This is a genomic window from Raineyella fluvialis (genome assembly GCF_009646095.1).
Taxonomy (GTDB): domain Bacteria; phylum Actinomycetota; class Actinomycetes; order Propionibacteriales; family Propionibacteriaceae; genus Raineyella; species Raineyella fluvialis.
Map to the genome: position 1 here is coordinate 3018801 of NZ_CP045725.1, position 227265 is coordinate 3246065.

The 227265-nt window shown below is 69.7% G+C and carries 215 protein-coding genes, 2 tRNA genes, 18 pseudogenes and 1 riboswitch (1 of these 236 cut by a window edge); of the genes and pseudogenes, 131 read left to right on the forward strand and 104 right to left on the reverse strand.

Going from position 1 to position 227265, the window contains the following annotated elements; translation table 11 throughout:
- The first annotated feature begins 65 nt into the window (after positions 1–65).
- The 14 genes and pseudogenes from metH to der all read left to right on the forward strand — a co-directional run bounded on the left by metH (position 66) and on the right by der (position 16034).
- Positions 66–3493: pseudogene (metH, locus tag Rai3103_RS13785) on the forward strand (methionine synthase).
- Positions 3483–4226 (forward strand): HAD family hydrolase, encoded by a 744-nt coding sequence (locus Rai3103_RS13790; RefSeq protein WP_153573070.1) that lies wholly within the window; start codon positions 3483–3485, stop codon positions 4224–4226. Before metH ends, Rai3103_RS13790 begins: the two are co-directional and overlap by 11 nt.
- Before the next feature lie 265 nt (positions 4227–4491).
- Positions 4492–5286, forward strand: a pseudogene (locus tag Rai3103_RS17945) (ABC transporter substrate-binding protein); the annotation flags it as partial.
- A 558-nt stretch (positions 5287–5844) separates the two neighbouring features.
- A pseudogene (locus Rai3103_RS17950) lies at positions 5845–6737 on the forward strand (tRNA (adenine-N1)-methyltransferase); the annotation flags it as partial.
- Positions 6730–8411: pseudogene (gene arc / locus Rai3103_RS13800) on the forward strand (proteasome ATPase). The pseudogenes Rai3103_RS17950 and arc, both read left to right, overlap by 8 nt.
- Before the next feature lie 20 nt (positions 8412–8431).
- Positions 8432–8797, forward strand: a complete 366-nt coding sequence (locus tag Rai3103_RS13805; protein WP_228488925.1) for a DUF3054 domain-containing protein — start codon at positions 8432–8434, stop codon at positions 8795–8797.
- Entirely contained in the window at positions 8794–10302 is a 1509-nt protein-coding gene (gene dop / locus Rai3103_RS13810; RefSeq protein ID WP_153573072.1) for a depupylase/deamidase Dop, read from the forward strand. The genes Rai3103_RS13805 and dop overlap by 4 nt, the downstream gene beginning before the upstream one ends.
- A 54-nt stretch (positions 10303–10356) precedes the next feature.
- Positions 10357–10539 (forward strand): ubiquitin-like protein Pup, encoded by a 183-nt coding sequence (locus tag Rai3103_RS13815; RefSeq protein WP_153573073.1) that lies wholly within the window; start codon positions 10357–10359, stop codon positions 10537–10539.
- An 8-nt stretch (positions 10540–10547) separates the two neighbouring features.
- Complete coding sequence (gene prcB / locus Rai3103_RS13820; protein ID WP_153573771.1) at positions 10548–11336, forward strand: proteasome subunit beta; 789 nt, start codon at positions 10548–10550, stop codon at positions 11334–11336.
- Positions 11337–11355: 19 nt separating this feature from the next.
- Positions 11356–12066, forward strand: a complete 711-nt coding sequence (prcA, locus tag Rai3103_RS13825; protein WP_153573074.1) for a proteasome subunit alpha — start codon at positions 11356–11358, stop codon at positions 12064–12066.
- On the forward strand, positions 12063–13133 hold the full coding sequence (locus Rai3103_RS13830) for a prephenate dehydrogenase (RefSeq protein WP_153573075.1): 1071 nt from the start codon (positions 12063–12065) through the stop codon (positions 13131–13133). Before prcA ends, Rai3103_RS13830 begins: the two co-directional genes overlap by 4 nt.
- An 86-nt stretch (positions 13134–13219) precedes the next feature.
- Positions 13220–13894, forward strand: coding sequence for a (d)CMP kinase (cmk, locus tag Rai3103_RS13835; RefSeq protein WP_153573772.1), 675 nt, complete (start codon positions 13220–13222; stop codon positions 13892–13894).
- A 16-nt stretch (positions 13895–13910) separates the two neighbouring features.
- Positions 13911–14699: a lysophospholipid acyltransferase family protein gene (locus Rai3103_RS13840; protein WP_153573076.1), complete on the forward strand. Its 789-nt coding sequence runs from the start codon at positions 13911–13913 to the stop codon at positions 14697–14699.
- Positions 14700–14708: 9 nt separating this feature from the next.
- The gene (der, locus tag Rai3103_RS13845; RefSeq protein ID WP_153573077.1) at positions 14709–16034 is read left to right on the forward strand and encodes a ribosome biogenesis GTPase Der; all 1326 of its coding nucleotides are present in this window, start codon (positions 14709–14711) and stop codon (positions 16032–16034) included.
- A gap of 81 nt (positions 16035–16115) precedes the next feature.
- Here the strand turns inward: der and Rai3103_RS13850 are convergent, their stop codons facing one another.
- The 6 genes from Rai3103_RS13850 to Rai3103_RS13875 all read right to left on the reverse strand — a co-directional run bounded on the left by Rai3103_RS13850 (position 16116) and on the right by Rai3103_RS13875 (position 22037).
- Positions 16116–17615, reverse strand: coding sequence for a sugar porter family MFS transporter (locus Rai3103_RS13850; protein WP_228488926.1), 1500 nt, complete (start codon positions 17613–17615; stop codon positions 16116–16118).
- Positions 17616–17967: 352 nt separating this feature from the next.
- Entirely contained in the window at positions 17968–18582 is a 615-nt protein-coding gene (locus Rai3103_RS13855; RefSeq protein ID WP_153573078.1) for an energy-coupling factor transporter transmembrane component T family protein, read from the reverse strand.
- Entirely contained in the window at positions 18582–19274 is a 693-nt protein-coding gene (locus Rai3103_RS13860) for an energy-coupling factor ABC transporter ATP-binding protein (RefSeq protein WP_338420028.1), read from the reverse strand. Before Rai3103_RS13860 ends, Rai3103_RS13855 begins: the two co-directional genes overlap by 1 nt.
- Positions 19268–20269, reverse strand: a complete 1002-nt coding sequence (locus tag Rai3103_RS13865) for a thiolase family protein (RefSeq protein WP_153573079.1) — start codon at positions 20267–20269, stop codon at positions 19268–19270. Before Rai3103_RS13865 ends, Rai3103_RS13860 begins: the two co-directional genes overlap by 7 nt.
- Positions 20270–20340: 71 nt before the next feature.
- Positions 20341–20949, reverse strand: coding sequence for a biotin transporter BioY (locus tag Rai3103_RS13870; protein ID WP_153573080.1), 609 nt, complete (start codon positions 20947–20949; stop codon positions 20341–20343).
- A gap of 86 nt (positions 20950–21035) precedes the next feature.
- Positions 21036–22037 carry a patatin-like phospholipase family protein gene (locus Rai3103_RS13875; RefSeq protein ID WP_228488927.1) on the reverse strand — a complete coding sequence of 334 codons (1002 nt, stop codon included), beginning with the start codon at positions 22035–22037 and terminating at the stop codon, positions 21036–21038.
- Positions 22038–22136: 99 nt separating this feature from the next.
- On the opposite strand from Rai3103_RS13875, the gene Rai3103_RS13880 reads away from it, so the two are divergent.
- Positions 22137–22210, forward strand: a tRNA-Pro gene (locus Rai3103_RS13880).
- Positions 22211–22261: 51 nt separating this feature from the next.
- On the opposite strand, the gene Rai3103_RS17955 is transcribed toward Rai3103_RS13880, so the two are convergent.
- Positions 22262–22546: a hypothetical protein gene (locus tag Rai3103_RS17955; RefSeq protein ID WP_228488928.1), complete on the reverse strand. Its 285-nt coding sequence runs from the start codon at positions 22544–22546 to the stop codon at positions 22262–22264.
- A gap of 277 nt (positions 22547–22823) precedes the next feature.
- On the opposite strand from Rai3103_RS17955, the gene Rai3103_RS13890 reads away from it, so the two are divergent.
- Together Rai3103_RS13890 and Rai3103_RS13895 are read left to right on the forward strand one after the other, a co-directional pair.
- Positions 22824–23009, forward strand: a complete 186-nt coding sequence (locus Rai3103_RS13890) for a hypothetical protein (RefSeq protein WP_153573081.1) — start codon at positions 22824–22826, stop codon at positions 23007–23009.
- A 389-nt stretch (positions 23010–23398) separates the two neighbouring features.
- Entirely contained in the window at positions 23399–24172 is a 774-nt protein-coding gene (locus Rai3103_RS13895; RefSeq protein WP_228488929.1) for a DeoR/GlpR family DNA-binding transcription regulator, read from the forward strand.
- A gap of 101 nt (positions 24173–24273) precedes the next feature.
- Here Rai3103_RS13895 and Rai3103_RS17960 read toward each other — a convergent pair whose 3' ends face one another.
- The gene (locus tag Rai3103_RS17960) at positions 24274–24513 is read right to left on the reverse strand and encodes a hypothetical protein (protein WP_228488930.1); all 240 of its coding nucleotides are present in this window, start codon (positions 24511–24513) and stop codon (positions 24274–24276) included.
- 212 nt (positions 24514–24725) lie between these two features.
- On the opposite strand from Rai3103_RS17960, the pseudogene Rai3103_RS13900 reads away from it, so the two are divergent.
- The 8 genes and pseudogenes from Rai3103_RS13900 to Rai3103_RS13935 form a co-directional block, all read left to right on the forward strand.
- Positions 24726–25622 (forward strand): annotated as a pseudogene (locus tag Rai3103_RS13900) (extracellular solute-binding protein); the annotation flags it as partial.
- A 10-nt stretch (positions 25623–25632) separates the two neighbouring features.
- The gene (locus Rai3103_RS13905) at positions 25633–26538 is read left to right on the forward strand and encodes a carbohydrate ABC transporter permease (protein WP_153573082.1); all 906 of its coding nucleotides are present in this window, start codon (positions 25633–25635) and stop codon (positions 26536–26538) included.
- Positions 26535–27404: a carbohydrate ABC transporter permease gene (locus tag Rai3103_RS13910; RefSeq protein WP_153573083.1), complete on the forward strand. Its 870-nt coding sequence runs from the start codon at positions 26535–26537 to the stop codon at positions 27402–27404. The genes Rai3103_RS13905 and Rai3103_RS13910 overlap by 4 nt, the downstream gene beginning before the upstream one ends.
- 42 nt (positions 27405–27446) lie before the next feature.
- On the forward strand, positions 27447–28511 hold the full coding sequence (locus tag Rai3103_RS13915; RefSeq protein WP_153573084.1) for an ABC transporter ATP-binding protein: 1065 nt from the start codon (positions 27447–27449) through the stop codon (positions 28509–28511).
- Positions 28508–29854 carry a glucosylglycerate hydrolase gene (ggh, locus tag Rai3103_RS13920; protein WP_228488932.1) on the forward strand — a complete coding sequence of 449 codons (1347 nt, stop codon included), beginning with the start codon at positions 28508–28510 and terminating at the stop codon, positions 29852–29854. Before Rai3103_RS13915 ends, ggh begins: the two co-directional genes overlap by 4 nt.
- A 1-nt stretch (position 29855) precedes the next feature.
- Entirely contained in the window at positions 29856–30791 is a 936-nt protein-coding gene (locus tag Rai3103_RS13925; RefSeq protein WP_228488933.1) for a zinc-dependent alcohol dehydrogenase, read from the forward strand.
- Positions 30792–30894: 103 nt separating this feature from the next.
- The gene (locus Rai3103_RS13930; RefSeq protein ID WP_153573085.1) at positions 30895–31914 is read left to right on the forward strand and encodes a Gfo/Idh/MocA family protein; all 1020 of its coding nucleotides are present in this window, start codon (positions 30895–30897) and stop codon (positions 31912–31914) included.
- Positions 31911–33689 (forward strand): glycoside hydrolase family 36 protein, encoded by a 1779-nt coding sequence (locus Rai3103_RS13935; protein WP_153573086.1) that lies wholly within the window; start codon positions 31911–31913, stop codon positions 33687–33689. Before Rai3103_RS13930 ends, Rai3103_RS13935 begins: the two co-directional genes overlap by 4 nt.
- Here Rai3103_RS13935 and Rai3103_RS13940 read toward each other — a convergent pair.
- Positions 33683–34339 carry an HAD-IA family hydrolase gene (locus Rai3103_RS13940; RefSeq protein ID WP_153573087.1) on the reverse strand — a complete coding sequence of 219 codons (657 nt, stop codon included), beginning with the start codon at positions 34337–34339 and terminating at the stop codon, positions 33683–33685. The two genes, Rai3103_RS13935 and Rai3103_RS13940, sit on opposite strands and share 7 nt — an antisense overlap.
- Before the next feature lie 91 nt (positions 34340–34430).
- Between Rai3103_RS13940 and Rai3103_RS13945 the strand changes: the two genes are divergently transcribed.
- Complete coding sequence (locus Rai3103_RS13945; RefSeq protein ID WP_153573088.1) at positions 34431–34637, forward strand: hypothetical protein; 207 nt, start codon at positions 34431–34433, stop codon at positions 34635–34637.
- Positions 34638–34692: 55 nt separating this feature from the next.
- Here Rai3103_RS13945 and Rai3103_RS13950 read toward each other — a convergent pair whose 3' ends face one another.
- The 4 genes from Rai3103_RS13950 to Rai3103_RS13965 form a co-directional block, all read right to left on the reverse strand.
- On the reverse strand, positions 34693–36075 hold the full coding sequence (locus Rai3103_RS13950; RefSeq protein WP_153573089.1) for a type I glutamate--ammonia ligase: 1383 nt from the start codon (positions 36073–36075) through the stop codon (positions 34693–34695).
- 59 nt (positions 36076–36134) lie between these two features.
- Positions 36135–36515 carry a tautomerase family protein gene (locus Rai3103_RS13955; RefSeq protein WP_153573090.1) on the reverse strand — a complete coding sequence of 127 codons (381 nt, stop codon included), beginning with the start codon at positions 36513–36515 and terminating at the stop codon, positions 36135–36137.
- A gap of 144 nt (positions 36516–36659) precedes the next feature.
- Positions 36660–37826, reverse strand: coding sequence for a glycosyltransferase (locus tag Rai3103_RS13960; protein ID WP_153573091.1), 1167 nt, complete (start codon positions 37824–37826; stop codon positions 36660–36662).
- A gap of 34 nt (positions 37827–37860) precedes the next feature.
- Positions 37861–38850 carry a LysR family transcriptional regulator gene (locus Rai3103_RS13965; RefSeq protein ID WP_194793145.1) on the reverse strand — a complete coding sequence of 330 codons (990 nt, stop codon included), beginning with the start codon at positions 38848–38850 and terminating at the stop codon, positions 37861–37863.
- Positions 38851–39079: 229 nt separating this feature from the next.
- On the opposite strand from Rai3103_RS13965, the gene Rai3103_RS13970 reads away from it, so the two are divergent.
- The gene (locus Rai3103_RS13970) at positions 39080–39634 is read left to right on the forward strand and encodes a hypothetical protein (RefSeq protein ID WP_153573093.1); all 555 of its coding nucleotides are present in this window, start codon (positions 39080–39082) and stop codon (positions 39632–39634) included.
- Positions 39635–39872: 238 nt separating this feature from the next.
- Here Rai3103_RS13970 and Rai3103_RS17965 read toward each other — a convergent pair whose 3' ends face one another.
- Both Rai3103_RS17965 and Rai3103_RS17970 read right to left on the reverse strand, forming a co-directional pair.
- Positions 39873–40556, reverse strand: a complete 684-nt coding sequence (locus Rai3103_RS17965) for a saccharopine dehydrogenase family protein (RefSeq protein ID WP_228488934.1) — start codon at positions 40554–40556, stop codon at positions 39873–39875.
- Positions 40556–41131: a saccharopine dehydrogenase NADP-binding domain-containing protein gene (locus Rai3103_RS17970; protein WP_228488935.1), complete on the reverse strand. Its 576-nt coding sequence runs from the start codon at positions 41129–41131 to the stop codon at positions 40556–40558. Before Rai3103_RS17970 ends, Rai3103_RS17965 begins: the two co-directional genes overlap by 1 nt.
- 121 nt (positions 41132–41252) lie before the next feature.
- On the opposite strand from Rai3103_RS17970, the gene Rai3103_RS13980 reads away from it, so the two are divergent.
- Both Rai3103_RS13980 and Rai3103_RS13985 read left to right on the forward strand, forming a co-directional pair.
- Complete coding sequence (locus tag Rai3103_RS13980) at positions 41253–43094, forward strand: DEAD/DEAH box helicase (protein WP_228488936.1); 1842 nt, start codon at positions 41253–41255, stop codon at positions 43092–43094.
- A gap of 86 nt (positions 43095–43180) precedes the next feature.
- On the forward strand, positions 43181–44119 hold the full coding sequence (locus Rai3103_RS13985) for an alpha/beta hydrolase (RefSeq protein WP_153573094.1): 939 nt from the start codon (positions 43181–43183) through the stop codon (positions 44117–44119).
- Between the two features lie 60 nt (positions 44120–44179).
- Here the strand turns inward: Rai3103_RS13985 and Rai3103_RS13990 are convergent, their stop codons facing one another.
- Both Rai3103_RS13990 and aceA read right to left on the reverse strand, forming a co-directional pair.
- On the reverse strand, positions 44180–46408 hold the full coding sequence (locus Rai3103_RS13990) for a malate synthase G (protein WP_194793146.1): 2229 nt from the start codon (positions 46406–46408) through the stop codon (positions 44180–44182).
- Between the two features lie 31 nt (positions 46409–46439).
- Positions 46440–47711 (reverse strand): isocitrate lyase, encoded by a 1272-nt coding sequence (aceA, locus tag Rai3103_RS13995; protein ID WP_153573095.1) that lies wholly within the window; start codon positions 47709–47711, stop codon positions 46440–46442.
- A gap of 130 nt (positions 47712–47841) precedes the next feature.
- Between aceA and Rai3103_RS14000 the strand changes: the two genes are divergently transcribed.
- The 3 genes and pseudogenes from Rai3103_RS14000 to Rai3103_RS14010 all read left to right on the forward strand — a co-directional run bounded on the left by Rai3103_RS14000 (position 47842) and on the right by Rai3103_RS14010 (position 51429).
- Positions 47842–49323 carry an XRE family transcriptional regulator gene (locus Rai3103_RS14000; RefSeq protein WP_228488937.1) on the forward strand — a complete coding sequence of 494 codons (1482 nt, stop codon included), beginning with the start codon at positions 47842–47844 and terminating at the stop codon, positions 49321–49323.
- Between the two features lie 58 nt (positions 49324–49381).
- Entirely contained in the window at positions 49382–50143 is a 762-nt protein-coding gene (gene aroD / locus Rai3103_RS14005; protein WP_228488938.1) for a type I 3-dehydroquinate dehydratase, read from the forward strand.
- A 192-nt stretch (positions 50144–50335) separates the two neighbouring features.
- Positions 50336–51429, forward strand: a pseudogene (locus tag Rai3103_RS14010) (transaldolase family protein).
- A 212-nt stretch (positions 51430–51641) separates the two neighbouring features.
- Here the strand turns inward: Rai3103_RS14010 and Rai3103_RS19200 are convergent.
- The 5 genes and pseudogenes from Rai3103_RS19200 to Rai3103_RS14035 form a co-directional block, all read right to left on the reverse strand.
- Positions 51642–51893, reverse strand: coding sequence for a hypothetical protein (locus Rai3103_RS19200; RefSeq protein WP_479685352.1), 252 nt, complete (start codon positions 51891–51893; stop codon positions 51642–51644).
- Between the two features lie 173 nt (positions 51894–52066).
- A pseudogene (locus Rai3103_RS19120) lies at positions 52067–52696 on the reverse strand (molybdopterin-dependent oxidoreductase); the annotation flags it as partial.
- A gap of 67 nt (positions 52697–52763) precedes the next feature.
- Entirely contained in the window at positions 52764–53069 is a 306-nt protein-coding gene (locus Rai3103_RS14020; protein WP_153573096.1) for a DUF3349 domain-containing protein, read from the reverse strand.
- Positions 53070–53406: 337 nt separating this feature from the next.
- Positions 53407–54603 (reverse strand): annotated as a pseudogene (locus Rai3103_RS14030) (inorganic phosphate transporter); the annotation flags it as partial.
- Between the two features lie 80 nt (positions 54604–54683).
- Positions 54684–55154 carry an Lrp/AsnC family transcriptional regulator gene (locus tag Rai3103_RS14035; protein WP_153573097.1) on the reverse strand — a complete coding sequence of 157 codons (471 nt, stop codon included), beginning with the start codon at positions 55152–55154 and terminating at the stop codon, positions 54684–54686.
- A 103-nt stretch (positions 55155–55257) separates the two neighbouring features.
- Between Rai3103_RS14035 and Rai3103_RS14040 the strand changes: the two genes are divergently transcribed.
- The gene (locus Rai3103_RS14040; RefSeq protein WP_153573098.1) at positions 55258–55878 is read left to right on the forward strand and encodes a LysE family translocator; all 621 of its coding nucleotides are present in this window, start codon (positions 55258–55260) and stop codon (positions 55876–55878) included.
- Positions 55879–56059: 181 nt separating this feature from the next.
- On the opposite strand, the gene Rai3103_RS14045 is transcribed toward Rai3103_RS14040, so the two are convergent.
- Positions 56060–58081, reverse strand: coding sequence for a phosphocholine-specific phospholipase C (locus Rai3103_RS14045; RefSeq protein WP_153573099.1), 2022 nt, complete (start codon positions 58079–58081; stop codon positions 56060–56062).
- A 144-nt stretch (positions 58082–58225) separates the two neighbouring features.
- Entirely contained in the window at positions 58226–59134 is a 909-nt protein-coding gene (locus Rai3103_RS14050) for a DMT family protein (RefSeq protein WP_153573100.1), read from the reverse strand.
- 181 nt (positions 59135–59315) lie between these two features.
- Here Rai3103_RS14050 and Rai3103_RS14055 point away from each other — a divergent pair, with 181 nt between their 5' ends.
- Together Rai3103_RS14055 and Rai3103_RS19125 are read left to right on the forward strand one after the other, a co-directional pair.
- Positions 59316–59993, forward strand: coding sequence for a DUF6803 family protein (locus Rai3103_RS14055; RefSeq protein ID WP_228488940.1), 678 nt, complete (start codon positions 59316–59318; stop codon positions 59991–59993).
- A 113-nt stretch (positions 59994–60106) separates the two neighbouring features.
- A pseudogene (locus Rai3103_RS19125) lies at positions 60107–60322 on the forward strand (YciI family protein); the annotation flags it as partial.
- 99 nt (positions 60323–60421) lie between these two features.
- On the opposite strand, the gene Rai3103_RS14065 reads toward Rai3103_RS19125, so the two are convergent.
- Positions 60422–61114 (reverse strand): TetR/AcrR family transcriptional regulator, encoded by a 693-nt coding sequence (locus tag Rai3103_RS14065; RefSeq protein ID WP_194793147.1) that lies wholly within the window; start codon positions 61112–61114, stop codon positions 60422–60424.
- A gap of 59 nt (positions 61115–61173) precedes the next feature.
- On the opposite strand from Rai3103_RS14065, the gene Rai3103_RS14070 reads away from it, so the two are divergent.
- The 4 genes from Rai3103_RS14070 (at position 61174) to Rai3103_RS14085 (ending at position 64785) form a co-directional block, all read left to right on the forward strand.
- The gene (locus tag Rai3103_RS14070) at positions 61174–61620 is read left to right on the forward strand and encodes a nuclear transport factor 2 family protein (protein WP_153573102.1); all 447 of its coding nucleotides are present in this window, start codon (positions 61174–61176) and stop codon (positions 61618–61620) included.
- On the forward strand, positions 61617–62510 hold the full coding sequence (locus Rai3103_RS14075) for an SDR family oxidoreductase (RefSeq protein ID WP_153573103.1): 894 nt from the start codon (positions 61617–61619) through the stop codon (positions 62508–62510). The genes Rai3103_RS14070 and Rai3103_RS14075 overlap by 4 nt, the downstream gene beginning before the upstream one ends.
- Positions 62511–62653: 143 nt before the next feature.
- Entirely contained in the window at positions 62654–63643 is a 990-nt protein-coding gene (locus Rai3103_RS14080) for an AMP-binding enzyme (RefSeq protein WP_194793148.1), read from the forward strand.
- Entirely contained in the window at positions 63640–64785 is a 1146-nt protein-coding gene (locus Rai3103_RS14085; RefSeq protein WP_153573105.1) for a thiolase family protein, read from the forward strand. The genes Rai3103_RS14080 and Rai3103_RS14085 overlap by 4 nt, the downstream gene beginning before the upstream one ends.
- A gap of 33 nt (positions 64786–64818) precedes the next feature.
- On the opposite strand, the gene Rai3103_RS14090 is transcribed toward Rai3103_RS14085, so the two are convergent.
- A complete protein-coding gene (locus tag Rai3103_RS14090) occupies positions 64819–65181 on the reverse strand; it encodes a winged helix-turn-helix transcriptional regulator (protein ID WP_153573106.1) in 363 nt (120 codons plus the stop codon).
- A gap of 95 nt (positions 65182–65276) precedes the next feature.
- On the opposite strand from Rai3103_RS14090, the gene Rai3103_RS14095 reads away from it, so the two are divergent.
- Positions 65277–66122 carry an NAD(P)H-binding protein gene (locus Rai3103_RS14095; protein ID WP_153573107.1) on the forward strand — a complete coding sequence of 282 codons (846 nt, stop codon included), beginning with the start codon at positions 65277–65279 and terminating at the stop codon, positions 66120–66122.
- A gap of 95 nt (positions 66123–66217) precedes the next feature.
- On the forward strand, positions 66218–66607 hold the full coding sequence (locus Rai3103_RS14100; protein WP_153573108.1) for a VOC family protein: 390 nt from the start codon (positions 66218–66220) through the stop codon (positions 66605–66607).
- A 34-nt stretch (positions 66608–66641) separates the two neighbouring features.
- On the opposite strand, the gene thiH is transcribed toward Rai3103_RS14100, so the two are convergent.
- Together thiH and Rai3103_RS14110 are read right to left on the reverse strand one after the other, a co-directional pair.
- Positions 66642–67793, reverse strand: a complete 1152-nt coding sequence (gene thiH / locus Rai3103_RS14105) for a 2-iminoacetate synthase ThiH (protein WP_153573109.1) — start codon at positions 67791–67793, stop codon at positions 66642–66644.
- Positions 67790–68578: a thiazole synthase gene (locus Rai3103_RS14110; RefSeq protein WP_153573110.1), complete on the reverse strand. Its 789-nt coding sequence runs from the start codon at positions 68576–68578 to the stop codon at positions 67790–67792. The genes thiH and Rai3103_RS14110 overlap by 4 nt, the downstream gene beginning before the upstream one ends.
- Positions 68577–68682: riboswitch (TPP riboswitch) on the reverse strand. Its footprint overlaps the gene before it by 2 nt.
- Before the next feature lie 139 nt (positions 68683–68821).
- Between Rai3103_RS14110 and Rai3103_RS14115 the strand changes: the two genes are divergently transcribed.
- Positions 68822–69061, forward strand: a complete 240-nt coding sequence (locus Rai3103_RS14115; protein WP_228488941.1) for a hypothetical protein — start codon at positions 68822–68824, stop codon at positions 69059–69061.
- Positions 69062–69122: 61 nt separating this feature from the next.
- Here the strand turns inward: Rai3103_RS14115 and Rai3103_RS14120 are convergent, their stop codons facing one another.
- The 4 genes from Rai3103_RS14120 to Rai3103_RS14135 are packed head-to-tail and all read right to left on the reverse strand — an operon-like array spanning position 69123 to position 72785.
- Complete coding sequence (locus tag Rai3103_RS14120) at positions 69123–69725, reverse strand: YdeI/OmpD-associated family protein (RefSeq protein ID WP_228488942.1); 603 nt, start codon at positions 69723–69725, stop codon at positions 69123–69125.
- On the reverse strand, positions 69722–70612 hold the full coding sequence (locus tag Rai3103_RS14125) for a hypothetical protein (protein WP_153573111.1): 891 nt from the start codon (positions 70610–70612) through the stop codon (positions 69722–69724). Before Rai3103_RS14125 ends, Rai3103_RS14120 begins: the two co-directional genes overlap by 4 nt.
- 33 nt (positions 70613–70645) lie before the next feature.
- Complete coding sequence (locus Rai3103_RS14130; protein WP_194793149.1) at positions 70646–71983, reverse strand: MFS transporter; 1338 nt, start codon at positions 71981–71983, stop codon at positions 70646–70648.
- Positions 71984–72029: 46 nt separating this feature from the next.
- Positions 72030–72785, reverse strand: a complete 756-nt coding sequence (locus Rai3103_RS14135; RefSeq protein WP_239022353.1) for an NAD-dependent epimerase/dehydratase family protein — start codon at positions 72783–72785, stop codon at positions 72030–72032.
- A gap of 155 nt (positions 72786–72940) precedes the next feature.
- Between Rai3103_RS14135 and Rai3103_RS14140 the strand changes: the two genes are divergently transcribed.
- The gene (locus tag Rai3103_RS14140) at positions 72941–73549 is read left to right on the forward strand and encodes a maleylpyruvate isomerase N-terminal domain-containing protein (protein ID WP_153573113.1); all 609 of its coding nucleotides are present in this window, start codon (positions 72941–72943) and stop codon (positions 73547–73549) included.
- A 115-nt stretch (positions 73550–73664) separates the two neighbouring features.
- Positions 73665–74677 (forward strand): annotated as a pseudogene (locus Rai3103_RS14145) (zinc-dependent alcohol dehydrogenase family protein).
- 27 nt (positions 74678–74704) lie between these two features.
- On the opposite strand, the pseudogene Rai3103_RS19130 reads toward Rai3103_RS14145, so the two are convergent.
- Both Rai3103_RS19130 and Rai3103_RS14155 read right to left on the reverse strand, forming a co-directional pair.
- Positions 74705–75186, reverse strand: a pseudogene (locus Rai3103_RS19130) (YbhB/YbcL family Raf kinase inhibitor-like protein).
- A 90-nt stretch (positions 75187–75276) separates the two neighbouring features.
- Positions 75277–76206 carry a glycosyltransferase family 2 protein gene (locus tag Rai3103_RS14155; RefSeq protein WP_228488943.1) on the reverse strand — a complete coding sequence of 310 codons (930 nt, stop codon included), beginning with the start codon at positions 76204–76206 and terminating at the stop codon, positions 75277–75279.
- A 203-nt stretch (positions 76207–76409) separates the two neighbouring features.
- Here Rai3103_RS14155 and Rai3103_RS14160 point away from each other — a divergent pair, with 203 nt between their 5' ends.
- Positions 76410–76868 carry a low affinity iron permease family protein gene (locus tag Rai3103_RS14160; RefSeq protein WP_228488944.1) on the forward strand — a complete coding sequence of 153 codons (459 nt, stop codon included), beginning with the start codon at positions 76410–76412 and terminating at the stop codon, positions 76866–76868.
- A gap of 21 nt (positions 76869–76889) precedes the next feature.
- Here the strand turns inward: Rai3103_RS14160 and rfaE2 are convergent, their stop codons facing one another.
- A complete protein-coding gene (rfaE2, locus tag Rai3103_RS14165; protein ID WP_153573115.1) occupies positions 76890–78497 on the reverse strand; it encodes a D-glycero-beta-D-manno-heptose 1-phosphate adenylyltransferase in 1608 nt (535 codons plus the stop codon).
- A complete protein-coding gene (locus Rai3103_RS14170) occupies positions 78494–78907 on the reverse strand; it encodes a hypothetical protein (RefSeq protein ID WP_153573116.1) in 414 nt (137 codons plus the stop codon). Before Rai3103_RS14170 ends, rfaE2 begins: the two co-directional genes overlap by 4 nt.
- Before the next feature lie 323 nt (positions 78908–79230).
- Here Rai3103_RS14170 and Rai3103_RS14175 point away from each other — a divergent pair, with 323 nt between their 5' ends.
- Complete coding sequence (locus Rai3103_RS14175; protein WP_153573117.1) at positions 79231–79815, forward strand: glycosyltransferase family 9 protein; 585 nt, start codon at positions 79231–79233, stop codon at positions 79813–79815.
- Here the strand turns inward: Rai3103_RS14175 and Rai3103_RS14180 are convergent.
- The 8 genes and pseudogenes from Rai3103_RS14180 to Rai3103_RS14210 all read right to left on the reverse strand — a co-directional run bounded on the left by Rai3103_RS14180 (position 79727) and on the right by Rai3103_RS14210 (position 86555).
- Entirely contained in the window at positions 79727–80578 is an 852-nt protein-coding gene (locus tag Rai3103_RS14180; RefSeq protein WP_228488945.1) for an SDR family oxidoreductase, read from the reverse strand. The two genes, Rai3103_RS14175 and Rai3103_RS14180, sit on opposite strands and share 89 nt — an antisense overlap.
- A 19-nt stretch (positions 80579–80597) precedes the next feature.
- A complete protein-coding gene (locus Rai3103_RS17975) occupies positions 80598–81182 on the reverse strand; it encodes an adenylyltransferase/cytidyltransferase family protein (RefSeq protein ID WP_239022354.1) in 585 nt (194 codons plus the stop codon).
- 33 nt (positions 81183–81215) lie between these two features.
- A pseudogene (locus Rai3103_RS17980) lies at positions 81216–82087 on the reverse strand (bifunctional heptose 7-phosphate kinase/heptose 1-phosphate adenyltransferase); the annotation flags it as partial.
- Entirely contained in the window at positions 81991–82641 is a 651-nt protein-coding gene (locus tag Rai3103_RS14190; protein WP_153573118.1) for a D-sedoheptulose-7-phosphate isomerase, read from the reverse strand. The gene Rai3103_RS14190 and the pseudogene Rai3103_RS17980, both read right to left, overlap by 97 nt.
- The gene (locus tag Rai3103_RS14195) at positions 82638–83903 is read right to left on the reverse strand and encodes a glycosyltransferase (RefSeq protein WP_153573119.1); all 1266 of its coding nucleotides are present in this window, start codon (positions 83901–83903) and stop codon (positions 82638–82640) included. Before Rai3103_RS14195 ends, Rai3103_RS14190 begins: the two co-directional genes overlap by 4 nt.
- Positions 83900–84898 carry a glycosyltransferase gene (locus tag Rai3103_RS14200; RefSeq protein ID WP_153573120.1) on the reverse strand — a complete coding sequence of 333 codons (999 nt, stop codon included), beginning with the start codon at positions 84896–84898 and terminating at the stop codon, positions 83900–83902. The genes Rai3103_RS14195 and Rai3103_RS14200 overlap by 4 nt, the downstream gene beginning before the upstream one ends.
- Positions 84898–85983 carry a glycosyltransferase family 9 protein gene (locus Rai3103_RS14205; protein WP_153573121.1) on the reverse strand — a complete coding sequence of 362 codons (1086 nt, stop codon included), beginning with the start codon at positions 85981–85983 and terminating at the stop codon, positions 84898–84900. Before Rai3103_RS14205 ends, Rai3103_RS14200 begins: the two co-directional genes overlap by 1 nt.
- Positions 85980–86555 (reverse strand): D-glycero-alpha-D-manno-heptose-1,7-bisphosphate 7-phosphatase, encoded by a 576-nt coding sequence (locus Rai3103_RS14210; RefSeq protein WP_153573122.1) that lies wholly within the window; start codon positions 86553–86555, stop codon positions 85980–85982. The genes Rai3103_RS14205 and Rai3103_RS14210 overlap by 4 nt, the downstream gene beginning before the upstream one ends.
- Before the next feature lie 117 nt (positions 86556–86672).
- Between Rai3103_RS14210 and Rai3103_RS14215 the strand changes: the two genes are divergently transcribed.
- Positions 86673–87617, forward strand: a complete 945-nt coding sequence (locus tag Rai3103_RS14215) for a glycosyltransferase family 9 protein (protein ID WP_153573123.1) — start codon at positions 86673–86675, stop codon at positions 87615–87617.
- A gap of 26 nt (positions 87618–87643) precedes the next feature.
- Here the strand turns inward: Rai3103_RS14215 and Rai3103_RS14220 are convergent, their stop codons facing one another.
- Positions 87644–87916, reverse strand: a complete 273-nt coding sequence (locus Rai3103_RS14220; protein WP_153573124.1) for a DUF7218 family protein — start codon at positions 87914–87916, stop codon at positions 87644–87646.
- A 113-nt stretch (positions 87917–88029) separates the two neighbouring features.
- Complete coding sequence (locus Rai3103_RS14225; protein ID WP_194793151.1) at positions 88030–88563, reverse strand: DUF6328 family protein; 534 nt, start codon at positions 88561–88563, stop codon at positions 88030–88032.
- A 222-nt stretch (positions 88564–88785) separates the two neighbouring features.
- On the opposite strand from Rai3103_RS14225, the gene Rai3103_RS17045 reads away from it, so the two are divergent.
- From Rai3103_RS17045 to Rai3103_RS14250, 6 genes are all read left to right on the forward strand, one after another.
- Positions 88786–89100 (forward strand): CsbD family protein, encoded by a 315-nt coding sequence (locus Rai3103_RS17045; protein ID WP_194793152.1) that lies wholly within the window; start codon positions 88786–88788, stop codon positions 89098–89100.
- A 33-nt stretch (positions 89101–89133) separates the two neighbouring features.
- On the forward strand, positions 89134–89277 hold the full coding sequence (locus tag Rai3103_RS17050) for a GPGG-motif small membrane protein (protein WP_194793153.1): 144 nt from the start codon (positions 89134–89136) through the stop codon (positions 89275–89277).
- A gap of 115 nt (positions 89278–89392) precedes the next feature.
- Entirely contained in the window at positions 89393–89701 is a 309-nt protein-coding gene (locus Rai3103_RS14235; RefSeq protein ID WP_153573125.1) for a hypothetical protein, read from the forward strand.
- 305 nt (positions 89702–90006) lie between these two features.
- Positions 90007–90840 (forward strand): sigma-70 family RNA polymerase sigma factor, encoded by an 834-nt coding sequence (locus tag Rai3103_RS14240; RefSeq protein WP_153573126.1) that lies wholly within the window; start codon positions 90007–90009, stop codon positions 90838–90840.
- A gap of 158 nt (positions 90841–90998) precedes the next feature.
- Positions 90999–93263 carry an ATP-binding protein gene (locus tag Rai3103_RS14245; RefSeq protein ID WP_194793154.1) on the forward strand — a complete coding sequence of 755 codons (2265 nt, stop codon included), beginning with the start codon at positions 90999–91001 and terminating at the stop codon, positions 93261–93263.
- A gap of 69 nt (positions 93264–93332) precedes the next feature.
- A complete protein-coding gene (locus Rai3103_RS14250; RefSeq protein WP_153573128.1) occupies positions 93333–94220 on the forward strand; it encodes an SDR family oxidoreductase in 888 nt (295 codons plus the stop codon).
- A gap of 107 nt (positions 94221–94327) precedes the next feature.
- On the opposite strand, the gene Rai3103_RS14255 is transcribed toward Rai3103_RS14250, so the two are convergent.
- The gene (locus tag Rai3103_RS14255; RefSeq protein ID WP_153573129.1) at positions 94328–94540 is read right to left on the reverse strand and encodes a DUF6458 family protein; all 213 of its coding nucleotides are present in this window, start codon (positions 94538–94540) and stop codon (positions 94328–94330) included.
- 247 nt (positions 94541–94787) lie between these two features.
- Between Rai3103_RS14255 and Rai3103_RS14260 the strand changes: the two genes are divergently transcribed.
- The 4 genes from Rai3103_RS14260 to Rai3103_RS14275 all read left to right on the forward strand — a co-directional run bounded on the left by Rai3103_RS14260 (position 94788) and on the right by Rai3103_RS14275 (position 98558).
- The gene (locus Rai3103_RS14260) at positions 94788–95213 is read left to right on the forward strand and encodes an OsmC family peroxiredoxin (RefSeq protein ID WP_153573130.1); all 426 of its coding nucleotides are present in this window, start codon (positions 94788–94790) and stop codon (positions 95211–95213) included.
- 170 nt (positions 95214–95383) lie between these two features.
- On the forward strand, positions 95384–96154 hold the full coding sequence (gene ygiD, locus Rai3103_RS14265; RefSeq protein ID WP_228488946.1) for a 4,5-DOPA-extradiol-dioxygenase: 771 nt from the start codon (positions 95384–95386) through the stop codon (positions 96152–96154).
- Positions 96155–96288: 134 nt separating this feature from the next.
- Positions 96289–96813, forward strand: coding sequence for a 2'-5' RNA ligase family protein (locus tag Rai3103_RS14270; protein ID WP_153573131.1), 525 nt, complete (start codon positions 96289–96291; stop codon positions 96811–96813).
- An 80-nt stretch (positions 96814–96893) separates the two neighbouring features.
- Positions 96894–98558: an N-acetylmuramoyl-L-alanine amidase gene (locus Rai3103_RS14275; RefSeq protein WP_153573132.1), complete on the forward strand. Its 1665-nt coding sequence runs from the start codon at positions 96894–96896 to the stop codon at positions 98556–98558.
- An 81-nt stretch (positions 98559–98639) separates the two neighbouring features.
- Here the strand turns inward: Rai3103_RS14275 and Rai3103_RS14280 are convergent, their stop codons facing one another.
- From Rai3103_RS14280 to Rai3103_RS14310, 8 genes and pseudogenes are all read right to left on the reverse strand, one after another.
- Positions 98640–100562, reverse strand: coding sequence for a permuted SH3 domain-containing protein (locus Rai3103_RS14280; protein WP_153573133.1), 1923 nt, complete (start codon positions 100560–100562; stop codon positions 98640–98642).
- 55 nt (positions 100563–100617) lie between these two features.
- Entirely contained in the window at positions 100618–101844 is a 1227-nt protein-coding gene (locus Rai3103_RS14285; RefSeq protein WP_153573134.1) for an ABC transporter permease, read from the reverse strand.
- Positions 101844–102059, reverse strand: coding sequence for a hypothetical protein (locus tag Rai3103_RS18800; RefSeq protein WP_338420029.1), 216 nt, complete (start codon positions 102057–102059; stop codon positions 101844–101846). The genes Rai3103_RS14285 and Rai3103_RS18800 overlap by 1 nt, the downstream gene beginning before the upstream one ends.
- Before the next feature lie 21 nt (positions 102060–102080).
- A pseudogene (locus tag Rai3103_RS19135) lies at positions 102081–102535 on the reverse strand (ABC transporter ATP-binding protein); the annotation flags it as partial.
- Positions 102535–103833, reverse strand: a complete 1299-nt coding sequence (locus Rai3103_RS14295; protein WP_194793155.1) for an efflux RND transporter periplasmic adaptor subunit — start codon at positions 103831–103833, stop codon at positions 102535–102537. The gene Rai3103_RS14295 and the pseudogene Rai3103_RS19135, both read right to left, overlap by 1 nt.
- Positions 103834–104050: 217 nt before the next feature.
- Complete coding sequence (locus Rai3103_RS14300; protein ID WP_153573136.1) at positions 104051–105076, reverse strand: heparan-alpha-glucosaminide N-acetyltransferase domain-containing protein; 1026 nt, start codon at positions 105074–105076, stop codon at positions 104051–104053.
- A 35-nt stretch (positions 105077–105111) separates the two neighbouring features.
- Positions 105112–106326, reverse strand: a complete 1215-nt coding sequence (locus Rai3103_RS14305) for an NAD(P)/FAD-dependent oxidoreductase (RefSeq protein WP_153573137.1) — start codon at positions 106324–106326, stop codon at positions 105112–105114.
- Positions 106327–106483: 157 nt separating this feature from the next.
- Positions 106484–107107, reverse strand: coding sequence for a DUF3105 domain-containing protein (locus Rai3103_RS14310; RefSeq protein WP_228488947.1), 624 nt, complete (start codon positions 107105–107107; stop codon positions 106484–106486).
- A 151-nt stretch (positions 107108–107258) separates the two neighbouring features.
- On the opposite strand from Rai3103_RS14310, the gene Rai3103_RS14315 reads away from it, so the two are divergent.
- From Rai3103_RS14315 to Rai3103_RS14340, 6 genes are all read left to right on the forward strand, one after another.
- Positions 107259–108005, forward strand: a complete 747-nt coding sequence (locus Rai3103_RS14315) for an HNH endonuclease family protein (protein ID WP_228488948.1) — start codon at positions 107259–107261, stop codon at positions 108003–108005.
- Between the two features lie 53 nt (positions 108006–108058).
- A complete protein-coding gene (locus Rai3103_RS14320) occupies positions 108059–108781 on the forward strand; it encodes a competence/damage-inducible protein A (RefSeq protein WP_153573139.1) in 723 nt (240 codons plus the stop codon).
- Positions 108782–108846: 65 nt separating this feature from the next.
- Positions 108847–109566 carry a PIG-L deacetylase family protein gene (locus Rai3103_RS14325; protein WP_153573140.1) on the forward strand — a complete coding sequence of 240 codons (720 nt, stop codon included), beginning with the start codon at positions 108847–108849 and terminating at the stop codon, positions 109564–109566.
- Positions 109550–110218 (forward strand): RNA 2',3'-cyclic phosphodiesterase, encoded by a 669-nt coding sequence (gene thpR / locus Rai3103_RS14330; RefSeq protein ID WP_153573141.1) that lies wholly within the window; start codon positions 109550–109552, stop codon positions 110216–110218. The genes Rai3103_RS14325 and thpR overlap by 17 nt, the downstream gene beginning before the upstream one ends.
- 9 nt (positions 110219–110227) lie before the next feature.
- Positions 110228–110746, forward strand: coding sequence for a DUF2231 domain-containing protein (locus Rai3103_RS14335; protein WP_153573142.1), 519 nt, complete (start codon positions 110228–110230; stop codon positions 110744–110746).
- Between the two features lie 188 nt (positions 110747–110934).
- Positions 110935–112488, forward strand: a complete 1554-nt coding sequence (locus tag Rai3103_RS14340) for a glucosaminidase domain-containing protein (protein ID WP_194793156.1) — start codon at positions 110935–110937, stop codon at positions 112486–112488.
- A gap of 141 nt (positions 112489–112629) precedes the next feature.
- Here Rai3103_RS14340 and Rai3103_RS14345 read toward each other — a convergent pair whose 3' ends face one another.
- From Rai3103_RS14345 to Rai3103_RS17055, 3 genes are all read right to left on the reverse strand, one after another.
- Positions 112630–114354, reverse strand: coding sequence for an AMP-binding protein (locus tag Rai3103_RS14345; RefSeq protein WP_153573144.1), 1725 nt, complete (start codon positions 114352–114354; stop codon positions 112630–112632).
- A 147-nt stretch (positions 114355–114501) separates the two neighbouring features.
- Positions 114502–115359, reverse strand: coding sequence for an AbrB family transcriptional regulator (locus tag Rai3103_RS14350; RefSeq protein WP_194793157.1), 858 nt, complete (start codon positions 115357–115359; stop codon positions 114502–114504).
- On the reverse strand, positions 115353–115592 hold the full coding sequence (locus Rai3103_RS17055; RefSeq protein ID WP_194793158.1) for an AbrB family transcriptional regulator: 240 nt from the start codon (positions 115590–115592) through the stop codon (positions 115353–115355). Before Rai3103_RS17055 ends, Rai3103_RS14350 begins: the two co-directional genes overlap by 7 nt.
- A 113-nt stretch (positions 115593–115705) precedes the next feature.
- Here Rai3103_RS17055 and Rai3103_RS14355 point away from each other — a divergent pair, with 113 nt between their 5' ends.
- The 4 genes from Rai3103_RS14355 to Rai3103_RS17065 all read left to right on the forward strand — a co-directional run bounded on the left by Rai3103_RS14355 (position 115706) and on the right by Rai3103_RS17065 (position 118986).
- The gene (locus tag Rai3103_RS14355) at positions 115706–116680 is read left to right on the forward strand and encodes an NADPH:quinone reductase (RefSeq protein ID WP_194793159.1); all 975 of its coding nucleotides are present in this window, start codon (positions 115706–115708) and stop codon (positions 116678–116680) included.
- Positions 116681–116776: 96 nt separating this feature from the next.
- A complete protein-coding gene (locus Rai3103_RS14360) occupies positions 116777–117481 on the forward strand; it encodes a hypothetical protein (RefSeq protein WP_153573147.1) in 705 nt (234 codons plus the stop codon).
- 660 nt (positions 117482–118141) lie between these two features.
- The gene (locus tag Rai3103_RS17060; protein WP_194793160.1) at positions 118142–118555 is read left to right on the forward strand and encodes a hypothetical protein; all 414 of its coding nucleotides are present in this window, start codon (positions 118142–118144) and stop codon (positions 118553–118555) included.
- Positions 118519–118986, forward strand: a complete 468-nt coding sequence (locus Rai3103_RS17065) for a M23 family metallopeptidase (protein ID WP_194793161.1) — start codon at positions 118519–118521, stop codon at positions 118984–118986. The genes Rai3103_RS17060 and Rai3103_RS17065 overlap by 37 nt, the downstream gene beginning before the upstream one ends.
- 49 nt (positions 118987–119035) lie before the next feature.
- Here Rai3103_RS17065 and Rai3103_RS14370 read toward each other — a convergent pair whose 3' ends face one another.
- Complete coding sequence (locus Rai3103_RS14370) at positions 119036–119464, reverse strand: hypothetical protein (RefSeq protein WP_153573149.1); 429 nt, start codon at positions 119462–119464, stop codon at positions 119036–119038.
- Between the two features lie 151 nt (positions 119465–119615).
- Between Rai3103_RS14370 and metX the strand changes: the two genes are divergently transcribed.
- Together metX and metW are read left to right on the forward strand one after the other, a co-directional pair.
- Entirely contained in the window at positions 119616–120791 is a 1176-nt protein-coding gene (gene metX, locus Rai3103_RS14375; RefSeq protein WP_153573150.1) for a homoserine O-acetyltransferase MetX, read from the forward strand.
- On the forward strand, positions 120788–121387 hold the full coding sequence (gene metW / locus Rai3103_RS14380) for a methionine biosynthesis protein MetW (protein WP_153573151.1): 600 nt from the start codon (positions 120788–120790) through the stop codon (positions 121385–121387). Before metX ends, metW begins: the two co-directional genes overlap by 4 nt.
- Before the next feature lie 40 nt (positions 121388–121427).
- Here the strand turns inward: metW and Rai3103_RS14385 are convergent, their stop codons facing one another.
- Entirely contained in the window at positions 121428–122093 is a 666-nt protein-coding gene (locus Rai3103_RS14385) for an antibiotic biosynthesis monooxygenase (RefSeq protein ID WP_153573152.1), read from the reverse strand.
- Between the two features lie 31 nt (positions 122094–122124).
- Positions 122125–123057, reverse strand: a complete 933-nt coding sequence (locus tag Rai3103_RS14390; RefSeq protein ID WP_153573153.1) for a 5'-3' exonuclease — start codon at positions 123055–123057, stop codon at positions 122125–122127.
- Between the two features lie 123 nt (positions 123058–123180).
- On the opposite strand from Rai3103_RS14390, the gene Rai3103_RS14395 reads away from it, so the two are divergent.
- Entirely contained in the window at positions 123181–123786 is a 606-nt protein-coding gene (locus Rai3103_RS14395) for a hotdog fold domain-containing protein (RefSeq protein ID WP_153573154.1), read from the forward strand.
- An 8-nt stretch (positions 123787–123794) separates the two neighbouring features.
- Positions 123795–124613, forward strand: a complete 819-nt coding sequence (locus tag Rai3103_RS14400; protein WP_153573155.1) for a polyprenol monophosphomannose synthase — start codon at positions 123795–123797, stop codon at positions 124611–124613.
- 121 nt (positions 124614–124734) lie between these two features.
- Here the strand turns inward: Rai3103_RS14400 and Rai3103_RS14405 are convergent, their stop codons facing one another.
- The 5 genes from Rai3103_RS14405 to Rai3103_RS14425 all read right to left on the reverse strand — a co-directional run bounded on the left by Rai3103_RS14405 (position 124735) and on the right by Rai3103_RS14425 (position 129853).
- Complete coding sequence (locus Rai3103_RS14405; RefSeq protein ID WP_153573156.1) at positions 124735–125124, reverse strand: RNA polymerase-binding protein RbpA; 390 nt, start codon at positions 125122–125124, stop codon at positions 124735–124737.
- A 71-nt stretch (positions 125125–125195) separates the two neighbouring features.
- The gene (locus tag Rai3103_RS14410) at positions 125196–126560 is read right to left on the reverse strand and encodes an MFS transporter (protein ID WP_153573157.1); all 1365 of its coding nucleotides are present in this window, start codon (positions 126558–126560) and stop codon (positions 125196–125198) included.
- Positions 126547–127401 (reverse strand): glycerophosphodiester phosphodiesterase family protein, encoded by an 855-nt coding sequence (locus Rai3103_RS14415; protein WP_153573158.1) that lies wholly within the window; start codon positions 127399–127401, stop codon positions 126547–126549. The genes Rai3103_RS14410 and Rai3103_RS14415 overlap by 14 nt, the downstream gene beginning before the upstream one ends.
- Positions 127402–127449: 48 nt before the next feature.
- Complete coding sequence (gene pdxY, locus Rai3103_RS14420) at positions 127450–128304, reverse strand: pyridoxal kinase PdxY (RefSeq protein WP_153573159.1); 855 nt, start codon at positions 128302–128304, stop codon at positions 127450–127452.
- 25 nt (positions 128305–128329) lie between these two features.
- A complete protein-coding gene (locus Rai3103_RS14425) occupies positions 128330–129853 on the reverse strand; it encodes a UDP-N-acetylglucosamine 1-carboxyvinyltransferase (protein WP_153573789.1) in 1524 nt (507 codons plus the stop codon).
- Between the two features lie 207 nt (positions 129854–130060).
- Between Rai3103_RS14425 and lpdA the strand changes: the two genes are divergently transcribed.
- The 14 genes from lpdA (at position 130061) to Rai3103_RS14495 (ending at position 147833) form a co-directional block, all read left to right on the forward strand.
- Positions 130061–131467, forward strand: a complete 1407-nt coding sequence (lpdA, locus tag Rai3103_RS14430) for a dihydrolipoyl dehydrogenase (protein WP_153573160.1) — start codon at positions 130061–130063, stop codon at positions 131465–131467.
- Positions 131468–131599: 132 nt separating this feature from the next.
- Complete coding sequence (locus Rai3103_RS14435) at positions 131600–132058, forward strand: NUDIX domain-containing protein (RefSeq protein WP_228488949.1); 459 nt, start codon at positions 131600–131602, stop codon at positions 132056–132058.
- A 1-nt stretch (position 132059) separates the two neighbouring features.
- A complete protein-coding gene (locus tag Rai3103_RS14440) occupies positions 132060–133052 on the forward strand; it encodes a sucrase ferredoxin (RefSeq protein WP_153573161.1) in 993 nt (330 codons plus the stop codon).
- Between the two features lie 204 nt (positions 133053–133256).
- Positions 133257–134978, forward strand: a complete 1722-nt coding sequence (locus Rai3103_RS14445; RefSeq protein ID WP_277872981.1) for a nitrite/sulfite reductase — start codon at positions 133257–133259, stop codon at positions 134976–134978.
- Positions 134975–135715: a phosphoadenylyl-sulfate reductase gene (locus Rai3103_RS14450; RefSeq protein ID WP_153573162.1), complete on the forward strand. Its 741-nt coding sequence runs from the start codon at positions 134975–134977 to the stop codon at positions 135713–135715. The genes Rai3103_RS14445 and Rai3103_RS14450 overlap by 4 nt, the downstream gene beginning before the upstream one ends.
- Positions 135697–136653, forward strand: a complete 957-nt coding sequence (gene cysD / locus Rai3103_RS14455; RefSeq protein WP_153573163.1) for a sulfate adenylyltransferase subunit CysD — start codon at positions 135697–135699, stop codon at positions 136651–136653. Before Rai3103_RS14450 ends, cysD begins: the two co-directional genes overlap by 19 nt.
- Positions 136653–137948 (forward strand): sulfate adenylyltransferase subunit 1, encoded by a 1296-nt coding sequence (locus Rai3103_RS14460; protein ID WP_153573164.1) that lies wholly within the window; start codon positions 136653–136655, stop codon positions 137946–137948. The genes cysD and Rai3103_RS14460 overlap by 1 nt, the downstream gene beginning before the upstream one ends.
- On the forward strand, positions 137948–138445 hold the full coding sequence (locus tag Rai3103_RS14465; RefSeq protein WP_153573165.1) for a precorrin-2 dehydrogenase/sirohydrochlorin ferrochelatase family protein: 498 nt from the start codon (positions 137948–137950) through the stop codon (positions 138443–138445). Before Rai3103_RS14460 ends, Rai3103_RS14465 begins: the two co-directional genes overlap by 1 nt.
- A gap of 43 nt (positions 138446–138488) precedes the next feature.
- On the forward strand, positions 138489–139187 hold the full coding sequence (locus Rai3103_RS14470; protein ID WP_194793162.1) for a sirohydrochlorin chelatase: 699 nt from the start codon (positions 138489–138491) through the stop codon (positions 139185–139187).
- A gap of 74 nt (positions 139188–139261) precedes the next feature.
- Positions 139262–144118, forward strand: a complete 4857-nt coding sequence (locus tag Rai3103_RS14475) for an NAD-glutamate dehydrogenase (RefSeq protein ID WP_153573167.1) — start codon at positions 139262–139264, stop codon at positions 144116–144118.
- Between the two features lie 120 nt (positions 144119–144238).
- Positions 144239–146083: a dihydroxy-acid dehydratase gene (gene ilvD, locus Rai3103_RS14480; RefSeq protein ID WP_153573168.1), complete on the forward strand. Its 1845-nt coding sequence runs from the start codon at positions 144239–144241 to the stop codon at positions 146081–146083.
- 166 nt (positions 146084–146249) lie between these two features.
- The gene (locus tag Rai3103_RS14485) at positions 146250–146756 is read left to right on the forward strand and encodes a flavodoxin family protein (protein ID WP_153573169.1); all 507 of its coding nucleotides are present in this window, start codon (positions 146250–146252) and stop codon (positions 146754–146756) included.
- Between the two features lie 83 nt (positions 146757–146839).
- Positions 146840–147337, forward strand: coding sequence for a thiol peroxidase (tpx, locus tag Rai3103_RS14490; protein WP_153573170.1), 498 nt, complete (start codon positions 146840–146842; stop codon positions 147335–147337).
- A 118-nt stretch (positions 147338–147455) separates the two neighbouring features.
- Positions 147456–147833 (forward strand): YchJ family protein, encoded by a 378-nt coding sequence (locus Rai3103_RS14495; RefSeq protein WP_153573171.1) that lies wholly within the window; start codon positions 147456–147458, stop codon positions 147831–147833.
- Here the strand turns inward: Rai3103_RS14495 and Rai3103_RS14500 are convergent.
- Entirely contained in the window at positions 147815–148423 is a 609-nt protein-coding gene (locus Rai3103_RS14500; protein WP_239022356.1) for an HAD family hydrolase, read from the reverse strand. The genes Rai3103_RS14495 and Rai3103_RS14500 overlap by 19 nt on opposite strands.
- Positions 148424–148544: 121 nt before the next feature.
- On the opposite strand from Rai3103_RS14500, the gene Rai3103_RS14505 reads away from it, so the two are divergent.
- Positions 148545–149075, forward strand: a complete 531-nt coding sequence (locus Rai3103_RS14505) for a Rieske (2Fe-2S) protein (protein ID WP_153573173.1) — start codon at positions 148545–148547, stop codon at positions 149073–149075.
- Between the two features lie 7 nt (positions 149076–149082).
- On the opposite strand, the gene Rai3103_RS14510 is transcribed toward Rai3103_RS14505, so the two are convergent.
- The 4 genes from Rai3103_RS14510 to Rai3103_RS14520 all read right to left on the reverse strand — a co-directional run bounded on the left by Rai3103_RS14510 (position 149083) and on the right by Rai3103_RS14520 (position 151677).
- A complete protein-coding gene (locus Rai3103_RS14510) occupies positions 149083–150363 on the reverse strand; it encodes an Hsp70 family protein (protein ID WP_228488950.1) in 1281 nt (426 codons plus the stop codon).
- A complete protein-coding gene (locus Rai3103_RS17985; protein WP_228488951.1) occupies positions 150360–150608 on the reverse strand; it encodes a hypothetical protein in 249 nt (82 codons plus the stop codon). Before Rai3103_RS17985 ends, Rai3103_RS14510 begins: the two co-directional genes overlap by 4 nt.
- Before the next feature lie 74 nt (positions 150609–150682).
- Positions 150683–151129, reverse strand: a complete 447-nt coding sequence (locus Rai3103_RS14515) for a hypothetical protein (protein ID WP_153573174.1) — start codon at positions 151127–151129, stop codon at positions 150683–150685.
- Positions 151126–151677, reverse strand: coding sequence for a transposase (locus Rai3103_RS14520; RefSeq protein WP_153573175.1), 552 nt, complete (start codon positions 151675–151677; stop codon positions 151126–151128). The genes Rai3103_RS14515 and Rai3103_RS14520 overlap by 4 nt, the downstream gene beginning before the upstream one ends.
- 262 nt (positions 151678–151939) lie before the next feature.
- Between Rai3103_RS14520 and glpX the strand changes: the two genes are divergently transcribed.
- On the forward strand, positions 151940–152971 hold the full coding sequence (gene glpX / locus Rai3103_RS14525; RefSeq protein WP_241864240.1) for a class II fructose-bisphosphatase: 1032 nt from the start codon (positions 151940–151942) through the stop codon (positions 152969–152971).
- Between the two features lie 208 nt (positions 152972–153179).
- Here the strand turns inward: glpX and Rai3103_RS14530 are convergent, their stop codons facing one another.
- Positions 153180–154094, reverse strand: coding sequence for a catechol 2,3-dioxygenase (locus Rai3103_RS14530; protein WP_153573176.1), 915 nt, complete (start codon positions 154092–154094; stop codon positions 153180–153182).
- A 588-nt stretch (positions 154095–154682) separates the two neighbouring features.
- Between Rai3103_RS14530 and Rai3103_RS17990 the strand changes: the two are divergent.
- From Rai3103_RS17990 to Rai3103_RS14555, 4 genes and pseudogenes are all read left to right on the forward strand, one after another.
- Positions 154683–155539: pseudogene (locus tag Rai3103_RS17990) on the forward strand (proteasome assembly chaperone family protein).
- Between the two features lie 101 nt (positions 155540–155640).
- Complete coding sequence (locus Rai3103_RS14545) at positions 155641–157053, forward strand: decaprenylphosphoryl-beta-D-ribose oxidase (protein WP_153573179.1); 1413 nt, start codon at positions 155641–155643, stop codon at positions 157051–157053.
- 122 nt (positions 157054–157175) lie between these two features.
- Positions 157176–157727: a GtrA family protein gene (locus Rai3103_RS14550; protein WP_153573180.1), complete on the forward strand. Its 552-nt coding sequence runs from the start codon at positions 157176–157178 to the stop codon at positions 157725–157727.
- A gap of 27 nt (positions 157728–157754) precedes the next feature.
- Entirely contained in the window at positions 157755–158282 is a 528-nt protein-coding gene (locus tag Rai3103_RS14555; protein ID WP_153573181.1) for a DUF1697 domain-containing protein, read from the forward strand.
- A gap of 22 nt (positions 158283–158304) precedes the next feature.
- Here the strand turns inward: Rai3103_RS14555 and Rai3103_RS14560 are convergent, their stop codons facing one another.
- Positions 158305–158958, reverse strand: a complete 654-nt coding sequence (locus tag Rai3103_RS14560) for a DedA family protein (protein ID WP_153573182.1) — start codon at positions 158956–158958, stop codon at positions 158305–158307.
- 87 nt (positions 158959–159045) lie between these two features.
- Here Rai3103_RS14560 and Rai3103_RS14565 point away from each other — a divergent pair.
- Positions 159046–159428: pseudogene (locus Rai3103_RS14565) on the forward strand (FKBP-type peptidyl-prolyl cis-trans isomerase).
- 1213 nt (positions 159429–160641) lie between these two features.
- Here Rai3103_RS14565 and Rai3103_RS14570 read toward each other — a convergent pair.
- Entirely contained in the window at positions 160642–161436 is a 795-nt protein-coding gene (locus Rai3103_RS14570) for a glutamine amidotransferase (protein ID WP_228488952.1), read from the reverse strand.
- A gap of 260 nt (positions 161437–161696) precedes the next feature.
- Here Rai3103_RS14570 and Rai3103_RS14575 point away from each other — a divergent pair, with 260 nt between their 5' ends.
- The 5 genes from Rai3103_RS14575 to Rai3103_RS14595 all read left to right on the forward strand — a co-directional run bounded on the left by Rai3103_RS14575 (position 161697) and on the right by Rai3103_RS14595 (position 167167).
- Positions 161697–162308 (forward strand): hypothetical protein, encoded by a 612-nt coding sequence (locus Rai3103_RS14575; protein WP_153573183.1) that lies wholly within the window; start codon positions 161697–161699, stop codon positions 162306–162308.
- On the forward strand, positions 162305–163402 hold the full coding sequence (locus Rai3103_RS14580; RefSeq protein WP_153573184.1) for a hypothetical protein: 1098 nt from the start codon (positions 162305–162307) through the stop codon (positions 163400–163402). Before Rai3103_RS14575 ends, Rai3103_RS14580 begins: the two co-directional genes overlap by 4 nt.
- A 73-nt stretch (positions 163403–163475) precedes the next feature.
- The gene (locus Rai3103_RS14585; RefSeq protein ID WP_153573185.1) at positions 163476–165173 is read left to right on the forward strand and encodes a glutamine--tRNA ligase/YqeY domain fusion protein; all 1698 of its coding nucleotides are present in this window, start codon (positions 163476–163478) and stop codon (positions 165171–165173) included.
- Between the two features lie 140 nt (positions 165174–165313).
- A complete protein-coding gene (locus tag Rai3103_RS14590; RefSeq protein ID WP_153573186.1) occupies positions 165314–166363 on the forward strand; it encodes a zinc-dependent alcohol dehydrogenase family protein in 1050 nt (349 codons plus the stop codon).
- Between the two features lie 144 nt (positions 166364–166507).
- The gene (locus Rai3103_RS14595) at positions 166508–167167 is read left to right on the forward strand and encodes a hypothetical protein (protein WP_153573187.1); all 660 of its coding nucleotides are present in this window, start codon (positions 166508–166510) and stop codon (positions 167165–167167) included.
- A gap of 35 nt (positions 167168–167202) precedes the next feature.
- On the opposite strand, the gene Rai3103_RS14600 is transcribed toward Rai3103_RS14595, so the two are convergent.
- Complete coding sequence (locus Rai3103_RS14600) at positions 167203–167658, reverse strand: DUF309 domain-containing protein (RefSeq protein ID WP_194793164.1); 456 nt, start codon at positions 167656–167658, stop codon at positions 167203–167205.
- A gap of 69 nt (positions 167659–167727) precedes the next feature.
- Here Rai3103_RS14600 and Rai3103_RS17070 point away from each other — a divergent pair, with 69 nt between their 5' ends.
- From Rai3103_RS17070 to Rai3103_RS18820, 7 genes and pseudogenes are all read left to right on the forward strand, one after another.
- Complete coding sequence (locus Rai3103_RS17070; RefSeq protein WP_194793165.1) at positions 167728–169065, forward strand: HlyD family secretion protein; 1338 nt, start codon at positions 167728–167730, stop codon at positions 169063–169065.
- A gap of 1 nt (position 169066) precedes the next feature.
- On the forward strand, positions 169067–169858 hold the full coding sequence (locus Rai3103_RS17075) for an HlyD family secretion protein (protein ID WP_194793166.1): 792 nt from the start codon (positions 169067–169069) through the stop codon (positions 169856–169858).
- Complete coding sequence (locus Rai3103_RS14615; RefSeq protein WP_153573190.1) at positions 169855–171060, forward strand: ABC transporter ATP-binding protein; 1206 nt, start codon at positions 169855–169857, stop codon at positions 171058–171060. Before Rai3103_RS17075 ends, Rai3103_RS14615 begins: the two co-directional genes overlap by 4 nt.
- The gene (locus Rai3103_RS14620; RefSeq protein WP_153573191.1) at positions 171057–172202 is read left to right on the forward strand and encodes an ABC transporter permease; all 1146 of its coding nucleotides are present in this window, start codon (positions 171057–171059) and stop codon (positions 172200–172202) included. Before Rai3103_RS14615 ends, Rai3103_RS14620 begins: the two co-directional genes overlap by 4 nt.
- Positions 172199–173590, forward strand: coding sequence for an ABC transporter permease (locus Rai3103_RS17995; RefSeq protein ID WP_239022357.1), 1392 nt, complete (start codon positions 172199–172201; stop codon positions 173588–173590). Before Rai3103_RS14620 ends, Rai3103_RS17995 begins: the two co-directional genes overlap by 4 nt.
- Positions 173499–173810 (forward strand): annotated as a pseudogene (locus tag Rai3103_RS18815) (ATP-binding cassette domain-containing protein); the annotation flags it as partial. The gene Rai3103_RS17995 and the pseudogene Rai3103_RS18815, both read left to right, overlap by 92 nt.
- Before the next feature lie 3 nt (positions 173811–173813).
- A complete protein-coding gene (locus tag Rai3103_RS18820) occupies positions 173814–174290 on the forward strand; it encodes an AAA family ATPase (protein WP_338420114.1) in 477 nt (158 codons plus the stop codon).
- A 57-nt stretch (positions 174291–174347) separates the two neighbouring features.
- On the opposite strand, the gene Rai3103_RS14635 is transcribed toward Rai3103_RS18820, so the two are convergent.
- Positions 174348–174791 (reverse strand): aromatic ring-opening dioxygenase LigA, encoded by a 444-nt coding sequence (locus tag Rai3103_RS14635; RefSeq protein ID WP_153573194.1) that lies wholly within the window; start codon positions 174789–174791, stop codon positions 174348–174350.
- 94 nt (positions 174792–174885) lie between these two features.
- Positions 174886–175338 (reverse strand): alternative ribosome rescue aminoacyl-tRNA hydrolase ArfB, encoded by a 453-nt coding sequence (arfB, locus tag Rai3103_RS14640; protein WP_153573195.1) that lies wholly within the window; start codon positions 175336–175338, stop codon positions 174886–174888.
- A 54-nt stretch (positions 175339–175392) separates the two neighbouring features.
- Here arfB and Rai3103_RS14645 point away from each other — a divergent pair, with 54 nt between their 5' ends.
- From Rai3103_RS14645 to Rai3103_RS14655, 3 genes are all read left to right on the forward strand, one after another.
- Positions 175393–175857 (forward strand): hypothetical protein, encoded by a 465-nt coding sequence (locus Rai3103_RS14645; protein WP_153573196.1) that lies wholly within the window; start codon positions 175393–175395, stop codon positions 175855–175857.
- A 183-nt stretch (positions 175858–176040) separates the two neighbouring features.
- Complete coding sequence (locus Rai3103_RS14650; protein ID WP_194793167.1) at positions 176041–176427, forward strand: PAS domain S-box protein; 387 nt, start codon at positions 176041–176043, stop codon at positions 176425–176427.
- Positions 176428–176476: 49 nt separating this feature from the next.
- Positions 176477–177784 (forward strand): chloride channel protein, encoded by a 1308-nt coding sequence (locus tag Rai3103_RS14655; protein WP_153573198.1) that lies wholly within the window; start codon positions 176477–176479, stop codon positions 177782–177784.
- Between the two features lie 9 nt (positions 177785–177793).
- On the opposite strand, the gene Rai3103_RS14660 is transcribed toward Rai3103_RS14655, so the two are convergent.
- Positions 177794–178174 (reverse strand): hypothetical protein, encoded by a 381-nt coding sequence (locus Rai3103_RS14660; RefSeq protein ID WP_153573199.1) that lies wholly within the window; start codon positions 178172–178174, stop codon positions 177794–177796.
- 97 nt (positions 178175–178271) lie between these two features.
- Between Rai3103_RS14660 and Rai3103_RS14665 the strand changes: the two genes are divergently transcribed.
- Positions 178272–178742 carry a DUF1810 domain-containing protein gene (locus tag Rai3103_RS14665; RefSeq protein WP_153573200.1) on the forward strand — a complete coding sequence of 157 codons (471 nt, stop codon included), beginning with the start codon at positions 178272–178274 and terminating at the stop codon, positions 178740–178742.
- A gap of 55 nt (positions 178743–178797) precedes the next feature.
- Here Rai3103_RS14665 and Rai3103_RS14670 read toward each other — a convergent pair whose 3' ends face one another.
- Positions 178798–179862, reverse strand: coding sequence for a flavin-containing monooxygenase (locus tag Rai3103_RS14670; RefSeq protein WP_153573201.1), 1065 nt, complete (start codon positions 179860–179862; stop codon positions 178798–178800).
- A gap of 62 nt (positions 179863–179924) precedes the next feature.
- Between Rai3103_RS14670 and Rai3103_RS14675 the strand changes: the two genes are divergently transcribed.
- Complete coding sequence (locus tag Rai3103_RS14675; RefSeq protein ID WP_153573202.1) at positions 179925–180548, forward strand: TetR/AcrR family transcriptional regulator; 624 nt, start codon at positions 179925–179927, stop codon at positions 180546–180548.
- Positions 180549–180556: 8 nt separating this feature from the next.
- Here the strand turns inward: Rai3103_RS14675 and Rai3103_RS14680 are convergent, their stop codons facing one another.
- Together Rai3103_RS14680 and Rai3103_RS14685 are read right to left on the reverse strand one after the other, a co-directional pair.
- A complete protein-coding gene (locus Rai3103_RS14680; RefSeq protein WP_228488953.1) occupies positions 180557–181234 on the reverse strand; it encodes a hypothetical protein in 678 nt (225 codons plus the stop codon).
- Positions 181235–181281: 47 nt separating this feature from the next.
- Positions 181282–182694: an amino acid permease gene (locus tag Rai3103_RS14685; protein WP_228488954.1), complete on the reverse strand. Its 1413-nt coding sequence runs from the start codon at positions 182692–182694 to the stop codon at positions 181282–181284.
- Between the two features lie 64 nt (positions 182695–182758).
- On the opposite strand from Rai3103_RS14685, the gene Rai3103_RS14690 reads away from it, so the two are divergent.
- From Rai3103_RS14690 to Rai3103_RS18625, 4 genes are all read left to right on the forward strand, one after another.
- Positions 182759–183067 (forward strand): DUF4342 domain-containing protein, encoded by a 309-nt coding sequence (locus Rai3103_RS14690; protein ID WP_153573204.1) that lies wholly within the window; start codon positions 182759–182761, stop codon positions 183065–183067.
- Positions 183068–183226: 159 nt separating this feature from the next.
- Positions 183227–184591: an MFS transporter gene (locus Rai3103_RS14695; protein ID WP_228488955.1), complete on the forward strand. Its 1365-nt coding sequence runs from the start codon at positions 183227–183229 to the stop codon at positions 184589–184591.
- Between the two features lie 205 nt (positions 184592–184796).
- Entirely contained in the window at positions 184797–185243 is a 447-nt protein-coding gene (locus Rai3103_RS14700; protein ID WP_194793168.1) for a TetR/AcrR family transcriptional regulator, read from the forward strand.
- Between the two features lie 65 nt (positions 185244–185308).
- Positions 185309–185437, forward strand: coding sequence for a hypothetical protein (locus Rai3103_RS18625; protein ID WP_277872982.1), 129 nt, complete (start codon positions 185309–185311; stop codon positions 185435–185437).
- 92 nt (positions 185438–185529) lie between these two features.
- Here the strand turns inward: Rai3103_RS18625 and Rai3103_RS14705 are convergent, their stop codons facing one another.
- A complete protein-coding gene (locus Rai3103_RS14705) occupies positions 185530–186363 on the reverse strand; it encodes a ZIP family metal transporter (protein WP_153573207.1) in 834 nt (277 codons plus the stop codon).
- 360 nt (positions 186364–186723) lie between these two features.
- Between Rai3103_RS14705 and Rai3103_RS14710 the strand changes: the two genes are divergently transcribed.
- Positions 186724–187230, forward strand: coding sequence for an alpha/beta hydrolase family protein (locus tag Rai3103_RS14710; RefSeq protein WP_228488956.1), 507 nt, complete (start codon positions 186724–186726; stop codon positions 187228–187230).
- Here Rai3103_RS14710 and Rai3103_RS14715 read toward each other — a convergent pair.
- On the reverse strand, positions 187200–189377 hold the full coding sequence (locus tag Rai3103_RS14715; protein WP_153573208.1) for an ATP-dependent DNA ligase: 2178 nt from the start codon (positions 189375–189377) through the stop codon (positions 187200–187202). The two genes, Rai3103_RS14710 and Rai3103_RS14715, sit on opposite strands and share 31 nt — an antisense overlap.
- A gap of 175 nt (positions 189378–189552) precedes the next feature.
- Here Rai3103_RS14715 and Rai3103_RS14720 point away from each other — a divergent pair, with 175 nt between their 5' ends.
- From Rai3103_RS14720 to Rai3103_RS14730, 3 genes are read left to right on the forward strand one after another with little or no spacing between them, the layout of a single operon-like run.
- Positions 189553–190638, forward strand: coding sequence for a sugar ABC transporter substrate-binding protein (locus tag Rai3103_RS14720; RefSeq protein ID WP_153573209.1), 1086 nt, complete (start codon positions 189553–189555; stop codon positions 190636–190638).
- Positions 190639–190669: 31 nt separating this feature from the next.
- Positions 190670–191458 (forward strand): ATP-binding cassette domain-containing protein, encoded by a 789-nt coding sequence (locus Rai3103_RS14725; protein WP_153573210.1) that lies wholly within the window; start codon positions 190670–190672, stop codon positions 191456–191458.
- On the forward strand, positions 191455–192774 hold the full coding sequence (locus Rai3103_RS14730) for a sugar ABC transporter permease (protein ID WP_228488957.1): 1320 nt from the start codon (positions 191455–191457) through the stop codon (positions 192772–192774). Before Rai3103_RS14725 ends, Rai3103_RS14730 begins: the two co-directional genes overlap by 4 nt.
- Before the next feature lie 416 nt (positions 192775–193190).
- Here Rai3103_RS14730 and Rai3103_RS18000 read toward each other — a convergent pair whose 3' ends face one another.
- The 3 genes from Rai3103_RS18000 to Rai3103_RS14740 form a co-directional block, all read right to left on the reverse strand.
- Complete coding sequence (locus Rai3103_RS18000; RefSeq protein ID WP_228488958.1) at positions 193191–193391, reverse strand: hypothetical protein; 201 nt, start codon at positions 193389–193391, stop codon at positions 193191–193193.
- Positions 193304–194506 (reverse strand): YeiH family protein, encoded by a 1203-nt coding sequence (locus Rai3103_RS14735; protein WP_228488959.1) that lies wholly within the window; start codon positions 194504–194506, stop codon positions 193304–193306. Before Rai3103_RS14735 ends, Rai3103_RS18000 begins: the two co-directional genes overlap by 88 nt.
- Before the next feature lie 261 nt (positions 194507–194767).
- Entirely contained in the window at positions 194768–195667 is a 900-nt protein-coding gene (locus Rai3103_RS14740) for a L,D-transpeptidase family protein (RefSeq protein WP_153573211.1), read from the reverse strand.
- Positions 195668–195948: 281 nt separating this feature from the next.
- Here Rai3103_RS14740 and Rai3103_RS14745 point away from each other — a divergent pair, with 281 nt between their 5' ends.
- The 6 genes from Rai3103_RS14745 to Rai3103_RS14770 all read left to right on the forward strand — a co-directional run bounded on the left by Rai3103_RS14745 (position 195949) and on the right by Rai3103_RS14770 (position 201760).
- Positions 195949–196986, forward strand: coding sequence for a potassium channel family protein (locus tag Rai3103_RS14745; protein ID WP_153573212.1), 1038 nt, complete (start codon positions 195949–195951; stop codon positions 196984–196986).
- Positions 196987–197102: 116 nt separating this feature from the next.
- The gene (locus Rai3103_RS14750) at positions 197103–198227 is read left to right on the forward strand and encodes a hydroxyneurosporene dehydrogenase (protein ID WP_153573213.1); all 1125 of its coding nucleotides are present in this window, start codon (positions 197103–197105) and stop codon (positions 198225–198227) included.
- A 70-nt stretch (positions 198228–198297) separates the two neighbouring features.
- Positions 198298–199314 carry a pirin family protein gene (locus tag Rai3103_RS14755; RefSeq protein WP_153573214.1) on the forward strand — a complete coding sequence of 339 codons (1017 nt, stop codon included), beginning with the start codon at positions 198298–198300 and terminating at the stop codon, positions 199312–199314.
- A 112-nt stretch (positions 199315–199426) separates the two neighbouring features.
- Positions 199427–200281 carry an exodeoxyribonuclease III gene (locus Rai3103_RS14760; protein ID WP_153573215.1) on the forward strand — a complete coding sequence of 285 codons (855 nt, stop codon included), beginning with the start codon at positions 199427–199429 and terminating at the stop codon, positions 200279–200281.
- 107 nt (positions 200282–200388) lie between these two features.
- Positions 200389–201438 (forward strand): M4 family metallopeptidase, encoded by a 1050-nt coding sequence (locus Rai3103_RS14765; protein WP_228488960.1) that lies wholly within the window; start codon positions 200389–200391, stop codon positions 201436–201438.
- Between the two features lie 7 nt (positions 201439–201445).
- Positions 201446–201760: a protealysin inhibitor emfourin gene (locus Rai3103_RS14770; protein ID WP_153573217.1), complete on the forward strand. Its 315-nt coding sequence runs from the start codon at positions 201446–201448 to the stop codon at positions 201758–201760.
- Positions 201761–201831: 71 nt separating this feature from the next.
- On the opposite strand, the gene Rai3103_RS14775 is transcribed toward Rai3103_RS14770, so the two are convergent.
- Both Rai3103_RS14775 and Rai3103_RS14780 read right to left on the reverse strand, forming a co-directional pair.
- Positions 201832–202752, reverse strand: a complete 921-nt coding sequence (locus Rai3103_RS14775) for a ketopantoate reductase family protein (protein ID WP_153573218.1) — start codon at positions 202750–202752, stop codon at positions 201832–201834.
- Between the two features lie 35 nt (positions 202753–202787).
- A complete protein-coding gene (locus Rai3103_RS14780) occupies positions 202788–203921 on the reverse strand; it encodes a LuxR C-terminal-related transcriptional regulator (protein ID WP_153573219.1) in 1134 nt (377 codons plus the stop codon).
- A 179-nt stretch (positions 203922–204100) separates the two neighbouring features.
- Here Rai3103_RS14780 and Rai3103_RS14785 point away from each other — a divergent pair, with 179 nt between their 5' ends.
- On the forward strand, positions 204101–205171 hold the full coding sequence (locus tag Rai3103_RS14785) for an FAD-binding oxidoreductase (protein WP_228488961.1): 1071 nt from the start codon (positions 204101–204103) through the stop codon (positions 205169–205171).
- Positions 205159–205551, forward strand: a complete 393-nt coding sequence (locus Rai3103_RS18005) for a BBE domain-containing protein (protein ID WP_228488962.1) — start codon at positions 205159–205161, stop codon at positions 205549–205551. Before Rai3103_RS14785 ends, Rai3103_RS18005 begins: the two co-directional genes overlap by 13 nt.
- A 681-nt stretch (positions 205552–206232) precedes the next feature.
- Here the strand turns inward: Rai3103_RS18005 and Rai3103_RS14790 are convergent.
- Entirely contained in the window at positions 206233–206403 is a 171-nt protein-coding gene (locus Rai3103_RS14790; RefSeq protein WP_153573220.1) for a hypothetical protein, read from the reverse strand.
- A gap of 148 nt (positions 206404–206551) precedes the next feature.
- On the opposite strand from Rai3103_RS14790, the gene Rai3103_RS14795 reads away from it, so the two are divergent.
- The 3 genes from Rai3103_RS14795 to Rai3103_RS14805 are packed head-to-tail and all read left to right on the forward strand — an operon-like array spanning position 206552 to position 209645.
- On the forward strand, positions 206552–207271 hold the full coding sequence (locus Rai3103_RS14795; RefSeq protein ID WP_153573221.1) for an ABC transporter ATP-binding protein: 720 nt from the start codon (positions 206552–206554) through the stop codon (positions 207269–207271).
- Positions 207268–209283: an ABC transporter permease gene (locus Rai3103_RS14800; RefSeq protein WP_153573222.1), complete on the forward strand. Its 2016-nt coding sequence runs from the start codon at positions 207268–207270 to the stop codon at positions 209281–209283. Before Rai3103_RS14795 ends, Rai3103_RS14800 begins: the two co-directional genes overlap by 4 nt.
- Positions 209220–209645 (forward strand): FtsX-like permease family protein, encoded by a 426-nt coding sequence (locus Rai3103_RS14805; protein WP_153573223.1) that lies wholly within the window; start codon positions 209220–209222, stop codon positions 209643–209645. The genes Rai3103_RS14800 and Rai3103_RS14805 overlap by 64 nt, the downstream gene beginning before the upstream one ends.
- A 1-nt stretch (position 209646) precedes the next feature.
- On the opposite strand, the gene Rai3103_RS14810 is transcribed toward Rai3103_RS14805, so the two are convergent.
- The 10 genes from Rai3103_RS14810 to Rai3103_RS14855 form a co-directional block, all read right to left on the reverse strand.
- Complete coding sequence (locus tag Rai3103_RS14810; RefSeq protein ID WP_153573224.1) at positions 209647–210408, reverse strand: ABC transporter permease; 762 nt, start codon at positions 210406–210408, stop codon at positions 209647–209649.
- Positions 210405–211202: an ABC transporter ATP-binding protein gene (locus Rai3103_RS14815; protein ID WP_153573225.1), complete on the reverse strand. Its 798-nt coding sequence runs from the start codon at positions 211200–211202 to the stop codon at positions 210405–210407. The genes Rai3103_RS14810 and Rai3103_RS14815 overlap by 4 nt, the downstream gene beginning before the upstream one ends.
- Positions 211199–211567, reverse strand: coding sequence for a DUF1048 domain-containing protein (locus Rai3103_RS14820; RefSeq protein ID WP_153573226.1), 369 nt, complete (start codon positions 211565–211567; stop codon positions 211199–211201). Before Rai3103_RS14820 ends, Rai3103_RS14815 begins: the two co-directional genes overlap by 4 nt.
- A gap of 1 nt (position 211568) precedes the next feature.
- Positions 211569–211898, reverse strand: coding sequence for a PadR family transcriptional regulator (locus Rai3103_RS14825; protein ID WP_153573227.1), 330 nt, complete (start codon positions 211896–211898; stop codon positions 211569–211571).
- 118 nt (positions 211899–212016) lie between these two features.
- Positions 212017–212721 (reverse strand): DNA alkylation repair protein, encoded by a 705-nt coding sequence (locus Rai3103_RS14830; RefSeq protein WP_228488963.1) that lies wholly within the window; start codon positions 212719–212721, stop codon positions 212017–212019.
- Positions 212718–213794: an SPFH domain-containing protein gene (locus Rai3103_RS14835; protein WP_153573228.1), complete on the reverse strand. Its 1077-nt coding sequence runs from the start codon at positions 213792–213794 to the stop codon at positions 212718–212720. Before Rai3103_RS14835 ends, Rai3103_RS14830 begins: the two co-directional genes overlap by 4 nt.
- A gap of 28 nt (positions 213795–213822) precedes the next feature.
- A complete protein-coding gene (locus Rai3103_RS14840; RefSeq protein WP_153573229.1) occupies positions 213823–214260 on the reverse strand; it encodes an NfeD family protein in 438 nt (145 codons plus the stop codon).
- A 75-nt stretch (positions 214261–214335) separates the two neighbouring features.
- Positions 214336–216093, reverse strand: coding sequence for a selenocysteine-specific translation elongation factor (selB, locus tag Rai3103_RS14845; protein WP_153573230.1), 1758 nt, complete (start codon positions 216091–216093; stop codon positions 214336–214338).
- A complete protein-coding gene (gene selA, locus Rai3103_RS14850) occupies positions 216090–217394 on the reverse strand; it encodes an L-seryl-tRNA(Sec) selenium transferase (RefSeq protein WP_153573231.1) in 1305 nt (434 codons plus the stop codon). The genes selB and selA overlap by 4 nt, the downstream gene beginning before the upstream one ends.
- A gap of 13 nt (positions 217395–217407) precedes the next feature.
- Positions 217408–217502: transfer RNA gene (locus tag Rai3103_RS14855), tRNA-Sec, on the reverse strand.
- Positions 217503–217654: 152 nt separating this feature from the next.
- Between Rai3103_RS14855 and selD the strand changes: the two are divergent.
- Positions 217655–218640: pseudogene (selD, locus tag Rai3103_RS14860) on the forward strand (selenide, water dikinase SelD).
- Between the two features lie 415 nt (positions 218641–219055).
- On the opposite strand, the gene nrfD reads toward selD, so the two are convergent.
- The 4 genes and pseudogenes from nrfD to Rai3103_RS19205 form a co-directional block, all read right to left on the reverse strand.
- On the reverse strand, positions 219056–219814 hold the full coding sequence (nrfD, locus tag Rai3103_RS14865; protein ID WP_228488964.1) for an NrfD/PsrC family molybdoenzyme membrane anchor subunit: 759 nt from the start codon (positions 219812–219814) through the stop codon (positions 219056–219058).
- On the reverse strand, positions 219811–220836 hold the full coding sequence (locus Rai3103_RS14870) for a 4Fe-4S dicluster domain-containing protein (protein WP_153573232.1): 1026 nt from the start codon (positions 220834–220836) through the stop codon (positions 219811–219813). Before Rai3103_RS14870 ends, nrfD begins: the two co-directional genes overlap by 4 nt.
- A pseudogene (fdh, locus tag Rai3103_RS14875) lies at positions 220836–223628 on the reverse strand (formate dehydrogenase); the annotation flags it as partial. The pseudogene fdh and the gene Rai3103_RS14870, both read right to left, overlap by 1 nt.
- A 12-nt stretch (positions 223629–223640) precedes the next feature.
- Positions 223641–224204 (reverse strand): molybdopterin-binding domain-containing protein, encoded by a 564-nt coding sequence (locus Rai3103_RS19205; protein ID WP_228488965.1) that lies wholly within the window; start codon positions 224202–224204, stop codon positions 223641–223643.
- 207 nt (positions 224205–224411) lie between these two features.
- Here Rai3103_RS19205 and Rai3103_RS14880 point away from each other — a divergent pair, with 207 nt between their 5' ends.
- Positions 224412–225140 carry a rhomboid-like protein gene (locus Rai3103_RS14880; protein WP_153573234.1) on the forward strand — a complete coding sequence of 243 codons (729 nt, stop codon included), beginning with the start codon at positions 224412–224414 and terminating at the stop codon, positions 225138–225140.
- Between the two features lie 102 nt (positions 225141–225242).
- On the opposite strand, the gene Rai3103_RS14885 is transcribed toward Rai3103_RS14880, so the two are convergent.
- Complete coding sequence (locus tag Rai3103_RS14885) at positions 225243–226700, reverse strand: MFS transporter (protein ID WP_153573235.1); 1458 nt, start codon at positions 226698–226700, stop codon at positions 225243–225245.
- 130 nt (positions 226701–226830) lie between these two features.
- Between Rai3103_RS14885 and Rai3103_RS14890 the strand changes: the two genes are divergently transcribed.
- Positions 226831–227265, forward strand: the 5' end (the start) of a protein-coding gene (locus tag Rai3103_RS14890; RefSeq protein WP_228488966.1) for an MFS transporter. The gene runs 693 nt beyond the window's last position; only the first 435 of its 1128 coding nucleotides appear in the window; it begins with the start codon at positions 226831–226833; the stop codon falls past the right edge of the window.

A 227265-nucleotide genomic window follows, 5' to 3' on the forward strand; every position in this document is an offset into this window, starting at 1 on the left:
CTTCATCGTCTTCGTCGAGCCTGCGGGCTGCCCTGGCACATCGTGTCGTCGTCGCCGACGGGGCGATGGGCACGATGCTGCAGCAGTACGACCTCGGTCTGGACGACTTCGAGGGTCACGAGGGCTGCAACGAGATCCTGTCGGTGACCAGGCCGGACGTCCTGCGCGAGATCCACGCGGCCTACTTCGAGGCCGGCTCCGACGCCGTTGAGACCAACACCTTCGGGACCAACCTGTCCGCCCTGGGCGAGTACGGGATCGCCGACCGGATCGCCGAGTTGGCGCTCGCCGCGGCGACCGTCGCCCGGCAGACGGCCGACGAGTGGTCGACGCCGGAGCGGCCCCGCTGGGTGCTCGGCAGCGTCGGGCCCGGCACCAAGCTGCCGACGCTGGGCCACGTACGCTTCCGCGACCTGCGCGACGCGTACGAGGTGCAGGTCGCGGCGATGCTGGCCGGAGGCATCGACGGCGTCCTGATCGAGACCGCCCAGGACATCCTCCAGGCCAAGGCCGCGGTGATCGGCGCGAAGCGGGCCATCGCCGCGAGCGGCCTCGACATCCCGGTGATCGTCTCGGTCACCGTGGAGACGACCGGCACGATGCTCGTCGGGTCCGAGATCGGCGCCGCGCTGGTCGCGCTGGAGCCGCTGGGCATCGACATGATCTCGATGAACTGCGCCACCGGCCCGGCCGAGATGCGCGAACACCTGCACCACCTCGCCGACAACTCCCGGATCATGGTCGGTTGCATGCCGAACGCCGGGCTGCCCGAGCTGACCGCCGACGGAGCCCGCTACCCGCTGCAGCCCGACCAACTGGCCGATGCCCTGGACGAGTACAGCCGGGACTTCGGTCTGTCCCTGGTCGGCGGCTGCTGCGGCACCACCCCGGAGCACATCCGCCAGGTCGTCGAGCGCGTCGGCGGCCGTGAACTCGCCCCCCGGCCGTACGTCCCGGTGCCGAGCGCCTCCTCGCTCTACACCGACGTGCCGTTCCGGCAGGACCTCTCCTATCTGGCGATCGGTGAGCGGACCAACGCCAACGGGTCGAAGGCCTTCCGCGAGGCGATGCTCGCGGAGAACTGGGACGAGTGCGTCGGGATCGCGAAGTCACAGAGCCGCGGCGGGGCGCACCTGCTCGACCTGTGCGTCGACTACGTCGGCCGCGACGGGCGCGCGGACATGGACGAGCTGGCCTTCCGCTTCGCCACCGCCGTGACACTGCCGATCGTGCTGGACTCCACCGAGCCGCCGGTGATCGAAGCGGGGCTGGAACGCCTCGGTGGCCGGTCGGTGATCAACTCGGTGAACTACGAGGACGGCGACGGCCCCGACTCCCGGATGGCCAAGGTGATGCCGATGGTGAAGGAGCACGGCGCCGCTGTCGTCGCCCTCACCATCGACGAGGAGGGCCAGGCCCGCACCGCCGAGTGGAAGGTACGGGTGGCGACCCGGCTGATCGAGGACCTGACCGGCAACTGGGGCCTGCGGCTGGGCGACATCCTGGTCGACACGCTGACCTTCCCGATCGGCACCGGCCAGGAGGAGACACGCCGCGACGCCCTCGAGACGATCGAGGCGATCAAGGAGATCAAGCGCCGCTATCCCGAGGTGAACACCACCCTCGGGGTGTCGAACGTGTCCTTCGGGTTGGCTCCCGCCGCCCGCATCGTGCTCAACTCCGTGTTCCTGCACGAGGCGACGGAGGCCGGCCTGGATTCCGCGATCGTGCACGCCGCCAAGATCATGCCGATGAACCGGATCCCCGACGACCAGCGCCAGGTCGCCCTGGACATGATCTACGACCGGCGGACCGAGGACTACGACCCGCTGTCCACGTTCCTGCAGATGTTCGAGGGCGTCACCACGGCCGACCAGAAGGCCGAACGCGAGGCCGCGATGGCGGCGATGCCGGTCGGTGAGCGGCTGAAGCAGCGCATCATCGACGGTGAGTCGAAGGGCATCGAGGCCGACCTCGACGAGGCGATGGGGGACACCGCGCCCCTCGACATCATCAACACCCACCTGCTGGACGGCATGAAGGTGGTCGGTGAACTCTTCGGGTCGGGCCAGATGCAGCTGCCCTTCGTGTTGCAGGCCGCCGAGACGATGAAGACGGCCGTCGCCTACCTCGAGCCGCACATGGAAGCCGACGCCTCGGGCGCGGGCAAGGGCACCATCGTGCTGGCCACCGTGAAGGGCGACGTGCACGACATCGGCAAGAACCTCGTCGACATCATCCTCACCAACAACGGCTACGACGTCGTCAACCTCGGCATCAAGCAGGCGGTGCAGACGATCATCGACGCCGCCGAGGAACACCACGCGGATGCCATCGGCATGTCCGGACTGCTGGTGAAGTCGACCGTGGTGATGAGGGACAACCTGCTCGAGCTGAACAGCCGCGGCCTCGCCGCCCGCTATCCCGTCCTGCTCGGCGGCGCGGCCCTGACCCGCTCGTACGTGGAGCACGACCTGCAAGGGATGTTCGACGGCGACGTGCGCTACGCCAAGGACGCCTTCGAGGGCCTGTCGCTGATGAACACGCTGATGGACGTCAAGCGGGGGTGCCCGGCGCCGCGCTGCCCGCCCCGCGCGAGCGGCGGGTCAAGGCGGTGGACCGCCCTGATCAGCCGGCGGTGGAGGTGCCGGCGCGCTCCGACGTGGCGTACGACGTCGACGTGCCGACCCCGCCGTTCTGGGGCACCCGGATCGTCAAGGGCACGCCGCTGCGCGAGATCGTCGACTGGCTCGACGAGCGGGCCACCCTGATGGGCCGCTGGGGCCTGCGTGGCACCCGCGGCGGGGAGTCGTACGAGGAGGTCGCGCAACGGGAGGGGCGCCCGCGGATCCGCCTGCTGCTCGACCGGATCCGTACGGAGAACCTCGCCGAGCCGGCCGCCGTCTACGGCTACTTCCCGGTCTACTCGGCCGGCGACGAGGTGGTGCTCCTCGACCCCCAGACGCCCGAGGACCTGGACCGCGAAGTCGGACGGTTCCACTTCCCGCGCCAGCAGCGTCCCCGCTTCCTGTGCATCGCGGACTTCTTCCGGGACCGGGCCCTCGCCGAGGCCAAGGGGCCGGACGTGATGCCCCTCCAGCTCGTCACGATGGGGGCCAACCTCTCCCGCGCGACAGCCGAACTCTTCGCCGCCAACAGCTACCGGGACTACCTGGAGCTGCACGGACTGGGGGTCCAGCTGGCCGAGGCGATGGCCGAGTGGATGCACGCCAGGATCCGCAGCGAGCTGGGCTTCGGCGCGCAGGACACCACCATCGATGCGATGGTGGCCGACCAGGCCTATCGGGGGTCGCGCTACTCCTTCGGCTACGGCGCCTGCCCCGACCTCGAGGACCGCGCGACGATCACCCGGCTCCTCGACGCCGCCAGGATCGGCGTGGAGCTCTCCGAGGAGTTCCAGCTGCACCCGGAGGAGTCGACCGACGCCTTCGTCGTCCACCACCCGGAGGCGAAGTACTTCAATGCTCGATGAAGTCAGGCCCGATGAAGTCACGCTTCCCTCCCTCGGGCCGCAGGGACACGTCGGGCGCCCGGCGGCGTGCCTGTGGGACTTCGACGGGACCCTCGCCGACACCGAACCGTTCTGGATCGAGGCCGAGTACGAGCTGATGGACATGCTCGGCGGGGACTGGAACGAGGAGCACGCCCGCCGGATGATCGGCGCCGACCTGACCCACTCCGCCCGGTACATGCTGGGCGTGGCAGGCCGGGACGACGTCACTCCCCGCTGGGTCGTGGACTGGATGGTCGACCGGGTGACGGGCCGGATCCGCGGCGCGGACGAGCTGGCGTGGCGCCCCGGGGCGCTCGGGCTGCTCGCCGCTCTGGCCGAGGACGACGTGCCGTGCGCGCTCGTCTCCTCGTCGTGGCGACCGGTGCTCGACGCTGTTCTCGAGCGCCTCCCCGCTGGGACGTTCCGCGCTTCTGTCGCTGGTGACGAGGTGACCTGCGGCAAGCCCGCCCCTGACCCCTACCTGCGGGCCGCCGACCTGCTCGGCGTCGCGGCCGAGGACTGCGTCGTCTTCGAGGACTCCGTCACCGGCAGCACCGCCGGCCAGGCGGCGGGTGCCTGGGTGATCGGTGTGCCCAATCTCGTCCCGCTGCCCGTGATGCCGCGCCGGACCGTTCTGCGGACCCTGCACGGGATCACTCCCGCCGCCCTCTACGCCATGCGCGGCGCCGCCATCATCGAGGCCGTGCAGTGAAACGGCAGGTGCCGTGAGACGGCGGATGATCGGCGCGGCGCTCGCGCTGGCCGCCGTCACGGTTGCCGGCTGCACCCCGCAGACCGTCCCGCCGGTCCCCGGGGTGAACCAGCCGGTCCCGCACGAGTCCCCCAGTCCCACCCCCACGCCCCGTCCCGACCGGGACTTCACCGTGGGGACCACCGACGCCATCACCACGACGGACCCGGCGGCGATGACCACCGGAGGATCCGAGACGATCGCGTTCTCGGTCTTCCAGCGGCTGATGACCACGCCCGCCGGCGAGGATCTGCTCAAGCCGGACGCCGCGCGCGACTGCATCTTCCAGCAGGCGACGGTCTACACCTGCACCCTGCTGGACGGGCTCCGCTTCCAGTCGGGGCGTCCGGTCACGTCGTCGGACGTCAAGTACTCCATCGAGCGCGCCAAGCGCCTCAACGTGGCCGGCTCGGGCGTCGCGCAGCTCGCCTCCATCAGCGCCATCGACACCCCCGATCCACAGACCGTACGGTTCGTGCTCTCCTATCCCGACACCGACATCGGCTACGCGCTCGCCACGTCTGCCGCCTCCATCGTCGACCCGGACATCTACCCGGCCGACAAGGTCGCCGAGCCGACCACCCGGCCCATCGGGTCGGGGCCCTACCGCGTCACGGCCAACGGCGCCGGCACCTGGTCCTTCGCCCGGTACGAGGGCTACCAGGGCTACTCTCCCGCCTCCGTCGTCCGTGTCGTCCTGCGCGAGTACGACCGCTCGGCCGCGCTGGAGCAGGCGATGATGTCCGGCGACGTCGACGCCACCTGGCGTGGGCTCTCCGCCGCGGCCGTCATCCGGCAACGGGCCGCGGCCACGGCCGATTCCAGCACGGCGTCGGCCAAGCCCGTCTCCGGGCTGACACCGGTCACCATGGCGGGGTCACGGGTGCTGCGACTGGCCTGGAACCCCGGGTCCACGTACGCCGGTGACGCCGCCGTCCGGGCCTTCATCAGCCAGGCGACCGGCGAGCGGCGCACCATGACCGGTCTGCTGCCGCAGGGCGTGACCGGGGCCCGGACCGGTCTCTTCCCGGCCGGTGGCACGCCGGTGCTGGAGAAGCCGAACGGCGCCCCGATCCGACTCACCCTCGGCTACGACCCGCGGATGCCCGACGGGGCGGATCTGGCCGCCGAGCTGGCGCGCACCCTCGAGGGGACCGGACTGGCGAGCGTCACCGTCACCCCCGAGGCCGCGGGATCCGGCACCCGATCGGCCGACCTCCAGTTGGTCGACGAACGGGCGGGGACCTGGACCACCCGCGCTTGGCTGCAGCGGGCGACGGACGTCGCCGCCTCCCCGCACGCCCAGGAGATGCAGACCGTCCTCACCCGGGGGCTGCCGTCCTCGGACCAACCCACCCACAAGGCGGCGGTGAGCCAACTGCAGTACCTGGCCGCCGAGGATGCCTACGTCACCCCGTTGGCCCAGTCGGACGAGGCGGTCTTCGTCCGCAACGGGTGGACCGTCGACCTGCTCCGGTTGGGCCGGGGTGGCAGCTCGACCTGGCGGCCTTCGGCAAGAACAGCTGAGAAGGGACACGACGTGACCGGAAACGACACCCACCTCTCCGGGGTGCGGCTGGGACCCCTGCAGCCAGGGGAGCGGGTCAACCTGTCGGACCCCAAGGGCCGGCGGCACTCGATCATCCTGCAGCCCGGCGGGTCCTTCTTCACCTCCCGCGGCGAGATCCGCCACGACGCCTTGATCGGGCGCCCGGACGGCATCACCGTCGAGTCCAGCCTCGGGCAGACGTACGTCTGCTTCCGGCCGCTGCTGGAGGAGTTCACCGTGTCGATGAAGCGCGGCGCGGCGGTGATCTACCCCAAGGACGCGGCGATGATCACCATGTTCACCGACGTGTTCCCCGGTGCCCGCGTGCTCGAGGCCGGCGTCGGCTCGGGGCCCTGACCCTCTCGCTGCTGCGGGCGGTCGGACCGACCGGCGTCGTGCACTCCTACGAGCGGCGCGAGGAGTTCGCCGCGGTGGCCGAGCGCAACGTCACCGCCTTCTTCTCCGGCCGTCCGGACAACTGGCACCTGCACCACGGCGACCTGGCGGAGGTGATCACCGAGGACCCGGTCGACCGGGTGGTGCTGGACATGCTCGCTCCGTGGGACTGCCTCGACGCCGTCACCGGGCGGCTCGTGGGCGGCGGACTGCTCTGCGTCTACGTGGCCACGACCACCCAGATGGGGCGGGTGATGGACACGCTGCGCAGCACCCGGTGCTACACGGAGCCTCGCGCCACGGAGACGACCATCCGGTCCTGGCACGCCGAGGGACTGGCGATCCGGCCCGGGCACCAGACCTCGGGGCACACCGGCTTCCTGGTCATCGCCCGGCGGATGGCCCACGGCGTCGACGCGCCGCTGCGCAAGCGTCGCCCCGCCCCCGGAGCGTACGGGCCCGACTACCGCGGCCCGATCCCGCCCGGCGTGCCGATCAGCGAGGTCGAGGAGGACACCGATGAATGAGACCGGCGCGGGAGCGACGCCCGACCAGCTGCAGGCCGAGATCTATCGGCTCCGCGACGAGGTGCGCACTCTCACCGAGCAGTCGCGGCGACTGGCCCAGGAGAAGGGCTCGGCGGACCGTCGGGTCGCCCAGCTCCGCATCGAGGTGCGCGGTGCGGCCGACCAGAACCAGCGCCTCACCGAGGTCCTCGGCCAGACCCGGGACCAACTGGTGGCGCTCAAGGAGAAGCTCGACGAGCTGCGCCGCCCGCCGTCCTCGTTCGGCCTGGTGACCGGGCTGCCCGGCGGCCAGGTCGCCGACGTCGCCCTCGGTCAGCGGCGCCTGCGCGTCCAGGTGACGCCCAGCCTCGAGATGGGGGAGCTGCGGGTCGGCAGTCAGGTGCTGCTCAATGACGTGCCCCAGGTGATCGGCGTCGCCGACGTGGCCGTGACCGGCGAGATGGCCACGGTCAAGGAGGTCCTCGACGACGGCCGGCTGCTCGTCAGCACCGGCACCGACCGCGAGGAGGTGCTGCACCGCGGCGCCGCCCTCGAGGGCCAGCAGCTGCGGGTCGGGCACTCCCTGCTCGTCGACACCCGCGCCGGCATCGCGCTGGACCGGGTCCCCACCACGGACGTGGCGGACCTGCTGCTGGAGGAGACGCCGGCCGTGGCGTACGAGGACATCGGCGGACTCAGCTCCCAGATCGAGCAGATCCGCGACGCCGTCGAACTGCCGTTCCGCCACCGCGAGCTGTTCGGCGCCTACGACCTCACCCCGCCCAAGGGCATCCTGCTCTACGGACCTCCCGGCTGCGGCAAGACGATGATCGCCAAGGCCGTCGCCCACTCGCTGTCCGGGGAGGAAGGGGCGGACGGACGCGCCTACTTCTTCAACATCAAGGGCCCCAACTGCTGAACAAGTACGTCGGCGAGTCCGAGCGCCAGATCCGGGTGGTCTTCCAGCGCGCCCGCGACAAGGCGTCGGGCGGGGCTCCCGTGGTGATCTTCTTCGATGAGATGGAGTCGATCTTCCGCACCCGCGGCACCGGCCTGTCCTCCGACGTCGAGACGACGATCGTGCCGCAGTTGCTCGCCGAGATCGACGGGGTGGAGAAGCTCGCCAACGTCATCGTCATCGGTGCCTCGAACCGGCAGGACATGATCGACCCGGCGATCCTGCGCCCCGGCCGCTTCGACGTCAAGATCCGCATCCATCGGCCCGACCGCCGCGCCGCGGAGGAGATCTTCGCGACCTACCTCAATGATCGGGTGCCGATCCGGGAGGGGCAGACCCGCGCCGGCATGATCGAGGTCGCGCTCGACCGGCTCTACGCCACGGACGCGCTCTCCGAGGTCTTCGAGGTGACGTACGCGTCCGGGGCGAGCGCCATCATCCGCTCCGGCGACCTCGTGTCCGGGGCAATGATCGAGTCGATCGTCTCCCGGGCCAAGAAGTTCGCCATCAAGGAGGTGCTCGCCGGCGGCCCCGCGGGGATCAGCGTCCAGCACCTGCTCGACTCGACCCGGACCGAACTGACCGAGAACACCGACCAGCCGACGGCCGATCCGGCCGACTGGGCCCGGGTGCTCGGCACTGACCAGGGCGAGCACGCCGGGGAGGCGATCGTCGCCGTGCGCCCGCTGCGCCGGGCCGATCCCGGTCCCGGCGCGGGCACCGGCCAGTACCTGTGAGTCCGGCTAGGGTGGGGCGGGTGAGAGCTGCGTACGTCCTGCTGGCCGATCTGGTGTGTGTCGTCGTCTTCGCGAGCCTGGGGCGCGGAGCCCACGGGGAGGCCGTCGGCGCGGCCCTGGTGGCCGGCACCGCGTGGCCGTTCCTCGTCGGCTGCCTGGCGGGCTGGGCCGTCCTGCGCGCCTGGCGGACGCCGCTGCGGCCCCGCATCGGGGTGGCGCTGATGGTGATCACGGTGGCGGTGGGCCACGTGCTGCGGGTGGTGGCCGGCGGCCGGACGCACTGGTCGTTCATCCTGGTCAGCATCATCGCCCTGACCGTGCTGCTGGTCGGGTGGCGGCTGGCGGCTCAGCTCGTACGCGGCCGCCGCGGGAGCCTCGCCCGGTGAACGCAGCGCGGGCGCGGGTCCACGGGTTGGAGACGGAGTACGGCATCAGCCTGCTCGGCGTGCCCACCGACGAGGCCCCGCACCCGATGTACCTGGCCAACCACGTGGTCAGGACCTATCTCGAGTCGATCGGCTTCGGCCTGGGCCGGTGGGACTACACCGCCGAGTCCCCGCTGATCGATGCCCGCGGCTTCACCATGCCGCGGGAACGGGCCACTCTCGACCAGCTCACCGACATCGACCAGGGCCTCGGCAACGCCATGCTGGACAACGGCGCCCGGCTCTACGTCGACCACGCCCACCCCGAGTACTCCGGGCCCGAGGTGCGCACCGCCCGGGACGCGCTGGTGTGGGACCGGGCCGGGGACGCGATCATGCTCGACGCCGTCCGCGCGGCCTCCGCGGCGATCGGCCACGAGATCCGTCTGTATCGCAACAACACCGACTCCAAGGGCGCTTCGTACGGCACCCACGAGAACTACCTCGTCGATCGGGCCGTCCCGTTCGAGCGGATCGTCCGCGACTTCACCGGCTTCCTGGTCTCGCGCACGGTGCTGATCGGTGCCGGTCGGGTCGGACTGGGCCAGTGGGGCCAGGCGGCGGGCTTCCAACTGGGCCAGCGCCCCGACTTCTTCGAGACCGAGGTGGCTCTCGAGACCACCGTCCGTCGTCCGATCATCAACACCCGCGACGAGCCGCACGCCCTGCGGCGGCGCTGGCGGCGCCTGCACGTCATCACCGGGGATGCCAACCAGGCGCAGTTCGCCGGCTGGCTCAAGGTGGGCAGCGCCTCACTCGCCGTCCGCCTGGTGGAGGCCGATCGAGCGCCGGACCTGCGCCCGGCCCGGCCGGTCGACGCCTTCCGGGCGATCTCCCACGATCCCGATCTCACCCGTACGGTCACGCTGCGCGACGGCCGGACGGCCACCGGGCTGGAGATCCAGCAGGCCTGGCACGACGCCTGCCGCACCCTCGACGACCTCGGCCCGGAGGACGAGGAGATCCTGGGCGCCTGGCAGGAGGTCCTCGACGACCTTCGGGTCGACTGGCGGCGGACGGCCGATCGGCTCGACTGGGCCGCCAAGCGACAGCTGCTGGAGTCCTACCGGGCCCGGGACGGGCTGGCCTGGGACGACCCCAAGCTGGCCCTGGTGGACCTGCAGTACGCCGACATCGACCCGGCCCGCAGCCTGGCCCGGCGACTCGAGCAGGCCGGCCGGCTGCGTACGCTCGTCACCCCCGAGGAGGTGGCGACGGCGCGGCGGACGCCCCCGAGCGACACCCGGGCCTGGGCCCGGGGGCGGATCGTCGGCCGGTTCATCGACGAGCTGCTCGGCGCGGGCTGGGACGGACTGACGTTCGCCGGTGAGGCGGGACGGGGCATCGTCCGTCTGGAGATGATGGACCCGTTTGGGGGCACCCGGGCCGCGGTGGGGGAGCGGGTCGAGGCCGCCGGGCGGCCGGCCGACCTTGCCGACCTCTTCCCGAGCGTCTTCGCCGGGTAGCGACATCTTCCGCGGGTAGGATCGGTCTGCCCCCGGTGCCGGAAGGAGAAAGCGATGTCCGAGCAGCAGCACGCGCGACACCACGTCGAGGAGTCGACCGAGGAGGTGGAGGCGCAGCGCTCCACCCGGCAACAGGAGGACGAGGGATTCGACGCCCTGCTGGACCAGATCGACGCGGTCCTGGAGACCAACGCCGAGGAGTTCGTCCGCGGTTTCGTGCAGAAGGGCGGACAGTGAGCGACGAGATGAACAGCTCCTTCACGGAGCTGCTGAACCGCGTCGCCCCGGACCTGCTGCCTTCGCGCCGCGTCCCGACCGGTCCCGCGGAGGGCCTGACCTCGCACGGCACCACCATCGTCTCGGCCACCTTCCCGCACGGAGTGGTGATGGCCGGCGACCGGCGGGCCACGATGGCGAACATGATCGCCCAGCGCGACATCCAGAAGGTCTACGCCTCCGACGAGTTCTCCCTGGTCGGCATCGCCGGCGCCGCCGGCCTGGCCGTCGAGATGGTCCGGCTCTTCCGGGTCGAGCTCGAGCACTACGAGAAGATCGAGGGCGCGCCGCTGTCGCTCGACGGCAAGGCGAACCGGCTGGCCGCCCTGATCCGCGGCAACCTCGGTATGGCCCTGCAGGGGCTCGCGGTGCTCCCGCTCTTCGCCGGCTGGGACCTGGCCCGGGACCTCGGGCGGATCTTCTCCTATGACGCGACCGGCGGACGGTACGAGGAGAAGGCGTTCCACTCGGTGGGGTCGGGGTCGATCTTCGCCCGCGGCTCCCTGAAGAAGCTCTACCGCCCCGATCTCGACCTGCAGGGCTGCGCCACCGTCGTGGTGCAGGCCCTGTTCGACGCCGCCGACGACGACTCGGCCACCGGCGGGCCCGACCTGATGCGCGGCATCTACCCGATCATCATGGTCGCCGGGCCCGACGGGGTGCACCAGTTGTCGGACGAGGAGATGACGCAGATCACCGACCGGGTGATCGAGGGTCGCCGCCGGCGCCCCGACGGCCCCGCGGCCGACCTGGTCTGACCACCGGAGGGACACGTTCATGAGCATGCCGTTCTACGTCGCGCCCGAACAGCAGATGAAGGACCGCTCGGATTTCGCCCGCAAGGGCATCGCCAGGGGACGGGCGGTGGTGGTGCTGCGCTATCAGGACGGCATCTGCTTCGTGGCCGAGAACCGTTCGCTGGCCCTGCACAAGATCTCCGAGATCTATGACCGGATCGCCTTCGCCGCCGTGGGACGCTACAACGAGTTCGAACAGCTGCGGATCGCCGGCATCCAGCAGGCCGACCTGCGCGGCTACGCGTACGACCGCTCCGACGTCACCGGGCGGATGCTCGCGAACGCGTACGCTCAGCTGCTCGGGTCGACCTTCTCCTCCGGTGCCGACAAGCCGTTCGAGGTCGAGCTCGTCGTCGCCGAACTCGGCCACGACGGCAGCGACCAGATCTACCGGCTGACGTACGACGGGTCGATCGCCGACGAGGAGAACTTCGCCGCCATGGGCGGCGCCACCGAGACGATCGCGGAGGTGGTGCGCCGGGGGATCGACCCGCAGGCCGACCTCCGGACGGCGGTCCGGCTGGCGGTCAATGCCCTGTCGGCGGACACGTCGGCGCCGGCGCCCCGGGTGCTGGGGCCGGATTCGCTGGAGGTGGCGGTCCTTGACCGGACGCGGCCCCGGCCCCGGAAATTCAGGCGGATGAGTCGGACGGCCCTCGCCGGGCTGCTCGAGGAGGAGGGGACCAAGTGAACGACGTCAAGGAGCTCGACCCGACCGTGGTGCTGGGCACCGGGCTGCTGGGTGCCTCCGTCGGGGCCGCCCTGACCCGCGCCGGCGTGACAGTCCACCTGTCCGACGCCGTGCTGTCCCATGCCCGGGTCGCCGAGACGCTGGGCGCGGGCACCACAGCCAAGCCGGACCCGGCCGCCGTCCGCCTCGTCGTCGTCGCCACCCCGCCCCGCTCGCTCGCCGCCGTGATCGGGGAAGCCCTGGACCGCTATCCGAACGCCGCCGTCACCGACGTCGGCTCGGTGAAGGGGCGGGTCCTGCGCCAGCTGCAGGCGACCGGCCGCGACCTCTCGCGCTACCTCGGCTCCCACCCGATGGCGGGCAGCCAGCACTCCGGCCCGGTCAGCGCCAGTCCTGACCTCTTCTGCGACCGCACCTGGGCCGTCACGCCGCACCGGGAGGTGACGGAGGCGACGGCCGACCGCGTCCGGGCACTGATCCGCTTGTGCGGCGCTCGCTACGTCGCCTTCACCCCGCAGGAGCACGACAGCGCGGTGGCGCAGGTGTCCCACCTGCCCCAACTGGTGTCGGTGCTGATGGCCGACCACCTGCTCGGCATCCCCAGCTCGCACCTCGCCCTGGCGGGGCAGGGCCTGCGGGACGTCACCCGGATCGCGGGCTCGGACCCGGGCCTGTGGGAGCAGATCATCGCCGGGAACGTCGACGCGCTGCGCCCCGAGCTGGAGGCGGTCCGCGCCCACCTGGACGAGATGATCGCCGCACTCGACGACCCGACGCACCGGGTCCGGCCGATCCTGCAGCGCGGGGTGAACGGCACCCGGCAGATCCCCGGCAAGCACGGGGCGCCGGCGATGGACTACGGGCACCTGGTCATCGAGATCCCGGACACTCCCGGTGCGCTGGCGCAGCTCTTCCGCGACATCGCCGACGCCGGGGTCAACATCGAGGACATCGACATCCAGCATGACCTGGTCCGTCAGGTCGGCTATCTCGAGGTCGCCGTGGAGCCCGGGCACGTCCGCGAGGTGTCGGAGGCGATGACGGCCGCCGGCTGGAAGCTCACGTAGGATCGGACGCTTCGCCGAAACGTCGCCCGGTGGCCACCTTCAGGACATCTGGGCGTCGGGAACCGTCGACATCGAAAGTTAGGGTGATCAGCGTGGTAGTCGTGGCCATCGACGGGCCGAGTGGGTCGGGGAAGTCCTCGACCTCCAAGGCCGTCGCCGAGCACTTCGGGTGGGCCTACCTCGACACGGGAGCGATGTATCGGGCGATGGCCTGGGCATGGCTCGCCTCCGGCATCGCCATCGAGGACACCGCAGCGGTGGCCGAGATGGTCCGCCGGACGGACCTGCAGGTGGGGACCGATCCGGTGGCGCCGACGATCAGCGTCGACGGGACCGATGTCAGTGCCGCGATCCGCGAACCGCGGGTGTCGGCCGAGGTCTCCAAGGTCTCGTCGATCCAGGCCGTCCGGGACGACCTGATCGCCCGGCAGCGGGCGGTGATCGCGGCGGCCCCGGGCGGCATCGTCGTCGAGGGCCGGGACATCACCACCGTCGTCGCCCCCGACGCCGACGTCCGGATCCTGCTGGTCGCCGACCCCCAGGCGCGCGTCGCCCGCCGGGCAGCGGAGCTGGGGGAGAAGGCCACCGGCGCCGAGGTCACCGACCAGGTGATCCGCCGCGATCGGGACGACTCCCGCGTCACCGCCTTCACCGAGGCAGCCGAAGGCGTCACCGTCATTGATTCCACGTACGACGACCTGCCGACGGTGGTCGGCAGGGTCGTCACCCTCGTCGAGCAGACGCTCGCCGAGGAGCACTGACCGAGAGGACCCCGCCATGACCGTGGACACCCGGATCGACACGTCGGCAACGACGACAGCACCGGGGTCCGCGATCGTGGCCGACCTCCCGTTCACCGACCACCTGGACGCCTCCCGTCACGGACTGCTCAGGGGAATCGCCGGCCCGGGCCGCGCCATCGCCAGGGCACTGTGGGACATCCGGGTCCACGGCGCCGAGAACGTCCCCAGCACCGGCCCGGTCCTGCTGGCCGCCAACCACATCGCGACGATGGACGGGCCGCTGTCGGTGCTGATGTCCCCACGCCGCCCGACGTACGCCTTGGCGAAGCAGGAACTCTTCCGCGGTGCCCTCGGCGACCTGCTGCACCGCTCCGGCCAGATCCCGATCGCACGCGACGTCACGGTGGACCGTTCGGCCATCGACCGGTGCATCCGGGTCCTCCGGGACGGCCAGGCTCTGGTGATCTTCCCCGAGGGCATGCGGGACACCGGGGAGTTCGCCTGGATCCGGTCCGGGGTCGCCTACCTGGCGATGGTCACCGGGGCACCGATCGTGCCGGTGGCGATGCTCGGCACCCGGAAGGCCGGTGACAGCCCGCACAGCACGCCTCGGCTGCGCTCCCGGATGCACGTCGTCTACGGCACCCCGATCGCGATGCCCGCAGTGCCCTGGCCGCGCCGCCAACACGTCGTACGCACCGCTGCGGAGCACCTGCGGGTGGTGCTCGCCGCGCACGTCCGCCAGGCGGCCGAGTTGACCGGCATGCCGCTGCCCGGTGTTCCGCGGGACCGCATCGCCCGCACCGGAGTGCCGCTGCACTAGGCTGTGTCGGTGACCGAGAACCAGACCAAGCCCGTCGTCGCCATCGTCGGGCGCCCCAATGTCGGCAAGTCGACGCTGGTCAACCGCATCATCGGCCGCCGCGAGGCCGTGGTCCAGGACGTTCCCGGGGTCACCCGCGACCGCATCTCCTATGACGCCACCTGGAACGGGCGCGACTTCGTCGTCGTCGACACCGGTGGCTGGGCCTCCGACGCCAAGGGACTCGCCGCCCGGATCGCCGAGCAGGCGGAGCTGGCCATCAACGCCGCCGATGCCGTCGTCCTCGTCGTCGACGCCACCGTCGGCACACTTGACGAGGACCAGGCCGTGGTCAGCGTGCTGCGCAAGTCGCGCAAGCCCGTCGTGCTCGCGGCCAACAAGGTCGACGACCAGCGCACCGAGGCCGAGGCCTCCTCGATGTGGAACCTCGGCCTGGGCCAGCCGTGGCCGGTCTCCGCGATCCACGGACGCGGCACCGGCGACCTGCTCGACGCGATCGTCGAGGCCCTCCCCGAGACCTCGGCCGTCCCGGAGGAGGCCGTCGGCGGACCGCGCCGGGTGGCCATCGTCGGCAAGCCGAACGTCGGCAAGTCCTCCCTGCTCAACCGGCTGGTCGGAGCGCAGCGCGCCGTCGTCTCCGACATCTCCGGGACGACCGTGGACCCGGTCGACGAACTGGTCGAGGTCGGCGGTGAGGTCTACCGCTTCATCGACACCGCGGGCCTGCGCAAGCGGGTCAAGGAGGCGTCGGGGCAGGAGTACTACGCCTCGCTGCGCACCGCCACCGCGATCGAGCGGGCCGAGGTCTGCGTCGCGGTGATCGACGCCTCCGAGGAGGTCTCCGAACAGGACCTGCGGATCCTGTCGATGGTCGAGGACGCGGGCCGGGCCCTGGTGATCGCCTTCAACAAGTGGGACCTGACCGACGAGGAGCGTCGTCGCTACCTGGAGCGTGAGATCGAACGCGACCTGGTGCAGTTCCAGTGGGCCGACCACGTCAACATCTCCGCCCTCACCGGCCGCAACGTCGTCAAGCTGCGTACGGCCATCGACACCGCGATCGAGGGCTGGGAGACGCGCGTGTCGACCGGCAAGCTCAACGCCTTCCTCGGGCGCCTCGTCGCGGCGCATCCGCACCCGTTGCGGGGCGGCAAGCAGTCGCGCATCCTCTTCGGCACCCAGGCGCAGGCCGGTCCGCCGACGTTCGTCCTGTTCACCACGGGCGAGCTGGACGCGGGCTACGTACGTTTCGTGGAGCGGCGGCTGCGTGAGGACTTCGGTTTCCGCGGCACGCCGGTGCACGTCGAGGTGCGGCCGCGCGCGAAGCGCTCCTGAGCGGGGCCGAGTCAGCAGAACAGGTCCGGGCTGGCGGAGTGACTCCGCCGGCCCGGACCTGTCGGCTGACCGGACCTGGTGTCAGACCACGGAGGTGGTCGCGTCCACCGAGGCCTCGCGACGTCCGCGCTTCTTTCCGAGGGTCTCCATGAAGTGCTCCTCGAGCCGTTCCAGGGTGATGCCGTGACTCTCCGGCACCGAGGTGGCGACGAAGACCACCGCCACAGCGTTCACCGCCGCGAAGGCGAAGAAGGTGCCGAATCCGATCGACTGGGTGAGCATCGGGAACACCTGGGCGATGAGCATGTTCGTGCCCCACAGCAGGAAGACGGTCACGCCGATCATGGCGCCGCGCATCCGCAGCGGGAAGATCTCGGAGACCATCAGCCACACCAGCGGTCCGACGGTGCCCTGCATGATGAAGACGAAGACCACGATGATGCCCAGCAGGAGCCAACGGCGAGCCGGGTCGGTGGTGCTCATCTGGGTGCCGACCACGCCGGCCAGGACGTGGGCGATCGTGATGGCGGCGAAGCCGAAGAGCAGGACCGTACGACGGTTGAACCGGTCGATCACGAACTTCAGGGCGATGATCATGGCGGTCACGGAGGCGACACCGCTGAACACGTTGACGATCAGGGCGATCTGGTGGGAGAAGCCGGCGTCCTGCAGGACCAGCTCGCCGTAGTACATCATCGAGTTGATGCCGGTCAGCTGCTGGAAGGCCGCCAGGCCGATACCGATCAGCAACAGGCGTCGCATCCACGGGGTGCGCATGACCTCGGTGAGGTGGCCGGACTGCTCCTCACGGGTGATCTGGGCCAGTTCGCGCACCTCGGCCATCTCGGCGAGGGCGCGCTCCTCACTGCGCACTTGGCGCAGGACGTCGAGGGCCTCGGCGTCGCGCCCCTGCAGGACGAGCCAGCGCGGGCTCTCCGGCATCCGGAGCATGCCGACGAAGAGGAAGATCGCCGGGAGGGCGGCGACGGTCATCATGTAGCGCCAGGTGTGGGGCGTCGCCTCGAAGGCGTTGCCGATGATGGCGTTGATGAGGAAGGCGAGGAACTGGCCGCCGACGATCATCAGTTCGTTGCGGCTGACGATGGAACCACGCTGCTCGAACGGCGCGACCTCACCCAGGTAGACCGGGACGGTCACCGAGGCTCCACCGACGGCCAGGCCGAGCAGGAACCGGAAGGTGAGCAGAGCCTCGTAGTTCCAGGAGGCGACCGCCCCGATCGCCGCGACGAAGAACATCACCGCGAGGACGACGATAAGGCGCCGACGTCCGAACTTGTCCGACAGACGACCGCCGACGAAGGCACCGATGGCGGCGCCCGCCAGCAGGATGGAGGTGATCAGGCCGACCTCCGCGGCCGACAGCTCGGCGCCGGCCGAGCCGGTGAGGACGGGGTCCACCTTCATGAACCCCAGCGCGCCGTTGAGCACGCCGGTGTCGTACCCGAAGAGCAGGCCACCGAAGGTGGCGATCACTGCGACCCAGCCGAGTCGACGGCTGTACGCGCCATGCCCGATGGCGGGCAGAGTACTCGCACCGGCTGATGTGCTGTTGGTTGACACGTCATTTCTCCTGTCCGGTCCGGGATTGCTCGGACCTTCGAGGCCTTATCGGTGGGTCGAAGCGACCGAACCGCCCTACGGCCTCATTGCCTGTGTGGGGCCAGGTCGGCGACGTGTTCACCGACCGGCTTGTCTACGACGGTATTTGGCACGCTCCAATATGTCAAGACATTTGAACCTATGAGTGGTGACGTGGATATGAGGCCCGACTGCCTGATGGACGGGGACAGGGAGGCTGGGCCCGAGAGTTTGGCGTGGTTGTGCGGGTTGATGACGTCTTGAACCCGTCAAGTCACTACGTCAAACGTCCTGACAAAGAGGCGCAGGGTGCGCGTCGCGGATGACTCCCGGGTCAGGAAACGTCGTCGTCCACGCCGCGGGCGACGAGCGCCTCGCCCATCGCGTCGGCCTCGCGGAGAGCCCGCACGATCAGCGGGACGGCGAACGCCTTCCAGCTGCTGCCGGTGCCGCGGGCCAGTTGCGCCTCCCGGACCTGGGTGGCCAGATCCGCCACCAGCGGGACGCACCGGATGCCGAGGGTCAGCAGGAGACCGACCCGGTCGGGGTCGACGCCGAACCGACGCAACGGCCCGACGACCCGTACGACGGCGTCGATCAGGGCGGACGTCGGGGTGGTGAGGGTGACCAGGGCCGCGGCCAGGACCAGCAGCACGATGGTGAACGTGACCACGACGGCGCGCTGCCAGCTGGCCGTCCAGACGTGGTAGGCGGCGGTGAAGGCCAGCAGCCACAGCATCGGGCGCACCTGCCGGACGATGACGCCCAGCCCCATCCCGGCCACGGCGTACGCCCCCACGAGCAGGGCGACGAGGGTGAGGACGAGCCACCAGTAGGTGAGGAACACCGAGCAGCCGCCGAGCACCAGCAGGCTGAGGAGCTTGGGGCCGGCGCCGATCCGGTGCAGCACGCTGTCGCCGGGCCGGTACAGGCCGAGGGTGGACTGCATCAAGCCGTCATCAGCTCCCGGTAGTACGCCACCGCAGCGGCAGGGGAGTCGTCGGCGACGAGGCGGCCGTCGTCGAAGACGAGCACCCGGTCGAAGGTCTCCAGCAGGTGCAGGTGGTGGGTGACGAGCAGGACGGACTGGTCGAGGTCGGCGACGACCTCCCCGATGATGCGGGCGTTGCGCAGGTCGAGCAGGGTGGTGGGCTCGTCCATCACCAGGATGTCGGGACGGGTGACGAGGACCGACGCCAGGGCGAGCAACTGCTTCTGTCCGCCGGAGAGGAGATGGGCGGGGTGATCGGCGTGACCGGCCAGGCCGAAGCGTTCCAGCAGATCGTTGACCCGGCGGGAAATCTCCTCCTTGGCCAGCTTGCTGCGCCGCAGTCCGAAGGCGACGTCCTCGGCGACCGTCGGCATGATGATCTGGTTGTCGGGGTCGGTGAAGAGGAAACCGACATGCTTGCGGATCTCCTTGGCCTGCGTGGCGGTGTCGCGGCCGTCGACCAGGATCCTGCCCTGGGTGGGGACGATGAGTCCGTTGATCATCCGGGCGAAGGTGGACTTGCCCGATCCGTTGTGGCCGACCACGCCCACGCGACGCTCGGTCAACCGCACCGAGACGTCCTTGAGGACCGTACGGGCGGTCGGTCCGTCACCGTAGGTGTGGGTGACGTGGTCGGCCTCGATCAACACCGTTCGACCACCATCGCGATTCCTTGTCCGGAGCCGGCGGAGACGGCGGCGAGGCCGAAGCGGCCCTGACCCTGCCGGACGATCTGGGTGAAGAGGCGGGTCATCAGGACCGCCCCGGAGGCACCCCACGGGTGACCGAAGGCGATCGAGCCGCCCTGGCGGCAGACCCGCTCGGGGTCGAGGCGCAGTGTCGTACAGGCAACAAGAACGTTGGAGGCGAACGCCTCGTCGAACTCGATCACGTCGAACTGCTCGAGCTTCAGCCGGGTGGCGTACAGAACCTTTTCGATGGCCGGGACGATGCCCCACCCCACCCGGGCGGGGTCGCAGCCGAACGTGGCGCTGGCCGTGACCCGCAGGCCGGGCTTGCGGAGGCGTCGATGGGTGGCGCCGTCGATCATCAGCACGGCGGCGGCGCCGTCGTCGATGACCGACGGGTCGGCGTCCTCCCAGCTGAGGTCGTCCGCGGCGACGCCGCCGATCGGGACGATCTCCTGGTTGAACAGCCCCTTGGCGGCGGAGGTGGCGGCCCGGTCGCGGGACCGCTCCGCGTACTCGCGGCGCTGCTCCCGGGTGACGTGGAACTCCTGGGCCAGGGCGTGCGCGGCGTCGGCCATCGCGGGGTTCACCGGGGCGTTCGCCTGGGAGCCGGACTCGGCCCCGCCGGCGATGATGTACCCGGGGGTGTTGACCGACACCAGCTTGTCGGCGGCGTAGTCGATGGCCGAGAGGCCGGAGGCGCGGCCGCGCTCGACGGTCATGGCCGGCACCTCGACGGGCACACCGGCGCGACGCAGGGCGTCGCGGCCCACACCGATGCGACCGTGGGCCTGCCCGATCACGACGTCACGGATCAACTCCGGCTGGGGGCAGGCCTCGTAGAGGTGCTCCAGGACGGGGGCGAGCACGTCGGGGGGAGTGACGTCGGCCAGCGGGCCGCCATTGTGGGACAGCGGCGTACGAACGGCGTCGATGATGACCGCGTTGTTGATCACAGCATCCTCCAGGGCGTGACGACGGGACGGAACCGGCCCGCTGTCAGCAACCCTATCGTCCGGTGGTGGACTCAGGCCTGGACGTTGTGAGGCGTTGCCTCGACGGTCGGCTGCTTGCCGCGCCAGGGGAGCAAGCCGGGGTAGGCGGCGTGGACACCCTTGGCGATCAGCGTCGCGGCCACGACCTTGATGGCGTCACCGATCAGGTAGGGCAGGTTGGCTGCGATGGCGGCCGGCAGGGAGAGGTGCGCGACGGCCATCAGGCCGAGGATGCCGAAGGCGTACATCAGGACCATGCCGCCGAGAACGTTGATCAGCAGGCCCCACAGGACGGAGTAGGGAGCCCCCTTGCGGTAGGTGAGCCAACCGATCACGCCGGAGCAGACGACGTACCCGACGAGGAAGCCGACGCTCGGGCCGGCGAAGACCCCGATGCCACCCCGGCCGCCCGACAGCAGCGGCAGACCGATCGCGACCAGCGCCAGGAACAGCAGCTGGGACAGGAAGGCACGCCGGCCGCCCAGGATCGTGCCGGCGAGGATGACGCCGAACGACTGCGCGGTGATCGGCGCGGGGGAGAACGGCGTGTAGAACGCGGGGATCAGGCCGAGGGCGGCGGTGACGCCGGCGAAGACAGCGATCAACGCGAGGTCACGGGCGGGGATGCGGGTCTGGGCCACTTCAGGTCCTTCGGTCGTGGGCGAACACCTGGAGTGTAGGTCGGGCGGATCGCGTTCTTGTACACCGTTCAGTAGATGAACACTGTTCAGGTGGTGATGCCGGTGGCACCGCCGACCATGCCCGCTCGGTCGAACTCCTGGGCGGCCAGCCAGCGGCCCAGGGCGATCTGGTCCTCAGCCCGATGGAAGTCGAGGGTGCCGATGGAATCGCGGGGGACGGTCACCAGGACGTCGGGCGGGAACGAGGCGAGTTGGTAGCGCTGGACGATCGTCTGCATCGTCTCCAGGGACATCGTCATCACGTCGGTCGTCCGCAGGCCCGGTGGCAGCTCGGCGAACAGGTCTTCGACCGAGGGGGCCCCGGTGTCGGCGGGCTGGGTGCGGGTGCGACCGGTCATGAGGGAGGCGAGCGTACGCAGTGGTTCGGCCTCCATCAGGTGGCCCATGGTGTGACGCAGCCGCGAGGTCCACTCCTCGTCGGGCTGTTCGTCCGTCGACGTCTTGACCGGCAAGGCGGCGCCGCGGTGTGGCTCGTACCCATCCAGGGTGACGCCGACCGTGATGTCGGCCGACGCGGAGGCCAGCACGCTGACCGGCACCTGGTTGAGGACGCCGCCATCGACGAGGAGGCGGCCGTTGAGGACGACGGGCGGGAAGACGCCGGGCATGGCGATCGAGGCGCGGATCGCCCGGTTGATCGGGCCCTGCTGGAACCAGACCTCGCGCCGCGTCCACAGGTCCGCCGCGACCGCGGTGAACGGGATGGGCAGGTCTTCGATCCGCTCGACGTCGATGATCTCCGCGACGCGCTGGAGGACGCGTTCGATCTTGACGGTGCTCGGGCCGCGGAGGTTCGCGTCCATCAGTCGCAGGACCTCGCGTTGCGTACGGAGCTCGAGCACCCAGTCGGTGAAGGCCTCCAGGTTGCCGGCGGAGTACAGCGCGCCGACGACGGCTCCCATCGACGTGCCCGCGATCCGGGTCACCCGGTAACCGCGCTCCTCGAGCTCCGCCAGGACGCCGATGTGGGCGTATCCACGGGCGCCGCCACCACCGAGGGCGATCGCCACCTCATTGCCATCTGCCACGCTCTCGATGCTAGGCGACGCCGTGTCACGATTGGCGTTCTCCGGGAGGGAGGTAGTAGGGTTACTCCTCGTGACCGCGGCTGATTCGCGGCGGTTCCACGGGCTGTAGCGCAGCTTGGTAGCGCACCTGACTGGGGGTCAGGGGGTCGCAGGTTCAAATCCTGTCAGCCCGACCGTGTGATGTGTCACGACATCGCGGACGCCTGAACCTACGGTTTGTAGGTTCAGGCGTTCTTCGTTTTGTGGGTGTTGCTGGTGGTCTGGCCGGTGGGTTGGTAGTCGCGGGTGGGGTCGATGGTGAGCTCGCGCAGGATTTCGCCGGTGGTGGCGTCGATGACGGTGACGTCGAGGTCGTGGACGAGTGCCAGTGCGTAGGTCTTCCCGATCCCGCTGCGGTAGAGGGCGCCGTCGCGACGAAGGGGATCGAGTGAGACCCAGTCCCGGGAGACCCCGTAGGTCCGGGCGACCTCGGACTGCGACGAGCACGCCCCGAGGCGGTCATGACCCAAACCCCATCGACATGGCGCACCCTGCCCCACGCACCAGTCAGGGCCCACAGCCGCCGTCGTTCCAGTTCGACGCCGGGCGTCGGCGCCCGGCTGGTGACTGAAAGCCCGGCGGCTGCGGGACCCCGAAGCCATGCATATTTCCTGCCCGCGTGCACTCGATAGCGCCTGCCCGGGAGGCCGAAGCCGCATCGGCGAGTTCCGGCGCCTCCCTGGGGTCCGCGCGTCAGTCGCGACCGGAAGGGGAGATTGACACCGAAGAGGTCAGTACCCTGAAGGCATGAAGACCCGACGGGTGTTCCTGCTCGTGGCCGGACTCATCCTTGTTCTGATCGGTGCCTTGTGGACGCTCCAGGGGCTGGGCGTCATGGGGGGAAGTGTGATGTCCGGCGTGACGCTGTGGGCGATCATCGGCCCCGTGGTAGCGATCATCGGCGGCTACCTCCTCGTCAGAACGCGGCGATGATTCCGAGCGCGCACCGAGTGGCCGCCAAACTGCGTGGCCGTGGCTGTCACCCTGTCCGGCCAGGCTGCCGATCGACCCGTTGCCCGGCGTCGGGCAGAGAGCTAGTCTCGCGGGTACACAGGGAAGGAGGTGGTCCACATAATGAAGTCTTCTCGGACCGTTTGTGAGGTGATCGGCCGCTGAGGCCGACCCAGCCGTAGGACCTCGGTGAATCCACACCGATCACCGGACCCGTGGGTGCTGGCAGTGGTCCAGTCAGCAGCGGCGAAGGCTGCAGCCCACGGGTTCTTCCCTGCCCACGCCCCTCACCGAGCTGTCGTGACGCCCGCATCACCGCAGGCGAGTCGTTCTCGGGTGCATGAGGCGGACATCAGGGCGCCGGTTGAACCATGGGAGTGAACGTGTACGCACAGGAGCGGTATCAGGCGATTCTGGATCGCACCCGGGCCGCCGGGCGCGTCGACGTGGCGACCTTGGCGACCGAGCTCGATGTGACGCCCGAGACGGTCCGGCGGGATCTGACCCACCTGGAGCGGCGTGGGCTGTTGCGCCGTGTGCACGGTGGCGCGGTCCGGATCGAGCGCGACGGTTTCGAGCCCGGGCTGGATGCGCGTCAGGGCCGGTTGGCGGCCCAGAAGAAGGCCATCGCCCAAGCGGCGCTGGCAGAACTTCCCGATGGCGGGTCGATCATCCTCGACGGGGGCACCACCACCTACAGCCTCGCCGAGATCCTCCCGCCCGATCTCGAACTGAGCGTGGTGACGCACTCCGTGCCCATCGCGGCGCTCCTCGCCGGTCGCCCCAACATCACGCTCCACCTGGTGGGCGGCACGATCCGCGGCCGCACGCTGGCTGCCGTCGGGGTGTGGGCCGAGCGCTCGCTCGCCGACGTCCGCGCCGACGTGGCGTTCGTCGGCGTCAACGGTCTCACCGTCGAGGACGGCCTGACCACCCCGGACATGGCTGAAGGCGTGGTCAAGCGGGCGGTGATCGGGGCCGGCAAGAGGATCGTCGTTCTGGCCGACCATACGAAGATCGGTCGTACGGAACTGGTCCGGGTGGTTCCGGTCACGGCCGTCGACACGCTCGTCACCGACTCCGACCTTGACCCCGCGTTGGTCGAGGAGATCGAGACCGCCGGGGTGCAGGTGGTGCTCGCCTGATCGCTCCGGGACCTCGCGCGACGCACTTATGCCCGGTTTCTATTGACTAAGTCACACCCCAGGGATTATCCAAGTCTTAAGGTGAGCCGATGTCGTCGCACTCAGGAGAGTTCCATGATGGACCGTACGCATCCCAGCATCTCCCGCCGGAGCCTCCTGAAGTTGGGACTCGGTCTGGCCGCGACGCCCGCGATCGCCTCCACCCTGAGCGCGTGTGCGGGCGCCAGCACGTCGGGCGGCGGGAACTTCACGTTCCTCTCGACGCAGTTCACTCCGGTCCAGGAGAAGAGCAACTTCGAGGAGATCCTCAAGAAGTACGCCCCGAAGGGCACGACGATCAACTACAACCCGATGACCGTCGGCGACCTCACCACCCAGGTGACGAGCCAGGAGCAGGCGGGCAAGGTCTCGATCAACCTGATCGGCGGACTGCACGGTGATCTTGCCGGCCTGACCGACAACCTGCAGGACCTGAGCCAACTGAAGTCCGACCTCGCCTCCGCCGGGATCCCGAACGAACTGTGGAACCTGGCCAACCTCGGGGCGGGGCCCCAAGTACGTGCCCTGGATGCAGGCGACCTACATGATCGCGGCGCACAAGTCGACGCTGCAGTACCTGCCGTCGGGAGCAGATCAGAACAACCTCACCTACGACCAGTACCTGCAATGGGCCACCAATGCCAAGAAGGGCTTCGGCAAGCCCGTCTTCGGCTTCCCCGCCGGGCCGACCGGCCTCTACCACCGGTGGTTCCAGGGCTTCCTGCTACCCAGCTACACCGGACACCAGGTCCAGGGCTTCGCCTCGGCGGATGCCGAGACCGCGTGGAAGTACATGAAAGACCTCTGGGGCCAGATGACCCCCGCCTCGACCAACTACAACAGCCTGCAGGATCCGATGTCGACCGGTGAGGTGCTGGCTGGCTGGGACCACGTGGCCCGTCTCGTGAAGGCCCCGGCCTCGAATCCGGACCAATGGGTGATGTTGCCGTCGCCGAGCGGCCCCAAGGGCCAGGCGTACATGCTCGTCGTCGCCGGGATGGCGGTGCCGAAGGGAGCCGATCTGGGGAAGGCCTCGGCGGTGATCAAGGCGATCTCCGCTCCCGCCCCCCAAGGTGAGACCTTGGCGAAGAACGCCTTCTTCCCGGTGGTGAAGGGTGACCTGCCGCCCGATCTCCCGCCGGCCGTCGCGCTGGAGGCTTCCGCGGTCAAGCTGCAGCAGTCCAAGGCGGGGGCGGTCATCGCGCTGCCGCCGGTCGGGGTGGGGAAGCGGGACGGTGACATCTCGCAGGTCTACAAGGACTGCTTCACCCAGATCTGCCTGCAGGGCAAGGACGTCGCCGCGACGCTGAAGGCCCAGGCCAACCAACTGCAGAGCATCCTGGACCAGCTCAAGGTGCCCTGCTGGGCGCCCGATACGACGGCCCCGGGCCAGACCTGTTCGGCCGTGTGACGTGAGCGTGATGTCCGTCAGCAGCGGCGCCCGGGGCGTCGGGGGCGACGGCGCGGACGGGCCGACCCGCCGTCGTCGCAGCCCCTCCCCGGTGCTGCTGCTGATCTCCCCGTCGGTGATCTTCATGCTGCTGCTCTTCGCCTGGCCGATGGTGTCCGGCATCTTGCAGGCCTTCCAGACCCCGGGCGGCTACGGACTGGAGAACATCACCAGGATGGTGACCGATCCGCAGTTCGTGCCGGCGGTGCGCAACACGGTGTTGCTCATCATCGTGTTGCTTCCCCTCCAATTCGCCCTGGCCCTGGTGATGGCCTTCCTGCTGCAGGCGAAGCCGAAGCTCCAGGGGTTGCACTTCTACATCTGGGCCGTGCCCATCGCGGTGTCCGACCTCGCCGCCGGTCTGGTCTGGCTGTCGATCTTCACCGATCGGGGCTTCCTGAACTCGGCCCTGAACCACGTGGGAGTCGGGCCCATCCTCTGGCTCAGCTACCAGAAGCCGGTGCTGGAGTTCGCCACCATCATCTGTGCGGAGGTGTGGCGGGCCACCTCGCTGGTCATGGTCATCATCGTCTCGGGCATGCAGGGGATCCCGAAGGACTACGACGAGGCAGCGAGTGTCTTCGGGGCAGGATTCTGGGATCGGCTGCGGTATGTGTGGCTGCCACTCCTGCGGCCCAGCATGCAGGTGGCCCTCATCCTGCGGACCATTCTGGCGTTCCAGACCTTCGCCGTCGCCCAGGCGTTGACCGGCCTGAACTTCCCCCTGTTGGTGGGGGAGACCTATCGCTTCTACACCCAACTGCAGAACCCGAACGTCGCCGCCGCGCTGGCCCTGGTGGTCATGCTGGTATCGATGGCTTTCGCCTTCCTCTACCTGCGGCTGCTCCGTGACGACACGAATCAGGCCGCGCGATGACCACACCCCAGACTCGACCGGCCAGCGCGGTGCCCGAAGTCGACCTGCGCCCGTTGCGGCGGCGCAAGAGGAATCGGGCGCTCGTGCAGCTCGGCTGCATCCTGGTCAGCCTGTTCATGCTGGTGCCCCTCTATCTCATCGCCCTGGCCGCGTTCAGCTCGTCAGCGGCGCTCGCCCGTTTCCCGCTGCGGTTCTTCCCCACGGATTTCTCCGCGGAAACGATGGGTGCCTTCATCAACTCGACCGGGGTGCTGGCCGGCCTGATCAACTCGGTCACGGTGGGGATCGGCACGCTGATCCTCTCGCTGCTGGTGGGCGCACCCGCCGGGTACGCGTTGGCCCGCTACGCCTTCCGGGGCAAGGACCAGTACCAGCTGTTCATGCTCTTCACCCGCGCCCTGCCGATCGTGGTCCTGTCCGTCCCCTTGGCCCAGTTGTTCCTCATCGTCGGGGTGTACGACTCCGTCCTCGCGGTGGTCCTCCTGCACTCCGCACTGGCCCTGCCGACGACGGTCCTGATCACCTCCAGCGTCTTCATCGCGGTGCCGCGGGACGCGGAGGAGGCCGCCCGGATCTTCGGTTGCTCTCCACTCGGAGCGTTCCTGAGAGTGGTCCTGCCGATGGCCCTGCCCGGGATCTCGGCCGCCTCGATCTTCACCTTCGTGATGAGTTGGAACGAAGTCCTGGGAGCCACGATCCTGACGCTGAACCACCGGACGCTGCCGGCGGCGGTGCTCACGTCGCTGCAGGACTCGCCGCTGAGTTACCGGTTCGCCGGTGGCTTCTTCCTCATCATTCCCGCATTGATCTTCATCGCGATCATGCGCAAGTACCTGCTGAACATGTGGGGCACGACGATCCGATGACGTACGTTCCTCCACTCCGCACCCGGGAGAAAGCAGAACGCCATGGCTGACATCGCCATCCGCAATCTCATGAAGACCTACCCCGGCACCAGCGAACCTGCCACCAAGCAGGTCTCGCTCGAAGTCGACGACGGAGAGTTCATGGTGCTGCTCGGGCCCTCCGGCTGCGGCAAGACCACCCTGCTGCGGATGGTCGCCGGGTTGGATTTCCCGGATTCGGGGTCGATCTCGATCGGCGGCAGGGACGTCACCTATCTCCCGCCGAACCAGCGCAACCTCTCCATGGTCTTCCAGTCCTATGCCGTCTTCCCCCACCGGAAGGTGCGCGACAACATCGGCTTCGGTCTGACGATGCGCAAGATGTCGAAGGCGGAGATCGCCAAGAAGGTCGACTGGGCCGCCGATCTCCTGCAACTCTCTCCCTACCTTGATCGTTTTCCGGCCAACCTCTCGGGCGGTCAACGCCAACGCGTCGCCGTGGCGCGCGCGATCGTCGTCGACGCCGACGTGCTGTTGATGGACGAGCCGTTGAGCAATCTGGATGCTCTGCTGCGCCTGAGCTTCCGCGCCGAGCTGAAGAAGATCGTGGAGACCATCGGGACGACGACCGTCTACGTCACCCACGACCAGGTCGAGGCCCTGTCGCTCGGCGACCGGGTGGCCGTCATGCGGGTCGGTCAGATCGCCCAACTCGGCCGACCTCTCGACGTGTACGACAGCCCCGCCGACACGTTCGTCGGAGGGTTCATCGGATCCCCGCCGATGAACTTCCTGGACGGGACGGTGGCGGACGGCCGGATCGGCTTCACCGAGAGGGCCTCCGTTCCCGCCCCGGCGCAGCTGCCGGCGGGTCCCGTCAGGGTCGGCATCCGCGCGGAGGCGATCGTCCTCGGCGAGGGTACGGACTCGCTGCCGGCCGTGGTGGACGTGGTGGAACCCATCGGCAGCCACACGCTGCTCACCGTCACGATCGGGGATCAGGTCCTCAAGGTCCAGGTGCCGCCCACGACGGAGGTCCATCGCGGCGACACCGTCACCGTGCAGTTCCCGCCGGGCGCCCTGCGGCTGTACGACCCGGAGACGGGACTCGGGCTGGAGACGTCGTGAGCCCGAGCCCCCACGTTTCCGACCTGGCGGACCTCGATCGGAGGGCGCGGCAGGTGCTGCGGGACAACGACCTCGGCCAGATGGTGACCGCGGCGCCGAAGCTCTACCCTCACCAGTGGTCGTGGGACGCGGCCCTGATCTCCATCGGTCTGGCCCACATGTCGATCCCGCGTGCCCTGCGGGAACTCGAGAATCTCTTCCGCGCGCAGTGGTCCACCGGGATGATCCCGCACATCGTCTTCTCCGACGTGCCGGGCTACTTCCCCGGCCCGGACGTCTGGTCCACCGACACCGTTCCCGCCAAGCCGCACGACGTACGTACCAGCGGGATCTGTCAGCCTCCGGTCCACGCCATCGCCGTGGCGCGCATCCTTGACCTGGCCGTGGCCAAGGGTGGGGAGGATCGCCGGCTGGCCGAGGATTTCGCCCGGACGTCCCTGGACCGGCTGGTCGCCTGGCACCAGTGGCTGATGACCGTCCGGGATCCGAGCGGCCTCGACCTGGTGGAGATCCACCACGGCTGGGAGTCCGGCATGGACAACTCCCCTCGATGGGACGAGGCGTACGCGAACGTCGTCGTCCCCGAACCCATCCCGATGGCACGCCACGACATCAAGGTGGTCGGCAACATCGAGGACCGGCCGACCGACCGGGAGTACCAGCGCTACCTGCAACTGATGCGGGAAATGGCCTCGGTGAACTTCGACGACGCGCAGATCAACGATGTCGTGCAGTTCCGGATCACGGACGTGTTCCTGACCGCCGTCCTGGCGCTCGCCTGTGACGAGACCGCACGGTTGGCGGAGCTCCTGGGCCGCGAGGATGTCGCCGACGGGCAGCGGGCGCTGGCCGATCGGGCCCGTCGAGGCGTGCTGAGCTGTGTCTCTCCGGACACCGGACGTTGCCGGGACTTCGACGTCCGCGCCGGGCAGTGGGTGGACGTCCCCACGATCGCCTCCTGGTCGGTCCTGGTGAGCGGTGGCGATGATGCGGTGTGGGCCGACCATCGTGCTGCCCTGGTGGGGGAGCACTGGGCGGGCCACCCGTCGCTGCGGTTCCCCCTGCCCCCGACGGTCTCACCGGACGATCCCGGCTTCCGGCCCCGTACGTACTGGCGGGGCCCCACCTGGCCGTTCCTGAACTGGTTGCTGACCTGGGCACTGGCGCGGCGGGGTGACCGTGCGCTGGCCGCCACCTGGCGGGACGCCACCCTCGAACTGCTGGGCGACGGCGCGTTCGGCGAGTACTACGACCCGCAGACCGGGCAGCCCGCGGGAAGCCATGACCAGTCCTGGACCGCGGCCGTCGCCATCGACTGGATCGCCGGCAGGGCGCAGGAGTGACGTGGCCTCGGCGCTGGTCCTCCTGGGGCCCCGGCACCTGGTGGTCGAGGACATCGAGCCCGTAGCTCTCGAGAGCGGCCAGGCGAGAGTGCGGACCCTGTATTCGGGGATCAGCGCCGGCACCGAACTGGCAAGCTATCGCGGTGTCTCTCCCTTCCTGACCAAGCACTGGGACCCCGACGTACGACTCTTCACCGACGGTGGGGCCGCCACCTCCTACCCGCTGTCCGGCTGGGGCTACGAAGAAGTGGGAACAGTGATCGACGTCCACGACCGGGACGATGCGGACCTGGTGGGCGCCACGGTCTACGGCATCTGGGGGCATCGTACGGAGGCGGTCGTGGCGGTCGACCACGTACGGCGGCGGATCATGCCGGCAGGCCTCGATCCGCTGCTGGGCATCTTCAGCAGGATGGGCTCCATCGCCCTGAACGGGGTCCACGACGCCCGGATCCGCATCGGTGAGACCGTCGTGGTGTTCGGCCTCGGTGTCCTCGGCCTGATCGTCGTGCAACTGGCCAAGGCGTCGGGCGCGACGGTGATCGGCGTCGACGGCGTCGCCGCTCGCCGCGACCTGGCCCGGCGGTTCGGCTGCTCGACGGTGTTGGACGTCGCCGAGGACGTGGCCGGTCGGGTCAAGGTCGGCACCGAGGGCCGCGGGGCTGATGTTGTCATCGAGGCGACCGGCAGCTCCAGGGCACTGGCCGAGGCGATTCGTTGCGCCGCGTACAACTCGCGCGTCGTCGCGATGGGGTTCATCCAGGGTGAGGCCCGCGGCCTGTACCTGGCTGAGGAGTTCCATCACAACCGGGTGAGCCTGGTCTGCTCCCAGATCAGCGGCACCGACCCCGAGATCGACCACCGTTGGAACGCCCTGCGGCTGGCGCAGACAGTGATGCGGCTGCAGGCAGCGGGCACGCTGGACCTGGCCCCCTGATCAGCCATGTGTGGGACTTCCGGCGGGCCCCGGAACTCTTCGCCCTCCTCGACGAGCGTCCGGGCGAGGTCATGCAGACCGTCCTCGACTGCAGGGACCCGGGGTGACCCCGCGCCTCCGCGTCGGTGTCCTGGGCTGTGGGGGCATCGCCCGGCGTCACCTGGCCGCCTGCCGTCAACTCGCCCAGGAGGGCGTCGCCGACTTGGCCCCGGTCGCCTTCGCGGACCGTCACCTCGACCGGGCCCAGCGCCTGGCCCACGAGTTCGCGGGCACGAGCGGTCGCGCCTACACCGATCACCGAGCACTCCTCGCTGATGCCGCCCTCGATCTGCTGATCGTGACGCTCCCGCCCGGCAGCCACGGCACCGAGGTCGCCGATGCCGCGGCGGCGGGCGTCCACCTCCTGCTCGAAAAACCGCTGGCCCTGACCTCCGCCGATGCCTGGGCCATGGTGGACGCCGTCGAACGCGCGGGCGTCCGCGCGCAGGTGGGTTTCGGCTACCGCTTCGGTGCGGCTGTCTCGGCCTTCCGGCGGCTGCGCGACTCGGGTGACCTCGGGTCCGTCGGCATGTTCGACGCCCGCTATCTGTGCAACTCCCTGCACGCCCATTGGTGGCGGCACAAGGAGGTGTCGGGAGGCCAGCTGCTGGAACAGGTGATCCATCATGTCGACCTGCTGCGTTATCTGATGGGTGAACCCGAGTGGGTCTACGCCAGCCTGGCCAGCCAGTTCCACCAGCACGTGACCGACTACACCATCGAGGATGCCGGCGTGGCCCTGACGCGTGGGCCGGGCGATCGGCTCGGCAGCCTCCACTGGAGCAACGCCGCCATTCCGGGACGCTGGGACAAGGCCTTCACGGTCATCGCCGAGCGAGCCACGCTGCACGCGCAGGACCACAACACCGCCACCTTGTTCTGGACCAGGGAGCCGGTCCGCATCGAGGACCTCACCGGACCGGACCGGGCTCTGGCGGATCAACTGGCCGATCTGGTGGCGGCCATCGAGTCCGGCTCTGAGACGCGGACACCGATCCGTGAGGGAGCGCGGACCCTCGACCTCGCCCTGGCGATGCTGGAAGCCGACCGGCTGAAGACACCGGTCCAGGTGGTGACACGGTGAGTGCCGGGGAGGTGATGAGTGTCTTCAACGCTGAGGGAGTGGCCGTGCACGTCCTGGCAGGCCTGGTCAACGGGGTGGTCGACGACCGCGTACGCCTGGTGCCCGAGCCCGCTCCGACGGGCCGGTACCGCCTCGTCGCCGACGTCGACCCCGCCGCCTGCGATGCGTTCGGCGTACGACTGCTCGTCGAGGGCGCGGCTCGCTGGCTCCAGCTCGGCTACCACTCCTGGGACACGAGCCAGTACCTCCCGATCGAAACGGGTGGGACCGGCTATGCCCTCACCCAGTTGGCGTCCGGCGGCGGTTTCCTGCAGCTCGGCTTCGTCCGCCACGACCGGCTGCAGCACCGCTTCACGCTGCGTGAATCGGCGGGGCAGCGCGTGCTGGATGTCGAGGCGCTCTGGGATCGACGTCGCCCCGCCGACGGCTCCTCGCCGCCGGCCTCCGAGGAACTGCGGGTGCAGTGGGGCGCCCGGGCCGACGACCTGCTGAGGGATTGGGCGCAGCAGGTCGCGGTCGGGGGGCCGAGGCCTCGGCGCGGGCCGCCGATCACCGGATGGTCCAGCTGGTACAACCTGTACGCCGCCATCAGCGCCGATACCCTGCGCGCCGAGCTGGCCGACCTCCGGGACACGGATCGCCGTGAAGGCTGGGGGCTGTCGGTCGTCCAGATCGACGACGGCTTCACGCCGGAGATGGGCGACTGGCTGACCACCAAGCCGCAGTTCCCCGACGGCATGAAGCCCCTGCTGAACGAGATCCGCGCCTCCGGCTACGTCCCGGGCCTGTGGATCGCGCCCTTCCTGATCGGGAACCGCAGCGAGCTCTATGCGACCCATCCCGACTGGGCAGTGGGTGACCGCGAAACGGGACGCCCGTACGTCTGCATGCGCTTCTACGGCGAGTTCCGCTGGCACAAGCGCAGCGAGGAGTACTACCTCCTCGACACCACGCATCCCGAGGCGATGGCCTACCTGAGGCGCGTCTTCCGGACCTGGCGCCACGAGTGGGGCTGCGGCTACTTCAAGACCGATTTCCTGTACCACGCGGTGGAGGCCGGCCCGGAGCGGATGATCCGACACCGCAGCAATCTGTCGCGCGCGGAGATCATCGTCGCCGCCTGCCGGGCGATCCGCGACGAGATCGGCCCGGAAGCGACCTGGGTGGCGTGCGGGGCGCCGTTTTGGATGCTGGTCGGCCTCGTCGACGCTGTCCGGATCGGGCGCGACGCCGGCGTGAGCTGGCCGGACGGCATGTTCGCGGCGCTCTCGACCCGCGGCTTCGCGAACGGCATCCTCTGGCAGGCCGACCCCGATGCCCTGCTGCTCCGCGAACGGTTCCACGCGTTGGCTCCCGAGGAGCAGCAGACGATCGCAACGGCCCAGGCGATGGTCGGCGGAGTGACGATGACCAGCGACAGTGTGGGCGAGTTGAGCCAGGAGCGCCGATCCCTCTTCGCTGCGGCCCTCGACCTCACGCCGGGCACCTGCCGCTACCCGATCCTGGGCACCGGGGATCCCGCCTTCGTGCAGTGGCGCCCGGACGCGAATCTGCTGCACCTGGTCAATCCGACTGCGGACCCACTCCTCACCAGGATCCCGCTGTCGTCGCTGGGACTCTCCGAACCGCCGACGATCAGGCGGGCCTCCCTTACCGGAGCCGACAGCCCGCTGCCCGAGACGGTGGTCCAGCAGGACGCATCGATCGTGGCGGAGCTGGCCCCGCGTTCCGGTGTCCTGCTTCGCGTTCTCCGGGGCAGCGGTCTCGCTCAGTAAGAGAGGTCGAGGGTGAGGAGGATCTCCGCGCCCGCGCCCACCGCCTGGATGTCGGCCACCGAGTCGACCGTCCAGGTCGGATGGTGGTCGGCCGCACGCGGCCCGACGCCGATCACGGACATGCCGGCCGCCAGCCCCGCCGCGATGCCGTTGGCGGAGTCCTCGACGACGACGCAGGCGGCGGGAGGGACCTGGAGGCGTCTCGCGGCGATGAGGAAGCCTTCCGGGTCGGGCTTACCCGCGGTGGCATCTTCCGCCGTGACGGCGACACGTGGCATCCGAAGCCCCGCCGCACCCATCCGCGCCGCAGCGAGTTCCCTGGTGGCCGAAGTGACCAGCGCATGGGGGAGGTCGGTGAGTTGGCTGAGCAGAACTCCAGCGCCGGCGATCTCCACGACACCGTCGAGCTCAGTCGTCTCGCGTGCGAGCAGGGAGCGGTTCTCGGCGATGTTCTCCTCGTGCGGGCGGCCGGGCAGGAGCAGGGCCATGCTGTCGTGGCCCTGCCGGCCATGAATGGTCGCCAGCGTCCTCGCGGGATCGACCCCGTGGGCGAGGGACCAATCGACCCAGACGCGCTCGACGATGGCCGTGGAGTCGACCAGGGTCCCATCCATGTCGAGGAGCACGGCGGCGGCGACGGTCGAGGTCATGGACCGACCCTACCAATGCCCTCACGACCCCGACCCGGTGAGGACGGGTGCTGCCAGGGCAGTGTCCTGGAGGCGCGCCATCATGGATGTCATGACCGATCCGGAGTTCGAGACCCCGAACGCCCTGGCCGCCTTGCTCAGGTGGGAGGCGTCCGGAGCGACGTGGGAGCTGCGAACGTCGGGCGCGGAGAGAGCGGTCGTCGACCTGTGCACGTGTGACGGGGGCCAGGTGGTGGGCCGACTGGTCTCCTCAGATCCGGACTTCCTCGCCCACGTACGCGGCAGTGTTCGCGAGTGACGGTGGCACTGACCCGTCCGCCTCAAGGCGTGGGGTGACTCAGCCGGGCCGGCCTTCAGGACCAGGCCAAGCGGAGGGCCGTCGCCACCTGCTCCACCGGCGTCCCGGCGAAGAGCTCCTCCTCGTACCGGCGAACGGCCACGACCGCGGTTACGACCTGCTCCCCGAGGAGGCGGGTGGCCAACTGCGATCCCGCGAGCGCGTCGATCATCGTTGCCTGGTCCGGGGCCAGCAGCCGCACCCCGGTGCGGGTGCGCTCGGCGTCGTCCAGGTCGGCCGGGTCGGTGGTGGTCTCGGCAGGCAAGGGCAGCCGGCGGCGGATGCCGTCCAGCGCCGACCCCAGCAGGGACGCCGTCGCCAGATAGGGGTTGGCCGAGGCGTCGACGATCTTGACCTCGACGTTGGCACCATGCGGGGTGGCCGGTCCGCCGCCGATGAGGCGGACCGCCGCCTCCCGGTTCTCCAGACCCCAGCAGGCGTAGGCCCCTGACCAGGCGCCGGGCTGGAGACGTACGCTCGAGAGGGCTGACCCCGCCAGCACCGCCTGGAGCTGTGGAAGGCCCGCGACCAGCCCGGCGATGGCGTGTCCGCCGTCCGTCGTCAGGCCGTGGGGTCCGTCGCCGCCGGCGAGCAGCGCGTCGTCCCCGCGATACAGGGACAGGTGCTGGTGGGCGCCGTTCCCGACCTTGCCCACCGCGGGCATGGGCGAGAAGGAGACCCCCAGGCCGTGTCGTCGTGCGGTCCGTACGATCAGGGAGCGGGCCAGGATCAGCGCGTCCGCCGCGCGGATCGGATCGTCAGGGCCCAGCGAGACCTCGAACTGAGCCTCGCCGTACTCGGCGTGCACCTGCTCGACGCCGACACCGGTGCGCTCGAACCCGGCCAGGAGATCGAGCACGAACTCCTCCCTGGCCAACAGCGCCGTGGCGCCGTAGGGCGTCCAGCTCTGGACGTCGAGCAGTGATCCGTCCGGGTGGACCAGCACGAACTCCACCTCGTGGCCGATCAGCGCGCGCAGGCCCTGCTCGGCGAGATCGTCGACCACGCCGGCGAGCACCACGCGGGGGCAGGCCGGGTCGGGCGTCCCGTCCTGGAAGAACGTGTCGGTCGGACCCATCGCGATGCCGTCGCCGAGCACCCGCACTCCGGAAGGGTCGAGTCGCAGGCGCAGATCACCCACCCGCCCCACGAACGGAGCATCCGCGATTCCGCCGTCGACGCCGTACGCGCGGTGCACCGGCGACAGGCCGCATCCCGAGCGTACGAACGCCGCCAGCCGTCCGACGGGGACACTCTTGGCGAGGACCAGTCCGGCGGCGTTCGTGGCCGTCCCGATGATCCAGGTGACGCCCTCGGCCCGCAGTTCCTGCTCGAGCCTGTCCAGCACTGTCCCCAGCGGGACACTGCTCCCGGTCGCGTCGGAGCTGGCAGCGGTCATGGATCAAGGATGCCCGGGAAGGGCCGCGGCCGTGGCCGGTCGTGGCCCGACCCGTGCGGTCAGTCCGCGTACTGGGCGATGCCGCCGCCGAAGGACCAGTTCTCCTTGGGCACCTCGACGAGGTTGATGAAGACGTCCTCGGTCCGCATCCCGACAGCCTCGTGCAGCCCGTCCGCGATCGCCCGGTAGAGGCTCTTCTTCACCTCGACGGTGCGCCCGGCGTTCAGGGTGATCTGGATGATGAGAGCGCGGTCGGTGCGCTCGACCACGTACGTCGGGTCCAGGATCAGGTGGCTGGGCTCGTGTTCGGAGATGACCATGAACTTGTCGTTGGCCGGGACGGCCGCGGTGGTCACGAGCGCGTCGTAGACGACGCCGGCGATGGCTTCGCGATCGGAGGACGGGGTGGCGGCGGGGACGTCGATGCGGACGAGCGGCATGGGCGAGTTCCTTCGGTGTGAGGGCCAGGTTCCGTGTGCGGTCATGACCAGGGACATGACCGTTGGGGGCAGACTACGGGGACCACTTCGCCTCTGGCGTGCCACCCACTGCGTCGGCTCCGCACCGTCGTCGTTCGCGCGAGGTCATGCTTCTCCGAAGACGGTGGCGAGCTTCTCCGCGACGTCGACGGGGCCCGGCATGCCGGCGATCTCTCGACGTACTCGTGCCGCCGCCTCACGGTACCGGGGCTCGCTCAGCAACGCGCTGGTGGCGGCCACGATGGCCTGGTGCGTGGCGTCCGCCGGATCCAGGGTGATGCCGACCCCGGACTCGCGGCACGCACGAGCGTTGAGGAACTGGTCGGCTCCCTGGGGAAGCAGCAACTGGGGGATCCCCGCGCCCAGAGCCCCGAGGAAGGTGCCGGATCCCCCGTGCGAAACGACCACCGCGCAACGCGCTGCGAACACTGTCGCCTGGGGGATGTACCGGGCCACGTGCACGTTGCTCGGCAGCTGCCCGAGCACATTCGCCTCGGAGTGCGGGCCGACGGTGGCGACCACCCGGACCGGCAAGGACGCGACGGCGCGGACCACGTCGGCGAGGATGTCGGGCCGGTTGTAGACCGTGCCGAAGGTGACGTACACCAAGGGGAGCGTGGTCCCGTCCTCGACCCACGTCGGTGACGGCTCGCCCACCCGGACAGCCGGTGACACCGGCCTGAGCGGCCAGGTGCGCCCGACATGGGGACGGACCTGGGATTGGAGGCTTGCCGGGTAGATGTCGACATAGCAGTGGGTGTAGCGCCCGCCGTAGGGCTGTGGAGTGACGTGATGGCTCCGCCACAACGGTTCCAGTCTGTCCGCCGCGGCCGCGATCCGGGCTTCGGGGACCAGGGGGCCCAGCGCGTGGGTGATCGCGGGGATCCCGTGCAGGGCCGCCAGCAGCGGGCCGGCGAACTCACCCGAGTCACTGATCACCATCGCCGGTCCGAACCGGTCGGCGAGGGGGAGCAGGTCGTCGAGCATCGGGCCGGGCAGTGTCTGGCCGAACAGCCAGGGGAAGATCTCGTCGGGCCGCCTCTCAGCCGGCAGCGAGCCGAGCCGGGCGTGGAATTCCGCGAACCTCTTCAGCGCGTCGGCCTCGTCCAAGCCGGCTGTGGCGGTGGGGATGCCGGCGTCCTGGAGCCACCCGCAGCCGTTGCGGTCGGTGGCCCACAGCACGTCGTCACCTCGCGCCTGGAAGGCGCGGGCGAGGGCGACCAGGGGAGCGGTGTGCCCCAACCCGTTGCACGACGTGAACAAGACCCTCATGGAAAGAATCCTGGTCTGGCGGAGGCGTCGGCGACTAGTGCCGGGGCCGGGGTAGCAGGGCAAGCACGGCCGCCTTCGGGCCGACAATGCGACTGCGCAACCACGCAGCGCTCGTCACCACCTCGAACCCGACGCCGTCGAGGGCGCGCCAGACGACGTCCGGGTTACCGAAGGCCCGCACCTCGCTCGCCAGTTTGAACGAGACCGCATCACCGGCTGCGACGAGCCGCAGGGAGGCATCGACGGCACCGGGGTGCGCCTCCTGCAACTCCCCAGCCCCGCCGTAGCCGGCATCGGCGAGGGCGGCGAACATCGCGTCGTACGTCTGCGGATCGGCAGCGCGCGCGAACGTGGCCAGATTCTCGCCCGTCAACTGCTCCGGGCGGACCGCCTCGCCACGGGCGAGGGGGTGAGCGTGATGGACCGCCACACCCAGCGGTTCGCGGGACACGACTCGGCTGCCGATCCAGCGTCCGCTGACGACCACCCCACGGACGAGGACCAGATCGAGCATCGGATCGGCCTCGAACATGGTGGCGACGTCGGTGTCGCCAGGCAGGGGTCGAACGCTGATGGCGATATCGCCGAGAGCCGCACGTGCCCGCGAGACCAGGCGGGGGAGGAGCAGGGGTGGCAGTGCCGCAACGACTCCGATGGTCAGGTGACCGAGGCCGACATCGCGGAAGTGCGACATCGACTGGACCGCCTGCTCCATGCGGGCGAGGACCGCCCGGGACTCCTCCAGGAAGAGCGTGCCGGCAGGCGTCAGTGCGACCCGCCGGTTCGACCGTTCCAACAGGACGACGCCCAGTTCATGCTCGATCTGACTGATGGTCTGGCTCACCGCCGGCTGGGCGATGTGAAGTCGCTGGGCGGCGTGTCCGAAGTGCAGTTCCTCGGCGACCGCCACGAAGCAGCGCAACTGCCGGAGGTCCACAAGCGATGATAAGCACAGCTTCTCATGCCAGGTCATGCTCGTCTTGGACGCCTCCGGGTGGCCGGGTGTGCACTCGAGATATGACAACCACAACTTCTCCCGTCTCCCACCTCTACTGGGAAATCCGCGGCACCGGCCCGACGGTCCTGTTGATTCCCGGAACACCGGGCGACGGCGGCCAGTTCGACCAACTCGCCGACGCTCTCGCCGGCGACCGAACCGTCGTGCGGTATGACCGACGAGGCACCTCACGCAGCCCCGCCCCACGGGCTGGGCGGCCACCTCTGTCGCCGAACAGGCCGAGGATGCCGCCGCCGTGCTCATGGCCGCAGGGCGAGCGGACGCCTTGGTCTACGGGACGAGCAACGGCGCAGCCATCGCCCTCGAACTTGCGCTGCTCCACCCTTCCCTCGTGCGCCGCGCTGTCCTGCACGAAATGCCCCTGATGTCGGTCCTGGCCGACCCCGGGCCCGTGGCAGAGCTGGTGTCCGGCGTCATCGGTTCGGGGATGGCCACGGGCGGCCCCCGGGGAGGGCTCGAGGCCTTCCTCGGGTTCGCGTTCGGGGACGACGTCGTCGCGGCCTGGGAGCCCGGGCTCCGCGATCGCATGCTCGACAACGCGGACATGGTCTTCGGCGTCGAATTGCCCGCATTCCAGGCCTACCGTCCGGACGAGAGCGCCCTGGCCGCCAAAGCCGTGCCGATCGACGTGGTCGTGGGGGCCGACGAGCAGGCGCCCTTCTTCAGGGAGGCGGCCGAGTGGCTGGCCACTCAGCTGCACACCTCCGTCCTGGACTGGCCCGGTGCGCACGGCCCCCAATTCACCGGCCCGGACGCGTTGGCCGACGCGATCGTTTCGCTGGATCGCTGACCGTCCCACCGCGCCGTGACATCGCTGCGGCAGATCGACTTCGCGACCAACTGGCTCTTGCTGAGTCGCACCTGCTGCTCGGGTGCTGGCGCGACGCTTCGCGCCCGCCCTTGTCGCCGGTGAACCCCGCTGGTCGATGGAGGGCGTTCTGGTGCCCGTCGGCGGGCTACCGATGCGCATGGCCCAACGCCCACGGCCGGATCTCGCCAAGTCCTGACCCGCCCGGCCACGCTCCGGCTCAGCTGAGGCGCTCCACCCGGAAGGTGAACTCCTGGGCCTGCAGCCGTTCCACGAGGACGTCCCCCAGAGCCGTGGCCGGAGTCAGGACTCCGGACCGCCGGGGGAGACGAGGCGCGTCGAAGGCCAGGCACAGCGCACTCTCGGCGAGCATGATCGCCGTGCCGTCGTAGCCGGGATCATGGTCGGCCCCGACGACCGTTCGATAGCGCGCCCCGGTCGAGGTGTCCGCGGTGATCTCCATCCTGAACCGGCCGGCCGCTCGCCGGGCCGCACTCGGTCCCTGACCGGGACGCGGCAGGACGTGGTCAAGGATCGTCCGCGTCGGCCGCCACGACAGCCCGGCGGCCAGGGACGCCGAGGCCAGGCCCAGGAGCGCGGCCCGCAGGGCTGCCGCCGGCCCGGCTCCCAGGTCGCTCACCTCTCGGTAGCGGAAGCCTCGTCCGTAGGACCAGTCGGTCAGGGTGTTGGAGAGGCGTACGAGGCGGGTGTTGTAGCCGGCCATGGCGAACGGTCCGGTCCAGCGGCCGGTGCTCGGGTCACGGCGTGCGGCGACGAGCCGACGAAGTCGGGCGAGCTGGCTCATCGGGCGGTGCGGGTGGCGAGCAGGTTCCTCGGCCCGGCGTGGGCTGAACGCATACCGATCGGCCAGCACGTGGCGCAGGGTCGGGTCGTCGTTCACCATCAGGATCTGCTGTCGCAGCGAGTCGAGGGTGCCGCCCGAGATGCCGCCCGCAGCGACGTCACCGCCAGTGTGGTGTCGGCGAGTGTCCCTTGGCCGTCGGCGGCGGCCTGCTGGGCGGTGATCAGGACGCCGAGGTCGGAGGGGATCGAGTCGAATCCGCAGGAGTGTACGATCCGGGCCCCGCTGGCCCTGGCCACGGCGTCGACGTTGTCCATGGCCCAGCGGACGAAGAGGACCTCACCGGTCAGGTCGGCGTAGTGGGTGCCCTCCTCAGCGGCGGCCCGGACCACCTCCTTGCCGAGGCGGGCATAAGGACCCACGGTCGAGGCCAGCACGACGGTCCGGGCGGCAAGTCGGCGCAGGCCCTCGCTGTCTGCGGCATCGACGGCGACCAGGTCCCAGGCCCGGGCCCGCGCGGGGAGCCCGCGGCGGACACTCTCGAGGTGGGGGAGCGAGCGGCCGGCCAGGGCGATCCGGGCCTGCGCAGGCGAGGCCGAGGCCAGCTGGGCCGCCGTCAGTGCACCGACGAAGCCAGTGGCGCCGAACAGGACGATGTCGTACTCGCGCGTCGTCATGCCAGAAGTCTCACACGGGCACGCGGCAGGCACCTCCGCCAGGACCATGACGCACCTGCTGCACACGCGTTTCGCTGGCCTACCGATACCTGCGGGGCAGCTGAACAGCTAGGGTCGGAGGGTGAGTGACGAAGGGTTCGGGGCCATGGAGCCCCAGACGGTGCCTGAGACGGAGACCCAACTCGAGACGGAGCCCCAGCCCGAGACAGCGAGCGGCGCCGAACCGGCCGCCACGTTTGCCGACCTCGGCCTGGAGGACCGCATCCTCAAGGCCCTGCGCGACCTCGGTTACGAGGTGCCGACGCCGATCCAGGCGGCGACGATCCCGACGCTGCTGGAGGGCCGTGACGTCGTCGGCCTGGCCCAGACAGGCACCGGCAAGACAGCGGCGTTCGCCCTGCCGATCCTCAGCCAGCTGGACCTGAAGCAGAAGGCGCCCCAGGCGCTGGTGCTGGAGCCCACACGCGAGCTGGCCCTTCAGGTGGCGGAGGCCTTCGAGAGCTACTCGACGCACCTGCGCGGCGTCAAGCTGTTGCCGGTCTACGGCGGGCAGGGCTATGGGGTCCAGTTGAGCGCCCTCAGCCGCGGCGTCCATATCGTCGTCGGGACGCCCGGCCGGATCATGGATCATCTCGACCGCGGGACGCTGGACCTCTCCGAGTTGCGCTACCTGGTGCTCGATGAGGCCGACGAGATGCTCAACATGGGCTTCGCCGAGGATGTCGAGAAGATCCTCGCCGGGACCCCTGAGGACAAGCAGGTCGCCCTGTTCTCGGCGACGATGCCCAGGCAGATCCGGGCCCTATCGAAGAAGTACCTCACCGACCCCGTCGAGATGAGCGTCAAGGCGAAGACTGCCACGGCCCCGAACGTCGCGCACCGCTACCTGATCGTGTCGTACCCGCAGAAGGTGGACGCGCTCACCCGCATCCTCGAGGTGGAGAACTTCGAGGGCATGATCGTGTTCGTCCGGACCAAGAACGAAACCGAGACGCTCGCGGAAAAGCTGCGGGCCCGGGGGTTCTCCGCCACCGCCATCAACGGCGACATCGCCCAGGCGGCCCGCGAGCGGACGATCAACCAGCTGAAGTCCGGCAAGCTCGACATCCTCATCGCCACCGACGTGGCCGCCCGCGGACTCGACGTCGACCGGATCAGCCACGTGGTCAACTTCGACATCCCGACCGACACCGCCTCGTACGTCCACCGCGTCGGGCGGACCGGGCGCGCCGGACGCAGCGGCGATGCCATCTCGTTCGTCACCCCACGCGAGAGGCGCCTGCTGCGCGACATCGAGAAGGCCACCGGGCAGACGCTCACCCAGATGAACCTGCCCACGGTCGAGGACATCAACGCCACCCGCCTGACCCGCTTCGACGACGCGATCACCACCGCGCTGGGGGCTCCGGAGAGGATCGACTTCTTCCGCGACGTGGTCTCCCACTACGTGCAGGAGTACGACATTCCGGAAGTGGACGTCGCCGCCGCGCTGGCGGCCGTGCTACAGGGCGACGAGCCGATGTTGCTCGAGCCCGAGCCGGAACCGAAGCGATCGGCCTTCCGTGACGACCGCTCCGGTCAGCGCGAGCGTGCTGGCCACGCCGAGGGCGACCACGGCCCGCGCGGCCGGGACCGGGGTGACGATCGAGACGTACGGTCCGGCAGGGGTGGCCGTCGGGCCGGTGCCGGCCTGGCCTCGTACCGCATCGCCGTCGGGCGCCGCCAGAAGATCTCCCCGCGCCAGATCGTGGGCGCGTTGGCGAATGAGGGCGGCCTGCAGCGGGACGACTTCGGCAAGATCGAGATCCGGGCCGACCACTCGTTGGTCGAGCTTCCGGCCTCGCTGCCGCAGGAGGTGTGGGACGCACTCAGCTCCACCCGGATCTCCGGCCAGCTCATCCATCTCGAGCTGGACCGGGGCCGTCCGCAACGCTCGGAGCGACCGCGCAAGTATCGCGACTGAACCATTCGTTCGTGCCTGACCGGGCCGCGTGGCCCGGCCAGGCCACCCGGCGTGGGGGCGCCAGGTCGGGGTGGAATCATGGCGGCGTGAGCAACGTCGAGCCCCGTCCGCTGGATCCGCAGGCCTTCCCCGAGTCCACCGCCTCCGCCCCCGGCATGCGGGTCATCACCGCCGACACGACGCCACGCTTCGGGTCGGTCGCACTCGGCGTCCCGTACGCCCAGAAGTCCGGGCGTACGCTGCACCTGCAGGTCATCCTGCCGCCGCGTCCGTTGGCCATCCCCGACACCGCCGACGACGTGTACCCCGCCCTGCTGTGGATCCAGGGGTCGGCCTTCCACGAGCAGGACCTGGGCCACAAACTCCCGGCGCTGGCCGACTTCGCCCGGCGGGGCTACGTCGTCGCCATCGTCGAGTACCGGCCCAGCGAGGTGGCGCCGTTCCCGGCGCAGGCCAAGGATGCGAAGACCGCCGTGCGCTGGTTGCGCGAGCATGCCGCGCGGTTCCACGTCGACCCGGACCGCATCGTCCTGGGCGGCGACTCCTCCGGTGGGCACACCGCTCTGATGACGTACGTCACCCAGGATGACCAGGACTATTCCGACGAACCGGTCGCTGACGAGCTGGGGATCTGCTGCTTCATCGCGTTCTACCCGGTCACCGACATCACCACGATGCACGACCAGCCGTCGGCCCTCGACCACGTCAGCGCCGACAGCCCCGAGGGGTACCTGATCGGGCGGCACAACGTCCTGGAGCGTCCCGACCTCGTCGCGCCGACGGTGATCGCCAACCACGTGGCGCCGGCCGCCGAACGGCCGCTCCAGCCACTGCTGATGATGCATGGCTCGCGCGACCGGCTGGTGCCCTTCGCCCAGTCCGTCGAGCTGTACGAGCGACTGGTGGCCGCGGGACAGGATGTCACGCTCTACCAGCTCAAGGGCGCCGACCACGGCGGCCCGCCCTTCTGGCAGCCGCCGGTGACCGAGATCATGGACGCTTTCATCCGGCGTCACCTGCCCTGAGCGCGGCGGAGCCCCGCCGGTCGTGACCGGCGGGGCTCCCACATCCACAAGAATCGTTGCTCAGACCAATCCGTGCCTTTCCTTGAACTCTCGGCGACGGGCGTGGAGGATCGGCTCCGTGTAGCCGGACGGCGACCGGGTGCCCTCGAGGGCCAGGTCACGCGCCGCGCACCAGGCGATCGAGTCCTCGTACGACCCCTCGGGGGTGGACGGGGTCATCGGCAGGTAGGTCGGGTCGCTCGCGTTCTGCTGGTCCACGACCGCGGCCATCCGCCGGAAGGCATCCACGACGAACTCCGCGGAGACGACGTCGTGGCGGATCCAGTTGGCGAGCATCTGCGAGCTGATCCGGCAGGTCGCCCGGTCCTCCATCAGGTCGATGTCGTGGATGTCCGGCACCTTGGAGCAGCCGACGCCCTGTTCGATCCAGCGGACGACGTAGCCGAGGATCGACTGGCAGGAGTTGTCGACCTCGTTGCGCTTCTCCTCCTCGGTCCAGTCCGTGCTCGGGGCGAGCGGGATCTCGAGCAGCCCCTCGAGGGTGGCCCGACGTCCTTCCTGAAGGATGTCGGCCTGACGCTCCCAGACGTTCACGTCGTGGTAGTGCGTGACATGCAGGGTGGAGCCAGTGGGCGAGGGCACCCAGGCCGTGTTCGCGCCGGCCGCCGGATGGGCGATCTTCGTCGCCAGCATGTCCGCCATGAGCTCGGTCATCGCCCACATGCCCTTGCCGATCTGGGCTCGGCCGGGCAGGCCGCAGGCGAGACCGATGTCGACGTTCCAGTCCTCGTAGCTCTTCATCCACGTGGCGGACTTCATCTCCGCCTTGCGGATCATCGGGCCCGCCACCATGGACGTGTGGATCTCGTCGCCGGTCCGGTCGAGGAAGCCGGTGTTGATGAAGATGATTCGGTCGGCGGCCTGCTCGATGCAGGACATCAGGTTCACCGTCGTACGGCGCTCCTCGTCCATGATGCCCATCTTGATCGTGTTCCGCTCCAGGCCGAGGACGTCCTCGACGGCGCCGAAGAGCTCCGACGTGAACGCGACCTCAGCGGGCCCGTGCTGCTTGGGCTTCACGATGTAGATCGACCCGGTGAGCGAGTTCGCCCGCTCGTTGGACTCCGCCAGGCCGGGCATCGCGCACAGGCTCGTGACGAGCGCGTCCAGGATGCCTTCGGGCAGTTCGTTCCCCTGCTCGTCGAGCACGGCCGGCGTGGTCATCAGGTGGCCCACGTTGCGGCAGAGCATCAGCGAGCGGCCCTTGAGCCGCAGCTCGGAACCGTCCGGTGCCGAGAAGAGACGATCGTCGGCGAGGGTCCGGGTGAACGTACGCCCACCCTTCTCCATCACCTCCGCGGCGGTGCCGTCGTTGAGGGCCAGCCAGTTGCGGTAACCGGTGACCTTGTCGGGCCCGTCGACCGCCGCCACCGAATCCTCGAAGTCCATGATCGCGGTGATGGCGGACTCCAGGACGATGTCGCTCACGCACGCCTTGTCGGCTCGTCCGATCGGGCTGTCGAAGTTGAACCGGATCTCGATGTGCAGACCATGGTGGCGCAGCAGGATGCTCTTGGGGGCGCCCGGAGCACCGGTGTAGCCGACGAAGGTGGCCTCGTCGGCCAGGCCGACGACCTCACCGGACTCCAGGGTCACCTGCAGCCGTCGGCCGGCCCGGTACTCCACGACATCGGCGTGGGAACCGGAGGCGAGCGGCACCGCCCGGTCCAGGAACGCACGGGCCCAAGCGATGACCCGCTCGCCCCGGATGGGGTTGTACCCGGTGCCGCGTTCGCCGCCGTCGGCCTCGCTGATCGCATCCGTCCCGTACAGGGCGTCGTAGAGCGAGCCCCACCGAGCGTTGGCCGCGTTGATCGCGAACCGGCGGTTCATCACCGGCACCACGAGCTGCGGACCGGCCACGTCGGCGATCTCCGCGTCGACGTTGCGGGTGCGGGCCCGCACGCCGGTCGGCTCGTCCAGCAGGTAGCCGATGTCGCGCAGGAACTGCTGGTAGGCCTTCGGCTCCGGGACCCCGGGGTGCTCCCCGTGGTAGGAGTCGAGTGCGGACTGCAGCCGGTCGCGCTCCCGCAGCAGGTCGCGGTTGCGGCCGGTGAACGCGGCGAAGACGCTGACGAAGCCGTCCCAGAAGCGGTCCCGCGGGACGCCCGCGCCGGGCAGCGCTACCTGGTCGAGGAACTCCACGAGCCTGCGGTCGACCAGGAGGTTGCCGATCTGCTCATGGGTCTCGGTCTGGGTTGACATGGTGGCCCCTGTCGATGTGGTCATGGAGGTCTCCTCTCTCAGGTGCGCTGTCGGTTCAGAACTGCGCGGCCTCGGTGGAATCCTTGAGAGCCGTCGTCGAGCTCTCCGGGTTCACCACGGTAGCGATGTCGTCGAAGTAGCCGGTGCCGACCTCCCGCTGGTGCTTGGTGGCGGTGTAGCCGCGCTCCTCGGCGGCGAACTCGCGCTCCTGCAGGTCGACGTAGGCGGTCATGCCCTCACGGGCGTAGCCGTGGGCCAGGTCGAACATCGAGTAGTTGAGGGCGTGGAAGCCGGCCAGCGTGATGAACTGGAACTTGAAGCCCATCGCGCCCAGCTCGCGCTGGAACTTCGCGATCGTGGCGTCGTCCAGGTGCTTGCGCCAGTTGAACGACGGCGAGCAGTTGTAGGCCAGCAGCTGGTCGGGGTGCTCGGACTTGACGGCCTCGGCGAACTTCTTGGCGACCTCGAGGTCGGGCGTGCCGGTCTCCATCCACAGCAGGTCGGCGTACTCCGCGTACGCCTTGCCGCGGGCGATGCAAGCCTCCAGGCCGTTACGGACTTTGTAGAAGCCCTCGGCGGTGCGCTCACCGGTGAGGAACTCCTGGTCGCGCTCGTCGACGTCGGAGGTGATCAGGGTCGCGGCTTCGGCGTCGGTGCGGGCGATGATCACCGAGGGGACACCGGCGACGTCGGCGGCCAGGCGCGCGGCGTTGAGGGTGCGCTCGTGCTGCTTGGTGGGGATCAGCACCTTGCCACCGAGGTGGCCGCACTTCTTCTCGGAAGCCAGCTGGTCCTCCCAGTGGACGCCGGAAGCGCCCGCGGCGATCATCGACTTCATCAGCTCGTACGCGTTGAGCGGGCCGCCGAAGCCGGCCTCGGCGTCGGCCACGATCGGGACCAGCCAGTCCTCGACGGAGCGGATGCCCTCGGAGTGCTCGATCTGGTCGGCGCGCAGCAGCGCGTTGTTGATCCGACGGACGACCTGGGGCACCGAGTTGGCCGGGTACAGCGACTGGTCGGGGTAGGTGTGGCCGGAGAGGTTGGCATCGGCCGCGACCTGCCAGCCGGAGAGGTAGATGGCCTTCAGGCCGGCCTTGACCTGCTGGACGGCCTGGTTGCCGGTGAGCGCGCCCAGCGCGTTGATGTAGTCCTCGGTGTTGATCTTCTCCCAGAGACGCTCGGCGCCACGACGGGCGAGCGTATGCTCCTCCTGCACGGTGCCACGCAGACGGACGACGTCCGCGGCGGTGTAGTCACGCTTGACGTTGGCCCAGCGGGGGTTGGTCTTCCAGTCGTACTGGATGAGTTCTGCGGAGTTGGAGCTCATGGCAGCTTCCTTCGGGTCATCGGGCCAGCGTCCTTGCGTGCCCTGGTGGTACTACCTTGCGTGACCTGCACCACAACTTTCTAGAGGAATCTCTTGAAAGAAACGCAAAAATTCTGTTACCGTCAATTTCGTGCTTGTCAACGATGATCGGCCGGTCGCCCCCGACGAGACCGTGGAGCCTTTCGACCCGTTTTCGCTGGGTCGCCGTCTGCGCCACCTGCGCAAGGAACGCGACCTCACCCTGGCCCAGGTCGCCGAGCAGTCCGGCGTCGCGGCGTCGCAGCTGTCGCTGCTCGAGAACGGGAAGCGAGAGGCGAAACTTTCCACGCTGCAACGGATCGCGCGTGTGTACGGCGCCACACTGGACGATCTCACCGCCCCGGTGCCGAGCCGCCGGGCCCAGTTGGAGATCGAGCTCGAGCACTACATGAACTCCCCGCTGGCGCGGGCGAAGGGTCTGCCGACTGTCCGCATCTCGCCGCGGATGTCGATGGATGTCCTCGAGGCTCTCGTCGGGCTGCACCACGAACTGGCCCGTGACGCGGCCGAGCGGGTCGCCACGCCGGAGGAGGCACGGCGGGCCAACGCCCAGTTGCGCGACGAGATGCGCGCCCGCGACAACTACTACGGCGAACTCGAGGCAGAGGCCGCGAAGCTGCTGAAGCGGGTCGGCTACGTCTCGGGGCCGCTGTCGCAACACCTCATCGGCGAGATGACCGAGCACCTCGGCTTCAGCCTGTACCACGCCAGTGACCTGCCCCACTCGACCCGATCCGTCACCGACCTGAAGAACATGCGGATCTACCTGCCGGCGACGCTGGGCGACCACGATCCCAAGTCGGTGCTCCTGCAGGCCCTCGGCCACCACATCCTCGGCCACACGCCGCCGACGAACTACGGCGACTTCCTGCGGCAGCGGGTCGAGACGAACTACTTCGCCGCCGCGCTGATGATGCCCGAGGAGCCGGCGGTCCGTTTCCTCCGCGAGGCCAAGGGACGGCGGGAGCTGGCGGCGGAGGACCTGCGGGACAACTTCGCGGTGAGCTATGAGGCGGCCTGCCATCGCTTCACGAACTTCGCGACCCAGCACCTCGACATCCAGGTCCACTTCCAACGCGTCCACGAGTCCGGCGTGATCTACAAGGCGTACGAGAACGACGGGGTGATGTTCCCCAAGGACAACCTGGGAGCGATCGAGGGCCAACCGGTCTGCCGCTACTGGACCTCCCGACAGGTCTTCGACGTCGCGGACAAGTTCAATGCCTTCGACCAGTACACCGACACCCCCACGGGCACCTTCTGGTGCTCCGCGCGGGTCGACCGCGCCGGCGCCAGTGGCGCGTTCTCCACCAGCATCGGGGTGCCCTACCGGGATTCCAAGTGGTTCCGGGGCCGCGACACCAAGGAGCACTCCGTCTCGAAGTGCCCCGACGAGAGCTGCTGCCGTCGGGCGCCAGCGGGCCTGACGCAGCGCTGGTCGGCCTATGCGTGGCCGAGTGCCCGGACCCATGCGCACCTTCTGGCCGCTCTGCCTCCCGGCACCTTCCCCGGCGTCGATGATGCGGAGGTCTACCAGTTCCTCGACTCACGCTCCGGCGAGAAGGAATCCTGACCCACTAGCCTGGCATCACCACGAAGGGGCAGGGGTGCCTCCGAGGAAGGAGACAGCCGTGCGTACGGTCCGACTCAGGAACGTTTCCCTCGGTGAGGGGAGGACCAAGGTGATCGTCCCGATCACCGGGCGCACGTCCGACGAACTCGTGGCCCAGGCGTCCGAACTGGTGAGGCATGACCTGGACATCGTCGAGTGGCGGGTGGATTTCCTCGACGTGGCGCCCAACGTGGAGCAGGTCGTCGCGGCAGGTCGTCGCGTCGTGGAGGCGCTGGACGGCACGCCGGTGCTGTTCACCTTCCGCACGGCCGACGAGGGCGGCGAGAAGGCCATCACACCCGCTGACTACGTCCAGCTCAATCTCGGAGTCATCGAGTCGGGGCTCGTGGACGCCGTGGACGTGGAGCAGTTCTTCGACGCCGAGGCGGGCGACGCCATCCTCGCCGCTGCCCACGCGGCCGGGGTGCCCGTCGTCGGCAGCAACCACGATTTCCAGGCGACGCCCCCGGCAGACGAGATCGTGGCCCGCCTCGTCGCCATGCAGGACCGAGGCATGGACGTCGCGAAGATGGCGGTCATGCCGACCGACGCCGGCGACCTCCTGCGCCTGCTCGAAGCCACCTGGACGATGGCCTCCAGGCATGACAAAACGCCCGTGATCACCATGTCGATGGCCGGGCTCGGAGTCGTCTCGCGGATGGCCGCACAGGTGTTCGGCTCCTCGGCGACGTTCGCCATGGTCGGGCGCGCCTCCGCGCCCGGGCAGGTCCCGGTCGAGGAGCTGCAGCCCATCCTGCGCCTGATTGCCGAGAATTGCTGATCTTTGCCCACCTGTCGCATCGGGGAGGACGTGGGGCGTACGTGACATGACCAGGGTTATGTGCGTCGCATCACAAGGCTTTGTATGTACATATTCTTGACTTAGTCCTGTCATGAGTGTTGAATCGTCATGTGGCCATCACCTGGGCGGCATCGGCGCCTCCCACGCCACCGACCCAGGAGCTTCAGGTCCATGAATGACACGGCCTCCCTTGATACGACGCTCGTCGCTGGTCCCCTGTTGGAGGCCGCACGAACCACTCCCACCGCACTGTGGAACGACTCCTCCGACCTGGAGGAGCTCCGGCAGTCCATCTCCTTCGGGGGCGTGGGCGCCACCTGCAACCCGGTGATCGCCTACACCACCATCTCCAAGCACCCCGAGGTGTGGACCGACCGCATCCGCGCCATCGCGGCCGCCCACCCCACGTGGGGGAGTCGGCGATCGGCTGGCAGGCGGTCAGGGACATGTCGGTCGAGGCCGCCCAGCTGCTGGAGCCCATCTTCGTCGAGCACAAGGGGCGCAACGGCCGCCTCTCGGTGCAGACCGATCCGCGCCTGGCCCGCGACGCGGAGGCGATCGTCGCCCAGGCGGTCGAGTTCAGCGAGCTGGCGCCCAACATCGTCGTGAAGATCCCGGCCACGCAGGTCGGCATCGCGGCGATCGAAGAGGCCACCTACCGCGGCGTGTCTGTCAACGTCACCGTGTCCTTCTCGGTCGCCCAGGCGGTCGAGTCGGCGGCGGCGATCGAGCGGGGCCTGGCGCGGCGGGAGGCCGACGGACACGACACGTCCGCCATGGGGCCGGTGGTGACCATCATGGTCGGACGCCTGGACGACTGGATCAAGCATGTGGTGGCACGGGACAAGATCTTCCTCGATCCGTCCGCGCTGGAATGGGCCGGAGTGGCCGCGTTCAAGCACGCCTACGCGATCTTCCAGCAGCGCGGCTACCGCTCGCGGCTGCTCTCGGCGGCCTTCCGCAACGTGCACCACTGGGCGGAATTCGTCGGTGGTGACGTGGTGGTCTCCCCGCCGTTCAAGTGGCAGGCACTGATCAACGCCTCGGACTACCGAGCCGAGCCCCGGATGGACGTCCCCGTCGACGCGCGCTACCTCGAGCAGCTGCTGCGGGTCCCCGACTTCGTCCGCGCCTACGAGGTGGACGGCATGACCCCGGCCGAGTTCGAGGAGTTCGGGCCGACGCGGAAGACACTGCGCCAGTTCCTCGCCGCCGACGCCGACCTCGACGCCCTGGTGCGCGACATCCTGATCCCGGCCCCCTGAGGCCGCACCTGCTTCCCCCTACTGGTCCGTCCCTGACCCACTCCAGGAGCGGTCACACTCCTGCTTTCCACGGCCCTGCATGTCGAGAGTGGATCCGTCGGTACCAGCAGGGGGAGGGAAAGGTCCCGGGTCCCGAGCAGCATCGTGGACCCGGGGCCCGTTCGTCCCCGCACTCGTCCTGCCTGGACTCCGGTGTACGTGCTGCCGGGGGCTCAGCGGGCGATGATCGCGACCCGCTGGATCGCGTTGTTCCCTATCCCCTGGACGTTCCACACCTCGTCGGGCTGGGTGTTCCCGGCCTCATCGGTGGCTCGGCACGACAGCACATGTTCGCCGGGCGCGACGTCGCAGGTGCCCGACCAGGCCCGCCAGGCGTACGGTTCGCCGACCGGGCCCAGCTCGGCGCTTGCCAGTGACCGTCGACCGCCACCTCGACGCGGCGGATCGGCCCCTGCCCACTCCAGGCCCGCCCCCGCACGCTGAGGCGGCCGGCCCCGACATAGCGGTGCCGCTCAGGGAAGTCCGGGTAGCCCGGCGGCATCATCAGCGCCCGTACCCGGATCCGGGTCACCGGCTCGCCAATGTCTTCGGGCGTGGCCTGATAGCGGTACGCCTCCGCCTGCTGGTATCCCCGGAACGGCTCGGCGACGGCCTCGACCCCGGTGAGCCACTTCACGCTCGTCATGCCGTACCAGCCCGGCACGAGCAGGCGTAGCGGGGCGCCGTGTTGCGGCTCGAGCGGCCGCTCGTTCATCGCGTAGGCGAGGAGCACCTCGTCGCGGCGGGCCTCGGCCACAGGGAGGGAACGCTGGTAGTCCTGCTCGACCCCGCCCTGCACTCCGTGATCGGCCCCGGTGAAGACCAGTTCGATGGCCGCGTCGTCGAGGCCGGCATCATCCAGGACTCCTCGCAGCGGCGTCCCGGTCCACCGCGCCGTGCCGATCGCTTCGAGGAGCCAGGGCTGCGACTCGGCCCTCGGCGCCATCCGCGCCCGGCCGTTCCCCGCACACTCCATCGTCACGGTCACCGTCCGTGTGGGGCGGGCCGACAGGTCCGCGAGGGAGAGGGTGAGTGGCGTACGGACGAGACCACCGACGGTCAGGCGCCACGAGTGGTCGAGCTCAGGCATGTCGAAGTGGGTCAGCAGGTAGTGGAGCCCCACCGGCGTGACGTCGTGGCGCAGCGCCTCGAGGGGCATCCCACGGTTGCGGAAGGCGTTCTGCAGTTCGACCAGGGAGAACCGGTCCGGCGACTGACTGGCGGCCATGCTCCACCATAGGGTTCCTCGCCCGCCCTGCGGTAGGGAGGCACGAGATCTGCCTGGGCGTGCTCGTTCACCGCGGGGGCGGCCCCGCCAGCGGCCAGCCACCGGCGGCCAGGCGGGCCGAGACCCGGCGGACGTCCTCGGGCTCCGGCTCCTCCTGCACCACCCTGCGGATCATCTCGCGGACCTCGTCCTCCGAGACCGGGTGCCCCGGGTTCTTGCGCTCGGCGATCCGTCGGACGATGGTCTCGATCTCCTCCTTGGTCAGCGTGCGGTGCAGGATGCTGTAGAGGGCGATGTAGTCGTTCTCGGGGATGCCCTGCGGATACCCTGCCCGCAGCCATTCGACGACGCGATGGAAGACGCTCTCGGGCATGGTGGTCAGCCCTTCTTCAGGAGGGTCGGGAGGATGTGCTGGAAGGAGACGACGTAGCCGAAGCCGGCGGCCACGATGATGGCCAAGCCGATGGCGATCACGGCAAGGACGACCGCGAAGCACGCGAGGGCGAGGGCGGTGTAGGCAGGGCGCGCGGGGCGTGGCTGGTCTCGGCGTCGCCGCCGGCACCAGCGGCCATCCACCGCACACCGAGGGCGAACACGCCGGGCAGACCGGCGCCGACGAGGATGCAGATGAGCAGGACCTGGCCGGTCGCCGCAAGGAACAGCTGGAACATCAGGCTCCTAGGAGGTCGGGGAGGCGGGGCGGCAGCAGCCAGCCCCGGTCCCCAGTCGTCGTTCACGTTGTGGGCGCCGATGGGCGTACGGCGGGAGCGGGCGACCAGGTAGGCCACCATCGCCAGCAGGATCGCGAAGACCACGAACGGGCCGAGCCAACCGTCGGCCACGCCGGACAGGCCATTGGCGATCACGTACATGGCGGCTCCGACGAGGGCAGCCGCCGGGAGGGTGACCAGCCAGGCCACCACCATGCGTGCCGCGACGCCCCAGCGCACTTCGGCGCCACGGCGGCCGAGGCCGGTGCCCAGGATGGATCCGGTCGCGACGTGGGTGGTCGACAGGGCGAAGCCCAGATGCGACGAGGCCAGGATCACAGCCGCTGAGGAGGCCTCGGCGGCCATGCCCTGCGGCGAATCGATCTCGACCAGACCCTTGCCGAGGGTACGGATGATCCGCCAGCCGCCCGTGTAGGTGCCCAGCGCGATCGCCCCGGCGCAGACGACCTTGACCCACAGCGGAATGCTCGTCGTCTGGTTCCACGAGCCGTAGCCGATCAGGGCCAGGGTGATCACCCCCATCGTCTTCTGGGCGTCGTTCGTGCCATGGGCCAAGGACACCAGGGACGCGGTGCCGATCTGTCCCCAGCGGAAGCCCGTCTCGCGGTATCGCTCGGCGACACCGTTGGTGATCCGATAGATGAACCAGGTCCCGATCATCGAGACGATGACGGCGACCACGGGGGAGACGAGGGCCGGCAGGATCACCTTGCCGAGGATCCCGTCCAACTTCGTGCCGTCGCCGGCCCAGTTGACACCGCCGAAGCCCAGCGCCGCGATCGTCGACCCGACCAGGCCGCCGAACAGGGCATGCGAGGAGCTGGACGGCAGGCCGAGGAGCCAGGTGAGCAGATTCCAGAAGATGCCGCCGATCAGCCCGCAGAACACGATGATCAGCAGCAGGTGTCCGTGGTCCGCCAGGAATTGGGCCTTGGGCATGCCGCTCTTGTCCTGGATCTTCACCACGGCGTTCGTCACGGTCAGGGCGACCTGCACCGACAGGAAGGCGCCGATGAGGTTCAGCACGGCCGACAGGATCACGGCGGTCTTCGGCCCCAGAGCTCCGGTGGCGATCGACGTCGCCATCGCGTTACCGGTGTCATGGAAGCCGTTGGTGAAGTCGAAGCCGATGGCTGTTACGACGACCAGCGCGAGGATCGCCAACTCAAGAGTCACACGTCGATTGTTCACCCTCGCGTAACGCGATCGTCACCGGCCCTGTGATTCACCTGAGCAGGCGTGGCGAAGGCCGCCGTTCACTGTCCGTCCGTCACGGTCAGGGGGAGACCTCGGTCCCGGACGAGGGTCTTCATCACGATCGTGGACTCCAGCCGCCGTACGCCTGGAAGGGTGGCCAGGTGGGTGTCCCACAGCCGCTGATAATCCGGCAGGTCCGCCGCGATGATGCGCAGCAGGTAGTCCGGCGAGCCGAAGAGGCGCTCAGCGCGGATCACATGGGGGACGGCCACCACCGCGGTCTCGAACGCCGCCACCGTTGCGGCGCTCGTCGAATCCATAGTGACGAAGACCAGCGCCTCGAAGGTCAGCCCGACCTTGGCCGGGTCCAGTTGGGCGTGGTAGCCGGTGATGACTCCTTCGTGTTCGAGAGCCCTCAGCCTGCGGTGACATGGGGACACGCTCAGGCCCACCCGCCCGGCCAATTCGGTGAGTGTCAGCCGTCCGTCGCCTTGCAGTTGGGAAAGAATTTCGCGGTCAAGCAGGTCCATGGCGACATTCTTTCTCACGATCGGGCAGATGCGGGTGAAAGTGAGAAGCACTTATCGCAGATAGTCTTCTATTGTTCTCGCATCGACGAACACGGGGGGCGAGATGGCGATCGGATCACTGGCGGCGTTCTGGGTGGTGTCGTTCCTGCTCGTCCTGACTCCGGGAGCCGACTGGGCCTACGCGATCAGCGCCGGCCTGCGCCATCGGTCGGTCATCCCTGCCGTCGGGGGACTGCTGTCCGGCTATGTGATGATCACCCTCGTCGTGGCGGCCGGTGTCGCGGCGCTACTGGCCCGGACTCCGGGTGCCCTGGGCGTGCTCACCTACGCCGGAGCCGGCTACCTGGCCTGGCTCGGCCTCACCACGATCCGCCATCCACCCACGCCGCAGCAAGCAGCCGACGCCCCGGACAACTCCTGGATGGCGCAGTTGTGTCGTGGGGCCGCGGTCAGCGGCCTGAACCCGAAGGCGTTGCTGCTCTTCCTGGCGCTACTGCCCCAGTTCACCGATCCGGCTGGCCACTGGCCGGTCGCCCTGCAGGTGGCAGCCCTCGGCGGCCTCCACATTGTCTCCTCCGGCGTGGTCTACCTCGGTGTCGGCTCGGGATCCCGGGCAGTGCTGCGGACGCGTCCGGCGGCCGCCCGGGCCGTGGGTCGCTTCTCCGGCATCGCGATGACCCTGATCGCCATCGGCCTGTTGGTCGAGCAGTTGACTCGTCTCTGAGCAGAAGTGCGGGTCGTGACTGACCGTGGATCCGCGCGAGGGCCTGTACTGCGTGCGACTGGGCCCGCCCGCGCGCGCCACTCCGTGGGCGACTGAGCCGAGCCTGTGCCCAGCGGCGGGAACGGGCAGCCCCGGTAGCGCTCCCCGGGGGCGCTACCGGGGCTGGCCCGGGCTCCTCGTGTCAGCGACCGAGCTGTGGGTCGCTGCTGCTCGCGGCACCATTCTCGATGTGCCCTGCGAACGTCCGCGTCCAGCTGCCGTCGGAGGCCCGGAGGGTGACGTCGTACCAACCGGACGTCTTGCGCAGGTCCAGGGTGAGCGCTCCGTTCCCGTTCAGGCGTCGCTCGCCGCTGCCGTACGCGTCGGTGACGACGACCTCCTGGCCGGGCCTGCCGCTGAGCTTCAGCTGCAACTGATGGGACTCACCAGCCGTGGCGATGTCGGCGAGGAGGGTGCTGTCGCCGCGACCGGCGAGACGGCGGAAGAAGCCGTTGGGCCCGTGCACCTGCACGTCGTAGTCCCCGCTGACCGGCCAGGAAGCGTCCAGGGTCGCCCCCGCGGCCACCGTGCAGCTGTGCGGCGCACCGGCTGGCTGGATCAGTCGCGCCTGGAACTGGGCGCCCAGCTTGCCGTCGTTGTGGAAGGTGACCGCGATCCGGCCGGCCCGGGACCGCTCGGTCATGCCGAGGTCGTACCCGAGGGGACGTGCGGGGCGGACCCCCGACTCCTGCTTGGGCATGCTGGCGGCAGTGGGCGCGGTGGGGGAGTAACTGGCGTGGCGCTGCTTGTCCTTCGGGGCCATCCCGGCCGTGTTCGGCAGCGTGGGCATGGACCGGGTCGTGCTGAAGTCCAGGGCGGACGTCAGATCGCCGGCCACCGTACGGCGCCATGGGGTGATCTGCGGCTCCTTGACGCCGAAGCGCGACTCCATGAAACGGATGATCGAGGTGTGGTCGAAGGTCTCGGAGCAGACGAAGCCGCCGGTGCTCCAGGGAGAGACGACGAACATCGGCACCCGGGGACCCATCCCGTAGCTGCCGGCCGGGTAGCCCGCGTCGCCGGCCTTGCCGGGATAGAACTCGTTCTCGATCGACACCGTCGAGGCACCGGGGATCCGCGGTGAGTTGGCATGCGGCGGTACGAGGTGGTCGAAGAACCCGTCGTTCTCGTCGTACGTGATGAACAGGACGGTCTTGCTCCAGACCTCCGGGTCACTCGTCAGGGCGTCGAGCACCTTGGCGATGTACCAGGCGCCGAAGTCAGAGGGCCAGTTCGAGTGCTCGCTGAAGGCCTCGGGTGCGGAGATCCAGCTGACGGCCGGCAGGTTCCCGGACGTGACATCGGCGCGCAGGAGTTCGAAGTAGTCCTGGCCCTCACGGGCCTTGGTGCCGCGGCGGGCCTTCTCGTAGAGCGGTTCGCCGGGCTGCGCGTTCTGGTAGTCGTGGAAGTAGAGCACCGAGGTGTCACCGTAGTTGCCGATGAACGGGTCCGAGGTCCAGCCCCAGGACCCCGCGGCGTCCAGGCCGGTGCCCTCGTCCTGGTAGATCTTCCACGACACCCCGGCCTTCTCGAGACGCTGCGGGTAGGTCATCCAGTCGTAGCCCAGCTCGTCGTTGTAGAGGACGGGACCGCCGCCCTTGCCGTCGTTGCCGGTCCAGCCGGTCCACAGGTAGTACCGGTTCGGGTCGGTGTTGCCGATGAAGCCGCAGTGATAGGCGTCGCAGACGGTGAACGCATCGGCGAGGGAGTAGTGGAAGGTGAGGTCCTGGCGTTCGTAGTGGGCCATCGACAGGTCGCCCTTGGCGGGAATCCACTGGTCGTAGTTGGCGTCGTTGAAGGCCTGCTGGCCACCGCGCCAGCTGTGGTCGAGACCGGAGAGGAAGGCGCCGCCGAGGTCGGGCGCACTCGGGTGCCACGGCAGCACCTCGTGGTGGCTGTCGGCCTGGTGCCAGACGTTCTTGCCGTTCGGCAGGACAGCCGGGTGCGGATCACCGAAGCCTCGCACCCCGCGCAGCGATCCGAGGTAGTGGTCGAACGACCTGTTCTCCTGCATCAGCACGACGACGTGCTCGACGTCCTTCACGGTGCCGGTGCGGTGCGCCGGGGCGATCGTGGCTGCGCGGGCGATGCTCTGCTGCAACGCGGACGCGGCGACGCTCGCGCCGGCGACCTGGAGGAAGCGCCGACGATTCAGGTCGACCATGGAGGCTCCTTCGATGAGGCGAAATGTGCATCGCTCAGACTCCGCTCGCCCGGAGAACTTCACGCGACCTCGACGCGACATCGGATTGAACCTTGTGGACCGGCAGCCTGAACACGGGTGCCGTCCCGATCACGGATCCAGCACTCAGGGGAGCGCGGCGCGCGTCCGAGACTCCGTGCGGGAGTGCGGATGGAAGTGGGAGAGGAGGACGACACCGATGACCCCGAGGGCAGCGGCGACGACCATCATCACCGCCGCCGGTGGGGTGAGCGCCGCGCCCTCACCCAGCACAGCGATGCCGAAGAGAACAGCGACCATCGGGGCGGCCGCATTGGTGGTGCCCATGACGGTCTCGGCCGGGCCGTGCGCGTAGCCCTGCTGGGTGAAGGCACCGGCCAGCAGGGATCCGAGGACCAGAGCCACCCCGAGGGCCCAGAAGATGACCGAGCCCCGCCACGCCTCGTGCCGTACGTACTCACCGAGGACTCGTATCAGGCCGGACTCCTGCCCGAAGATGACCGAGCCGGCGCTCGCCCAGGCAAGGCAGCGCCACGCCCGTGGCCCGCGCCAGCCGAGGAGGGCCAGGAGACCGGCAGCGGCGAAGACGACCAGGACCCCTGCGACGACGCCCTTGTCGTCGTACGTGTCGTGGTCGACCGTGTGGGCGACGGCCACCAGGGTGAACCCGGCGGTGCCCGCCACCGTCAGACCGACGGCGGCCCACATCAGCGGCGGCACACGGAAGCGGTGGATGCGACTGGCCAGGATCACCGTCCACGGCACCGCGAGGACGGCGAGGGGAGCGACGACCGTCAACGGGGCCAGGACCAACGCCCCGACGGAGAGGACCGCGCCCAAACCGTTCAGTCCCGCACCCAGCCACCACCGCGGCGAACGGATCAGCGACCACAGCTGCCGTACGCTCAGGCTCTCCCGCCGGTGCGGTCCGCCGGACCGCTGGCCGACAGCCTGGTGCTGCAGGGTGGCGGCCACCGCGAAGACAACGGTCTTGCCGATCGTGAGCAGGATGGCCAGGGGAATGTCGTGCTGCATCGCGCCCCTTCCGGGATTCTCGAGGCTCACGTCCATCATCCGCGCCGCTGCCAGGAGAGGGTTGCTTGGGAGGGCAGCGGAGCATCCATACCGGATCTTGACCGAGTGTGGGGCGGACGTTGAGGAGACTCCCCAAGACTGGGGGCGCCCAGCACCGATCCCACACCGGAAGGCACACCCCATGTCCTTGACCGATCAGTCCCCGGACGTCCTCCTCGCCGACGAATCCGAGGCGCGTGGACGCAGTCCGCTCCTGGTCACGTTCGCCGGTCTCACGCTCGTCCTCGCGGTCGCGGCGTTCCTGTTGCCCGACCGCACCGTCGGACCGGGCGACGGCATGCTGTCGACCCACTACATGGGTCTGCTGGCCACCAACCAGCCGTGGAACCTCCTGATGTTCATGGCCGTTCCGGTCATCCTCGCCGAGACCCTGGCGGTGACCGAGCTGGTGATCCTGCGCGGCGGGTCCGTCGGGCCGGTCGTCGCCGGCCTGAACCGCTGGGCCGGGCTGATCGCCGGCCCGTACATGATCGCGGTCACCGTGCACCTGCTCCGCAACGCTGTCATCCCGCTGACCGCGACGGGTGGCTGGCGTGGAGCGGCCGACGTGATCGCCGTGTCGTTCTACCTGCTCGGAACGGTCCCGATGGTCGGGCTGACGCTCGTGGAGTTGGGCCTGGTCGGACGGACGCATGAGAGTGCGCGCACCTGGCACACCGTCTTCGTCGGCGCCTTCCTGGTGATCGCCCACGTGGCGATGATCGTCGGCATGCTCGATCCCACGGTCCTCGGCTGGCGCGCCTCGACCGGGCATACGATGCCCGACGGCAGTGTGATGCCGGGGATGACGCACAACTGAGAGCACTCATCCCTCGTCCGGGACGATACTGGCTGGCGTCCGGGCGTGAGGCGCCGGACCGTCCGGATCCCTGACGCTGGAAGGTGACCATGAAGTACCTGCTCCGTTACGCGATGGCCGAGGGTGTGGACCTGGCGAGGATCCGGGACCTGTTCCCGGCGCACCACGACCATTGGGCCGCCTACCAGGCGGACGGCACCCTTCTTGCGATCGGCCCGATGGAGGATCCCGCCGACGGGGCCCTCGGTGTCTTCACGACGTACGAGGCCGCCGAACGCTTCGCCACCGCCGATCCTTTCGTCACCGAGGGGCTGGTCGGACGATGGGACATCAAGGGGTGGCGGGAGGCGATCCTGGCTCCCCAGGAGGGCCCTCCGGCTCCTGACGCTCGGGGAGGCCGGCGGCGCGTACGCCGCCTCCCTCGTGCATCACTCCGGCAGCAGGGTGGACGCGAGGAAGCGGTAGGCCAGCTCGATGTAGGCGTCCGTCGGCCATCCCCGGTGCAGGACGAGGGACTCGTAGAGCTCGCCCGCGACGAGCAGGAGGATGTCGCGCACCTGGTCGGCCGTCAGGCCGGGGCGTACGTGGCCGCCCTCGATCAGGTAGGCGGCGTTGTGCGTCATCCGTGCCTCCCGCTGCCGCTCAACCTCAGTGAACATGCGGGCAGCGTCCGCGTCCACCTGGGCCGCCGCCCTCATCATCGCCTGGAGGGGGGCACCCAATTCGCTCACTTCGGCGGAGAGCACGGCCCAATTGCGCAGGATGACCCGCGGGTCGTGTGCGGAGGAGGAGACCTCGTCCGATCGGGTGTACGCCGGACGCTCGCCACGGCCGGCCAGCGCCCGGTCCCACACTGCGGCGGCCAGCTCCGCCTTGGAGCCGAACGCCTTGTAGATGAACTCGGGGCTGACCTCGGCGTCCCGGGCGACCTGGGCCACGGTCGTCGCCACGAAGCCGTCGGAGAGGAATCGAGCCCGGGCGGCGTCCAGGACCAGGAGGCGCCGCTTCTCCGCCGCCTCCCGACGACCGGCGCTGTCGTACCGGCGGGCGCTCCTCTGCGCAGCCGGCCGACTCCGTGGGCCAGTCCGGGCCCTGTTCGCCCCCTTGAATTCGTGGTCCATGGGATGCATCCTAGCTATTGGATACAAATAACTGTATCCAATGTCCGACGGAGGGCACCATGTCCCAGATCCAGGGCCTGCCACCGACGCTCGAGCGTCTGGTGACCGTCACCAACCAGCATGACCTCGATGGCTTGGTCGCGTGTTTCGCCGACGACTACCGCCTCGTCATGCCCAACCATCCTTCTCGCAACTTCGTTGGCCCCGGCCAGGTCCGACGCAACTGGGAACAGTTCTTCCGGGTCATCCCCGACATCACGACCACCATCAGGGCGGTGGCCGCAGGGCGCGACGACCAGTGGTGGACCGAGTGGGAGATGACCGGCACCCGACTCGACGGCGCGCCCCACCTCATGCGCGGCGTGATGATCTTCACCGTCGGCTCGGGTGAGTCCGATCTCATCCGCGCCAACCGCTTCTACGTGGAGCCGACCGATCCGGAGGGCTCTGGATCCGGCATCGACGCCGCGGTGGCGGCGCTGGTCGGGGGAGGTGAGTCCCGATGATCAGCATCGTGGGTGGGACGGGTCGCCTCGGTGGCCTCGTCGCCGTCAGGCTGCTCGCCGACGGCCACCGAGTTCGGCTGATCTCGCGGCAAGCTCATGCAGATATGCCGCAGGGTGCGGAGTTCGTGGCCGCCGATGTGCGTCGGCCCGAGACCCTGACGGCTGCACTCAGCGGCTCACGGGTGGTGGTGGCCGCCATGCACGGCGTGGATCCGGCCTCGGGGGAGTCGCCGGCCGAGGTTGATCGGGACGGCAGCACCGCACTCTTCGCGGCCGCCCGGGCGGAGGGTGCCGACATTGTGTTCGTCTCGATCCGTGGGGCCTCAGCGGACCATCCGATGGAGCTTGTCCGGATGAAAGGCCTCGCCGAGCAGGCGCTGCGCGCGGGCGAGTCGGCCCGGAAGGACTGGACGATCGTGCGGCCCACCGCTTACGTCGAGACCTGGGCAGATCTGATCCGGCAGACAGCTGCCCCTCGAGGGGTTCCGACGGTCTTCGGTAAGGGGCTGAATCCGATGAACTTCGTCACCGTGAACGATGCGGCGGTGGCCGTGACACGCGCCGTCACCGACGCGGGTCTGCGGGGCTCGGTGATCGACGTCGGAGGGCCGCAGGACCTCACCATGGTCGAACTCGCGCGCCTGGTCACGCATCAGCAGAAGGTCAACCACGTACCGCGCGTCATGCTGCGCATCCTGGGGACGGTGCTGGCCTCTGCCAAACCCGCCCAGGCCAGGCTGATCCGGATGAGTCTGCAGATGGACACGCTGCCCTTGACCTTCGACCCGGGCCCGGTCCGTGAGGCGTTTCCCTGGCTGCCCTGCACCCCGGTGCAGGAGGCCCTTGCGGGGGCAGGAGGAGTTGATCGCCGGCCTCGAACGGCAGCGTGACTCGATCCGCACCTCGGACGGCGCCCTTCCCTCGACTGAACAGTGTTCAAATAGGTGATGACAGGTCGACCCGAGCGGGAGGTTCGATGAGGGCAGGCCGAGACGGCATGGATCCTGACGATCCCCACGGTGCACCAGTCCGCGTGCTCGAGCGCGCGGATCCGGTGGCCGCGTTCTGGCAGGCTCATCGGGAAGGCGCCGACATCGCGCTCGCGACGTCGGGCACCACGTCCGGGACACCGCGCACCATCGTCCGGACCACCGCCTCCTGGGTGGACAGCTTCCCCGCGTGTGCACAGCGCCTCCAGCTCCAGACGTCCAGCCGGTTCTGGATCCCCGGCCCGTTGGCGGCCACCATGAACCTCTTCGCCGCCTGCCTGGCCACGTCAGTGGGTGCGGCGTGGAGCACCGAGCCGGCCGGCTGCACCCACGCCCAACTGACACCGACCCAGCTTCGTCGGCTGCTCGAGGACGCGCCGACTCCCGGCCTGCACGTCCTGGTCGCCGGTGATGCCCTCGAGCCGTCGCTGCGCCGGCTGGCCGAAGGTGCGGGGCTGTTGATCGACCACTACTACGGTGCCGCGGAACTGTCCCTGATCGCCTGGGGGCACGACGCCGGCGACCTGCGCCTCTTCGACGAGGTGAGCGCCGAAGCGCGAGAAGGGACCCTGTGGGTCCGTTCGCCCTGGTTGTCACGCCTCGTCACCGACGACCGGGGCTTCGCCACCGTCGGGGACCTGGTGCGCCTGGACGGTGACCACGTCGAGGTCCTCGGCCGCCCCGGGTCGGCCACCACGGCCGGGGCGACCGTGGAGCTGGCACCGATCGAGGCCGAATTGCAGGGTCACAGTCGCGGACGGCTCGTCGTCGTCGCCGTGCCCGACGGCCGGGTCGGGCAGGTGATCTGCTGTGCGACCACTGCCCAGGACCGCGCTAGCGTGCGGCAGTGGGCCCGTACGCACCTGACAGGCGCCCGGCGTCCTCGACGATGGATCGTACGGGAGCACCTGCCGATCACGCCGACGGGGAAGATCGACCGTACGCGGCTGGCCGACGAGATCGTGGCTGGCGACCGTCGGCGACAGGCCGCCCGGACGCGGCCACGACCGCAGGATGAAGGGGAACGTGGATGAGGGATCCGGAGGAGTGCCCGGTCATCGTCGACGCGTTGCGCACGCCGATCGGCACCGTCGGCGGAGCCCTGCGCGCGATCAGTGCCGGTGATCTGCTGGCGCCGGTCCTGGCGGAGCTGGCCGACCACTGCGACGCTCCGATCGACGAGGTCGTGATCGGCAACATCCGCGGCCCCGGTGGCAATCCGGCGCGCGTGGCGACACTGGCGGCGGGACTGGATGTCGCGACGCCGGCCGTGACGATCGACCGGCAGTGCGGTTCCGGGATGGCGGCCATCGAGTACAGCGTGGCGATGCTGAGCGGACCACGACAGGGTTTCCAGATCGCCGGGGGCACCCAGTCCGCCAGCACCCAGCCGCTCACCTTCTGGCCGGCAGCGAGCCCGGACGACGAGCCGCGGCAGTACTTCCGGGCGCCGTTCACCGACGCCGGACATGCCGACCCCGAGATGGGGGCCGCGGCGGATCTGCTGTCCGCCGAGCATGGCATCGGCCGGGAGCGCCAGGATGCGTACGCCGCCCGCTCCCACCAGCGCGCGGTGACGAGCGCCGATGCGGGGGCCTTCGCAGGCGAACTCGTGCCTGTCGGCGGCCTGGACCGGGACGAGCGTCCCCGCCGCGGGTTCACTACGCAACGGCTGGCCCGCTTCCGCCCCGCCTTCACCCCGGAGGGCACCGCCACGGCCGCCAACAGTTGCGGCGTCAACGACGGTGCGGCCGCCGTGCTCATCTGCGATGGGAGGACCGCCGCGCGACGCGGGTTGCCTGGACTGCGAGTCCTGGACGCGGTCACCGTCGGCTGTGATCCCGAGCGTCCCGGCTGGGGCATCGTCCCGGCAGTGCAGTGGTTGGTCGAACGTTCCGGGGTCCACCTCGACGACGTGGACCTGCTGGACTTCAATGAGGCCTTCGCCGGCCAGGTGCTCAGCTGCCTTGACGCCCTGGGCATCGATGAGCTTCGGAACTGCCCGCAAGGTGGAGCCATCGCCCTCGGGCATCCCTGGGCGGCCACCGGGGCGGTTCAGTTGACCCGGATGTTTACCCAGATGGTTCGGCACAACACGACGGGAGCACGGCTCGGTCTGGCCGCCATCGCCATTGGTGGGGGACAGGGCAGCGCGATGCTCGTCGAGGCCGTCTGACCCTGAGCGGCCCGTGGTGCGCCACGGCCCCGGTCAGGTGGGGTCCGCCACCGTCCCGGCGTCGTGGACGCGCATCACCTCGGGCATCACGTCGTAGATCGCCTCGACCACCCCTTGCAGGGCCACGGCGATCCGCCGGCCGGCCTCGGTGAGCCGGTACTCGACACGCTGGCCGGAGTGCTCGATCCGCGTGACGAGGCCGTCGGTGGTCAGTGTCGTGAGGGTGCGCGCCAACATGCGGTCGCTGATCCCCCCGACCGTACGGGCCGTCTCGGAGAAGCGGTGGGGACTGTCGATGAGGGCGACCAGCACCAGCGCCGACCAGCGGTCGACGACGTCGTCGACGATCTCTCGCGACGGGCAGTCGTGGTCGAACACATCGAATGGACGAGTCATGGTGGTCCCCTTGGATCCGTGGTGCTTACCTGAGTATAGTGCTTACCGTTCGTAAGTGCTATCGATTCATACGTACCGTTCGGAAGGAACTCCTAATGACCCTCGCAGTCACCGGCGCCACTGGCCACCTCGGCGGCCTCGTCATCGACCACCTGCTCGACCGCGGCACGCCGGCCGCCGAGGTGGTCGCCCTCGTCCGCGACCCGGCCAAGGCATCGGATCTCGCCGCCCGAGGCGTCGACGTGCGTGGCTTCGACTACGACCGGCCCGATCCGTCCGCGCTCACCGGTGTCGACTCGATGCTGCTGGTCTCCGGAACGGCGGTCGGGCAGCGTCTGCCGCAGCATACGGCGGTCGTCGATGCCGCGGTGGAGGCCGGGGTGGGCCGTCTCGTCTACACGAGCGCTCCGCGCGCGGACGCGTCGATCAACCCCGTCGCGCCGGACCACAAGGCGACCGAGGAGTACCTGGGGGCGTCGGGCCTGCCCCACGTCATCCTCCGCAACGGGTGGTACCACGAGAACTTCCTGGCTGACCTCGATGCCGCCGCGCACACCGGCCAGGTCCTCACCGCCGCCGGGGACGGCCGGGTGGCGAGCGCTTCGCGCAGCGATCTCGCCGAGGCCGCAGCTGTCGTGCTCGCCGGCGAGGAGACCGGGCGTACGTACACCTTGACGGGCGACGTCGCCTGGAGCTTCGAGGACCTCGCGGGGGATTTCTCCGCCGTGCTCGAGCGTGAGGTCACCGCGGTGCAGGTGGCACCGGAGGAGAAGTCGGCGGCGTTGGCCGGCGCGGGCCTCGACTCCGGTCTTATCGGCTTCCTGGTGGCCGTCGATGACGCCATCGCCGCCGGCGAACTCGCCGATCGCACCGGCGAACTCGCCGCACTCATCGGGCACCCGACGGCTCCGATCGCCGAGACCCTTCGCTCCCGAGCCTGATCCCCAAAAGCGACAAGGAGCGCCGCCGAGCCGGGTGGTGTGGTAGAGAGGGACTCCCTGCGGGCCCCCTGCCCGCCTCCTGGAGGAGAGCCGACATGAGGATCCGTCTCACCAGTGTCATGGTCGATGACCAGGACCGAGCTGAGCATTTCTACACCGACATCCTGGGTTTCGTGACGAAGCACGACATCCCGCTCGGCGACGCCCGCTGGCTGACCGTCGTCTCCCCCGAGGACCCGGACGGCACCGAGCTCCTGCTCGAGCCGAGTAGTCACCCTGCCGTCAAGCCCTTCAAGGACGCCCTCGTGGCCGACGGCATCCCGTTCGCCCAGTTCGCGGTCCAGGACATCCGCGCGGAACACGCCCGACTCGTCGGCCTGGGCGTGCGTTTCACCCAGGAGCCCGTCGACATGGGCACCGTCACCACCGCGGTCCTCGACGACACCTGCGGGAACCTCATCCAGCTGGTCGAATCGCACCTCTGACAGCCAGTGCTGGGCGGCCCGAGGGCCGGTGGCCTCAGACCAGTACGTGGTCGTTCATCACCGGCTCCAGCCCTCGGGCCCGCACAGCCGCACACACCTGCGCCAGGTCGCGGCCGTCGGCGATCTCGAACTGCTCATCGCCGGACGAGAGCCCCTCCGCGTGGTCGCCGACACCCGTGCTGACCCCGGCCGACACCTTGGTCGCCACGACGCCGATCACGTTGTCGCGGAACCCGGCCCGCTCCCGGGTCGAGACCGTGATGCTGGCGTACGGCAGGAAGAGCCGATAGGCGCACAGGATCTGGAAGAGCTGGCGCTCGTGCACGTCGCGGGCATTGACGGTGGCGTCGGCGACCGTGGGGCGCAACCGGGGGCAGGACAGGCTGATCTCCGCGGCCGGGTAGGCCTGTTGCACCAGGGACGCATGGAGCCCGGTCGCCAGCGCGTCGGTGTGCCAGTCGTCCAGGCCGAGCAGGGCGCCGAACCCCACACTGCGCATCCCGCCGCGCAGGGCCCGCTCCTGGGACTGGAAGCGGTAGGGGAAGCTGCGCTTGCGCCCCCCTGGGTGCAGCGGGTCGTACGCGTCCGGGTTGTACGTCTCCTGGTAGACCGACACCGCGTCGGCACCGGCATCGTGCAGCAGGCGGTAGTCGTCGGTGTTGACCGGCTGGATCTCCAAGCCGACCGTCCGGAACAGCCGGGCGGCTTGCCGGACGGCGTCGGCGATATAGGCGGTGTTCGAGAACTTGGGGCTCTCACCGGTCAGGATCAGGACCTCCTCGAAGCCGAGGTCCGCGATCGCCCTCAGCTCGGCCTCGATGCCCTCCGGCGTCAGCCGCATCCGGTGGATCCGGTTGTCCGCGGCGAAGCCGCAGTAGGTGCACAGATTCGCGCAGTAATTGGCGATGTAGAGCGGCGTGAAGAGCTGGATCGAGGTGCCGAAGTGGGCCCGCGTCTCGCGCTGGGCAGCGCCGGCCAGGTCCTCCAGCAGCGGGGCGGCGGCGGGGGACAGACAGGCGGCGAAGTCGTCGATCGTCCGGGTCCTATGGCTGAGGGCGGCCTTCACGTCGCGGCTGGTGAACACCGAGAAGTCGGTCTGCCCGACCCGGTCCAGCACCTGGTCCATCAGGCCGGAGCCGAGGTCCTCCTGCCGGGGGTAGAAACCCATGTGGTCGGTGTGCCTCATGCGGGCACCTCGTCGAGACCCATCTCGTCGAGAAACGCGGTGAGCGGGCTGGATGCCTCCCCGCCTCGTTCGAGGACCCGGCCGGGCCCGGCCAGGTAGCCCTCGCGGCCCGCCTCGATGGCCAGCCGGAACGCTCGCGCCATGGCGGGAATGTCGGACGCCGTGGCGATCGCGGTGTTGGCCATGATCGCGGTGGCGCCCATCTCCATCGCCTCGCACGCCTGGGACGGACGACCGATGCCCGCGTCGACGATGATCGGCACCTCGATCTCGTCGATCAGGATCTGCAAGAACTCCTTGGCGGCCAACCCGCGGTTCGAGCCGATCGGGGCGGCCAACGGCATCACCGCCGCCGCACCGGCGCCGACCAGGTCACGGGCGACGTTCAGATCGGGGTGCATGTACGGCAGCACGACGAACCCCTCGCCGGCCAGGATCTCGGTCGCCCTGATCGTCTCCTGGTTGTCCGGCAGCAGGTACTTCGTGTCACGGATCACCTCGACCTTCACGAAGTCACCGCAGCCGAGCTCGCGGGCGAGGCGAGCGATCCGTACGGCCTCCTCGGCAGTACGGGCGCCGGAGGTGTTGGGCAGCAGGGTGATGCCGGCCGGGATGTGGTCGAGGATGCTCGGTGCATCGGTGTTCGCCCGCCGCACAGCCAGCGTGATCATCTGCGCGCCGGCGTGGTCGAGCGCCGCTCGGACCAGTTCGAGGTTGAACTTGCCGGAGCCGAGGATGAAACGGGACGAGAACTCGTGTCCACCGAGGGTGAACGTGTCAGTCATGTGTTGTGGACTCACTTCCTACGCCGGCATGATCCGGACAGGTTCGACGGTCCGAGCGCGTCAGCTCGATCTCAGCCCCTGCTGGGGCACCCGCGGGATGTGAGAACGCTATACCCCGGCAAAGAGGCCACGACCGCGGGGTCGCCAGCGTGGGGTCGCAGCCCGCGGGTGAATGGCTGTTCCCGCCCTCGTGGCGTCGCTCAGACGTCTAGCCTGGAGGCAGTACGGACGAGGAGGCTGGGCGTGATGGGCAAGAACAAGAAGCAGTGGCGGGACCTTCCGCCGGCGGCGCGTGGCATCATCGCGGTCGGCGGGACCGCCGATCTCGTGCTGCGCGCGTGGGCGATCGTCGACCTCATCAAGCGACCTCAGGACCAGATCCGGGGCAGCAAGGCGGTGTGGGCGGTGGCCCTGGCCGTGGTCAACAGTGCCGGCGCCGTCCCCATCGCGTACTTGACCTGGGCGCGTCAGCTCCAGGACTGACGCGCGCCCGACGAATTCCGGACGGCCTGCGCCCGGGCCGAGTTCCGGCCTGCCCGGACGGTCACGGGGAGGGCTGCCGCTTCTGCGGGTAGATCGTCTCGTGCCGGGCGAGCATGGCGACGTACTGCGCGATCTTGCGTTCCCGGGTCTCCTGCCGCTTGACCGACGTGGTCCGGTAGATGAGGGCGTACCTGTTGGTCGAGGTGAGCATGTCGAACATCGCCTGTGCCTCGGGGACGGCGGCGATCGCGGCAGCAAGGTCCGCGGGGACCTCGGCCGTCGCGGCTCCGGCATAGGCCATCTCCCAGCGCCCGTCGGCCTTCGCCGCGTCGACAACGGCTCGGCCGGCGGGGGTCATCCGTCCCTCGGCCTCCAGTCGGGCGACCCGGTCCACGTTCGACTGCGACCATCGGCTGGTCCTGGTCCGTGGGGTGAAGCGGACGGCCGAGCTTCCGGCGTCCCGCGCCCGCAACTGTCCGTCGATCCAGCCGAAGCAGAGGGCTTCCTCCACGGCCGGCTCGTACGTCAGTGCGGTGACATCGCCGCCCTTCTTGTGCATCACGAGCCAGACCCCTGGGCTGTCGGCATGGTGGGCCTCGAGCCAAGCCCGCCATGCGGGCGCATCGGGGACGAGGAGTTCGGGCAGTTCCTGGGCCACGGTCACACCACTGACCGTTGGCGTCGGGCTGGCGAGTGATCCAGCCGGGGACTGTGCCGTTTGATCTCCGAGGCCCAGAAGACCATGAAGAGGCCCAGCTCCAGGGTCTCGGTCCACAGCAGGGCACTGGAGAGGTGAGCCAGTCTGAGGACGGCCCACAGCAGCGGACCGCCGGCCAGCATGCCCAGCGTCAGCGCTCGGTACAGGGCCAGGGTCCCGGGCCCCAGGTCGTCGTCACCCGACCGGGGGAGCTTGTGACGAGGGGCGACCACATGACTGGCGACCGCGACGCCGAGGTTCGTGATCAGGAGCACGGCCGCCGCCAGGTGCACGCCGGCGAACCTGCCGTTCACCTCAACGAGCCGCACGATGACCAGCCCCAGGTAGGCCACCAGGGCGAGGAGTGCGCCGAGCAACAACAGGCGCGTGCCGGTCGAGGTGGCATGCCACAGCCGGCCCAACGGCCAGGGGTCCTGCCTCTGGGCGCCGACGGCGAACACGAGGGCCACCACGAGGTAACACACCAGGATCGCTCGCAGCGCCGTCGCGGGTGAGGTGCTCGCGGCGAGGTGGACCGAGGACGTGGTCGCATCGAAGTCGTACGGGACGAAGGCCACGAACGGTGCGTAGAACCCGGCGGCGTTGAGGGCGAAGTCCTCCAGGTCGGAGGTGCCGCGGAAGGCGATGATTCCCATCGCAGTGGCGAGCATGCAGCCCACGAACACGTCGCGGGTGGGGCCGCCGTAGTAGGCGGAGATCGAGTCGTTGAGCCGGCCCGCCAGGATCGAGAACACGATGATGGCCAGGGCGAGCAGCGAGATCGGCGCGAAGATGAGGATGCGCAGTGTCCGCTGCCCGTCCTCGCCGTCACTCGATCGTCCGAGGCTCTCCATGGAGGCATCCTGCCATCCCGGACGCCGGGCGGGTCACGCCTTGGCCGCGAGCCGGTCCAGATCGGTGTCGATCTCGGCGGGCGACAACCGTGGACCGAGGGCCCCGCACCCGGCGACCAGCACCGCTCCCAGAGCGAGTAGCCCGACGGGCGCTCCCTGGTGGCCGAGCCACCTCTCCAGCGTCGGCAGGTAATAGGGATAGAGGGCCGGTCCGACGATCGACAATGAGTAGGCCGTGCCGTACGCGGTGGCTCGGACGACGGTGGGGAAGCGCTCGTTGATATAGGCACCGATGGGGCCGTACGCGGTGACGGTCACGATCTGCAGCACCGCCGCGCCCACGCCGGCCGCGACCGCCGAAGGCGCTGACCCCAAGATCCACCACCACAGCACCGGTCCGCCGATCAGTCCGGCCAGCCCCCAGACCACGAAGAAGCGGCGCCGCCCCAGCAGGGTCGACCAGTGACCCGCCAGTGCCATCACTATCGCCTGCCCGACCGAGGCGATGGCCATCGCCAGGGCGACGCCCGAGGCGGACAGGTGCAGATCGGAGGTCAGGCGTTGGGCGAGGACGATGACGGTCAGGTTGGTCATGATCCACAGGCCCGTCATGAGCCCGAAGATCTGCCAGAAGGCGGCCGCCCAGTGCCCGAACAGCACATCCGCGAGACCGGCGCGCGGGCCCTCCGCCTGCGACTGCCGATGCTGGATCGGCGCGTCAGCCACCCGCAGCGAGTAGTAGACGAGCATCCCGACCGAGGCGACCGCACCGAGGAGGAACGACAGGCGCCAGCCCCAGTCGGCGTACGACTGCGGGCCGAGCAGGGCCAGCAGGAGCAGCGTCACCAGCGCGATGGTGGCCTGCGCCGAAGGTGACATGGCCATGATCAGGCCGGAGCCCTTGCCCCGCTCGCGGGGTCGTGACCACTCCATCGCCAGGGGGATGGCGGAGGTGTATTCGCCGGCGAGGAAGATGCCGCCGAGGAAACGGAGGGCGATGACGAGCCCGATCGCCCACAGACCGATCTGCTGGTGGGTCGGGACCAGCGCGATCCCCAGGGTGCAGGCCGCGGTGCCGGCGATGGCCAGTCGGGTCGTCGCCGTACGGCCGTACGTGTCGGAGATCCGCCCGAAGATGATCGCGCCCAGCGGGCGCCCGATCAGGGTGGCCATCACGACGTACGCAGCAGTCGCCCCGACGGCCGAGCGTCCCGCCAGCGACGGCAGTGCCGGGCCCAGCGCGACCACGGGAAGGAAGATGTCGAACTGGTCGACGAAGTTGCCCAGGATGCCGCCACGGACGGCGGCGCGACTGGCTCGGGGCAGGTCCGGGGCGATGAGGCCGCGGCGTGAGCGGCGCACCAGCTTCATCGCTGCCCTCTCTTCCTTCGACGGCTCGACCCGGTGCCGCAGAGCCTCAGGAGTTGTTCGGCCAGTCCGGCGGGGTCGGCTGGTCGGGGTCCTCGTGCTCGCCCGGGTGCTCCGGGTAACGATCCTTCGGACGGTAACCCAGTTCCAGCATGGTGTTGGTCACGTCCCAGCGACGATTCGGATTGTCCGAGATGGCGTAGTAGAGGCCGAAGGTCACGTCGGCCTCGATCGCGCAGCGGACCACCTGCTCGGTGTCGTCCTCACTGAGCCACATCGCGTGCAGTAGGTCGATGTCGCGGTCGTCGGGGTCATCCGTCGACCAGCCGATCCGCAGCGCGATGAAGTCGAGACCGTACGTGTCGTGGTAGAAGCGGCCCAAGGCCTCGCCGAACGCCTTCGAGACCCCGTACAGCGAATCCGCCCGGGGGAGGGTCGTGGGATAGACGGGCCACTCGCCGAGCTTGTCGTACATGCCCATCAGGTGATTGGACGAGGCGTAGACGATCCGGCGGACGCCGCGCGTCCTGGCCCCCTCGAGGACGTTGCGCAGCCCGATGATGTTGGCTGCCAGGACGTCCTCCCAGGACGAGGTCGGTGCCGACGCTCCAGCCATGTGGATGACGGTGTCGACGCCATCCATCAACGCAGCGACGGCCGCCTCATCGGTGAGGTCGGCCAGGTGAAACCGTTCGGCCGTCTCCCCGGAGGGGGCTGTATGCCCGTGCAGCACCAGCTCATAGTCGGCGTCGAGCCGCTCGGACAGCAGCGACCCGATCCCACCCGTCGCGCCTGTCAGTAGCACTCGACGTCTCGGGTCCGTCGGGGGCCGGAGATCTTTCGGATCCTGAGGAGTCACACTCATGCCTGCTCGTTTACCCACCGTTCGCCGCGTCAACCGCAGGCATCTCGGATGTGTCAGCCCTTCCCCTCCGGCCGTCCCATCGCTTGACTTGGCGCATGGAGGCACGAGTGTGGTTCACCACGGCGGCGGACGGGTTCCTGGCGGTCGTGGACGGGATCGAGCCCGACAGGTGGGAACGACCCGGTCTGGGCGTGTGGGATGTCCGTTCCCTCCTCGGCCACGCCGCGCGGGCCTTCGCGACGCTGGAGAGCTACCTGCGGCCCGGCACGACCGGAGACGTCGCCCTGCCGGCGGCGGTCGACTACTACCGGGCCGTACGATCGGGGCTCTCCGACCCCGCGCAGGTCGCCGAGCGCGGTCGACAGGCCGGCGAGGCCCTCGGGCCGGAGCCGAGGGCCCGTGTCCACGACATCGCTCAGCGCGCCCAGTCCCTGGTCCGGGACTGCGCCGACGACACGCTGGTCGAAACGCCGGTCGGCGCGATGACGCTGCGGGGGTATCTACCCACCCGTGCTTTCGAACTGACCGTGCACGGCATCGACCTGGCCCGGGCGACCGACCAGCGGATCCCCACCGCCCTGGTCGATGCCGCTGTGCCCGCGATGGACCTCGGCGCCGCGATGGCCTCTGCCGAACAGCGCATCGAGCTACTACTGGCGATGACCGGGAGGACGACGCTTCCCGAGGGCTTCAGCGTGGTGTGAGGACGCGGACGTTTCCGGCATGCCAGCATCGACCTGAGCCCTGAGTACGCGGGAGACGCACAGGGACACGGCCAATGACCCCCGGAAGGGCCGCCGGCCATGGTGAGCTAGGCGTATGCATGGAGCAGTCATCTACGGCAAGCAGGACGTCCGCTATGAGGAGCGTCCGGATCCGACCATCCTGGAACCGACCGACGCACTGATCCGCACGGTCGCCGCCTGCGTCTGCGGCTCCGATCTGTGGCGCTACCGCGGCATCGCCCCCGTGCCCCGGCCGAAGCCGATCGGACACGAGTACTGCGGCATCGTCGAGAGCGTGGGGGAGGCGGTCCGTACGATCACCCCCGGACAGTTCGTGGTCGGGGGGTTCCTGCATTCGGACAACAGCTGCCCGATCTGCCGCAAGGGTGCGCACGCCAACTGCCAGCACGGCGGCGGCTACGACGGTTGCCAGGCCGAGAAGATCCGGGTGCCGCACGCCGACGGCACGCTGATCGCCACTCCCGAGGTGCCCTCAGACGAGCTGGTGCCCAGCATCCTGGCCCTGTCCGACGTGATGTGCACCGGGTGGCACGCGGCGGTGAGCGCCGGCGTCGGACCGGGTACGTCGGTGGCCGTGGTCGGCGACGGAGCCGTCGGCCTCAGCGCTGTCCTGGCAGCGGTCCAGCTCGGCGCCGCGACCGTGATCGCGATGAGTCGGCACGCCGACAGGCAGGCGATCGCCCGCGAGTTCGGGGCGAGCGATGTGATCGCGGAGCGGGGCGACGAGGGTATCGCCCGGGTGAAGGAGCTCACCGAGGGCATCGGCGCGGATTGCGTCCTGGAATGCGTGGGCACCGAGGACGCCCGCCTCCAGGCCGTCGGTGCCGTCCGTGACGGCGGCCAGATCGGACTCGTCGGCGTCCCGCACGGCGAGCTACCGGTGGACCAGCTGTTCTGGCGCAACGTGGGCATCAAGGGGGCCCGGCCCATGTCCGGGCCTACCTTCCCCACTTGCTGGACCTCGTCCTCGCCGGGACCATCAACCCCGGACGGGTGTTCGACCTGGAGCTGCCGCTCTCGCAGGTCGCCGAGGCGTACGCCGCGATGGATGAGCGGCGCGCGATCAAGGTGCTGTTGCGCCCCTGACGGGGTGGACGGCGGTCGTCACGCGGCTCAGTGGGCCCGGACGAGCCCCGTGACGCTGCCCCAGGCCACGGTGTGGTCCGCGATCTCGTCGAGCACGTGCTGGGTGGAGGAACCGCGGCTGACGGCGTCGAGGGCGTACACGGCGAAGACGTAGCGATGCGTGCCGGAGGGGGACAGGGCGGGTACCAGCCGGGCAGCCGGCCACTGTTCGGCATCTCCCGGGCGCCCTGTGGGGCAGCGCCCTCCCGGAACCTGCCGTCGTGAGGCGGCAGGCCGGTCACCAACCAGTGCAGGAAGGGGCCGTGCGGCGCGTCGGGATCACTGACGACCACGGCTACCGACCTCGCGCCGGAGGGAATCCCCGACCAGGCGAACCCGGGCGAGACGCCTTCCCCATGGCAGGTGAAGCGCAGCGGGATCGGCCCACCGTCGGGGAACTCCGGGCTGGTGACCTTGACCGTACGGGTCAACGATGGCTGGGGAATCTTCATGGCGCCTCCTCGCAACATCCCCAGTATCGACCGGGAACGGCGCGGGGACCCGACCGAAGGGGAAAGGGCCCCGCACCCCGACCAGGAAACGGGCCGGGCTGCGTCGTCCTACCTACCGTCGCAATCCTCGGGGCCCGACGGCCAGCCGATGGCCTCGGCGGCCTCGACCCGGCGCCGCGGCAGGGTGGTGGGCTCCTCGAGGTGGACGGCGCCGCTGGGCAGGAGGCCCGCTCCGCCGAAGCGGCGCATCACCCGCCACTGGGCCAGCACGTCCTCCCCGACATGGACCGGCGGCAGCCTGCGCCAGAAGTCGAATCCGCCGACCGCCTCGAGCGCGTCGCGGCGATAGAGAACACAGCCGCCCACCCAGGCCACCCGGTAGGTGAGCCAGCCGTCGTCGGGCAGGTCGGTGTCGGCAGCGACGTGCACCAGGTTTGCGGCATTGTGCAACGAGTGCCGGGCAAAGGCGTCGGTGTCGCGGGTGATGGTCTCGGGGGCGACGGCGCCGCCCCAGGGCTCGAAACCGACGAGCTCGGAGGGTCTGCGATCGCCCAGATGGGACAATCCCTGCACCGCGGATCCGACGAACCCGCCGCCGATCCGGGTCAGCGCCTCGTCGAGGCGTGCCAGCAGACCCGGCTCCAGCCAGACATCATCGTCGAGGAAGAGCACCCGCGCCGTACGGGCCTGCTCCAGCAGGTACTGCCGCTGCTCCGCCATCCCCCGCGGAGGCAGGTGGCGACAGACGTCGACCTCCCGGCCCTGGGCGCGCAGCACCCGCAGCATGGTGGCGACCGGCGGTGCATCCTCGGCCGGAGTGTCGGACTGGTCACTGATGACCACCCGGAAGGGTGGATCGTCCTGGGCAGCCAGACCCGCCAGGGTGACGGCGAGCGCGGCAGCGCGGTCCTTGGTCGGGATCAGGACGTCCATGGCAGGGTCCGGGTGGTGGTCGGGCGGCGCTCCCCACTCGGCGGAACCACGCCTGCTGGGTCGCGTCCGGGTGACATCGCTCGGGTCTCGGCGGTCATCGGCCATGGGTCCTCCTGTCGTCGCGGAACCTGTACCCCGTCCGGGCTCCTCGACACAGGGACACCCCACGAGAGGGCCGTCCCGCCGCACAAGGACGGAGCGGCTTCCTGCCTCCCTCGCCACCGCGCTGGCATCGAGCGCATACCTGGGGTTTCAGTGGGTATGGACACGGTGATGGTTGCGCGGGCGGGAGGCCTCACCGTCGATCCGTGCCGCACACCGTGGAGGCCGCGTCGACGAACATCCCAGGAGGGGCGATCATCATGCCTGACCAACCCGAAGTCCTGCCCAGCCAGGTGAGCTATCACGTCGGCCCGTTCGACCGGTTCGCGTCGCGCGCCTCCAGTTTCGTGAGCCGCGCGTGGTTCTTCGTCGCCTGTGTGCTGCTGGTGGTCGTCTGGGCGCCGAGCATCCTCATCCTGCATGACGTCGACGTCTGGCAGCTGGTGATCAACACGATCACCACGATCGTGACTTTCCTGCTCGTCGCCCTGCTGCAGAACACCCAGGTGCGCACCGACAATGCCACCCAGCAGAAACTGAACGCCGTGGCCATCGCCTTGGGCGAACTGCTCGACGAGCACGCCGCGGCCGGCTCCGAGAGGCTCCGGGAGGCGAGCCGGGAACTGCACCGCTCGGTCGGTCTGGAGGAGCACGAGAGTTCCTGACAGCGCGGGCGCGGGCCGGCGTCAGTCGCCGCCGTTGACGCGGATCCGGCGGACGACCTCCGAGGTGGAGTGGTCCGGCACGTAGTCGAGGATGGCCACCTCACCGCCGTACGCCTCGACGGCCGGGGTTTCGGCCAGGGTGTCGGGACTGTAGTCGCCACCCTTCGCGTACGTGTCGGGGCGGAGTCGCTCGATCACGGAGACCGCGGTGTCCTGCGAGAACACGGTCACGTGGTCGACGCAGCTCAGGGCGGCCAGCACGGCTGCGCGGTCTGCGGCCGGATTGATGGGCCGATCGGGACCTTTCAGGCGGCGGACCGACTCGTCGTCATTGATCGCCACGATCAGCGCGTCCCCCAGATGCCGGGCCTGCTCCAGGAAGCGGGTGTGCCCCCGGTGCAAGACGTCGAAGCACCCGTTGGTCAACACCACACGCTGGCCCTCGTGGTGGTAGACCTCCACGCGCCGGACCAGGTCCTCGAGGTCGATGACGACGTTCCCGAGGCCTCCGAGGTACGTCTCCATGTCGGCGGTAGTGCACACCGATGTCCCCTGTCGCTGGACCACGACGTCAGCAGCGGCCTGGGCGAGGTCCAGGGCCACCGGGGCCGGCAGACCCGACGCGAGGCCGAGGGTCAAGCAGGCCACGAACGTGTCCCCGGCGCCGGACGCCTGCTTCTCGCTGGTGGGGCGCGCCCAGGTGCGGTGGTCGGTGATCCGACCGCCCCCGCCACGCCCCCCAGCAGTCTGGGCGGTGCCCAGGGCGACATCGTCCCCCGGGAGGGCGAGCGTGCCGTCCCGGTCCATCGTCACGACGACACACCTGGCCCCGGTGGCCTCGAGCAGTGTCTGTCGATGCGCCCGCATAAGTGCCGCCCGGTCGGGCGACGCCGCGACGCCCACGAGCAGACGCAGGGCCTCCTCGGCGTTGGGCGTCGCCACGTCGGGCCGCAGGTCGCGCCACCGGCCGACGTCATGCGCATCAACCACCACGAGCGGGGGACGGGCGCCGTGGGCATCAACGTCTCCGGATCGGCGTCCGGAGAGCAGCCCCAGCAGACACTCGCGGACGGCGCCGTCCAGCGTTCCGCCGCCGTAGTCACACACCAGTACGGCGTCGGCGCTCGGCAGCACCTCGGCCAGGCGGGCGGCCAGCTGCCGCTGCACCGCTTGCCCCGGTCCGTTCCCCGCTTCGTCGAGCCGGGCGACGATCTGGTCGCCGGCGACGATCCGGCTCTTCGTCGTCGTGGTGGTGTCCGGGTCGGCCAGCAATCCCGAGCAATCCACACCGTCGCGTTCGAGGAGGCGCCGGAGACTGGTGCCGGCGGCATCCGCTCCCGTAACGGCGACCAGGGAGACGACGGCGCCAAGACACGCGGCGTTGAGGGCGGTGTTCGCCGCACCACCCGGAGCTTCCTCCCGGTCATGGACCTCGACCACCGGCGCCGGCGCCTCGCGGCACATCCGCCGGACATCGCCGTGCCACCAACCGTCGAGCATGACGTCTCCGACGACCACGACCCGTGGGGCTGCCTCGGCGATGAGCCGGGGAACCTCGGCGGAGGGGGCGGCCACCTTCGCGAGCCGTGACCGCTCGGGCCCGGCCGTGAGATCCTGGGTGATCGTCATCGTTCCTCACCTGCTCCGACCCGGAAAGCCGTGGGGATTGCTTCCCCAGCAGCCGTCCCGATGCCTAGTGTGCTGACATGGATGGGAGACCTCAGGCCATCGGCCCGCTGCATCCCCGTTTCTCGGGGATCCGACGGATCGCCGTCCTGCGCGGTGGCGGCCTGGGGGACGTACTCTTCACCGTCCCAGCGCTCCACGCGCTCGCGCAGACCTACCCGGAGGCCGAGATCACCTTGCTCGGAACGCCGCTCCACGTCGGCCTGCTCGAGTCGCGGCCCGGCCCCGTCCACACCATCGAGGTCCTGCCGTACGCCGAAGGGGTACGACCGGGCCCGGAGGACCACGACGAGGTCGACGCGTTCCTTGCCCGGATGCGTGAGCGGGAGATCGACCTGGCGGTCCAGCTCCATGGGGGCGGGCGATTCTCCAATCCGTTCCTGCTGAGACTCGGCGCCCGCCACACCATCGGGACCCGCACCCCGGACGCCGCCCCGCTGGAACGCAGCCTCCCGTACGTCTACTACCAGCACGAGGTCCTGCGGGCCCTCGAAGTGGTCGGCCTGGCGGGGGCTTCGACGGACTGCGTGGTGCCGCTGCTCGCCGTCACCGACCGGGATCTCGAGGCCGCGAGGCCGGTGCTGGAAGATCCGTCGCCCGGCCGGTCCGGACCGCGCCTCGCCCTCCACCCGGGCGCCTCGGACCCCGCCGGCGTTGGCCGGTCGAGCATTTCGCCATGCTGGCCCGGTGGGCCGCCGAGGACGGCTGGGAGGTGCTCGTCATCGGGGACGAGGCCGATCGGACACTCGCGGAAGAGGTCGTCCGGGGGGCCCTCGACGACGGTCTGGCCGAGGCCGCCCGCGCGGGCCGACGGGAACCCGCCGCAGCGTGGGGGCCGGACGAGGGCCGCCGCCTGGACCGGGTGGACCCTGTCTCCGCGGCGCCGGGCACCGTACGCTCGGTCGCCGGGCAGCTCAGTGTCCGGGGTCTGGTCGGCCTGCTCGCCGGATGCGACGCCATGGTCGGCAACGACAGCGGACCGCGCCATCTGGCGCAGGCCGTCGGCACCCCGACGGTGGGGATCTTCTGGATCGGCAACACCGTCATGGCGGCGCCGCTGGGCAGGGCGGAGCACCGCATCCATTCGGGTTGGACGACGCATTGCCCGGTCTGCGGCACCGACCTGACCCAGCTCGGCTGGACCGCGACCGACTGCGGGCACGTGGTCGGCCTCAACGACGCGGTCCGTCCCCAGGACGTCTACGCGGACGTCCTGGACCTGCTCGAGGCGAGGGTCTCCGAGGGTCCCGCCCGAGGCTGAGGGTCCGTCCCCGCGGGCGCCCATCACGGCCACGAGTCCTCCAGTTCCGGGGCGACCAGCAGTTCGCGCACCTCGCAACCGGGGGGTTGCGTGAGGGCGAAGATGACGCTGCGGGCCACGGCCGACGGATCGTTGAGCCGCGAGGTGTCAGCCGGGCGGTACTGCTCGGCCCGGTCATCGAAGAAGTGAGTGTCCATCCCCCGGGGATGAGGGTGGTGACACCGATGCGGCCGGCGGTCTCGGCGGTCAGCGCGCGGCTGAAGCCGAGGATGCCGAACTTGGACGCGCAATACGCGGTGGCATCGCTGACGCCGCGCAGGGCGAGGGTCGAGGCAACGGTGACGACGCGACCGTGGGAGGCGAACAGGTGGGGAAGTGCGGCGCGGACCACGTTGACCGTCCCGAGCAGGTTGACGGCGATGACCCGGTCCCATTCAGTGGCCGGAACATCGTCCAGAGCACCACAACGGTCGATACCGGCGGCGGTGACGACCGCGTCGAGGCCGCCCAGTTCGGCGGCCGCGGCACTGATCGCCTGCTCGACCGACACGCTGTCGGTGACGTCGACCTGATAGGTGCGGCTCGAGGTGTTCTCGGTCGGGGCGAAGTCGAGGACGACGGGGGTGCCGCCGGCCGCTTCCACGGCGGCGACCACCGCGGCGCCGAGTCCCGACGAGCCGCCGGTGACGAGGACACGCCCCGGCCCCTGCTGTTGCGGCGAGGCGGCCGCGTCGGGCTGGGTCCGTACGGTCGAGCTTGTCATGGTCGTTTCCTTTCGGGGTTCAGCTGTCAGTGGAGATTCGCTCCAAGACGGTCACCAATGAGGTGGTGGATCGGCCCGGATGGAACGGCACCGCGACGCACCGGCCGCCCCACTCGCTGAGCAGTCGATGTTCGGGGAGCAGTTCGGGGATGTAGTCGCCGCCCTTCACCCAGATGTCGGGCCGCAACTCGTCGAGGATGCGCAGTGGGGTGTCCTCGTCGAAGATCGCGACCGCATCCACGCAGTCGAGGGCCAGCAGCAACTCGGCCCGGTCGTCCTGGGGCATGAGTGGTCGCTCCGGCCCCTTGAGCCGGGTCACGGAGGTGTCCGCGTTGAGACAGACGATGAGGGTGTCCCCGAGGGCACGGGCTGCCCGCAGGGTGCGGAGGTGACCGGCGTGCAGCAGATCGAAGCAGCCGCCGGTGGCGACGACCGTTCCGCCGGCTTCCTTGACCCGGCGGACGATCTCGACCGGGTCGGGGCAGCGGGTCGATCCCGCCCGGACCTCGTCGACAGGCCCTGCAGTGGGTGACGTCAGGGCACCCACGCCGCCGTGCCGGAGGAAGTCGGCCGTCCCGGCGATCGCGGCGGCGATGGCGTCCACCAGATCGGCATCACCACCTGCGGCGAGCGCGACGGCCAGGCCGGCGGCGAAGCTGTCACCGGCCCCGCAGGTGTCGACGTCGCCCACGGCGGGTGTGGGTACGTGGTGCCCCCGGTCGAGCGGCCGTCGTGCAGCCAGGCCCCGTCGGCTCCCGCCGTGACGGCCACCGCGTCCGCCTGCCACATCTTTCGCAGCCTCTCAGCGGCCTGCCCGGCTGCGCTGCTGTCACTGTCGGGGGGAAGGCCCGCGAACCCCAGGGCCTCGGCGAGGTTGGGCGTGGTGACCCTGATCCCCGGCACGGGGTCAGCGCCGCGGGGATGAGGATCCCAGACCACGGGGAGGCGCTCTGCGCATCGAGCGATGGCCACGCGGATCATGCTGTTGGCGAGCAGGCCCCGCCCGTAGTCGGCGACGACCACGGCGTCCGCGCCGTCGAGGGCGGCCACCATCTGCGGTGTCGCCGACGGCACCGGGGCGGTCCCACAGCCCTCGTCGACGCGTACGACAGCGCAGCCGTCCTTGAGCACCCGGGTCTTCACCGGTGTCGGGGCACCTGACGGGCCGGCGACCACCTCCACACCGCGGAGGCAGCGGCGCAGACTCCGAGAGGCCCCGTCGTCGGAGAGCACCGTCACCAGGGTCGTGCCGTGACCTGCGGACGCCAGCAACCGCGCCACCAACCCGGCGCCTCCGGGCCGTACGGTGCTGCGCGCGACATCCACCACTGGTGCGTGGCCGTCCGGGCTCAGCCGGGTGGAGGGGCCGTCGAGATCCTGGTCGAGCAGGACGTCTCCGATCACGACGATATTCACGCGTGGTCCCTCCCCGCCGGGCGGTCCCGGCGCGCATGCGCGACCGAGGCGTCGAAGGCCCTGCACAGGGCGTGCAGGGCGATCAGGTGGCACTCCTGGACGCTGGCCGAGGGTCCCTCGATCGCCACGTGGTCGTCCGTGGCGGCGGCGAGGGGGTTGGGCGTGGGGCCGGTGAGCGCCCACGTGGTGATGCCGAGCTCGTGCGCCCCCTCGGCCGCGCGCAGGAGGTTGCGGCTCTGCCCGCTGGTGCTGAAGAGCATCAGGATGTCCCCGCGCCGACCGTGGCCCTGCACCTGTCGGGCGAAGACCTCGTCGTAGCCGTAGTCGTTGGAGATGGCGGTCAGCGTGGAGGTCTCCGCATGCAACGAGATCGCGGCGAAGGACTCGCGCTCACCGTCGAAGCGACCGACCAACTCCGCGGTGAGGTGCTGGGCCTCGGCAGCAGATCCGCCGTTGCCCGCGGCCAGCAGGCGGTGTCCGTCGAGGAGCCGATCGCTGAGGACCGCACCCCAATGCGCCAGGCGTTCGGCAGACCCGCGCAGCGAGTCCAGGGAGTGCGGGACCTCGTCCAGGTGCGCACGGACGAGGTGGGCCACATCGGGGCCGACGGGTGTCAGCGAGGGGACTGCCCTCAGGTACGCGGTCATGAGGCCACCTCGGTCGACAGGGAGAAGTCCGGTGCGGCGGGCGGCACGCTGCTCTGCGCCAGCGCGTCAAGATAGGCGGCCTCGGTCAGGGCAGCCACGTGGTCCCAGGAGTACCCGGCCTCTACCCGGGCCCTTCCTGCCGCGCCCAGCTCACGACACGTGGCCGGGTCCTCGAGCAGTCGTCGGAGCGCCGCCGCGAGGGCCTCGGGGTCGCGGGGTGGCACGTGGATGCCGGTGACTCCGTCCACGACAGAGTCCTGCAACCCACCCACTTGGGCGACCACGGCGGGCACTCCACAGGCCATCGCCTCCAGCGGGACGATGCCGAAGGGCTCGTACCACGGAGTGCACGCCACTGCGGTGCAACTGCGCAACAGTGCCGGCATCTGCTCCCGGGAGAGCTGACCACGGAAAACCACGTGGTCCGACACACCGAGCTCGTCGGCGAGGTCCTGGAGGCGTCGGGCTTCGGGGTCCTCCTGCAGACCGCCGGGGCCCGCACTCCCGCCGACCACCTGGAGCTCCACGTCGCCGACCCCCTGGTCGATCAGGCTCCGCAGGGCTTGGAAGGACAGATCGACGCCCTTGCGCGGAACGAGCCGTCCGATCACGGCGATCCGTCGCCGATCGGTGGGCTCGGCGGGTCCTTGCGCGGCGAACTCGCTGAGGTCGACGCCGCAGGGGGCGATCGAGATACGTGCGGGGTCGGCGCCCATCGCCGTCAACTCGCGCACTTCGTCGGGGCAGGTGGCGACGATGCGGTCGACCTGGCGCGCCACGCCGGGCTCGAGCCAGAGCCGCTCGGAGGGACTGGTGTCCGCGGCCCCTTGGTGGCGACGCTTCACCGTCCCTAGGGCATGGAAGGTCTCCAGGACCCGGAGCGGGACGCGAGGGCCGGAGAGACGAGCGGCCTCCAGGGCGGCGACGCCCGACATCCAGAAGTGGGCGTGGACGACGGCCGGTGGCTTGCGCCGCCAATCCGCCGCGACACCCCTCGCCAGCGCCGGCATGAACTCGAGCAGGTCATCCTTGGGGATGTGCCGGGCCGGGCCGGCGTCCACGTGGACGACCGTCACGTTGGGCATGGCCTGGACCCGGGTCGGGAGCGCGGGGTCGTCGCGGCGGGTGTAGACGACGACGCGGTGACCTCGCCGCCCCAGGGCCGCGGAGAGCTCGGCCACGTGGACGTTCTGGCCGCCGGCGTCCACTCCGCCGATGGCGGCCAGAGGGCTGGCGTGTTCGGAGATCATGGCGATTCTCATGCTGAGTGTCCTTTCGTCGCGACGGTCCGGGGCGGTCGTGCCCAGGCGTCGTCCAGTACGTGGTCCCAGTCGCTGAGGAAGCGCTGCAGCCCGTAGCGGGCGAGGGCAGCTTCCCGAGCAACTCGTCCTCGGCGACGGGCCTCGTCCGGGTCGGCCAGGAGCCGTGCCGAGGCCCGGACCAGCTGGTCGACGTCGGTGGAGATGGCTCCCGCATCGGGTGGGACCGCGCGGGAGGCCTCGGTGGTGTCGAGTACGACGACCGGCATGGCCAGATGCATGGCCTCGAGCAGGGACAACCCCAGCGAGGTCCATCGCACCGGATGCAGGTACAGCCGGCAGTGGGCCAGGGCGGCGTGCAGGTCCGGCGTGGGGACGTCGCCGCGGACCACCAACCGCTCCGGGGCCAGGTCGAGGGCCGTCAGCGCCTCGGTGCCCATGCCGAAGGCCTCCAGCGGTCCGGCGGAGGCGAAGAGCGGCAGGAGATCCGTGCCGGTGACCCGACCGCGCCGCATCGGCTCGTTCACGACGACGCCCTGATGCGCCAGGTCACCGAGATAGCGGGCGCCGGGATCGACGATCCCGTGCTCGATCACGGTGGTCGGTGCCCGGCCGTTGTCCCAGAACTGTCGATTGAAATGGGTGACGTGCACCAATCGGATGTCGGACCGTTCGGCCAAGGGGTGCACCGCGGAGGGAACGTCGCCGCGGGGCGTGTTGTGCTCGACGTAGACGGCCGGGATGTCCCGGCCGGGCCGGCGGCCGGTGAGGGCGTGACACCGTTCGATCTCCTCGGGCCGTTGCAGCACCACGACGTCGATGTCCTCGGCCGCGAGCGAGTCGGGGGTGACCTCCCGTACCTCTTCGGGCCAGTCGCGACCGCCGCGGCCGAGTCCCCAGGGGCCCCGTTGGTCGGTGGTGGGCAGCAGGTACTCGTGGCTGCCGCGGACGAAGGCGTCCATCCAGCCGCCATGGACGTGCCAGATCAGGATGCGCATCAGGTGTCTCCCTCCGGTCGGATGGCCGCGGTCGATGGGGTCAGCTGGGCGTCGTTGACGGGTTCGGGCCGGCCGGCGGCCAGGAGTCGCTGTGTCGCCGCCAGGACTTCTCGGGGGAGGACCCCGGAGAGGCACGGATGCCCGGGGACGGGGCAGTCGCGTGCCCGGCTGTCGCGGCAGGGTGCCGTCTGGTCGCCGAGCACCTCGTGGGGTACGCCGTACGGCGCCCAGCGGATCGCCGGCACCACGGGAGAGAACAGGCTCACCACGGGCGTGCCCACGGTGGCCGCGAGATGAGCGGGGCCGGTGTTGCCGACGACGACTGCGCTGGCCCCGGCGAGGACACCGGCAAGCTCCGGCAGTCCCAGCTGTCCGCCGAGGTCGAGGGCACGCCCGGCCGCGACGTGTGCCGTCAGATCCGTCTCGCCTGGACCACCGGTGACGACCACACGGTGGCCCGCCTCGGTCAGGAGGCGGACGAGCTCACGGTGGTGGCCGGCCGGCCAGGCACGGGCGGGCACCGCGGCACCGGGGTGGACGACCAGGTAGGGGCGGTCACCGACCCAATGCGCGGGGTCGGGCGGCGGAAGGATCGCCAGTTGGCCCTCGTCCTCGGCCGGCAGGTGGTGTCCCGCTGCCGCAACGATCGCCAGCGCCCTACGGGCCTCCGGCTGGTCCTCGTCGAGGTCCTCGCCAGGGCGGAGCCGGACGTCGAGCAGGGAGCCCGCATAGTCGACCGACGCGCCGCTGATCCGTTCGACCCCCGCAAGCCTCAGCAGCAGCCCCAGTGGCAGTGGTGACTGGTGGAAGGAGGTGAGGATGACTGCCTCCTCGAAGCCGCCGGCCCGCACCATCGCGAGGAGATGATCGATCCGGGCGGAGGTGACGCGTGGTGCCGGAGCGAGTGTCCACGGACTGTCCCACTCGAGGACCTCCCGGACGCCGGGCAGAAGCCGCGCCGCGGGAGCCCCTCGACCGGAGCAGAGCATGACCACCTCATGCCGGCGGGCCACCGCTCTGACCGCCGGGCCCGACAGCAGTACATCCCCAAGGGAGTCCAGCCGGGCCACGAGGACCCGGCTCACGCTCCACCTGCCGCCGCCGGGTGCAGCTGCCCCGCGGGGCAGAGCAGGTCGCCCACCTCTTCCAGGGACCGCGCGACGTGGGGCGCCGCGTTGATCTCGGCGCGGCGGGTGAGCGGGGTCGGTACCAGGATGCCGTGGGCACCGGCCCGCAGCGCGGCCTGGACGTCGCTGCCGATGTCGCCGACGACGACAGTGTCGGCCGGGTCCACTTCGAGCAGTCTGCAGGCGTCGAGGATCATGCCGGGGGCCGGCTTCCGGTTACGGCACTCGACCTCGGGGATGTGCGTGCACGCCAGCACGACGTCGAAGGGGCCGAGCAGCCGCTCCACCCTGTCGGTGACCGCCTTGAGTTCGCTGGGGGAGATCAGCCCGCGGCCGACGCCCGACTGGTTGGACACGATTCCGGTACGGACCCCCGCGGCGCGCAGCCGGGCCAGCAGCTGGCCGGCTCCCGCCATCGGTCGGACCCTGTCAGGGTCCCGGTTGTACGGCACGTCGACCACCAGAGTCCCGTCCCGGTCGAACAGGACGGCCCGTGGCGGCCGCGGCAGAGAACGTATCGATCCATCCATGCGAAGCCCGTACCCGGGGCCTTGCTTCCGCAAACACGCGGGTTTCGAGGCCTTCTGGGCCCGCGCAGCGCCCTGCTGAGTGTTGGCCGGCGCCGTCCGCCGCGCCAGGATGGAGGCATGACCTCCGGACCCGTTCTGCTGGCTCTTCGGGCGCTCAAGCTGGGTGACCTGCTGGTGGCCGTGCCCGCACTACGGGCGTTGCGCCGGGCATTTCCCGATCATCGCGTCCTGTACGCCGCACAGGCATGGCTCGGGCCCATCGTCGACCTGGTCGGCGGCGTCGAGCTGCTGGACACCCACGGCCTCGATGTGCCGATCCCTCTCCCGGTGGGAGCGGTCGATGTAGCGGTCAACCTGCACGGAGCCGGTCCGCAGAGCCGGCACCGACTGGACGTGCTCGCCCCCCGGTGGCGGGTCGGCCACCGCTCCGACGGGTCGGACGGCCCGCGCTGGGACGGTCCGCACTGGGACGACGACCTGCATGAGCGGGTGCGCTGGACGCGGCTGCTGGAATGGCACGGGATCCAGGCCGACCCGAGCGATCTACGCCTGCTGCGTCCGCGGGAGCGATCCCCCCATCCTGGAGCGGTGGTGCTCCATCCCGGTGCCGCGTACGGCTCTCGACTGTGGCCGGTCGAGAGGTTCGGCCACGTGGGCAGGGCGCTCACGGCTGCGGGTCACGAAGTGGTGGTGACCGGCAGTGCCGGGGAAAGGGGCCGTGCTGAAGCCGTGGCCAGAGCCTCCGGTCTGCCCGAACAGGCCGTGCTCGCCGGGCGACTGGGCCTCGCAGAGATGGCCTCGGTCGTCTCGGAGGCCGCCGGCGTCGTCAGCGCCGACACGGGAGCCGCGCACCTGGCTTCCGCGTACGGCCGCCCGTCGGTGGTGCTCTTCGGCCCGGCGCCGATCTCCCAGTGGGGTCCGCCGGTGGGCCCCCATCTGGCCCTCACCGACGAATCCGTGCGGCGGGGGGACACCTTCGCCGATGATCCGGATCCGGCGCTCCTGGCCGTGGGCGCCGATGATGTCCTGCGGGCGTTGGAGGACATCGGCGTCCTGCCCTGAGTGACCTCCGCGGTCAGTGGGCAGGGTCAGCCATGCTCGCGCAACGCCTTGATCAGTTCGTCCTTCTTCATGGACGATCGGCCCTTGATGCCGATCTTTCGAGCGCGCTGGAGGAGCTCGTCCTTCGTGGCGTCTTCGTAGTCGGTGGCCTTGCCGCCACGTCGGCCGACCTCGCTGCGAGAGGAGGCGGCTGCGGCGTTGGCGATCCGTGCCGCTTTCTCCTTGCTGGCGCCGTCCTCGCGCAGAGCCTCGTACATCTCCTGGTCCTTGACCGAGGGCCCGGGGTCTCGCTGGGGCATGTCCGTCTCCTTTCTTCGCGACACTGCTTCGATGCCCCTGTACCCAGCTGTACGAGCTCCATACGGCCTGCCGCACAGCGATCCGCACAGTCCGGGCGACGGTCGGGCGACGTTCAGGAGTAACGCTCAATGCCGTCGGTGCTGCTGGCCGCCGGGCGCATCCGGGCCACCCGCGACGGGAGCAACCACCACAGGCCCACCCCCACCAGGCCCGTCCCCAGGCCGGCATACAAGGCCGCGGCATGGCCGAGGACGACCCCGAAGACGAGTCCCACGACACAGATCTCCGTGACGGCCAGGAAGCCCAGGCCGAGACTGGCCGTACGATGCGCCGTCGCCACAATGAGGTCCTTGCGATGGGTCCGGAACAGCGCCCGGTGCGTGACGATGGGGGTCAGCACCAGGAAGAGTGACAACGTCGCGCAGACCACGGCGACGAGGTACACGGTCCGCAGCCCGGAGGTGAGGGCGGTGAAACGGACCTGGAAAGGCAGGATGAGCAGGAAACCGCCGAGGAGCTGGATGCCGGTCTGGGTCACCCGCAGTTCCTGCAGGAGTTCGTTCCACTGACGGTCGAGCCGCTCCCCGGGAGCCTCGTTGCGGTCCCGCATCCCCGCCGGCTCGTCCGGGTCCATCGATGGTTTCATCCCTCGTCCTTCCGCACGTCAGGCCATACCGGCGTGGAGCTCGTCCTTCAGAGGATCCGTACCCAATTGTGGCCCGCGGCATGCGGCGGCGCGCGCGTCAGGCCTGCCTGACGCCGGCGGGATGCCCACAGGTGGAATCGCCCCGCTGGGCGCTGGGGGGTTTGGTTGCACGCGCAGCGGGTAGCGAGAGGTCAAGACCCCGTCACCTAATCAGGAGGAAGCATGGGAGTCGAAGAAGGGCGGACTGCCGCGAGCGAGTTCACCGGCAAGGTGAAGGAGAAGTTGGGCAGGATCACCGACAACGAGCAGCTCGAGACCGAGGGCAGGGCCCAGCAAGTGGACCCGAACCGCGAACGGCGAGACGTGCCTGACGACGTTGATCTGACCGACGACCCGCGGACGGGTTCGTACGAGCGATCGGGCACTCATGAGCCCGAGGTCGAGGAGGACAGCCCACGCGGCACCGCCGCGGAGGGAGCCGTCCCTCGACCGGCAGCGTACGAAGTGGACAACCCAGACCGGCCGGAAGAGTCGTAACACAACGTTACGACCACAAGAAAAGGAGCAGAAATGGGTACTTTGCTGTGGATCCTGGCGGCCATCCTGGTCATCTCGGGCATCTTCGCGATCATTCAGAGGCAGATCCTGTGGGGCATCGTCCTCATCGTCGTGGGCCTGCTGGTCGGCCCCGGAGGCGTGAGCCTGTTCACCTAACGGACTGCACTCGGAAGGGGTCTGCCGGTCCGGCCGCTGCGGCCGGCCCGGCAGGCCCGGGCCCGCCACTCGCCACGGGGAGGGCGCGTCCGCCAATCTCCGATCTGGAGCGGACATGCGTGGAGAGCAGATAGCCGGCGCCGTGCTGGAACAGCACGACCGCCTGCGAGCGATGTTGGAGGAGGTCCAAGGGACCCCTGCCACCAAGCGCAGTGGTCTCCTGGAGCCTTTCCGCCGTCTGCTCGCCGTGCACCTGGTCGTCGAATGGTTGTTCGTCCGCCAGGCCATGGGAGGCAACGGCACCGCCACCCGGATCATTCTCAGCCGGCTGTCGCAGGGGGAGCAGCCCCTCGTGGTGGCGGTGTCCTGCGCGGAATCCCTCCCCCGGACTCGCTCGACTTCGACATCGAACTCGGGTTGCTGAACGACTGTCTGTGCGAGCACGTGCACGAGCTCGAAAAGACGCTCGATGCATGGCCTCCTGCCACCCCCGACGACGACAACCGTGAGGAACTCACCGCGCGAATCCGCGACGCCGAGATCCAGGCACGAACGCTCGGTGACGTGTCGGATCGGCCCTTCAACTGGCTCCTGGGGCACGTCCTCAATCGGTTGCGACCTTCGGATTGATTTCCCTCCAGGGGTTGTCATCGCTCTCGCCCCGTGTAATCGTGGAAGCAGCGAGCGGTTCAAACCACGTGCCGGCTCCATCCCGTAGGGATAGTTCAAATGACGCGTGGACACGAGGGCGAGAAGCGCCCCACGTACGAACGTCAACAGTCTTATGACCGTCAAGAGCTCCAGAACCAGGAATTGTTCCGGAAGCGGGCCGCGGCATCGTCGGATGCGGTCCGGCAGCAACTCACCGAAGAGATCGTCCTGCAGAATCTTGACCTCTGTGAAGCCTTGGCGCGTCGTTACCTGAATCGGGGCATCGATCTCGATGACTTGGTACAGGTCGCCCGAGCAGGTCTGGTCTGTGCGGTCCAGCGTTACCGCCCGGGCCCGACGAAGTTCGCGGCGTTCGCCATTCCCACCATCACCGGTGAGTTGAAGCGACACTTCCGCGATTGCGGGTGGATGGTCCGGCCGCCCCGCCGGCTCCAGGAGCTTCGGGCCCGGGCAGTGAGGGATCGCGACGAGGCCGAGCAGGAACTCCAGACGAGCGTCAGCACGCAGGTGCTGTCAGAACGAATGGGGGTGGAAGCCCATGAGCTCGACGAGAGCGAGAACCTGGGCCTCAGCTATCGGCCCTTGTCGCTCGACGCAGCGCCGGCCGGTGCCGACGCGGGCACCATGGCTGACCGACTGGCCTCGGAGGACCACGACCTGGAGGCGTTGCCCGAGATCCTGAGCCTGCGCGAGGCCCTCGGGCGACTCGGAGCCAGGGATCGAATGATCCTGCGCTGGCGGTTCGATGACGGCCTCACCCAGACCCAGATCGGTAAGCGGCTGGGTGTGAGCCAGATGCAGGTGTCCCGGCTGATGTCGCGGTGCCTGGATCGCCTCCGGGACTACCTCGAGACACCCGAAGGCGTCACCTCCTTGCCGGACGCCGCCTGAGCACCGGGACCGGGCCCGCCAGGCGCGGCTGCGATGCCTCCGACCGCTCAGCGGGCGGTCGGAGGCAGGAGCCGGGTATGATTTGGGCGCCATCCTGCGCAGTCGAACCGGACTGTGCTGAACTTATGGCGAACTCGCTCAGCGAACAGGGAGCCGCCATGGTGGAGAGCCGAGAGGATGCCCGACGTCGCCGGCCCGTGCCGGCTCCGTCCGGGACACCTGAGGTCGAGGGGGACGTGGACTCGACACGCTCGGCCTTCCTGGCAGACATCAGCCATGAGCTGCGGACGCCACTGACCCTGGTCATCGCACCGCTGGAGGAGTTGCTCGGCGACGCGGAGCTTCCGAACGGGGCGCGCCGGACCCTAACCCTGGTCCTCCGCAATGCCCGCCGGATGACCCGCATCGTGGACGCCATGCTCGACTTCAGCAGGATGGAGTCCGGACGGATCAGTCCCGTCCTCGCCGAACTCGACGTCGCCGCGCTCGTGCGGTCCCTGGCGGAGAGCTTCCAGCCGGTCGTCCGGCAAGCAGGACTCACCTTGGTCACCAGGCTGCCCGACCTGCCACGTCCCGCCCTGCTGGACCATGACGTGGTCGAACGCATGGTGCTCAACCTGCTCGCCAACGCCGTGAAGTACACGGCGGAGGGCACGATCACCGTGGAACTCGCCGACCATGACCAGCGCTTCACCATCACTGTCTCGGACACCGGACCAGGCATCCGTCCCGAGGACCAGGAACGGGTGTTCCGACGCTTCGAACGGGTAGCGGCTCCGGAAGGTGCCCGCAGCCAGGAGGGCGTCGGCATCGGCCTGCCGATGGTGCGTCAGCTGGCCCTCCTGTTGGGCGGCACCGTCACGTTGCACTCGATCCCCGGCACCGGCAGCAGTTTTGTGCTGGACCTGCCGTACCAGGCGACCGTCGAGGTGAACGGCAGCGGACTGGCCGTCAGCCGACGGGACCGGACCTCGTTCCTCACTGAGATCGAGTCATGGCCTGGGATGGGGAGCTTCTCCGCGGAGCCGCACGACGAGGTTTCCCTGCGCCGGCCACGACTGCTGATCGTCGAGGACAGCCCCGACATGGCCAGGTTCCTGGCGTCCACCCTGTCCGACACCTATCAGGTCGACGTCGCCTCCAATGGCCAGGAGGCACTGGAACGGGTGACCATCAACCGCCCCCAGGCGGTGCTGAGCGACGTGATGATGCCGACCATGGACGGACTCGGCCTGGTGGCGGCCCTCCGCGCCGATCCCGAGTGGGCGAACATCCCGGTCATCCTCCTGTCCGCCCACGCGGCGGTCGAGGACACGGCCGAAGGGCTCGACCAGGGTGCCGACGACTACCTCGCCAAGCCGTTCTCCGTCTCCGAGCTGCGCTCGCGGTTGGCCGCCAACATCGAGCGGGCGCAAGCGCGCTCCGCGGACGCCGCTTGGCGCCGGGCCATCGTCGCGTCCTTGCAGGAGGCACTGATGATCATCGACCCCAGTGGGGTCGTGCTGGAGCTCAACGAGCGCTTCGTCCGTCTGCTCGGGTGGGAAGCCTCGGAGGGCCCGTTCCGCCCGCCGTACCCGTGGTGGCCCGATCCCGAGACGGACCCCCAGGAGTACGACCGCGTCATCCGGGCGTTCGACGACCTGCTCGACGATCGGCCCGTGAACGGGGAGTTCCTGCTGCGCCGCCGCGATGGCGCCCCTGTCTGGGTCTCCTGCTGGGCCGCCATGGTGAGTAGGCCGGACAGTGGCAGCGCCATCATCGCGACGCTGCGCGACATCACCCGCGAACGGGTCGCGCGACGACGCCGCGCCGCGGCGGTGTCGATCGTCGCCGAGATGGGAAGCGCGACGGAGCTGGAGCAGGTCCTGACCACCGCGGTGACGGGCTTCGCGGTCCTCTTCAACGGCGAACCGACCTTGCGGGTCGTCGCCGCGACGTTAGACACCATCGTCCGCGCCGACGGGCCCGTCCCACCCGAAGAGCTGCCGGCCCACGTCCTGCACGCCCTCACCCAGGAGGATGACGACGGGGACAGCCGCCCCGGCGAGCCCGTGCCCGGCATCCTGCTGGCCGCCGCCAGCACGCCGGACGTCGCCTGCCGCACCTGGATCCAGTTCCGGTCACCGCGCCCGGTCCCCGGTGACGAACTGATCGTCGGTGACCTCCTCGCCCAGGCACTCGACCTGGCCGTCGACCGGATCGTAGCCGCGCAGTCGTACGCCGACCGGCAGGCCCACCTGCAACGCGCGATCGAGAGCCACCGTCTCATCGGCCAGGCGATCGGTGTGCTGGTCGAACGGCACCGCATCCTGCCGAACGAAGGATTCGAGCGGCTCCGCACCGCCTCACAGGCACGCAACCTCAAACTTCGCGACATCGCGGCCCGGGTGCTGGAGACCGGGCTGGATCCCGAGGTGGCCTGAGCCGGCCCCGTACGGACCTCGGGGTGGTTTGTCCCAGGCGCTGGGTAAGTCACCGACATGGACACCCCTATGCAACCCCCCAAGGCCGGCACCGACCGACAACCCACCATTCCGCCGCAGGAGCAGAATCCACCGGGACAGACCGACGAACTGAATCCTCGCCCTGACCACGGGGAGGAGACGTACGTCGGCTCGGGGAAGCTGACCGGGCTGCGGGCCCTCGTGACCGGCGGTGACTCGGGCATCGGACGAGCGGTGGCCATAGCGTACGCGCGGGAGGGGGCCGATGTGGCCATCAGCCATCTCGACTCCGAACAGTCCGACGCCGACGAGACGCTGCGCTGGATCGACCAGGCCGGCCGGCGAGGTGTCTCGATCCCCGCGGACCTGCGCGGTGCCGAGGCGTGCGCGCAGACCGTGGAGCGGACCGTCCAGGAGCTCGGCGGCCTGGACATCCTGGTGAACAACGCAGCATTCCAGTACGCCCGCGGGGGCGAAGGTGAGCTCGAGGGCATCGACCCGGAGACGGTGGAACGCATCTTCCGGACGAACCTGGATGCCCTCCTCTGGTTGACCCAGGCGGCCCTGCCCCATCTGGGCGAGGGCTCCAGCGTGATCAACACCAGCTCAATCCAGGCATACAAGCCCTCACCTTCCCTGCTCGCCTACGCCGCCACCAAGGCCGCCATCAACAACCTGACCGCGAACCTTGCCCAACAGCTGGGACCCCGCGGGATCAGGGTGAACGCGGTGGCCCCCGGCCCGATCTGGACCCCACTGAACCCGGCGACTCGTAACGCGGAAGAGATGGAAACGTTCGGTGAGAACACGCCTTTGGGCCGGGTCGGGCAACCGGCTGAGGTGGCACCGGCGTTCGTCTTCCTCGCCTCACCACGCGACGCGAGCTTCGTCTCCGGCACCGTCCTCGGCGTCACCGGCGGCAAGCCGACCATGTGAGGAGGACGACTCCGGCACGACTTCGCGACAGGACAGCACGGAGCCGGGGTCCCGGGCAGGTGGAGCTGCTCGGGACCCCGGCTGCGTGCTGTGCCGAACGGGGTGGTTCAGAGGGTGTCGTTACGGTCGTCGCGCACGACCCGATGGCTGGTGTGGGTGGCCTGGGCGTTGGAGATGAGGCCGAGGATCACGGCCAGGACTCCTGCGCCCATGCAGATATAGCCGATCACGGTGAGGTTGACTCCCGGCACGGCGTTCTTGACGGCGAAAGAGAGGATCGCGCCGATCACGAGCAGGCCGATCCCGGTTCCGATGGTCATCACTGTCTCCTCTACGGCGCCCGTACTACCGGGCGCTGATTTGTCTCGGTCGATGCTGCCGATCAGGCGGGGGTCTCGATCAGAGACGGACTCGCCGTGATCGAATTACCCAGCCTCGTCGCGGAGAAACACCCGACCTCCCACCGAGTGGAGGGAACGAGAAATGGCCGCGGGAGTCTGCCCCGAGCCGATCCTTCGCGTTATTGTGACGAGGGCAACGACATCCCCCAGCATGAGGAGCATTCCAATGGCGAAGTCCACGGTCAGCACGGCCACCACGCATTGGGAAGGCAATCTTTTCGACGGCAAGGGACAGACGACCCTGGCCACCTCGGGTGTGGCCACCTTCGACGTGAACTGGGCCAAGCGCGCCGAAGCCGGTCAGGGCACCACCAACCCCGAAGAACTCCTGGCCGCCGCACTGGCCACCTGCTACAGCATGGCGCTCAGCAACGCACTGGCCCAGGAGGGCCATGACCCGTCCACTCTGGACACGGAGGCAGCGGTGACCTTCGTCCCCGGCGAGGGTGTCACCGGCGCCACCATCACCGTCCGGGGAGACGTACCCGGCCTCAGCGCCGAGGACTTCCGCGCCAAGGCCGAATGGGCGAAGGACAACTGCCCGGTCTCCCAGGCCCTGAGGGCGGTTCCCAAGGAACTGCGGGTCGCCTGACAGTAGTCGGCGAGTCCGACGCAGCGGTCGCCCTTGCTGAAGGGCGGCCGCTGTTCTTCCCCCGGCGCTGCGGAGCTTCCTGGCACCACGCAGGTGTGACGACCACCGAGGTCGGTGGTCAGGTCTAACGTTGGGCGCGGCCCACAAGCTCACCAGGATGGAGCACCCAGATGACCACAGGGACGTCACCGCAGACCATGCCCGCGGCTTTCGTCGGTCATGGCACCCCGATGAACGCACTCGAGGTCAACCGCTACAGCGGAGCGTGGCGAGAATTCGGTCGGTCGGTGCCCCGTCCCCGCGCGATCCTGGTGATCTCGGCGCATTGGTACATCCAGGCCACGGCGGTGACGGCGATGCGCAAGCCCCGGACGATCCACGACTTCTTCGGCTTTCCGCAACGACTGTTCGACGTGGAGTACCCCGCCCCCGGCATGCCGGAACTGGCCACGGAAGTCGCCGATGCGGTGCATCCGATGTGGGTGGGCGCTGATCGGGACTCCTGGGGGATCGACCACGGCGCCTGGTCGGTGCTCGTGCATGCCTTCCCCGACGCCGACATCCCCGTCGTCCAGCTCAGTGTGAACGCGGGGAAGCCACTGGACTACCACGTCGAACTGGGCGCCAGGTTGGCATCGCTACGTGAGCGCGGCGTCCTCGTACTGGCCAGTGGGAACGTCGTCCACAATCTGCGTGCGGTGGACTGGAAGCAGCCCGATCTCGGTTTCGACTGGGCACGTCGTTTCAACGAGGACGCGAAGGCCCTTCTCCGGTCGGACGCGTCCCGGCTGGCTGGGCTGGTGGATCACCACGACTACGCCGCGGCGGTCCCCACCCCCGATCACTTCCTGCCTCTGCTCTACCTGGGGGCCTGGCGGGAGCTGCGGGAACGTCGCCGGAGGTCCTCGTCGACGGCTACACGTACGGGTCGCTCTCGATGACCGCGTACACGCTGGGCCTGTCCTGCGAGGTCGACCCGCAACTGCCCGGGGAGGCGGCCTACGACGGCGACGCGCCGGCAGACGGCACGAACCTCTGAGCCGCGCGATCGTCTGTGCGGGGGGATGATAGGGCCATGTCCCTCGCCGTCTGCCTGCTCTTCGACCGGGAGGGTGACCACGCCATCCGCGAGATCTGGACCCGGCTGGAGGACGAGGGAATCCCCACGCTCCTCACCCACACCCACGGGCGCCACCGTCCGCACCTGTCGTACGCGGTCGCGGTGCGGTGGGACCTCATCCGGATCCGCGAGCAGGTCGAGCCGTTGCCTGATGCCGGTCCCTTCCCGCTCGAGTTCCACGGCATGCTCGCCTTCTCCCGGGGGAGGGCGGCACTCGCCGCCTCGGTGAGCGCCGCCGTCGCGCTGCGGCAGGAATCGGTCTCGACGTCGGTGTCCGCCGCCGGCGCCGAGCTGCACCGGCACTACGCGCCGGGTCGATGGATACCGCACGTGTCGCTGGCGACGCGGGCGAAGGAGTCCCAGTTGCCGCTGGTCGCCCGGGCCGTGTCCGACGCGTTGCCCCTGACGGTCCAGGTGGTCCGAGCGGCCTTGATCGACAGTTCCACGGGAGACATCTGGGGGTTGGACACGATTCCCTGAGTGTCAGGTGAATCACTCGCGTACGGCCCTGCCGCGCCGTAGCGTTTCCCCGTCGCGTCACATCGTCGGGGGAGTGCAGCATGTCACGGATCACCAGGGCCGCACGCCGGATCGTCGCTGCCGTCGTCGTCGCCGTTGTAGCTGCTGCCGCGGCGGGGGTCGCGCCGGCCAGGGCAAATCCGGCCCCGCGTTCCCAGCAGGACACCCGGTCCGTGGGCCAGGGCCCGGTGGCGCTCGGGTTCCCCATCCAGTACTTCGGTGTCATCGCCGACCTGGTCCCCGGCGCCGTCCCGCGTGACGACGGTCCCGCCCCCTACGGCGAGGCGCGCTTCCGGGTGGGCGGTAAGTGGACCGACTGGCAACCGCTGGAGCAGGACGGGGCCCAGGCCGCGGGTCACTTCACCGGAGCCCTCGTCGACGTCGCCGAGGCTGACGCCTATCAGGTCCGCAACCTTCCGTCCTGGGGCACCGGGTGGCGTGCTGCCGCGATCAACACAGCCCGTGGCGTGCCCGAAGGGTTGTTGCCGCGAGCCTCGGCGGCCTCGACGGCCTCCTGCCGGTCCCGTGCCGACTGGGGCGCCGACGAGAGCATCAGCGGCTGGTCCCATGGCGATGTCCAGGCCTTCTCGCCCGCCCAGGTCCTCACCGTCCACCACACGGCCGGGTCCAACGACCCGAACCAGGACTACGCCGCGACCGTACGAGCCATCTACGTCTACCACGTGCAGTCGAACAAGTGGTCCGACATCGGCTACCAGTACCTGATCGACGGCAAGGGCGTGGTGTACGAGGGGCGCAACTCCGGGCACACCAGCCTCTCCTGCCTGACCCAGGGCGGCGACGGCCACGACTTCGCCCACCAGACCAGCACCGACCAGATCGTCACCGGCGCGCATGTCGCCAACTACAACTCCGGCAACGTCGGCATCGCTCTGATGGGTTGCTTCGAGAACAGCAGCGCCTGCTCCGGTGACACAAACCCTCCCGCGCCCGCGGTGGACAGCCTCGAATCCCAGATCGCCGCACTGTCGGTCCGCCACGGCCTCACGCCCACGGGGACGACGCACTACGTGAACCCCGTCTCGTCAGCGACCAAGGACATCGCCACCGTGTCCGGCCACCGTGACTGGGACGCAACCGCCTGCCCCGGCGGCAACCTCTATGGGCAGCTGCCGACCATCCGCTCGACCGCGGCGGCCCGGATGGGCGCGCCCGGAGCCACCACGCCGGACGCGCCCGGGGGCTTCAGCGCCATCGGCGCCGCGGCCACGGTGACGCTCAATTGGTCCCCGCCCGCTGACGGCGGATCACCGATCACCGGATACCAGGCCTTCCGCGGCGCCGGCCCCGACGTGTCTGCGGCGAGCACGCTCGTCTATTCGGGGGCAGCCACCTCTGCGTCGGACCGACCGCCGGGCGGAACGTACTACTACGCCGTACGTGCCTGTAACGCCGTCGGATGCGGCCCCCTCACCGTGGCCGGGCCCGTGTCCGTGACCGTCGCCACGATCACCAGCGCGACGTGCACGGCCACAAAATGCTCCTTCGCCGGGACGGGCGCCGGCACGCTGCAGTGGAGCTTCGGCAGCACGGCAAGCCCCGCGACCGCCACGGGCAGTCCGGTCACCACGTCCTACTCCACGTCGGGCACCTACACGGTCCGGCTCACCGACGGAAACCAGACCAGTGCCACCCGTACCGTCGTCTGCAGCAAGGTCCGTAAGGGGATCAGCTGCAAAGTCTGACCACACCTATCGTTCGGGTGCGATTCCCGGTCACTGAGCGCCACGTCGACCGAAGCGGTCGGCGTGGCGCTCTGCCGCGTCTCAACCGCGCGGGCCGGCAGTGCTCGACGGGCTGGGCGCGGCGCCGCCCCCAGTGGGGCCCGCGGCCGCGCCACCTCCGGTGCCTCGGAAGGCCTGACGGGTGTTGGCGAGGTTCAGACTGGGCAGAGGAGCGTTGACGTCGGCGAGCACGACCACGTCGTTCGAGCCGATGCCGCTGAGCACCTGCACCCGGCCCTGACCGCGGGCTCCGACGGAGACGTCCACCGTGCGGGTCGTGCCCTCACTCAGAGTTGTCACCTGAGTCGCGCCCGTCGAGGTGGTGGCGAGGGCGGAGGAGGGGATGACCAGGGCGCCGGCGAGTGAGGTGGTGACGATCGAGGTAGTGGCCGGTGCTCCTTCGGGTAGGCCGTCCGCGCCGGTGGGGACCGTGATGACCACCGGGTAGCTGGGCGCGTCGGTGCCGGAGCCTGAGGACGGGAGGGCTCCGACCGCGGACAGGGTGCCGTCGAGGGTGGTGGACGAACCGACCGTACGGACCTGGACGTGGTCGCCGACCGCGACCTGCTCCAGATCCGCCAGGGCCGCGGTGGCGTTCACCTGGGCGGCGCCGGGGCCGACGATGACGATGCCGTGAGAGGCCGTGGCCCGGTTGCCGCTGCTGATGTCGACGGCCCCGACGACCCCACTGATCGGTGCGGTGAGGGTCGCCGCATCCAGATTGTTCTGCGCCTGGGTCTGCTGCTGCTGTGCCGTCGCGAGCGTGCCCTGATCAGCGAGCAACTTGGCTTCGGGACTCATCGCCCCGCCCCCGGCCTGGCCGCCGGTGGCGGTCCCACTCTTGGTGGCGGATGCCTTCGCCGCCGAGGCCGCGGCGGATGCCTTCGCCGCCGAGGCCGCGGCGGCTGCTGCCGCCGCGGATGACGAGGTGGTCGGCGCACCGGCAGCGGCGAGCCCGCCCCCAGCGGTCGAGCCGGCTGCTCCTGCGCCGGCAGCACCAGCGCCGGCGGTCGAGGCCGCGGTCTGGGCCGCGGTCGACAACACGGTGGCGGCCTCATGCTCGGCGGTGCTCAGGCCCTGCAGCGCCGTGAGGCAGCGCGAGAGGGCGCCCGCGTCGGGGTTCTGCCCGGATGCGGTGGGTGCGGGGCTCGGGCTCGGACTCGGGCTGACCGGACCGACGCTCGGGGTGGGACTCGGGCTGGGGGTGGCGCTGGGACTCGGGCTGGCGGTCACGCTGGGACGAGGGCTGCTCCCGGGACCGGGCAGGCCGGTCACGGTGTCGGCGTGGTCGGCGACCGTCTTCGCCGTGGGAGGGCCGAGGACCGGACTCGTCGTCACCCTGCCCGACCCCAAGCCGCCGAGGACGTCCTTGCACTGGCCGTCCACGGCGTTCTGCGCCTGCGACACCGCGGCCATCGCCTTCGCGATCTCGGCCTGTGACGCCTTTGCGCCCGAGGAAGCAGTCCCACCGACGGTTGTGGTGCTGTGGGAACCCGAGGTTGCACCCGTGGTCTTCCCCGCGGCGGCGGCGGCGCCCGACGTCGACTGGCTGGTCGTGGAGCTGCTGGCGGCGGGCGCCGACGGGGTGGCGGTGGAGGCGGCCGCCTGGTCCTGTTCGATGGCCAGTTCGGCGGCGGCCACCTGGGACTTCGCCTCGAGGAGGGCCGCCTGCAGCGGCGCACCGTCCATGGTGGCCAGCACGTCACCGGCGTTGACCTTCTGGCCGGCATGCACGGCGACCCACGTCACCACCCCCGATGTCGGGAAGGTGGCGGTGACTTCATTCACGTGGGTGAGGGTTCCGCTCAGGGAGACGGTCGCGGTGAGGTCGCCGCGTGTGGGCGTGGTCGTGCGGTAGTGATCCGCAGACGCGTTCGTCCCCGTGCTCACGGCGTACGTCGTGGCGGCGGTCGCCACGACCGCGACCGTCACCACGCCCGCGATCACCATCCGACGACGGTTCATCGTGTCTCCTCCTCGACCCGCCGGTCACGCGGCACTGACGTGTTACTCATGGCCCTCACTCCGTCCGCAACGCATCGATCGGCGCCAGCCGCGCGGCCCGTGCTGCCGGGTAGACACCGGCGATCACGCCGATGAGCAAGGACACCACCAGGGCGACCAGTGTGGCGGGCAGGGTCGGAGTGACCTGGAACTTGACCACCTGCGACAGGAGCGCCGCGCCGACCAGGCCCAGCACGACACCGGCCAGGCCACCCATCAGGCCCAGCAGGCTGGCCTCGGTGAGGAACTGGCGCAGGATGGCGGCGGGTGTTGCCCCGAGCGCCTTGCGCAGCCCGATCTCACGCGTACGTTCCGTCACTGAGACCAGCATGATGTTCATCACCCCGATCCCGCCGACCAGCAGCGAGATGGCCGCGACACTGCCGAGCAGCGCCGTCAGGGTCTGGGTGGTGGTGGCGATGGTGTCGACCAAGGTCTGCTGGGAGTTGACCGAGAAGTCCTGGGTGTCGGGCGTCGTCCCGTGGGCGGTGTTCAGCGCCGCCGAGGTCTCCTGATAGGCGGCTGACAGCACGCCCTGTCCCGCGGCGGACAGGTAAATGGTCGAGACCGTGAGTCCGGAACCTCCCTGGATCCGCTGGGCATGGGTGGCGATCGGGACGACGACAAGATCGTCCTGGTCACCCGTGATGGAGCTGCCGGCGGAGTTGAGTACGCCGATGATGGTCAGCGAGACGCCCTTCACCTGGATGGTCCGGCCGACGGGCGACCGATTACCGAAAAGGTTGGTCGCCGTCGTCGTCCCGATCACGGCCACCGGCGCTTGGGCGGCGTTCTCGTCATTGGTGAAGAAGCGTCCCTCGGTCAGCGTCCTGGCCCGGACGGTGGTCCAGTCGGTGGTGCTGCCGATGACCTGGGTGGTCCAGTTCGTGTCGCCGGCGACGACCGAGGTCGACGTCTGCACCACCGGTGCCACGGCTTCGACATCCGGGGCGACCGTACGATCCGCGAGCATGCTCGCGTCGTCGAGGGTCAGCGTCGTGGCGGTCCCGGTCCCTCCACGGACGCCGGTGAGACTCGTCGTGCTGCCGGGCGCGACGATCAGGAGGTTGGATCCGAGGGCGTTGATCCGGCCCGTGATCTGGGCCTGGGCGCCCTGGCCGAGCCCGACGGTCAGCATCACCGCGGCGATGCCGATGAGGATGCCGAGCATGGTCAGGGCGGAGCGCAGCTTGCGACCGAGGATGGCCGTGACGGCCGTGCGCAGGGTCTCGCGGAAGTCCATCACGCCACCTTCCCGGTCTCCAGGGCGCTGAGCAGCCCGTCGCGGATGGCGTACTGGTGCACCGAGCGGAGGGCGACCTCATGCTCGTGAGTGATCAGGATGATCGTGCGGCCCCGGGCGTGCAGCCCGGAGAGCAGGTTGAGCACGTCGTCGGTGGAGACCGAGTCGAGGTTGCCGGTCGGTTCGTCGGCCAGCAGGATGTCCGGATTGTTCACCAGGGCACGGGCGATGGAGACGCGCTGCTGCTGACCGCCGGACAGTTCTCCGGGCCGGTGCTCGACGCGATCGGCAAGTCCCACCGCTGCCAGCACCTCCCTGGCCCGGGCACTGCGCTCGGCCCGGGGACCCCCGCGTAGGCGAGCGGCAGCTCGACGTTCTGCTGCGCCGTCATGCTCGGGAGCAGGTTGAACTGCTGGAAGACGAAGCCGATCGACTTGTTCCGCACCTCCGCCAACTGCTTCTCCGACATGGTGCTGACGTCACGCCCGGCGAGTTCGTAGCGACCCGACGTCGCGATGTCGAGGCAGCCGAGGATGTGCATGAGCGTCGACTTGCCGCTGCCTGAGGGGCCCATGATGGCGACGTAGTCGCCCTCGTCGATGTCCAGGTCGATCCCGCGGAGCGCTTCCAGTGAGATCGTGCCGTTCGAGTAGGTCTTGTGGACGTCGCGGAGCGAGAGGATCGGTGCCATCAGCGTCCGCTCCGGTTACCGCCGAAGAAGCCGCCGCCGACGCCACCCCCACCGCTGCCGCCTCGTTGCGCCCCGGCCGAGGTGCTCGCCGAGGGGTTCGCCGAGCTGCGGGCGAAACCAGTGGTGGGGACGAGAACGTGGTCGCCCGCCGAGAGACCGCCGGTGATCTCGGTCTCCTGACCGACGACCGCGCCCAAGGAGACCGGCGTGTCGGTCGTCGTGCCGTTGGTGTCGACCCGGACCGACGGATGGCCGTTCACCTGGCTGACGGCAGAAGTGGGGACCGCCAGCACGTTGTCGAGCCTCTCGACGACGATCGACGCCGTGGTGGTGCTGCCGATGTAGAGCTGGGTGCCCTTGGTGTCGGTGACATCGACAACCACCGGAAAGGTGGCCGAGGAGGTCCCGCTGCTGCCGGAGGCCGCGTCCGCAACCTGGCTGACACTCTTCACCGAGCCGGCCAGCGTCGTACGACCGTCGGGTGCTGTCAGGGTGACCGCCTGGCCGGCCTTGAGCGAGGGGAGATCGGCGGCGCCGACCGATGTGTCGACCTGCCAGGACGACGTGTCGACGACGACGACGTCGCCGGTCGCACTGGTTGCGTTCGTGCCGGACTGACTCGTCCCCGACAGGCCCGCCGCCGCGGCGGCCGAGATGCCCTGGCTGCCGGAAGCCGAGCCGGACCCGCCGCTCCCGCCGGAGGATCCGGTGGCCACGCCGCCCTTGCTGACGCCGACCTTGGCGACGATGCCGCTGATCGGAGACCTCAGCGTGGCCCCGTCATAGTTGCTCTGGGCCTGCGTCAGCTTGGCCTGAGCCGCGGCCAGCGTCGCCTGGGCGGCCGTCACCTGAGCGGTCGTCGCTGTGGAGGTGAGGGAGTTGACCTGGGCCTGCGCCGAGCTGACCGAAGCACGCGCGCTCTGCAGTGTTGCACCCAGCGCCGCCGAATCCTCGGTCGCGAGGATCTGCCCCTTCGTCACCTTGTCGCCGACGGCCACCTTCACCTCGGTGATGGTGCCCGAGGCGGGGAAGTTCACCGACAGCTGCTGGGCCGGTTGGAAGGTGCCCGTGGCGGTCACCGACCGGGACAGTGAGGTGCGCTGGACGGTGTAGGTGGTCGAACTGGGCGTCGGTGCTGACTGACGGTTGCGGGTCATCAGCGCGATGACCGCCACGACCACCAGAACGACCAGCACGGCCGACGCCACGATGGCGATCGTCCGGCGGCGCCGACGCTGCCGGAGTCGCCGGGGAGGGAGCGCCGTCGTCGCCGATCCCTCGGCAGGAATCTCAGCCATGTGTGCGTACGACCTTCCGTCGTGGTCCCTCCGGAGCGCTCGGATCCTCCCCCGCATCCTTGTGCGGAGTCTTGCGCGTGGCTGTGGATCAGCTGGGAGGGTACGGCCGATCGGGATCCGCGCCGAGAATAGTCCGGGGTACCGCGACGGTGGACGTGGGGTGATGGCTGCGGGGGAGATGCGGGGTTCCTCCGGAGGAACCCCCGGGGGCCCGGTCTCAGAACCGAAGGGCCCAGCCCCGGTGGTCCAGGACCGCGGCGGCACCCAGCAGGACAGCGACCATGACCGAGGCCTGCACAAGGGTGAGCCACGGTGGTGCGCCCGCGTACCAGCCGTCGACGTCCGGCAGGGTGAGAAAGGCCATCGTGATCAGGTGGGCGCAGTAGAGCGGGAGCGGGTGCCGGCCGGGGCTCTGCAGCCAGCCCCAGCGGGTCGGGTGGTCGTCGAGGGCCGCCGCGATCGGGGTGAAGATCAGCAGACAGAGCCCCAGTGCAAGGAGTTCGTACGTCAACGAAGCCCGGTTCTTCGACACCGGGACCCAGCCGGCCAGGCCGAAGGCCAACAGGGCCGCGGTGGCGCCGGCCAGGGCCAGCACCTGGGTCCGCCGGAGGGGCCCGGACGCGCGCTGCCACAGCTCGCCGACGACGCTTCCGATCATCAGGAACCCTCCCCAGGAGATCGACCCGAGGATGCTGTCGAAGGAGATCCCCAGGACGGCCGCGAGGAAGTACCGGTCGAGCAGGGTCTGGTAGAGGACCAGGCAGCCGATTCCGGTGGCCAGGCGCACCCACCACGGCATCATCACCACGGGCAGCAGGAGGAGGGTGGCGGCACCGATCGCCTGCAGCACCCCCCAGGAGAGTTCGAGCGGCCCCGGCGAGGCCGTCAGAGCCTGGCCCCCGCTGATCAGCGCACCGAGACCGAGGAGCATCAGCCCGCGTCGGGCCATGCGGATCCTGACGGATCGCTTGTCCGGGGCCGCCCGCCAGCCCCGGACGCGGCTGCCCGCCACCAAGGCGATGGACAGCATGAACATGGGCGCCACCACGTCGGCGAGCGTGAAGCCGATGTCGGCCGGGTGCTTGAGTGCCTGGGGCACCCAGCGGACCCCGAGACCGAGGTTACCGACCGCCATCAGCAGGACGGCCAGCCCCCGGTACACGTCGATCGCCGCGATCCTCGGTGCCACGGCGGCACCGGCCGTGGCGGCGTGCGCGGCGACGCGACCCGTACGATGCTCCACGTCGATCTCCGGCTGGCGGAGGTCCCGGCCCGGGGTCAGCCGGCCAGGTCGGCGAGGTCCACGGAGGGATCGGTGAGCCGCTCCACCGGCACGCTGTGGCCGATGATGCCGCGCAGAGTGTCGTTGACGTCCCAGATGTTGACGTTCATCGCCGCCGTCACGACGCCGTCACGCAGCCAGAACACGATGAACTCACCGGAGTCGAACGACCCGCGGACGACGGGTTCGTCCGAGGCGAGATTGTTGCCGACGTACTCCATGCCGAGGTCGAACTGGTCGGTGAAGAAGTAGGGCTGCCAGTCGTAGTCGCCCTCGAGTCCGAGGATCGTCCGCGCGCCGAGCGTGCCCGTCCGCAGGGCGTTGTCCCAGTGCTCTCGGCGCAGCCGCTGACCGAGCAGGGTGTTCTCGGCGTTGGCGATGTCGCCGATGGCGAGGATGGCGGGGTCACTGGTGACCATCCGGGCATCCACGACGACACCGTTGCCGACCTCGAGGCCCGCCTGCTCGGCGATGGCGATCCGCGGCACGGCGCCCACGGCGACGAGGACGGCATCGGTCTCGATCTCGCCGTCGTCGGTCACGATGCCTCCTGCCCGGCCGTCGCGTTCGAGGACTCCCCGGGCGGCCACCCCCATCCTCAGGTCGATGCCGTTGCGGACGTGGAGGTCGGCGAAGTACGCGCCGATACGCTCGCCGAGGATGTTGTCCAGGGGCTGCGCATTGGGGGCCACCACCGTGACATCCATCCCGGCCTGCTTGGCCGAGGCGGCCACCTCCAGACCGATCCACCCTGCGCCGATCACGCCGAGGTGGCCGCCGGAGGCGAAGAGCTCCTTGAGCGCGTCGGACTCGTCGAGCTCGCGCAGTGTCATCACTCCAGGAAGTTCGGCGCCGGGCACCGGGATACGACGGGAATCGGCGCCGGTGGCGAGCACCAAGCGGTCGTACGGGAGTTCCTCGCCCGTCGCGAGCCGGACGGTGTGGGCTTCGCGGTCGAGGGAGGCGACGACCTCACCGAGTCGCAGCTGGACATCCTGTTCGGCGTACCAGGACTCGTCGTGCAACCGGATCTCCGTCCGGTCCATGCGTCCCTGCAGGTACTCCTTGGACAGTTTCGTTCGGTCGTACGGGAGTTCGGGCTCCTGCCCGATCAGAGTGATAGGACCCGTGAAGCCCTCGCTGCGTAGGCCCTGGACCAGATGTGCCCCGGCCAATCCCGCTCCGACAACGACGATCCGCTGCTCGGACATGTCCACTCCGTCCTCGGGGACTCCGGCGACCAGCCGGCTGTCCTCCCATGCTAGGCCGCACGGGCCCGGCCGGGCACGAGAAATTGACGCGACAACGACAACGCCGGGCGCCACGGGAGGGCCCCGTACGTCCCGGCGTCGTGGTGCTCCCCGGGTCTCAGGACAGCGGCGTCCCGGTCCCCCCGGAGCATTCGGCACCCGGCTCGGGGGTCTGGGGGCCCTGCTCGTACGTCTTGATGAACGCCGCCACGCGGGGATCCGAGGCGCTGTCGACGGGCAGCTGCAGGCCCCAGGCGTTGAGGACCACCGCGGAACCGAGGCCGGGGTAGGGGCTGACGAGCACGTGGGTGTGTCCCTTGGCATCGGCCTGCAGGACGGACACCTGGTCGGGCGCCAGGTCCGGTGTGTAGGTGATCCAGACCGCGCCGTGCTCCAGGGAGTGCACGGCATTCTCGTTGCGCACCGGCGCGGTGTAGACGCCGCAGTTCTGCGGGGTCGGATCGTGATCGCCGCCGACCGGTGGTGACATCGGGTAGCTCACTGAACTGGTGGTGTGCTTGTTGCTGAGGCCGGAGAACTGTTTCACGGCGTCCAGGGACGTGTCCGCCTTCGGCTGCTGGGCGCGCAGCGCGAGGGGGATCGCGATGGCAGCCACGACAGCCAACGCCGCGACCACGCCACCGATGATGACGATCAGGCGTCGTCGGCGCTTCTTGCGGTCATCGGCGGCCTGCAGCGCGGCGAGGCGTGCGCGACGGTTCGAGGAGTTGTCCGGGGTCACAGTAGCAATGTAGCCAATTGATCAAAGGGTCAACAAAGTCCGTCCTCGTCGGCGTTCGTCGGAGCGACATCCGAGCGACAGCGTCGTCAGTGGTGCGGCGTAGGGTCCAGAGGAACGAGAGGGGAGGCGGGGTGGTCCGAGGGTGGGGAGTGTGACGGCCGGGGTCGTCCTGTCGATGGTGGTCGTGACGGCGGCCCTCAGCGGATGTGCCGCAGCATCCACCCTGTCCTCGCCCGTCTCCGCGGGGTCCACCACCGATGCGTCGAGCACCCAGTCCCCGAGCTCTGCCGACTCCCGCGGCACCGGCACGGCCGTGGCGGCCCTGGCGGCGCTGCCCGTCAAGGGTCGGGCGCCGAAGACGGGCTACCAGCGTTCTGCGTTCGGGCAGGCCTGGGCCGACGTCGACCGGAACGGCTGTGACACCCGCAATGACATCCTGCGCCGCGACGCGAGGGACGTGACGCTCAAGCCCGGGACGAACGGGTGCGTTGTCGCCTCGGGCACCCTGCAGGACCGCTACTCGGGCACGGCGTTCCGGTTCGTCCGCGGCGACGGCCAGGTGGAGATCGACCACGTGGTCGCCCTGTCCGATGCCTGGCAGAAGGGGGCCCAGGCGTGGACCGCCGAGACGCGCGCTGCCTTCGCCAACGACCCGCTCAACCTGGTCGCCACAGAATCCGCGCTCAACCAGCAGAAAGGTGACGGTGACGCCGCCACCTGGCTGCCGCCCTACGGTGCCGGCCGGTGCGCGTACGTCGCTCGCCAGATCGCGGTCAAGAAGACCTATGGCCTGTGGCTGACCGTGGCCGAGCGCGATGCCATGGGACGCGTGCTCGCCGGTTGCCCCCGCGAGCCCCTGCCCTCCGGTGATGACCGGGCACCGCTGGCCGCGGGCTGACACAGCCTCGTCCCCCTGCGGCCGGTCGAAGGCGGATCGCTAGGATCGTGGCCGTGTCCAACCCCACCGCAGCCATCCTCGTGATCGGCGACGAGATCCTGTCCGGACGTACGCGCGACGAGAACATGTACTACCTCGCCGGAGTGCTCAGCGCCCACGGGATCGACCTGCGGGAGGTCCGGGTGGTGCCCGACGACCAGTCCGCGATCGTCGAGGGGGTCAACGCCCTGCGCTGTGCCTACGAGCACGTGTTCACGTCGGGGGGTATCGGTCCCACCCATGACGACATCACCGCGGACGCCATCGCGACGGCGTTCGGCGTCCCGATCGTTGTGGATCCCGAGGCTGAGGAGCGGATCCGCGGATATTGCGCGAAGCGGGGGATGACCTACACCGTGGAGGAGCAGCGGATGGCCCGCATTCCTGCCGGTGCCACGCTGATTACCAATGAGTTGTCCGGCGCGCCGGGCTTCACCGTGGAGAACGTGCACGTCATGGCGGGGGTCCCGGTGATCTTCCGGGCCATGGTGGGGGCGGTCCTCCCCGGCTTGGCGCAGGGACGTCCGCTCACCGTACGTGACTATCGCGTGCAGCGTCCGGAGAGCTCCATCGCCGGTGAGTTGCGCACCCTTGCCGAGTCGTACGGGGATCTCACCATCGGGTCCTACCCGTCCATGCTCGAAGGCCGCTCCGGCACGACCATCGTCGTCCGCGGTCTGGACGCGGACCGTGTCACCGAGGCCATCTCCGCCCTCCACGACGCCTTTCCGGCCTAGCACGGGCCTTTCGTCGCAGCGACGGAGTCCTGTCGCCCCGCCGGTGATCCGTGGTCGAATAGGGCATGAGCACCCTCGAGCGACTGCCCGATGAGGACTTCTCACGGATCCTGTGCGTGGCGGCCCACCCCGACGACCTCGAGTACGGCACGTCCGCGGCCGTGGCGGCCTGGGTGGCGCGTGGCGTGGAGGTGGCCTACCTCCTGCTGACCCATGGAGAGGCGGGCATGGATCGGCCGCCCGCGGAGATCGGACCCTTGCGCGACACCGAGCAACGTGCGGCGTGCGACGCGGTCGGGGTCAGTTCGCTCACCATCCTCGACTTTCCCGACGGTGTCCTCAGCTACGGCCTGGACCTGCGCCGGGCCATCGCCGCGGAGATCCGGCGCTTCCGGCCTGACGTGGTGGTCACCGGCAGCTGGGAGGAGGAAGTGCCCTGGGGCCTCAACCAGGCCGACCATCGGGCGGCCGGGCTGGCCACCCTCGACGCCATCCGCGACGCGGCGAATCCCTGGGTCTTCCCGGTCTCGCCCAGCGTCGGCGCCCCCGACACCTGGCAGGCCCGCTGGCTGTTGGTCAGTGGGGCGAGCCGCCCCACCCACGCCGTCGACGTCACCGGGGATCCACTGGCGCGGGGCATCGCCTCGCTCGCCTCCCACGTCCACTACCTCGCCCACGTCACCGGCCACGCGTCCCCCGAGGACACGCTGCGGGCGGCGACCACTGAGCCCGGCGTCGCCCTCGGGGTCCAGAGCGCGGTGGCCTTCCGTGCCCACCGACTCTGACCCTGCCCTGGCCGCGCCCAGCGTCCGCGACGACGGTGGAGCGGCCGTCGAGCCCGCCGCCCGGCGGATGTTCCTCGCCCTGATGCCGGACCCGGCGGCCAAGGCCAGGCTCAGCAGATGGCTCGCCGTCCCCGGCACCGGGGCGCTGCCGAGCGGATGGCGTACGACCTTGCCGGACAGTTGGCACGTCACCCTCGTCTTCATGGCTGCGGTCCCCGAGGCTGCCGCCGGACGATTGCTCCGCGGCATCACGGAGGTGGCGGCACGGACCCCTCCGCTGCCACTCAACTGGGGCCGCACCGGCGCCTTCCCCCGAGCCACCTCTGCGCGCGTGGCCTGGATCGGCGTCGTGGACGATCCGATCGCGGAGTCAGGCCCGGGTCACCGTGGCGTCGCCGAGTTGGCGAAGGCCTCCCGGCACGCCGCGATGGCGGCCCGCGCGGATCCGGATCGGACGACGTTCCGGGCCCATCTCACCCTCGGGCGGACGGGCCGCGCCCGGGACCTCACGGAGTACCTGGCCCAGCCCGGTGCACCGGAGGGACCGGCCTGGGTGGCCGACCGCATCGTGCTCGTCGAGTCGCGCCTCGGCAAGGGGGAGGGTGGCCGGCCGCGGTACGTCGAGATGGCCTCCTGGCCCCTCAGCTCCTAGGCTGCGACCATGTTCGACGTCATCTTCGGCCTCCCCGTCCACATCCTGGTCTTGCACGCGTACGTCGTTCTGGGGCCCCTGGCCGCGGCCGCTGCCATCGCTTACGCGGCCCGGCCGGCTTGGCGCAGGATACTGAAGTGGCCGGTCGTCGTCCTCGCAGTCGTCACCGGCGTGAGTGCTTTCGTGACGAAGGAGAGCGGGGAGAAGCTCCAGGGCAGGCTCGTGCCTCGGCACGACTCCGGCAGCACCGATCCGCAGGTACGGGCGATCCTCGCCCACACCGAGATCGGGGACGTGGCCGGAATCGTCGGAATCCTCTTCATGCTGGTGGTACTCGTGGCGGTGCTGTGGGCCCTTCGGGAGCGAGCGGGGGAGCGCGCCCAGGGATTCCTCGCCGTTGCTGCGGTGGTGGTGGTGATCGTGGCGGCCGCGAGCCTCCTGGTGTCCGTCGTGTGGGCCGGTCACACCGGCGCCGTGGCCGCGTGGCAGGCCCGGATCGCCGCGACCACGCCGGGTTCCGGGGACTGACACACCAGCCGGCGTCACTGTTCTCGAGGCCGGCTGAGATGTCCTCGCGGACGCGGACGACTGGCTCGGAATCACGCCGAAAAGACATTCGGCTCTCAACCTGAGCTTTAGACTCACAGTTGCCAGGGAGCTGCAGACTTTCTCATCGTGATGGGGTGGAACGAACACTTCGAGTAATCCTGACGGCAGTGGCGTCGGTTCTTCTCGTGTTCGGTGGAGCGATATTCTCCCCGTACGCCAGGGCCGTCGCTCCCTCCACCTACATCAAGCAGACGGTCGACGCGGCGCAGGGCGTCCAGCGCCAATACAAGGTTCCCGCCTCGGTTGCCCTCGCCCAGTCCATCCTCGAGTCCGGTTGGGGAGATTCCTCATTGTCCCGGACGTACCACAACTACTTCGGGATCAAATGCACCTCGCAGAAGAGCCCGTTCCAGCAGGGCTGCGTGTCCCTGCAGACGAAGGAGTATTCGTCGAGCGGTACCTCGATGACGATCGTCGACGGATTCCGGACGTACGCGACCACCGCGGATTCCTTCTCCGACTACGGCCTGTTGCTGAGCTCCCTCAGCCGTTATCGTGCGGCGTTCTCGCACACCGATGATCCGAACCAGTTCATCCGCGATATCGCCGCCGGTGGCTATGCGACCGATCCGCAATACGCGGATCTGGTGATCAGGATCATGCAGCAGTACAACCTGTACCAATACGACAAGATCTCCGTGTCTCCGCCGACCGCGGCGGCGGTGGCGAACGTGACGAGCACAGCTCCCACGGTGACCGCCTCGACCGCCCCCGCGACCACCAAGGCGAGTACCCCGGCAACGGCGACCCCCTCGCCGGCCACCACGACCTCCTCGCCGAGCCGGGCCACCGCGACGGCGACCGCCGCACCCAGCACCGCGCCCAGCCACGCCCCGACCATCTCCGCCTCGGCGGCCGCGAGCACGGCGCCGACGGCCACCGCCGTCTCGACGGACAAGAAGGCCGGCCTGGATAGCGTCATCTGGGTCATCAATCCTCAGACCGACCGGGTGTACTTCAGCGGACCCGTCTATGACGGGAGCGGGAAGCTCCTGGCCAACGCATCCTTCCAGGTCGTCGACACCACCGGCGCCACCCTCGGGACGGTCACCACCGACGCCCAGGGTCGCTTGGACGACTCCCTGCAGCTACCGGCGAACTGGGCCAAGATCCCGAACTTCGAGGTCACCATCCGGATCCAGGGCTCGACCACGACGACCTATACCGAGGGCTCGACGACACTCCCCGCAGGCAACACCGCGGGAGCCCAGTCCGGCGCGCTGACCGGGGCGGATCCCACCGTCGCCTCAGCACGGGACACCGGCCTGGACCGTGACCACCAGCTGCCGACGACGACGAGCCCCTCGGCCTCGTCCCACGCGACCAGCACAGCCACCCCGACCTCCCACTCGGCCACACCGATCTGGCCGGCGGGGCGCGGGACGCCCTCGGCCTCCGGCTCGGTATCCGCCTCGGCTTCCGCCTCGGCGACCCCGTCGCCCTCGCCGTCGGGTTCCACCACTGCGGTGCCGACGACGCCCGCCGCGACCACCGGCGGCGGGTCACCGCTCGTGGACCGCGCAGCGAACGCCATCACCGCTCGACTGCCGCGCACGGGTGGCCCGGCGGCCATCATCGGCCTCCTGGGGCTGGGAACCCTGGCGGCGGGCGCCACCCTGCTCCACTCCTCCCGCAGGCTCGCGCCCCGCGACCAGGACTGAGCATCCGGACCGGCCTCCCACGGGAGCGGTCGGGAAAGAAGGCGGAGGGGCGGACCCATCGGGTCCACCCCTCCGCTCTTCGTCATCCGGAGGTGGGCACGCGACGGCCGATCGACGTGAACAGCCGGGTGCCCGCGCAGCTCAGTGCCGCGACCGCAACTCGGGGAAGTCCTCGTAGCGATACTCCGCCCGGCTGCCCGGTCCGCGGTCCGAGGAGCCATGGGTCGCAGCATGCGCCGCGAGCTCGCGACCACGCAGCGCGACCCGGCGGATCTTGCCGGAGATGGTCTTCGGCAGGTCGTCGAACTCCAGGCGCCGCACCCGCAGGTACGGGGCGAGATGATCGCGGGCGTACGAGAGGATCGACAGGGCTGTCTCCCGGGTGCGCTCGAAGCCCGGCGCGAGCGTGACGTAGGCCTTGGGCACGGCGAGGCGCGTCGGATCGGGCGCCGGCACCACGGCGGCCTCGGCGACGGCCGGGTGCTCCATCAGCACACTCTCGAGCTCGAAGGGCGACACCTTGTAGTCGGAGGCCTTGAACACGTCGTCCGTACGACCGACGTAGGTGATGTAGCCCTCCTTGTCCCGCGTGACGAGGTCCCCGGTGTGGTAGTAGCCACCGGCCTCCACCTGGTGGGTCAGTTCGGGCATCCCCACGTAGCAGTCCATCAGGTTCAGCGGCCGCGGGTCGAGCCGCAGGCAGATCTCGCCGATGTCGGAGGGCTGCCCGGTCTCCGGATCGACGACTTCGATCGGCACGCCCGGCAGGGGCTTGCCCATCGAACCCGGCTTCACGGGCTCACCTGGCGCGTTGCCGATCTGGGCGGTGGTCTCGGTCTGTCCGTACCCGTCGCGGATGGTGAGGCCCCAGCGGTCCTGGACCTTCTTGATCACCTCGGGGTTGAGCGGTTCCCCGGCGCCGACGACCTCCCGCAGCGAAGCCGGAGCCTCGCCCAGATCGGCCTGGATCATCATCCGCCACACCGTCGGCGGAGCGCAGAAGGTGGCGACGTCGACGCGACGCATCTGCCGTAGCAGGTCGTGGGCATCGAACCTGCGGTAGTTGTAGACGAAGATCGTCGCCTCGGCGATCCAGGGGGAGAAGAAGCTGCTCCAGGCGTGTTTGCCCCATCCCGGGGAGCTGATGTTGAGGTGGACGTCACCGGGGCGCACTCCGATGAAGTACGTCGTCGACAGGTGACCGACCGGATAGGAGAGTTGCGTGTGCTGGACGAGCTTCGGTTCCTTCGTGGTGCCCGAGGTGAAGTACTGCAGCACCGGATCGTCCGCGTCCGTCACCACAGGCTGTGGCTCGGACGGATAGTCGTGCGCATCGGCGAACGCGAGCCAGTCGTCATGGGCGGCAGACGTCGTGATGCGCAGGTAGTCGCCGGGCACCGAGTCGAATTTCGGGGTATCGGGCGCGTTGGCGATGACCGCCCGCACCTTGGCCCGGGCGATCCGGTCGGCCAGGTCCTCACTGGTGACGGCTTCGGCCGTCGGCAGGATGACGGCGCCGATCTTCATCACGGCGAGCATGGCGTCCCAGAGCTCGATCTGGTTGCCGAGCATGAGCATCACCGTGTCGCCCTTGCCGACGCCGCGTGCTCGCAGCCAACCGGCGACGGAGTCGGAGCTGCGGACCATGTCGTCGTAGGTCCACTTCCGCTCGCTGCCGTCGGTCTCGCAGATCCACAGCGCCGTGTTCTGGTTCCCTCGGCCGATCGCGTCGACCCAGTCGATGGCCCAGTTGAACGGCCCGGAGATCTCGGGCCAGGTGAAGGCCTCCCGGGCCTCGTCGACACGACCCCGGTAGGACAGCAGGAGGTCGCGCGCGGCGCGGATCTGCTCGGTTGCTCGGCTCAAGGGGCACCTCTGATCTCGAGTGGCGGCGTGGGTTCGCTCGCGTTGGTTACGCCAGCGTAGGTAACGATACGCGGAGCGTCCACCCGATTGCCTGACGGGGACGGACAAGGCTGCCGCCGTCCCGTTGTGCGGTCCCGACAGGCGTTGTCACCGACCGGCGGGGGAAGTCTCCGGTGTCCGCCGGCCGCGCCGCCGCAGCCAGCCCGTCAACAGTGGTGTCAGCGCCAGCATGAGGAAGAGGCGTACGGCCTGCACGCCGGTGATGAAGGTGACGTTGCCGCCCGAAGCTGCGGCGACGGCGAGGACGGCCATCATGCCGCCCGGGGTGGTGGCGAGGTAACCGTCGAGGTCCGGCAAACCGGCGAGCCGGGCCAGCCAGACCCCGGTCACCGCGCTGACACCCATCAGCAGCAGCACCAGCCCGAGCGACAGGGGCAGGACGCGGGCCACGACACCGAGGGCTGCCCGGGTGAAGCCCAGGGTGGCCGACCAACCGATCATCACGTACGCCACGGCGACCACGATCCCGGGAAGCACGGGGGCCGGCAGTCCGCCCGAGATGCTCACCGCTGCGGCTGCGATCATCGGGCCCAGCAGATCTCCGGCCGGCACACGGGACAGGCGCGCCACCAGCACGCCCGCCACGGTGCACACCAGCCCGACGGCGATCCCCCGGCCTGCCGCTGAGGTAGCCGCCGTGACGCCGGCTGGCGGCGCATGGAAGACGTACGCCGCCACGGGGGGAGTCGAGGCGGTGATGAGCAGGACGCGGGTGTACTGAAGGGTGCCGACCATCCGGATGTCACCGCCGAGATCAGCGGCGACGGCGACCAGGCCGCTCGCCCCGCCCGCGGCCATCGAGAGCACCCCGGTGATCCGGTCGACCGCCGGATGAAGCGCGAGCAGGAACCCCGAGCCGAAACTGATCAGCAGGGTGAGCAGGGTGACCGCCAGGACTCCGGCCCATTCCTGCCCCAGCGCGTGCAGTTCGCCGCTGGTCACCATGGACCCAGGGCGGTGCCCACCACCGCTTGTGAGCCGATGCCCAGGAGGGTCGGGACGCGACGTGGTCCCCGTCCGGAGAGCGCGATCGCCGTCCCGGCCACCATCGCCGCGACGATCTCGGGCGAGGGGATCCGGACGACGCGGGCAATCATCACCAGGCCTGTCGTGACAGCCACCAGGACCACCCAGCCGACGGCCCGGGCGCGCGGGGTCGGGTCGATGGAGGTCCTCATGTCCCCAGTCGACCACATCGGCCCGCACACCCCCACGGCTGACCATCGACGGACTAGTGTCGGATCCACCGCCGGATCACGGATCCGGCCCAGTGTCCACGAAGGGGATGTCCATGAAGGCTGTCCAGATCACCGAGCACGGGGATGCCGGTGTGTTGCGCTACGTCGACACCGAGGTGCCCGAGCCGGGCCCCGGGCAGGTCCGGGTGCGGGTCCGAGCGGCCGGGGTCAATCCGGCCGACACCTACATGGTCCGCGGCGGCTACGAGTTCTTCCACAATCCGCTGCCCTGGGTCCCCGGTTTCGACTCGGCCGGCGACATCGACGCCGTCGGTGAGGGAGTGACGGGACTGGCCGTCGGCGACCGGGCCTTCGTCGCCGGCATCCTCGGCCCCAGTGACGGCGCCTTCGCCCAGCACCACGTGGCCGAGGCCCGCATCGTCCACCGGCTCCCCGACGGGGTCGGCTACGAGGAGGGGGCGGCGCTCGGCGTTCCGTACGCGACCGCCTACCGGGCGCTCTTCCAGCGCGCCGAGGTCCGGCCGGGGGAGACGGTGCTCGTCCACGGTGCCAGCGGCGGCGTGGGCCAGGCCTGTGTCCAGTTCGCCCGCGCGCATGGCGCCCGCGTCATCGCCACCGCCGGTACCCCGGAGGGTCTGGACCTGGCCACCCGCCAGGGAGCCCATGCAGTGGTGGACCACAGCGCCGACACTCACGTCGAGGCACTGCGCGAAGCCGCCCCCGAGGGCATCGATGCCATCATCGAGATGGCGGCCAGCGCCAACCTGGAGTCCGACCTCGGCCTGCTGGCTCGCAACGGGCGCGTCGTGATCGTGGGGGCGCGTACGCCGGTGGAGATCACGCCCCGACTCGTGATGCGCACGGAGGCGGCCATCCTGGGGCTCGCCCTGTGGCACATCACCCCCGAGCAGTCTCGGCAGGCGCTCTCGGCCATCGGCGCAGGACTGGAGAACGGGACCCTTGCACCGTTGATCGGCCACAGCCTGCCGTTGGAGCGGATCGCCGACGCCTTCGCACTCGTCACCACTGGCCACCGCTCGGGCAAGGTCGTCCTCACGGTCGACTAGTGTCGCGCGGCGTGTCGCCCGGGCTTTGCCCCTGCCGGTGCCAAAGTGAGGTATGTCGTGCAACTTCCCCGGTATGACATGTGCAAGGAGATGTAGATGGACACCGCCCTCAGGTCTGCGGCCGTCGGACGGTCGACCGACTCCGCCCAGCAGGATGTCGAGCGGCATGACGTCGCTGTGGAGGCGACCCGTTTCGGATGGTCCCGATGGGTCACGACCGATGACGGACTCGAACGTTCGTACACCGTCTGCGAACCGGGTCTGGCCGCGTGGAAGCGCGACGTCATCCACGCGACGTTGTTCCGCGATGACCGGGCGGGGATGATCGAGGTCGGCGCCCGCTGGGCCCTGCGCGGGTTCCTCGCCGCCCTGGTTCTCGGCGGCCTGCTGGCCCTGGTGGTCCAATCTGGCGTGGTGATCGTGCCGGTGGCGCTGGCCGTGCTGGTGTCCGCCGCCGTCCTGCTGGCGTCATTGCCCAACCGCGGGCGGCTGATGGCGGAACGCCACACGGTGACGCTCACCGGCGAGGCCTGCCGCGAGGTGTCCCGGATCGCCGCCGTCCTCGATCGGATCGAGCCCGATCCCGCGGACATCGACCGTGACGATGTCCGCACCATGTGGCGCCTGGCGCACACTGATCCTGCCTTCCTGAAGAACTACGGCCGCACCGTCCGGGACTGGGAGGTCTCCTACGTACGCCTGCGGGAAACGCTCTCCCGCGACGAGCCACGCACCCTGGCCCGGACCATCGCCCAGGAGACCGGGTCCGGCGTACGCCAGACCGCCGTCGGCGCGGTCTGAGTCCGAAGCTCCCGTTCCAGCCCCCCGCCGACCTGTGAGGTCCGGCGGGGGGCGACGATCTGTCCACAGTTCCCTACAAGCACCTGCCCTGGAGACCCACAGCGTTCTAGGCTGAGGACGTACGCGACTGGGGGGTCGCGCTGTGTTCAGGGGGAACGGCATGGCTCGTGCACATCCGACCACTCGGCTGTCCGCCGACGAGATCTGCCGCCATGGGCTCACGGCTCTGTCCATCGCGGTGATCGGCATCATGATCGTGGCCGGTCTGGGATTGACGCAGCAGGCCATCGGCGCCCACGGTGCGGAACCCGACGTCGCCACGACCGCCGCGCCGGCGCGTGGGGATCGGTTGGTGGCCGTGGCCGCGAGCACCGTCACCTCCGCCAGACGCGATGACGCCAGGGCCGCCGCCGCGGAAACCTCGATGACCCCCACCCCGTCCGCACGCCCCTCGTCGGGGCGGGGAGCGCGTCCGCCCCGTCGGCGAGCGGCACCTCCCCCTCGGGCCAGGCGTCATCGTCCGGCTCCGCATCATCGTCCGGCTCCGCTGGCGGTGCTACCGCCCCCTCGAAGGCCTCCACGTCGTCGGCTGCGAGCGGCGCGGGGTCCATCCCGAGTGGCGGGTCCGCCGACAGCGGCTACCTCGACACCGGCGCCGCGGTGGCGGCCAAGGCCTCGAACGGTCCGGCCGCGCCGGACTTCGACAAGGCCCTTGTCCAGCTTTCGGCCAAGGAACGCGAGGCGGGACAGCAGACCCGTGCCGAGCAGGCGGCCCAGGCGAACACCGAACTCGAGCAGGACAAGCGCACCGTGGACCAGGCCGGGGCGGCCACGAACATCCGTTCGGAGCAGGCACGTCTGGTCGACGAGAAGAAGAAGGCCGAGGCCGCCGCCGCACTGCTCAAGGCCCAGCAGGACGCGCTCGCCGCCGCGAAGCAGAGTGCCAGCAGTGCCAGCAACGCCACCAGTGCGGGGTCTGTCACTCTCCCGGACGGGACGCTGGTGCGTCCCTCGGCCGACGGCACCTGGCCCCCGAGGTGCTCACTGCCCTGGCGAAGTTCGGCAAGACGCTGAACGGCGCCGGCTCGAAGGCCATCGGGAAGGCAGTGACGCCGATCGCCCCCGGCAGCTACAGCCTGGGTTCCCGGTGGGGTGCGGTCGGTATCTGGGCGACGTACCACACCGGCCAGGACTTCGTTGCGCCGATCGGCACCCCGATCCGCGCAGCGGCCGACGGCGTGGTGCTGAGTCCGATCGCCGGGGCCTGGGCCGGTACGCACGTGATCATCGCCCACTCGGACGGGTCCACGCTGTACGCGCACATGCTCGCCACCACGGTCACGCCGGGGCAGACCGTCCACGCCGGTGACGTCATCGGGTTCGTCGGGCTGACCGGCCGTACGACCGGGGCACATCTCCATTTCGAGTTCTATCCCAAGGGGAGCAGCCTGGCGACGCCGTACTCCGCCACGGATCCCCTGCTGTGGCTGGCCTCGCGGGGGTGACGGCCTGACCGTCGGCCGGCCATCGGGCGGTGCGCCCAGGAGGAGGAGGTCAGCGGGGCAGGAGTTCCGCATCCGCGAGGGTGAGTTCGAGGCGGTTGCGTTCGACGGCGTCGATGCTCACCTCCACGGTCCAGCGGTCGAGCGACCAGCGGTAGATCTGGTCGCACTGGCCGGTCAGGACATGGGGATCACCGAAGATCGTCGCCATCTCCCGGACGAGTTCATGCTGCTCGGCCTCGATCCGATCCGGTTCGACCGGCAGGCTCGCGGTCACCGTGGCGACCCTGCCGTGCCAACCGTCCCAGCGCCCCGGCCCGATGCCCTCGATGGACAGCACCCCCTCGGTCGGGTCCTCTGCCGGGTCGCAGGTCCGCTCCTCCGCCCCGATCGCCGCCCAGAGGGTCCCGCGGTCCGCGATCGACACGAAGCCGGCCTGGGCGCAACGCTCGCCGAAGCCCAGCAGCGGATGATCGAACATGGCCGCCTCCTCCCGTCGACCCGGCCGTCCGGAGGACCACCGTGGATCCTTCATCCTAGTCGCCGGGACCGGCTGAAACCGATGGTCAGGCCCAGGCTCCGAACGCGGACGAGTCCACCCCGTCGTTCCGGAAAGTGACACAATGCACGGCATGACGTCGCGACCCCAGTCCGCCGAGGATTCGGTGGGGATCGTCGAGCAGTGCACGGTCCGGTTGTTCGAAGGTGAGCGCCCGCTCGTCCTGGCGAGTGGTGCGGTGCTGGCGGAGGTCGACGTCGCCTACGAGACGTACGGCACCCTCAACGACACCCGGGACAACGCCATCTTCATCTGCCATGCGTTGACCGGTGACGCCCACGCGGCCGGCCTGCACCGGGACGACGACCACCGCCCGGGCTGGTGGGACACGATGATCGGCCCTGGCAAGCCGATCGACACCGACCGCTTCTTCGTCATCGCGGACAACCTGCTCGGCGGGTGCCAGGGCACCACTGGCCCTGCCTCCACCGACCCGGCCACCGGTCGTCCGTACGGGCTCGACTTCCCTCTGCTCCAGATCGCCGACTTCGTCACCGTCCACCGGGCGCTGCTCGCCCATCTCGGGGTGGAGCAACTGTTGTCCGTGGTCGGGGGGTCGATGGGCGGTATGCAGGCGCTGCAGTGGGCCCTGTCCTTCCCCGAGCAGGTGGGCAGTGCGGTCATCATCGCGGCCTCGAGCCGGCTCAACGCGCAGAACATCGCCTTCTCCGCTGTCGCGCGTGAGTCGATCATGCGTGATCCCGGCTTCGCGGGTGGCAGGTATCTCGAGGTCGGGACCAGCCCCGACACCGGGTTGTCGATCGCCCGGATGATGGCGCACATCACGTACCAGTCCGAGGCCGGCATGAACCAGAAGTTCGGCCGCCGGTTCCAGTTCGGCGAGGATGCCCGTCGCGGGTTCGGGGTCGACTTCGCGGTGGAGAGCTACCTCGACCACCAGGGTCGGGTCTTCCTCTCCCGCTTCGACGCGTTGTCCTACCTCTACCTCACGCGGGTGATGGACTACTTCGACCCGTTCGCGGACGACGACGCCGCCGCGGCGCTCGCCGAGGTCGGGTCGCCGTGCCTGGTGCTCTCCTTCGACAGCGACTGGCGCTTCGACACCAGCCACTCCCGCGCCATCGTCCGGGAACTCGAGCGCCAGCGGGTGCCGGTGAGCTTCCGCGAGATCCGCTCGCCCTGGGGGCATGATTCGTTCCTGCTGACCATCGACGACTACCACCGGACGGTGGCGGCCTTCCTCCGCAGGGTGGCGGAGGAACGACCGGCGAAGGAGACCCGGCGATGACCTTGCGCCCCGACCAGACGGTCGTCACCCGCTTCGTCCCGAACGGGTCACGGGTACTGGACCTCGGCTGCGGTCACGGCAGCCTGATGCGTCACCTGATGGACCGACGCGGGTGCACCGGCACCGGTGTGGAGATCGACCCGGACGCCGTCGTCGATGCGATCGGCAAGGGTGTCCCGCTGATCGAGCTCGACATCGACCGGGAGCTCGACCAGTTCGGCGACAAGTCCTACGACGTGGTCATCCTGTCGCGGGTGCTGCAGGCCACGTACAAGCCTCGGGACGTGCTCACCGAGATGGCCAGGATCGGCTCCCGGTGCATCGTGTCGGTGCCGAATTTCGGCTACTGGCGGCATCGTTGGGTGCTGATGCGCGGCCGGATGCCGATGTCACGCGAACTGCCGCATGCCTGGTACGACACGCCCAACATCCACCTGTCCACTCTGGCGGACCTCGAGGACCTGTTCGACGTCGTCGGCCTGGACGTGTGGGAACGGCGGCTCTCGAACCCGGACGGACGCCAACGTCATTATCCGGCCCGGTGGGCGAACGTGATGGCGGCGAACGCGATCTACGTGCTCACCCCGCGCTCCTGACCCACCGGCCCGCCGGAGGAGCCTCGAAGCGCCGGGTCGTCTAGCGTCCCGGCCCCGGGCCCCCGTCGCCCTGACGCCCAGAGGGGCGGGCGGTCGGATGCTTCTCCGCAGCCTTCCTCGCCCCCGCCGCGAGCCACCCCTTGAACAGCGGCGTCAACAGACGCGGCATCACCAGGTAGGTCATGGCGACGGTGATGCTCACGGTGATGATGGCCGTACGGAGCAGGAACGGCACCGGAGCCAGGAGGGGACGCCCGTCCGGTAGGACCGGCAGGGTGCTGAGCAGCCAGATGAACAGCGTCGCAGTGGGCCAGATGCCGACCCAGGTGACGAATCCCATCCGATGCCGCGGCGGGGTCATCGTGGCAGGCACGACCGCCGGCTCGAACCAGGCCTCGAGCCCGGTGAGCCGCCGGTGCGTGGGCTCACCCTCAGCCACCGCGTGCATCCGCTCGAGGATGCCCTGGCGTTCCGGGCTGTCGTCCCAGGCAGCGAAACCGGTGTCGTCCCGATACCGGACAACGACGTGGTAAGCCTGGCCCGGCTCCTCCGGCGGGATGAGATCGGCGCCGAGGAAACCGGGCTTCTCCCGCATCAGGGAGAACATCTCCCGCACGAGGTCCTCGTACTCGTGCTCATGCGAGGGCTTCGCGTAGCGGGTCGCGATCCGGGTGACGGCCGTCGGCTCCGGCGTGAGGTGGGTCATGGTGCCTTCCAGGTGTGAGGGGGACGCAGGGTCAGAGGCCGAGGGCCTGGGTGAGCCGGCTGGCGGGGGAGGCCAGTCCGTACTCAGCCACGAGGCGCTCCCAGCCGGCAGGGTCGGCGACGGCACGGGGGAGGCGCAGGTCATCGGGACCGAGCCCCAGGTCGAGGTCCTGCTTGATCCGGATCACCCGCGGCGCCACGTCGAGATACCCGGCCGCCGCCTCGATCCCCTCGGCCTGACGAGCGGTCAGCCCGCCCTTCTCGACCGCACCGTCGGCGGCGGCACGCCTGACCCCGGTCAGGTCGCCGTAGCGGGCCAGAAGCCTGGCGGCGGTACGGTCGCCGATGCCGGGCACGCCAGGGATCCCGTCGGAGCTGTCGCCGCGCAAGGCTGCCAGGTCCACGTACGCAGCGGCATCGACCCCGTACGCCTCGCGCACCTCGGCCTCGTGGATCTCACGCCACCCGGGCGTCCGGCCCACCGGGGTGAGCAGCGCGACGCCGGCAGCGTCATCGACCAGTTGGGTGAAGTCCCGGTCCCCACTGGCCAGCAGCACCGGCCCGGTGCCCCGGAAGAGCACGGTGAGCGTGCCCATCACGTCGTCGGCCTCGGCTCCCGTCGCGCCGAGGACAGGCAGCCCGAGGGCCTCGAGGACCTGGCGAATGACCCCGATCTGCGGGACAAGGTCGTCAGGGATCTGTTCGGTGCGACCGTCGGGTGCGACCCTGTGGGCCTTGTAGGAGGCCATCAGCTCGACCCTCCACGCCGGCCGCCAGTCCGCGTCCCAGGCACACGCCAGGTGGGTGGGATGGCGCTCCTCCAGCAGGCGGGCAAGGGTGTCGAGAGTTCCGCGGACGGCGTTGACCGGCTCCCCGGTGGGACTGCGAAGGGTTGCGGGCACCCCGTGGAAGGCCCGGAAGAAGAGATAGGACGTGTCGACGGCGAGCAGATGCGGGGTGGCCATGGGGTCATCCTGCCGCCGACCGGTCCCACCCGCCAGCGAACCGGAGGACGAGGAGTCGGGGGTCCGCGTCGCTGACGGAGAGCCGGGGCGATCGGGGGGCGGGCGACCGGTATCGTGGAGCCCATGAGCGATCCCCGCATCGGCCTCAGCGTCACCCATCGTCGGTACGTCGGCCACAACCACACCCACTACTCGGGCAGCCAGGTCGATCATTCGTACACGATGTCGCTGCTGTCCGATGCGGCCACCGAGGTGTGCATCCGCACCGATTCCGATGAGGGCGCCGTGGTGGCGTACGACGAGATCGACTTCCTTGCCCCGATCTATGCGGGTGACGTCCTCGAGGTCGAGGCGTTCGTCGTGGGTGTCGGCAGCACCAGCCGTGAGCTGGGCATGGAGGCCCGGGTGATCTGCCGCGAGGCCCAGCGCCTCGACGAGACCACCACGAAGCTGGCCCCGACCGCCTCGTACGTGCTCGAGCATCCGCTCGTCGTCGCGCGGGCGAACGCCACGGTCGTGGTGGCCAATCCTCTGCCCGAGCCTCCCACGCCGTGGGGCAGCCAGGTCGCCGAGGTCCCGGACCGCCCGCCGCTCGATGCGAAGGCGGGATTGAGGGATCTCCAGGAAACCTGGCTCCGGTGGACCCGGGACGCCCGTGAACAGATCGAGAAGCGCGCCGCGGACCTGCGGTCGCGAGCCCAGTCCGCAGTCGACCACAACGAGGAATGACACCCGACATGACTGAACCCACCACCCAGACCGGCACTGCCCAGCAGACCCGTGAGGGCTCCGAGCGCCGGATCCTGGTCTGCATCCCCACCTACAACGAGGCTCAGAACATCGAGTCCATCGTGGGTCGGCTCCGCGCCGCCGTCCCGGCCGCCGATGTCGTCGTCGTCGACGACAACTCCCCGGACGGCACCGGCGACATCGCCGATCGCCTGGCCGCAGGGGACACCCGGGTGCACGTGCTGCACCGCAAGGGCAAGGAGGGCCTGGCAGCGGCGTACGTCGCCGCCTTCCGCTGGGGGCTGGAGCAGGGCTTCGACGTGCTGGTGGAGATGGACGCGGACGGTTCGCACCGCCCGGAGGAGCTGCCGCGGCTGCTCGAGGCGCTCGAACGGGCGGACATGGTCAAGGGCTCCCGTTGGGTGCCAGGCGGCACAGTGGTGAACTGGCCGAAGTCGCGGGAGTACCTCTCCCGGGCCGGCAACCTCTACACCCGGATCGCGCTCGGCGTGCGGGTGAAGGACATCACCGGTGGCTTCAACGTCTTCCGGGCCCAGACCCTGCGCGACATCGGCCTCGACAACATCGCTGCGGCCGGTTACTTCTTCCAGACCGACATGACGATCAACACCATCGAGGCCGGGCATTCCGTGGTTGAGGTGCCGATCACGTTCGAGGAGCGCCAGTACGGGGAGTCGAAGCTCGACAAGAGCATCTTCGTCGAGTCGCTCGCCCGGACCACGGCTTGGGGCCTGAAGCGGCGTCGTGCCCAGCTGGCCCGTCTGACGGGGCGGGGCCGCAAGCCCGGCGTGACCCCCGCCTCGTGACCCGATCGCCGGTTCCCGCCGGCGGCGGGACCGATTGACCCGGCAGACAGACAGCGAGCCCCGGACCTGGTGGTGGTCCGGGGCTCGCTGGTCTCGGCGACGGCGCCTCAGCGCCGACCGCTCAGCGCTGCTTCTTCGAGGGGGGAGTCGTCCGGCGCATGTACTCGTCGGTGCTGACCGCGCCCGTGGTGCGGACCTCCTCGAGCCGCTCGGAGAGCAGCTCCTCCAGATCGGCGAGGGAACGTCGCTCGAGGAGCATGTCCCAGTGCGTCCGCGCGGGCTTGGTCTCCTTGACCTCCCCTACCGATCCGTCCGATCGGCTGGCCTCCTGACCGCACCGGGGGCATTCCCAGACGGTCGGCAACTCGGCCTCCTCGGCGAAGATCATCTCGAAGTGGTGTCCCTGGGGGCAGTCGAAGCCCACTTCCTGGCGCGGGGCGAAGTCGACGCCCACCTCGTCCTCGAAACTCTTGGATCCGAGGCCGGATCCGCGCAGAGAACGATCAGCCATGTGCTACCTCCTAGGATTGCTGGCCCGACAGGTCAACGCGTACGGTGACCCGGTTGTTCCGGGCCGCGGGCCTACCGGTCGTCGTCCAGCGTAGCGGTCCGGGCCAAGACCGCGCCGGACCTTCCCTTGGCGGCCGGCACCTGCAGCAGGAGGACGGCACCGGCCACCAGGATCAGGATGATCGCCACGATGCCCCACCGATCCTGGTGGGTGAGACCGGCGAACAGCCCGAACAGCGCCGGCGACAGGAACGACACCGCGCGCCCGGACGTCGTGTAGAGACCGAACATCTGGCCCTGGTGCTCCAGGGGCGCCATCCGCGCGAGCATGGATCGTGAGGACGACTGCGCCGGACCGACGAAGAGGCACAGGGCGAGACCGAAGACCCAGAACATCGCGAGGCTGTGCACGAACAGCAGGACCGTCGCGGCAGCGATCAGGCCGATGATCGATCCCAGGATCACGGGTCGCGCACCCAGCCGATCCTCCAGGAGGCCGCCGGCACCGGCCCCGAGCGCCGCCACGATGTTGGCCGCCACGCCGAAGAGAAGCACAGCGCTCGACGGCATGCCGTAGACGCTGACGGCGAGGACAGCGCCGAACGTGAACACCGCCGCCAGGCCGTCCCGGTAGATCGCCGAGGCGATCAGGAACCGGACGGCATCCGGGTCACCGCGCCACAGGTCGCGGACGTCGTGGGCGAGTCGACGGTACGCGCCGACCAGACCGGCGCGGGCCGATCGGGGGGCGGCGTCCGGATCCGGGACGGCCAGGAAGACCGGGATCGCGAAGACCAGGTACCAGGCGGCGACGACGAGGCAGACGATCCGTACGCCCAGGCCGTCGGTGGAGGGCACACCGAGCCAGTTGCCGCGGGCGATGATGCCGAAGTAGGCGAGGAGCAGCAGGAAGATGCTGCCGGTGTAGCCCATGGCCCAACCCAGCCCCGAGATCCGGCCCATGTCGTCGTCCTCGGAGACCTGCTTGAGCATGGCGTAGTAGGAGACGTTGCTGAACTCGGCGGCGATCGTGCCGATGCCGAGCAGGACCAGGCCGGCGACGAGGAAGGCCGGCTGCGGTCGGATCGCGAACATCGCGGCGGTCGCGGCGATGACGACGGCGGTCCACAACGCCAGGCTGCGGCGCCGGCCGCCCCCGTCGGCCTGCTGGCCCATGATCGGCGCCGTCACGGCGATGACCGCGCCGGCCAGCGCGGTCGAGATGCTGAGGGCGGTCGCTCCGCTGAGCGCGCCGTCCTTGGCGGCGACCGCCCCGGTGAGATAGGTCGAGAAGACGAAGGTGACGATCACCGAGTGGAACGCCGACGACCCCCAGTCGTACGACACCCAGGACCAGATCCTGGCCCGCCGCCCGAAGCGTTCGTGGAGGGAACGGCGCCCGTGGCCCGCCGCGATCCTGGTGTCACTGCCGGCCATACCACAGCCCCCGCTCGCTCAGGACGTCCTTGAGGACGTCGATCCGATCACTCACCAGTCCGTCGACGCCGAGGTCGATGAGCTCACCCATCTCACCCGGGTCATCGATGGTCCACACGTGCACCTTCTTGCCCGCGGCATGCGCGGTATCCACCAGCGCGCGGGTGACCACGCGGAACTGGTCACCGCGGACGTCGTCCCCGGCCAGGGCACCGACCATGGCGCGCGGTCCTCCGGAGGCGAGCGCCAGCGGCAAGGAAGCCCAGTGCGGGAGCTGCAGGACGTTGCCGGGCGCCGCCACCAGCCGGGGGAGGACCGGCACGATGCGCGTCCAGGCGATGCCCGCGGGACTGACCGCTGTCGAGAGCTGCTCCCCGGCGAGGCGGCGGAAGTCGCGCAGCCGTCGGCTCGAGAAGGAGGCGACGTTGACCCGTCGCTGGGCCCGGTGCCGGTTGATCACCTCGAGCAGGGGCCGGACCGCGGCGTCCGTCTTGAGGTCGATGTTGAAGAAGGTCTCGGGGAAGGCTTCGAGGACCTCGTCGAGGGTCGGGATCGGGTCGGTGCCGCCGATCCGCGCGTGCGTCACCGCACCGTGGTCCAGGTCGGCGATGAGCCCGGTGCCGTCAGTCACCCGGTCGAGACGGTCGTCGTGGAACGCCAGCAGGACCCCGTCCCGCGTCACGTGGACATCGGTCTCGACATGCGTGTAGCCGAGGGCCACGGCCTGTCCGAACGCATGGAGGCTGTTCTCCCGCCCGACGTTGGGGGCGTACGTGGATCCTCCACGGTGCGCCAGGGCCACGAACGGCGGGGCGAAGAAGGGCAGGTCGGTGACGGACATGGTGCCATTCCAGCAGAGGGAGGTGACCAGAGGGTGACAGTGGCGCCGTCAGCGGACGCGCTCGGCGGAGAAGCACCGGGTCGGGGCGACGAACTCGTCCTGGGCGGCGACGAGCGCCAGCTCGCGACGACCCAGCGCGACAGTCCTGTGCAGCAGGCCGAACATCGAGGCGGCCGTGAGCTCCACGGCGGATCGAGGCGACCCCGTCCGCAGCAGGTGAGCGAGGAAGAGCGCCGCCGTCACGTCCCCGGCACCGGCGAAGGAGGCCGGCAGCCTGGGGGTGGTGACGAGGTGGGCGCCGGAGTCGTCGACGGCGAGCATCTGGACGCTGGACGGATCGGTCCGGGTGCTCACCAGTGAGGTGACCAGGACGATGCGCGGTCCGTGGGAGCGCACCTCGTCGACCGCCTCGAGGATCTCCTCGAGCGACTGCGTCCTGCGGCCGACCAGCTGATCGAGCTCGAAGTGGTTCGGGGTGAGGACCTGGGCCATCGGCACCACCCGATCACGCAACATCACGGGCACTTCGTCACGGACGAAGAAGCCGCGCCCGACGTCGCCCATCACCGGGTCGCAGCACCAGAGCGCGTCCGGATTGCGCTCCCGCAGCAGGGTGGCGGCCGCGAGGACGGCCTCGCCGGTCTCGCCGTCGCCGAGGTAGCCCGACAGCAGCGCGTCGCAATCGGCCAACGCGCCCCGGTCGTCGATGCCGCGGACGACCTCGAGGACCTCGCCGGGGCCAAGCACCGGACCACGCCAGTCGCCGTAGCCGGTGTGGTTGGAGAAGTGCACGGTGGCCACCGGGTGCACCTCGATCCCCATCCGCATCAGTGGGAAGGCAGCGGCACTGTTGCCGGCGTGCCCGTACGCCACCGAGGACTGGATGGACAGGATCGAGGTCATGCGCCCCATGGTGCCACCGCAGGCTCTAGCTGGTGGTCACCTGCACGTTGGCGCCGAGCGCGTTGAGGCGGTTGGGCAGGTCCTCGTAGCCACGATTGATGACGTAGACGTCGCGCAGCACCGATTCGCCCTTGGCACCCAGCATCGCCAGCAGCAGGCAGACGCCGGGGCGCAGGGCCGGGGGACAGGTGACCTCGCGGCCGCGCCACTTGGTCGGGCCGTTGACGATCAGTCGGTGCGGATCGAGGAGCTGGATGTTGCCCCCGATCTTGGCCAGGTCGAGCAGGTGGATGGCCCGGTTCTCGTAGACCCAGTCATGGATCAGTGTCTGGCCCTGGGCCTCCGCCGCGATCACCGCGAAGAACGGCAGATTGTCGATGTTGAGCCCGGGGAACGGCATCGGGTGGATCTTGTCGATCGGCGCCCGCAGCGTCGAGGGCCGCACCGTGATGTCGACCAGGCGCGTCCGCCCGTTGTCGGCCATGTACTCCTCGGTGATGGTGAAGTCCAGCCCCATCTCCTCGAGGATGGCCAACTCGATCTCGAGGAACTCGATCGGTGCCCGCTGGATGGTCAGCTCGGACTTGGTCACGATGGCGGCCGTGATCAGGCTCATCGCCTCGATCGGATCCTCCGACGGGAAGTACTCCACGTCGGCGTTGATCTCTTCGATGCCGTGGACGACGAGGGTGGTGGTGCCGACACCGTCGATCCGTACGCCCAGGCGCTGCAGGAAGAAGCAGAGGTCCTGGACCATGTAGTTCGGCGAGGCGTTGCGGATGGTCACCGGTCCCTCGACCATCGCGGCGGCCATCAGCGCGTTCTCGGTGACCGTGTCACCACGCTCGGTCAGGACGACGGCACGTTCGGGGGCGTGGACGTCCCCGGCGGCGCAGCGGTAGAAGCCCTCGGTGGCCAGCACGTCGAGGCCGAAATGGCGCAGCACCTGGAGGTGCGGCTCGATGGTGCGGGCGCCCAGGTCGCAGCCACCGGCGTACGGCACGTTGAACTCGGGGTGGAAGTGCATCAGCGGCGCGAAGAACATGATGATGGAGCGCGTCCGGCGGGCGGCCGCGACATCCATGGAGGCGAGGTCGAGCTCGGCCGGGCGGATCAGCTCCAGGTCCGTGTCGTTGATCCAGGAGATCCGGTAGCCGATGCTGATCAGCACCTCGCAGATCCGGTTGACCTCTTCGATCTTGGCGATCTTCCGCAGGACCGTACGACCGCGGTTGAGCAGCGAGGCGCACAGCAGGGCGACGGCGGCGTTCTTGGACGACCTGACGTCGATCGCTCCACTCAGCTGCCGGCCGCCCTCGATGGTGAGGTGCATCGCGGTCGGCTTGGTGGGGTTCATCGGGTGCGGGGCTTCCTCGCTCACCTCGGACTCGGCGTCCGAATCGAGGGCCCGGGCGATCCGGTTCACCAGATCGATCGACACGGTCGCCGCGCCGTTCTCGACGTCTTCCAGGGTCGAGGACGGGGTGTTCAACTTGGCGGCGAGGTCGGCCAGGGAAAGGCCTCGCTGCTCACGGGCGTCGCGGATCATTGTGCCGATCTGCAGGGCGGTGGAGCTAGAAGTCACCGCCCAAGCCTAACCCACGGTCCCCGCTCGACCCGCCTCGCGCCTCCGCGGGCCCGTCCCGGGAGGGGATCAGGGGCCGATCGGTACGACCGTTCCGCCAGGTGCACCGGCCGGGTCCGTCATCGGCGGTCACGACGACAGGAAGGGGCCTCGCTGGTTAAGGTTGAGGCCATGACCGCACACTTTGACGTCGTTGTCCTGGGCGCCGGGCCCGGAGGGTATGTGGCGGCGATCCGCGCCGCTCAGCTGGGCCTGAAGACCGCCGTTGTCGAGAAGCAGTGGTGGGGCGGTGTCTGCCTGAACGTCGGCTGCATCCCCACCAAGTCCCTGCTCCGCAACGCCGAACTGGCCCACATCTTCACGCACGAGCGTGACACCTTCGGTTTCAGCATCGACGGCGAGGTGCGTCTGGACTACGCCAAGGCCTTCACGCGGTCCCGCAAGGTCTCGGAGCGCTCGGTCGGCGGCGTCCACTTCCTGATGAAGAAGAACAAGATCCAGGAGCTCAACGGCTGGGGCACCTTCAAGGACGCCAAGACGATCGAGGTGACGAAGGACGACGGAACGGTCGAGACGGTCACCGCCGAGAACGTGATCATCGCCGCCGGCTCGGTCACCCGGATGCTGCCGGGCATGCAGCGGTCCGCCAACGTGCTGACGTACGAGGAGCTGATCCTCTCCGACACCCTGCCGCAGAAGATCATCATCGGTGGCGCCGGCGCGATCGGCACGGAGTTCGCCTACGTGCTCAACTCCTACGGCGTCGACGTCACCATCGTCGAGTACCTCGACCGGATGATCCCGGTCGAGGACGCCGAACTGGGCAAGGAGCTGCTGAAGGCCTACAAGAAGCTCGGCATCAACGTCCTGACGAGCACCGCGGTCAAGCAGGTCGAGGACACCGGCTCGGGCGTCCGGATCACCGTCGAGCCGGCCGCCGGCGGCGACCAGCAGGTCCTCGAGGCCGACAAGATGCTGTCCGCCTTCGGATTCGCCCCCCGGACCGAGGGGTACGGCCTGGAGAACACCGGCGTGTCCCTGACCCAGCGCGGCGCCATCGAGATCGACGACTTCATGCGGACCAACGTGCCCGGCGTCTACGCCATCGGTGACGTGACCGCCAAGCTGATGCTGGCCCACACCGCGGAGGCGATGGGCGTCGTGGCCGCCGAGACGATCGCCGGCGCGGAGACGATGCCGATCAACTACGACATGATCCCGCACGCGACCTACTGCCAGCCGCAGATCGCCGCCTTCGGCTACACCGAGGAGAAGGCCAAGGAGCTCGGCTACGACGTCAAGGTCGCCAAGTTCCCGTTCTCGGCGAACGCCAAGGCCAACGGCCTCAACGAGGGCGTCGGATTCGTGAAGATCGTCGCCGACGCGACGTACGGGGAGATCCTCGGCGCCCACATGATCGGCCCGGAGGTCACCGAACTACTGCCCGAGCTCGTGCTGGCCCAGACCTGGGACCTCACGGCCGAGGAAATCGGTCGTACGGTGCACGCCCACCCGACCCTCTCCGAAGCGATCAAGGAGGCGGCCGAGGGCATCGGCGGCCACATGATCAACCTCTGAGCGCTCCACCCGACGCAGGACGCCCCCGGCCATCACTGATGACCCGGGGGCGTCCTGCGCCCGGGGCACCGCCGCTCGACGTCCAGGGGGAGGCGCCGACCACCGACCTGGTCCCGGCCCGTGCCGACCCTCATGAAAGAGTGGGAACATGAGCTTCCTGCGCGACCGGCACCTGGTGGTCGGAGCCGCCCTGGTGGACGATCTCGCCCGGCCGACCAGGCTGCTGGCGGCCCGTCGCCACGCCACGACCCATGCGGGGGCTGGGAGTTCCCCGGCGGCAAGGTCGAGCCCGGCGAGGATCCGATCGCCGCCCTGCACCGCGAACTCGACGAGGAACTCGACCTGGCGATCACCGTCGGCCCTGAGGTCACCGGCCCGATGCCGGACGGTGCCTGGCCGATCGTCGAGGGGTGGCGGATCCGCGTCTGGTTCGCCGTCCCAGCCCGTACGGACGTCCGGCCCGGGCCGGCCCACGACCGGTTGCGCTGGCTCAGCGCCGGCGAGCTGGACAGCGTCGGCTGGCTCCCGGCCGACGACGCGATCGTCTCCGTCATCCGCTCCCTGATGGCCCCGGTCTCGGCCGGCTCCTGAGATGGCACAGCCTGGCGCGGGATCCACCACCCAGTGCTCGTCCCTGTCCCAGGACGTGGGTGAGCCGGCCATCGGGACGGCAGCAGAGGCGTCCTGCTGGGTGGTGCTCGAACAGGACGGGCCCTGGGGTGCCAAGGCAGCGACGCAGTCACGGCTCGACCCCGGAATCGGGCGCCGGCTGGATGTCGAGACGGCGGCGGTGGGCGGGCGTTTCGCCCTGATGCGCCGGCCCGGCGCCCACCCCGACCGGCGGGCCACCGAGCGGCACGTGGTCATCAGTGGGGGACCGGCCGAGGACCCGTGGCTCGTCCGCGGCATCGTGGCCCGACCTGAACGGCTGCTCGAGGTGCCGTGGGAGGCCCTGGCGGATACCTCCCCGCAGCGCCTGCTCGCGGCGCTGCCCGAGATGACCCCGACCGTGGACCCGATCCTGCTGGTCTGCACCAACGGCAAGCGCGACCGCTGTTGCGCCATCCGGGCCCGGCCGCTCGCCGAGGCAGCCGACGCCGCGTTCCCCGGGCGCGTGGTCGAGACCACCCATCTGGGGGGTCACCGGTTCGCCCCGACCGCCGTGATCCTTCCGTACGGCCAGACCTACGCCCGCCTCGACGAGGTCACGGTGGTGGAGGCGTTGCACGCCGCCGACGAGCGGCGGATCCCCTCTTCCCTCGCGGACGCGACACACCACCGGGGCCGCAGCCACCTCCTCCGGCCACAGCAGGCCGCGGAACACGCCTACCGCCTCGCGACCGGCGACTGGAGCGTTCCCGGACCGTACGTCGGCCCGGCGACTCTCGTGGACGGAGCGGACCCCCAGGAGGGGACCTGGACAGTGCCGGTGGGGAGCGGGGAGCGGGGGATGACCATCGTGGTCTCGCGGGCAACCACGGACCGTCGACGACCGGAATCCTGCGGCAAGGAGCCGGTGGCGGTGGTCGAGTGGCGGACCCACAGGCTCGAGTCGAGCACGATGGAGACGCCCCTGTCGCGGTGATGCGGGTGGCCCGCGAACCCCCGTCGGCGCGGAGTGGCCGGCCGGCTGGGAGAGGGCTGGGGAATGGACCACTGGGTTTTACTTTTCGCTATGGGATGGTTAACCTCGCGTAATACCGATGGAGAGGCCCGCCTCCCTCTCGGTGCGCGTCCGCCGCCGGGCGGACGCGGCGGCTCACCACCTGCCCGATGCCGAGGAGGCCCCGTGTCCTACGACCGCACGACGACCCCGACCGTTCCCGGTCATGCACCCGCAGGGGAGCGTGTCCGAGGACCCAAGAAGGACCGTTCCAACGGTCAGTGGGCGATCGACGGGCGTGCACCCCTCAACCACAACGAGGAGTTCAAGCAGGAGGACGACGGGCTGAACGTCCGCCAGCGCATCCTCGACGTTTACGCCAAGCAGGGATTCGACTCCATCCCGACCGACGACCTCTTCGGCCGGATGCGATGGTGGGGCCTCTACACCCAGCGCGACCAGTCCTTCGACGCCACCCGGACCGGGAAGCTGACCGACGCCGAGCTCTCCGACCGCTACTTCATGCAGCGCATCCGGGTCGACGGGCAGATCCTCAGCACCGAGCAGGTGCGCGTCATCGCGGGCATCTCCCAGGACTTCGCCCGGAACAGCCTCGACATCACCGACCGGCAGAACATCCAACTGCACTGGGTCCGGATCGAGGACGTCCCGGAGCTGTGGGGCCGGCTGGACGCCGTCGGCCTCAACACCATCACCGCCTGTGGTGACACCCCCCGCGGCTTCCTCGGCAGCCCCGTCGCCGGCATCGCCGCAGACGAGATCATCGACCCCACCCCGCTGATCGAGGAGATCCGCGAGCGCTACATCAATGACCCCCACTTCACGAACCTCCCCCGGAAGTTCAAGACGGCGATCACCGGCCACCCGAGCCTGGACGTGTGCCACGAGATCAACGACATCTCCTTCGTCGGTGTCCAGCACCCGGAGTACGGCGCCGGCTACGACCTGTGGGTCGGTGGCGGGCTGTCCACCGCACCGCGCTTCGCCGAGCGGGTCGGCGTGTTCGTCCGCCCCGAGGAGGCTGCGGAGGTGTGGGCCGGAGTGATCGCGATCTTCCGCGACTACGGCTACCGCCGGTCGCGCAACAAGGCCCGGCTGAAGTTCCTCGTAGCAGACTGGGGCCCCGAGAAGTTCCGTCAGGTGCTCCAGGACGAGTACCTCCACCGGGCGCTGCCGGACGGCCCCGCCCCGGTCTCCAACGGGACCGCGGGTGACCACGTCGGCATCCACGACCAGAAGGACGGCCGCAAGTACATCGGTTTCGCGCCGACCGTCGGCCGCGTCGGCGGCACCACGCTGGCCCGGGTCGCCGACCTCGCCGAAGCCGCCGGCTCGCAGCGGATCAGCTTCACCCCGCACCAGAAGCTCCTCATCCTCGACGTCGACCCCGACAAGGTCGACGAGCTCGTCACCGCGATGGATGAGCTCGGCCTGAAGGCCAAGCCGAGCCCCTTCCGCCGCGCGACGATGGCCTGCACCGGCATCGAGTACTGCAAGCTCGCCTTCGTCGAGACCAAGGGGCTCGCCTCCCGGGTGATCGACGACCTCGAGCAGCGCTTCGAGGGTGTGGACCTCGACACACCCATCAGCCTGCACCTCAACGGCTGCCCCAACTCCTGCGCCCGCATCCAGACCGCCGACATCGGGCTCAAGGGGCAGTTGCTGGGCGGGACGGAGTTCGGCTTCCAGGTGCACCTGGGTGGCGGCCTCGCCTCCGCGGACCGGGACGAGGCCGGCCTGGGGCACACCGTCCGTGGGCTCAAGGTGAGCGCGGACGACCTTCCGGGTTACGTTGAGCGCGTGGTTCGACGTTTCCTGGACCAGCGCCTGGCCGGGGAGAGCTTCTCCGCCTGGGTGGCACGCAGTGATGACAAGGAGTTCCTGTGACGACCGCATCCGACATCCCCGCCAGCCACGGGCCGGGACGCCGACGCTCCGAGGACGAACTGAGGACCATCGCCGAGGAGGCGGGTGAGCGGTTCGCCGAGGCCTCCGCCGAGGAGGTGCTCGCCTGGGCGGCCGAGGAGTTCGGTGACGCCCTCGCCGTCGCCTGCTCGATGGCCGGCGACACGGTGTTGCCGCACCTGGTGTCCAGCCTGCACCCGGGCGTGGACGTGCTGTTCCTGGAGACCGGCTACCACTTCGCCGAGACCCTCGGCACCCGCGCCGAGATCGCCACCGTCCTGCCGGTGAACGTGATCGACGTGCTGCCGAGGTTGACCGTCGCCGAGCAGGACGCCGAGTACGGCAAGGACCTGTTCGCCCGCGATCCCGGCGCCTGCTGCGCCATGCGCAAGGTCGAGCCGCTGAACCGTGAGCTGGGCGGCTACGAGGCCTGGGTGACCGGTCTGCGTCGCGAGGACAACGTCCTGCGCCGCAACGCGAAGCTGGTCGAGTGGGACACCACCCACCACATGGTGAAGCTGAACCCGATCGCCGCCTGGACCTTCGATGACGTGATCGACTACGCCGGCCAGCACGGCGTCCCGATCAACCCACTGCTGACCGACGGCTACCCCTCGATCGGCTGCGAACCCTGCACCCGCCGGGTCGAGCCCGGTGAAGACCCCCGAGCCGGCCGCTGGGCCGGACTGGCCAAGACAGAATGCGGGATCCACCTGTGAGCACCGACTTCGCCCCCTACCTGGACGATGCCCCGACCCGGCCGTACGAACTCAGCCAGCTCGACGTGCTGGAGAGCGAGGCCATCCACATCTTCCGCGAGGTCACCGCGGAACTCGAGCGCCCCGTGCTCCTGTTCAGCGGCGGCAAGGACTCCGTGGTGATGCTGCACCTGGCCGCCAAGGCCTTCTGGCCCGGCAAGGTGCCCTTCCCGGTGCTGCACGTCGACACCGGCCACAACTTTCCGGAGGTCCTGGACTACCGCGACCGTACGGTCGAGCGTCTCGGCCTCACCCTGGTGGTGGCCAAGGTGCAGGACTACATCGACGACGGCCGGCTGGCGGAGCGTGCCGACGGCACGCGCAACCCGCTGCAGACCCAGCCGCTGCTCGACGCGATCGCGGCGGGTCGCTACGACGCCGTGTACGGCGGTGGCCGCCGCGACGAGGAGAAGGCCCGGGCCAAGGAGCGTATCGTCAGCCTGCGCGACGAGTTCGGCCAGTGGGACCCGCGCAACCAGCGCCCCGAGCTGTGGGACCTCTACAACGCCCGCCACCGCCCCGGTGAGCACGTCCGGGTCTTCCCGCTGAGCAACTGGACCGAACTGGAGATCTGGCGCTACATCGAGCGCGAGAACATCGAGCTGCCCAGCCTCTATTACGCCCACGAGCGCGACGTGTTCCGTCGCGACGGGATGTGGCTGTCGGACAGCCCGGTCTCCCGTCCCCGCGAGGACGAGCCGGTGGTCCGCAAGGTCGTGCGTTACCGCACCGTCGGCGACATGTCCTGCACGGGCGCCGTCGAGTCCGACGCCGACAGCGTCGCGAAGGTCATCGCCGAGGTCGCCGCCACCACCCTGACCGAACGTGGCGCCACCCGCGCCGATGACCGCCTCTCCGAGGCGGCCATGGAGGACCGCAAGAAGGAAGGCTACTTCTGATGAGCACCCTGCTTCGCCTGGCCACCGCCGGCTCGGTGGACGACGGCAAGTCGACCCTGGTGGGTCGTCTGCTGCACGACACCAAGTCGATCCTGGCCGACCAGATGGACGCAGTGGAGCGCGTCAGCCGCGAGCGCGGACTCACCGGCGCGGATCTGGCCCTGCTCACCGACGGTCTGCGTGCCGAGCGGGAACAGGGCATCACCATCGACGTGGCCTACCGCTACTTCGCGACGCCGCGCCGCTCGTTCATCCTCGCCGACTGCCCCGGCCACGTGCAGTACACCCGCAACACCGTGACCGGCTCCAGCACCGCCGACGTGATCGTCCTGCTGGTCGACGTCCGGCACGGGGTGCTCGAGCAGACCCGCCGCCACCTGGCCGTGGCCTCACTGCTTCGGGTCCCGCACGTCGTGATCGCGGTGAACAAGATCGACCTGGTCGACTACGACGAGGCCACCTTCCGCGCCGTGGAGACGGAGATCCGCCACGTCGCCGACGGACTCGGCCTCATCGACGTCACGGTCATCCCCGTCTCCGCGCTGATCGGCGACAACATCGCCGATCGTTCCGACCTGACCCCCTGGTACAGCGGGCCCGCGCTCCTTGAGGTGCTGGAGGAGCTGCCGACCGGTGACGATCCCAGCCACCAGCCGCTGCGCTTCCCGGTGCAGTACGTCATCCGCCCGCAGTCGGGTGCCGTCGACGAGCGTTACCGGGAGTACCGCGGCTACGCCGGCCGGATCGCCGCCGGAGTCGTGCGCCCCGGCGACGAGATCATCGTCCTGCCCTCCGGCAAGCGCAGCCGGGTGGCCGGCATCGACCTGGCCGACAAGGAGCTCGACGAGGCGTACGCGCCGCAGTCGGTGACGCTGCGCTTGATCGACGAGATCGACATCGCCCGTGGTGACCTGATCGCCACCGCGGAGGACAGCCCACGGCCGACGCGTGACGTCGACGCGCTGGTCTGCTGGCTCGCCGAGCGTCCCCTGCACGAGGGCGCCCGCGTCCTGGTCAAGAACGGCGCCCGTACGGTCCAGGCGATCGTCCGGTCCCTGGACGCCAAGCTGGACCTCGACACCCTCGTCGGCCAGCCGGCCGAGCGGCTCGAGCTGAACGACATCGGCCGGGTCCGGCTGCACCTGGCCGCCGACCTCCCGACCGAGCCGTACGCCCGTGGGCGCCACACCGGCGCCTTCCTGCTGGTCGATCCGCAGCAGGCCGGCACGCTGGCCGCCGGCATGGTCGTCAGCGCGGACCCGGATTCGGGTGACGACACGGACTGGGTGATCTGATGTTCCCCCTCGCACTCGACCTGGCGGGCCGCAGGGTGGTCGCCGTCGGCGGCGGACCCGTGTCCGCCAGGCGGGTGCGGGACTTCCTGGCGGCCGGCGCGGACGTCCACGTCGTGTCGCCGGAACTGTGCCCCGAGCTCGAGGCGATGCTGGGCGACCTCACCTGGCACCCCCACCGCTACCGCGACGGCGACCTGACCGGCGCCTGGCTGGTGCACACGGCGACGGGGGATCCCCTCGCCGATGCCCGGGTCGCGGCGGCCGCGGCCGAGTCGCGGATCTGGTGCGTCAACGCGGGCCGGGCTCACCGAGGCACCGCGGCGGTGCCCGCCCGGGCGACGGTGGAGACCCACGCCGGTCGCGTCACCGTCGCCGTCACCTCGGGCGATCCCCGCCGGTCGATGGCTGTGCGGGACTGGCTCGTCGGACGCCTACCGCTGGCGCGCTTCGGTCTGCTGCCGCGGCCCCGTCGCGGGTCGCTGCGGAAGAGCGCGTGATGTCCGCGCAGCAGTCGGCGGCGACGGGGCCGGGGTCCACCCCGTGGTCGTGCTCGCCGCCCACGGCACCCAAGAGCCCAGCGGAGCCCCGGTGGTCCGGGCCATCGCCGCGGCCGCCCGGGATCGTCTGGCGACCCGGCTCGAGGTGGGCTGGCTGTCCGCCGGCGACCCCTCGTTCGACGACCTCACCGCAGGCCTCGCCGCCGACATCGTGGTCCCGCTCCTGCTGGGGACCGGCTACCACGTCCAGGTGGACATCCCGGCGGTCCTCGCCGCCCACGGCCGGACCAGCGTGGTGACTCCCCACCTCGGTCCCGCCCGGGAGATCATCCGGGCCCTCAGGGACCGCATCCACAAGGTCGATCCCGACCCCGTCGCCGTCGTGCTGGCCGCGGCGGGAACCTCCCACCCGGTCGGACGCAGTGAAACCCGCCAGGCCGCCGACATGTTGTCCCACGACCTCGGGATCCCGGTCCGGGTGGCGTACGCCAGCGGAGCGGGCCCCACGGTCACCGAGGCGGTCCGGGACCTGCGCGAGGCCGGTGGCCGACGGGTCACTGTCGCTCCCTACCTCCTGGCACCGGGATTCTTCGCCGACCGGATCAGGACCGCCGCGCAGGACAGCGGTGCGACGGTCGCCGAGGTCCTCGGGGAACACCCGGGGGTGGTCGACCTGGTCGTGCGCCGCGTGACCGAAGCGGCCGCGGCGATTCCACCGACCCCGAGGGTGCGAGCCGCGTAGACTCCCGGCCATTCAGGCTGTCCCGGTCGCCCGACGCGGCCGGCATCGCCACGTCTGGGAGGTCGGTGCGGACCATGACTGTTCCCCACGAACAACGCGAGGCGCTGCTCGCCGCCGGCGCCGAGCGCGCCGAGGGGATGGACCAAGGGGAGGTCGCCGCCCTGCTGGCGACGTTCTGGCGGGACCTGAGCACCGAGACACTGGCCACGCTGCGCCCCGAGGACGTGCTGGGGGCGGCACTGTCCCACCGCCAGCTGGCCGAACGGCGCCGGTCGGACGAGACCCACGTCCGGGTGTTCACCCCGACGGTCGAGACCGACGGCTGGGGCACGCGCAACACAGTCGTCCAGGTCGTCATCGAGGACATGCCGTTCCTGGTCGACTCCGTCTCGGCCGCCCTCCAGGACGCCGGCGCCAGTGTCCGCTTCGTCACCCACCCGCAGATGACCGTCGAGCGCGACGACGAGGGGCACCTGCTCGCCGTCTTCCCCCGGGACCCCGACCCGCGGGCGGGCGTCGACGAGTCGTGGATGCACTTCGAGGTCCCCCGGACGACCGACCGCCGGGCGATGCACCGCCTGGAGGACACCGTCAGGTCCACCCTCGACGACATCCGCAGCGCGTACCAGGGCTGGCCGGCGATGAGGCGGCGCGCCCAGGAGGTCGCCGACGAGACCGCAGAGCTCGCCACCAGCGGACGAGCGGATGCCCACGAGGCCACCGCGCTGCTCGAGTGGCTGATGGCCGACCAGTTCGTCTTCCTGGGGTACACGCTGTACCGCCCCGGTACGAGTGGCGACCCCGAGGAGGTCGCCGAGGCCCGACTGGGCATCCTCGACCATCTGGCGGGCGTCACCGAGCTTCCCCTGGACACTGCCGAGGCCCGGGAGGCGTGGGACTCGGCGCTGCTGATCGTCACGAAGGCCAACGCCCGGGCCACCGTGCACCGGCGGACCTTCATGGACCTCGTCGTCGTCAAGGCCTACGACGACGACGGGACGGAGACCGGCAGCCACCGGTTCATCGGGCTCTTCACCTCCAGCGCCTACCACGAGTCCCTCACCCAGGTTCCCTACCTGATGGACAAGGCGGAGGCGGTGCTCGAGGCGGCCGGATTCCCCGCCGACTCGCACAGCGGCAAGGCGTTGCTCAACGAGCTCGAGAACTACCCCCGCGACGAGTTGTTCCGCTGTGACGTCGCTGAACTCGCCCGCAACACGCTGGCCATCGTCCAACTGCGCGAACAGATCCGCACCCGCTTGTTCCTCAGCCGCGACCCGTACGGCCGGTTCATGTCCTGCCTGGTCTACCTTCCCCGCGACCGCTACAACACCGCGGCCCGGCTCGAGGTGTCACACATCCTGAAGGAGAGGCTCGACGCGGACACGGTGGACTACACCACCCGGGCCTCGGAGTCGTCCCTGGCGACCCTGCACTTCATCGTGCACATGGCTCCCGGGCGTACGGTCCCCGAGATCGATCCGGCGGATCTGGAGAACCAGATCGTCGAGGCGACGCGGGACTGGGACGAGGACCTGGCCGCCGCCATGATCGACGAGTTCGGCGAGGGACTCGGCGACCGGTACACCGAGACGTTCCGCGGGGCCTTCCCGACCGCCTACAAGGAGGTGTTCCCGCCCAGGGTCGGAGCGGCGGACCTGCGGGAGCTGGAGGGGATCGGTGCCGACGAGCTGCGGCTCAACCTGTATCGCACCCCGACGAGCCCGGAGTCGGAGCGCCGGCTCAAGGTGTACAGCCGCGGGCCGCTCTCCCTCAGTGCCGTCCTGCCGATCTTCACCCACCTGGGCACCGAGGTGACCGGCGAACGGCCGTACGTTCTCGAGCGCTCCGACGGGGTGATCTTCCACGTCTACGACTTCGGTCTGCGCCCGCTCGGTGCCGCCACCTGGCAGGGGGAGGACACCAGGGCCCGCTTCCAGGAGGCCTTCGCCGCCGCGTGGGAGGGTCGCACGGAGGCCGACGAGCTGGACGGCCTGGTGCTGCTGGCCGGCCTCACCTCACGCCAGGTCGTGATCCTGCGCGCCGTGACGGCGTACCTACGCCAGATCGGGATCAGCTACTCGCAGACCTACCTGCGCTCGGTACTGCTCGCGCATCCGGACATCGCCGCGCTGATGATCGAGTTGTTCCGGGTGCGGTTCGATCCGGACCTCTTCCCGAGCCGGTCGGTGGACGCCCAGCGCCGGAAGTCGGAGGACGGCATCATCGCCCGACTCGACGAACTCGTCGGTGCGGTGCCCTCACTCGAGGAGGACCGGATCCTGCGCCGCTACCTCGGCGTGATCCGCGGTACCTTGCGGACGAACTACTACCAACGTGCCCACGAGTCGCCGCACGACGCCTCGACGACCCAGCCCACCGTGGCCCTCAAACTGGCCCCCGCGACGATTCCCGGGATGCCCGAGCCGCACCCGCTGTACGAGATCTGGGTCTACAGCCCGCGGGTCGAGGGCGCCCATCTGCGCTTCGGCAAGGTCGCGCGGGGTGGTCTGCGCTGGTCGGAGCGACGTGAGGACTTCCGCACCGAGATCCTCGGGCTGGTGAAGGCGCAGACCGTGAAGAACGCGGTCATCGTGCCGACCGGGGCGAAAGGTGGTTTCTATCCGAAGGGGCTGCCGGATCCGGCGGTGGACCGCGAAGGATGGGCGTCCCGGGGCCGGGAGGCCTATCAGCTCTTCATCGCGGCACTGCTCGACCTCACCGACAACTTCCTCGACGGCGCGGCCGTGCCGCCACCGCGGGTCGTCCGCCACGACAGCGACGACACCTATCTCGTCGTCGCCGCGGACAAGGGGACCGCGCGGTTCTCCGACGTCGCGAACGCCATCGCCAGCACGTACGGCTACTGGCTCGACGATGCCTTCGCGTCCGGAGGGTCGACCGGTTACGACCACAAGGCGATGGGGATCACCGCCAAGGGCGCCTGGGAATCGGTGAAGCGGCATTTCCGCGAAATGGGACGCGACATCCAGCACGACGACTTCACCGTTGTCGGCATCGGCGACATGTCCGGTGACGTCTTCGGCAATGGCATGCTCCTCTCGCCCCACATCCGGCTGGTCGCGGCGTTCGACCACCGCGACATCTTCGTCGACCCCGATCCCGACCCGGTCGCCTCGCTGGCAGAGCGCCGGCGGCTGTTCGAGCTGACCCCCTCCTCCTGGCAGGACTATGACCGTGCCCTGATCTCCTCAGGAGGCGGGGTGTTCTCGCGGTCACTGAAGAGCATCGAGATCAGCGATCCGATGCGGAGCGCGCTCGGTCTTCCCGCCGGTGTCGAGCAACTGTCACCCCACGAGCTGATCCGATCGGTGCTGCAGGCGCCGGTCGACCTGCTGTGGAACGGCGGCGTCGGAACGTACGTCAAGGCCACCGACGAATCGGACGCCGAGATCGGGGACCGGGCGAACGATCCCGTCCGGATCACCGGGCGCGAGCTCCGCGTCCGGGCCGTGGGGGAGGGGGGCAACCTCGGGTTCAGTCAGCTCGGCCGGATCGAGGCGGCCCGGCGAGGCATCCATCTCAACACCGACGCCATCGACAATTCTGCGGGCGTGGACACCTCCGACCACGAGGTGAACCTCAAGATCCCGCTGAGCGGCCTGGTCCAGATCGGCGAACTCACCTACAAACAGCGCAACCGGCTGTTGGTCGAGATGACCGACGAGGTCGCCCGCTTGGTGATCGAGGACAACTACGAACAGAACCTGCTACTCGGCCACTCGCGGGAACGCAGCGGGAAGCGGCTCGGCGCCTACCTGAGGGTCATCCACCACCTCGAGGAGCGCGGCCTGCTCGACCGGGAGCTCGAGTTCCTGCCGGCCGACCGGGACCTGCACGCCCGGGAGCGGGCCGACGAGGGGCTGACCAGCCCGGAGCGGGCGGTTCTGCTCGCGTACGTCAAGCTCGCCCTCAAGCAGGACATCAACGCCAGCGGTCTGCCCGACGACCCGTGGTTCGCCCACGAGCTCCACCAGTATTTTCCGCACCAGATCCTGGACAGGTTCCCGAAGATCCCCGACACCCACCCGCTGCGCCGGGAGATCATCACCAACGTCGTGGCCAACTCCGTGGTCAACCTGGGCGGGATGACCTTCGCCCAGCGGGCGCAGGAGGAGACCGGCGCGACCATGCCGGAGATCGCCCGGGCGATGGTGCTGGCCCGGGAGGTCTTCGACATCGAACGCTTCATGCACCGGGTACGCGCCCTGGACAACATCGTCGGCACCGACGTGCAGGCGCGGCTGCACCGTGAGTCGCGTCGGCTCCTCGACCGGGCCACCCGGTGGATCCTGCTGGAGCGGCCGGCGACCAGTGACGTGGGCGCGGACATCGACCGCTACCGGCCCGCGGTGGCCGCCTTCGAACAGCGGATGGACGAGCTGTTGCACGGGGAGGAGCGCGAACGGTTCGCCACCGACGCCGCCGAATTCACCCGCCAGGGCGTCCCGGAGGACCTCGCCCGGTGGGCCGTCGGACTGCTCGACGCATTCGCCCTGCTCGACATCACCGACCTCGCCCGGGGAGCGCAGGAGGACCTGACTGACGTCGCCGAGCTCTACTTCTCCGTCACCGAGCAGTTCGACGTCGACGAACTGCTCACCACGATCAGTAGCCTGCCGCGCGACGAGCTGTGGGACTCGCTGGCCCGCAGCGCCGTCCGTGCCGATGTGTACGCCGCCGCCAAGGCCCTCACCGCCTCCGTCATCGACACCACGGCCGGCGGGAGCGAAGTCGAGCAGCGGCTGCGCCAGTGGATCCAGGACAACGCCGCGGCGGCGCAGCGCGCCCACCGTTCGCTGCTGCAGCTCAAGGAGATCCCCCAGCCGGGTCTCGCCCCCGTGTCGGTGGTGCTGCGGCACCTACGGTCGGTCTCCCGGTCGGGGTCGGCGGGCTCCCGGCACCTCTAGCGAGCCTGAGACGCCCGCGTCCGCGGCGCTGCGGTCACTGGGTGGCGTCCCCACCGGGGGGTGGCGGCCCAGGGATAGTCTGGTGATCCGTATCACCGTGCCAGCCCCTCGGAGGAAGAAGTGCCCGAACTGCGTTCCCGGACGACGACCCACGGTCGCAACATGGCGGGTGCCCGTGCGCTGTGGCGCGCCACCGGCATGACCAACGACGACTTCGGCAAGCCGATCATCGCCATCGCCAACTCGTTCACGCAGTTCGTCCCGGGCCACGTCCACCTCAAGGACATGGGCCAGCTGGTCGCCGAGGCGGTCAAGGAGGCCGGTGGCGTCGGCCGGGAGTTCAACACCATCGCCGTCGACGACGGCATCGCGATGGGTCACGACGGCATGCTCTACAGCCTGCCCAGCCGCGAGCTGATCGCCGATTCGGTCGAGTACATGGTCAACGCGCACAAGGCCGATGCCTTGGTCTGCATCTCGAACTGCGACAAGATCACCCCCGGCATGCTGCTCGCGGCCCTCCGGCTCAACATCCCCACCGTCTTCGTCTCCGGCGGCCCGATGGAAGCCGGCAAGGCCGTCATCCACGCGGACGGCACCGCCGAGACCCGACTCGACCTGATCGACGCGATGGTCTCCGCGGTCGATCCCTCCGTGACCGACGACGAGATCACCCGGATCGAGGAGTCCGCCTGCCCGACCTGCGGTTCCTGCTCCGGCATGTTCACCGCGAACTCGATGAACTGCCTCACCGAGGTGATCGGGCTCTCGCTGCCCGGCAACGGCTCGACGCTGGCCACGGCGGCCGCCCGCAAGGGTCTCTTCGAGCGGGCGGGCGCCCTGGCTGTCGAGCTGGCGAACCGGTACTACCACGAGGGGGACGCGTCGGTGCTGCCGCGAAGCATCGCCACCAAGGAGGCGTTCGCCAACGCGATGACCCTCGACATCGGCATGGGTGGGTCGACGAACACGATCCTCCACCTGCTCGCCGCGGCCCAGCAGGCAGGCGTGGACTTCGACCAGGACGACATCGACGCCTTGTCCCGGCACACCCCCTGCATCTGCAAGGTCGCTCCGAACACGCACAACTACTACATGGAGGACGTCCACCGTGCCGGTGGCATCCCCGCCATCATGGGTGAGTTCGCCCGCGCGGGCATGCTGGACACCTCGGTCCACTCGGTGCACAGCGCCGACCTCGCCGGCTGGCTCGACACCTGGGACATCCGCAGCGGCAAGGCGTCCGACGAGGCCATCGAGCTCTTCCACGCCGCGCCGGGAGGGGTCCGGACGACCGAGCCCTTCTCCTCGACGAACCGATGGAAGACCCTGGACACCGACGCCGAGAACGGATGCATCCGGTCCGTCGAGCACGCGTACACCGCCGACGGCGGGTTGGCGATCCTCAAGGGCAACATCGCCGAGGACGGCTGCGTGGTGAAGACGGCCGGCGTGCCCGAGGACCAATGGACCTTCTGCGGTCCGGCGAAGGTCACCGAGTCCCAGGAGGAGGCCGTCGAGGCCATCCTCGGCGGGCGGATCGTCGCCGGTGACGTCGTCGTGGTCCGGTACGAGGGCCCGAAGGGTGGCCCGGGCATGCAGGAGATGCTCTACCCGACGTCCTACCTCAAGGGCATCGGTCTGGGTCCCCAGTGCGCGCTGATCACCGATGGCCGCTTCTCCGGCGGCTCGTCCGGGTTGTCGATCGGGCACGTGTCTCCCGAGGCGGCGTCCGGCGGCGCCATTGGCCTGATCGAGGACGGCGACATCATCGAGATCTCCATCCCGGACCGTACGATCAACGTCCGGCTCTCCGACGACGAGCTGGCCGCTCGGCGCGTCGCCCGGGACGCGCAGGGCTGGCGGCCCGCCGATCGGGACCGGGAGGTGTCCGAGGCGCTGAAGATCTTCGGCGCCCTGGCACAGTCCGCGGACAAAGGCGCGGCGCGCCGCCCGCTCGACTGATCTCGGCACGAGGGTGTACATCCGGGAGAGCCGGGAGTGCACCCTCGTCCGTCGAGGGCGCGGCCCACGCGCGAAGAACCACTGGATCACGCGTGGCGCCTGTCACCATCGGCTCATTTCGGCGATACTGGTTGATCATCCTGTGAACCGGCCGAGGAGGGCAGTGGTGGGCGTACTCATTGTGTGCGAGTCGAGTTTCGGCAACACCAGGCACGTCGCCGAGGCCATCGGCGCTGGACTCGCCAAGAAGGGCCATCACTTCGAGCTCTACCCGGTCGAGAAGGCACCGCGCGAGATCCCGGACGACGTCACGCTGCTGCTCGTCGGGACCCCGACGCACAACATGGCGATGACGACCGCCGAGACGCGGGCCCGTGCCGTCGCGGAGGGCGCGCCCTCGTCCCCGTCCATCGGCATCCACGAGTGGATCGATCAGGTCACTCCGAAGCGGACCCTGTTGGTCCGGACCTTCGATACCCGTACGACGGGACGTTTCCTCCCCAGCGCCGCCCGCGACGCCACCCGCGCACTGAAGTCGAACGGGTTCCACGGGGCCAAGACGGGGGAGTCCTTCCAGGTGGATCCGCGGACCAGCGCGCTGGCCGACGGGGAGCTGCAGCGCGCCCACGAGTGGGGGATGTCGCTGGCTGACCTCGACGCCGTCATGGAGTGACGCCCGCCGCGGTCCGTCCAGGGCGTGACGGAGCGGCACGCGACCCTGGCACAGCGGGCCTCACCCGTGATAGGCCATAGAGCATGGCTACGACTGCACTCAAGGGCACCCCTGTCAACACCGTGGGAGAGCTCCCCGCCGTCGGGAGCAAGGCACCCGCTTCCTTCCTCACCGGCGCTGACCTGTCCGACCTGACCCCGGAGACCTTCGCGGGCCGCCGGGTGATCCTCAACATCTTCCCGAGCATCGACACCAAGGTGTGCGCCACCTCGGTGCGCAAGTTCAACGAGCTGGCCTCCGGCCTCGACAACACCGTGGTGGTGTGCGCGTCGGCGGACCTGCCGTTCGCGGCCAGCAGGTTCTGCGGTGCCGAAGGTCTCGACAACGTCGTGGTCGGTTCGTCGTTCCGCTCCGACTTCGGCACCGCCTTCGGTGTCGAACTCGTCGAGAGCGGCATGAAGGGCCTGCTCGCCCGTTCCGTGGTCGTCATCGACGCCGACGGCACGGTGCTGCACTCCCAGCTGGTCCCGGAGATCGCCTCCGAGCCCGACTACGACGCCGCCCTGGCCACCCTGGCCTGATCCCTCCCCACCGGCCGGTGGGCCGGTCGTTCGGGTCGTACGTCGGCTCCCGGAGCCGGACGTACGACCCGAACGGTTTCGCCATCACCGCATTCGCCATCGACCGAAGGAGTGAGGCGTGGCCGGCGACTTCTGTCCCTGCCAGAGCGGGCGCCGCTACGCCGACTGCTGCGGACCCCGCCACGACGGGACCAGACCCGCTGAGACGGCCGAGGCGTTGATGCGCGCTCGCTACAGCGCCTATGCCCGAGGGGACATGGACTACGTCTCCCGGACCTGGTCCCCCCGCACCAGACCGAGCGACCTCGCCCCCGACCCGGACCTGACCTGGCGACGCCTGGAGGTCTTCGAGGTGAGTGGCGGGGGACCCGAGGACGACGAGGCCTGGGTGACGTTCGCGGCGCACTACCGGGTCGGCGGCGAGCGAGGTGTCCTGCGGGAACGCAGCCGCTTCACGCGGGTGGGCGGGGTCTGGCTCTATCTGGAAGGCTTCTGAGCCAGGGCGGGGATCAACGCGCCGAGCTCGGTGATCCGGTCACCGTCGCCGGCCACGGGGATCCCTGGGGTCTCCAGGATCACGCAGCGGATCCCCACCTGTTCCGAGGCGACAGCGTCGATTGCCCGGTCGCCGACCGCCAGACAGTCGCCGGGATCAAGGCCGTTGCGCTCCAGCACCGCCCGGTACATGCCGGGGTCGGGCTTACGAGGGAAGCCGTCCCCGGGGCACACAAGGTCATCGATCGCAAGGCCCGTGGCGGCGAGCAGCGCACTCGCGCTGGCCCGATCGCGATTGGTGACGACGATGTTCAGACCACCGACGGAGCGTACGTGGGCGATGACCTCCCGGGCACCGGCCATCAACGGTGGCGGAGTGCTGGCCCAGGACCGCTTCAGGGCGCTGTAGGCCGCGTCGAACTCCTCATGGGGGATGTCGAAACGCTGCGCCAACTCGTCCATCGCCGACGCGATCGCGCGCCGGGTCATCCGGGCGACCTCGGCCTGGGTCACCGCATATCCGCGACCGGTGACGACGCTGGCCAGCGTACGATCCACCGAGGGGTACGTGTCGATGAGGGTTCCCCCCATGTCCCAGATGATGCTGTGAGTTCCCACACGTTCATTCTCACCTGTCCTAGCATGGACCACAGGTTGTCGCCCGGGTCCGGACCTCGGCGCCTCGGAGCTTCCCTCGTCCTTGGAGCACACCATGGCTGTGTCATCCTTCACTCGTCGCAGTGTCCTCGGTGCAACCGGTCTTGCCGCCGCCGCGGTGGCCGGATCATCCCTTCTCGCCGGGTGCTCGACGCCCGGCCAGGAGACCGGCGACAACATCCCCACCAGCGAGATCCCGGTGGGCGGCGGCCTCGTCCTCACCAAGGGCAAATATGTGATCACCCAACCGACGCCGGGCCAGTTCCACGCCTTCACCAACGTCTGTGCCCACGCCGGCTGTCAGGTCGCCCGGGTCAAGGACAACCAGATCCAGTGCGACTGCCATGGCAGCCGCTACTCGATCACGGACGGGCATCCGGAGCATGGCCCGACGGTCCGGGCCCTTGCCGAGTATCCGGTGTCGGTCAACAACGGCAAACTCCGGGTGCTGACGCCGGCCCTCACCACGCCGACCGCGCCGTGGTCCCCATCGGCGTCAGCGTCGGCCTCCGGCTCCCCATCGGCCGCTGCGTCCTCTTCGGCCTCTGCCTCCTCGTCCGGCTCGACCGGCTCGACCGGCTACTGATCGATCTTCAGGCGGCCTCGACAGCGGGGCGGCTCAGGGCGTGGGTCCTGCTGAAACCGGTGTCCAGGTCGGTGATCCGGACCTGGACGATGCCGTTCTCGTCGATCGCGTAGCGCTCCTCGACCATCGGGCCGGCCTCCCGCGTTACGGGAACGGACTCGACGTCGGTGCCCGGTGTCTGGAGAGCGGCGTCGAACGGGAACACGATCTGGGCGAACGGCGCGATGTCGCCGCGGGGCTCCCCTGACCGGTCGACCTCGGTGTACTCCACGAAGCGGTACCAACCGACGTTGTGCGCCGCCCGGTAGCGCCGGGTGATGACGAGCTCGCCATGGTCGGGGATCAGTTGGTCACGACCCAGGATCGGGTCGAAACTCACTGTCGAGCCGGCGTCACCCTCACGGAAAACCCCGAACCATCGGGACAGCCGGTCGGCGAGGGAGTAGCCCGCCTCGTCATCGGCGGAGATGGCCAGCCCGATCGCGGTCGATGCCGCCGGGTAGGGGGAGCGGTGCACGCGGCGGCCGAAGTGGTCGCGCAGCAGCCGCGGCACGAGCGGCAGCCCCGAGGCACCCCCGACAAGGTAGATCCCGGCGATGTCGGCGGCGAGCGGAGCGTCGCCGTCGAGGTCCTCCACCAGCGGTTCCATCGCCCGGATCGATGCCTCCACCAGTGGCGTCGCCCGCGTGTAGAAGTCCTCAACCTGCACGGTCACCGGTATGCCGGCCACCTCGACCGGGATCCGTCGCGACTGCGGTGAGAGGTGTTCCTTGGCATCACGGCAGACGTCGAGGAGCCGGACGTAGGAGGGAAGGTCGAGGTCGTCGAGACCGACACCCGCCTCATCCAGCGCGCAGTCGGCCAGGACGGCGTCGAAGTCGTCGCCGCCGAGCATGTTCAGGCCGAGGGAGCCGATGATCTCGTGGTCGACGCCGTCGACGTTGACCAAGGACGCATCGAAGGTGCCCCCGCCGAGGTCGTAGACGATGACCCGGGTGCGCTTGGAGTTGAGCGTACGACCTTGCCGGTGCGTGTACTCGAAGCCGGCAGCGGACGGCTCGTTGATCATCGCGGTCACCCGGAAGCCGGCGCGCCGGAAGGCCTCCAGGGTGAGGAAGCGCTGGGCACCGTGGGCGTGGGCGGGCACCGCCACCACGGTGGCCGCGGCGGTCTGCGGATCGTACGAGTCGCTGATGCTGGAGGAGCTGGAAAGTGCCTCCCGGACGGCGCTCAGGAAGCCGGTCAGCACTTCGAGCAGCGGGACCTCGCGATCCCCGACGACGATCACCGAATCGGCGTTGACGTCCCCGGCCCGAGCGCGCGCTTGAAGGAGCGCAGCAGGGGAGCGCCCTGCTCGGCGGCGGCCAGGGCCTCGAAGCCGTAGCGCAACTCGTCGCCAACCAGGGCGACGACGGAGGGGTAGAACTCCTGTGGATCGCCCCTGGAATCGAGGAAGCTCACCACGGGATAGTTGCCACGATCGACATTGGCGACTGTCGTCCGAGTGGTGCCGAAATCGATGCCCAAGCGCATGGCAGGACCCTAGCAACTCACCGGCCCCCGGCGGGTGAGCAGCCCAGCGGGGGCGCCACCGCGTCGCCCGGCGCTCACCAGAGGGTGAGGATCCACCGAGCCAGACCAGCCCAGCCCGCCGCCCAGAGGACCGAGACGAAGGTGCCGATGATGAACCGCTCGGCGGCGGCACCGGTGGTGGACCGCAACTCCGGGTAGCGGGCCAGTGCCTTCACGGCGACCGCCACGGCGAGCCCGTTGGGGTAGCCGGCTGCCAGGGTGGCGAAGACGGCGAGTCGCTCCAGGCGCCCGATCCACAGCCCACCGCGGAGCACGGCAGCAGCCTCCTCGACGGTGGCGGGACCCTGGTCTTCGGGGTGGTCGCCCTCCCCGGACCGAGTGACACGTGGGCGGGAGGGCGCCTCGGAGCGATCGACCCGCCGGAACACCGCCGTGACCACCCGGCCGCCGGGCCCGACGGCCAGCAGCGCACAGAGGACGACCACCACAGCGTGGACCAGGACGTGCAGCCATTCAGTCATCGCCGTGTCCCTTCGACCGCGGCTTGTTCGAGCAGGGCGGCCACCAGCCACGCCCCTCGGTCGGCCTCGGCGTACGCCGCCCGACCCGCCCGCTGGCTGGCGGCGGACGGGGTGATCCTGAGAGCCGCCGCCGCCGCGTTGTTCGACAACCCACTGTCGAGCAGATCGGCCATCTCCCACCCTTCAGCGGTGCGACGGGTCAGCACCGCCGCCCAGAGCAGCAGGCCGGACTCGGCCAACCAGACGGCCCGTCGCGCCGAGGCGGACACCTCCGCCTCCTCACGTCCGTCCCGCAGGGCGATCCCCACGGAGACCCCCCGGGCCTGCTCGACCGCGGCTCGGGCGGCGAGATAGGCCGTGCCGCGCGCCGCCCGAGTGGAGTCCGTCAGGGGCTGGTCCACCGCACCGAGGCCCACGCCGATGCGCCAGTTCCGCAGGCGGACCAGGTGCCGGACGACGCCGACGACGCCCTCGACCGTTCCGACCAGCCCCTGGATCTCGTCACCCGCCGTCCGCTCGAAGGGCAGCAGGACGTGAGCGTCCGCCACGGTCGCGAGTGCGTCCAAGGCCTCTGGCACCAGGTCGCTGCCGCGTCGGCTGTGTCGCTGGTCCGCCGTGATGGCAAACACGCGACTGAAGTCCACATCCTTCATGAGGTCGAATTTAGTCTCAACCCTGAAATCCTGTCGAGGGGTCAGGCGCTCTTGTTCCGCAGGGAAGCAATTCTCCCCGTTCGGCTGGCGCCTGCACCCACTCGCACGACAGGCTGGCAACGGACCTTGCACCACTCGCCCACGCCAGGAGGATCACGTGTCGGACGCGACGCCCCAGAAATACATGCTCTCCAACCACAACCTCGGACTCGACCTGATGCGGGCGACCGAGGCGGCCGCCCTGGCCGCCGCCCGCTGGGCAGGTCGGGGCCAGAAGGAGACCGGTGACGGCGCGGCCGTCGGCGCCATGCGTGAGGTGCTGTCCCACGTCCGTATCGACGGCACCATCGTCATCGGCGAGGGTGAGAAGGACGAGGCACCGATGCTCGCGAACGGCGAGAAGGTCGGCAACGGCGACGGCCCGGCGATGGACATCGCGGTCGACCCCGTGGATGGCACCCGGCTGCTCGCCTGGGGCATGCGGAACTCCATCGCGCTGCTCGCCGGCGCGGAGGGCGGGTCGATGTACAACCCGAAGGAGTGCTTCTACATGGAGAAGCTCGCCGTCGGGGCGGATGCGGCCGACGTCATCGACCTCGAGGCCCCGATCGGGGAGAACATCCGCAATGTCGCGGCGGCCAAGGGGAAGACGGTCGACCAGATCACCGTCGGCGTACTCAACCGTGACCGCCACCAGGACCTGATCGCGGCGATCCGCGAAGCGGGAGCAGCGACCAGGCTCTTCACCGACGGCGATGTGGCCGCCGCCGTGATGGCGGCCCACCCCGACATGCCGCGTCTCGACATGATGGCCGGCATCGGCGGCAGCCCCGAGGGCGTCGTCACCGCGTGTGCGATGAAGGCCCTGGGCGGGCGGATCCTCGCGAGGCTGTGGCCCACCTCCGACGAGGAGCGCCAGCGCACCCTGGACGCCGGGCACGACCTGGACAAGGTCCTGGACACCAACGATCTGGTGACCAGCGACCACACCCTGTTCGTGGCCACCGGCATCACCCCCGGAGACCTGGTCGAGGGAGTCACCTACCTGCCCGACGGGGGCGCCCGTACCCACTCGATCGTCATGCGCTCGGCCTCCGGCACCATCCGCTACGTGGATGCGTACCACCACCTCGACAAGGTCGAGGAGTACCAGCGTCGGCACGAGGTCGCCGGCATCGACTGGAAGTGACACCGCACCCCGCCGACGCGGCGCGGCGGCGGGGAGTGCGTCGGCAGGACAGAGAACGGCGGAAAGGGCGGCGGACCGTGAGGTCCGCCGCCCTTTCCGTTCTCGGCGCGCTCAGGGAGCGAGATGCGCCGCGCCGGCGTACGTCCCCAGTCGACGCACGCCGGCAGGCCTGGTAGGTCCCAGGACGTGCCGGGACGGACTGGTGGGACTAGGTCAGAACGGTGGTGAACCGCTCGTTCAGCTCGCGGGCGTGGTAGAAGATGCCCTTGCCCAGCTGGTCCACCGTCCAGGTGACCGTCGGGCGGTCGGCGAAGGACAGGTAGCCGCCGGCGAAGACCTCGTTGCGGTTGCCCGACGGGTCGAAGAAGTAGACGGTCTTGCCACGGGTGATGCCGTGGCGGGTCGGGCCGACGTCGATCGGCACGTCGTCCATGGCGAACAGGTCGGCGGCGCGGGTGACCTCCCAGCCTTCCTCGAGTCGGAAGGCGAAGTGGTGCAGCTTGGACTGGGGACCCTCGATGAAGGCGAGCTGGTGGATCTGGTTGGACCCGGTCATCCAGCAGCCGATCTTGTGCGCGTCGTCGTCGAGCGAGGTGGCGACCTGCTCGGCGGTCCAGAAGCCGAAGACGTCCTTCATCATCCGCTCCATCAGCGCCACGTCCGGGGTGGTGATGAGGGCATGGTCGAGGGCCGGAGCGCCGACGCCGCGCAGGTCGCGCGGGAAGGCCTCGGGGTTGACGTTGCCGACGTCGACCTGGCCGGAGGTGATGTCGTGGTAGACCTCGAAGACGTGGCCCGACGGGGTGTGCAGGCGCACGCCGTCGCCGACCTCGAGGTTCTCGCCCTTACTGAAGCGTTCGGTCTGGAGACCGAAGGTGCGGGCCCGGTTCTCGATCTGGTCGAGGTCCTCGGCGTACTGGGCCTTCCAACCGAACTTCACCAGGCCGACGCCGCCCTCCTCGAGGACGACGGAATGGTGGTCCCATTCGTCCCAGCCCCTGAAGTAGACCTTGTTGCCGTCGGCGGCGACCTCGTTCAGGCCCATCGTCTGCGTGTAGTGCTGACGGGCTTCCGCCAGGTCGGTGACCCTGACGTGTGCGTAGCCCATGCGCAGGATTGCCATGCTGACTCCTTTGTGATGCTGGCGGAGGTCGTGCCCTGGCACGGGCGGGTGAGCCCGGGTCCGAGGCGACCTGTTGGGCCGAAGCTAGTCCGATTACGACTGTGATTCGGATCACTATTCCGCCTGGGGGAACGATCCGGACCAACCTCGGCATTGACCCGGGTGCTGGCCCGGGCAAGCCCGGGTGGGTTCACGGGTACTGCACGGCAACCCAGGCGTGGAGACCCCCTGGGGACCCAGGTGTGGAGACCCTGGGAACCCAGGTGTGGAGACCTCTGTGGAGTGAGCACCCCCGCCCGTGCAAAGGTGCGCGTCATTCAGCACCTTTGCACGGGCGAAAGGTAGAGCTGAGCAAATGTGTCTGTCGGCTCGCCGGTGGTCGGTCGGGGAGCGACGGGAGCCGGAATGATTGGCCGGTCGGCGGCGTTGTGCTGGTGATTTCGTCGTCTCACTCCAGGGAAGGCCACCGTGTCGCAGTCCACGCCGCTTTTCACGTACGAATCCCACATCGATCCACGCCGAGTGCGGGCAGCCACGCTCGTGGTCACGCTCGGGGGGTTCGTCGATGCCGGCCACACCCAGCGGCTGGTGGACCACCAGGTCCTGGAGGGTCTGGAGAGTCACCGGGTCGGCGCCTTCGACGCGGACGTCCTGGTTGATCACCGGGCCGAGCGCCCGGGCATCACCTTCGCCGGTGATCGTTTCACCGACTACGAGCCGCCACAGCTGACACTGCTCCAGGCCACGGACATCAACGGGGTGCCGTTCCTGTTGCTCCGGGGCCCGAACCGGACTTCCGTTGGGAGGAGCTCGCCGCCACCATCGAGCGCCTGGTCGACGACCACGCCGTGCGAACCACTGTCTTTGTGCAGGGCATTCCGATGTCCACCCCTCACACCAGGCCTGTCTACGTCACGCGGTGGGCCTCCCGCCCCGAGCTGATCCCGGGCAACCGGCCACTCTTCGGCACCGTCCGGATGCACGCCTCCTTCCCCGCGATGCTCGCCCTCCGACTGGGCGACGCCGGTCATGACGTGGTCGGTCTGGCGGCCCACGTGCCCCACTACCTGGCGCCGGGCGACTACCCGGATGCGGCGTTGGCGGTCATCGAGCAGCTGCAGCGGACCAGCGACGTCGCCCTGCCCACTTCTCCCCTCGAGCTCGTCCGCTCCGCGGTCCGGGCCGAGATCGACGAGCAGGTGGCCTCTTCCGAAGAGACGCGCGAGATGGTCGCCGAGCTGGAGCACCAGTACGACCGGTTCATGACGGAGAACCGCCTCGAGGCCGCCGCCCCGGAGCCGGCCGATCTGCCCAGCGCCGACGAGATCGCCGCCGAAGCGGAGAAGTTCCTCCGCAGTCTGGACCGGCCCGCGGGCGATGGCGAGCCCCCGCACAACGATGGCGAGCCCCCGCACAACGGTGAGGAGCCCCCGCAGGGGGAGTGACCGCCCAGGGAGCGTCATCCCCTCCTCAGGGTCACGCGCCGGGTGGTTCGTCACGGGGGCGGGAGCGATGACAGCGCGTCATGGTCGTAGGCTGGGCCACGATGAGCACCTCAGTCAGCCCCAGCGTCCCGACCACCTCCGAGCTCCTGTCCGGGTGGGGCCGCACCGCCCCGACCCGTGCCGACGTCCTGCATCCGCGCGACGCCGAGTCCGTCATCGAGGCGGTCCGGGACGCCGCGGATCGCCAGGCAACTGGGGGACGTGGCCTACTGGCCCGCGGCCTGGGACGTTCGTACGGTGACGTCGCCCAGAATGCCGGTGGCGTCGTCATCGACATGACCGGCCTGACCACGATCCACTCGATCGACCCCGACACGGCGATGGTCGACGTCGACGCCGGCGTGAGCCTGGACGCCCTGATGAAGGCAGCCCTGCCGCACGGCCTGTGGGTCTCGGTGCTGCCCGGCACACGTCAGGTCACCGTGGGGGGCGCGATCGGCAACGACGTGCACGGCAAGAACCACCACAGTGCCGGCTCCTTCGGCGACCATGTCCGGTGGATGCAGCTGTTGGTGGCGGACGGACGGGTCCTCGAGCTCACCCCGGACGGCACCCCTGACGACCCGGACGCCTCGATCTTCTGGGCGACGATCGGAGGGATCGGGCTCACCGGCATCATCCTACGCGTCCGCCTGTCAATGACGCGTACGGAGACGGCCTACTTCATCGCCGACGGTGTCGTCACCCATGACCTGGACGAGACCATCGCGGTGCATTCCGACGGCTCCGAGTCGAAGTACGAATACTCGAGCGCCTGGTTCGACGCGATCAGCGGCCCGCCCAAGCTGGGGCGGGCGGCTATCTCCCGCGGCTCGCTGGCGAAGCTCGACGAGCTGCCCGAGAAGCTGCGCAAGGACCCCCTGGCCTTCGACGCACCGACGCTGGTGACCCTGCCCGACGTCTTCCCGAACGGGTTGGCGAACAAGTACACCTTCTCCGCGCTGGGCACCGCTTGGTACCTGAAGAGCGGGAACTACACCGGGAAGGTGCAGAACCTCACGCAGTTCTACCATCCGCTTGACCTGTTCGGGGAGTGGAACCGGGCGTACGGCACCGAGGGCTTCCTGCAGTACCAGTTCGTGGTCCCGCCGGCCGCCGTCGAGGAGTTCAAGAGCATCATCGGCGACATCCAGCGGTCAGGCCACTACTCCTTCCTCAACGTGTTCAAGCTCTTCGGCGAGGGCAACCGGGCACCGCTGAGCTACCCCATGTCCGGCTGGAACGTCTGCGTCGACTTCCCGATCCGTCGTGGCCTGGACACGTTCCTCAACAACCTCGACGCCCGGGTGCTGGAGTTCGGTGGGCGCCTCTACACGGCCAAGGACTCCCGGACCAGCGCCGAGAACTTCCACCGGATGTACCCCGGGATCGACCAGTGGATCGCCACCCGCCGCCGCGTCGATCCGAACGGACTCTTCATGTCCGACATGGGGCGCCGGCTCGAGCTGTCCTGACCAAGCCCTCGCTGGTCGCACGTGGCGCGAGGCCCCGGACCCTCTCTGAGGGACCCCGGGGCGTCGCTGGTGTCCGGAACGTGCGGGGCGCGGTTCCGCGGGGCAGCGCGTAGGCTACTCCTGTGCAGGTCACTCCCGAGCCCGATCCGTCCGCGACGTCCCGTCGTACCGCCGCCGACCGTTTCCTGGCGATGCGCCACGGGCTGTGGACCCGCCTTCCGGGCCGGCTCAGCCACATCATCCCGCCGGATCTCATCGGCTACGCGATCCTGAACCTGTTCTGCTTCCTGGTCGACATGTCCGTACTGACGCTGTTCTTCCGCGTCTTCCACGCGCCCTATCCGGTGTCGACGACGGTCGGCTACGGCACCGCTCTCGTCCTGTCCTACCTGCTCAACCGGTGGCTCAACTTCCACTCCCGCGCTCCGGTCGGTCCCCAGACCGTCCGCTACGCCTTCGTGGTGCTGATCAACTACTTCGTCCTCCTCCAAGGGGTCGGCACCGGGCTGGAGCTGCTCGGCGTCCAGTTCCAACTGGCTCGGCTGATCGCCGCGGTCTGTGAGGGCATCTGGACCTACATCGGCATGCGCTGGATCGTCTTTCGCGGTGACACCCGCCCCGCGCACTCCTCGGCCCCCGTCGCCGAGCCGGATCCGGTGCGCGTACGCAGCTGACGCCAGGACGAGCCAGGAGGTCGAGGGATGGACTACGCGATGTTCCTGCGGGGCATCAATGTGGGTGGGATCCGGGTGCCGATGGCGGCTCTCAAGGACTGCCTGGCGGACATCGGTCTGGAGAATGTCCGGACCTACCAGCAGACGGGCAATGTGACCTTCAGCTCGGGTGAGCCACTACGGAACCTGTGGCCGACGATCGAGGAGGCCCTGACGTCCACCTTCTCCTACGAGGCCCACGTCCTGCTGCTCCCACGCACGGAGCTGGACGCCGTCGTGTCCGGCTACCCGTTCCCGCCCAGCGAGGACCACCACCGCTATGCGGTCCTCTGTGCCAGCGACCAGGTGGCCGCGGACCTCGTCGACCTGGCGCTGACGGCCGCCCACGAATCGGGCGGGGACACGGAGCGGGTGGCCGGCGGCACCCGGGTCGTCTACTGGTCCTGCCCCAAGGGATCGACCCTCACGACGCCCTTCGCCAAGGTGCTCGGCCAACGGCGCTTCCGCGCCACCACCACGAGTCGCAACCTGAACACCCTCGAGAAGATGCTCTGAGCGCCGGCCTCGAGGCCAGCGATCAGGGCATCTGCGAGCCTTCGGGCGCGTCGGGTGTCTCCTCGGCGGAGGCCACGGGGCCGCGCAGGATCGTACGGCGCAGCAGCCAGTCGACGAGAGGCCCGAGGACCATGCCGGCGCCGATGGCGACCACGATGCCGATCAGCGGGTTGCTCTTGAACCATGCTCCGGCCAGCGCACCGACCAGCACACAGTAGAGCGCCCACAGGGAGGAACTCACGACCACGACCTCCATGTAGCGGCGTCGGGAGTAACCGACCACGCCACAGACGAGGTTGATGGCGATCCGCACCCCAGGGATGAACCGCCCGACGATGATGAAGGTGGCTCCTCGCCGGAAGAGTTCGGCGCGGGCCCAGTTGACGGCGCGGGCGAGCCTCGGCCGGCGCCACAGTGCACTACCCGCGAGCCAGCGCGATCGGCCGATCGAGTAGGCGATGTTGTCCCCGCACCAGGCCGAGAGGGCCGTGACCAGGAGGAGCACGACCAGCAGCCAGGGGTGCGCATGCACGAGCAGGGACGCCATCGAGATCACGATCGACTCGCTGGGGACCACCGGGACCAGCGCGTCGCCGAGGATCAGCACGACCAGCAGCAGGTAGGCCCAGACGGATGTCGTCGCGCCGAGGATGAACTCGGTGATCTGGTGCAGCATGCGCCGGTGACCTCCTGGGAGTGTCTCCCCAGTATGCCCGTCGTGAGTTGGGCCGCCCACCACCGCTAGGGTCGGGTCATGGCTGAGATGAACAACGAGAAGCCCGCCGTCGAGCTCCCGCAGGGCCGTCCCCCGGTCAATCTCGAGATCAAGGACCTGACCGTGGGCGAGGGGCCCGTCGCCGCGAAGGGGGACACTGTCCGGGTCCACTACGTCGGCGTCGCCCTCAGCACCGGACATGAGTTCGACTCCTCCTGGGAGCGGGGCGAGCCACTCTCGTTCACCCTCGGTGGTCGCCAGGTGATCCGTGGTTGGGACATGGGGTGAAGGGAATGCGGGTCGGCGGGCGCCGCCGACTGGTCATCCCCGCCTTCCTCGCCTACGGCGACCGCGGCGCCGGCCCCGAGATCCGCCCCGGCGAGAGCCTCGTCTTCGTCTGCGACCTGGTCGGGATCGAGTCCCAGGACTGACGCCGGGGCCACCTACCCTTGGCTCAGGGACCATCGCCCGCTATCGGAGGACATGTGGACATCACGCTGGTCATCCTCGCCGTGCTGGCGGCCGTTCTCGTGATCGGCGCCGTCTCCTGGATCACCATGGTGGTGCATCGGGCCCGGGTCACTGCGGCGGCCCGCCGCTCGCTGCCGCTGGGGGAGCGCACCACGACGGCGGCCCAGGTGCTCTGGGACGCCCGGGAACTGACGGAGTCCCCCCACGTGCGGGCGATCGCCGCCCGTACGGTGACCTCGCGCGACGAGGCGGTGCTCACCGTCCAGGAAACGATGGTCGCCCTCCCGCCGGCCCACCGCGAGGATGCCAGGCGCCAGCAGGAACTGCTGCTCACTGCTCGCGCCGCTCGCGCCTCGGCGGTGCAGGCGTGTGAGCAGGCTCGCGGAGGCAACTCGCGTGCCCTGGCCTCGGGTGTTTCCGAGGGTCTCCTCACCGGCCTGTCCGGAAAGGCGCTCCCCGGCCATCCGCTGATCGCCGGAGCGCTCGAGTCGGCGCCGTACGACAGCAACGCCATCGCCACGGCGACGAGCCAGGCCATCGATCGATTCCTCGGCAAGGTGCCTGGCCTCTCGTCCTTCGCTGTCGACGCGAAGTCCATCGCCGGGAGCGTGGGCTCCCGGCTGGGATCGGTCGCGCGCGACCTGCTGGGCACGTTCGGCGTCACGCCCGGCCTCACGGCGGGCGCGAGTCCTGAGGGCATCCGGCTGCTGGCGGCGATGGACGATCTCGGCCAGCAGGTCTCACCGGCCTACCTCCACCAACTGGTGGAGCGCAGCGACGAGGCGGTCGAGCATGTCACCGCGTGCCTGGGGCGTTTCGAACGCGAGTTCCGGCCGGTGTCGCGTGGGGAACGCTGGCGGCGTGCCTATTGGCCGACGGTCGGGGACGTGGTCGCCCAGGAGGCATTGACCGTGGGACGGCGGGCCCTGGTCGAGGAGAACGAGAACCACCGAGCCTTGGTCGAGGCGGTCCGGTCGCTGGAGGCGGCCGAGGCGAAGGTTCGGGGCACCGCGTGGGCGCTGGTGCAGCGCGATGTCCCCCGGGCGCCTTCGTCGGGCCCGACCTCTCCCCGTACGCCGGTCGCCTGGAGGCCTACCTCGCCGAATCGGGCCGGCGCCGCCCCTGGTGATCCGCCCGTTGCGCCACGTCCGCAGCAGGGCGAGGCTGCGAGCCTCAGTCCCGGGCGTAGAGCCGGAAGAAGTTGCGGAGCAGCCGTGGGGGGTGCGGGACCGCCGAGCGGCGTGCGACGGCTTTCAGCTCCTCCGTCTCGTGCGGTGCGAAGTAGCCGTGGTGCTTGTACTCCTCGATCCGACGCGACAGACCGTCCGCGTCCAGCTCGGGGTGGAACTGCGTCGCGTACAGGTTCTTCTTGATCCGGAACATCTGCACCGGGCAGGGATCCGAGGTGGCCAGCAGGACCGCACCGGAAGGGAGCTCCCTGACAGCCTCCTTGTGCCCGACGAAGGCGTCGAACCGGGTCGGGAGCCCGGCGCAGAGGGGATCCTTGCGTCCGGCCAGGGTGAGTTCGACACTGACCGGCCCCACCGGCTCGGCGAACGTACGATCCACCACCGCGCCCTCGTGGGTGCCGAGCGTTCCGATCCCGTAGCAGGCGCCGAGGAAGGGGAAGTCCTGCTCGACGACCAGGTCGAGGACCCGGGCCAGCTCGGCTTCCACCTCCAGCTGCACCGCGGATTTGGTCTCGACCGGATCGGAGGAGTTGAACGGGCTGCCGCCCAGCAGGATCCCCGACCAGGCATCCAGGTCGAGCTCACCGATGGGTTCCCGGTCGACCCGCAGCCGGACGACCTGGCCGGGCTGGAGCCCGCCATGACGGACGACGGCCGCGAACTCGTCGTCGGCGATGGCATCCTCGGCCCGGGTGGCCAGCAGGAGGAAGGGGCGCATGTCGTTAGTCTGCCCGGTCACCGGGCCGTCGGGCAGCCGGCACCATCTGTTGGCACGCACCCGTGGCCGCTCGTCCTCGGGAGTCGACGTGGGGGAGCCGACCGCGCTGGAGCCGACCACTGCTGTCGGCCACCACCCCGGTTCGGTACGACCGACCGGTCAGTACGATACAAAGGTGTCGCCCGTGGCGGGCGTACGGAACGGCGGGAGACAAGGGGACGGCCATCGAGACGCTGACCGCGATCCTCTCCCACACCACGGCGGGCTGGCTCGAGGCGCTCCGCCTGCACCTCGACCTCGCCCAGGCCTCCGCAGGACCCGTGGGCCACACCGCGGCGATCCTGGTCGCCGTCGGGGCGTGCGCCTCGATCCTGGTGGGACGCTCGGTCGTGCTCGCGGTGAATCGGATGCGGCGTGGCGGCCTGGTCTTCGTGATGATCCTCAACTTCGTCACCCTCGTCCTGACCTATGCCGTCCTCGGCCTGCTGGTCTGGGTGGCCGGCACCCTCCTGATCCGCGTCCAGGTGCCGGCCGAGCAGGTCGCCTGGGCCGTCCTGTGGGCCTGCTCACCGCTCGTGCTCGGCTTCGCCATCGCCATCCCCGTGCTCGGCTCAGCGATCGACCGGGCGCTGACCCTCTGGTCCTTGCTGATCCTGTGGAGCATCATCCGCGACCTCTACGCGACGACCCTGCTGCACAGTGGCGGCATCGCCCTCGGCGCGTTCCTTGTCGTATGGCTGCTGTCCGGGATCTACCTCCCCCTCCTCGCCCGGGCCCGCGACCATATCTGGCGACGCGCCACCGGACGGCCGCTGTACGACTCGGCCCGCTATGTACTGGACCAGGCGAGCATCGAGGGCAGCGAGGCCAGTCTCGGCGGGAGCGACTGGCTCGCCGAGCCACACCGACGCCGGAACGGCGAGCGCCCATGATCGGGTACGCGCTGCTGGGCGGTCTGATGCTGCTGCTGTTCTTCGCGGTGCTGGCCCCGACCGAGTCGATGCGCTGGTGGGCCACCCAGAGTCGTGCCGAGGCGGAGCGCCGCGCGGAGCGCGTCCATGACCTGATCGCCGCGGAGCGGGGCGGCAAGGACTCGCGGACGAGTTACATCGTCTACATCTCCGGCGTGGGCGCCTTCGAACCGGAGGCGAGCCTCGCGGGGGAACGCCCACTCCTCGACGCGGTCAGGGCCAGGCTCAGCGGGATCGGCCTGGTGAGCCAGATCTATCCCTACTCGATGACGAACCAGGGGCTGTTGGAGGCGCGGCTCAGCAGTTGGTGGTGGCGGATCGTCCAGCGCCACACCGACGGGGGCCCGATGGCGCCCCTGGCCCGGATCATCATCAACGCGCGCAACGCGCTGCAGGTGGGCGTCTCGCTCGACCGCCGGTACGGCCCGCTGTACTCGCTGGGAATCGCGAACGTGATCTGGGACGAGCTGCTCGACGCCGGCTACCACCCCGCCGACAAGCGCCCGATCGTGCTGCTGTCATGGAGCGGCGGTGCGCAGATCGCGCTCGGTGCGAGCTGGTACCTCGCCGCCACAGGGGCACCGGTGCACCTGCTGTCGGTCGGCGGCTTCATGGATGCCGACCCCGGCCTCGACAAGCTCACCCACCTGTGGCACTTCAAGGGCAGCCGGGACTGGGTACAGGGCGTGGCGGCCGTGGTCTTCCCCGGACGCTGGTCCGTCAATCGGCAGAGTTCGTGGAACCGTGCTGTTGCCGAGGGCCGGGTCACCGTCCGCAGCATCGGACCACTGAAGCACCTCGGGCGCGGCAGTTACCTGTCGAACGGCACCACGTTGCCGGACGGTCGGACCGGACGCGAGATCACCGTGCAGACCATCTGCACCACACTCGTCGAGGCGGGCCTGGCCGAGTGGCGCCGCCCCGGCACCCCGGTGCCCCCGGTCAAGCCCCCGGCCCGCGAGCCGCACCCCCGCCAGCAGTCTCCGTCGCCGGCCCGCAGGACCCGCGAGATCCGCGGCAGGACCCGCGAGATCCGCGGCAGGACGCCCTCCTAGAGGGCTTTCGGCCGCTCCGGCCGCCGCCCCCGGGGGCGGGGGCGGACGGGCCCGTCATGGTAGTTTTGCCGCCATGACCTCCCCCGAGCCCGTCGTTCCCGCCAGCGATTTCGTCCGCGACACCGTACGGCGCGACAACGAGCAGGGGACGTACGGCAGCCGGGTGCAGACCCGCTTCCCGCCGGAGCCCAACGGCTACCTCCACATCGGGCACGCGAAGGCGATCACCGTCGACTTCGGGGTAGCGGAGGACTTCGGCGGCACCTGCAAGCTCCGGTTCGACGACACCAATCCGGAGACCGAGGACGAGGAGTTCGTCCAGTCCATCATCGATGACATCCGCTGGCTCGGATACACCCCCGATGACATCGTCTACGCCTCGGACTACTTCGAGCAGCTGTACGCGTGGGCGGAGCTGATGGTCGAGCGGGGACTGGCCTACGTCGACGAGCAGGACAGCGAGACCATCTCCGCGCAGCGCGGCGGCTACGGACAGCCCGGCGTGGAGAGCCCCTTCCGCGACACCGCACCGGAGGACAACCTGGCCAAGCTGCGGGCCATGCGTGCGGGGGAGTTCGCCGACGGGTCGCGGGTGCTGCGGGCGAAGATCGACATGCAGCACGAGAACATGCAGCTGCGTGACCCGATCATGTACCGCATCCGTCGCGGCCACCACCACCGGACCGGCGACGCCTGGTGCATCTACCCCACGTACGACTGGGCCCACGGCCAGAGCGACGCGATCGAGGGCGTGACGCACTCGCTGTGCACCCTGGAGTTCGAGTCCCACCGACCGCTCTACAACTGGTTCCTCGAGCAGCTGCCGCTGCCCGGTGACACCCCCAAGCAGTTGGAGTTCGCCCGCCTCGAGCTCACCCACACGGTGACGTCCAAGCGGCGCCTGGCGAAGCTCGTGCACGAGGGCTTGGTCGAGGGCTGGGACGATCCGCGGATGCCCACTATCAGCGGGCTGCGGCGACGCGGCTACCCGGCCGCCGCCATCCGCGATTTCTGCCGCTACGTCGGGGTGAACCGGACCAACAGCCGACCCAGCATCGAGTTGCTGGAGTCGTTCGTTCGGAGGGAACTCAACCGGACCGCCCAGCGCCGGATGGCCGTCATCCGGCCACTCAAGCTGGTCATCACGAACTGGCCGACCTCCGCGGACGGCAGCCCCGTCGTCGAGCACTTCTCGGTGGTGAACAACCCCGAGAACGAGGCGGACGGCTCCCGTGAGGTGGCCTTCAGCGGCGAGCTCTACATCGAGCGCGACGACTTCGCGGAGGTCCCCCCGCCCAAGTACTTCCGGCTGTCGCCGGGTCGCGAGGTGCGGCTCCGGGGTGCCTATTTCGTCACCGCCACCGATGTCGTGAAGGACGCCGAGGGCAACGTCGTCGAGGTGCACTGCACGTACGATCCGCAGACCCGGGGCGGTACCGCCCCGGACGGCCGCAAGGTGAAGTCGACGATGCACTGGGTCTCGGCGCAGCATGCCGTTGACGCGACGGCCGTCCTCTACGATCGGCTGTTCTCCACCGAGGCACCCGGCGCGGCGACCGGTGAACCGCTGGACGATCTCAACGCCGATTCCCGGGAACTGCTGAGCGGCTGCAAGGTCGAGGCGGCACTGGCCGAGACCGTCCCCGGCACCGTGGTCCAGTTCGAGCGTCTGGGCTACTTCGCCCACGACCCGCGGACGCCGATGCTGTTCCACCGCACGGTCGGGCTCAAGGACGAGTGGGCTGCCATCCAGAAGCGCCAGGGCAAGTGAGCCTCGGACTGTCTTCCTGAGAGTCCGGTGAGACCTTCCCACAGGCTTCACCAATAACCCCCTGGGGTATCGGTGCGCGGTCTAGAGTGACGTCATCGCCGGCGATCGGCGCCGGCGTCTCTCGCAAAGGAGCGGGGACGATGAAGGCTCTGGTGTACCACGGTCCGAATGTGAAGGCGTGGGAGGACGTCCCCGACCCCAGCATCCAGGAGCCGACGGACTGCATCGTCAAGGTCGAGGCCACGACCATCTGTGGCACCGATCTGCACATCATGAAGGGCGACGTCCCGGCCGTCACCGACGGCCGCATCCTCGGTCACGAGGGCGTCGGAACGATCACCGAGGTCGGCACCGCCGTCGGCAACTTCGCCGTCGGTGACCGCGTCATCATCTCCTGCATCACCAGCTGCGGGACCTGCAGTTACTGCCGCAAGGGCCTGCCCAGCCACTGCCAGACCGTCGGGGGGATCGGGTGGATCCTCGGGCACCTGATCGACGGCACCCAGGCCGAGTACGTCCGGATCCCCTTCGCGGACACCTCGCTCTACCACCTGCCCGAAGGCGTCAGCGACGAGCAGGCACTCTTCGTCTCCGACATCGTCCCCACGGGCTACGAGATCGGTGTCCGCGACGGCGGGGTCAAGCCGGGCGACGTGGTCGCGGTCATCGGTACGGGCCCGGTGGGGCTGTCGGCCATCATGACCGCGGGCCTGCACGGAGCCTCCCGGGTGATCGCCGTCGACCTGGACGACAACCGCCTGGAGCTGGCCGGTCGTGAGTTCGGCGCCACCCACACCGTCAACTCCGGGTCTCCCGACTGGGCCGACCAGGTGCGGGCGCTGACCGACGGACTCGGGGTGGACGTGGCGATCGAGGCGGTCGGCCTCCCGGCCACCTTCGCGGCCGCTCTGTCGGTCGTCCGGCCCGGCGGCCAGGTCGCCAACGTCGGTGTGCACGGCAAATCTGTCGAGCTGCCGATCCAGGACAAGTGGATCGACAACATCCGCATCTCCATGGGCCTGGTGAACGCGGTGACCGGCGACATGCTCCTGAAGATGATCGCCGAGGGCAAGCTCCCGGTCGACAAGCTGGCCACGCACCGGTTCTCCCTGGCGGAGATCGACGAGGCGTACGAGACCTTCGGCAACGCGGCGCGGACGAAGGCGCTCAAGGTGGTGATGACCGCCTGAGGGAGGGTTTCCCCACCTCAGGGGCCCGACGGGCGGGACCCGGCCGATCGGTGAATGGTCATGCCCGGTTCCGCCCACGGCCTCCGGAGGCGCACGATCCGCCGGCACGCCCCGAGCGGGAATCCATGAGCACAGGGGAGCGAGATGTCTGCACGATCATTGATCCGCTGGAGTGGGTTCGCCTGGATCATGGCCGGTGTCCTGTTCGTGCTGGCCACGGTTGTCCACCCCTCCACGGAAACGCCCCAGACGATCCTGTCCCAGTCATCCCGCCTGATTGCCGGGCACTGGTTGTCCACCTTCAGCCTGGCGTTCCTCTTGCTGGGGCTGCCGGGCCTGTACGTCACCTGCTCCGGCCGGTCAGGACGGCTGGGTCTGACCGGTTTCCTGCTGGCCTTCCTCGGAGCCGTCCTCTTCGCCGTGTCGAACGATTACGGATTCACGGCGCCGGTACTGGCACGAGCCGACCCACGGCTCCTGCAGGAGGTGAACGCCTATCCACCGGTGGCCATCATGAACGCGTTGTTCGTCGCGACCTTCGTCCCGGGCTTCGTCATACTCGGCATCGCGGTCGAGCGCTCGCACGTCTTTCCGCGCAGGGTGGGAGTCCTGTTGGCCGTCGGTGTGCCGCTGTACCTGGTCTGCAGCCTGCTGAGCCTGCTGGTCCTCCGGTCGCTGTGGATCGCCGTCAGCCTCAGCGCCGTGGTCGTCGGTCTCGGATGGGTGGCAGCCGGTCACACGCTCTGGTCGGGCCACGGGCCGACCGTCGTCGGGCCCGCTGGTGCAGCGAGGACCATGCCGTAAAAGGGCCTTCCCGCTCCGCCACTCCATCGACGTGGTCAGTCGCGGATCCGTGGGACCGGCACGTCGCCGTCCGGATCGGCGACCAGCGCGTGGGACCAGCTCACGAGTGCGGTGACGTCGATCCCGTACGGCGCCATCGACGCGTACGGCTCGAGGCGCTGGGCGGCCCGGGAGGCCACCGACCGCGCGCCACGCAGGTTCCCGCGCCGTTGATGGGTGAGGGCCACGGCGAGTTGCGCCAGCCCCTGCCACAATCCGCGCCAGGGGTCGTCGGCCGCTTTCCACTGGTCCTCGAGCACCTCGTGGGCCTGGAAGGGCAGGCCCCGGTCCAGGTAGTCCTGGGCGTCCTCGAGGGCCTCGAACGGCGTACGCGTCCGCTGCGGCACCCGCTCGGCGACATCCTCGAGGCCTCGCGCGAGGGGGCGGCCGAGGGCGTCCCTCGGACGGGCGTTCACCGGTCGTCCGGAGGCATCACGATCGCGCATCGTCATGGATCCAGTGTCCCATCCGAAATCAGCGTTCCCCTTGCGGAGACCTCCGGCCGCGAGGACGCTTGTCCCGTGGTCAGGACGGGCGTACGCGCGGGGCTGGTGGGAGCGCTGGCGCCCCTCCTGGCGGCGTGCACGTCGCCCGCCCCCACCTTGGCGGGGACCGTCGAGGTGGGCGTGGTGAGCGTCGTCGCACCCGCGCTTCCCCCCGTGCGGGCGGGCGCCCCCACCATCCCCTCGGCGGGCGCCGGTCCGTCGACAGGATCGACCGCCCCGACCACCGCAGCGAGCCCCTCCGCTGACTCCGCCTCCGGCACCGCCATCGGGACGAGCGCGGGCGCAACGGTCACGCCGGTGCGCGTCGTGCAGGTCGTCAGCACCGGTGACAGGGTGGCGGCCGGCGACACCGTGGCCCGCCTCGACGACGCCCTCCCGGCGGCGTCCCTGGCGCTCGCGCGGTCCGATGCGGCGGTGGCCCGGTCCCGGATCACCATGCTCGAGTCACGCCGTAACGATGCCGCGGTGACCCGCGATGATCTGGCAACTCGACGAGCGACCCTGGATGCGACGATCCGGGAGCTGACTGCCAGCCGCGACAGATTGGCCCAGCAGCTGACCCGCTTCCGCGCGATGGTCGCTGCCCAGCAGGCCCTGCTGGCCCAGCAAGCCGCCACCCGGGCGAGGGTAGGGGGTCAGGCAGCAGCGGCCACGGCGGGACCGACACCCGTGCAGCACCCGGCGAGCTCGCCGGACGGGAGTCAGGCGTCCGGTCTCCAGCCGAGTGGCAGCACGGCTGCCCCGACCTCTCCAGCCGCCCTGACGGCGGCTCTTGGCACCTTGGCGGCCACGCTGGACAAGCTGGACGCCGGGCTGGCCCGGGCCCGTAGCGCCCGCTCCCGACTCGTGGACGCCGACGCCCGGCTGGCCGACGCCGAGCACCAACTCGACAACGCCGCGGAGCTCACCCGACTCGCCGCCGATGCCAGTGACGTGGCGGTGCAACTGTCCGAGGAGGCCCTCCGCTCCGCCACCGTCACCGCTCCGGAGGCGGGCACCGTCACCCGTGCCGCGAGCGTCGGCGACGTGCTGGCCCCCGGAGCGACCCTGGTCGAGCTGCGACCGGAGGGCCCGAGCACCATCACCACTTGGGTGGCACCCGCCGCCGCGCGCGACGTCTGTGCGGGGACCAGGGCGATCGTGCGCGCCGACTGGCTGGCCGACGACCGCACGGCCACCGTCACCACGGTGGCCGACGCCCCGCAGCTGCCGCCGTCCTCATTCGCCGGGGCGGACATCCACCTCACCCGAGCGGTGCTCGTCCGGCTCTCCACGGACGGCGATGCGCTGCCCGCCGGAGCACCCCTCGACATCGTCATGGGGCAGTGCCCCACCTGGACAAAGGACCGATGACATGGCGCGCTCGCCTCGACCCCCGAAAGCCCTCATCCCGCTGGTGCTGGTCCTGGTCCTCGTCGCCGCCGGCGTCGGCGGCTGGTACTGGTGGCAGGGCCGCAGCCGGTCGACCACCACCTCCGAGGCCCTCACCGGCATCGTGGAGACCACCACCTACCAGGTGGCCGCCCTGGCCGCGGGTCGCGTCACCGAGGTGAAGGTCGCCGAGGGGGATCGCGTCGCCGAGGGCGACGTGATGGTTCGCCTGGATGACCGGACCTCGGCACTGCAGGTGACCCAAGCCGAGGCGGCGGTGACGGCCGCCAAGGCCGCGGTCCGCCAGGCGGTGGACGACAAGGTGTCGGCCGCGGATCTCGAGGCCGCCAGGGCCCGACAGACGCAGGCCGAGGCCGCCCGTTCCCTGGCCGAGGTCCAGCGGGACCAGACCACGGTCCGTGCGCCGCATGCCGGAACCGTCACGACGGTGAGCACCAACGTGGGGCAGAGCGCCGCTCCTGGACGCACGTTGGTGACTGTCGTCGACCCGACCCAGCCGTACGTGCGGATCTATCTGCCCGAACCACGTCTGGGCGAGGCCCACATCGGTCAGCAGGTCGACATCACCTCCGACATCGACGCGACGACGCGGCACGGCACCGTCACGACGATCGCGACCGACCCCGAGTTCAGCCCGCACAACATCGTCACCAAGAGCCAGCGCATCTCCCTGGTGTACGAGGTGCGGGTCCGGATCGACGACACCTCGGGCGCGCTCAAGGCCGGGCTGCCGGTGGACGTGGCCCTCCGATGACAGTCCCCCGACACGCCGGCGGAGCCCCCCGAAGGGCCGCTCCGGCGTACGCCCTGTCGAGGGCCCACGAGTCGCCCGATCCGCGGCACACGAAGGAGCCCCGCCGCTCGTACGACCCTCGGGAGGAGAGTGGGCCGCGCCGCGCCGCCGAACCACGCCGCCCCGGCGGACGACGGCGGGCTGGCGACGGGCCGGACCAGCCGGACGCTGCTCGGCCCGCAGACCTGGCCACCATCAGTGCACAGGGGCTGACCAGGAGGTTCGGCGACGTCACGGCCGTCGACGGGGTGGACCTCGAGATCGCCGCCGGGTCCGTCTTCGGCCTGCTGGGTCCCGACGGTGCGGGCAAGTCGACGTTGCTCCGCCTGCTGGCCACGGTGCTGCGTCCCGACGCCGGTGACGCGGTGGTCTGCGGCGCCTCGGTGACCCGCCGGCCGCGGGATGTCACGCCGCGGATCGGCTACATGTCGCAGCAGACGTTCATGTACCCCGACCTCAGCGTGCGGGAGAACCTCGACTTCTTCGCCACGCTGCGCGGCGTGGACGCCCGGCGCCGTAAGGAACGGGGTACCCGCCTGTTGGAGGGCATGGGCATGGGGGAGTTCGCCGGGCGGGCCTTCGGCAAGCTGTCCGGTGGGATGAAGCAGAAGTGCATGCTCGCCTCCACCCTGATGCACGAGCCCGAACTGTTGCTGCTCGACGAACCCACGACCGGTGTCGACCCGGTCTCGCGCCGGGAGTTCTGGCGGATCCTCACCGACCTGCATCGCACCGGCACCACCATCCTGGTCGCCACCCCGTACATGGACGAGGCGGAACGCTGCACCGACGTGGCGTTCATGGCCGCGGGGAGGATCACCACCCGCGGGACACCGGCAGAGATCACCTCCCGCGTCCCGGGCACCCTCTGCGAGGTCAGAGCGGGTGCGCCTCGCGAGGTGGTCGCCGCGCTGACCGGCCATCCCGGCGTACGCTCCGCCCACCTGCGGGGGGACGTCGCCCGTGTGCTGCTCGACCCCGGTCTCGACCCCGAGGCCCTCGACCCGCCGTTGGCGGCGGCCGGCGTCACCGTCACTGGCGTCACCGTCGTCCGCCCGGACATGGAGGCCGCCTTCGTGGTGCTGGCCGAGGCGGCCCGCTCACCGCGGGACGACGGCCCCGCGACAGGTGACGGCTCGAGCGGCCCGGAGCCGGGACGATGACGGGGGGCCTGACGAGGGTGGGCGCCATCACCCGCAAGGAGTTCCGGCACCTGGTGCGCGACCCACGATCGCTGGCGGTGGTCCTGTTGCTGCCGGTCATCGAACTGGTGCTGTTCGCGTACGCCATCAGCTTCGACGTGGACAACCTGCCGACGGTGGTGGTCGACCAGGACCACTCGGCGGCCAGCCAGGCGTACGTACGCACCTACAGCGCGTCCAGCTTCTTCGACGTGCAGGGGTCAGCGACCGGCCTGGCCCAGGTCGACGACCTGTTCCGGGAGAACAGGGTGCGAGCCGCTGTCGTCGTCCCGGCGGGGTTCGGCCGGGCCGTGGCCGCCGGGGAGAAGGCGCAGGTGGCCGTGCTCGTCGACGGCGCGGACGTCCAGGCGGCCCGGATCGGACAGGCCTACGCGATCGCCCTGAACGCCCGGTACGGCGCCCAGCTCACGGCCGCCTGGGCCGACCGGCAGGGCATCGCGACGACCGGGGGAATCGGGCTGCTGGAGCCACGCAGCCGCACCTGGTACAACCCCGAGCGCCGCTCCTCGCTGTTCCTGATCCCGGGTCTGGTGGTGGTGATCATCATGATCGTGACGGTCCAGCAGACGGCCACCAGCCTGGTCCGCGAGCGGGACCTGCACACCTACGAGCAGATGCAGGTCAGTCCGCTGCGTCCCGCCGAACTCCTGGTCGGCAAGATGCTGCCCTGGACGCTACTGGCCTTCCTCGACCTGTCGATCATCGTCGCGCTGGGTCTGGGCGTGTTCGGGGTTCCGCTGAGGGGCAGCGTGCTGCTGCTCGGCGTGGCGTCGGCGGTCTTCATCCTCGCCTGCCTCGCGCTGGGACTGATCGTCTCCGCGGTCAGTCCCTCGATGGAGACCGCGAACGTGCTGGCGCTGATGATCGCCTTCCTGCCGTCGTTCCTGCTCTCGGGCCTGGCGTTCCCGCTCGGCTCGATCCCGGTCTGGCTGCGCTGGCTGAGCTATGCCTTCCCCGGCCGCTACATGGTGTCGATCTCGCACGGCGTGTTCCTGCGCGGCGCCGGCTTCGCCGAGCTGTGGCAGCCGCTGGTCCAGCTCGCCGGCTACGCCCTCCTCGTCGGTACGGTGGCGACGGTCCTCTCCCGACGGAGGACCTCGTGAGCCCGGCCCGGATCCGGCTGCTGGTCTGGAAGGAGTTCAAGCAGCTGCGCCGCGACCCACTGCTGCTGCGGATCATCTTCGCCATGCCGGTGGTCCAGCTCATCATGTTCGGCTACGTGGTCGCCGCCGACGTCAACCATCTGCCCACGGCGGTGGTCGACCTTGACCACAGCGCCGTGTCGCGCCAGGTCGAGGACGCGTTCACCGCGTCGGGCTACTTCACCATCGACGCCCACCCGATGACCGAGTCAGGAGTCCGGCCCCTGATGGACAGCGCAACGATCGCGGTCGCCGTGGTGGTCCCCGAGGGCACCCAGGCCGCCCTCGACCGCGGCGAGACCGCCCCGATCGGAGTCATCGTCGACGGTGCCGACGGCCAGACTTCCGGGGTGGCACTCAGCTACGCGACCCAGATCGTCCAGCAGGTCAACGCCCGTCGCCTCGCCGGCACTGGTGTCGACACGACGACCGCCTCCGGCCTGGACGCCCGGATCCGTGTGGAGTACAACCCCTCGATCCGGGCCCTCAACAGCATGCTGCCGGGCCTCATCGGCATCATCTGCATGATCTCCATCACCGTGGTGATGAGCCAGGCCGTGGTCAAGGAACGTGAGTCCGGCACCCTGGAGCAGATGTTCGTCACCCCGATCACCCATACCGAGTACCTGGTCGGCAAGGTGATCCCGTACACCCTGGTCGCGCTCGCCCAGGCCAGCCTCGTAGCGGTGGTGGGGGTGACCTGGTTCCGCGTGCCGTTCAACGGCGACGTCGTGGCGGTGCTGGCCGTGGTGGTGGGTCTGCTGCTGTTCATGCTGACGGCCCTGGGACTCGGCCTGCTGATCTCGGTCGTCTCCCGCACCCGTCACCAGGCCCAGCAGACGGTGATGTTCCTGTTGCTGCCGGCCATGCTGCTGTCCGGCTACATCTTCCCCTTGGAGTCCATGCCGAAGGTCCTGCTGCCCGTGGCGTACGCGATCCCGCTCACCCACGTGCTGGCCGTCATGCGGGGGGCGTTCGTCCACGGCGCCGGGTTCTCCGCGCTGGCGGTCCCGCTCCTCGCGCTGGCCGGGTTCGCCGTGCTCATCTTCGGGGCGGCCCTGGTCACGGTGCGCCGCCGGCTACGGGGGCCTGATGTCCCTGTTCCGCCGCAGCCGGCCTCCTCAGCCCGTCGAGGATCCCGCCGTCGCCGTACGGGTCGACGACCTGCGCCGCGACTTCGGGTCGTTCACCGCGGTCGACGGAATCAGCTTCGCGGTCCGCCGCGGCGAGGTCTTCGGGTTCCTCGGCCCCAACGGCTCGGGCAAGACCACGACGATCAGGATCCTCACCGGTTCCTTGGCACCCAGCGGCGGGCAGGTCCGGGTGCTCGGCACCGACGTCGCGCGTGATCCGGACGCGATCCACCGCAGGATCGGGTACATGTCGCAGCGCTTCAGCCTGTTCGAGGACCTGACCGTCGAGGAGAACATGCGCTTCTACGCCGGTGTCCACGGTCTGTCCAAGGAAACGTACGCCCGACGCCGCGAGTACGTCCTCGACATGGCGGATCTGCGCGGGCGGGAAGGAGAACTCACTGCGGACCTGTCGGTCGGATGGCGCCAGCGGCTGGCCCTGGGCACCGCGACGATCCACGAACCGGAACTGCTCTTCCTCGACGAACCGACCTCCGGGGTCGATCCGGTCGCCAGACGACAGTTCTGGGACCTGCTCCACGACCTGGCCGGACGCGGGGTGACGTTGTTCGTCACCACCCACTACATGGATGAGGCGGCGAACTGCACCCGGCTCGCGTTCATGTATCGAGGGCGGATCGTCGCCGATGGGCCACCGCGCGACCTGGTCGCCGGTGGGACGGACGTCCTGGAGGTGCGGTGCGCCGACCTGGACGGTGCGGAGGACTGGCTGGACGACGCCGCCGACGTCCGCGACGTGCATCTTGCCGAGGGTGCCCTGCGCGTCACCAGCCCCGGGACCGACCCGCAGGCCCTGGCGGACCGCCTGCGGGACGCCGGTTACGGCGACGCGGTTGTCCGGGCTGTTGAGCCGACGTTGGAGGATGTGTTCGTCGGACTCGTGACGGGACGATGACCGCCCGTCCCGTGGTCGCCGGGCACGGCCCTCGGCGGAGCCGTGCCCGGCCGAGGCTCACTTCGTGGTGCGGGTGGCGCTGGCGGTCGCCCAGGCGAGGACGCCGATGCCCATCGTCAGGGCGGACACGCCGTAGGCGATCACCGAGGTGAACAGCGACGCGCGCAGCAGGTTGGCCTGCATGACGGTCTCCCGGGTCCCGGCCAGTTCCTCGGCACGCTCGGTGTCACCGGCGGCGTTGGCCTCCATCCACTCCTCGCTGATCTCGGCGAAGGTGCGGCCGCCACCCATGTGGAGCGCGTGCTTCTCGATCACCGCGGCCTGGGCGAAGGCGGTGATCGGGTCGGCGACCGGCTTGCCCTTGAACTGCGGCGAGTCGGGATGTACCTCAATCTTCTGGGCCTTGAGCTGCTCGGTGATGACGTACCAGGCGGCACCACCGGCGCTGATCAGGACGGGGCTGGCCAGTCGCAGGACCACGCGGGCAAGGGCGTTTCCCATCAGGGACTCCGATCTGCATTGGGGAGGACGAGCATCGCCAGCCTAGCCCCGGCATCCCTGTGCCCAGGCTGTGAAGGAGGCAGGCACGTCAGGCTCAGTCGTCCGTCGAGGGACGCGCGCGACCGCGTTTCACGTCTGCGCGCCGCTGCTTGGCCTCGAGCCGGCGGCGCTTCGACGCCTTGGTCGGGCGAGTGGGGCGCCGGGGTGGCGGCGGCGCGAGCAGGGCAGAGCGCAGCAGACCGGCCAGACGCTCCCGGGCCGCCTTGCGATTGCGGTACTGGGAGCGGAACTCCGCCGCATCCACCGCCACGATCGTCCCGGTGACCCGTCCCTCGAGTCGTGTGAGGGCCCGCTCCAATTGGGCCTCGGCCACGCCGAGTGCCTGAAGGTCAGCAAGGTCCAGGCCCAGTTGCACGCGTGAATCAGCGGTGTTCACCCCTTGTCCGCCTGGTCCGGAGGCGTGCGAGAAGCGTTCGCGGAGCAGGTCGCCGGGGATGACCAGGCCTCGGGGCAGGCCCGGCCCGGGCGCCACGACAAGGTCTTCCATGCGACCAGTGTCCTCCCGGCCGGACCTAAGCTGGGGAGGGAGGAGGTGCCAGCGATGGCCACCGTGTGTTTCGTGGGTCTGGACTCACTGGGAGTCGCCCAACTCGCCGAGGGGTTGGCGCGCAGCCGCTCCGAGGGCCTCTTCTCCTCCGATGCCGCCTGCTTCTACCCCTGCGACGAGGTCAGTCCGGAGGTCCGTGAGGCGATGGACACGTCGCGCCGACCCGTGCCCCTGCTGGCTCCCCGGCCGATGGAGCCGGAGGAGTTCGACCACCACGGGCGGGTGATCGTGCTCGGATTCCGCAACGCCCAGGGGTTCGTGCCCTTGCCGGTCGGGATCCGGCCCTCCGTGGAAGTCTGGCCGATCGAGACTCCCGAGGACGCCCCAGACGAGTGGCACCGGGTGAAGGGCCTCCGCAAGAACCTCGAACGCCGCCTCGCCCGGCTCGTCTACGACCTCTCGTCGCCGGACCGGGACTGCTGTGGGAGCGGCTGCGCCAACTGCGTCCTGGACCGCTGAGCCGCCCACGACCTCCATGCCCGCAGAGCCTGTCCGCGGGATAGGCCTTGACCCGACGACCACCGTGATTAATACACTGCTGCCGTTGTTATGGCATGCCCAGGTCACCGCGGAACGTGGCCTGGCCCAGGACACCGTCGCGACCACACCACCGCCCGGCACCGGGCGACGAGAGGACCACTGATGAGCGAGTCGACCGAGACGATGACCGAACTGGCCGCCGCCGCCCTGGACCAGGCCGGTGACGGGATTATCGTCATCGACCCTGCCGGCATCATCCAGCTGTGGAACGAGCAGGCCACCGCACTGTTCGGCTTCACCGCCGAGCAGGCCATCGGGCAGAACGTGGAGATCATCATCCCCGAGCGGCTGCGGGAGGCTCACGAGCACGGCTTCGACGCGGCGATGGCGACCGGTCACCTGGCGTCGGACGGCAAGCCGCGCCGCACCCGCGGCGTGACCGCCGATGGCGGCAAGGTGTATGTCACGATGACCTTTGCGGTCATCAACGGAGCCGATGGTGCCGCCGTCGGGGCGGTGGCGGTCGCCCGCGAGTACGTGAAGGAATGAACAGCCCGGCCACGTCCTGAGGGACTCCGGGACGGAAGGGACGTGGCTGATGACCCAGGACGGGGGCGCCGCCGCAGATCCCGTCGGCGCGCCGCACCCGGCTCGCAGGGTGGGCATCGCGGCAACGGCAGTGGTGCTCTCCGGCGTTGCGGCAGGCCTCGTCGGTGCCGCCATGGTGCTGCTCCTCAACGGTGTCGGGGCCCTCGCGTACGGCCCCGGCGCCGCCTCGGCGGAGCAGATCCTGCGAGTCCCCGCCTGGCGGCGCGTCGTCGCCCCGACGGCCGGGGGACTCCTGGCCGGCCTGGGGTGGTGGGGGCTGCGACGCGGCGGGGCGATCGTGCGGGTCCGTGCCGCGCTCAGCGACCCCGGCCGCCGGATGGGGGTGCTGCGGACCACCGCCGATGCGCTCCTGCAGGTGCTGCTGGTCGGCTCCGGCGGGTCCATCGGTCGGGAGGGAGCACCGCGTCAGACCGCTGCCGTACTGGCGCAGTTCATCAGCCGGCGACTCGGCGTGGACGCCACCCTGGCCCGTACGCTGCTCGCCACCGCGGCGGGTGCCGGGCTGGCCGCGGTCTACAACGTCCCACTCGCCGGAGCGCTGTTCTCGGTGGAGATCCTGCGGGTCCGCCGACCGGCCGGAATGCTGATCGCCGCCGTGATGTCGCTGATCGCCACCGTGGTGGCGTGGCCCGTGGTCGGGCTCCGGGCAACGTACGTCTTCCCCTCGGCCCCGCCGGACCTGCCCGCGGCGGCGTGGGCCCTGGCCGCTATCCCCCTGACAGCCTTGATCGGGCTGGGCTTCGAGGCCCTGCGGGCGATGGCTGAGTGGCTGCGACCAGGAGTCGGCTGGCGGCTGCCCGTCGCCATCGCGATCGCCGGGGCGGTGCTCGGCCTGCTGTCGGTGCCACTGCCGGCGTTGCCCGGCAACGGGAAGGACATCATGGAACTGGTCTTCGCCGGCCAGGGATCGATCCTCACCCTCGCGTTCCTGCTGGTGCTGAAGCCCCTGGTCACCACTCTCTACGTACGATCCGGGGCCGTGGGTGGCCTGCTCACGCCGGCGCTGGCGACCGGGGCGGCCGCTGGGGGATGCGCCGCCGCCGTGGTCCGGGCCTGGGGCGGAGAGGCATCGGTCCCGGTCTGGGGGCTAGTCGCAGCGGCCGGCGTGCTGGCCGTCACCCAGCGGGCCCCGCTGTTCGCGGCGGCAATGGCCTGGGAGCTCACCGCCGCCCCCTGGTGGACGGTGCCGCTCCTGGTGGTCGTCGCGTACGCCGCGGCGTGGACCGCCGGGGGGATCCGGCAGGTGCGTCGCCCCAGAACCCGGGCCCAATTCAGCGGAAGCGACCCAACAGCCTGATCGCGGGCGTCACTCAGCGCTGGACAGCCACCCCAGGGCGGTCTCTGCGGCATCCAGGCCGCCGGCGGCGTACGCCCGCCAGTCCGGGTCCTGACCGTCACGCCGCTCGACCTCGTCACGCCACTCACCGCACAGCGCCTCGAGCACGACCCGGGCACCGGGGGCATTGACGAGCCGCAACCGTCGGATGATCGTGCCGTACGCGGCAGCACGACCCTCGTGGTATTTGTAGGCTGGGAACGACTGGCCGTCGCGGGCCAGGGCGCAGGCGGAGGTGCCACCGCCGAGCCGGGCCATGGTCTCGGCAGCCGATTCGCGGGCGGCCCGGACGCGGGTGAGCACCTCGTCGATGGCGCCCGCGGCCGAGCGAATGTGCGGGGGAGTGGCCACGCCGACATGATACCCCCGCGGGTATCGTCCTCTCCTGGTGCTCCGGGGACCGGCCGCATCGCCGGTGCGAAGCGGCTGCGGCAGGCAGAATTGCCTCATGGCTGCCACTGATCCGTACGACCTGGATCGCTTCGTCCGCGCCCAGGCCGGCGGGACGTACGAACGGGCCCTGGCCGAGCTGCGCAACGGCCAGAAGGCGACCCACTGGATGTGGTTCGTGTTCCCCCAGATCGCCGGCCTGGGCCACAGTCCGACGGCAATGGAATACGCCATCTCAGGCCTGGACGAGGCCCGTGCGTACCTCCAGCACCCGCTCCTCGAACACCGACTCATTGAAGCGGCGCGCGCCGTCGAGGACGGCCCGGCGACCACGGCCGAGCACCTCCTGGGCCGGGTCGACGCCATGAAGCTCAGGTCGTCGATGACACTCTTCGAACTGGCCAACCCGGGTGGCCCCGTCTTCCGTCAGGTGCTCGAGCGCTACTTCAAGGGCGTCCGTGACCCGAAGACCCTGAAGATCCTCGGGCTGGCCGAGTCCGGACACCATGGGTTCTCGCCGGCGGACTGACTGCACCGGCCTGATCTGACGACGAAGGTCAGTCCCATCCGACCCACCGACACCGTTACCCCCGTCGTGCCGCCACCCGATCGGCGACGTAGGCGGCATCCCGCCCGACCCCGCCGATCAGCGGCGACGTGATCGAGTACTGGAAGGGCAATCCGACGAAGGTCAGTCCCGGCACGCCCTCGACGATGCCTCGTACCGTCACGGGATTCCCGTGCAGATCCGTCTCCAGCGGCGGCAGCCAGCTGACATCGATGCGGAATCCCGTGGCCCAGACGATGCTGGAAGGAGTGAGGACCTCGTCCGTGCCGAACCACGGCAGGCCGTCCCGGACGCCGCTGAATCGGGGAAGCCGGCCGATGCCCGCCTCGGCGACGTCCTTCATCCCCAGACGCATCAGCGGAGCCCCGTGTGCCACGGCCTGTCCGGCCGCCCTCCGCCCCACCGGAGTGTCCAACGTCATGACGTGGTAGAGGAAGCCCCACAGCAAGGGGCCGGCGAAGCGTCGGGCCGCCTCAGGGATCTGCAGAGTGGGATTCCCTGCCAGCCAGGTGCGGTGCCCGGCGCCGGCCAGTTCCACGGCGATGTCGACGCCCGAGGTGCCGGCTCCCACGACGATCACGTCGCCGGACGGCACCGTGTCGGGGTTGCGGTAATCGGAGGTGTGCACCTGCACGATGGCCGGATCCAGCATGGCCGCACCGCTGGGAATGCGCGGCGAGGTGGTGGAGCCAGTGGCGACGACCACGGAACGAGCCGCCATCTGTCCGGCAGTGGTCTCGAGGTCGAACCCGTCCCGGGTGCGCGTGACCCTCCGCACCCTCACCCCGGTGCGGAGCGGGAGCCCCAGCGTTTCGGCATAGCGCTCGAGGTAGGCGGCGAATTCGCCCCTCGTCAACAGTGCACCACGCGGCATCAGGTGGGGCATCCCCGGCAGTGCCGAGTACTGCACGGGGGTGAACAGCCGCAGGCTGTCGTACCGACGGCGCCAGGTGTCACCGACCCTCTCGTCAGCCTCCAGCACGATGTGCTGGACGCCCCTCCCGGTGAGTTCGTGGCTGGTGGCCAACCCTGCCTGCCCGCCGCCGACGACGATCGCTTCGAACTGCTGGATGTCGTTCATGATCACTCCTCGTGGATGTGACCAGAATAGCATTCCAATCTATAGAGTGATAGTCTAAGAATGTGCTTCCCAGACAGTCCTCAACGCTCCGCCAGGCACAAGCGGCCCTGACCCGGTCCCGGATCGCCGACGCGGCGCGGACACTCTTCCTCGACGCGGGTTACGTGGCCACCTCAGTGAGCGCGATCGCCGCAGCCGCGGGAGTGTCGGTCCAGACGATCTACAACGTGGTGGGCAACAAGGCCGCAGTCCTGTCCGCCGTACTCGATCTGGTCGCCGCCGGCCCGGAATCGCCACGACTCGTGCCGGAATTCCTGGAGGAACGATCGCGCCATGCGCCGGACGTCCCGGCGATGGTGGACCTACTGGTGGAGTGGTTCATCGACGTCCACCCGCGGACGGCGTCCTTGTGGGCGGTGATCCGGCAGGCCGCCGCGGTCGATGAGGAGGTCGCCGACCTCGAGCGACGCCGCGCCGACCGACGGTTGTCCAACTACGTCGGGGCTGCCGCGCGGGCGAGGGAGTTGGGCGGTCTCACGTCCTCCGTGACGGATGAGGAAGCGGCAGCGGCCATCTGGGCTCTCGGCCACCCGGACGCCTATCGGGCACTCGTGCTCGTCCGGGGTTGGACCCTGGATGCGTACGGCACCTGGCTGCGGTACGGGTTGACGGCGTTGCTCGGCTGATCGCGGCGTCAGCGCAGCAGACGTCGTAGGCCCAGCCCGGTCAGCGTTGCCACCGTCACCGCCATCGCGACTCCGGCGGCGGCGTACGCCACCCACAGGACGGCAGCCGGGGTCTCGGCATCGATGAACGGGGACGGCAACACGGTGAACACCAGCCCGATGAGCCAGGCCGCCATGGTGAGGGGGATCCAACGCCAGGCCCGACCGAGAGTCCGGCGCAGCACGATCCATTGGCCCGTCGGAATGGACGCCAGCAGCAGGAGCCCGCCGGCACCGATCCCCGCGATACCGCCAGGACTGCCGGGATCCCACCGCACTCCCAGATCGGCCAGCGTGGACGGCAGCATCCCGATCATCCAGGCCACAGCGGCAGCCACCGCGGTCGCGACGGTCCATCGCCGTCGCCCCGGGTCCACGGCAGTGCCGCGCAATGACAGGGACTGCCCGACGCCCAGGCACGCCCCCTCGACGGTCCCGGCGGCCACCATGATCACGAACGTCGCCCAGGTGCCGGTCCCCAGGCCGGTGGTGAGGGCGAAGCCGGCGGTCGGAGCCAGGAAACCGATGCCCTCACCGGCGGTCGCATACCCGACCCAGCGGCTCAGCCGGAACGTGTCCGTGCCACGCCGGGCCCGCCGAGCCCGCTGCTCGCCTGGATCGAGGCGACCGATGCCGTCGTGCACCACGACTTCTCCTCCCACCGCCGGCCGGCACTACCCGGTGTATGTGCGAGTCAGAGTCTCGCCGCACCGCGGCGTCGTACGATCCGCCAGCCGAGCGCCAGTGCCGCGAACCACACCGGGGCGACCAACAGGGGTTGACGCGTCTCGGGCCGCAGCATCAGTAGCACCACGACCACCACGAAGAAGGCGAGCACGACCCAGGGCATCACCCGGCCCCCGGGCATCGGGAACGTCGAGGTTGCGTGCGCCTCCGGGCGCACCCTGCGGTAGCGCAGGTAGCAGACCATGATCAGGCTCCAGATCACAATGAACAGCACCGCCGCGACCGACGTCACCACCGTGAAGGCCGCCATCACCGACTCGTTGGCGGTCAGCACCATCGAGGCACCGATGAGCACGACGGACACCCACAGCCCCGTCGCCGGGACATCACGCAGGTTGAGCGTACCCAGCCGACGGGGGGCCATACCCTTCTGGGCGAGGCCGTAGAGCATCCGGGAGCTCGAGTAGATACCGCTGTTGCAGGCCGAGGCGGCGGAGGTGAGGACGACGAAGTTCATCACCCCAGCGGCCCCGGCCAGGCCGAGCAGCGAGAAGAGGTTCACGAAGGGCGACGTCCCCGGGTCGACCATACTCCAGGGCGTGACGATCATGATGGCCGCCAGGGCGAGGACGTAGAACAGCAGCACCCGGATCGGGATCGAGTTGATGGCGTGGGGCAACGTACGCCGCGGGTCGCGGGTCTCGGCGGCGGTGGCCCCGACGAGTTCGATGCCGACGAAGGCGAACGTGGCGATCTGGAAGCCCGCGAAGAACCCGGACCATCCGGTCGGCATCATGCCGCCGTGCTGCCACAGGTTGGCGAGCGAGGCCTGGATCCCCGAGGGTGAGGTGAAGCCCGTCGTGAGCATCAGCGCCCCGGCGCCCACGAGCGACACGATGGCGATGACCTTGATCAGCGCGAACCAGAACTCGATCTCGCCGAACAGCTTCACCGTCAGCAGATTGAGCACGAGGAGACCGCCGAGCGTGGCGACGGTCAGGCCCAGGGCGGTCGGCAGGTCTCCCACCCAGAACTTCCAATAGCCGGTGACCGCGATGATGTCCGCCATACCGGTGAAGATCCAGCACAACCAGTAGGTCCAGCCGACGACGAACGCCGCCCACGGACCCAGGAGGTCACCGGCGAAGTCCTGGAAGGACTTGTACTCCAGGTTGTGCAACAGCAGCTCACCCATCGCCCGCATGACGAAGAAGAGCATGATGCCGATGACCAGGTACACCAGCAGGATGGACGGACCGGCCAGGGCGATGGTGCGTCCGGAGCCCATGAAGAGCCCTGTTCCGATCGCACCGCCGATCGCGATCAGCTGGATGTGGCGATTCGACAGATTGCGCCGCAGGTGGTCGTGGACCTCAGGGGCTGCTGCCTCGTCGAGGGGGGCAAGGGCATCGGGCAACACACCGGAATCGTAGGCCCTCTCCCGATCCCCAGCCGGAGCGGGCCCGCCTTGGTAGGTTCCCCTCATGGACAGACTCGCACGTACGTTCATCGAGCAGATCGAGGTCACCGGCGACCAACTGGTCCTCACCATCAAGAAGCTCTACGCCGATGCCGACGCTCGCCGCGTCGTCATCCGCAACGCGGAGGGCCGCGAGCTCCTCAGCGTCCCGCTCACCATCGGCCTCGCCGGCGGCGCCCTGACGGTGTTCACCGCCCCGGTGCTGGCAGCCGTCGCGGCCATCGGGGGCACCCTGGCCCAGGTCCATCTGGACATCGAACGTGAGCGGGGCCCCCACCACGACCCGCCGCACGAGGATCCGACATCGCGGTGACCCACTGCATCTGCTGAGGGGCACCCACCTGACCTTGCCAGCGCTGCCCCGACGGCGAAGACTGGGTCCGTGGCGCAGCCCCAGGGACGCGGGGAAACGGTCGGAGCCGCTGAGCCGCTCCGCCGGCGATCCCGGCGCGGGTTACTCACCCTCGCCACCGTGACTCTCGGATCGGGCGTCGCCCTGCTCGACGTCACCGTCGTCAACATCGCGCTGCCGACCATCGGCCGGCAACTCGGCAGTTCACTGGGCGGCCTCCAGTGGGTCAGCAACGGCTACATCCTCGCGCTGGCCTCGCTGATCCTCGTCGGTGGGAGTCTGGGGGACCGGTATGGGCGACGCCGGTTCTACCTGATCGGCGTCACCTGGTTCGCCCTCGCCTCACTCGGGTGTGCGTTGGCTCCCACGACGGCCTGGCTGGTCGCCGCACGGATCCTCCAGGGGATGGGCGGCGCCCTGCTCACGCCGGGTGGCCTGGCGATCATCCAGAGCTCGTTCCACCGGGACGACCGAGCCTCCGCCATCGGCACCTGGGCGGGAGTCTCGGGCATCGCCGGCGCCGCCGGGCCGTTCATCGGTGGCTGGGTGCTGGCCCGCTTCGGCTGGCCGGTGGTATTCCTCATCAACGTCCCCTTGTGCGTGGTCGTCGTGGCCGGCGGCCTGGCCGTGGTGCCCGAAAGCCGCGACGAGGAGGCGGGCGAGGCCTTCGACCTGGCCGGCACCGTGCTCACGGCCGTGGTCCTGGCCGCACTCACCTGGGCGCTGATCGACGGAGGGCAGGCCCCGGTGGCGATGGTCCTGCTCGCCGCCGGCATCGTGCTCGGCGGCACGCTCGCCTTCGTGGCCGTCGAACGACGCGCGGCGTACCCCCTGGTGCCCTTCTCGCTCTTCCGGTCCCGCGTCTTCTCGGCGGCCAACCTGATGACGTTCCTCGTCTACGGCGCACTGGGGGTGACGATGTTCTTCCTCGTGCTGCAGTTGCAGACCAGCGCCCGCTTCTCACCGCGTGATTCCGGCCTGGCGACCCTGCCGATCACTGCGGTCCTCCTGGCACTGTCCTCGCGGGCGGCCGTGCTCGCCCAGCGCATCGGGCCACGCCTGCCGATGACGCTCGGTCCGATGGTCTGTGCCGTCGGCGTCCTGCTGCTCTCCCTCGTCGGCGAGGGATCCGGGTGGGCACTGGTCCTCTCGGCCACCACGGTCTTCGGGCTCGGTCTGGCCCTGTTGGTCTCACCACTCACTGCGGCCGTCCTGGCCGCGGCCCCCGACCGGCTCGCCGGGGCGGCGAGTGCCATCAACAACGCCGTCGCCCGTACCGGGACGCTCCTGGCCGTCGCCGCCCTTCCCGCCATCGTGGGGCTGACCGGTGGCGACTACCGGAATCCGGTGTTGCTCACCGCCGGCTATCGACGGGCGACATACATCACCGCTGCACTGCTCGTCCTCGGCGGACTGGTCAGTTGGTTCGGGCTGGGCCGGGCCTCGGGACGGTCCCGTGGGGGAGTGCCGGGCAGCGAAGCCTGAGCAGGCGGGCCATGCCGGCTCGGGCTGAGGAGCCCGACCGAACCCTTTGAGTGAATGACATTCACACCCATGCGATCCAGTGGTGAACCTCATTCACTGTTTGAGCGACCTCCGTGAATCATGTTCACAGATGGTCTCCGCTAGGGTGAACGTCGTGCACAGTGGTCAGGATCGATCATGGGCCGCACTCGCCACCTTGTGGGGGATGACGGCCGATTCCCCCGGCCCGAAACCTCGCTTCAGCCTCGTCGAGGTGGCGCGCGCCGGCATCCGGCTCGCGGACGAGCAGGGCCTGGAGCGGGTGACCCTGCAGGCGGTGGCGAAGGATCTGGGCCTGACAACCACAGCTCTCTATCGCTACGTCGACGCCAAGGACACCCTGCTCGAGTTGATGGTCGACGTCGCCATCGGCCCGGCGCCGCACCTGACCGGGACCCTGGCCGACCTCGTCCGTACGTGGGTGGAGGCTCGCTGGCGCTCAGTGCGCAGCCATCCGTGGCTGACGGATGTCGGGCTCCGAACGACACCACGCGGGCCCGACGGGATCGCCTGGCAGGAGTCACTCGTCGCGGGTCTGGCAGGAGCGGGGGTGGCGGACCCGCTCGGCATCGCGTGCCAGCTGGACCTCCTGGTCCGGGGTACGCCGCGGTAGCGTCGGTCACCGCACCCCAGAATCCTCCGACCTGGTGGTCGGCCGCCGCGGAACGTACGGCACCGGTGACGGCCGAACTCACCGGAACCAGCCGCTCCGGCGATCCCGCCGAAGAACTCAGCAAGGCGGTCGAGCGGCTCGTCGCCTCCCTGGTGATCGAGGCGGCGTACGGCCTGCGACCGCCGAGCCGTTGACCGCAGCTTGTCCTGACGACGGAAGACCCCACCGATCGGGCTACCGGAGGCCCGACCGATGGGGTCGTACGACGAGGTGACGCTGCGGACGATCAGGCACCGGCGAGGGTGACGACTGCGTCGGTCGCGAACCCGAACAGCAGCCCGATGACCACGCCCCAGGTGGTGAGCACCTTCATCTTCTGCCGACGTGCGACGGCGAGCAGCTCGATCACCACGTACAGGATCGAGCCTCCGGCCAGGGTGAGGAAGGCGACGCTGACCAGGTCGTTGGTGAACTGCTGGCCGACCAGGGTGCCGAGGAAGGTGGGGCCACCGCCGATGAGACCGAGGAGCCCGAGGTAGCCCCAGGAAGGACGTTCGGAGGCGGCGGCCATCGGGGCGACGATCCCGAACCCTTCAGTGCCGTTGTGCAGAGCGAACCCGATCACCAGCAGGACGGCGAGCTCCGTAGCCCCGGTGGCGGCGCTGTTGCCGATGGCAAGCCCTTCGGCGAAGTTGTGCAGACCGATACCCGTGGCGATCATCAGTGAGAGGGTCTGCGCTCCGGAGGCATGACCGAGGGTCGTCGCCGATCCGGCAGTCGCCGCCCCCGGGCCGTCAGGACGGGCCACCACCCTCGACGAGCGCGAGCCCATCCATCGGTCGAAGTAGACCAGGCCCAGAAGGCCGACGACCAATCCGACCACGAAGACGGTGCCCGCACCGACAACCGCCGCGACGTCCTTGTCGCCGAGGCCATTGTCGATGGGTTCCCAGGCATGGGTCAACACGTCCCACAGCAGGAAGAGCAGGATGCCGGTCGCCAGTGCGTTGAGCAGGACCCTGGTGCGAGGCAGTGCGGCCTTGATCCGGCCGAGCGGCAGACCCAGGAAGATGGTCACTCCGGCGACCAGCCCGAGGATGACCACGTCAGTGGTGCTCATGGAACTCTCCGATGTCGAGGACGATGACAATGAGGTGAGGTTAACCTAACCTCACTTGCTTTCGGTTGCCCATCCCTGAGTGCCGGCTCAGGAAACGCCCGCCGCGCACCTGGTTCTATCGTGGCACTCACGGGCGGCCGACCGGCGCTGCCCGGTGAAGTCAGCGAAAGGCGGAGGTGAGCGACATGGCACCTCGACCGGCGACGCTCGACGTGGACACGCCCGTCGGACTCGGACGCCTTGTGGTCGACCCGGCCCCACCCCGCGGGCGCTGCTCCTTCTCGGCCACGGAGCGGGGGGTGGCGTGGAGGCGTTCGACCTCGCTGCCCTGGCCGCCACCCTGCCCCACTCGGCGTCACGGTGCTCCGTTTCGAGCAGCCCTGGCGCACAGCGGGACGACGAGTCGCCGGACCGGCCAAGCAACTCGACTCGGCATGGCAGTCGGCACTGAAAACGATCACCGACCGCTGGCCCGACATCCCGCTGGTGGTGGGCGGGCGCAGTGCAGGGGCCCGGGTCGCCTGCCGATGCTTCGCGTCGCCGGCGCGCGGGGTCGTGGCCCTGGCCTTCCCGCTGCACCCGCCGGGCCGTCCCGCCTCGTCGCGAGCCGCCGAGCTGGACGCGGTCGAGGGCCCGGTACTCATCGTCCAGGGCGAACGTGATCCTTTCGGCACCAGCGACGAAGTGCGGCGAGCGTTCCCGGGGCGTGACGTCGTGAACGTGGCTGGTGCCGTCCACGGCCTCGGTCCCACCCGCAAGGCTGACGACCCCACGGCCCGCGCCGCTGCGATCGTGGAGCCGGTGGCCCGGTTCGTGTCGGCCGTGACCGGCGGGGGTCAACTGCCCAGGACGTCAGCGAGGTCGTAGCTCACCGGCTCCTCCAGCTGGGCGTACGTGCACGACTCCGGCGTACGATCCTCGCGCCAGCGCACCCACTGGGCGGTGTGGCGGAAGCGCGGGCCCTCCATGTGGTCGTAGCGCACCTCGACCACCCGTTCGGGTCGCAGCGGAGTGAAGGACAGATCCTTGCGCGCGTTCCAGCGTGACCCCATGGCCGCCATGGGCGAGCGGGGAGTCTCCGCGTCGCGATTGTCCGGCAGATTCTCCTCCGGTTGTTGCCAGGCCCAGGGATGGCCCTCGAAGGTGGTCACCAGCGGTTGGAGTTCCGCGAAGAGCTCCTCGCGTCGTGCGAGCGGGAAGGCGCCGATGACGCCGACGTGGTGGAGGGACCCTTCGTCGTCGTAGAGGCCGAGGAGCAGCGACCCCACCGCGTCCTGGCGATCCTTGTAGAGCCGGTAGCCGGCGACGACGCAGTCGGCCGTCCGTTCGTGCTTGATCTTGAACATGACCCGCTTGTCCTCCTGGTAGAGCAGGTCGACCGGCTTGGCCATCACACCGTCGAGACCGGCCCCCTCGAAGGTGGTGAACCACTGGCGGGCCAGGTCCCGGTCCCGCGTCGCGGCGGTGAGGTGGATCGGCGGGGCCGCGTCCCGCAACGCCTCCTCCAGGGCGGCCCGACGCTCGGCGAACGGTCTCACCGTGTAGTCGACGGGCCCCAGCGCCAGCAGATCGAAGGCGACGAAGCTGGCGGGCGTCTCCTTGGCGAGCTTGCGGATCCGGGAGGCGGCCGGGTGGATCCGCTGCTGCAGGAGGTCGAAGTTGAGCCGGTCACCTGTGGCGGGATCGACCATGATGATCTCGCCGTCCAGGCAGGAGTGGTCGGGGAAGTTCGCCAGCACGGCCTCGACCACCTCGGGGAAGTAGCGCGTCATCGGCCGTTCGTTGCGGCTGCCGATCTCCACCCGGTCGCCGGAGCGCCAGATGATCGACCGGAAGCCGTCCCACTTGGGTTCGAAGATCATCTCGCCCTTCGGCAGGTCCTTCACGGGCTTCGCCAGCATCGGACCGTACGGCGGCGTGATCGGCGTTCCCCACTCGGCGTCACGCTCCGCCTTCGGGGCGAGGTAGTCGGCGTCCGCCCGGTCGGCACGGCGCTTGCTGGGCGGGACGCGTGGCGGCTCACCCGGCATCTTCGGGTAGTCGGGCGGGAAGTTGAGCTCGCCCAGCCCGCGTTCCAGGTCGGCCTCCCAGAGCGCCAGAGCCGGCCCGAGATCACCGACGTGCTCGTCCATGGACGCCCACGGGCAGGGTCGGTCCGCCAGCAGGTCCGGGACCGTCCGCACCGTGAAGTCTGTCGGCGCGGCGTCCACCAGTTCCGGCCAGGTCAGCGGGGTCGAGACGGTTGCCGTCGGCAACGGCCGCGGGCTGTAGGCAGCGGCGATCGTACGATCGCGGTTGGCCTGGTTGAAGTCGACGAAGATGCGCTCGCCACGCTCTTCCTTCCACCAGGAGGTGGTGACCAGGTCGGGCAGCCGACGCTCCAACTCCCGGGCGATGCCGATGACGCCGTGCCGGACCACCTGGAACTCGTGGTCTGGGCGGATGCGGGCATAGACGTGCACGCCGCGGTTGCCCGAACTCTTGGCGTACGCCGTGAGGCCGACCTCGGCCATCACCTCCCGCAACGCGGTCGCCGCCTCGACGGCATCACGGAAGTTCCGCCCCGGCTGGGGGTCGAGGTCGATGCGCAGTTCGTCGGGGTTGTTCAGGTCAGCCGTCCGCACCGGCCAGGGGTGGAAGGTGATCGTGCTCATCTGCGCGGCCCAGGCGAGCGCGGCCGGCTCGTCGAACACCAACTGGTCGTGACGACGTCGTGACGGGTAGGTGCAGGTGACCGTACGGAAGAAGTCGGGGGTGCCCTGCGGTGGCCTCTTGGAGAAGAACTCCTCGCCATCGATCCCTTCCGGAAACCGCTGAAGGGTCATCGGCCGGTCGCCGTTGAGCCGGAGGAAGGGCTCGGCCACGGTCAGCAGGTAGTCGGCCAACTCCCGCTTGGTCAGCCCGGCACCACTGGGGAACCCGGTGGCGGGCCAGAGCACCTTGCCAGGGTTCGTCAGTGTCACCTTGCGGACACCGTGGGGACCGGGGACCGACAGGACGGTCGTCTCGCTCATAAGGCCAGCCTAATCACGCCCGCTTTTCGCCGTCTCTGCCGCGCCCAATTCACCGAAGTACTGACAATCGGGCATCGATTGTGTCAACCGCCACACGCAATGGGCACAAACGTTCTTGAATGGTACGGAGCGTCGGCAACGGGGCCGCTCGCTCTTCCCGGATAGAGGAGTTCGAATGAACACTCGGATGACCCGACTGGCGGCCTTGGGAATGGCCGCCGGGCTGTCGCTGGTAACACTCGCCGGCTGTGGCGGCAATCAGTCCACGTCGGGAGGCGGGAGTTCCCCGGGCGCCGGCGGCGGGGCGAAGATCGCGCTCCTCCTGCCGGAGACGAAGACGACACGTTACGAGACCTTCGACAAGCCGTACTTCGAGGAGGCGCTCAAGGGCGAGTGCTCCGGCTGCACCCTGATCTACAACAACGCCAACCAGGATGCCGCGAAGCAGCAGCAGCAGGCCGAGTCGGCGATGACCCAGGGCGCCAAGGTCCTCGTCCTCGATGCCGTCGACGGCAAGTCCGCGGTGACCATCGTCAACGAGGCCAAGGCCAAGGGCGTCAAGGTCCTGGCCTACGACCGCTTCGTCGCAGGTGCCGATTACTACGTGTCGTTCGACAACCAGAAGGTCGGCCAACTGCAGGGAACGACGCTGGTCGACATTCTCAAGAAGTCGGGGAAGACCTCCGGCGATCTGGTGATGGTCAACGGCTCGCCCACCGATGCCAATGCGGCTGACTTCAAGAAGGGCGCGCACAGCGTGCTCGACTCCTCCGGCTTCACCATCAAGGCCGAGTACGACACCCCCGACTGGAGCCCGGACAAGGCCCAGTCCTTCATGGAGAGCCAACTCTCCTCGGTGAAGCCGAACCTCGTCGGGGTGTACGCGGCCAACGACGGCACGGCGGGCGGTGTGATCACCGCGCTCAAGTCCGGCGGTGTGAACCCGATGGTCCCGGTGACCGGTCAGGACGCCGAACTGACCGGCATCCAGCGGATCGTCGCGGGCGACCAGGCGATGACCGTCTACAAGGCGATCAAGCCCGAGGCATCCGACGCCGCGAAGAACGCGGTGCTGCTCGCCAACGGCAAGGCCCCGGCGTCAGCGACCACCAAGGACAGCGTGCCTGCCACTCTGCTCACCCCGGTCGTGGTGACCAAGACCAACATCAAGGACACCGTGGTCAAGGACGGCTTCGAGACTATCCCGCAGATCTGCACGCCGCAGTACGCCGACGCCTGCAAGGCCGCCGGCCTCCAGTAGCCGACCCCACGGCCAGAGGAGCCAGACGACCATGACCACCACCTCCCCTCCCGATGTCCTGTCGATGACGGGAATCTCCAAGCGATTCGGCGCCGTTCAGGTGCTGAGCGACATCGAACTCCATGTCCGGGCGGGGGAGGTGGTGGCCCTCGTGGGTGACAACGGCGCCGGCAAGTCGACGCTGATCAAGGCGGTCGCCGGCGTCCACACCGCCGACACGGGCCACATCCTGATCAACGGCAAGGAGGTGCACATCACCTCCCCGGCCCAGGCGCAGGCGCTGGGGATCGCCACCGTGTACCAGGACCTCGCGCTGTGCGACAACCTCGACGTGGTGTCCAACCTTTTCCTCGGCAGCGAAGTCACCCGTGGCACTGTGCTGGACGAGGTGACGATGGAGAAGCGGTCCTGGGGCCTGCTCCGGGAACTGAGCGCGAAGATCCCCTCCGTACGCATCGCCGTCGCGAGCATGTCCGGCGGCCAGCGCCAGACAGTCGCCATCGCCCGCGCTCTCCTCGGCGAGCCGCATCTCGTCATCCTCGACGAGCCGACCGCCGCCCTGGGTGTGGCGCAGACCGCCGAGGTGCTCAACCTGATCCGCCGGCTCCGCGAGCGCGGGCTGGCAGTGATCCTGATCAGCCACAACATGGCCGACGTGATGGCCGTCGCCGACCGGGTCGTCGTCCTGCGGCTCGGGCGGAACAACGGAGAGTACCGGGTCGCCGACACGAACGTGGAGCAGATCATCGCCGCCATCACCGGAGCCGTCGACAACACCCGCCGGCCCTCCGCACCCACCCAGGAAGGGAGTGGGCAATGAGCATCGACAAACCCGGGCAGGCGAGGCGAGCCGCGCGGCAGGTCCCTCGCAAAGACGTCGGCGAGATGCCGGGGGAACTTCCACCGGCCGTGTTGTCCGCTGACCTGCAGGACGAACGGTTGATCCAGGAAGAGGGCCTGAAGGGGTGGGTGAAGGCCCAAGGTGTGCGGCTACGTGCCGGCGATCTCGGGTCCATGCCGGTGGTGATCGGCCTGGTCCTGATCTGGATCATCTTCTCGATCAAGGCTCCTGTCTTCATCTCGCCGCAGAACCTGGTCAACCTGACGATCCAGCTGGTTCCGATCGGGATCCTCTCCCTCGGCATCGTCTTCGTCCTGCTGCTGGGCGAGATCGACCTGTCGGTCGGATCCGTCTCCGGGCTGACCGCGGCGGTTGTCGCCGTCACCTTCGTCAACAAGGGCTGGCCGATGCTGGTCGCCGCCCTGTTCGCGGTGCTGTGCGGGACGGTCATCGGCCTGGTCTACGGCGTGGTGTTCAACAGGTTCGGGGTGCCGAGTTTCGTCATCACCCTGGCGGGCCTGCTCGCGTTCCTGGGCGTGCAGTTGCTCGTCCTCGGCAATGAGGGCACGGTGAATCTCCCGTTCAACTCCGGCCTCGTCCAGTTCGCCAACGGCACGTTCCTCCCCTCCTGGGGCGGCTATGTCGTCGCCCTGGTGTCCGCGGTGGTTGTCCTGGCGGCCGGCCTGACGAACAACCGGACGCGCGCGAGCGCCGGGCTGTCGACGCTGCCCGGGAGCATCATCTACGGGCGGGCGGTGCTCCTTGCGCTCGGCCTGGCGATCGTCGCCTTCGTGCTGAACCGTGACCGCGGGGTCCCGCTGATGTTCGTCCTGTTCGTCCTGGTGGTCGCGGTGATGGACTTCGTGATCAGGCGGACGAAGTGGGGGCGCACCATCATGGCTGTCGGTGGCAACATCGAGGCCGCCCGTCGGTCCGGCATCAACGTGCGCCGGGTCTACCTGACGGTGTTCGTGACCTGCTCGACCTTCGCCGGACTGGGGGGCGTCCTCCTCGCGTCCCGTCTGTCGGCGGCCAACCAGAGCACCGGCGCCGGTGACGTCAACCTGAACGCCATCGCGGCAGCGGTCATCGGCGGCACCAGCCTCTTCGGTGGGCGTGGCTCGGCCTACTCGGCGCTGCTGGGCATCTTCGTGATCCAGTCGATCAGCAACGGCCTCGACCTGTTGAACCTCAACTCCGCCATCCGGTTCATCATCACCGGCCTGGTCACCCTGCTCGCGGTCATCATCGACTCGACCACCCGGCGCCGCCGGGCGCGGGCAGGCCGCGCCTGAGCGCACCCGGCGCCGCCTAGCTGCACGGTCCCCCCACGTCGGCCGACGAGCCTGCCGTGGGGGGACCGTGCATGCGGTGCCATCTACAGGAGGCCCCATTTCCTGGCGTACTCGACGTCCACCCGAGCTGCGCGCGGACCGATCCCGGACGCGAGGAGGATCGCCTCGACGTCGGCGACGTCGGCGACATACGTCGAGAGTTCGACAGCCCCCGGGTACGGCGGATCCGCAGGTCGGGGACGGCCTGCGCGAGTCGGGTCACGACGTCCTCGATGCCCGCGAATCGCGATCGCGTCGCCGCCAGGTCGGCGACGAGCCCGGCTGCGTCGGCCTCGCCGCGTTCTCCGTCGATGACGAGGTCGAGAGTGACGATGGTGCGGGCCAGGCAGACGGTGTTCTCGGGTCGCATACCCGGCTCAGAGGGAGGACCAGAAGCCGGCCAGCAGGCCGGCCGAGAGGACGAACCCGAGCACGATGTTGACGACCGCACCGGCGCTGAAGGCCGCCAGCGGACGCCACCCGACCGAGGTCAGGGCACGAAAACGTGTGGTGAGGCCGATGGAGAGGAAGGTGAACGTGAAGACCCAGGTGCGGATGTCCTTGATCGGATTGACCACGTCGGTGGTGATCGCCTTCGACTGGGAGGTCCCGCCAGGAGGATGAGCGCGGTGACAGCGATGGAGGCGACGAAGAAGCCGAGGACGAACTTGGGGAACCGGTGCCATATCTGGGCGACATCCACCCGGGGACGTCCGGCCGGGGCATCCGCGGCGTCGGGCTCGGCTCGGTGCTCCCAATAGGTGATGGCGATGAGGGCCAGGACCAGGCTCCAGATCCCGATGAAGATGTCGCGGCCGACGACCTTGACCAGCGTGAAGGCGGCCAGTCCCTGGTCGCCGAAGGCGCTGGCGGCGGTGATGCCGGCAGCATCGGCGAACTCGGACGAGCCGATCCAGGCGCCGGCCACTCCCGCCGGCAGGCCCAGGGCCTTGGCCACCGCGGTGAGCAGGAAGATCGCCGCCACCGCCCAGACGACGACCAGCGAGATGGAGACCGAGACGTGCTCCTTCTTCGCCTTGACCGACGAGCCGACCGCTATCGACGCCGAAACGCCGCAGATCGAGCCGCCGGCACCCAGAGTGGCGGCGAAGCGCCGGTCGAGGCCGAGCAGCCTGGTGCCGACGAAGTAGATGACGAGGAACGTCGCCAAGGCGATCACCGTGGCTTGCGCGAAGGCCACCGGACCGGCTTTGACGATCAGGGTGAGCGGCAGGGTGGCGCCGAGGAGCACGATGCCGACCTTCACGTAGAGCTCGGTCCGCAATGCCGAATCGAGCCAGGCAGGCAGGGGAGCGACATTGCCGACCAACAGGCCCAGGGCCAGCGCGACGAGGGGCGCCTCGAGGTTGTAGGCGGCCGCCCAGGTCCAGGTAGCCACGATGTTGATGACCACAGCGGCCACGAAGAGGGCGGCGAATCCGGCGACGAACGCAAGCAGCCGGAGCCGCAGGAAGCGGGCGACGACGGTGAAGAGGGCCCCGAGTACGACGAACAGGGCGATGATCGGCACCAGCCGGGCACCCAGTTGGGTCCCGAGGGTGCCGAAGGAGCCCCATTTCGGGAGCTGCGGGGCGACGGCGGCGAGGCTGCCCCCAGCCGCCCAGGCCAGCAGCGCGAGGGCGACGAGGAACAGGCCCACCCATACGGACCACCAGTCCTCGCTGCGTAGCATCGGGGAGCGGCTGTCGGACGCAACCTGCTCGGGCGCCCGATCGGACGAGGAGCGACCACTGGCAGTGATGTCGGGGGAACCGGGCATGGAGGTCTCCGTTTCTTGGCGGCACCGATGACGCGGTGGCCGCCGGCCGAAGGGGGCGATGCAGAGGGCGAAACCCGACGTGACGAGTCCGCCTGTGCAGACGTTAGGACTGGGGCGCCGTCACCGCCCAGGTTTCCGCCCTCGACGAACGGAAACCTTGACCGCCCGATCGGACTACTGGTAGACGATCACCGCGTCCCCGACCTGGACCTGGTCGAACAAGGCGGCAATGCCGATGTAGTCACGTACGTTCACACAGCCGTGCGAGGAGCCGTTGTAGCCGCGGGCGGCGAAGTCCGCCGAGTAGTGCACCGCCTGACCACCCGAGAAGAACATCGAGAACGGCATCGGCGTGTGGTAGATCGTCGAGACCCAGTCGCGCGCCTTCCACTCGACCTGGAAGGATCCTTCACGGGTCGGCGTCAGCTCCGACCCGAACCGTACGTCCATCCGCATCCGGGGCACGCCGTCGACGACCCACACCAACTGCCGCCGGCTCTTGCTGATGCAGATGGCCCGGCCGGTGAGGCAACGCGGGTCGAGACCGGCGGTGCTGCTGGTGGTCGTGGTGGTGTTGCTCAACTCGGCCGCCGTCGGCGTCCGCGTCATCGAGCGGAGCCGATCGAGAGTCGCCTGGTCGACGTTCCCCGTGACGGGCAGGCCCCGCCTGGCCTGGAAGCCGCTCACCGCCGTGACCGTGGCATCACCGTAGAAGCCGGTGACGTTGCCGGAGAACCAGCCGATCTGCTTGAGCCGCGCCTGCAGGTCCTTGACTCCGCTGCCGGACGAGCCGCGCGACATCAGCGCCGGCCCGGCCGCCGGTGCGGCGGGGCTGGGACTCTGCGTGGGGGTCGGAGAAGGCGTGGCGTCCTGAGAAGGAGTCGCCGTGGCCGGAGAAGGCGTGGCCGTCGACTCGGGCTCGGGCGTGGAGGAGGACGTGACCGACGACACGGCGTCCGGGCCGGGGGTCGCGGCCGATCCCGTCATCGTGGGTGGGGCACAGGCGGACACCAGCAGAACGAGGGCGGTGACCAGACCCACCAGCCCACCACGGATCCGACCTTCAGTACTCATGGCGATGTCCCCTATGACAGCGTCTGCGACAACGACTACGACAACGCCGACCGTGGGGGGACGACGTCGATCTCCTCGTTCAGCATGGCACCCCGCCCCAGGATCGACGGGAGACACGACGCCGCGTCCCTGTGGGTCCCGGCCCGGACGCACAGCTGAGGGGTAGCGAAGCCCACCCGTCCCGCTGCGACTGGCACCCTGACCCGGCACGCCCCGGCCGGTCGTCCCGCCGTGACCGCCGTCACCTTCCCAGCCGCCACCGGTGGCCTAGGATCGTACGCATGACGACGCGGCCCCGGGGTGCGGCCCACCGGGTGCAGACCTTGGTCCACGACCCCGCGTTGAGGATGATCCTCGGCTGGATAGCCATCATGGCCCTGATCACCCTCGTCGGTGCCCTCGGCTTCACCTGGATCGAGGACGGCTGGTCCTTCTTCGACGGTCTCTTCATGGCCGTGAACGTGCTGGCGACCGTCGGCTTCAGCGGCGACCACCCGCTGGACACCCTCGGCAAACTCTGGACGATGCTGCTGTCGTTCATCTCGGTGGCCTTCGTCTTCGGCACCGTCGGTGTGATGGCCGAGGCACTCCTGCAACGGGCCTCGAGCGGGAACAGGAAGCGTAGACGCATGCAGAAGCAGATCGACCAGCTCACAGGTCACTTCATCATCTGCGGCTATGGCCGGGTGGGGTCGATGGTCGCTCGGGAGCTCACCGCCGAGGGCCACGACGTCGTGGTGATCGACATCGACCAGACCTCGACGGCCCGCGCGGCCGAGGACGGCATCCTGACCGTCCCCGGGACGGCCACCGAGGACGAAACGCTGGTGAACGCCGGCGTCCAGCGGGCCCGAGGGCTGGTCACCTGCGTCGACTCCGATCCCGACAACGTCTACGTGGTGCTGACAGCGCGCTCCCTCAACCCCGACCTTTTCATCGTCGGACGGGCCGGCTCGAAGGAAGTGGTGAGGAAGCTCCGCCAAGCGGGAGCCAACCGCGCCGTGTCCCCCTACGTGATGGGCGGCCGGCGGATGGCCCAGCTCGCCGTCCGCCCCGGCGTGGTGGATTTCATCGACGCCGCCATGTCCAACACCGAGCTCGACTTCTCGATGGAGGAGATCCCTGTCCTGGAGGGGAGCCGACTCGTGGGAATGACCGTCGGCGATCTGCGGGCACGAGGGATCTTCACGCTGGCGATCCTGATGGAGTCCTCGCAGTACGACCATCGTCCCCAGGACGACCGTCTCATCGAGCCGGGTGAGCACCTGATCGTCTCCGGCGCGACCGAGACCCTGCGGGCCATCGACGAACACGTGTAGTCGCGCGGCAGCTACCGAAACGCGCGACGGCTCAAGGACCTCGTCCCGCCCCCGTGACACCCTCTGTGAGGCGTGTCACACTGGGGACCCTGAAGGATTTGATGGGACGGAGAACCATGGCTCACAAGCACGCGCAGATGGTCGCGGACCCGGCACGGATCGCCAGCCTCGGTCTGTCCGACACGATCCAGTCCTGGGAGGACGGGTTGCGCACCGACCCGCGCCAGCACGGACAGTACGAATGGTGGTACTTCGACGCCCGCCTCGACGACGGGGCCACGCTCGTCATCTCCTTCTCATCCAAGGACATGACCCATCCCAACACCGGGGTGAAGCCACTCATCATCGTCGACCTCGATCTGCCGGACGGGCGGAAGATCAACAAGATGGTCTGGTTCGATCCGCAGGTCTTCTCCGCGGCGACTGATCGCTGCGACGTCCGGATGGGCGACAACACCTTCCAGGGAGACCTGCACGACTACGCGATCCACGTGGCGCTGGACGACCTGCTCGTCGACGTCCGGCTGCACGGGACCACCGAGCCGTGGCGCCCCGGGGCAGGCCACATGGCCTTCGGTGAGGGGACTGACAAGGTCTTCGCCTGGCTCCCATCGGTTCCCCACGGCACCGTCGACGTGCGCTACACCGTCGACGGGGAGAGCCACGTCTCGGCCGGCACCGGCTACCACGACCACAACTGGGGCAACGTGCCGCTGCCGCGCGTGGTCAACAACTGGTACTGGGGCCGGGGGAGCATCGGGCCCTACACCTTCATCTCCTCCTGGATCGTCGCCGAGAAGGCGTACGACTACGACAGCGTCCCGGTGTTCATGCTGGCGCGCGACGGGAAGGTGATCGCCGACGACGGGTCTCGCGTCTCCTTCAGCAAGGAGGACATTTTCACCGACGAGATCACCGGCAAGCCGGTCGCTGGGGTCACCACCTACTGCTACCGGGACGGCGCGCACCGCTACGTGCTCACGTACAGGCGTGCCGACACGATCCTGCGCAACCGCTTCATCGAACTTCTCAAGGAGCCGCAGCGGACCGCTGCCCGTCTGGCCGGCTTCGACGCCTGCCACCAACGCTTCGTCGGGGAGGCGCGCCTCGAGGTGTACGAGGGTGACACCTTGACGTACGAGGGGAGCGCGCCGGCCATCTGGGAGTTGATGTACTTCGGCAAGCATGACCACGAGCTGGCGCTGGCTCGCCGCGAGCAGCAGGGGGATGCGGACGACTGACGTGGAGGGTCGGGAATAGTCGCGGGGTCCTGGACGCTGGGTGGATGCCAGCCCAGCCAGAGGAGCCGTTATGAGTCGCATCGTCCAGACCTTCTCCCTCGAGGGCGGTCCGTGGCCGGGGATGGATCCCTTCCTGTTCACGGCGCACCATCGCGATGTCTACCCCGCGGCGGACGGCGACACGATGCGTCCCGCCACCGGCGTCGAGGGGCGCGACCTCGGCATGGATTTCTCCGGTCAGGACGGCTGGAGCATGTACCACGGCCGCCGCGTCCCCGGGTTCCCCCAGCATCCGCACCAGGGTTTCGAGACGATCACCATCGTCGAGGAGGGCCTCGTCGACCACACCGACTCGGAGGGCGCGGTGGCGCGTTACGGCGGTGGCGACACCCAGTGGCTCACGGCGGGACGCGGGGTCGCCCACGCGGAGATGTTCCCGCTGATCCACGACGACGCCCCGAACCCGTTGCACCTGTTCCAGATCTGGATCAACCTGGCGCCGGAGGACAAGAGCGCAGAGCCACATTTCGCGATGTTCTGGGCCGAGGACACCCCGGTCGTGGTCGAGACAGACCCTGCGGGGCGTACGAGCCGGGTCAAGGTGGTCGCGGGGGACTACCGCTCCACCCGCCCGCTGACGCCACCTCCGCACTCGTGGGCCGCCCGGACCGACGCCGGAGTAGCCGTCTGGCACGTGACGATGGAGCCCGGCGCTGAGCTGACGCTGCCGCCCGCGAGCGTCCCCGAGGCCGTTCGTACGCTCTATGTGTACGACGGCGAGGTGACGGCGAACGACACGACGCTGCGCACCGAGGGAGCCGTCGTGACCGCCGACTCGACGCTCGACCTCACCGCTGGGGCGGGCGGCGCGCGGTTCCTGGTGCTGCAGGGACGTCCGATCGGAGCACCTGTCGTGCAGCGCGGACCGTTTGTGACCAACACCCGCGAGCAGGTCGTCGTCGCGTACGCCGACTATCGCGCCGGCCGGTTCGGACGGTGGACGCTGCCGGTGGATGACCCTGTGCAGCCCCTGGACACCGGTCGTTTCGCCCGCTACCCTGACGGGACCGTCCTCACGCCACGTTGAGGGTCAGCGGTTGCGCACCTCGCCGCGCCGTAGCTCCGACGGGGGCAGTGTCTGGTGTGGAGTGTCTGGTGTGGTGTGGTCGCCGGGCCCGAGCCGGGCTAGCCTCACGACTGTGAGGATCGCCACCTGGAATGTGAACTCGGCCAAACAGCGCCTGCCCCGCATGATGCCCTGGCTGGCCGAACGCAAGCCTGATGTCGTCTGTCTCCAGGAGACCAAGCTCTCCGACGTCGCCTTCGGCGAACTGTTCGGCGAGCCCTTGGCGGCTCTGGGTTATGAGTTCGCCCACCACGGCGAGGGCCAGTGGAACGGGGTGGCGCTGCTGTCCCGGGTCGGCCTCGTCGACGTACGCCCCGGATTCCCGGGACAGCCGGATTTCGGTGGCCGGAGCGAGGCGCGGGCGGTGAGCGCGACCTGTGGCGGAATCCGCGTCTACAGCCTGTACGTGCCGAACGGGCGGGTGGTCGGCTCCGACCACTACGCCTACAAGTTGGACTGGCTCGACGCACTCGCGGCCGATGTGGCAGCGGGACCGGCCGAGCTCGCGTTGTGCGGTGACATGAACATCGCCCCGAGTGACGCGGATGTGTTCGATCCGGCCGCGTACGTGGGCCAGACCCACGTGACCGCGCCGGAGCGGGAGCGGCTCGCGGCGCTGGGCCTGACCGATGTGGTGCGGAAGCGGTGGCCGGCCGAGCGGGTCTTCTCCTACTGGGACTATCGGGCGGGGATGTTCCACCAGGACCTCGGGATGCGGATCGACCTCGTCCTCACGTCCACCTCCGTCGCCGATCGCGTCGCGGCCGCCTGGGTCGATCGCGCCGCCCGCAAGGGGACCGGTCCCAGTGATCATGCCCCGGTCATCGTGGACCTGGACGAGGCTCCGGACGGCGACATCGGGCCCGTCGTCCCGCCGCCCTCCAACCCCAAGCGGGGCGGCAGGACACGGCTCCCCCAGGCGCGTTGACTGCTGGACGCGGAAGGCGACAAAGGGCGATGGCCTGTGCCCCTCAAGTGGCCTACCGTGAGAGCTGCGGGTCAATGTGTGACTCGCATCACGGATCGGAGCCGGCAATGACTCGACACTCGCTCGCCTGCATCATCCCACCCGACCTGCTGGTCGTCCTGGCCCGCACGGCCGAACCCGACCAGCGCGACGCGCTGCTGTCCACCCTGTCCATCGACCAAGGGGTCCGCGTCGCTCGCGCCGAGATCGCCGCTCGCACCCTGGTGGCACCCGGAGCCCTCGCGCCCCGGGTAGGGGCGGGCACCCCCAACCGCAGCATCTACGACCAGAAGCATTCCACCGACAGCACCCCGGGCACGCTCGTCCGCTCGGAGGGCCAAGCCGCTGTCGCCGACGTCTCGGTGAACCAGGCCTATGACAACTTCGGCTACACCTACACGCTCTACTGGGACATCTTCCACCGCGACTCGATCGACGACCGGGGCCTGGCCATCGAGGGACTCGTCCACTTCGGCACCGACTACGACAACGCCTTCTGGGACGGCGCCGGTCACATGTTCTTCGGCGACGGTGACGGCAAGATGCTCACCGACACGACCAAGGGGATCGACGTCGTCGGCCATGAACTGACCCATGGCGTGACGCAGCACGAGGCGAACCTCACCTACTCGGGCCAATCGGGTGCGCTCAACGAGTCCGTCTCCGACGTCTTCGGTTCACTCGTGAAGCAGTACCACCTCGGCCAGACGGCGAGTCAGGCCAACTGGTTGATCGGTGCAGACATCGTCGGGCAGCAGCTCGCCCCCGCGCTGCGCTCGATGAAGGCGCCAGGCACGGCGAACCAGTACGACAACCAGCCCGCCACGATGGACCAGTACGTGAAGACGACGTCCGACAACGGCGGCGTCCACACCAATTCCGGCATCCCGAACCACGCCTTCTACCTCGCCGCTGTCGCCATCGACGGCAATGCCTGGGAAACGGCGGGGCAGATCTGGTACGACACCCTCACCGACCCGCGACTGCGACCCAACGCCACGTTCAGCGCCTTCGGCTCACTCACGCTGCGCGCGGCCCGCTCCCGCTTCGGCAGCACGAGCGCGGAAGCCACGGCTGTGCAGAACGCCTGGGACGGCGTCAAGGTCAAGGTGCGTTGAGCCCGAGATGACCGACGATCTCCACGTCAGCTACCGGCGTACGGGCGGTTTCGCCGGGCTCGAGATGGCGGCCGAGGCCGAGGGACCGGAGCTGTCGGGCGAGGTGGCCCGGATCGCCGATGGTCTGCTGGCCCGCGATGCGGACACGGCAGGGCCGGGATCCGGTCCTCCCCAGGGTGCCGATCGCTTCACGTACGTCCTCGAGGTGACCCGTAGGGAAGAGCACCGGACGTTCAGCTGGAGCGACGCCGAGATCCCCGAGGATGTCCGGCCACTGCTTGAGGAGCTGGGCAAGCGCTCCGAGCCGAGACGTGCCGGATGATCCCGATCAGCATGCCGTAGGGGCCGGTCTCCGACAGGAGCGCCGGCCCCTACTCTTTTCCGCCGGACCATTTACTGTGCGGACGATCCGAGGATCCACTGCATCGTCTGGTTGTAGGGCGTCGGTACACCGTGACGGGCACCCAGCGCGACCACCCGGCCGGCGAAGATGTCGACCTCCGTGGGACGTCCGGCCAGCACGTCCTGGTACATCGACGTCTGCCCCTGCGCGGGCTGCCCGGCCAGGACCCGGTCCCAGGCCGCCAGGTCGGCCTCGCCCAGCTCGACGCCCTCCGGCTCCGCCACGGCGATCACCTCGGCCATCAGCGCGAGCATCAGCGACCGGGCGGGTCCGTCGTGCTGGAACGCACCGTACGGGGCTCGCAGCACCGCGGAGGCCTGGTTGATCCCCACGTTGACCATGAATTTCCACCACATCTCATGCGGCATGTCCGCCGGTGCCACCCAGGCCAGCCCCGCCCGGTCCAGGGCCTCCTGCACGGCGGCCAGGCGTTCGGTCGTGCCCATGCCGGGCCCGACCCCGAGCGCGAGCCGACCCGGCTGCCGGTACCTGATCGCCGTCCCGTCCCGCTGCGCATCCATGGCCAGCGCGATAGCGAGCAGCACGCGGTCGGCCCCGTACGCCGCGGCGATGACCTCCTCGCTGTCGAGGCCGTTCAGGACGGAGAGGAACGTCGTCTGCTCACCGACCAGCGGCGCCACCTCCGCGACGGCGTCGGCGAGCTGGTGGTGCTTGACGGCGATGAGCACGAGATCGGCGGTCCGGCCACCGGAGTCCGTCCCGGTGTCGACGACCTCCGCACGGAGCGGGTCCCCGTTCACCGTGAGAGCGGCCGTCCGTAGCCGCTCGGCGCGCTCCCCACGGGCGACGAGCCAGGTGTCGAGACCTCCACTGGCGAAATGCTGCGCGTACATAGCGCCCATCGCGCCGGCGCCGACAATGGCCACGGTCCGGATGTTTCTCTCGGTCACTGCGGCAGCCTAATCGTCCGCCGTCGGCCGCGTCCTCACACGGACGCGAACCAGCCGTCGGGGCCGATCGCCGTGTTGAGGCGCGGCACGTACTGGTCGAAGTAGATCCGCGCGATGAGTTCGCGGCGGCTGCGGACGTCGGCCTTCTCGAAGATCGACTTGAGATGGTCCTGGACCGTGTAGCTGGAGACGTGCAGTGTGGCCGCGATCTCCTTGGTGTCCACACCCTGGAGGACGAGCTGGGTGACGTCGCGCTCGCGGACGGTGAGGTCGAAGGCTGCGACGACGATCGGCACGATCTCCGGGGGCCTGGCCTCGTCGATCGTCACCACCACCTCGCCACCGCCGCCGTCGCTGCGCGGGCTGAGCCGAGCGGCATGCAGGACGAGCCACTGCCCCGATCGCGACCGCACCCGGGCGCGTGGCGGCAGGTCGGTGAGTCCGGCGGCGAAACGGAGGGCTGCACCGACGAGGGCCCCGATCACGCCGGTCGCCTCCGCCGACGTCTCGTTGCCGACCAGGTCCAGCAGGCGTTCCTCGGCCCCGGTGCTGATCTGCTGGATGTTCCCGGCACCGTCGACGATGATCACCGCGGGTCCGGTCGGGGTCGGCACCGCACCGGACGCGACGCGCGTCAGCAGCCCGGTCCGTACGCCCGTCGACATCAGCTCCGACAGCGAGGCCATCAGGGCGAGGTCGTCGGCGTCGAAGGTCGGTGAGTCCGCACCCCGGAACAGGGACGCGGCGCCCCACACCTGGCCGTGGTCGCGCAACGCCACCCGCAGTTCGTCGGTGAAGCCGAAGTAGGGGACCATGAAGCCCTCGATCCGCCGCGACGGCCGGCCCTCGCGTGCCGTGAGTTCGCTCATGGCGACGGCGGGGACGTCCTGTCGGGCCAGCTCCCGGAACGAGGAGGACTCGACTTCCCCGTACTCGAGCATTCCCCATTCGCGATCCTGCTCGTCCCGGCCCTTGAGGTCGCCGTACTTCCGGGTGGCCGTGAGCAGCAGGGTGCCCGGATCGACCGTGGCGACACAGGCGGCGACGGACGGGACCGCACGCGAGATCGAGGCCATCGCCTCCTCCAGGAACGTGTCGACGTCCAGACCGGCATGCGCGATCACGTCGACGTCCCGGACCACCCGTTGCGCCATCAGCCCCCGATGCATAGCACCAGTGTGACGCGCACCACAGCGCGTGGCCATCCCAGACTTCTGGGGACCCGGACCCCCTCACCGGACGACCCGGAAGACGGCGTGGTTCGGGGATGGTCGGGCCGGTGGCGGGCGAGCACATTCGTGTCAGGCGCTGATCCCAGCACAGCCACCTCACACCGAAAGGCACTCCGATGACCATCGAGATCGACACCTCCACACCTCGACCCGCCGGCGGCCAACGGGCCGGCATCGACGGCGCAGTGGCCCGGGCGCTGCGGGCCCGCTGCGGCGACTTCGTCCACCTGCCCGGAGAACCGGCGTACGAGGCCGCCAGGCAGCCGTGGAACGCCGCCGTCGACCAACGGCCGGCCGCCGTGGCAAGCGTCCGCAGCGTCGACGATGTCGTGTCCGTGGTCCGCGCCGCCGCAGCCCTGGGCCTGCGCGTCGCGCCGCAGGGGACCGGGCACGGTGCGGGTCCGTTCGACGGCCGTTCCCTGTCCGACGTGGTCCTGCTCCGCACCGACACCCTGCGGGAGGTCTCGATCGACCCGGCGAACAGACTGGCGCGGGTAGCAGCCGGAACGCAATGGCAGGACGTCGTCGAGGCGGCCGCACCTCACGGACTCGCCGCACTGCACGGATCCTCTCCGGACGTCGGTGTCTGCGGGTTCTCCCTCGGCGGCGGTCTCGGCTGGTACGCACGCAAGCTCGGGCTGGCGTGCAACGCCCTGACGGCGGTGGAACTGGTCACCGCCGGCGGCGACCTGGTCCGGGCTGACGCGCACCACCATGCCGATCTCTTCTGGGGCGTCCGTGGCGGCGGCGGCAACTTCGGTGTGGTGACCGCGCTGGAGTTCCGGCTGTTCCCGATCGCCGACGCGTACGCCGGCATGCTGCTGTGGGATCTGGCCCGGGCCGAGCCGGTGCTGCGCCGCTGGGCCGCGTGGTCGGCCGCGGCGCCCGACGAGGTCACCACCTCGCTGCGGTTCCTGCGGTTCCCTCCGCTGCCCGACCTGCCCGACTTCCTCCGCGGACGCCGGCTCGTGGTGATCGACGGCGCGGTGCTCGGCGACGACGCGTACGGCGCCGACATCATCGCGCCACTGCGGGAATTGGGCCCGGAGATGGACACGTTCGGCCGGACGCCCGCGGCCGCGCTGTCACGCCTGCACATGGACCCTGAGGGGCCCACCCCGCGGTCACCTCGAGCACCCTGCTCGACGAACTCGACGAGGACGCCATCAACGCCTTGCTGCAGGTAGGGGGACCGCAGGCGGACACGTCGCTGCTGGCGATCGAACTGCGCCAGCTCGGCGGGGCGGTGAACCGTCCGGCTGCCGGAGGAGGTGCCCTCGACCATCTGGACGGGTCGTACGCGGGGTTCTTCCTCGGCATGGCCGTCACGCCCGAGATGGCCGCGCAGGGGAGCGCCGACGCGGCCCGGGTCGTCGACGCCGTGTCCGGATGGTCGACGGGCGGCCACTACCTCAACTTCGCCGACACCACCGTGGAAGTGCGGGACGCGTACGCCACCGAGGACTGGCTGCGGCTGCGGGCGCTGCGGTCCCGGGTGGACCCCGACGGCCTGTTCGTGGCCAACCATCCGATCACCGGACTGCGCGGGGCCGCGGAGCGCGGCTGAGCCCCTCGCGGCAGGTCCCGGGTGGCGACGTGGATCGAGGTCGTTCCTGGGTATTCGACACGTAACCATCCCGCCCGACCTCGAACCTGGAATCCGTCGCCGAGGAGCATCGTGTCCGCAGTCATCACCACGTATCTGAAGGACCACCACGCCGGAGTCACCGCAGGTCTGGAGGTCTTCGACCGCGTCGCCTCCTCCCACAGCGACCTGCAGGTCCGCGAAGCCGTGGCGGCCATCGCCCGAGAAGTCCGGGAGGATCGGCAGAGTCTCGAGGACATCATGCAGACCCTGGGAGTCGAACCCTCACTCCTCAAGGACACGGCGAGCAGCCTGGGGGAGAAGGTGACCAGGCTGAAGCCCAACGAACACCTTGCCCAGCGATCGCCCTTGTCCGACCTCGTGGAACTGGAGGCCCTGGTCCTGGGCGTACGCGGAAAGCGTCTCCTCTGGAAGTCGTTGCTGGCTGTGGGCGACCCGCGTCTGGATCACGGCCGACTCAACGAACTCGTGGAACGTGCCGAGACCCAGGAGAACCAACTCGAGGCGCTGCGCCTCTCCCAGGCCCCAAGCTGCTGCAGTCGTGACAGCTCCGTGTCACGTACGGCACCGCCGGTGAATCGGGGCCCGGGTCGGGCGAAGGGGCACCGGACCAGCCACCCGACCGGTGGGTCTGACGGGCTCCTATTCGCCTTCGGCCTGGGAAGGCCTGTTCGTATGCGGATCGGCGGTGCCCTCGTCGTCCGGATCGTTCGTCACGTCGAACGGTTCGTCCATGACCTCGTCCGGGTCACCCTCCGCCGACGAAGGGCGTACGGGGTTGGGGTCGGGGTGGTGCTCAGCGCTGTCATTCATGGTTCTCTCCGATCGAGATTCCTGCGTCCCCGACTTCCAGCGTACGAAGCCGTGAGGAACGTCACAAGGTGGACCGGGCCGGCGAGCCAGCGCATCCGGCGGGCGAGGGAGGGCGGGAACGCTGGTCCGGAATGGAACACTGGTCTGGATGAGTGCGCACGCCACACCGGCCCATGTCCGTGTCGAGGGACTGTCGCGTCACTTCGGCACGGGAGAGTCACGCGTCGAGGTGCTGCACGACGTGTCCTTCTCCGTCGCGCCCGGAGGCCGCTGCGTGATCGTGGGGGCTTCCGGATCGGGCAAGTCCACGCTGCTCAACGCCATCGGAGGGCTGGACAGCCCCGACGCCGGGAGCATCCACGTCGCCGGCCAGGAGATCACCGCGCTGTCCCCTCGAGGGCTGACGCGCTACCGGCGTGACCACGTCGGCTTCGTCTTCCAGTTCTACAACCTGGTGCCCGACCTGACCGTCCGGGAGAACGTCCAGGTCACCGCCCAACTCGTCCGCCGGCCCTTGGACATCGACGACCTGCTGCACCACCTCGGTCTGGACGAGCATCGCCACAAGTTCCCCGCCCAGCTGTCCGGAGGTCAGCAGCAGCGCTGCGCGATCGCCCGGGCCCTGGTCAAGGGATCCGACCTGCTGTTGTGCGACGAACCGACCGGGGCCCTTGACCGCCACACCTCCCAGCAGATGCTGGAGGTGCTCGAGGACGTGCACCGGCGCTACGGGACCACGCTGGTCATGGTCACCCACAACGAGGCGATCACCGCGCTGGCGGATCAGGTGATCGAGCTGCGCGACGGCCGGATCGTCCGGGATGAGATGAACACCCACCCGCGCGCCGCGGAAGAGCTCGACTGGTGACCACCTCTGCCGTCCGCCTCACCGCGGTGCGCAATTGGCGCGGATTCCGGACCACCTGGGCACGCTGGAGCGCCATCGTCGTGCTGCTCACCGTCGGTCTGGGCGTCGTGGTCGGCCTGCTCGCCTCGGCCACGTCGACACTCCAGGGGATCGAGCGAGGAGCCCGGGAGGGCCGGCTCGCCGATGGCATGGTGATCACCGAGGTCCCGCTCACGCCCGCCCAGCTCGCCGACGCCCAAGCCGTCGGGGCGAGGATCGAGCCCACGCCGTACGTGGACGTGCCCGGCCGCTCGGGGGACCAGGACACGACGGTACGGGCCTTCCGGGCCGACCAGAAGGTCAGCCGACCCACGCTCGATGTCGGGGCCCTGCCGGGCCGCACCGACGAGGTGATGGTCGAGAAGAAGCATGCCGCCGCCCACGATCTGCGGGTGGGGGACACGGTGATGGTCGGCGGGCGGCAGCTGCGGATCAGCGGGATCGGCAGCCTGCCCGACTACACGCTGGCCAGCCCCCGGCTGGGGCAGACGAGCGACCCCGCCACGTTCGCCCTGATGGTGGTTGATCCCCGTACGTACGAGCAGCTCGCCGCCTCCCACCCCCGCGACGAGGTCTACGCCTACGGCTACGTCCTCACCGGCGCCAGCCAGGACCGACTGCGCCAGCACCTGCAACAGATCCCGCTCGATCCCGACCGGGCCCGCGACCCGTACGTCACCCGGGCGATCGAGGCGGCCCGGCAGGGTGGGGTGCCACTCAGCTACCCGGCGATGTCGTTGTTCCTGCCGTCGGGGGACAACCCACGCATCACCGGAGCCATCTCGGACGCCCGCACGACGATGGTCGTGACGCTGGTGACGACCGTGCTGGTGACCCTGCTGGTGGCGTACGTCCTCGCCGAGTTCTCCCGGGACCGGATCCTGCGCGATGCCGTGGTGATCGGCACCCAGTCGGCGCTGGGGACGGGAGAGGCCGCGTTGCTGCGCTACTACCTGATCCTGCCGCTCGTCGTGACCGTGGTCGGTGCCGGGATGGGGACCATCCTCGGCCGATTGATGGCCCCGTCCCTGGGTCTGGTCACCGGCTACTACTCGTTCCCCGCGATCTCGGTCGAGCCGACCCCACTCATCGTGGTCGCCACTATCGCGGTCCCCGCCCTGGCGGTGGCGCTGGTCAACATCCTGGTCATCCACCGCGCTCTGGACCGACCGACCCAGGAGTTGCTGCGCCGCCAGGTCTCGGCGGGCCCGAGCCTGCCGCTGCGACTGGATCGGCTGCCGTTCGTGACGATGTTCCGCCTACGCCAGGCCCTGCGCACCCTGGGCAGCTACCTGCTCATCGCCGCAGGGTTGTTCCTGTGCAGCCTGCTGATGGTGTTCGGGCTGGGGATGCGCAGCTCGATGGACGCCTATCTCGCCCGGGCCGAGGCCGACCTCACCTTCCACGACTACTACACGTTGCGCTTCCCCGACCTGACGAAGGTCCCCGCCGGCGCCCATCCGGCCGTTGCCGTACCGATGCAGGTGCTCGACCGGGACGGGCGAGCGGGCAAGTCACTGACCGTGCTGGGGATAGCGCCGGGCGATCCGTACTTCCCGATCGACGTCAGCCGACTCGGGCCGCACGAACTGGTCCTCTCGAAGGCTGCGGCGCAGAAGTACCGGCTGGACGTGGGGGACACCCTGGCGTTGAGTGACGGCTCCACGCTCAACTGGGCGTTCCGGGTCGTCGGGGTGGCCGACTACGACGCCATCGCCTTCGGCTTCACCACACCGGCCCGTGCGGAGGAGTTGCTGGACCCGGCCATCCCGGTCGCCGCGCGGCGGATGAGCGCGCCGGACGGGGGAGTGGTGGTCCCGTACTACAACGCCCTGTTGTCGGACCAACCGCTGGATCTCGACCCCGATCGGGTGCTGAGCCACGCCACCCGGGAGGAGATGCTCGGGGGGTGGTCAAGTTCAATGCGTTGCTCTCGCGCATCGTGTCGCTGGTCACCTGGTCGTCGATGTTGATCATGGTCGTCGTGCTCTACGTGCTCGTCCGTCTGGTCGTCGCCCGGCAGCGCTACTCGATCTCTCTGCTGAAGGCCCTCGGCTACTCCGACCGGCAGGTGAGCCGGCTCTACCTCGACAACTACCTGTGGCTGGTGGTCGGCGCGATGACCGTGTCCATCCCGGTGTCGCTCGCGATCATGAGCCAGGTCTGGCGGCTGATGATCGTCCACTTGCCCCTCGGCATCCCGTTCTTCGTCACGTTGCGCGACGTCGCGGTGATGGCTGGGTTGGCCCTCGGGGCGTACGCGGTGGTCCGGCTGGCCACCTCGCACGACACCCGATCGGTGCCGGTGACCGAGGTGCTGAAGTTCCGGGAGTGAGTCAGGAGAACTTCGCCCGATAGGCCATGCCGGCCAGGACGTACGCGACGACGAGGATCCCGACGCACCAGGCGAGGGCGACCCAGAGGTCGCTGCCGACGGGCTGCTGGGTGAACAGGTCGCGGATCGCGTTGACGATGGAGGTCACCGGCTGGTGCTCGGCGAAGGCACGCACCGGACCGGGCATGGTGGCGGTGGGCACGAAGGCCGAGCTGATGAACGGCAGGAAGATCAGCGGGTAGGAGAACGCACTCGCGCCGTCCACCGACGTCGCCGTGAGCCCGGCGATGACGGCGATCCAGGTCAGTGCCAGGGTGAAGAGCACCAGGATGCCGACCACCGCGAGCCAGGCCAGCACCCCCGCTCCGGAGCGGAAGCCGATCAGGAGCCCCACGAGGATGACGATCCCGACCGAGACCAGATTGGCGACCAGGGACGTCAGCACGTGGGCCCACAAGACGGATGATCGGGTGATCGGCATGGACCGGAACCGCTCGACGATCCCGCCCTTCATGTCCAGGAAGAGCCGGAAGGCGGTGTAGGAGATGCCCGAGGCGATCGTGATCAGCAGGATGCCCGGCAGCAGGTAGTTGACGTAGCGGTCCGCCCCGGTGGTGATCGCGCCGCCGAACACGTAGACGAACAGCAGCAGGAAGGCGATGGGCATGATGGTCGTGGTGATGATGGTGTCCAGGCTGCGCGTGATGTGACGCAGGGACCGCCCGAGCAACACCGCGGTGTCGCTGGCGACGTGTGTGGTCATCGGAGTTCCTTGCTCTGGGTCGCCGCGCTGCCGTCGGCAGTGGTCTCGCCGACGAGGGCGAGGAAGACGTCCTCGAGCGTCGGCTGCTTCTCGACGTACTCGACCGTGGCGGGCGGCAGCAGTCGCCGGAGCTCGGCCAGCGTGCCGTTCACGATGATCCGTCCCTCGTGGAGGATGGCGATCCGGTCGGCGAGCTGCTCGGCCTCGTCGAGATACTGCGTGGTGAGCAACACCGTGGTGCCGCCGGCAGCGAGGCTCTTGACGGCCCGCCACACCTCCTGACGCGCCTGCGGATCGAGCCCGGTCGTCGGCTCGTCGAGGAAGACGACCGGCGGAGCCCCGATCAGGCTCATGGCGATGTCGAGCCGTCGGCGCATACCGCCCGAGTACGTCGACACCTTCCGCGCCGCCGCATCCGTCAACGCGAAACGTTCCAGCAGCGCATCGGCGATGGCCACCGGATCCTTGACATGGCGCAGACGAGCAACCAGGACAAGGTTCTCCCGCCCAGTGAGCACGTCGTCGACCGCGGCGAACTGTCCGGTGAGGCTGATCAACTCGCGCACCTGCGCGGACTGCGTGACCACGTCGAAGCCGTTGACGGCGGCGCTCCCCGCATCGGGCCTCAGCAGGGTGGCGAGGATCTTCACCACCGTGGTCTTGCCGGCGCCGTTCGAGCCGAGCAGCGCGAAGATGGTGCCGGGCGCCACCTCGACGTCGACACCCTGCAGCACCGCCAGCTTCTTGTACGACTTCGTCAGGCCCTGCGCGTGGATGGCGGCCATGGCAGTCATTTCTTGTCCCCTCGTTCGGCCCGCTCGATCGTCTCGGTGAGCCGGGCCCGTTCCTTGTCGATCCATCGCTTTCCGACGTAGGCCTGGACGAAAGCCTCGGCGAACTCGACCGGGTCCTCGCCGACGATGTCGCGCACGGGTGTCGCGTCGATGGCCGCACGCTCCCAGAGTTCCGTGAAATCTCCCAGCATCGTCACGGCGACGTCACCGTCGGTGGTGCCCGCGCTGTACATGAAGTACCGGTACAGGGCCTTCGCGACCGTGAGGTACGGCTCGGGAAGCGCATCGAGGCGGGCCCGGTAGGCCCGGTACTGCTTCTTCTGCTCGAGCGATCCCGTCAGCTGCTCGATCCATTTGGCTGCCATGTCAGTTGCCTCCTTGGCGGAGCTGTTCCAGTCGTTCTGCAAGGAAGCTCCACGTCCCCCAGAACTCATCGAGGTAATCCCGTCCCCGGCCGTTGAGCGAATACACCTTCCGCGGTGGCCCCTTCTCTGACGGGACCTTCTCGACGTCGACGTAGCCACGCTGCTCGATCCGGACCAGCAGGGCGTAGATCGTGCCCTCGGCGATCTCGGTGAAGCCCTGTTCCCGCAACCAGGCGGTGATCTCGTACCCGTACGCGGGACGTACGGACAGGAGGGCGAGGACGATGCCCTCCAGGGTCCCCTTGAGCATTTCCGTCAGCTGCTTGCCCACGGAACACCTCCTGCGCTACTAAGCAATACTGACTACAAGTACATAGTAGCGCTAGGTAGCTTGATGGCAAGCCCTGCCGATGATGCGTCGTGATTCGCGCTGTCGCTGTCCGCGCTGGTCAGCTCGACGAGGCAGTGCTTTCCGGGACGGCCCGCCGACGGACCATCTCGGTGACCCAGAGGGGCACGTACGGAGACGTGCAGCCCGGGGGAGTCGGGTAGTCCTTGAGCACCGCCAGGCGCTCCCCGATGGCGACCACGCGGGCGCGATGTTCGGCGTGCTCGATCCCGATGTGGCCGAGGCACTCGTTCATCGCCCATTGCAGCCGTACCGGGGCGTCCTTCATTCCTGCCTCGATGACGTCGAGCAGGGCCACCAGGTCGAGCCCCGCTGACGACTTGCGCACCCGCTCCGAGGTCAGGGCCCACCCGGCGCTGGCGACCGACGGATCAGGATCGGCAAGCCACGCCTGCCGCAGGGATTCGGCGTGGGGGCTCTTCTTCACCACGTAGCCGACGAGCCAGTCCTGCACCTTGGGCGTACGCGATCCGCGCACCATCGCATCCAGTTCGTCGCGCTCGTACGCCTTCGGGCGGCAGACCAGGATCGCCAGTAGGCGCGCCGCCGAGTCCCCGGTCGCCCAGAGTAGGCGGGCCAGGTCCTGCTGGGTCTTCAGCCGCTTGGCGAGGGCGCGTAGGGCCGTGAGGTTCACGGCATGGTCGTCACCGTGTCTGGCGTTGACCTCGCCGATCCTCGGATCGGCGAGGCCTGCCAACTCCGCCATCACCTCGGCCAGCGCCGGCGTCGTCGCTGCCTGCGTCACCGCGGTTCCTCGGAGAGGTCGGCGACCGGGACGGGAGCCTCGACCGGGGCGACCAGATCCTCCACCGGCAGGCCACCGGTGGTCAGCGCAGGGGTGGTGGTGTCGTCGAGCCCGGTCGGCCCCTCGTCCTCCTCCGGTTCCTCCCCCTGGGGTCCGTCGTCCTCGACCGGGCGCTCGGGCGCCGGCGGGTGCACCTCCGTACGGGACCGATCGGAGAAGGCCTCGGTGACGGTCTGGATCGCCCGGGTGAGTTCGCCAGGGATGACCCAGAGGGTGTTGTTCTCACCCTCGGCCAGTTGCGGCAGCATCTCGAGATACTTGTAGGCCAACACCTTCGGGTCGGCGTCGTTGCGATGAACGGCTCGGAAGACCAGGTCGATGGCCTTCGCCTCGCCGTCGGCCCGCAGGATCGCCGCCTGCTGGTCGCCCTGCGCCTCGAGGATCGACTGCTGCCTGGTGCCTTCGGCTGTCAGGATCTTCGCCTGCCGTTCACCTTCGGCGTGCAGGATCGTGGCGCGCTTGTCACGCTCGGCGCGCATCTGCTTCTCCATCGCCTCCTTGATGGTGGCCGGGGGATCGATCGCCTTGATCTCGACGCGGTTCATCCGGATGCCCCACTTGCCGGTGGCGTCGTCGAGGACCGTCCGGAGCTGCGCGTTGATCTCCTCACGCGACGTCAAGGTCCGCTCCAGGTCCATGCTGCCGATCACGTTGCGCAGCGTCGTCACCGTCAACTGGTCGATGGCCTGAAGGTAGTTGGCCACCTCGTAGACCGCGGCGCGCGGATCGGTGATCTGGTAGTACAGGACGGTGTCGATGTTGACGACCAGGTTGTCCTGGGTGATCACCGGTTGGGGTGCCGAGGTGAAGACCTGCTCCCGGATGTCGAGGCGGCTGTTGATCCGATCCGCCAGCGGCACGATGAAATTCAGCCCCGGTTGCAGGGTCGTTCGGTAGCGCCCGAACCGCTCGATGATGTACCGGCGGGCCTGGGGGACCACGCGTACGCTCCCCAGGACGAGGAAGGCGACCAGGATCGCCACGACAATGATCGGCACCAGGACCAGATTCATCGCCACTCATCTCCGTTCAATGTGGGTGTCACGGTAGAAGTTCGCGGGGGTAGACGACCACCCGAGCGCCGTCGATCTCCAGGACCTCGACGGTCGTGCCCTCAGGGATGACCTGCGACTCGTCGAAGGAGCGGGCGGACCATTCCTCGCCCGCGATCTTGACCAGGCCCTGCGTCGCGCCGACCTGCTGCAGCACCACCGCGGAGCGGCCGATCAGTGCCTCGGTGCCCTCACGCGACAACGGGGGAGTGTTCAACTGCCGCTGGGCGATGGGACGGATGACCAGCAGGCCGAGGGCCCCGGAGATCGAGAAGGCGAGGACCTGTGCCAGCAGTCCGCCTCCGAGCCCGGACACCACGGCGGCGACCAGCGCGGCGGCGGCGAGCAGTCCGAACGCGAAGGTGAGGGTGAACACCTCCAGGACACCGAGCGCTCCAGCCGCGATCAACCACAGGAACCACGGCATGGCTTGGGCCTCCCCTCTGAGGGCTACCTCAAATCTACCGGAGAGACGCAACGGCGAGTCCCGGCGACGCGACCTTCAGCGGACCACCTCGCGGTGCCCGGCGTCGAGGCGCCGGGTCCAGCCACGATGATCGAGGTGCTCCAGCAGCGGGATGACGACCCGGCGCGTCGTATCGAGAGCCTGCCGGGCCTCGCTGGTGGTGAAGGGCTGGGGCAGGCTCGCGAGTCGCCGCATGGCGAGTGCGGGGGCCGTCGGGGCCAGCACGATCTGATCGCCGAGGTCGAGTAACCTGCCCAGGCTCACCGCCGCAGCGATCTGGCGCGGGCCCAGCCCCAGCTCCGTCAGCTCCTGCCGCTCCGGGGCCAGGAACGGCTGTCGAGCCAGCCTGCGCTCGATCTCCACCAATCCGGGTTCGGCCGGCCCCAGGGTGGGCCGGGTGCCGGGCCGGGCGACGTGGCCCTCACACAGCTCCAGGCCCGCGTCCTCTGCCAAGGGTGCCAGCAGGGCACGGTCGGGCAGGCCGAGGACACCGGCGGCGGCAGCCATCGGCATCCGGGGACGCAACGGGTTGGTCGCGGCGTACGCGGCGACGCTCTGGCGCAGGGCCTCAGCCCAGCCCTCCCAGACCTCTCCGTCGATCAGGTAGTGACCGCTGCGGTGAACGCCGGCCAGTACCTCGTCCGGGGATCCGCCGAGGAGCTGCAGATCGTGGCGGGTCATCCAGCCGCGCCGATGCACCTCCCGCGCGGGATCCAGGTGGTGGGAGGCGTCTTCCAGCTCCGCTGCCCGCTGCCGGGCGGCGCCGCGCCGGTCGAGGTCCGGCGGGTCGGCGTCGAGGACCACAGCACCGGCCAGCACGCGCTGCTGCCCCGGGTCGCGGAGCACCAGACGGTCACCTGCCTGCAGCGGCAGCGCCGCCCGCCAACTGATCCGGGCGAAGCGGGTCCCCAGCAGACGGACGTGCACCGCCCGGGAGGTCGTGCCGACGTGGGCCATCAGGTGGCCGGGAAGCCGGTCGGGGACGGGATTCAGGGCCACGTCGACGACCTCGCTGTGATGCCAGGCCCCCGTGAGCAGCGTGTCGCCGCGCACCACCTCGTCTGCGGCGACGTCGCGCAGGTTCACCGCCACGCGCGCCGGAGCCGACACCTGCGGATGGTCCTGGCCAAGGCTCTCGAGAGCGCGGATGCCGACCGTACGACCGGGCAGCTGGACGCGGTCCCCGACCCGCAGGGTGCCGGATTCCAGAGTGCCGGTGACAACAGTGCCGGCACCCCGGATGGTGAACGAACGATCGATCCACAACCGGACCCTGCTCGACGGGGCCGGTGCGGGCAGGCTTGCGATGAGCCGCGTCAGCGCGCCACGCAGCTCCTCGACCCCGTCGCCGGTCATTGCCGACACACTGACCGCCTCGCAGCCGGCCAGCGGGGTGGACCGGAGTCGCTCGCGGGCCTGCCCGAGCGCTGGGGCGGGGTCGGCCAGATCCTTGCGCGTGATGACCAGGAGCCCGTGGGAGATGCCGAGGGCGGTGATGGCGTCGAGGTGCTCCTGGCTCTGGGCACGCCAGCCCTCGTCGGCCGCGACGACCAGCATCACCGCGGGGACGGGTCCGAGCCCGGCCAGCATGTTGGCGATGAAACGCTCATGACCCGGCACGTCGACGAACGCCACCTCCTCGCCGGACGCGAGTCGCGTCCAGGCGAAGCCGAGGTCGATGGTGAGACCACGCGCCCGCTCCTCGGCCCAGCGATCGGGCTCGATCCCGGTCAGCGCCCTGACCAGGGTCGACTTGCCGTGGTCGACGTGGCCGGCGGTGGCGATCACCCTCATCCGGCATCTCCCGTGGTGGTGAGGGCGGCCAGGATCGCGTCGCGCAGGGCGTCGTCATCGGCGGTGGGGACACAGCGCAGGTCGACCAGACACCGCCCCGCATCCACCCGGGCGAGGACCGCCGGCTCGCCTCGACGCAGGAGCTCCGCCACCCTGCTCGGGAGGGCCACGGCGTAGCCGCTGAGCGCGACGCCAGGGGCACCGCCACCGCCGACCCGGCCGGCCGATTCGACGATCTCCCCGCCCACCGCTTCGGCCAGCTTCCAGGTCCGGCCACGCAGATCCTCGGGGCGCAGGTGCCGCATCCGGGTGACGGGCGGTTCGGGGCCCGTCAGGGTCGCCTCCAGTGCGGCCAGGGTGAGCTTGTCCACCCTCAGCGCCCGGGCGAGCGGATGCCTGCGCAGCCGCTCGACGAACGGGGCGGCGCCGAGGACGATGCCGGCCTGCGGGCCCCCGAGGAGCTTGTCGCCGCTGGCCGTGACCAACGCCGCCCCCTGCCGCAGCGTCGTGGTGGCATCGGGCTCGTCCGGCAGGGCCGGGTCGGGTCCCAACAGGCCCGAACCGATGTCGGCGATCACGGGCACGCCGAGCCCGGCCAGCTGCGCGATCTCCACACCGCTGGTGAAGCCCTCGATGCGGAAGTTGCTCGGATGGATTTTGAGGAGGCAGCCGGTCTCGGGACCGATCGCAGCGCGGTAGTCGTCCAGATGCGTACGGTTCGTCGTCCCGACCTCGCGGAGCCGTGCGCCGGTCGAGGCGATCAGGTCGGGCAGCCGGAAGCCGTCCCCGATCTCCACCATCTCCCCCCGCGACACCACCACCTCCCGCCCCGCGGCGAGAGCTGTCGTCGCCAGCACCAGGGCGGCGGCACCGTTGTTGACCACCAGAGCCGCCTCGGCCGGCACAACGGCGGACAGCAAGGCGTCGAGGACGCCACGACCTCGCCGAGAGCGCTGCCCGCTGGCCAGGTCGAGTTCGACGTCGACGTACCCGGCAGCGATGACCAACGCCTCCACCGCGGCGGGGGACAGCGGTGCCCGTCCGATGTTGGTGTGGATCACGACCCCGGTGGCATTGATCACTGGTCGCAGGCTCGTCGCCCTGGTCGGCAGGGCGGCCAGGGCATGGCCACGGACGGACTCGGGAGGGATCTCGCCGGCGCGGGCACGCTGTTGCGCCTGGACGATCGCGGCCTTGACCCTGGCGGGTCCCAGCCGGTCGATCGCCGCGCGGAAGCCGGGCTCGTCCATGAGCACATCCGTGCGGGGTATGGCACGCCGCGGATCACCGGCCACCGGCATCCCTTCGTGGTGATGGCGGAGGCGGACGGGAATCGAACCCGCCAGGCCGAGATACCCGGCCTCACCGGTTTTGAAGACCGGGGGACCACCAGGTACCCATACGCCTCCCTCGGCCAGGAGTCTAGCCGGAGGGCGCGGCTCGGCCAGGGGGAAATGCGTGCACACGTGTCGATCGGCGAGAACCCATGCCGCGCCCCTGTCGCGCCCGGCACTCCGCGCTTCCCCTGTCCCGGGGCCATGCCGATCGTTAGGCTCGTCACATGAGTGAGACCCGGCTGACCCAGTTCGCCCATGGGGGAGGGTGCGCCTGCAAGATCCCGCCCGGTGAGTTGGAGGAGATGGTCGGCGGTCTGGTGGGCCGCCGCGATCCCCGACTCGTCGTCGGACTCGATGACGGCGACGACGCCGCCGTCGTCCGGCTCCGGGACGCCGGTGACGAGGTGGTCATCTCCACAGCTGACTTCTTCACCCCCGTGGTGGACGACGCGTACGACTGGGGCCGGATCGCCGCCGCGAATGCCCTCAGCGACATCTACGCGATGGGCGGCCTGCCGACGATGGCGATCAACCTGCTCGGATGGCCGCGCGGCGTGCTCCCGACGGAACTGGCCAGGGAAGTGCTGCGGGGCGCGCTGGACGTCTGCGACCAGGCGGACACCCCCTGGTCGGCGGCCACAGTATCGACTCCCCGGAACCGACCTATGGTCTCGCCGTGACGGGGGTGGGACGTGCCGATCGCCTCCTGCGCAACGATGCGGCCCGGGCGGGGACACCGATCAGCCTGACAAAGCCGCTCGGCGTCGGGGTGCTGAACAACCGTCACAAGGCCACCGGCGAGGTCTTCGCGCACGCCGTGGAGTCGATGGTCGCCCTCAACGCCGCTGCTTCGGCGGCCGCCCTTGCCGCCAGGATCACCGCGGCCACCGACGTCACCGGGTTCGGGCTGCTGGGGCACCTGTACAAGATGGCCCGGGCCTCCGGGGTCACGGCGGTCGTGGACGCGGCCGCCGTCCCGTACCTGGCCGATGCCCGTGAGTCGTTGGCCGCCGGGTTCATCCCGGGCGGCAGTCGCCGGAACCTGGAGTGGGTCAGGCCGTGTCTCGACAGCCGAGTGGGCGAGGACGAGTTGCTGCTGCTGGCTGACGCGCAGACCTCCGGCGGCCTGCTGCTCGGCGGGGAGATCGCCGGAGCGCCGGTGATCGGAGAGTTCGTCCCGGCCGGTCCGGCGGCCGTGGTCGTCCGCTGACCGCGGCCGGTCCGCTCAGGCCGAGGGCGATCGCACCTCGTCCCCCAGAGGCATGTCCCCGGGACCGCGGCTGGCCCCGGCGCCACCCCCGACGACGTCGTTGCTCGCGGCCAGTCACCGCCCGGCTGGGTGATCCCGTGTCCCTCGGCCGCCACGCGCTCGGCGCGGGCCCGCTGCGGCTGGACCGTGTAGCGCGGATCCTTCGCGGACTCGATCCCAGCGCGGAAGATCGCGAAGCGGGTGCAGACCGAGCCGGCCATCAGCGCCAGACCGCTGATGGCGGCCCCCGCACGATGGCGGCCCAGCACGGCCGCCCCCAGCGCTCCGGCAACGGACAGGGCGCGGGCCGCCGCGTTCAGCCTGCCGGCGTCGCCCTCATGCAGGGGCTGGGCGAGATCGCCGAGGTCGCGCTTCATCAAGGCGTCCGCGGCCAGGTCCGCGGCGACGGCGAGGACTGCCGTCGTACGTACGGGACCGGTTTCGGCCGGGGAGTGGTGACCAGCGCCAGCCCGCTCCCGGCGGCAAGGGCGGAGGCGACGAACACGAAGGGCAGCTTCGGGTAGGCCTCGTGCCAGGTGGGCGACGCGGTGTCCGCCAGCAGCACCGCCGTGTAGGCCGCCAACGGCGGGGCGAAGAACGCCGTCCCGGCACTGGCCAGGCCGTCGACGAGACCTATCGCTGAACGCAACGTCGAGCCGCGCGGCACCATCGCGCAGGCCACCTCGGTCGCGATCCCCGTTCCCGCGGCGGCGCTGAATCCGGTCAGGATCCAGGTGCCGACGGACATCGGCGAGGTGAGCTTCACCGTGCGGATCATGTTGATCGCCCGCTCGGGGCGACCCAGATCCTTCATCAGGGTCAGACCGCTCGCTGCGGCGCCGAGGATGGCGGCGATCCGGGCCCGCCGCCGCAAGCGAGGCCGCCCCGTCGCATGTCCCCCCGCCGCCAGCAGCCCGGAGCCGGCCGCGAGACCGCCGATGAACAGGTACGTCGGGATGGGGTTACCCCACGGCGCCGGCTTCACGACGTTCCGCCCGTAGTAACTGGTGAAGTCAGCCTCCGGGACAGTGGCGTTCGGATCCGCCCTGCGCCGGCGCCGGGCGTCCTGACCCGGTGAGGCCGGGCGACGCGGCGGCTCGGGTGGGCGGTCCTGGTCGAACGGGCTCGTGCTCATCTCATCCTTCCGGTCCCCGCGAAGATCGCGATCACGGCGCCGAGCATGGCGGTGCCGGCGATCCCGGCCCGGGTGAACATCGCCCCCAGGTCAGCGGTCGGCACCACCGGGTCCGGCGGCAGGCCGTACGCCTCGGGTTCGTCCATCAACAGGAACACCGATCCGGTGCCACCGACGCCGTCCTCGGGGTTCGCGCCGTACAGCCGGGCCTCGGTGTGGCCCTGGGCATGGAGCGTCGCGAGTCGCTCCCGCGCGAGCTTCACCATCTCGTCGTGGTCGCCGTACTTGATGCTGGTGGTGGGGCAGGTCTGGGCGCAGGCGGGGGTGCCGCCGACGCCGATCCGGTCGTAGCAGAGGGTGCACTTCTGCGCGACGCCGGCCTTGGGGATCGCTTCACGTTGCCCGTTGCCGACTTCGACGGTGCCGGCCTCACGGCGGCCGATCACACCGAAGGGGCAGGCCGCCACGCAGTAGCCACAGCCGTTGCAGACGTCGTCCTGGACCACGACGGTGCCGAACTCGGTACGGAACAGCGCCCCGGTCGGGCACACGTCGAGGCACCCGGCGTGCGTGCAGTGCTTGCAGACGTCCGAACTCATCAGCCAGCGGACGTCAGGCAACTCCGCCTCGGCCCCGACCGCCGCGCCGTCGGAGGGTCCAGGGGGAGTGGACGTCGCAGCCGCGGCGGGCTGCCCGATCGTCGGCATCCCCAGCGAAACCGCGCCCGAGCGGCGGGCCCTGGCCAACTGCTCGGCGTCCTGTTCGACGAAAGCGACGTGTCGCCAGGTATTGGCGCCCAGATGGCCGGTGTTGTCGTACGACGAGCCGAGCATCTGCAGGCCCCCCTCGTCGACCGGACGACCGGGGACGTGGTTCCATTCCTTGCAGGCCACTTCGCAGGCCTTGCAGCCGATGCAGATCGAAGTGTCGGTGAAGAAACCCTTCCTCGGCCGATGCGGCTCCCAGTTCGCATCGGCGGCGGGATCGGTGGGGCCCGTGAGTTGCCTGCGCCAGAATCCCATCACTCCTCCTCCGCTTCGTGGACGTCGGTGCCCGGGGCGCTCTCCTCGGCATCGCCGGGTGTCCCCGCGAGGGCGCTCCCGAGTGCCGCGTTGCTGGTCTGGGGGGTGATGCCCGCCCGGCGGCGATACTCCTCGACCAGCTCCAGCAGGGCAGGGCCCCGCGGCCGTCGACCCGGACGGATGTCGCAGGAGGCGACCTTGGACTCCTGGATCTGGACGTTCGGGTCGAGGACGACACCGAACAGGTCGTTGGCCGCGTCCCCGCTGACGATGGCCTGGTTACCCGTTGCCCAGTGGTACGGCATGGCGATCTGGTGCACCGTACGACCCTCGATGGTCAGGGCCGATATCCGGTCCGTCACCATCACCCGGGCCTCGATCGCGGCCCGAGCCGAGATGATGGTGGCCCACCCCCGGTCCTCCAGGCCCCTTTCGGCGGCCAGTTCGGGCGACACCTCGCAGAACATCTCCGGTTGGAGCTCAGCGAGGTAGGGCAACCAACGGCTCATCCCGCCGGCTGTGTGGTGTTCGGTGAGTCGGAAGGTCGAGAAGACGTACGGATACACTTCGGCCCCCGGTGCGTTACCGGACGGAGCGAACAGGTTGTCGGGACGCCGGAACGTCCCCCGCGCCGGATTGGACTGCTGGGTGTAGAGCGGATTGACGATCGGCGACTCATTCGCCTCGTAGTGGGTGGGGAACGGCCCGTCCACCAGGCCCTTCGGGGCGAAGAGCCAGCCCTTGCCGTCGGCCTGCATGATGAACGGATCGATGCCGTCCAGGCCCTTCGGTCCTCCCGTGCCGTCCGGTGCACGGTAGGAGGGCGCGGTCTGGGGCGGGAAGTCGGGTACGTCCTTGCCGGTCCACTTGCCAGTCTCCTCGTCCCACCAGACATACTTCTTGCGCTCGCTCCAGGGCTTCCCGTCCGGATCGGCGGAGGCACGGTTGTAGAGGATGCGCCGATTGGCGGGCCAGGCCCAGCCCCACTTGGAGGCCACCAAGTCCTGCTCGTCGGCGGGCACCCGGTTCGCGGCATGGTTGGTGCCGTCGGCATAGACGCCGGTGTAGATCCAGCAGCCGCCACTCGTCGAACCGTCCGCTGCCATCTCGGTGTAGGCGTTGAGCAGTTGACCCGCCTTCTCCCCACTGAGGTGGCGGCCGTTGACCTCCATCAGGACGGACTCCGGGACGATCTCACCATGCTCGTCGACCGGGTAGTCCCAGGTGACGTCGAGCAGGGCGCGGTCCCGTGGGTCACCCGAACCGGCCACCTTCTCCCGCAGCTTCTTGCCGAGCAGGTAGAAGAACTGCAGGTCGCTCATCGCCTCGCCCGGCGGCGACACCGCCTTCTCCCGCCACTGCAGCAGGCGCTGGGTCTGGGTGAAGCTGCCGGCCTTCTCCACGTGGGTGGCTGCGGGCAGGAAGAACACCTCGGTGCCGATGTCCTCGGTGACGAGCTCACCGCTCTCGATCTCGGGGCTGGCCCTCCAGAAATCCGCGGTCTCGATCAGCTGGAAGTCCCGGACGACCAACCACTTCAGGTGGGCGAGGCCGAGCCGCTGCATCTTGGCGTTGGCCGAGCCCACCGCGGGGTTCTGCCCGATCACGAAGTAGCCGGCGATCTCGTCGCGCAGCATCGACATCACCGTCTGATAGGTGCCGTGGGCACCGGTCAACCGAGGGAGATGGTCGAAGCACCAGTCGTTCTCCTTGGTGGCGGCGTCACCCCAGTAGGACTTCATCAGACTGACCATGTAGGCGTCGGCGTTCGCCCAAAAGCCCTTCTGCTGCTTGGACGCGATGTTGGCGAGGTACTCCTCGAAGGTGTCCTGCTGACCGGCCACCGGCATCGGCAGGTAGCCGGGCAGCAGGTTGTACAGGGTGGGGATGTCCGTGGACCCCTGGATCGAGGCATGACCACGCAGCGCCATGATCCCGCCGCCGGGACGGCCCATGTTGCCGAGCAGCAACTGCAGGATCGCCGCCGTACGGATGATCTGGGCCCCCATACTGTGCTGGGTCCAACCGACCGCGTAGCAGAAGGCGGTCGTGCGCTCGCGCCCCGAGTTGCTGGTGATCGCGTCGGCCAGATAGGCGAAGTCCTCCGGGGAGATGCCACACGCCTGCTGCACCATCTCGGGGGTGTAGCGCCGGTAGTGCTTCTTCAGCAGTTGGAAGACGCACTGGGGGTCGGTCAGCGTCTCGTCGCGCTCCAGTTCGGCGTGCTCCAGGGACGGTCCACCGGACCCGTGGCTCTCGCCCGCGGAGCTGGTGCTGAGGTCGCTGCCATGAGGATGACCCCCGGACGGCCCGGCGACACCGCCCAGCTTGCCGCCCTCGAGGGACTCCACGTCACCCTCCGACTTGTACGCCCAGCTGGTCAGGTCGTACGAGTGGCGGTCCTCGTTGAAGCCGCTGAACACGCCATCCAGGTCCTCCGTGTCGCGGAAGTCGTCGTTCACGATCGTCGCGGCATTGGTGTAGTTGAGCACGTACTCGTGGAACCACAGATCGTTGCTCAGCACATGGTTGATCAGGGCACCGAGGAGAACGATGTCACTGCCCGCCCGGATCGGCAGGTGCCGATCCGCCTGCGCCGACGTACGGGTGAAGCGTGGGTCGACGTGGATGATCTTCGCCCCCCGCAGCTTGGCCTCGGTCACCCACTGGAAACCGACCGGATGGCACTCGGCCATGTTGGAGCCCTGGATGACGATGCAGTCGGAGTTCGACAGGTCCTGCAGGTACTGCGTGGCGCCACCGCGCCCGAACGAGGTCCCCAGACTGGGGACCGTGGCGGAGTGTCAAATACGCGCCTGGTTCTCGATCTGCAACGCCCCTGCGGCGGTGAAGAGCTTCTTGATCAGGTAGTTCTCTTCGTTGTCGAGAGTGGCCCCGCCGAGGGCGGCGATGCCCATCGTGCGGTGCAGGGCATGACCCTTGTCGTCGTGCTCCTGCCAGTAGTCGTGGCGGGCGGCGAGGAAGCGGTCGGCGATCATGTCGATCGCGGTGTCCGGGTCGAGGTGTTCCCACTCGGTGCCGTGCGGTCGCCGGTACATCACCTTCGTGATCCGGCTGGGGGAGTTGACCAACTGTTCGCTGGCCGCCCCCTTCGGGCACAACCTGCCGCGGCTGATGGGGGACTCGGGGTCTCCCTCGATCTGGGTGACCTTGCCGTCCTGGACGAAGACGCGCTGTCCGCAGCCGACAGCGCAGTAGGGGCAGACACTGCGGGCCACGCTGTCCGCGGTCTGCGTCCGCGGAACGATATTCCGCGTCTTTTCGCTGGTAACCGCAGGACCGCGGCCGAGCAGATCACCGGTGCGCAACTGGCGCACGATCGGCCATTCCAGAAACGTCTTGCCCATGCCCATCTCGGCATCCCTCCATGAGAGGCAACTCACGCTGGTGGTGTCAGCCTAGGGCGGGGTGGCGGTGGATGACCATAGCCTGCGGCGAAATCCTCTGGACGTCGCGTCCGTCGACCGACGGGCCTGCGGGGACCGGACGAGCAGGGACCGGACCAGCTGGGCCGGACAGCCGGTATCCGCTCCCGGTCCCCCTACGCTGTGCCTGTGATCCTGCTGCTGTTGATCGTCGTAGGGGTGCTGGGGAGGTTGGGACAACGCCGGCGATGGCGCTGGAGCGTCGGGCTCGTCGAGCAGTGGCATCGGCTTCGACCGCCCGTGTGGACGTGGGTCCGCACCGCACCGTTGACCTATTCCTATCTGGGGCTGCTCGCGTTCACCACCTGGCTCCTCGTACGGACGGACACCGGGCTTCGTACGGCCTTCCTGGCCGCTCAGAGCACGAATCTCCACGAGCTGAGCATCAACCCCATCCCCGTGCTGCTCCGCAGTGTGTTCTACGTGACGCCACTCGAGTTCGCCATGTGGGTCGTGGCGTTCACCGTCGTTCTGGCCCCGCTGGAGCGCTGGATTGGGGTGAAGCGATGGCTGATCGTGTTCTGGGCGGGTCACATCGGCGCAACGCTGGTCACCGCGGTCGCGGTCGCCTGGGGCGTCGGGGTGGGAAGGCTACCGACGGATGTCGCGTTCGTCGTCGACGTCGGCGCCAGCTACGGCTTCGCCGCCCTCCTCGGACTCGCCGGCTACTGGTTCGGCGGCCGTACCCAGTGGTTGTGGGCGGCGGTTCTCACCCTGATCTGGATGATGATCTTCGTGCTGGCCCCGCAGACCACCAATGCCGGTCACCTGGTGGCGTTCCTGCTGGGGGTGGCGATGCGCCCACTCGTACGTGGCCTGCACCCCAGGACCCCGGTCCTCTCGTCACCGTCCGTCTGAGGATCAGCCCCGGCAGGCACAACGCCGAGGGACGTCGACACGAGTGCGGACAGGCCAACGGGGGCGGGAGCAGCTGTCCGCCGACGCGTCGGGCCGCGGCTCTCACGCCTGCTGGAGTCTCCGCCGCCTGCCGTCCAGTACGGCGATGGTGAAAGCCACGAGGAAGCAGACCTCCGTGACGTGGAGGGACATCGAGAAGGCACCCGAGTAGGTCGCGTTCTCGATGCCGCCCGCATGGCCGCCTTGGCGCGCGACGGCCGGCAGCGACGCATAGAAGGCCAGCGTCATCGCGGTGATCGAGATCGTCGCGCCGATACGCCCCATGGTTTGCTGAAGGGCGGCGGCCGTCGATGACCGTGAGACCGGGACCTCCTCCAGGGTCAGGGCGACGTTCGGTGTGATGACGGCGCCGGAGAACCCGCCCGTGACCAACAACAGCGCCGCGAGCAGCCACGGATTCACCGAGTCCGGGTGCAGGTTCGTCATGAGGTCGACACTGGCGAACCCGAGCAGGACCCCGGCCAGACTCGTCGTCACCAGTCGGCGTCCCCAGGTGTTGACCCAATGGCCGGCGCGGGCAGCGGCAGCGGCGGAGCTGACCGCGAACGGCATCTGGATCAGGCCCGCTTGCCAGGCGGGCAGCCCGAGCCCGGCCTGGAGGTAGAGGGCGAGGGAGAGGAAGAACCCAGCGAAGCCGAGGAAGTAGAACATCCCGATGACGGTGCCGTAGACGTACGACTGAGTCCGGACGAGTTCCCCGGGAGCGATGACGGAGCGGCCCGCGCTGTCCTCGCGACGCTCCCACAGGACGAACAGGACGATGCCGACCAGGGCGACGACGATCAGCCACCAGGGCGCGTCCGATACACGTGCCATCGACGTGGCGAGCACGAACGGCAGCATGACCGCGACGGTGATCACCGAGACCAGCAGGATGCCGGGGACATCGAGGCGGAGGTTCTGGCGATCCTCGCGCCGGTCCTGAGGCAGTCGGCGCAAGGCCAGCGGCACGATCACCGCGGCGATCGGGACGTTGATGAAGAAGATCGACCGCCAGCCGAGATAGTCCGGCAGGGCGGAGACGAGGAACCCGCCCAGCACCGGTCCGACGGCGGTGGACACGCCCACGACCATGCCGAGATAGCCGAACGCACGGCTCCGGGGCGGGCCGGTGAACAGCTGCTGGATGAACCCCGACACCGTGGGAATCAGGACGGCACCGAACACCCCCTGGACCAACCGCATCGCGATGAGCATCGCCGGGGTGGGGGACAGGCCACAGAGCAACGAGACCAGGCCGAATCCGCCGATGCCGATCACGTACATACGCTTGCGTCCGTAGACGTCCGACGCCCTCCCGGCAGCGGCGAGGGCGAGGGCGAACGACAGGGAATACCCGGCGACGATCCACTGCTCGTGGGTCGGATTCGCCCCGAGGTCACGACTCAACGTCGGCAGGGCCACGTTGACGATCGAGGTGTCGAGCAGCGCCATGAATGACGCGGTGACAATGATCGTGAACAGACCCCAGGGTGGTTCGTCCGGATCGTCGGCGCTCACCTCTCCGAGGCTAGCCCGACGGGCCGCACCTGCGCGTTAGCATTCGGACGTTCACGGCTTTCGGCGAAGAAGGTGACCTTGCTGAGGAACGCGCGGAATCGCACGGCGTCCACCTCGCTGGTGATGCCCCGTGTCTGAGGTGCTGGCCTGGCTCGCCGTCGTGGCGGGTCTCGCTGTGGTGGCAGGAACCTCGATGAGCATCATCGGGGCCCTCGTCGTTCCGCGGCGCGTCGATTCGTGGGTGACCGCGGTCCTCGACACGTCGATCGACCGCGCCTTCCTGCTGGCACTGCGCCCCATCGCCTCGTTCGACCGACGCGACCGGATCCTCGGCTGGCAGGCGCCCCTGACGCTCGTGGTCCGCCTGACGCTCTGGATGGGGATGCTCGTTGTCGGCTACGCGCTGGTGATGCTTCCCGATACCGGCGGGAACTTCGGGGCCGCACTCCAGGACGCCGGGTCATCGGTGTTCACGCTCGGCTTCGCCGTCCCGCACGGCGGCGGGGGACAGTTCACCGCCTACCTCGCGGGCTTCACCGGCATGGCCGTCATCGGCCTCCAGATC

Bases quoted from the DNA above. Each gene is read 5' to 3' on its own strand.
- Rai3103_RS13790 (WP_153573070.1), top strand. From the start codon at position 3,483: ATGCTCGATGAAGTCAGGCCCGATGAAGTCACGCTTCCCTCCCTCGGG.
- Rai3103_RS13815 (WP_153573073.1), top strand. From the start codon at position 10,357: ATGTCCGAGCAGCAGCACGCGCGACACCACGTCGAGGAGTCGACCGAG.
- prcB (WP_153573771.1), top strand. From the start codon at position 10,548: ATGAACAGCTCCTTCACGGAGCTGCTGAACCGCGTCGCCCCGGACCTG.
- prcA (WP_153573074.1), top strand. From the start codon at position 11,356: ATGAGCATGCCGTTCTACGTCGCGCCCGAACAGCAGATGAAGGACCGC.
- Rai3103_RS13840 (WP_153573076.1), top strand. From the start codon at position 13,911: ATGACCGTGGACACCCGGATCGACACGTCGGCAACGACGACAGCACCG.
- Rai3103_RS13855 (WP_153573078.1), bottom strand. From the start codon at position 18,582: ATGCAGTCCACCCTCGGCCTGTACCGGCCCGGCGACAGCGTGCTGCAC.
- Rai3103_RS13890 (WP_153573081.1), top strand. From the start codon at position 22,824: ATGAAGACCCGACGGGTGTTCCTGCTCGTGGCCGGACTCATCCTTGTT.
- Rai3103_RS13895 (WP_228488929.1), top strand. From the start codon at position 23,399: ATGGGAGTGAACGTGTACGCACAGGAGCGGTATCAGGCGATTCTGGAT.
- Rai3103_RS13905 (WP_153573082.1), top strand. From the start codon at position 25,633: ATGTCCGTCAGCAGCGGCGCCCGGGGCGTCGGGGGCGACGGCGCGGAC.
- Rai3103_RS13910 (WP_153573083.1), top strand. From the start codon at position 26,535: ATGACCACACCCCAGACTCGACCGGCCAGCGCGGTGCCCGAAGTCGAC.
- Rai3103_RS13915 (WP_153573084.1), top strand. From the start codon at position 27,447: ATGGCTGACATCGCCATCCGCAATCTCATGAAGACCTACCCCGGCACC.
- Rai3103_RS13940 (WP_153573087.1), bottom strand. From the start codon at position 34,339: ATGACCTCGACCGTCGCCGCCGCCGTGCTCCTCGACATGGATGGGACC.
- Rai3103_RS13945 (WP_153573088.1), top strand. From the start codon at position 34,431: ATGACCGATCCGGAGTTCGAGACCCCGAACGCCCTGGCCGCCTTGCTC.
- Rai3103_RS13950 (WP_153573089.1), bottom strand. From the start codon at position 36,075: ATGACCGCTGCCAGCTCCGACGCGACCGGGAGCAGTGTCCCGCTGGGG.
- Rai3103_RS13955 (WP_153573090.1), bottom strand. From the start codon at position 36,515: ATGCCGCTCGTCCGCATCGACGTCCCCGCCGCCACCCCGTCCTCCGAT.
- Rai3103_RS13960 (WP_153573091.1), bottom strand. From the start codon at position 37,826: ATGAGGGTCTTGTTCACGTCGTGCAACGGGTTGGGGCACACCGCTCCC.
- Rai3103_RS17965 (WP_228488934.1), bottom strand. From the start codon at position 40,556: ATGGTGAACGACGACCCGACCCTGCGCCACGTGCTGGCCGATCGGTAT.
- Rai3103_RS17970 (WP_228488935.1), bottom strand. From the start codon at position 41,131: ATGACGACGCGCGAGTACGACATCGTCCTGTTCGGCGCCACTGGCTTC.
- Rai3103_RS13990 (WP_194793146.1), bottom strand. From the start codon at position 46,408: ATGACCACATCGACAGGGGCCACCATGTCAACCCAGACCGAGACCCAT.
- aceA (WP_153573095.1), bottom strand. From the start codon at position 47,711: ATGAGCTCCAACTCCGCAGAACTCATCCAGTACGACTGGAAGACCAAC.
- Rai3103_RS14020 (WP_153573096.1), bottom strand. From the start codon at position 53,069: ATGCCCGAGAGCGTCTTCCATCGCGTCGTCGAATGGCTGCGGGCAGGG.
- Rai3103_RS14035 (WP_153573097.1), bottom strand. From the start codon at position 55,154: ATGGACCTGCTTGACCGCGAAATTCTTTCCCAACTGCAAGGCGACGGA.
- Rai3103_RS14040 (WP_153573098.1), top strand. From the start codon at position 55,258: ATGGCGATCGGATCACTGGCGGCGTTCTGGGTGGTGTCGTTCCTGCTC.
- Rai3103_RS14045 (WP_153573099.1), bottom strand. From the start codon at position 58,081: ATGGTCGACCTGAATCGTCGGCGCTTCCTCCAGGTCGCCGGCGCGAGC.
- Rai3103_RS14050 (WP_153573100.1), bottom strand. From the start codon at position 59,134: ATGCAGCACGACATTCCCCTGGCCATCCTGCTCACGATCGGCAAGACC.
- Rai3103_RS14055 (WP_228488940.1), top strand. From the start codon at position 59,316: ATGTCCTTGACCGATCAGTCCCCGGACGTCCTCCTCGCCGACGAATCC.
- Rai3103_RS14065 (WP_194793147.1), bottom strand. From the start codon at position 61,114: ATGGACCACGAATTCAAGGGGGCGAACAGGGCCCGGACTGGCCCACGG.
- Rai3103_RS14070 (WP_153573102.1), top strand. From the start codon at position 61,174: ATGTCCCAGATCCAGGGCCTGCCACCGACGCTCGAGCGTCTGGTGACC.
- Rai3103_RS14075 (WP_153573103.1), top strand. From the start codon at position 61,617: ATGATCAGCATCGTGGGTGGGACGGGTCGCCTCGGTGGCCTCGTCGCC.
- Rai3103_RS14085 (WP_153573105.1), top strand. From the start codon at position 63,640: ATGAGGGATCCGGAGGAGTGCCCGGTCATCGTCGACGCGTTGCGCACG.
- Rai3103_RS14090 (WP_153573106.1), bottom strand. From the start codon at position 65,181: ATGACTCGTCCATTCGATGTGTTCGACCACGACTGCCCGTCGCGAGAG.
- Rai3103_RS14095 (WP_153573107.1), top strand. From the start codon at position 65,277: ATGACCCTCGCAGTCACCGGCGCCACTGGCCACCTCGGCGGCCTCGTC.
- Rai3103_RS14100 (WP_153573108.1), top strand. From the start codon at position 66,218: ATGAGGATCCGTCTCACCAGTGTCATGGTCGATGACCAGGACCGAGCT.
- thiH (WP_153573109.1), bottom strand. From the start codon at position 67,793: ATGAGGCACACCGACCACATGGGTTTCTACCCCCGGCAGGAGGACCTC.
- Rai3103_RS14110 (WP_153573110.1), bottom strand. From the start codon at position 68,578: ATGACTGACACGTTCACCCTCGGTGGACACGAGTTCTCGTCCCGTTTC.
- Rai3103_RS14125 (WP_153573111.1), bottom strand. From the start codon at position 70,612: ATGGAGAGCCTCGGACGATCGAGTGACGGCGAGGACGGGCAGCGGACA.
- Rai3103_RS14130 (WP_194793149.1), bottom strand. From the start codon at position 71,983: ATGAAGCTGGTGCGCCGCTCACGCCGCGGCCTCATCGCCCCGGACCTG.
- Rai3103_RS14140 (WP_153573113.1), top strand. From the start codon at position 72,941: ATGGAGGCACGAGTGTGGTTCACCACGGCGGCGGACGGGTTCCTGGCG.
- Rai3103_RS14155 (WP_228488943.1), bottom strand. From the start codon at position 76,206: ATGGCCGATGACCGCCGAGACCCGAGCGATGTCACCCGGACGCGACCC.
- rfaE2 (WP_153573115.1), bottom strand. From the start codon at position 78,497: ATGACGATCACCCAGGATCTCACGGCCGGGCCCGAGCGGTCACGGCTC.
- Rai3103_RS14170 (WP_153573116.1), bottom strand. From the start codon at position 78,907: ATGGAGCTGGACCGCCAGGTCGATCTCCCGCTCACGCATCCGGGCAAG.
- Rai3103_RS14175 (WP_153573117.1), top strand. From the start codon at position 79,231: ATGCTGGCCCGGTGGGCCGCCGAGGACGGCTGGGAGGTGCTCGTCATC.
- Rai3103_RS14180 (WP_228488945.1), bottom strand. From the start codon at position 80,578: ATGACAAGCTCGACCGTACGGACCCAGCCCGACGCGGCCGCCTCGCCG.
- Rai3103_RS14190 (WP_153573118.1), bottom strand. From the start codon at position 82,641: ATGACCGCGTACCTGAGGGCAGTCCCCTCGCTGACACCCGTCGGCCCC.
- Rai3103_RS14195 (WP_153573119.1), bottom strand. From the start codon at position 83,903: ATGAGAATCGCCATGATCTCCGAACACGCCAGCCCTCTGGCCGCCATC.
- Rai3103_RS14200 (WP_153573120.1), bottom strand. From the start codon at position 84,898: ATGCGCATCCTGATCTGGCACGTCCATGGCGGCTGGATGGACGCCTTC.
- Rai3103_RS14210 (WP_153573122.1), bottom strand. From the start codon at position 86,555: ATGGATGGATCGATACGTTCTCTGCCGCGGCCGCCACGGGCCGTCCTG.
- Rai3103_RS14215 (WP_153573123.1), top strand. From the start codon at position 86,673: ATGACCTCCGGACCCGTTCTGCTGGCTCTTCGGGCGCTCAAGCTGGGT.
- Rai3103_RS14220 (WP_153573124.1), bottom strand. From the start codon at position 87,916: ATGCCCCAGCGAGACCCCGGGCCCTCGGTCAAGGACCAGGAGATGTAC.
- Rai3103_RS14225 (WP_194793151.1), bottom strand. From the start codon at position 88,563: ATGAAACCATCGATGGACCCGGACGAGCCGGCGGGGATGCGGGACCGC.
- Rai3103_RS17045 (WP_194793152.1), top strand. From the start codon at position 88,786: ATGGGAGTCGAAGAAGGGCGGACTGCCGCGAGCGAGTTCACCGGCAAG.
- Rai3103_RS17050 (WP_194793153.1), top strand. From the start codon at position 89,134: ATGGGTACTTTGCTGTGGATCCTGGCGGCCATCCTGGTCATCTCGGGC.
- Rai3103_RS14235 (WP_153573125.1), top strand. From the start codon at position 89,393: ATGCGTGGAGAGCAGATAGCCGGCGCCGTGCTGGAACAGCACGACCGC.
- Rai3103_RS14240 (WP_153573126.1), top strand. From the start codon at position 90,007: ATGACGCGTGGACACGAGGGCGAGAAGCGCCCCACGTACGAACGTCAA.
- Rai3103_RS14245 (WP_194793154.1), top strand. From the start codon at position 90,999: ATGGTGGAGAGCCGAGAGGATGCCCGACGTCGCCGGCCCGTGCCGGCT.
- Rai3103_RS14250 (WP_153573128.1), top strand. From the start codon at position 93,333: ATGCAACCCCCCAAGGCCGGCACCGACCGACAACCCACCATTCCGCCG.
- Rai3103_RS14255 (WP_153573129.1), bottom strand. From the start codon at position 94,540: ATGACCATCGGAACCGGGATCGGCCTGCTCGTGATCGGCGCGATCCTC.
- Rai3103_RS14260 (WP_153573130.1), top strand. From the start codon at position 94,788: ATGGCGAAGTCCACGGTCAGCACGGCCACCACGCATTGGGAAGGCAAT.
- ygiD (WP_228488946.1), top strand. From the start codon at position 95,384: ATGACCACAGGGACGTCACCGCAGACCATGCCCGCGGCTTTCGTCGGT.
- Rai3103_RS14270 (WP_153573131.1), top strand. From the start codon at position 96,289: ATGTCCCTCGCCGTCTGCCTGCTCTTCGACCGGGAGGGTGACCACGCC.
- Rai3103_RS14275 (WP_153573132.1), top strand. From the start codon at position 96,894: ATGTCACGGATCACCAGGGCCGCACGCCGGATCGTCGCTGCCGTCGTC.
- Rai3103_RS14280 (WP_153573133.1), bottom strand. From the start codon at position 100,562: ATGAACCGTCGTCGGATGGTGATCGCGGGCGTGGTGACGGTCGCGGTC.
- Rai3103_RS14285 (WP_153573134.1), bottom strand. From the start codon at position 101,844: ATGGACTTCCGCGAGACCCTGCGCACGGCCGTCACGGCCATCCTCGGT.
- Rai3103_RS14295 (WP_194793155.1), bottom strand. From the start codon at position 103,833: ATGGCTGAGATTCCTGCCGAGGGATCGGCGACGACGGCGCTCCCTCCC.
- Rai3103_RS14305 (WP_153573137.1), bottom strand. From the start codon at position 106,326: ATGTCCGAGCAGCGGATCGTCGTTGTCGGAGCGGGATTGGCCGGGGCA.
- Rai3103_RS14325 (WP_153573140.1), top strand. From the start codon at position 108,847: ATGAGCACCCTCGAGCGACTGCCCGATGAGGACTTCTCACGGATCCTG.
- Rai3103_RS14335 (WP_153573142.1), top strand. From the start codon at position 110,228: ATGTTCGACGTCATCTTCGGCCTCCCCGTCCACATCCTGGTCTTGCAC.
- Rai3103_RS14350 (WP_194793157.1), bottom strand. From the start codon at position 115,359: ATGGTGACCAGCGGCGAACTGCACGCGCTGGGGCAGGAATGGGCCGGA.
- Rai3103_RS17055 (WP_194793158.1), bottom strand. From the start codon at position 115,592: ATGAGGACCTCCATCGACCCGACCCCGCGCGCCCGGGCCGTCGGCTGG.
- Rai3103_RS14355 (WP_194793159.1), top strand. From the start codon at position 115,706: ATGAAGGCTGTCCAGATCACCGAGCACGGGGATGCCGGTGTGTTGCGC.
- Rai3103_RS14360 (WP_153573147.1), top strand. From the start codon at position 116,777: ATGGACACCGCCCTCAGGTCTGCGGCCGTCGGACGGTCGACCGACTCC.
- Rai3103_RS14370 (WP_153573149.1), bottom strand. From the start codon at position 119,464: ATGTTCGATCATCCGCTGCTGGGCTTCGGCGAGCGTTGCGCCCAGGCC.
- metX (WP_153573150.1), top strand. From the start codon at position 119,616: ATGACGTCGCGACCCCAGTCCGCCGAGGATTCGGTGGGGATCGTCGAG.
- metW (WP_153573151.1), top strand. From the start codon at position 120,788: ATGACCTTGCGCCCCGACCAGACGGTCGTCACCCGCTTCGTCCCGAAC.
- Rai3103_RS14385 (WP_153573152.1), bottom strand. From the start codon at position 122,093: ATGACCCACCTCACGCCGGAGCCGACGGCCGTCACCCGGATCGCGACC.
- Rai3103_RS14390 (WP_153573153.1), bottom strand. From the start codon at position 123,057: ATGGCCACCCCGCATCTGCTCGCCGTCGACACGTCCTATCTCTTCTTC.
- Rai3103_RS14395 (WP_153573154.1), top strand. From the start codon at position 123,181: ATGAGCGATCCCCGCATCGGCCTCAGCGTCACCCATCGTCGGTACGTC.
- Rai3103_RS14400 (WP_153573155.1), top strand. From the start codon at position 123,795: ATGACTGAACCCACCACCCAGACCGGCACTGCCCAGCAGACCCGTGAG.
- Rai3103_RS14405 (WP_153573156.1), bottom strand. From the start codon at position 125,124: ATGGCTGATCGTTCTCTGCGCGGATCCGGCCTCGGATCCAAGAGTTTC.
- Rai3103_RS14410 (WP_153573157.1), bottom strand. From the start codon at position 126,560: ATGGCCGGCAGTGACACCAGGATCGCGGCGGGCCACGGGCGCCGTTCC.
- Rai3103_RS14415 (WP_153573158.1), bottom strand. From the start codon at position 127,401: ATGTCCGTCACCGACCTGCCCTTCTTCGCCCCGCCGTTCGTGGCCCTG.
- pdxY (WP_153573159.1), bottom strand. From the start codon at position 128,304: ATGACCTCGATCCTGTCCATCCAGTCCTCGGTGGCGTACGGGCACGCC.
- Rai3103_RS14425 (WP_153573789.1), bottom strand. From the start codon at position 129,853: ATGATCCGCGACGCCCGTGAGCAGCGAGGCCTTTCCCTGGCCGACCTC.
- lpdA (WP_153573160.1), top strand. From the start codon at position 130,061: ATGACCGCACACTTTGACGTCGTTGTCCTGGGCGCCGGGCCCGGAGGG.
- Rai3103_RS14435 (WP_228488949.1), top strand. From the start codon at position 131,600: ATGAAAGAGTGGGAACATGAGCTTCCTGCGCGACCGGCACCTGGTGGT.
- Rai3103_RS14440 (WP_153573161.1), top strand. From the start codon at position 132,060: ATGGCACAGCCTGGCGCGGGATCCACCACCCAGTGCTCGTCCCTGTCC.
- cysD (WP_153573163.1), top strand. From the start codon at position 135,697: ATGCGGGATCCACCTGTGAGCACCGACTTCGCCCCCTACCTGGACGAT.
- Rai3103_RS14460 (WP_153573164.1), top strand. From the start codon at position 136,653: ATGAGCACCCTGCTTCGCCTGGCCACCGCCGGCTCGGTGGACGACGGC.
- Rai3103_RS14465 (WP_153573165.1), top strand. From the start codon at position 137,948: ATGTTCCCCCTCGCACTCGACCTGGCGGGCCGCAGGGTGGTCGCCGTC.
- Rai3103_RS14475 (WP_153573167.1), top strand. From the start codon at position 139,262: ATGACTGTTCCCCACGAACAACGCGAGGCGCTGCTCGCCGCCGGCGCC.
- tpx (WP_153573170.1), top strand. From the start codon at position 146,840: ATGGCTACGACTGCACTCAAGGGCACCCCTGTCAACACCGTGGGAGAG.
- Rai3103_RS14500 (WP_239022356.1), bottom strand. From the start codon at position 148,423: ATGGGGGGAACCCTCATCGACACGTACCCCTCGGTGGATCGTACGCTG.
- Rai3103_RS14505 (WP_153573173.1), top strand. From the start codon at position 148,545: ATGGCTGTGTCATCCTTCACTCGTCGCAGTGTCCTCGGTGCAACCGGT.
- Rai3103_RS17985 (WP_228488951.1), bottom strand. From the start codon at position 150,608: ATGCGCTTGGGCATCGATTTCGGCACCACTCGGACGACAGTCGCCAAT.
- Rai3103_RS14515 (WP_153573174.1), bottom strand. From the start codon at position 151,129: ATGACTGAATGGCTGCACGTCCTGGTCCACGCTGTGGTGGTCGTCCTC.
- Rai3103_RS14530 (WP_153573176.1), bottom strand. From the start codon at position 154,094: ATGGCAATCCTGCGCATGGGCTACGCACACGTCAGGGTCACCGACCTG.
- Rai3103_RS14545 (WP_153573179.1), top strand. From the start codon at position 155,641: ATGAGCACCTCAGTCAGCCCCAGCGTCCCGACCACCTCCGAGCTCCTG.
- Rai3103_RS14555 (WP_153573181.1), top strand. From the start codon at position 157,755: ATGGACTACGCGATGTTCCTGCGGGGCATCAATGTGGGTGGGATCCGG.
- Rai3103_RS14560 (WP_153573182.1), bottom strand. From the start codon at position 158,958: ATGCTGCACCAGATCACCGAGTTCATCCTCGGCGCGACGACATCCGTC.
- Rai3103_RS14580 (WP_153573184.1), top strand. From the start codon at position 162,305: ATGATCGGGTACGCGCTGCTGGGCGGTCTGATGCTGCTGCTGTTCTTC.
- Rai3103_RS14585 (WP_153573185.1), top strand. From the start codon at position 163,476: ATGACCTCCCCCGAGCCCGTCGTTCCCGCCAGCGATTTCGTCCGCGAC.
- Rai3103_RS14590 (WP_153573186.1), top strand. From the start codon at position 165,314: ATGAAGGCTCTGGTGTACCACGGTCCGAATGTGAAGGCGTGGGAGGAC.
- Rai3103_RS14595 (WP_153573187.1), top strand. From the start codon at position 166,508: ATGTCTGCACGATCATTGATCCGCTGGAGTGGGTTCGCCTGGATCATG.
- Rai3103_RS14600 (WP_194793164.1), bottom strand. From the start codon at position 167,658: ATGACGATGCGCGATCGTGATGCCTCCGGACGACCGGTGAACGCCCGT.
- Rai3103_RS17075 (WP_194793166.1), top strand. From the start codon at position 169,067: ATGGCGCGCTCGCCTCGACCCCCGAAAGCCCTCATCCCGCTGGTGCTG.
- Rai3103_RS14615 (WP_153573190.1), top strand. From the start codon at position 169,855: ATGACAGTCCCCCGACACGCCGGCGGAGCCCCCCGAAGGGCCGCTCCG.
- Rai3103_RS14620 (WP_153573191.1), top strand. From the start codon at position 171,057: ATGACGGGGGGCCTGACGAGGGTGGGCGCCATCACCCGCAAGGAGTTC.
- Rai3103_RS14635 (WP_153573194.1), bottom strand. From the start codon at position 174,791: ATGGGAAACGCCCTTGCCCGCGTGGTCCTGCGACTGGCCAGCCCCGTC.
- arfB (WP_153573195.1), bottom strand. From the start codon at position 175,338: ATGGAAGACCTTGTCGTGGCGCCCGGGCCGGGCCTGCCCCGAGGCCTG.
- Rai3103_RS14645 (WP_153573196.1), top strand. From the start codon at position 175,393: ATGGCCACCGTGTGTTTCGTGGGTCTGGACTCACTGGGAGTCGCCCAA.
- Rai3103_RS14650 (WP_194793167.1), top strand. From the start codon at position 176,041: ATGAGCGAGTCGACCGAGACGATGACCGAACTGGCCGCCGCCGCCCTG.
- Rai3103_RS14655 (WP_153573198.1), top strand. From the start codon at position 176,477: ATGACCCAGGACGGGGGCGCCGCCGCAGATCCCGTCGGCGCGCCGCAC.
- Rai3103_RS14665 (WP_153573200.1), top strand. From the start codon at position 178,272: ATGGCTGCCACTGATCCGTACGACCTGGATCGCTTCGTCCGCGCCCAG.
- Rai3103_RS14670 (WP_153573201.1), bottom strand. From the start codon at position 179,862: ATGAACGACATCCAGCAGTTCGAAGCGATCGTCGTCGGCGGCGGGCAG.
- Rai3103_RS14690 (WP_153573204.1), top strand. From the start codon at position 182,759: ATGGACAGACTCGCACGTACGTTCATCGAGCAGATCGAGGTCACCGGC.
- Rai3103_RS14700 (WP_194793168.1), top strand. From the start codon at position 184,797: ATGACGGCCGATTCCCCCGGCCCGAAACCTCGCTTCAGCCTCGTCGAG.
- Rai3103_RS14705 (WP_153573207.1), bottom strand. From the start codon at position 186,363: ATGAGCACCACTGACGTGGTCATCCTCGGGCTGGTCGCCGGAGTGACC.
- Rai3103_RS14715 (WP_153573208.1), bottom strand. From the start codon at position 189,377: ATGAGCGAGACGACCGTCCTGTCGGTCCCCGGTCCCCACGGTGTCCGC.
- Rai3103_RS14720 (WP_153573209.1), top strand. From the start codon at position 189,553: ATGAACACTCGGATGACCCGACTGGCGGCCTTGGGAATGGCCGCCGGG.
- Rai3103_RS14725 (WP_153573210.1), top strand. From the start codon at position 190,670: ATGACCACCACCTCCCCTCCCGATGTCCTGTCGATGACGGGAATCTCC.
- Rai3103_RS14730 (WP_228488957.1), top strand. From the start codon at position 191,455: ATGAGCATCGACAAACCCGGGCAGGCGAGGCGAGCCGCGCGGCAGGTC.
- Rai3103_RS14735 (WP_228488959.1), bottom strand. From the start codon at position 194,506: ATGCTACGCAGCGAGGACTGGTGGTCCGTATGGGTGGGCCTGTTCCTC.
- Rai3103_RS14740 (WP_153573211.1), bottom strand. From the start codon at position 195,667: ATGAGTACTGAAGGTCGGATCCGTGGTGGGCTGGTGGGTCTGGTCACC.
- Rai3103_RS14745 (WP_153573212.1), top strand. From the start codon at position 195,949: ATGACGACGCGGCCCCGGGGTGCGGCCCACCGGGTGCAGACCTTGGTC.
- Rai3103_RS14750 (WP_153573213.1), top strand. From the start codon at position 197,103: ATGGCTCACAAGCACGCGCAGATGGTCGCGGACCCGGCACGGATCGCC.
- Rai3103_RS14755 (WP_153573214.1), top strand. From the start codon at position 198,298: ATGAGTCGCATCGTCCAGACCTTCTCCCTCGAGGGCGGTCCGTGGCCG.
- Rai3103_RS14765 (WP_228488960.1), top strand. From the start codon at position 200,389: ATGACTCGACACTCGCTCGCCTGCATCATCCCACCCGACCTGCTGGTC.
- Rai3103_RS14770 (WP_153573217.1), top strand. From the start codon at position 201,446: ATGACCGACGATCTCCACGTCAGCTACCGGCGTACGGGCGGTTTCGCC.
- Rai3103_RS14780 (WP_153573219.1), bottom strand. From the start codon at position 203,921: ATGCATCGGGGGCTGATGGCGCAACGGGTGGTCCGGGACGTCGACGTG.
- Rai3103_RS14785 (WP_228488961.1), top strand. From the start codon at position 204,101: ATGACCATCGAGATCGACACCTCCACACCTCGACCCGCCGGCGGCCAA.
- Rai3103_RS14790 (WP_153573220.1), bottom strand. From the start codon at position 206,403: ATGAATGACAGCGCTGAGCACCACCCCGACCCCAACCCCGTACGCCCT.
- Rai3103_RS14795 (WP_153573221.1), top strand. From the start codon at position 206,552: ATGAGTGCGCACGCCACACCGGCCCATGTCCGTGTCGAGGGACTGTCG.
- Rai3103_RS14810 (WP_153573224.1), bottom strand. From the start codon at position 210,408: ATGACCACACACGTCGCCAGCGACACCGCGGTGTTGCTCGGGCGGTCC.
- Rai3103_RS14815 (WP_153573225.1), bottom strand. From the start codon at position 211,202: ATGACTGCCATGGCCGCCATCCACGCGCAGGGCCTGACGAAGTCGTAC.
- Rai3103_RS14820 (WP_153573226.1), bottom strand. From the start codon at position 211,567: ATGGCAGCCAAATGGATCGAGCAGCTGACGGGATCGCTCGAGCAGAAG.
- Rai3103_RS14835 (WP_153573228.1), bottom strand. From the start codon at position 213,794: ATGAATCTGGTCCTGGTGCCGATCATTGTCGTGGCGATCCTGGTCGCC.
- Rai3103_RS14840 (WP_153573229.1), bottom strand. From the start codon at position 214,260: ATGCCGTGGTTCCTGTGGTTGATCGCGGCTGGAGCGCTCGGTGTCCTG.
- selB (WP_153573230.1), bottom strand. From the start codon at position 216,093: ATGAGGGTGATCGCCACCGCCGGCCACGTCGACCACGGCAAGTCGACC.
- selA (WP_153573231.1), bottom strand. From the start codon at position 217,394: ATGCCGGTGGCCGGTGATCCGCGGCGTGCCATACCCCGCACGGATGTG.
- nrfD (WP_228488964.1), bottom strand. From the start codon at position 219,814: ATGAGCACGAGCCCGTTCGACCAGGACCGCCCACCCGAGCCGCCGCGT.
- Rai3103_RS14870 (WP_153573232.1), bottom strand. From the start codon at position 220,836: ATGGGATTCTGGCGCAGGCAACTCACGGGCCCCACCGATCCCGCCGCC.
- Rai3103_RS19205 (WP_228488965.1), bottom strand. From the start codon at position 224,204: ATGGGCAAGACGTTTCTGGAATGGCCGATCGTGCGCCAGTTGCGCACC.